The 224254-nt window shown below is 61.1% G+C and carries 235 protein-coding genes, 1 tRNA gene and 2 pseudogenes (2 of these 238 only partly in view); 121 read left to right on the plus strand and 117 right to left on the minus strand.

All coding sequences use genetic code 11. The features are described 5' to 3' along the window. The 5 genes in view from JL39_RS07395 to JL39_RS07415 are tightly spaced (at most 8 nt apart) and all read left to right on the plus strand, a layout consistent with a single transcriptional unit that may run on beyond the window. On the plus strand, positions 1–1015 hold the 3' portion of the coding sequence (locus JL39_RS07395) for a hypothetical protein (RefSeq protein ID WP_037147889.1). It extends 497 nt beyond the left edge of the window; 1015 of the gene's 1512 nt are visible here — the last part of the coding sequence; the start codon falls outside the window, past its left edge; the stop codon is at positions 1013–1015. An 8-nt stretch (positions 1016–1023) separates the two neighbouring features. After that, a complete protein-coding gene (locus JL39_RS07400; protein WP_037147891.1) occupies positions 1024–1233 on the plus strand; it encodes a hypothetical protein in 210 nt (69 codons plus the stop codon). After that, positions 1217–2293 (plus strand): pyocin knob domain-containing protein, encoded by a 1077-nt coding sequence (locus JL39_RS30475; protein ID WP_052182723.1) that lies wholly within the window; start codon positions 1217–1219, stop codon positions 2291–2293. Before JL39_RS07400 ends, JL39_RS30475 begins: the two co-directional genes overlap by 17 nt. After that, the gene (locus JL39_RS07410; protein WP_037147894.1) at positions 2293–2643 is read left to right on the plus strand and encodes a hypothetical protein; all 351 of its coding nucleotides are present in this window, start codon (positions 2293–2295) and stop codon (positions 2641–2643) included. The genes JL39_RS30475 and JL39_RS07410 overlap by 1 nt, the downstream gene beginning before the upstream one ends. After that, the gene (locus JL39_RS07415) at positions 2630–3028 is read left to right on the plus strand and encodes a DUF4376 domain-containing protein (RefSeq protein WP_052182724.1); all 399 of its coding nucleotides are present in this window, start codon (positions 2630–2632) and stop codon (positions 3026–3028) included. The genes JL39_RS07410 and JL39_RS07415 overlap by 14 nt, the downstream gene beginning before the upstream one ends. A 13-nt stretch (positions 3029–3041) precedes the next feature. Here the strand turns inward: JL39_RS07415 and JL39_RS07420 are convergent, their stop codons facing one another. Next, positions 3042–3977 (minus strand): DUF2971 domain-containing protein, encoded by a 936-nt coding sequence (locus JL39_RS07420; RefSeq protein WP_037147896.1) that lies wholly within the window; start codon positions 3975–3977, stop codon positions 3042–3044. Between the two features lie 241 nt (positions 3978–4218). Between JL39_RS07420 and JL39_RS07425 the strand changes: the two genes are divergently transcribed. Then, positions 4219–5019, plus strand: a complete 801-nt coding sequence (locus JL39_RS07425) for a DNA adenine methylase (RefSeq protein ID WP_037147898.1) — start codon at positions 4219–4221, stop codon at positions 5017–5019. Positions 5020–5035: 16 nt separating this feature from the next. Continuing rightward, the gene (locus JL39_RS30480; protein ID WP_052182725.1) at positions 5036–5857 is read left to right on the plus strand and encodes a toll/interleukin-1 receptor domain-containing protein; all 822 of its coding nucleotides are present in this window, start codon (positions 5036–5038) and stop codon (positions 5855–5857) included. 24 nt (positions 5858–5881) lie between these two features. Here JL39_RS30480 and JL39_RS07435 read toward each other — a convergent pair whose 3' ends face one another. Further along, positions 5882–6589 carry an SOS response-associated peptidase gene (locus JL39_RS07435; protein ID WP_037147900.1) on the minus strand — a complete coding sequence of 236 codons (708 nt, stop codon included), beginning with the start codon at positions 6587–6589 and terminating at the stop codon, positions 5882–5884. 2 nt (positions 6590–6591) lie between these two features. Then, positions 6592–6978 carry a hypothetical protein gene (locus tag JL39_RS07440; protein ID WP_152601063.1) on the minus strand — a complete coding sequence of 129 codons (387 nt, stop codon included), beginning with the start codon at positions 6976–6978 and terminating at the stop codon, positions 6592–6594. A gap of 359 nt (positions 6979–7337) precedes the next feature. Between JL39_RS07440 and JL39_RS32100 the strand changes: the two genes are divergently transcribed. Continuing rightward, positions 7338–7823 (plus strand): hypothetical protein, encoded by a 486-nt coding sequence (locus tag JL39_RS32100; RefSeq protein WP_037147904.1) that lies wholly within the window; start codon positions 7338–7340, stop codon positions 7821–7823. A gap of 119 nt (positions 7824–7942) precedes the next feature. On the opposite strand, the gene JL39_RS07450 is transcribed toward JL39_RS32100, so the two are convergent. After that, a tRNA-Ile gene (locus JL39_RS07450) sits at positions 7943–8018 on the minus strand. Positions 8019–8259: 241 nt separating this feature from the next. Between JL39_RS07450 and JL39_RS07455 the strand changes: the two genes are divergently transcribed. After that, a complete protein-coding gene (locus JL39_RS07455) occupies positions 8260–9006 on the plus strand; it encodes an SIMPL domain-containing protein (RefSeq protein ID WP_037147906.1) in 747 nt (248 codons plus the stop codon). 92 nt (positions 9007–9098) lie between these two features. Here the strand turns inward: JL39_RS07455 and JL39_RS07460 are convergent, their stop codons facing one another. The 12 genes from JL39_RS07460 to dnaG form a co-directional block, all read right to left on the minus strand. Then, positions 9099–9431: a hypothetical protein gene (locus JL39_RS07460; protein WP_037147908.1), complete on the minus strand. Its 333-nt coding sequence runs from the start codon at positions 9429–9431 to the stop codon at positions 9099–9101. 140 nt (positions 9432–9571) lie between these two features. Beyond that, on the minus strand, positions 9572–9994 hold the full coding sequence (locus JL39_RS07465) for a secondary thiamine-phosphate synthase enzyme YjbQ (RefSeq protein ID WP_037147910.1): 423 nt from the start codon (positions 9992–9994) through the stop codon (positions 9572–9574). 56 nt (positions 9995–10050) lie between these two features. Continuing rightward, positions 10051–10404, minus strand: a complete 354-nt coding sequence (locus JL39_RS07470; protein ID WP_037147912.1) for a DUF1428 family protein — start codon at positions 10402–10404, stop codon at positions 10051–10053. A gap of 94 nt (positions 10405–10498) precedes the next feature. After that, a complete protein-coding gene (locus JL39_RS07475) occupies positions 10499–10897 on the minus strand; it encodes a DUF427 domain-containing protein (RefSeq protein WP_037147914.1) in 399 nt (132 codons plus the stop codon). A 111-nt stretch (positions 10898–11008) separates the two neighbouring features. After that, positions 11009–12049 (minus strand): zinc-dependent alcohol dehydrogenase family protein, encoded by a 1041-nt coding sequence (locus JL39_RS07480; protein ID WP_037147915.1) that lies wholly within the window; start codon positions 12047–12049, stop codon positions 11009–11011. A 50-nt stretch (positions 12050–12099) separates the two neighbouring features. Next, positions 12100–13977 carry a DNA helicase RecQ gene (gene recQ / locus JL39_RS07485; protein WP_037147917.1) on the minus strand — a complete coding sequence of 626 codons (1878 nt, stop codon included), beginning with the start codon at positions 13975–13977 and terminating at the stop codon, positions 12100–12102. 70 nt (positions 13978–14047) lie between these two features. Further along, positions 14048–15208: a DUF930 domain-containing protein gene (locus JL39_RS07490; protein ID WP_037148622.1), complete on the minus strand. Its 1161-nt coding sequence runs from the start codon at positions 15206–15208 to the stop codon at positions 14048–14050. A 103-nt stretch (positions 15209–15311) separates the two neighbouring features. After that, positions 15312–15767, minus strand: a complete 456-nt coding sequence (locus tag JL39_RS07495; RefSeq protein ID WP_037147920.1) for a hypothetical protein — start codon at positions 15765–15767, stop codon at positions 15312–15314. Between the two features lie 190 nt (positions 15768–15957). Next, complete coding sequence (locus tag JL39_RS07500) at positions 15958–16248, minus strand: GYD domain-containing protein (protein WP_037147922.1); 291 nt, start codon at positions 16246–16248, stop codon at positions 15958–15960. Positions 16249–16404: 156 nt separating this feature from the next. Continuing rightward, on the minus strand, positions 16405–18465 hold the full coding sequence (gene rpoD, locus JL39_RS07505; protein WP_037147924.1) for an RNA polymerase sigma factor RpoD: 2061 nt from the start codon (positions 18463–18465) through the stop codon (positions 16405–16407). Positions 18466–18880: 415 nt separating this feature from the next. Next, entirely contained in the window at positions 18881–19228 is a 348-nt protein-coding gene (locus tag JL39_RS07510; protein ID WP_037148625.1) for a GFA family protein, read from the minus strand. Between the two features lie 86 nt (positions 19229–19314). Next, positions 19315–21315, minus strand: a complete 2001-nt coding sequence (dnaG, locus tag JL39_RS07515) for a DNA primase (protein WP_037147925.1) — start codon at positions 21313–21315, stop codon at positions 19315–19317. Between the two features lie 172 nt (positions 21316–21487). On the opposite strand from dnaG, the gene JL39_RS32865 reads away from it, so the two are divergent. Further along, on the plus strand, positions 21488–21691 hold the full coding sequence (locus JL39_RS32865; RefSeq protein WP_348270559.1) for a BrnT family toxin: 204 nt from the start codon (positions 21488–21490) through the stop codon (positions 21689–21691). Positions 21692–21743: 52 nt separating this feature from the next. Further along, positions 21744–22076: a BrnA antitoxin family protein gene (locus JL39_RS07525; RefSeq protein WP_037147928.1), complete on the plus strand. Its 333-nt coding sequence runs from the start codon at positions 21744–21746 to the stop codon at positions 22074–22076. Between the two features lie 123 nt (positions 22077–22199). On the opposite strand, the gene JL39_RS07530 is transcribed toward JL39_RS07525, so the two are convergent. Continuing rightward, entirely contained in the window at positions 22200–22649 is a 450-nt protein-coding gene (locus tag JL39_RS07530; protein WP_200883926.1) for a GatB/YqeY domain-containing protein, read from the minus strand. 326 nt (positions 22650–22975) lie between these two features. On the opposite strand from JL39_RS07530, the gene carA reads away from it, so the two are divergent. Together carA and JL39_RS07540 are read left to right on the plus strand one after the other, a co-directional pair. Then, complete coding sequence (gene carA, locus JL39_RS07535) at positions 22976–24193, plus strand: glutamine-hydrolyzing carbamoyl-phosphate synthase small subunit (protein ID WP_037148627.1); 1218 nt, start codon at positions 22976–22978, stop codon at positions 24191–24193. Between the two features lie 98 nt (positions 24194–24291). Continuing rightward, the gene (locus JL39_RS07540) at positions 24292–24642 is read left to right on the plus strand and encodes an antibiotic biosynthesis monooxygenase (protein WP_052182727.1); all 351 of its coding nucleotides are present in this window, start codon (positions 24292–24294) and stop codon (positions 24640–24642) included. A gap of 32 nt (positions 24643–24674) precedes the next feature. Here JL39_RS07540 and JL39_RS07545 read toward each other — a convergent pair whose 3' ends face one another. Beyond that, entirely contained in the window at positions 24675–26069 is a 1395-nt protein-coding gene (locus tag JL39_RS07545; protein ID WP_037148633.1) for an MATE family efflux transporter, read from the minus strand. Between the two features lie 128 nt (positions 26070–26197). After that, positions 26198–27457, minus strand: a complete 1260-nt coding sequence (locus JL39_RS07550; RefSeq protein WP_037147933.1) for a tetracycline resistance MFS efflux pump — start codon at positions 27455–27457, stop codon at positions 26198–26200. A 188-nt stretch (positions 27458–27645) separates the two neighbouring features. Here JL39_RS07550 and JL39_RS07555 point away from each other — a divergent pair. Next, positions 27646–27870 (plus strand): annotated as a pseudogene (locus JL39_RS07555) (DUF2938 family protein); the annotation flags it as partial. Here the strand turns inward: JL39_RS07555 and JL39_RS07560 are convergent. After that, on the minus strand, positions 27867–28190 hold the full coding sequence (locus JL39_RS07560; RefSeq protein WP_037147935.1) for a helix-turn-helix domain-containing protein: 324 nt from the start codon (positions 28188–28190) through the stop codon (positions 27867–27869). The pseudogene JL39_RS07555 and the gene JL39_RS07560 sit on opposite strands and share 4 nt — an antisense overlap. A 50-nt stretch (positions 28191–28240) precedes the next feature. Here JL39_RS07560 and JL39_RS07565 point away from each other — a divergent pair, with 50 nt between their 5' ends. Further along, a complete protein-coding gene (locus tag JL39_RS07565) occupies positions 28241–28723 on the plus strand; it encodes an SRPBCC family protein (protein ID WP_037147937.1) in 483 nt (160 codons plus the stop codon). 744 nt (positions 28724–29467) lie between these two features. Here the strand turns inward: JL39_RS07565 and JL39_RS07570 are convergent. The 3 genes from JL39_RS07570 to JL39_RS07580 all read right to left on the minus strand — a co-directional run bounded on the left by JL39_RS07570 (position 29468) and on the right by JL39_RS07580 (position 32318). Continuing rightward, positions 29468–30370, minus strand: coding sequence for a neutral zinc metallopeptidase (locus JL39_RS07570; RefSeq protein ID WP_037147939.1), 903 nt, complete (start codon positions 30368–30370; stop codon positions 29468–29470). Positions 30371–30465: 95 nt separating this feature from the next. Then, positions 30466–31692, minus strand: a complete 1227-nt coding sequence (locus JL39_RS07575; protein WP_037147941.1) for an MFS transporter — start codon at positions 31690–31692, stop codon at positions 30466–30468. Positions 31693–31835: 143 nt separating this feature from the next. Next, positions 31836–32318 (minus strand): DUF2306 domain-containing protein, encoded by a 483-nt coding sequence (locus tag JL39_RS07580; protein WP_037147943.1) that lies wholly within the window; start codon positions 32316–32318, stop codon positions 31836–31838. 103 nt (positions 32319–32421) lie between these two features. On the opposite strand from JL39_RS07580, the gene JL39_RS07585 reads away from it, so the two are divergent. The 6 genes from JL39_RS07585 (at position 32422) to JL39_RS07610 (ending at position 41445) form a co-directional block, all read left to right on the plus strand. Next, the gene (locus JL39_RS07585; RefSeq protein ID WP_037147945.1) at positions 32422–33231 is read left to right on the plus strand and encodes a LytTR family DNA-binding domain-containing protein; all 810 of its coding nucleotides are present in this window, start codon (positions 32422–32424) and stop codon (positions 33229–33231) included. 154 nt (positions 33232–33385) lie between these two features. Further along, positions 33386–36871, plus strand: a complete 3486-nt coding sequence (carB, locus tag JL39_RS07590; RefSeq protein WP_037147947.1) for a carbamoyl-phosphate synthase large subunit — start codon at positions 33386–33388, stop codon at positions 36869–36871. Between the two features lie 8 nt (positions 36872–36879). Beyond that, entirely contained in the window at positions 36880–38166 is a 1287-nt protein-coding gene (locus JL39_RS07595) for a UDP-N-acetylglucosamine 1-carboxyvinyltransferase (RefSeq protein WP_037147949.1), read from the plus strand. A gap of 171 nt (positions 38167–38337) precedes the next feature. Further along, positions 38338–39546, plus strand: coding sequence for a DUF2235 domain-containing protein (locus JL39_RS07600; RefSeq protein ID WP_037147952.1), 1209 nt, complete (start codon positions 38338–38340; stop codon positions 39544–39546). Between the two features lie 321 nt (positions 39547–39867). Beyond that, positions 39868–40344, plus strand: a complete 477-nt coding sequence (greA, locus tag JL39_RS07605; protein WP_037147954.1) for a transcription elongation factor GreA — start codon at positions 39868–39870, stop codon at positions 40342–40344. A 42-nt stretch (positions 40345–40386) separates the two neighbouring features. Next, the gene (locus tag JL39_RS07610) at positions 40387–41445 is read left to right on the plus strand and encodes a glycosyltransferase family 4 protein (RefSeq protein ID WP_037148638.1); all 1059 of its coding nucleotides are present in this window, start codon (positions 40387–40389) and stop codon (positions 41443–41445) included. Here the strand turns inward: JL39_RS07610 and JL39_RS07615 are convergent. From JL39_RS07615 to JL39_RS07630, 4 genes are read right to left on the minus strand one after another with little or no spacing between them, the layout of a single operon-like run. After that, entirely contained in the window at positions 41429–42451 is a 1023-nt protein-coding gene (locus JL39_RS07615) for a glycosyltransferase (protein ID WP_037147956.1), read from the minus strand. The two genes, JL39_RS07610 and JL39_RS07615, sit on opposite strands and share 17 nt — an antisense overlap. Continuing rightward, positions 42448–43479, minus strand: coding sequence for a glycosyltransferase (locus JL39_RS07620; RefSeq protein WP_037147958.1), 1032 nt, complete (start codon positions 43477–43479; stop codon positions 42448–42450). The genes JL39_RS07615 and JL39_RS07620 overlap by 4 nt, the downstream gene beginning before the upstream one ends. A 14-nt stretch (positions 43480–43493) precedes the next feature. Further along, positions 43494–44303 carry a glycosyltransferase family 2 protein gene (locus tag JL39_RS07625; protein ID WP_037147960.1) on the minus strand — a complete coding sequence of 270 codons (810 nt, stop codon included), beginning with the start codon at positions 44301–44303 and terminating at the stop codon, positions 43494–43496. Between the two features lie 8 nt (positions 44304–44311). After that, positions 44312–44779, minus strand: coding sequence for an Lrp/AsnC family transcriptional regulator (locus JL39_RS07630; RefSeq protein WP_037147962.1), 468 nt, complete (start codon positions 44777–44779; stop codon positions 44312–44314). Positions 44780–44997: 218 nt separating this feature from the next. On the opposite strand from JL39_RS07630, the gene trxB reads away from it, so the two are divergent. From trxB to JL39_RS07650, 4 genes are all read left to right on the plus strand, one after another. Further along, positions 44998–45972: a thioredoxin-disulfide reductase gene (gene trxB, locus JL39_RS07635; protein WP_037147964.1), complete on the plus strand. Its 975-nt coding sequence runs from the start codon at positions 44998–45000 to the stop codon at positions 45970–45972. Between the two features lie 15 nt (positions 45973–45987). Continuing rightward, positions 45988–46884, plus strand: coding sequence for a LysR family transcriptional regulator VtlR (locus JL39_RS07640; RefSeq protein WP_037148640.1), 897 nt, complete (start codon positions 45988–45990; stop codon positions 46882–46884). A gap of 598 nt (positions 46885–47482) precedes the next feature. Further along, complete coding sequence (locus tag JL39_RS07645; protein ID WP_037147966.1) at positions 47483–47779, plus strand: metalloregulator ArsR/SmtB family transcription factor; 297 nt, start codon at positions 47483–47485, stop codon at positions 47777–47779. A 41-nt stretch (positions 47780–47820) separates the two neighbouring features. After that, positions 47821–48942 carry an alkene reductase gene (locus tag JL39_RS07650; protein WP_037147968.1) on the plus strand — a complete coding sequence of 374 codons (1122 nt, stop codon included), beginning with the start codon at positions 47821–47823 and terminating at the stop codon, positions 48940–48942. A gap of 191 nt (positions 48943–49133) precedes the next feature. On the opposite strand, the gene JL39_RS07655 is transcribed toward JL39_RS07650, so the two are convergent. Next, positions 49134–50144: an NAD-dependent epimerase/dehydratase family protein gene (locus JL39_RS07655; RefSeq protein ID WP_037148643.1), complete on the minus strand. Its 1011-nt coding sequence runs from the start codon at positions 50142–50144 to the stop codon at positions 49134–49136. A gap of 96 nt (positions 50145–50240) precedes the next feature. Here JL39_RS07655 and JL39_RS07660 point away from each other — a divergent pair, with 96 nt between their 5' ends. Beyond that, positions 50241–51149 (plus strand): LysR family transcriptional regulator, encoded by a 909-nt coding sequence (locus tag JL39_RS07660; protein WP_037147970.1) that lies wholly within the window; start codon positions 50241–50243, stop codon positions 51147–51149. A gap of 15 nt (positions 51150–51164) precedes the next feature. On the opposite strand, the gene JL39_RS07665 is transcribed toward JL39_RS07660, so the two are convergent. Then, positions 51165–51428 (minus strand): DUF2188 domain-containing protein, encoded by a 264-nt coding sequence (locus JL39_RS07665; RefSeq protein WP_037147972.1) that lies wholly within the window; start codon positions 51426–51428, stop codon positions 51165–51167. A gap of 209 nt (positions 51429–51637) precedes the next feature. On the opposite strand from JL39_RS07665, the gene JL39_RS07670 reads away from it, so the two are divergent. The 4 genes from JL39_RS07670 to JL39_RS07685 all read left to right on the plus strand — a co-directional run bounded on the left by JL39_RS07670 (position 51638) and on the right by JL39_RS07685 (position 56011). After that, positions 51638–52753, plus strand: coding sequence for a calcium:proton antiporter (locus JL39_RS07670; RefSeq protein WP_037147974.1), 1116 nt, complete (start codon positions 51638–51640; stop codon positions 52751–52753). A gap of 167 nt (positions 52754–52920) precedes the next feature. Further along, positions 52921–54036 carry a 5-methyltetrahydropteroyltriglutamate--homocysteine S-methyltransferase gene (locus tag JL39_RS07675; RefSeq protein WP_081952745.1) on the plus strand — a complete coding sequence of 372 codons (1116 nt, stop codon included), beginning with the start codon at positions 52921–52923 and terminating at the stop codon, positions 54034–54036. Positions 54037–54141: 105 nt separating this feature from the next. Next, entirely contained in the window at positions 54142–54552 is a 411-nt protein-coding gene (locus tag JL39_RS07680; RefSeq protein WP_037147977.1) for a DUF3597 domain-containing protein, read from the plus strand. A 232-nt stretch (positions 54553–54784) separates the two neighbouring features. Beyond that, complete coding sequence (locus JL39_RS07685) at positions 54785–56011, plus strand: PQQ-dependent sugar dehydrogenase (RefSeq protein WP_037147979.1); 1227 nt, start codon at positions 54785–54787, stop codon at positions 56009–56011. A 39-nt stretch (positions 56012–56050) separates the two neighbouring features. Here the strand turns inward: JL39_RS07685 and JL39_RS30870 are convergent. The 3 genes and pseudogenes from JL39_RS30870 to JL39_RS07700 form a co-directional block, all read right to left on the minus strand. Next, positions 56051–56437, minus strand: a pseudogene (locus JL39_RS30870) (type II toxin-antitoxin system VapC family toxin); the annotation flags it as partial. Further along, positions 56434–56706: a type II toxin-antitoxin system prevent-host-death family antitoxin gene (locus JL39_RS07695; RefSeq protein ID WP_037147984.1), complete on the minus strand. Its 273-nt coding sequence runs from the start codon at positions 56704–56706 to the stop codon at positions 56434–56436. The pseudogene JL39_RS30870 and the gene JL39_RS07695, both read right to left, overlap by 4 nt. Positions 56707–56807: 101 nt before the next feature. Further along, on the minus strand, positions 56808–58010 hold the full coding sequence (locus JL39_RS07700) for a pyridoxal phosphate-dependent aminotransferase (RefSeq protein WP_037147986.1): 1203 nt from the start codon (positions 58008–58010) through the stop codon (positions 56808–56810). A gap of 210 nt (positions 58011–58220) precedes the next feature. Between JL39_RS07700 and JL39_RS07705 the strand changes: the two genes are divergently transcribed. Then, positions 58221–59162: an EAL domain-containing protein gene (locus JL39_RS07705; RefSeq protein WP_037147987.1), complete on the plus strand. Its 942-nt coding sequence runs from the start codon at positions 58221–58223 to the stop codon at positions 59160–59162. Positions 59163–59691: 529 nt separating this feature from the next. Then, a complete protein-coding gene (locus tag JL39_RS07710; RefSeq protein WP_003494703.1) occupies positions 59692–59907 on the plus strand; it encodes a cold-shock protein in 216 nt (71 codons plus the stop codon). A 79-nt stretch (positions 59908–59986) separates the two neighbouring features. On the opposite strand, the gene JL39_RS07715 is transcribed toward JL39_RS07710, so the two are convergent. Together JL39_RS07715 and JL39_RS07720 are read right to left on the minus strand one after the other, a co-directional pair. Continuing rightward, entirely contained in the window at positions 59987–60634 is a 648-nt protein-coding gene (locus JL39_RS07715) for an MBL fold metallo-hydrolase (protein WP_037147988.1), read from the minus strand. 173 nt (positions 60635–60807) lie between these two features. Further along, positions 60808–61011 carry a hypothetical protein gene (locus JL39_RS07720; protein WP_037147989.1) on the minus strand — a complete coding sequence of 68 codons (204 nt, stop codon included), beginning with the start codon at positions 61009–61011 and terminating at the stop codon, positions 60808–60810. A gap of 167 nt (positions 61012–61178) precedes the next feature. Here JL39_RS07720 and JL39_RS07725 point away from each other — a divergent pair, with 167 nt between their 5' ends. From JL39_RS07725 to JL39_RS07745, 5 genes are all read left to right on the plus strand, one after another. Then, entirely contained in the window at positions 61179–61808 is a 630-nt protein-coding gene (locus JL39_RS07725) for a DUF1236 domain-containing protein (protein WP_037147990.1), read from the plus strand. A 228-nt stretch (positions 61809–62036) separates the two neighbouring features. Further along, the gene (locus JL39_RS07730; RefSeq protein WP_152601084.1) at positions 62037–62513 is read left to right on the plus strand and encodes a MarR family transcriptional regulator; all 477 of its coding nucleotides are present in this window, start codon (positions 62037–62039) and stop codon (positions 62511–62513) included. A gap of 36 nt (positions 62514–62549) precedes the next feature. Further along, the gene (locus JL39_RS07735) at positions 62550–63248 is read left to right on the plus strand and encodes a response regulator transcription factor (protein ID WP_037147992.1); all 699 of its coding nucleotides are present in this window, start codon (positions 62550–62552) and stop codon (positions 63246–63248) included. Between the two features lie 27 nt (positions 63249–63275). Further along, positions 63276–64655: an ATP-binding protein gene (locus JL39_RS07740; protein WP_037147993.1), complete on the plus strand. Its 1380-nt coding sequence runs from the start codon at positions 63276–63278 to the stop codon at positions 64653–64655. A gap of 13 nt (positions 64656–64668) precedes the next feature. Continuing rightward, entirely contained in the window at positions 64669–65250 is a 582-nt protein-coding gene (locus JL39_RS07745; protein WP_037147994.1) for a DUF1349 domain-containing protein, read from the plus strand. 23 nt (positions 65251–65273) lie between these two features. On the opposite strand, the gene JL39_RS07750 is transcribed toward JL39_RS07745, so the two are convergent. The 5 genes from JL39_RS07750 to JL39_RS07770 all read right to left on the minus strand — a co-directional run bounded on the left by JL39_RS07750 (position 65274) and on the right by JL39_RS07770 (position 68365). Next, positions 65274–65615 (minus strand): tRNA-binding protein, encoded by a 342-nt coding sequence (locus JL39_RS07750; protein WP_037147995.1) that lies wholly within the window; start codon positions 65613–65615, stop codon positions 65274–65276. Between the two features lie 11 nt (positions 65616–65626). Beyond that, on the minus strand, positions 65627–66445 hold the full coding sequence (proC, locus tag JL39_RS07755) for a pyrroline-5-carboxylate reductase (protein WP_037147996.1): 819 nt from the start codon (positions 66443–66445) through the stop codon (positions 65627–65629). Continuing rightward, the gene (locus JL39_RS07760) at positions 66445–66945 is read right to left on the minus strand and encodes a YbjN domain-containing protein (RefSeq protein ID WP_037147997.1); all 501 of its coding nucleotides are present in this window, start codon (positions 66943–66945) and stop codon (positions 66445–66447) included. The genes proC and JL39_RS07760 overlap by 1 nt, the downstream gene beginning before the upstream one ends. A gap of 330 nt (positions 66946–67275) precedes the next feature. Continuing rightward, a complete protein-coding gene (locus JL39_RS07765) occupies positions 67276–68076 on the minus strand; it encodes a hypothetical protein (RefSeq protein WP_037147998.1) in 801 nt (266 codons plus the stop codon). Between the two features lie 34 nt (positions 68077–68110). Continuing rightward, positions 68111–68365 (minus strand): accessory factor UbiK family protein, encoded by a 255-nt coding sequence (locus JL39_RS07770; protein WP_037148646.1) that lies wholly within the window; start codon positions 68363–68365, stop codon positions 68111–68113. A gap of 200 nt (positions 68366–68565) precedes the next feature. On the opposite strand from JL39_RS07770, the gene lgt reads away from it, so the two are divergent. The 8 genes from lgt (at position 68566) to JL39_RS07810 (ending at position 75446) form a co-directional block, all read left to right on the plus strand. Beyond that, the gene (gene lgt, locus JL39_RS07775; protein ID WP_161784743.1) at positions 68566–69423 is read left to right on the plus strand and encodes a prolipoprotein diacylglyceryl transferase; all 858 of its coding nucleotides are present in this window, start codon (positions 68566–68568) and stop codon (positions 69421–69423) included. Between the two features lie 17 nt (positions 69424–69440). After that, positions 69441–70541 carry a class I SAM-dependent methyltransferase gene (locus JL39_RS07780; protein ID WP_037147999.1) on the plus strand — a complete coding sequence of 367 codons (1101 nt, stop codon included), beginning with the start codon at positions 69441–69443 and terminating at the stop codon, positions 70539–70541. A gap of 102 nt (positions 70542–70643) precedes the next feature. Next, positions 70644–71438 (plus strand): peptidoglycan editing factor PgeF, encoded by a 795-nt coding sequence (gene pgeF / locus JL39_RS07785; RefSeq protein WP_037148000.1) that lies wholly within the window; start codon positions 70644–70646, stop codon positions 71436–71438. Position 71439: 1 nt separating this feature from the next. Further along, the gene (locus tag JL39_RS07790) at positions 71440–72591 is read left to right on the plus strand and encodes a Xaa-Pro peptidase family protein (protein ID WP_037148002.1); all 1152 of its coding nucleotides are present in this window, start codon (positions 71440–71442) and stop codon (positions 72589–72591) included. 84 nt (positions 72592–72675) lie between these two features. Then, a complete protein-coding gene (locus JL39_RS07795; RefSeq protein ID WP_037148004.1) occupies positions 72676–73437 on the plus strand; it encodes a hypothetical protein in 762 nt (253 codons plus the stop codon). A gap of 139 nt (positions 73438–73576) precedes the next feature. After that, positions 73577–74509 carry a ribose-phosphate pyrophosphokinase gene (locus tag JL39_RS07800; protein ID WP_037148006.1) on the plus strand — a complete coding sequence of 311 codons (933 nt, stop codon included), beginning with the start codon at positions 73577–73579 and terminating at the stop codon, positions 74507–74509. 115 nt (positions 74510–74624) lie between these two features. Further along, positions 74625–75074, plus strand: coding sequence for a Kazal-type serine protease inhibitor (locus JL39_RS07805; protein WP_152601085.1), 450 nt, complete (start codon positions 74625–74627; stop codon positions 75072–75074). 114 nt (positions 75075–75188) lie between these two features. Continuing rightward, a complete protein-coding gene (locus JL39_RS07810) occupies positions 75189–75446 on the plus strand; it encodes a hypothetical protein (protein WP_037148011.1) in 258 nt (85 codons plus the stop codon). 31 nt (positions 75447–75477) lie between these two features. On the opposite strand, the gene JL39_RS07815 is transcribed toward JL39_RS07810, so the two are convergent. Beyond that, positions 75478–76923 carry a hypothetical protein gene (locus JL39_RS07815; protein ID WP_037148013.1) on the minus strand — a complete coding sequence of 482 codons (1446 nt, stop codon included), beginning with the start codon at positions 76921–76923 and terminating at the stop codon, positions 75478–75480. A gap of 239 nt (positions 76924–77162) precedes the next feature. On the opposite strand from JL39_RS07815, the gene JL39_RS07820 reads away from it, so the two are divergent. From JL39_RS07820 to prmB, 5 genes are all read left to right on the plus strand, one after another. After that, positions 77163–77777 carry a 50S ribosomal protein L25/general stress protein Ctc gene (locus JL39_RS07820; protein ID WP_037148015.1) on the plus strand — a complete coding sequence of 205 codons (615 nt, stop codon included), beginning with the start codon at positions 77163–77165 and terminating at the stop codon, positions 77775–77777. Between the two features lie 221 nt (positions 77778–77998). Beyond that, positions 77999–80377, plus strand: a complete 2379-nt coding sequence (locus JL39_RS07825) for an EAL domain-containing protein (protein WP_037148018.1) — start codon at positions 77999–78001, stop codon at positions 80375–80377. A gap of 65 nt (positions 80378–80442) precedes the next feature. Further along, positions 80443–81168: a transporter substrate-binding domain-containing protein gene (locus tag JL39_RS07830; protein WP_037148651.1), complete on the plus strand. Its 726-nt coding sequence runs from the start codon at positions 80443–80445 to the stop codon at positions 81166–81168. 80 nt (positions 81169–81248) lie between these two features. Next, the gene (pth, locus tag JL39_RS07835) at positions 81249–81977 is read left to right on the plus strand and encodes an aminoacyl-tRNA hydrolase (protein WP_037148654.1); all 729 of its coding nucleotides are present in this window, start codon (positions 81249–81251) and stop codon (positions 81975–81977) included. Positions 81978–82022: 45 nt separating this feature from the next. Next, entirely contained in the window at positions 82023–82964 is a 942-nt protein-coding gene (gene prmB, locus JL39_RS07840) for a 50S ribosomal protein L3 N(5)-glutamine methyltransferase (RefSeq protein WP_037148020.1), read from the plus strand. Between the two features lie 31 nt (positions 82965–82995). Here prmB and clpS read toward each other — a convergent pair whose 3' ends face one another. Continuing rightward, positions 82996–83304, minus strand: coding sequence for an ATP-dependent Clp protease adapter ClpS (gene clpS, locus JL39_RS07845; protein WP_037148023.1), 309 nt, complete (start codon positions 83302–83304; stop codon positions 82996–82998). A gap of 181 nt (positions 83305–83485) precedes the next feature. On the opposite strand from clpS, the gene ychF reads away from it, so the two are divergent. The 3 genes from ychF to JL39_RS07860 are packed head-to-tail and all read left to right on the plus strand — an operon-like array spanning position 83486 to position 85544. Beyond that, positions 83486–84589, plus strand: coding sequence for a redox-regulated ATPase YchF (ychF, locus tag JL39_RS07850; protein WP_037148025.1), 1104 nt, complete (start codon positions 83486–83488; stop codon positions 84587–84589). 20 nt (positions 84590–84609) lie between these two features. After that, on the plus strand, positions 84610–85080 hold the full coding sequence (locus JL39_RS07855; protein WP_037148027.1) for a MaoC family dehydratase: 471 nt from the start codon (positions 84610–84612) through the stop codon (positions 85078–85080). Next, positions 85077–85544, plus strand: a complete 468-nt coding sequence (locus JL39_RS07860; protein WP_037148029.1) for a MaoC family dehydratase — start codon at positions 85077–85079, stop codon at positions 85542–85544. Before JL39_RS07855 ends, JL39_RS07860 begins: the two co-directional genes overlap by 4 nt. 36 nt (positions 85545–85580) lie before the next feature. On the opposite strand, the gene JL39_RS07865 is transcribed toward JL39_RS07860, so the two are convergent. The 4 genes from JL39_RS07865 to petA all read right to left on the minus strand — a co-directional run bounded on the left by JL39_RS07865 (position 85581) and on the right by petA (position 89016). Next, complete coding sequence (locus JL39_RS07865) at positions 85581–86120, minus strand: adenine phosphoribosyltransferase (protein ID WP_037148030.1); 540 nt, start codon at positions 86118–86120, stop codon at positions 85581–85583. Between the two features lie 115 nt (positions 86121–86235). Continuing rightward, positions 86236–87114, minus strand: a complete 879-nt coding sequence (locus tag JL39_RS07870) for a cytochrome c1 (protein WP_037148032.1) — start codon at positions 87112–87114, stop codon at positions 86236–86238. Between the two features lie 28 nt (positions 87115–87142). Then, a complete protein-coding gene (locus tag JL39_RS07875; protein WP_037148034.1) occupies positions 87143–88423 on the minus strand; it encodes a cytochrome b N-terminal domain-containing protein in 1281 nt (426 codons plus the stop codon). 14 nt (positions 88424–88437) lie between these two features. Further along, positions 88438–89016: a ubiquinol-cytochrome c reductase iron-sulfur subunit gene (petA, locus tag JL39_RS07880; RefSeq protein ID WP_037148036.1), complete on the minus strand. Its 579-nt coding sequence runs from the start codon at positions 89014–89016 to the stop codon at positions 88438–88440. 387 nt (positions 89017–89403) lie between these two features. Between petA and JL39_RS07885 the strand changes: the two genes are divergently transcribed. Beyond that, the gene (locus JL39_RS07885; protein ID WP_037148038.1) at positions 89404–90354 is read left to right on the plus strand and encodes an endonuclease/exonuclease/phosphatase family protein; all 951 of its coding nucleotides are present in this window, start codon (positions 89404–89406) and stop codon (positions 90352–90354) included. Positions 90355–90356: 2 nt separating this feature from the next. On the opposite strand, the gene JL39_RS07890 is transcribed toward JL39_RS07885, so the two are convergent. Together JL39_RS07890 and JL39_RS07895 are read right to left on the minus strand one after the other, a co-directional pair. After that, the gene (locus JL39_RS07890; RefSeq protein WP_037148040.1) at positions 90357–92219 is read right to left on the minus strand and encodes an ABC transporter ATP-binding protein; all 1863 of its coding nucleotides are present in this window, start codon (positions 92217–92219) and stop codon (positions 90357–90359) included. Between the two features lie 113 nt (positions 92220–92332). Continuing rightward, positions 92333–94186 (minus strand): ABC transporter ATP-binding protein, encoded by a 1854-nt coding sequence (locus JL39_RS07895; protein WP_037148042.1) that lies wholly within the window; start codon positions 94184–94186, stop codon positions 92333–92335. Positions 94187–94570: 384 nt separating this feature from the next. Here JL39_RS07895 and JL39_RS07900 point away from each other — a divergent pair, with 384 nt between their 5' ends. Together JL39_RS07900 and JL39_RS07905 are read left to right on the plus strand one after the other, a co-directional pair. Next, a complete protein-coding gene (locus JL39_RS07900; RefSeq protein WP_037148045.1) occupies positions 94571–95056 on the plus strand; it encodes a tRNA (cytidine(34)-2'-O)-methyltransferase in 486 nt (161 codons plus the stop codon). A gap of 124 nt (positions 95057–95180) precedes the next feature. Then, positions 95181–96833 carry a Na/Pi cotransporter family protein gene (locus JL39_RS07905; RefSeq protein WP_037148657.1) on the plus strand — a complete coding sequence of 551 codons (1653 nt, stop codon included), beginning with the start codon at positions 95181–95183 and terminating at the stop codon, positions 96831–96833. A gap of 11 nt (positions 96834–96844) precedes the next feature. Here JL39_RS07905 and JL39_RS07910 read toward each other — a convergent pair whose 3' ends face one another. Next, complete coding sequence (locus JL39_RS07910) at positions 96845–98071, minus strand: MFS transporter (RefSeq protein WP_244446844.1); 1227 nt, start codon at positions 98069–98071, stop codon at positions 96845–96847. After that, the gene (locus tag JL39_RS07915) at positions 98071–98640 is read right to left on the minus strand and encodes an NAD(P)H-dependent oxidoreductase (RefSeq protein ID WP_037148047.1); all 570 of its coding nucleotides are present in this window, start codon (positions 98638–98640) and stop codon (positions 98071–98073) included. The genes JL39_RS07910 and JL39_RS07915 overlap by 1 nt, the downstream gene beginning before the upstream one ends. A 77-nt stretch (positions 98641–98717) precedes the next feature. On the opposite strand from JL39_RS07915, the gene soxR reads away from it, so the two are divergent. Together soxR and JL39_RS07925 are read left to right on the plus strand one after the other, a co-directional pair. Then, positions 98718–99176 (plus strand): redox-sensitive transcriptional activator SoxR, encoded by a 459-nt coding sequence (gene soxR / locus JL39_RS07920; protein ID WP_037148049.1) that lies wholly within the window; start codon positions 98718–98720, stop codon positions 99174–99176. 117 nt (positions 99177–99293) lie between these two features. Continuing rightward, a complete protein-coding gene (locus JL39_RS07925) occupies positions 99294–100448 on the plus strand; it encodes a hypothetical protein (protein WP_244446845.1) in 1155 nt (384 codons plus the stop codon). Positions 100449–100528: 80 nt separating this feature from the next. On the opposite strand, the gene JL39_RS07930 is transcribed toward JL39_RS07925, so the two are convergent. After that, complete coding sequence (locus tag JL39_RS07930) at positions 100529–100786, minus strand: hypothetical protein (RefSeq protein WP_037148052.1); 258 nt, start codon at positions 100784–100786, stop codon at positions 100529–100531. Between the two features lie 176 nt (positions 100787–100962). On the opposite strand from JL39_RS07930, the gene hemF reads away from it, so the two are divergent. The 3 genes from hemF to JL39_RS07945 all read left to right on the plus strand — a co-directional run bounded on the left by hemF (position 100963) and on the right by JL39_RS07945 (position 102580). Beyond that, on the plus strand, positions 100963–101877 hold the full coding sequence (gene hemF, locus JL39_RS07935; RefSeq protein WP_037148667.1) for an oxygen-dependent coproporphyrinogen oxidase: 915 nt from the start codon (positions 100963–100965) through the stop codon (positions 101875–101877). A 137-nt stretch (positions 101878–102014) separates the two neighbouring features. Then, entirely contained in the window at positions 102015–102284 is a 270-nt protein-coding gene (locus JL39_RS07940) for a hypothetical protein (RefSeq protein ID WP_037148054.1), read from the plus strand. 104 nt (positions 102285–102388) lie between these two features. Next, on the plus strand, positions 102389–102580 hold the full coding sequence (locus tag JL39_RS07945; protein ID WP_037148056.1) for a DUF1059 domain-containing protein: 192 nt from the start codon (positions 102389–102391) through the stop codon (positions 102578–102580). Between the two features lie 17 nt (positions 102581–102597). Here JL39_RS07945 and JL39_RS07950 read toward each other — a convergent pair whose 3' ends face one another. The 3 genes from JL39_RS07950 to JL39_RS07960 are packed head-to-tail and all read right to left on the minus strand — an operon-like array spanning position 102598 to position 105124. After that, complete coding sequence (locus tag JL39_RS07950; RefSeq protein WP_037148671.1) at positions 102598–103860, minus strand: CCA tRNA nucleotidyltransferase; 1263 nt, start codon at positions 103858–103860, stop codon at positions 102598–102600. A gap of 8 nt (positions 103861–103868) precedes the next feature. Continuing rightward, positions 103869–104504: a CoA pyrophosphatase gene (locus JL39_RS07955; protein ID WP_037148058.1), complete on the minus strand. Its 636-nt coding sequence runs from the start codon at positions 104502–104504 to the stop codon at positions 103869–103871. After that, positions 104501–105124 (minus strand): DUF1285 domain-containing protein, encoded by a 624-nt coding sequence (locus JL39_RS07960; protein WP_037148061.1) that lies wholly within the window; start codon positions 105122–105124, stop codon positions 104501–104503. Before JL39_RS07960 ends, JL39_RS07955 begins: the two co-directional genes overlap by 4 nt. Before the next feature lie 199 nt (positions 105125–105323). Between JL39_RS07960 and JL39_RS07965 the strand changes: the two genes are divergently transcribed. The 6 genes from JL39_RS07965 to JL39_RS07990 are packed head-to-tail and all read left to right on the plus strand — an operon-like array spanning position 105324 to position 113100. Continuing rightward, positions 105324–106337, plus strand: a complete 1014-nt coding sequence (locus JL39_RS07965; protein WP_037148063.1) for a MoxR family ATPase — start codon at positions 105324–105326, stop codon at positions 106335–106337. A gap of 27 nt (positions 106338–106364) precedes the next feature. Next, positions 106365–107300, plus strand: coding sequence for a DUF58 domain-containing protein (locus tag JL39_RS07970; RefSeq protein WP_037148065.1), 936 nt, complete (start codon positions 106365–106367; stop codon positions 107298–107300). Then, positions 107300–110143: a DUF4159 domain-containing protein gene (locus tag JL39_RS07975; RefSeq protein ID WP_037148674.1), complete on the plus strand. Its 2844-nt coding sequence runs from the start codon at positions 107300–107302 to the stop codon at positions 110141–110143. Before JL39_RS07970 ends, JL39_RS07975 begins: the two co-directional genes overlap by 1 nt. A 12-nt stretch (positions 110144–110155) precedes the next feature. Next, the gene (locus JL39_RS07980) at positions 110156–112222 is read left to right on the plus strand and encodes a membrane protein (protein WP_037148067.1); all 2067 of its coding nucleotides are present in this window, start codon (positions 110156–110158) and stop codon (positions 112220–112222) included. A 4-nt stretch (positions 112223–112226) separates the two neighbouring features. Beyond that, positions 112227–112643: a GNAT family N-acetyltransferase gene (locus tag JL39_RS07985; RefSeq protein WP_037148069.1), complete on the plus strand. Its 417-nt coding sequence runs from the start codon at positions 112227–112229 to the stop codon at positions 112641–112643. A gap of 37 nt (positions 112644–112680) precedes the next feature. Continuing rightward, complete coding sequence (locus JL39_RS07990; RefSeq protein ID WP_052182729.1) at positions 112681–113100, plus strand: GNAT family N-acetyltransferase; 420 nt, start codon at positions 112681–112683, stop codon at positions 113098–113100. Between the two features lie 17 nt (positions 113101–113117). On the opposite strand, the gene JL39_RS07995 is transcribed toward JL39_RS07990, so the two are convergent. Both JL39_RS07995 and JL39_RS08000 read right to left on the minus strand, forming a co-directional pair. After that, positions 113118–114431: an MFS transporter gene (locus JL39_RS07995; RefSeq protein WP_037148071.1), complete on the minus strand. Its 1314-nt coding sequence runs from the start codon at positions 114429–114431 to the stop codon at positions 113118–113120. A gap of 122 nt (positions 114432–114553) precedes the next feature. Continuing rightward, on the minus strand, positions 114554–115072 hold the full coding sequence (locus tag JL39_RS08000; protein WP_200883927.1) for an N-acetyltransferase: 519 nt from the start codon (positions 115070–115072) through the stop codon (positions 114554–114556). Positions 115073–115336: 264 nt separating this feature from the next. On the opposite strand from JL39_RS08000, the gene JL39_RS08005 reads away from it, so the two are divergent. Next, positions 115337–116326: a glutathione S-transferase family protein gene (locus tag JL39_RS08005; protein WP_037148073.1), complete on the plus strand. Its 990-nt coding sequence runs from the start codon at positions 115337–115339 to the stop codon at positions 116324–116326. Positions 116327–116338: 12 nt separating this feature from the next. Here JL39_RS08005 and JL39_RS08010 read toward each other — a convergent pair whose 3' ends face one another. Then, positions 116339–116827 carry an NUDIX domain-containing protein gene (locus tag JL39_RS08010; protein WP_037148075.1) on the minus strand — a complete coding sequence of 163 codons (489 nt, stop codon included), beginning with the start codon at positions 116825–116827 and terminating at the stop codon, positions 116339–116341. A gap of 66 nt (positions 116828–116893) precedes the next feature. Here JL39_RS08010 and JL39_RS08015 point away from each other — a divergent pair, with 66 nt between their 5' ends. The 3 genes from JL39_RS08015 (at position 116894) to JL39_RS08025 (ending at position 119270) form a co-directional block, all read left to right on the plus strand. Next, positions 116894–117847, plus strand: coding sequence for a metallophosphoesterase (locus JL39_RS08015; RefSeq protein WP_037148683.1), 954 nt, complete (start codon positions 116894–116896; stop codon positions 117845–117847). Positions 117848–117942: 95 nt separating this feature from the next. Continuing rightward, positions 117943–118422: a sigma factor-like helix-turn-helix DNA-binding protein gene (locus tag JL39_RS08020; protein WP_037148077.1), complete on the plus strand. Its 480-nt coding sequence runs from the start codon at positions 117943–117945 to the stop codon at positions 118420–118422. A 2-nt stretch (positions 118423–118424) separates the two neighbouring features. Further along, positions 118425–119270: an anti-sigma factor gene (locus tag JL39_RS08025; RefSeq protein WP_037148080.1), complete on the plus strand. Its 846-nt coding sequence runs from the start codon at positions 118425–118427 to the stop codon at positions 119268–119270. Positions 119271–119328: 58 nt separating this feature from the next. Here JL39_RS08025 and JL39_RS08030 read toward each other — a convergent pair whose 3' ends face one another. The 3 genes from JL39_RS08030 to JL39_RS08040 all read right to left on the minus strand — a co-directional run bounded on the left by JL39_RS08030 (position 119329) and on the right by JL39_RS08040 (position 123151). Then, on the minus strand, positions 119329–119742 hold the full coding sequence (locus JL39_RS08030) for a DUF559 domain-containing protein (protein ID WP_037148082.1): 414 nt from the start codon (positions 119740–119742) through the stop codon (positions 119329–119331). A 174-nt stretch (positions 119743–119916) separates the two neighbouring features. Next, positions 119917–121641, minus strand: a complete 1725-nt coding sequence (gene leuA / locus JL39_RS08035; RefSeq protein WP_037148084.1) for a 2-isopropylmalate synthase — start codon at positions 121639–121641, stop codon at positions 119917–119919. A 325-nt stretch (positions 121642–121966) separates the two neighbouring features. Beyond that, on the minus strand, positions 121967–123151 hold the full coding sequence (locus JL39_RS08040; RefSeq protein WP_037148085.1) for a benzoate/H(+) symporter BenE family transporter: 1185 nt from the start codon (positions 123149–123151) through the stop codon (positions 121967–121969). Positions 123152–123368: 217 nt separating this feature from the next. Here JL39_RS08040 and JL39_RS08045 point away from each other — a divergent pair, with 217 nt between their 5' ends. After that, positions 123369–124403: a MerR family transcriptional regulator gene (locus tag JL39_RS08045; protein ID WP_037148088.1), complete on the plus strand. Its 1035-nt coding sequence runs from the start codon at positions 123369–123371 to the stop codon at positions 124401–124403. A 65-nt stretch (positions 124404–124468) separates the two neighbouring features. On the opposite strand, the gene JL39_RS08050 is transcribed toward JL39_RS08045, so the two are convergent. Beyond that, positions 124469–125056 carry an ATP-dependent Clp protease proteolytic subunit gene (locus JL39_RS08050; RefSeq protein WP_037148686.1) on the minus strand — a complete coding sequence of 196 codons (588 nt, stop codon included), beginning with the start codon at positions 125054–125056 and terminating at the stop codon, positions 124469–124471. A gap of 219 nt (positions 125057–125275) precedes the next feature. On the opposite strand from JL39_RS08050, the gene JL39_RS08055 reads away from it, so the two are divergent. Both JL39_RS08055 and JL39_RS08060 read left to right on the plus strand, forming a co-directional pair. Further along, positions 125276–125863, plus strand: coding sequence for a HupE/UreJ family protein (locus JL39_RS08055; protein ID WP_037148090.1), 588 nt, complete (start codon positions 125276–125278; stop codon positions 125861–125863). A gap of 96 nt (positions 125864–125959) precedes the next feature. Continuing rightward, positions 125960–126775 carry a DUF2076 domain-containing protein gene (locus JL39_RS08060; protein ID WP_037148688.1) on the plus strand — a complete coding sequence of 272 codons (816 nt, stop codon included), beginning with the start codon at positions 125960–125962 and terminating at the stop codon, positions 126773–126775. Positions 126776–126865: 90 nt separating this feature from the next. On the opposite strand, the gene JL39_RS08065 is transcribed toward JL39_RS08060, so the two are convergent. The 8 genes from JL39_RS08065 to JL39_RS08095 form a co-directional block, all read right to left on the minus strand. Then, the gene (locus JL39_RS08065) at positions 126866–127063 is read right to left on the minus strand and encodes a hypothetical protein (RefSeq protein WP_037148093.1); all 198 of its coding nucleotides are present in this window, start codon (positions 127061–127063) and stop codon (positions 126866–126868) included. Positions 127064–127084: 21 nt separating this feature from the next. Continuing rightward, a complete protein-coding gene (queF, locus tag JL39_RS08070; RefSeq protein ID WP_037148094.1) occupies positions 127085–127549 on the minus strand; it encodes a preQ(1) synthase in 465 nt (154 codons plus the stop codon). Next, on the minus strand, positions 127546–128466 hold the full coding sequence (locus JL39_RS08075; RefSeq protein ID WP_037148690.1) for a cation diffusion facilitator family transporter: 921 nt from the start codon (positions 128464–128466) through the stop codon (positions 127546–127548). Before JL39_RS08075 ends, queF begins: the two co-directional genes overlap by 4 nt. 181 nt (positions 128467–128647) lie before the next feature. Beyond that, a complete protein-coding gene (locus JL39_RS08080; protein ID WP_037148097.1) occupies positions 128648–128950 on the minus strand; it encodes a HigA family addiction module antitoxin in 303 nt (100 codons plus the stop codon). Between the two features lie 27 nt (positions 128951–128977). Next, entirely contained in the window at positions 128978–129259 is a 282-nt protein-coding gene (locus tag JL39_RS30875) for a type II toxin-antitoxin system RelE/ParE family toxin (RefSeq protein WP_081952746.1), read from the minus strand. An 81-nt stretch (positions 129260–129340) separates the two neighbouring features. Then, positions 129341–129949 (minus strand): LysE family translocator, encoded by a 609-nt coding sequence (locus tag JL39_RS08085; RefSeq protein WP_037148099.1) that lies wholly within the window; start codon positions 129947–129949, stop codon positions 129341–129343. Between the two features lie 56 nt (positions 129950–130005). After that, positions 130006–130509, minus strand: coding sequence for a GNAT family protein (locus JL39_RS08090; RefSeq protein WP_037148101.1), 504 nt, complete (start codon positions 130507–130509; stop codon positions 130006–130008). A 2-nt stretch (positions 130510–130511) separates the two neighbouring features. Further along, a complete protein-coding gene (locus JL39_RS08095; protein WP_037148103.1) occupies positions 130512–132701 on the minus strand; it encodes an anthranilate synthase in 2190 nt (729 codons plus the stop codon). A 277-nt stretch (positions 132702–132978) separates the two neighbouring features. Between JL39_RS08095 and JL39_RS08100 the strand changes: the two genes are divergently transcribed. Further along, on the plus strand, positions 132979–133878 hold the full coding sequence (locus tag JL39_RS08100) for an extensin family protein (RefSeq protein WP_081952764.1): 900 nt from the start codon (positions 132979–132981) through the stop codon (positions 133876–133878). A 27-nt stretch (positions 133879–133905) separates the two neighbouring features. On the opposite strand, the gene JL39_RS08105 is transcribed toward JL39_RS08100, so the two are convergent. Continuing rightward, the gene (locus tag JL39_RS08105) at positions 133906–135585 is read right to left on the minus strand and encodes a formate--tetrahydrofolate ligase (protein ID WP_037148106.1); all 1680 of its coding nucleotides are present in this window, start codon (positions 135583–135585) and stop codon (positions 133906–133908) included. Positions 135586–135888: 303 nt separating this feature from the next. On the opposite strand from JL39_RS08105, the gene JL39_RS08110 reads away from it, so the two are divergent. Then, entirely contained in the window at positions 135889–138168 is a 2280-nt protein-coding gene (locus JL39_RS08110) for a TonB-dependent hemoglobin/transferrin/lactoferrin family receptor (protein WP_037148108.1), read from the plus strand. 131 nt (positions 138169–138299) lie between these two features. Continuing rightward, a complete protein-coding gene (locus tag JL39_RS08115; RefSeq protein ID WP_081952747.1) occupies positions 138300–138821 on the plus strand; it encodes a TIGR00645 family protein in 522 nt (173 codons plus the stop codon). Between the two features lie 154 nt (positions 138822–138975). On the opposite strand, the gene putA is transcribed toward JL39_RS08115, so the two are convergent. Beyond that, positions 138976–142098, minus strand: a complete 3123-nt coding sequence (gene putA / locus JL39_RS08120) for a bifunctional proline dehydrogenase/L-glutamate gamma-semialdehyde dehydrogenase PutA (RefSeq protein WP_152601065.1) — start codon at positions 142096–142098, stop codon at positions 138976–138978. A gap of 110 nt (positions 142099–142208) precedes the next feature. On the opposite strand from putA, the gene JL39_RS08125 reads away from it, so the two are divergent. The 3 genes from JL39_RS08125 to JL39_RS08135 all read left to right on the plus strand — a co-directional run bounded on the left by JL39_RS08125 (position 142209) and on the right by JL39_RS08135 (position 144052). Then, positions 142209–142670: an Lrp/AsnC ligand binding domain-containing protein gene (locus JL39_RS08125; protein WP_037148112.1), complete on the plus strand. Its 462-nt coding sequence runs from the start codon at positions 142209–142211 to the stop codon at positions 142668–142670. 158 nt (positions 142671–142828) lie between these two features. Next, a complete protein-coding gene (locus tag JL39_RS08130; RefSeq protein WP_037148114.1) occupies positions 142829–143554 on the plus strand; it encodes a LuxR family transcriptional regulator in 726 nt (241 codons plus the stop codon). A gap of 36 nt (positions 143555–143590) precedes the next feature. Continuing rightward, complete coding sequence (locus tag JL39_RS08135) at positions 143591–144052, plus strand: PAS domain-containing protein (protein WP_052182731.1); 462 nt, start codon at positions 143591–143593, stop codon at positions 144050–144052. A 16-nt stretch (positions 144053–144068) separates the two neighbouring features. Here JL39_RS08135 and JL39_RS08140 read toward each other — a convergent pair whose 3' ends face one another. The 4 genes from JL39_RS08140 to JL39_RS08155 all read right to left on the minus strand — a co-directional run bounded on the left by JL39_RS08140 (position 144069) and on the right by JL39_RS08155 (position 147582). Next, a complete protein-coding gene (locus JL39_RS08140; protein ID WP_037148116.1) occupies positions 144069–145217 on the minus strand; it encodes a DUF2333 family protein in 1149 nt (382 codons plus the stop codon). Between the two features lie 119 nt (positions 145218–145336). Next, complete coding sequence (locus JL39_RS08145; protein WP_037148118.1) at positions 145337–146278, minus strand: hypothetical protein; 942 nt, start codon at positions 146276–146278, stop codon at positions 145337–145339. A gap of 133 nt (positions 146279–146411) precedes the next feature. Then, positions 146412–146861, minus strand: coding sequence for a pseudoazurin (locus tag JL39_RS08150; protein ID WP_037148120.1), 450 nt, complete (start codon positions 146859–146861; stop codon positions 146412–146414). A gap of 139 nt (positions 146862–147000) precedes the next feature. Beyond that, positions 147001–147582: a thymidine kinase gene (locus tag JL39_RS08155; protein WP_037148123.1), complete on the minus strand. Its 582-nt coding sequence runs from the start codon at positions 147580–147582 to the stop codon at positions 147001–147003. A gap of 209 nt (positions 147583–147791) precedes the next feature. On the opposite strand from JL39_RS08155, the gene JL39_RS08160 reads away from it, so the two are divergent. From JL39_RS08160 to JL39_RS08190, 7 genes are all read left to right on the plus strand, one after another. Continuing rightward, positions 147792–148250 carry a carboxymuconolactone decarboxylase family protein gene (locus tag JL39_RS08160; RefSeq protein ID WP_037148125.1) on the plus strand — a complete coding sequence of 153 codons (459 nt, stop codon included), beginning with the start codon at positions 147792–147794 and terminating at the stop codon, positions 148248–148250. Between the two features lie 296 nt (positions 148251–148546). Continuing rightward, positions 148547–149500, plus strand: a complete 954-nt coding sequence (locus JL39_RS08165) for a choline ABC transporter substrate-binding protein (protein ID WP_037148127.1) — start codon at positions 148547–148549, stop codon at positions 149498–149500. Between the two features lie 114 nt (positions 149501–149614). Continuing rightward, positions 149615–150433, plus strand: coding sequence for a choline ABC transporter permease subunit (gene choW / locus JL39_RS08170; RefSeq protein WP_037148695.1), 819 nt, complete (start codon positions 149615–149617; stop codon positions 150431–150433). After that, a complete protein-coding gene (choV, locus tag JL39_RS08175) occupies positions 150430–151494 on the plus strand; it encodes a choline ABC transporter ATP-binding protein (protein WP_037148128.1) in 1065 nt (354 codons plus the stop codon). The genes choW and choV overlap by 4 nt, the downstream gene beginning before the upstream one ends. 100 nt (positions 151495–151594) lie before the next feature. Then, the gene (locus JL39_RS08180; protein WP_037148131.1) at positions 151595–152344 is read left to right on the plus strand and encodes a pyridoxamine 5'-phosphate oxidase family protein; all 750 of its coding nucleotides are present in this window, start codon (positions 151595–151597) and stop codon (positions 152342–152344) included. A gap of 120 nt (positions 152345–152464) precedes the next feature. Continuing rightward, a complete protein-coding gene (locus tag JL39_RS08185) occupies positions 152465–152785 on the plus strand; it encodes a metalloregulator ArsR/SmtB family transcription factor (RefSeq protein WP_037148133.1) in 321 nt (106 codons plus the stop codon). A gap of 281 nt (positions 152786–153066) precedes the next feature. Then, the gene (locus JL39_RS08190) at positions 153067–154395 is read left to right on the plus strand and encodes an aspartate aminotransferase family protein (RefSeq protein WP_037148697.1); all 1329 of its coding nucleotides are present in this window, start codon (positions 153067–153069) and stop codon (positions 154393–154395) included. A gap of 65 nt (positions 154396–154460) precedes the next feature. Here the strand turns inward: JL39_RS08190 and JL39_RS08195 are convergent, their stop codons facing one another. Continuing rightward, positions 154461–155300: an alpha/beta hydrolase gene (locus tag JL39_RS08195; protein WP_152601066.1), complete on the minus strand. Its 840-nt coding sequence runs from the start codon at positions 155298–155300 to the stop codon at positions 154461–154463. 291 nt (positions 155301–155591) lie between these two features. Between JL39_RS08195 and JL39_RS08200 the strand changes: the two genes are divergently transcribed. Together JL39_RS08200 and JL39_RS08205 are read left to right on the plus strand one after the other, a co-directional pair. Beyond that, positions 155592–156032, plus strand: coding sequence for a MarR family transcriptional regulator (locus JL39_RS08200; protein ID WP_037148135.1), 441 nt, complete (start codon positions 155592–155594; stop codon positions 156030–156032). Between the two features lie 275 nt (positions 156033–156307). Next, positions 156308–157414 (plus strand): branched-chain amino acid ABC transporter substrate-binding protein, encoded by a 1107-nt coding sequence (locus JL39_RS08205; protein ID WP_037148137.1) that lies wholly within the window; start codon positions 156308–156310, stop codon positions 157412–157414. 77 nt (positions 157415–157491) lie between these two features. On the opposite strand, the gene JL39_RS08210 is transcribed toward JL39_RS08205, so the two are convergent. Continuing rightward, the gene (locus JL39_RS08210) at positions 157492–157953 is read right to left on the minus strand and encodes an Lrp/AsnC family transcriptional regulator (protein ID WP_037148140.1); all 462 of its coding nucleotides are present in this window, start codon (positions 157951–157953) and stop codon (positions 157492–157494) included. 99 nt (positions 157954–158052) lie between these two features. On the opposite strand from JL39_RS08210, the gene JL39_RS08215 reads away from it, so the two are divergent. From JL39_RS08215 to JL39_RS08230, 4 genes are all read left to right on the plus strand, one after another. Continuing rightward, the gene (locus JL39_RS08215) at positions 158053–159012 is read left to right on the plus strand and encodes a pyridoxal-phosphate dependent enzyme (protein WP_052182732.1); all 960 of its coding nucleotides are present in this window, start codon (positions 158053–158055) and stop codon (positions 159010–159012) included. Positions 159013–159104: 92 nt separating this feature from the next. After that, positions 159105–160802, plus strand: a complete 1698-nt coding sequence (ade, locus tag JL39_RS08220; protein WP_037148142.1) for an adenine deaminase — start codon at positions 159105–159107, stop codon at positions 160800–160802. A gap of 10 nt (positions 160803–160812) precedes the next feature. Further along, positions 160813–161058, plus strand: a complete 246-nt coding sequence (locus JL39_RS08225) for a DUF4160 domain-containing protein (protein WP_037148143.1) — start codon at positions 160813–160815, stop codon at positions 161056–161058. Beyond that, entirely contained in the window at positions 161039–161284 is a 246-nt protein-coding gene (locus JL39_RS08230; RefSeq protein WP_037148145.1) for a DUF2442 domain-containing protein, read from the plus strand. Before JL39_RS08225 ends, JL39_RS08230 begins: the two co-directional genes overlap by 20 nt. A gap of 9 nt (positions 161285–161293) precedes the next feature. Here JL39_RS08230 and JL39_RS08235 read toward each other — a convergent pair whose 3' ends face one another. Continuing rightward, a complete protein-coding gene (locus JL39_RS08235; RefSeq protein ID WP_037148147.1) occupies positions 161294–161653 on the minus strand; it encodes an Atu4866 domain-containing protein in 360 nt (119 codons plus the stop codon). After that, complete coding sequence (locus tag JL39_RS31920) at positions 161646–161783, minus strand: hypothetical protein (RefSeq protein WP_161784744.1); 138 nt, start codon at positions 161781–161783, stop codon at positions 161646–161648. The genes JL39_RS08235 and JL39_RS31920 overlap by 8 nt, the downstream gene beginning before the upstream one ends. A gap of 210 nt (positions 161784–161993) precedes the next feature. On the opposite strand from JL39_RS31920, the gene JL39_RS08245 reads away from it, so the two are divergent. After that, on the plus strand, positions 161994–162896 hold the full coding sequence (locus JL39_RS08245; protein ID WP_037148151.1) for an AraC family transcriptional regulator: 903 nt from the start codon (positions 161994–161996) through the stop codon (positions 162894–162896). A gap of 58 nt (positions 162897–162954) precedes the next feature. On the opposite strand, the gene JL39_RS08250 is transcribed toward JL39_RS08245, so the two are convergent. After that, entirely contained in the window at positions 162955–164604 is a 1650-nt protein-coding gene (locus JL39_RS08250) for an alpha-glucosidase (protein WP_037148153.1), read from the minus strand. 144 nt (positions 164605–164748) lie between these two features. Here JL39_RS08250 and JL39_RS08255 point away from each other — a divergent pair, with 144 nt between their 5' ends. After that, positions 164749–165663: a sugar kinase gene (locus JL39_RS08255; RefSeq protein ID WP_037148156.1), complete on the plus strand. Its 915-nt coding sequence runs from the start codon at positions 164749–164751 to the stop codon at positions 165661–165663. Here the strand turns inward: JL39_RS08255 and JL39_RS08260 are convergent. Further along, positions 165649–166071 (minus strand): OsmC family protein, encoded by a 423-nt coding sequence (locus JL39_RS08260; RefSeq protein ID WP_037148157.1) that lies wholly within the window; start codon positions 166069–166071, stop codon positions 165649–165651. The two genes, JL39_RS08255 and JL39_RS08260, sit on opposite strands and share 15 nt — an antisense overlap. A 166-nt stretch (positions 166072–166237) precedes the next feature. On the opposite strand from JL39_RS08260, the gene JL39_RS08265 reads away from it, so the two are divergent. Then, a complete protein-coding gene (locus JL39_RS08265) occupies positions 166238–167302 on the plus strand; it encodes a glycosyltransferase family 1 protein (RefSeq protein WP_037148159.1) in 1065 nt (354 codons plus the stop codon). A gap of 268 nt (positions 167303–167570) precedes the next feature. Here JL39_RS08265 and JL39_RS08270 read toward each other — a convergent pair whose 3' ends face one another. The 3 genes from JL39_RS08270 to JL39_RS08280 all read right to left on the minus strand — a co-directional run bounded on the left by JL39_RS08270 (position 167571) and on the right by JL39_RS08280 (position 170131). Next, entirely contained in the window at positions 167571–167888 is a 318-nt protein-coding gene (locus JL39_RS08270) for a hypothetical protein (RefSeq protein ID WP_037148161.1), read from the minus strand. A 106-nt stretch (positions 167889–167994) separates the two neighbouring features. Then, entirely contained in the window at positions 167995–169425 is a 1431-nt protein-coding gene (gene der / locus JL39_RS08275; protein ID WP_037148163.1) for a ribosome biogenesis GTPase Der, read from the minus strand. A gap of 31 nt (positions 169426–169456) precedes the next feature. After that, complete coding sequence (locus JL39_RS08280; RefSeq protein ID WP_037148165.1) at positions 169457–170131, minus strand: tetratricopeptide repeat protein; 675 nt, start codon at positions 170129–170131, stop codon at positions 169457–169459. 200 nt (positions 170132–170331) lie between these two features. Here JL39_RS08280 and JL39_RS08285 point away from each other — a divergent pair, with 200 nt between their 5' ends. Continuing rightward, entirely contained in the window at positions 170332–171312 is a 981-nt protein-coding gene (locus JL39_RS08285) for a polysaccharide deacetylase (RefSeq protein ID WP_037148703.1), read from the plus strand. Between the two features lie 390 nt (positions 171313–171702). On the opposite strand, the gene sbmA is transcribed toward JL39_RS08285, so the two are convergent. Then, positions 171703–172974, minus strand: a complete 1272-nt coding sequence (gene sbmA / locus JL39_RS08290) for a peptide antibiotic transporter SbmA (RefSeq protein ID WP_037148167.1) — start codon at positions 172972–172974, stop codon at positions 171703–171705. 170 nt (positions 172975–173144) lie between these two features. After that, the gene (locus JL39_RS08295; RefSeq protein ID WP_052182734.1) at positions 173145–174320 is read right to left on the minus strand and encodes a YbfB/YjiJ family MFS transporter; all 1176 of its coding nucleotides are present in this window, start codon (positions 174318–174320) and stop codon (positions 173145–173147) included. Between the two features lie 197 nt (positions 174321–174517). On the opposite strand from JL39_RS08295, the gene JL39_RS08300 reads away from it, so the two are divergent. After that, on the plus strand, positions 174518–174733 hold the full coding sequence (locus JL39_RS08300) for a hypothetical protein (protein WP_037148169.1): 216 nt from the start codon (positions 174518–174520) through the stop codon (positions 174731–174733). Between the two features lie 321 nt (positions 174734–175054). Here JL39_RS08300 and map read toward each other — a convergent pair whose 3' ends face one another. From map to JL39_RS08320, 4 genes are all read right to left on the minus strand, one after another. Beyond that, positions 175055–175810, minus strand: coding sequence for a type I methionyl aminopeptidase (gene map, locus JL39_RS08305; protein WP_037148171.1), 756 nt, complete (start codon positions 175808–175810; stop codon positions 175055–175057). Between the two features lie 14 nt (positions 175811–175824). Further along, positions 175825–176913: an LLM class flavin-dependent oxidoreductase gene (locus JL39_RS08310; RefSeq protein WP_037148173.1), complete on the minus strand. Its 1089-nt coding sequence runs from the start codon at positions 176911–176913 to the stop codon at positions 175825–175827. 163 nt (positions 176914–177076) lie between these two features. Next, positions 177077–177550: a nuclear transport factor 2 family protein gene (locus tag JL39_RS08315; protein WP_037148175.1), complete on the minus strand. Its 474-nt coding sequence runs from the start codon at positions 177548–177550 to the stop codon at positions 177077–177079. A 1-nt stretch (position 177551) separates the two neighbouring features. Next, positions 177552–178184, minus strand: coding sequence for a pyridoxamine 5'-phosphate oxidase family protein (locus JL39_RS08320; RefSeq protein ID WP_037148177.1), 633 nt, complete (start codon positions 178182–178184; stop codon positions 177552–177554). Between the two features lie 127 nt (positions 178185–178311). On the opposite strand from JL39_RS08320, the gene JL39_RS08325 reads away from it, so the two are divergent. Then, positions 178312–179220 (plus strand): LysR family transcriptional regulator, encoded by a 909-nt coding sequence (locus JL39_RS08325; protein ID WP_037148713.1) that lies wholly within the window; start codon positions 178312–178314, stop codon positions 179218–179220. Positions 179221–179315: 95 nt separating this feature from the next. On the opposite strand, the gene JL39_RS08330 is transcribed toward JL39_RS08325, so the two are convergent. The 4 genes from JL39_RS08330 to JL39_RS08340 all read right to left on the minus strand — a co-directional run bounded on the left by JL39_RS08330 (position 179316) and on the right by JL39_RS08340 (position 182143). Beyond that, the gene (locus JL39_RS08330) at positions 179316–179786 is read right to left on the minus strand and encodes an SRPBCC family protein (RefSeq protein ID WP_037148179.1); all 471 of its coding nucleotides are present in this window, start codon (positions 179784–179786) and stop codon (positions 179316–179318) included. Positions 179787–180063: 277 nt separating this feature from the next. Beyond that, on the minus strand, positions 180064–180306 hold the full coding sequence (locus JL39_RS31500) for a hypothetical protein (RefSeq protein WP_152601067.1): 243 nt from the start codon (positions 180304–180306) through the stop codon (positions 180064–180066). Between the two features lie 212 nt (positions 180307–180518). Next, on the minus strand, positions 180519–181772 hold the full coding sequence (locus JL39_RS08335) for an RNA polymerase sigma factor (protein ID WP_037148181.1): 1254 nt from the start codon (positions 181770–181772) through the stop codon (positions 180519–180521). Next, positions 181769–182143, minus strand: a complete 375-nt coding sequence (locus tag JL39_RS08340) for a YciI family protein (protein WP_037148183.1) — start codon at positions 182141–182143, stop codon at positions 181769–181771. Before JL39_RS08340 ends, JL39_RS08335 begins: the two co-directional genes overlap by 4 nt. 145 nt (positions 182144–182288) lie before the next feature. Here JL39_RS08340 and JL39_RS08345 point away from each other — a divergent pair, with 145 nt between their 5' ends. The 5 genes from JL39_RS08345 (at position 182289) to JL39_RS08365 (ending at position 185316) form a co-directional block, all read left to right on the plus strand. Then, complete coding sequence (locus JL39_RS08345) at positions 182289–182993, plus strand: glutathione S-transferase N-terminal domain-containing protein (protein ID WP_037148185.1); 705 nt, start codon at positions 182289–182291, stop codon at positions 182991–182993. Between the two features lie 45 nt (positions 182994–183038). Beyond that, complete coding sequence (locus JL39_RS08350) at positions 183039–183494, plus strand: GFA family protein (protein ID WP_037148186.1); 456 nt, start codon at positions 183039–183041, stop codon at positions 183492–183494. A gap of 91 nt (positions 183495–183585) precedes the next feature. After that, positions 183586–184017, plus strand: coding sequence for a glyoxalase/bleomycin resistance/extradiol dioxygenase family protein (locus JL39_RS08355; RefSeq protein WP_037148188.1), 432 nt, complete (start codon positions 183586–183588; stop codon positions 184015–184017). A gap of 227 nt (positions 184018–184244) precedes the next feature. Then, a complete protein-coding gene (locus tag JL39_RS08360) occupies positions 184245–184736 on the plus strand; it encodes an invasion associated locus B family protein (RefSeq protein WP_037148190.1) in 492 nt (163 codons plus the stop codon). Between the two features lie 7 nt (positions 184737–184743). Next, positions 184744–185316 carry an SH3 domain-containing protein gene (locus tag JL39_RS08365; RefSeq protein ID WP_052182735.1) on the plus strand — a complete coding sequence of 191 codons (573 nt, stop codon included), beginning with the start codon at positions 184744–184746 and terminating at the stop codon, positions 185314–185316. A gap of 10 nt (positions 185317–185326) precedes the next feature. On the opposite strand, the gene JL39_RS08370 is transcribed toward JL39_RS08365, so the two are convergent. The 3 genes from JL39_RS08370 to JL39_RS08380 form a co-directional block, all read right to left on the minus strand. Next, positions 185327–186532: a D-alanyl-D-alanine carboxypeptidase gene (locus JL39_RS08370; protein WP_052182736.1), complete on the minus strand. Its 1206-nt coding sequence runs from the start codon at positions 186530–186532 to the stop codon at positions 185327–185329. Between the two features lie 112 nt (positions 186533–186644). Further along, positions 186645–188138 carry a glycerol kinase GlpK gene (gene glpK, locus JL39_RS08375; protein ID WP_037148192.1) on the minus strand — a complete coding sequence of 498 codons (1494 nt, stop codon included), beginning with the start codon at positions 188136–188138 and terminating at the stop codon, positions 186645–186647. Positions 188139–188257: 119 nt separating this feature from the next. Next, entirely contained in the window at positions 188258–188740 is a 483-nt protein-coding gene (locus tag JL39_RS08380) for a VOC family protein (protein ID WP_037148194.1), read from the minus strand. A 184-nt stretch (positions 188741–188924) separates the two neighbouring features. On the opposite strand from JL39_RS08380, the gene JL39_RS08385 reads away from it, so the two are divergent. The 5 genes from JL39_RS08385 (at position 188925) to xdhC (ending at position 194977) form a co-directional block, all read left to right on the plus strand. Beyond that, entirely contained in the window at positions 188925–189713 is a 789-nt protein-coding gene (locus tag JL39_RS08385) for a 3-hydroxybutyrate dehydrogenase (RefSeq protein WP_037148722.1), read from the plus strand. A gap of 63 nt (positions 189714–189776) precedes the next feature. Further along, positions 189777–191249 carry a xanthine dehydrogenase small subunit gene (gene xdhA / locus JL39_RS08390; RefSeq protein ID WP_037148196.1) on the plus strand — a complete coding sequence of 491 codons (1473 nt, stop codon included), beginning with the start codon at positions 189777–189779 and terminating at the stop codon, positions 191247–191249. A gap of 2 nt (positions 191250–191251) precedes the next feature. Further along, positions 191252–193591, plus strand: a complete 2340-nt coding sequence (gene xdhB, locus JL39_RS08395) for a xanthine dehydrogenase molybdopterin binding subunit (RefSeq protein ID WP_037148724.1) — start codon at positions 191252–191254, stop codon at positions 193589–193591. A 10-nt stretch (positions 193592–193601) separates the two neighbouring features. Then, on the plus strand, positions 193602–194117 hold the full coding sequence (locus tag JL39_RS08400) for an N-acetyltransferase (protein WP_037148198.1): 516 nt from the start codon (positions 193602–193604) through the stop codon (positions 194115–194117). A 26-nt stretch (positions 194118–194143) separates the two neighbouring features. Further along, positions 194144–194977, plus strand: a complete 834-nt coding sequence (gene xdhC / locus JL39_RS08405) for a xanthine dehydrogenase accessory protein XdhC (protein WP_037148199.1) — start codon at positions 194144–194146, stop codon at positions 194975–194977. On the opposite strand, the gene JL39_RS08410 is transcribed toward xdhC, so the two are convergent. Next, on the minus strand, positions 194951–195184 hold the full coding sequence (locus JL39_RS08410; protein ID WP_037148202.1) for a hypothetical protein: 234 nt from the start codon (positions 195182–195184) through the stop codon (positions 194951–194953). The genes xdhC and JL39_RS08410 overlap by 27 nt on opposite strands. Positions 195185–195289: 105 nt before the next feature. Here JL39_RS08410 and JL39_RS08415 point away from each other — a divergent pair, with 105 nt between their 5' ends. Next, a complete protein-coding gene (locus tag JL39_RS08415; RefSeq protein ID WP_348270560.1) occupies positions 195290–196213 on the plus strand; it encodes a LysR substrate-binding domain-containing protein in 924 nt (307 codons plus the stop codon). A gap of 351 nt (positions 196214–196564) precedes the next feature. Then, complete coding sequence (locus JL39_RS08425) at positions 196565–197461, plus strand: LysR substrate-binding domain-containing protein (RefSeq protein WP_037148207.1); 897 nt, start codon at positions 196565–196567, stop codon at positions 197459–197461. Positions 197462–197525: 64 nt separating this feature from the next. On the opposite strand, the gene JL39_RS08430 is transcribed toward JL39_RS08425, so the two are convergent. Then, on the minus strand, positions 197526–197885 hold the full coding sequence (locus JL39_RS08430; protein WP_037148209.1) for a hypothetical protein: 360 nt from the start codon (positions 197883–197885) through the stop codon (positions 197526–197528). A gap of 302 nt (positions 197886–198187) precedes the next feature. Here JL39_RS08430 and puuD point away from each other — a divergent pair, with 302 nt between their 5' ends. The 4 genes from puuD to JL39_RS08450 all read left to right on the plus strand — a co-directional run bounded on the left by puuD (position 198188) and on the right by JL39_RS08450 (position 202924). Continuing rightward, entirely contained in the window at positions 198188–199426 is a 1239-nt protein-coding gene (gene puuD, locus JL39_RS08435; RefSeq protein ID WP_037148211.1) for a urate hydroxylase PuuD, read from the plus strand. Next, complete coding sequence (gene guaD / locus JL39_RS08440) at positions 199423–200730, plus strand: guanine deaminase (protein ID WP_037148213.1); 1308 nt, start codon at positions 199423–199425, stop codon at positions 200728–200730. Before puuD ends, guaD begins: the two co-directional genes overlap by 4 nt. A gap of 35 nt (positions 200731–200765) precedes the next feature. Continuing rightward, a complete protein-coding gene (locus tag JL39_RS08445) occupies positions 200766–201671 on the plus strand; it encodes an adenylate/guanylate cyclase domain-containing protein (RefSeq protein ID WP_037148215.1) in 906 nt (301 codons plus the stop codon). Positions 201672–201778: 107 nt separating this feature from the next. Beyond that, positions 201779–202924 carry an alpha-hydroxy acid oxidase gene (locus tag JL39_RS08450; RefSeq protein ID WP_037148218.1) on the plus strand — a complete coding sequence of 382 codons (1146 nt, stop codon included), beginning with the start codon at positions 201779–201781 and terminating at the stop codon, positions 202922–202924. Positions 202925–202933: 9 nt separating this feature from the next. Here the strand turns inward: JL39_RS08450 and JL39_RS08455 are convergent, their stop codons facing one another. Continuing rightward, positions 202934–203701 (minus strand): hypothetical protein, encoded by a 768-nt coding sequence (locus JL39_RS08455; protein ID WP_037148219.1) that lies wholly within the window; start codon positions 203699–203701, stop codon positions 202934–202936. A 113-nt stretch (positions 203702–203814) separates the two neighbouring features. On the opposite strand from JL39_RS08455, the gene JL39_RS08460 reads away from it, so the two are divergent. Further along, entirely contained in the window at positions 203815–204003 is a 189-nt protein-coding gene (locus JL39_RS08460) for a type II toxin-antitoxin system HicA family toxin (RefSeq protein WP_037148221.1), read from the plus strand. Between the two features lie 2 nt (positions 204004–204005). Then, a complete protein-coding gene (locus JL39_RS08465) occupies positions 204006–204410 on the plus strand; it encodes a type II toxin-antitoxin system HicB family antitoxin (RefSeq protein WP_037148223.1) in 405 nt (134 codons plus the stop codon). Positions 204411–204415: 5 nt separating this feature from the next. On the opposite strand, the gene JL39_RS08470 is transcribed toward JL39_RS08465, so the two are convergent. The 15 genes from JL39_RS08470 to JL39_RS08540 form a co-directional block, all read right to left on the minus strand. After that, positions 204416–205162 carry a metallophosphoesterase family protein gene (locus JL39_RS08470; protein WP_037148225.1) on the minus strand — a complete coding sequence of 249 codons (747 nt, stop codon included), beginning with the start codon at positions 205160–205162 and terminating at the stop codon, positions 204416–204418. Beyond that, positions 205162–205518, minus strand: a complete 357-nt coding sequence (uraH, locus tag JL39_RS08475) for a hydroxyisourate hydrolase (protein ID WP_037148227.1) — start codon at positions 205516–205518, stop codon at positions 205162–205164. The genes JL39_RS08470 and uraH overlap by 1 nt, the downstream gene beginning before the upstream one ends. After that, positions 205515–206015: an ureidoglycolate lyase gene (locus tag JL39_RS08480; protein WP_037148728.1), complete on the minus strand. Its 501-nt coding sequence runs from the start codon at positions 206013–206015 to the stop codon at positions 205515–205517. The genes uraH and JL39_RS08480 overlap by 4 nt, the downstream gene beginning before the upstream one ends. 14 nt (positions 206016–206029) lie before the next feature. Next, positions 206030–206392, minus strand: a complete 363-nt coding sequence (locus JL39_RS08485) for a HepT-like ribonuclease domain-containing protein (protein WP_037148229.1) — start codon at positions 206390–206392, stop codon at positions 206030–206032. After that, the gene (locus JL39_RS08490; protein WP_037148231.1) at positions 206389–206682 is read right to left on the minus strand and encodes a nucleotidyltransferase family protein; all 294 of its coding nucleotides are present in this window, start codon (positions 206680–206682) and stop codon (positions 206389–206391) included. Before JL39_RS08490 ends, JL39_RS08485 begins: the two co-directional genes overlap by 4 nt. Before the next feature lie 72 nt (positions 206683–206754). Beyond that, entirely contained in the window at positions 206755–207057 is a 303-nt protein-coding gene (locus JL39_RS08495; RefSeq protein WP_161784745.1) for a HepT-like ribonuclease domain-containing protein, read from the minus strand. A gap of 56 nt (positions 207058–207113) precedes the next feature. After that, positions 207114–207404, minus strand: coding sequence for a nucleotidyltransferase family protein (locus JL39_RS08500; RefSeq protein ID WP_037148236.1), 291 nt, complete (start codon positions 207402–207404; stop codon positions 207114–207116). Positions 207405–207461: 57 nt separating this feature from the next. Beyond that, on the minus strand, positions 207462–208484 hold the full coding sequence (gene alc / locus JL39_RS08505; RefSeq protein WP_037148238.1) for an allantoicase: 1023 nt from the start codon (positions 208482–208484) through the stop codon (positions 207462–207464). After that, positions 208485–208982, minus strand: coding sequence for a 2-oxo-4-hydroxy-4-carboxy-5-ureidoimidazoline decarboxylase (uraD, locus tag JL39_RS08510; protein WP_037148240.1), 498 nt, complete (start codon positions 208980–208982; stop codon positions 208485–208487). It abuts the gene before it with no gap. Further along, positions 208979–209905, minus strand: coding sequence for an allantoinase PuuE (gene puuE / locus JL39_RS08515; RefSeq protein WP_037148730.1), 927 nt, complete (start codon positions 209903–209905; stop codon positions 208979–208981). Before puuE ends, uraD begins: the two co-directional genes overlap by 4 nt. A gap of 72 nt (positions 209906–209977) precedes the next feature. Beyond that, positions 209978–210280 (minus strand): AzlD domain-containing protein, encoded by a 303-nt coding sequence (locus tag JL39_RS08520; RefSeq protein WP_037148242.1) that lies wholly within the window; start codon positions 210278–210280, stop codon positions 209978–209980. Next, the gene (locus tag JL39_RS08525) at positions 210277–210945 is read right to left on the minus strand and encodes an AzlC family ABC transporter permease (protein WP_052182777.1); all 669 of its coding nucleotides are present in this window, start codon (positions 210943–210945) and stop codon (positions 210277–210279) included. The genes JL39_RS08520 and JL39_RS08525 overlap by 4 nt, the downstream gene beginning before the upstream one ends. 106 nt (positions 210946–211051) lie before the next feature. Next, positions 211052–211909, minus strand: coding sequence for an AraC family transcriptional regulator (locus tag JL39_RS08530; RefSeq protein ID WP_037148243.1), 858 nt, complete (start codon positions 211907–211909; stop codon positions 211052–211054). Positions 211910–211956: 47 nt separating this feature from the next. After that, a complete protein-coding gene (locus JL39_RS08535) occupies positions 211957–212664 on the minus strand; it encodes a DUF1045 domain-containing protein (protein WP_037148245.1) in 708 nt (235 codons plus the stop codon). Positions 212665–212787: 123 nt separating this feature from the next. Then, positions 212788–213996 (minus strand): FAD-binding oxidoreductase, encoded by a 1209-nt coding sequence (locus JL39_RS08540; RefSeq protein ID WP_037148247.1) that lies wholly within the window; start codon positions 213994–213996, stop codon positions 212788–212790. On the opposite strand from JL39_RS08540, the gene mnmD reads away from it, so the two are divergent. Continuing rightward, entirely contained in the window at positions 213995–214735 is a 741-nt protein-coding gene (gene mnmD, locus JL39_RS08545) for a tRNA (5-methylaminomethyl-2-thiouridine)(34)-methyltransferase MnmD (protein WP_052182737.1), read from the plus strand. The two genes, JL39_RS08540 and mnmD, sit on opposite strands and share 2 nt — an antisense overlap. A 93-nt stretch (positions 214736–214828) precedes the next feature. Here mnmD and JL39_RS08550 read toward each other — a convergent pair whose 3' ends face one another. Further along, positions 214829–218551 carry a response regulator gene (locus JL39_RS08550; protein ID WP_037148250.1) on the minus strand — a complete coding sequence of 1241 codons (3723 nt, stop codon included), beginning with the start codon at positions 218549–218551 and terminating at the stop codon, positions 214829–214831. Positions 218552–218802: 251 nt separating this feature from the next. Here JL39_RS08550 and JL39_RS08555 point away from each other — a divergent pair, with 251 nt between their 5' ends. From JL39_RS08555 to JL39_RS08565, 3 genes are all read left to right on the plus strand, one after another. Then, complete coding sequence (locus JL39_RS08555) at positions 218803–220389, plus strand: trimethylamine methyltransferase family protein (protein ID WP_037148252.1); 1587 nt, start codon at positions 218803–218805, stop codon at positions 220387–220389. A 204-nt stretch (positions 220390–220593) separates the two neighbouring features. After that, positions 220594–220944: a hypothetical protein gene (locus tag JL39_RS08560; protein ID WP_037148254.1), complete on the plus strand. Its 351-nt coding sequence runs from the start codon at positions 220594–220596 to the stop codon at positions 220942–220944. A gap of 382 nt (positions 220945–221326) precedes the next feature. Continuing rightward, positions 221327–223120: a DEAD/DEAH box helicase gene (locus tag JL39_RS08565; RefSeq protein ID WP_037148256.1), complete on the plus strand. Its 1794-nt coding sequence runs from the start codon at positions 221327–221329 to the stop codon at positions 223118–223120. Positions 223121–223162: 42 nt separating this feature from the next. Here the strand turns inward: JL39_RS08565 and JL39_RS08570 are convergent, their stop codons facing one another. Then, a complete protein-coding gene (locus JL39_RS08570) occupies positions 223163–223906 on the minus strand; it encodes an SDR family oxidoreductase (protein ID WP_037148258.1) in 744 nt (247 codons plus the stop codon). Between the two features lie 63 nt (positions 223907–223969). After that, positions 223970–224254: the final stretch of an amino acid transporter gene (locus JL39_RS08575; RefSeq protein ID WP_244446846.1), read on the minus strand. 297 nt of this gene lie beyond the right edge of the window; 285 of the gene's 582 nt are visible here — the last part of the coding sequence; the start codon falls outside the window, past its right edge; it ends in the stop codon at positions 223970–223972.

Genomic DNA, 224254 nt, shown 5'->3' on the forward strand with positions numbered 1-224254 from the left:
CTACTATCTGAATAACGCCTTTGGCCAGACCGATTTCACCAGTTACGAAAAGACGGCTGTCGTGTGGCGGTTGCCGGGGGATGACACCCCGCTGATCGACAGCGTGACGCCCTCGATCACGCCCGGGCTCAGGACGGTCGAAATCTCGGACACCTGGTGTCGTGTCGCCAAGCCGGGATATGACACACGGACGGCGACCCCGACGCAAATGGCGTTCGACAGCTCCGGTCAACCTCTCTCTGTGATCAAGGCAGGCGATGTGGCGCTGCCGGCGGGTGCGACGAATGAGATCGAGGTCGGGTTTCCCGGCGACAACTCCATGGTTTGCGACATTCTGCAATATGAGCAGGACGAAATCCGATACCCGATCAGCGGATATTTCACGGTGATGAACTGTGAATACTGGTTCTCGGGCACGAAGCTTTACATCTACAATCCCCAGACCGCATCCCGCGCGAGATACCTGGTCTTTTCCCGAAACGCAGCGGAGCCTACCTCCGGCAACAACAATGTGCTTCGCCAGTTCAACGATGGGACGCAGGATGTTGTCCAGTTCCTTCGTCCCGGTGCGGGCAATGACCCGTCTCTCGCTGACATTATCCTCGATAGCCGCTGGCCTGCGCTCCAGATGCTTGCCGAGGGCTATATTCCAGTGTCAGCGCAGAGCAATAAGGTGCCGCCTAGCGTCAATACAGGTATTGCAGTCGACGTTCCGTTCGACGGGGCCGGGTTCTTCCCGTTCGTGAAGTTCTCCCTGCACATGCAGAATGGCTTCTACGGCGAAAAAGTGCAGGCCCCGTCTGCGAGATTGATCGAGAGTTACAATAACTCCTTCCGTTACGTTGCTGAAAATACAGTGTTCTGCGTCCTGACCGGCAACAATGCCAGGTTCATCTCTTACGAGGGGAACCCGATATCTGAACGGCACAGCACTTCGTCCGGGTGGCAATACGACTACTCGGCCAACACCCTTCTCGGCATTCGCTACTACATCCTTGGCATCCCCGCTCCATGAGGTAACCCATGTCCATCAGGCCCGAAATCGCGCTCAACGAGCTGCGCCTGTTCAACAAGCTGCTGGAAAACAGATGCCTGCAACTGGCCCAGCAACTCGCCGACGTCGCCGCCGAACGTGACCAGGCGCTCGCCGATCGCGACGCGATCCGCTCCGAACGCGACGACCTGCTGATGGAGCGCAGGGTCGAGGGGGAGCGTCATGGCTCTGCTGAGTGACTATACGGCCGGCACGGTGACCGTCGCGGCCGGAGGCACGGCGGTGACCGGCGTCGGCACAGCCTGGCTGACGGCCGGGTTTCAGGAGGGTGATGAGTTCTTTGCTGCCGGCTGGCACGGCATCGTCCAGAGCGTCAACTCCAACACCTCGTTGACGCTCTACCCGACCGGCATTCGCGGCGCCGCACTCGCGGGTTCCGCCTACCGGCTGCGCTACCAGGGCGACGGCTCGCGGCTGACGGCGCAGGCTCGGCAGTTGATCGAGCTGCTCGGCGGTAACGGGAATATTCAGGCGCTTTCCGGCCTTGCTGGGGCGGCCAACACCTTCCCGATCTTCACCGGCGCCGGCACGATGGATTTGGCGACGCTGACGGCGTTCTTTCGGGGCTTGATGGATGCCACGGATGGCCCGAACCTTTATGGGCAGATGGGGCCAATCCCGGAGGCTCAACTGCCGACGCGCTTAAGCGCGGTGGATGCGTCATCGACACTCGACTCCATCACGGAGACCGGCTTTTACCTCATCGGTGTCGCCGCGTCGGTGGGACCAGTGCCCGGTCAGCGCGTCCTCGTCATGCATCAGCGATACTCCTCATCGGTCGCGATACAGACGGCTTGGATTTGGAGTTCCCGACCGCGGCAATTTTATCGGTATTACAACAATGGCGCCTGGAGCGTCTGGCAAACTGTTGGTGCGGAGATAGTCGGGCAAGCTCAACAGGTTGGCGGCGTTTCGACGGGGGCGATCTTCGAGCGCAGCAGCAATGCCAACGGCGAGTACGTGCGGTTTGCGGACGGGACGCAGATTTGCACGACGCTGGTCACTATCAAGGCCGAAGGCGATGCGACGACCGGGATTAAAAGTGTGTCCTGGACTTATCCCGCCGCGTTCAACGTCATTCCAGGCGTGCACATGTCGGTCATCACCAACAATCCGACACTGCGCGGTAAATCGACAGTCTCCAACAACGCCAGCCTCGCAAACCTCTATTATCAGGAAGACAGCACCACTTCGGCGGCTGTCACTGCGAGGGCGACAGCAATCGGAAGGTGGTTCTGATGCACATTTCGTTCTCCCCAATGCGTCGCGACAACACGCTCGCAATCAGCAAGAGCGGCGACATCCTGACGATCAACGGCGAGGCCTTCGATTTCTCCGGCCTGCCGGACGGCGCGACGATCCCGGCCGGTGAAGTGCCTTGCGACTGGATTGTCGAGCCTGTCGAGCGGATCGGCGGTGATCTGCGCCTGACGCTGATCCTGCCGCATGGTGCCGATCCATCGGTTGACGTCGCCTTTCCCACGCCGCTGATCAACCCGCCTGACGGGCCGCTGGCGATCCCCTTCGATCCGCCGCCGGAACCTATGCCCGAAGTGCAAGACGAGGAGCCTGCCGATGTGGACGGTTGATCCTGCCAAGATCATCACGGCCGAACAGAAGGCCGACACCGCGCGCCAGGCGCTCTGCGACGCCATCAATGCCGAACGCGCCCGCCGCATCATCGCCGGAAAGATCATCAACGGCATTCATGTGACTGGCCGCGACGAGGACGCCCGCAACCTCACCAATCTGGCACTCGGTGCCCAGGTCCGCATTGCCGGCGGCGATTCCACGACACTGAAGACGTTTCGTGACGGCGACAACATCGACCACGATCTGACGCCGCCGGAGATCATGTCGCTCTGGCAGCAATCCTCCGAATACGTCTCGGCGCTCTATGCGGCGAGCTGGGCGCTCAAGGCGCTCGATCCCATCCCGGCGGATTTCGCCGACGATAGCTATTGGCCTGACTGAAGTTAATCGCAATTCACTGATTACTGGTATGGATCTGCAACCCAAAGCCGCCCACGTTTCTTGCCTCGTAAAGTGCGACGTTCGGATATCGGCTTGCGAGCTGAGCGAGCTTTTCTCTCATTGCTGAGGGGCAATCTTTACCAAAGATGAGTCCGTCAAGTTCGTTTGCGAAAAACCTGATGTCTTCTGGCGCGGTCGTCTTGTTTCGACCATCTCCCGAAAAAATGCGCCACTCACGCTCGTGAGCCCAGTCTTCGGTTTTCGTGAATATGAGTTGGTGCAAAACCCGCAATTTGTCCAAACGACGCAAGCCAGTTAGAAAGTCAACGATCTCCTGCTTTTCTGCTATTTGCGGCGCGTGTTTGGAGTAATTGACGCGTTGCGCCATCATGAATGCGCTGTCGAATGCCGGAATGGACCGGAAACGAAGAACAACTCCTTTGTGCTGCTCAGCATAGAAATTCCACATGTTTGCATTGTCTGGACGTTCGGTGAGACAGAGGACTTTGGCGGTCAATGCCTGCTCCTTCAGCCCCCTGTTTAATGCCGGCAGCTCGTCTTTCATGTTCCGGAATGATTGTTCCAGTGCCGAGCCCCAGTCGGCTGAGAATTCGTCCTTCGTCTTCTTCTGCTGTGCGGCTCGGGCAATTCCCATGAGTCTCCCAAATTTGGTCTCTCCGGGTTCCCGCTCGCCTTGATAGATCTGCCACAACACCTCTAACGCTTCAGGCACTACGTCAGCGGCGGTCACAGCCAGATCAAAATCGAATTGCATATCGAACGGATCGTTAAGGCATCCGGGAGTCGACCATCGAAGGGTTCTGTTCTTTAGAACGAGCTCCGCTGTTGAACTCGACATGTATTTGAAGAAGTGCGCGCGGTCATTGCGGGCACGTTCGCGCGTCTGTGAGAGCGTCAGATCGAATTCGGAGTATAGAGTCACCAGCACCGTTCTCCCGCCTCTTTCAGCATGACCGGGCGTCCGAATTCGGACGGTTCTTAATTCCCCCCGCGCGCGTACCTATGGACTGACATCGCCCGGCGAAAACCGGGCGGCCGGGGCATGGGGATGCCCCGAGCGACGGGATTCTAGTTTGGGACAGGAACCCGTCCGACAGCAAGTATGCACAACCGTCGCACCCGTACCCTGCAGGGCAGATTAGGTGTGACCGAGTCGTGAGTTGTTTGAAATGGTGAATATGCGGCCGATCGAGCCCGCCAATCCTGCCGCCCCGTATATCGGGGGCAAGCGCATTCTTTCGAAGGAAATTATCCACAGGATCAACCGAACGCCACACGAAGCCTATGCCGAACCGTTTGTCGGCATGGGCGGTGTTTTCCTGCGCCGTAGTCAGGCGCCGAAGATGGAAGTGATCAACGACATCAATGGCGATGTCGCAAACCTCTTTCGGATCCTGCAGCGGCACTATCCACAGTTCATGGAGACATTGCGCTTCCAGATCACGTCCAGGCGTGAGTTCGATCGGCTGTCCCGCACCGATCCGTCGACCCTAACCGACTTGGAGCGGGCGGCGCGCTTCCTCTACCTCCAGCGCCTGGCTTTCGGTGGCAAGGTTCGGGGGCAGAATTTCGGAGTATCGATGAATGGCGGCCGGTTCAATCTCCTGAAGCTCGCGCCGCAGCTTGAAGATATCCACGAGCGTATGGCGGGCGTCGTCATCGAGAACTTGCCGTGGCGAACCTTCATCGAGCGCTACGATCGGCCGGGCATGCTTTTCTATCTCGACCCGCCCTACTGGGGCAGCGAGGACGACTATGGGAGGGAGGTCTTCAGCCGGGCCGAGTTCGCGGAAATGGCCGATGTTCTCGGCAAGGTTAAAGGCCGCTTCATCCTATCGTTAAACGCCGTTCAATGCGTCTATGAAACCTTTTCCAACTTCTCGATCGAGGAAGTCGACTGCACCTATTCCGTCGCCGGCCGTGGCCATAGCAAAGAGGTGAAAGAGGTGATTATATCCTCTTCTGGGTAAAGGAAGGGGAACCCGAATGCGAGTCTTTGCAAGCTGGTCGGGTAAAACAAGCCAAGAGGTCGCCACGATTTTCAAAAAGTGGATCCCAAACGTCCTGCAGGACATAGAGGTCTACGTTTCATCCCAGGATATTGAAAAGGGTGACCGCTGGCTGGCTAATGTGAACTCAACCCTACAGGACACAAACTTCGGCATCAGTGTGATCACCGCTGCCAACGCGACTGCTCCCTGGATCCTCTATGAGGCCGGAGCGATTGCAAAAAGCCTTGGTGAAGGGCGGCTTATCCCGGTGTTGTGTGGTGTTCAAGGCTTCGAGATTCCCAACCATCCGTTGACACAATTCCAGTACATTAAGGCCCCTGATGCGGAGCAGCTGTTGGCTTTGGTTGTGAGCTTGAATGAACATGTCGAAAAGAGGCTACCGGAAGACCGATTGAAGGAAACCTTTCGGAAATGGTACCCGGATTTTCTCGAAGACTATAAAAAGGTCTCTTTTGCCCCCCCTCCAGCCAAAGATGTCGAAGCCGACCCTGTCTCGACTCTGGTGCTTCCGATGCTCGAGAGCTTGATGAAAGAGCTGCGGGATCTCAAGATGGATATGCAACAGGTCAAGGCGGGCGCCCAATATCAACTCAGCCAAGCTTTGATCTCGGAGGTTCTGCGCTCGTCGCATTCAAAACGAGACCATACTATCTCCGCTAAGGACCTAAGCGAATTTGCGCACCTCGGCACCGTACACGCGAGAAATGTCAACAGGATCGTTGCAGATGCGATCACCGCAACGAAGCTCAAGGACGTGTCCGACCTAGCAGATGGAGAGAACGATAAAGGCGAGTGAACAGAGCGCTTGATCCCGAAACCGTCAGACGAGCGGCTCCTCGTCCTCTTCCTGCTTCAGCGGGTCGAGCACTTCCGGCCCCTTGCTGCGGATCGGATTGATCGGCCACATGATCATCAGTTCGGAGGGGAACGGCTTCAGGAGATCGGCCGGGTCCGGCTCTTCGGAAAGCCAGCGCTCATAGTCGGCCGGGTGCAGGATGACCGGCATCCGGTCATGGATCGTCTCCATCATCTCGTTTGCCGCACAAGTGAGGATAGCGAAGCTCCGCTCCTCATGGGCGCTGTCGGTGCGACGTGACGAATAGATGCCGGCCAGCGCAAACTTGCTGCGGTCCTTCATGGCGATCGCGTAAGGCTGCTTGTTTTTGCCCGTGCCGTGAATGTCCTTCCACTCGAAGAAGCCGTCGATCGGCACCAGACAGCGCCGCCGCTCATAGGCGCTCTTGAACGAATTGTTGGTCGCGATGCCTTCGCTTCGCGCGTTGATCATCGGCTTCTTCGCCTCCCGGTCCCAGCCCGCAATGAAGCCCCAGCGGCCGACGACGAAAACCGGCGCCATCTGCCCGCTCTCGCGCACCACGTCGCGGATGATGATCGGATAATATTCGCTCGGCCGTCCGTCATAGCGCGGGAACTGATTGTCGAGGCCGCCGACGTCGAGCGGCTTCGCAAAGCCGAAGCCGGCCATCATCTCCTTCAGGTTCGTCTCGATGAAGATCCTGCCGCACATGATCACTCTCCCTCAAAGCGCCAGTTGCTATGGCTATGAGCTCCGCCCATCTGGCCGTCCGCTGGAATGTCCCGATAGACCCGGGGACGATCCACGACAGTAAACTTCCGCATCACGGCTCTGGCAATATCCTTGGCGGCCTCGAAACGGGCGGCGTCCCATTCGCCCCTGGACGTCCACCGCCTAGCGTCTTCGTCATCGATATCGAAGAGCGCCGTGAGGACGGTGAGGTAGACATCATGCCTGTCGACCGGTTCGCCGCCGCACTCGAAAGCATAGGGCCTCAATCCCTCGTCCATGATCCTGGTGGCGATCGCGTGCAACGACCCTTTTTCGCGCTGGCGGTATCGGCCTGTGCCGGCAAAGCCGTTCAATGTGGGCTGGCTCAAACAGTCGATCTGGATCCTAATGGCGGAGGTTAATCTCTTTTGCAGGTCTTCGGGCATGCGGAATGGCTCTCGTGTTCGAGACCGGCCGCATCGGTCATAGGGTTGATGATCCGCCCGCCTGCGGATGAGGTGAGAGATGGCGCCGAACGCGTGTGGAGTCAAGGGCGCCTCAGGAGCCCGTTCGCTCCGAACCGCCACCTACCCGCAACGACCATTTAAGGGGCCTTTGGGCCGGTCTTAAGCGATGCCCCAAATCGGGCTTTGTCTCGGCCCTCCATCAGTCGCCCTCAACCTCAGTTGAAAGAGGATAGCGGGAGTGCAAAACTGGAATTTCAATACCGGGATCGAGGGGGAGAATTATGAAACAACTGCTTTTAACCGCGATGCTTCTTCTAGGCTTTGCGGGCTCCACGTTATCTGAACAACAGCCTCCCATTGAGGGCGGGGAACTCACCACAGAACAAAAGCTTGAAAGGTGGATCGAGAAGAATCCGGACTCGTGGCGGGGTTTACAGGGAAGCTTGGAAAATGCGGGCGGCGACCCGCCGCAGCGGGCACAAATTCTAAAGGCTTTAGAAACCCTCGGTGCGGCTGTCGGGGAATATGGCTATGAGAAGATTAAGCAGGCCTACACAGAGCGCGAAAGGATAGCTGCAGAAAAGGCGGCAGCAGAGAAGGCCGCGGCGGAGAAAGCTGCTGCAGAGAAAGCGGCCGCGGAACAGGCGGCAGCCGAGCAAGCTTCCCGCAATGCCAGATTGGACACCGATATGGACGCCATTCGCCAGCATCACGCGACACCGGATCAGGTTAAGGAAGAAAAGAAGCAATTGGGTAGCCAGTGGTAGTGGGCCGAGGCTCCACCGAACAGCTTCGGGCGCACACATCAAAATTCCGGAACCAAGTGTCAAAGTTCCGGTTTTTCGCGTCCGGCTACATCCGGCTACAGTCTACTACGAACTGGAAATGGTGGGCCCGGAGGGACTCGAACCCCCAACCAAGCGGTTATGAGCCGCCGGCTCTAACCATTGAGCTACAGGCCCGCCGTAAGGCAAAGGTAAGGCGCAATGGCTCGCCTCTCCTCAGGGGTCGCTCTACCGCAAATCATCAACGGCCACAAGTCGTTGCCGCAATAGCTTCACAATCAACCGGCACGTAGACCTGCCGAGGCGCGAATGTGCAGAATCGATTCCGGTTCGACAAGGCGCGCTAAAGGTAGGATATCATCGTAGCAGGCTCGCGGACCGACATCCCTTGCCGCTCAAACAGATCGGGGAGAATACCATGCGCCTTGCGCTTTCGTCGTCGCGTCTCGTCCTGGCAACCCTTTTGGCAGGCGCAGTTACCGCCGCAGCCGGCCAGGCGTCGGCGCAGGAGTTCCGCCCCCGCGACCCGGTTATCAGCATCTCGGGCGAAGGCGAAGCTTCGATCGCGCCTGACATGGCGGTCTTGACACTTTCCGTCGTGCGCAACGGGCAAACGGCCGAAGCCGCACTTTCGGCCAACAGCGCAGCCATGAAAGAAGTCCTCACTGCAATCAAGGCCGATGGCGTCGCCGATCGCGATATCCAGACGAGCAACTTTTCAATCTACCCCCAATACCGCCATTCCGAGCCGAAGAACGGCGTCGTTGATCCACCGGAGGTCGTCGGCTACGAGGTCGCCAACACGCTGACGCTGAAGGTCCGCGACCTCGATAAGCTTGGCGCCCTCATCGACCGCTCCGTCAAGCTTGGCGTCAATCAGGGCGGCCAGATCGTCTTTACGAACGACGACCCTGAAGAGGCCATGACCGAAGCACGCAAGGCAGCCGTCGCAAAGGCGCTCGCCAAGGCGAGGACGCTGACGGAAGCAGCAGGCGTCAAGCTTGGACGTGTCCTGGAAATCAGCGAGAATGCTGCCCGCCCGATGCCGCAGCCGATGATGCGTATGGCGATGGCGAAGGACATGGCAGCCGAAGCCGTACCGGTCGCAACTGGCGAAAACACCTATACCGTGACCGTCAACGTCACCTTCGCCCTCGAGCAGTGAGATCAAAAACAGACGCCCCCGCCGGTCGATGAGACCGGCGGGCGCTTTCCTCCGCCACCGGGCGATGGAGACGGAAGGATCCGTTACCCTTCCTAACGGCGGATCAGGGGGCAGCCGCGCACGTTGGCGAAAACCACGCGATCGGGGCCGCGTCGTCCGAAACCGACGACGGAGACGGTGCGGCGCGAGACGTCGACGACACGGGTGCGGCGCAGGCCCATGCGATCGGCCTTCCGCTCGGCAAGCCAGGGTGCGCAGCCACGCGGCCGGTGGTCCGGCCGCCAATGACGATCGCGGTCGCGGTCATGATACTGCACGTGAATGCCGAATTCCGGGCCGCCGGCAGCGGCAGTCGATGCGGTTGCGGAAAGGCCAGTGAGCGCGACGAGAGCGGCTATACCGGCTTTGACGATCATGCTGGTCATGGGTGTTTCTCTCCGAAATCCGGGCGGTAGCCCCTGGCCCGAGGTTGTTTCTCTCGCCGTTGCGGGCGATGGGCGTAACCCTAGATCCTCGCACCTGAACGAGGTCCGAATCCGGCATTCAGACATCATTCATCTGCTTTTCATGCGGAGAGATGCAGTACCACCTGGCGGGTATGCGGATAGTCTCGATGCTCGAAGAGATAGATGCCCTGCCATGTACCGAGCATCAGCCGCCTGTCATGAACGGGAATGCCGAGCGAAACGGCAGTGAGCGCCGCCTTGATATGCGCGGGCATGTCGTCCGGGCCTTCGGTCGTGTGCTTCACCCAGCGCATTTCGGGATCGTTCGCCGGTGGCACGAGGCGCGAGAAGAATGCCTTGAGATCGCGGCGCACGTCCGGATCGGCATTTTCCTGGATGATCAGGGAGCAGGACGTGTGGCGCACGAAGACGGTCAGCAGCCCCTCGCCCACCCCTTGGCCACGCACGAAATCCTGTACCGGCTGGGTGAATTCATAGAGCCCCTGGCCTCTCGTGGAAATCGAGATCACGGTCTGGGGCATGGGGCTTCCTTTCATCAGGTACCGGCGGATGCCGGCACCTTTAGCACCAAGCTGGGCTAGATCGACAGAAAGCTCTGGAAGCCACCGTAAATCATCCGTTTGCCGTCGAAGACTTCTTTCCAGTCGTCTCCGGCAAGCCGCGGATCGGCCATCACCTTCTTGTTGATCTCGTCACGACGGGCGCGGCTTTCGTAGGTGATCCAGGAAAAGATGACGATCTCGTCCTCCTTCGCCTGCACCGCGCGCGGAAATGATGTGAGTTCGCCATAAGGCACGTCATCGCCCACGCATTCCACATAGGTCAGCGCGCCATGTTCCTTCCAGACGTCGCCGGCAACGCGCGCTATCTTCTTGTATCGTTCCAGATTGGCCTTGGGTACGGCAACAATGAATCCATCGACATAGGACATGGTCGTCTTCCTTTAGAGCTGAACAATCCAAGGACGGTCGAACAACCGCAAATCCGACATGGCACCGAGATTTTTCTCTGTTGCCCTCTCCGCTTCAGAACTTTCCGGGTTCAGGAGACGAAAGTTCCTCGATCGAATCCACACGATCGGGGTAAAAAGCGACATGCTCCTTGATCCCTGCCACCGCCTCATAGGGGTTCTCGTAAGACCAGACGGCATTTTTCGATCGCTCGCCGCCAAGCGGGATGCTGAAATAGGAAGCCTCGCCCTTATAGGGGCAATAGCTCTCGTAGTCCGTCCGCTGAAGAAGCGACATGTCGACATCCTTGCGGGGAATGTAGTGCACCGCCGGATAGGATGCCTCCTGCAATGTCAGCGAGTTGACGCTGTCGGCGATCACCTTGCCGCCGAGCGTCACTCTCACCCGGGCCGGATTGTGCTTGACGGTGATTGGATGATCAGGCCCCGGAATCTTCTGCGCTCTTGTGTTCATGGCTTCGCCCTTTCGGCTTGGTCTTACAAGACCGGGATATAGGGCGCAGAGGGTCGTCACCAAGCGGCCACGGCGGAACAGTGCCGTCGCCGGTAGCAGACAATCGCCTGCCTAGAATGCCGTGATCACACTGATTCCGGGCGTTTCGGATGTGTCGAGCGTCATCAGCGCCGGCACGGCGGCTTCCAGGCTGATCCGCCTGGCGATGAGCTGCTGAGGCTTCATCTTGCCCGTCGTCAGCATGGCGAGCATGGCGTCGTAACGCCAAGCCTGCATGCCGTGGCTGCCGTAGATCTCCAGTTCGTGGCCGATCACCTGCGCCATCGGAATTTTTGGTGTGGCATGTTCGCCGAGCATCAGGCCTATCTGCACATGGCGGCCGCGCCGGCGCAGGTTCTTGATCGAATTGAAGCAGGTGACCGGATGACCAAGCGCGTCGATCGAAACGTGCGCGCCGCCCTTGGTGATCTCGCGCACAGCCTCGACCACATCCGCCACCGAACCCGCGTTGATCGTCGCCACCGCGCCGCATTGACGGGCAAGCGCCAGCTTGTCCTCGGCAAGGTCGATACCGATCGCATTCGCCCCGAGTGCCGTGGCGATCATGATCGCCGACAGCCCTACCCCGCCACAGCCATGCACGGCCACCCAGTCGCCCGGTCCGGTGCGGGCCTGGTCGGCAACCGCGCGGAAAGAGGTCGCAAACCGGCAGCCGAGGCTTGCCGCCGTCGCATCGTCGATCTCGTCCGGCAGATGCACGAGGTTCGTGTCGGCATAATCGATCGCCACGTATTCCGCGAACGAGCCCCAGTGGGTGAACCCCGGCTGGAACTGGTTGGGGCAGACCTGCTGGTTGCCGGAATGGCATTCGGCGCAGTGGCCGCAGCCGGAAACGAAAGGCACCGTCACCCGGTCGCCGACCTTGAAGCGCATCACACCCTTGCCCGTCGCGACGATCTTGCCGGCAAGCTCGTGACCCGGCACATGCGGCAGGCGGATATCCGGGTCGTGGCCCATCCAGCCATGCCAGTCGCTGCGGCAGAGCCCGGTCGCGCCGACCTTGATCACCACGCCGCCGAACGTCGGCTCAGGATCCGGAAGATTGCGGATTTCCGGCGCCTTTTCAAAGGCATCGTAGAACATGGCTTTCATGATGGCATTCCTTGTTTGGTGGCGGCAACATAACCCGCTTCGCCGCGTGATCAACCGGGTGTTCGCCCCGACGGCTGATGCACCCTGATGACCTGAAGAAAAGCATCACCGTAGCGTTCCAGCTTGGACTGCCCGACGCCGGAAATGCCAAGCAATGCATCGCGGCTCTTCGGGCGTTCGGTCGCGAACGCGACCAGGGTCGTGTCCGGAAAGACGACATAGGGCGGCACCGACAGTTCCCTGGCAATCGCCGTGCGGGCGGCACGGAGGGCCTCGAAGAGTTCCAAATCGTGGCCTTGCAGCTGCAACTTGGCATTCGCCGAACTGGGCGAAGCGCTTCTCGCTGCCTTGCCCGTTGTCGGACGATCCTTGCGGAAGCGCACCTCGCGCTCTCGCTTGAATACGGCCCGGGCCTCCGGCTCCAGCCTCAGCGCGCCGAAGGCGTTGTGATCGACGCTGACGAAGCCCGCGGCAAGAAGCTGGCGGTAGACCGATTGCCAGGTCTTCGAAGGGATATCCTTGCCGACACCGAAAACCGGCATGTCCACATGGCCGAAACGGGTGGTCTTTTCGTTGACGGTTCCAAGCAGCACATCGACGAGGTGGCCGGTTCCGAAGCGCTCCCCGGTTCGATAGACCGCAGCCAGCGCCTTGATCGCGGCCTCCGTACCGTCCCAGGTTTCGACCGGCTTGAGGCATGTATCGCAATTGCCGCATCCGCCTTGATGCATCTCGCCGAAATGCGCCAGGATCGCCTGCCGGCGGCAGCCCGGCGTCTCGCATATCGCAAGAAGCGCATTGAGCTTGGCACGCTCGACGCGCTTGATGTCGTCACCCGACGTGCCCTCGTCGATCATCCGCCGGCGCTGGATGACGTCCGCCATGCCATAGGCCATCCAGACCTCGGACGGAAGGCCGTCGCGGCCGGCGCGCCCGGTTTCCTGATAATAGGCCTCGACCGACCCCGGCAGGTCGAGATGCGCCACATATCGCACGTTCGGTTTGTCGATCCCCATGCCGAAGGCGACGGTCGCGACAAGGCAGAGGTTCTCATCCTTCAGAAATGCATCCTGATGAGCGTCGCGGACCTGCCGCTCCATTCCGGCATGATAGGAAAGTGCACGAATGCCCTGCCCGTTCAGCCATTCGGCCGTATCCTCGACCTTGGCGCGCGAGAGGCAATAGACGATACCGCTCGAACCCTTGTGGCGCGACAGGAAGCGCAAGAGCTGCTGGCGCGGCTGGTCTCGTTCGACGATCTCATAGGAAATGTTCGGGCGGTCGAACGAGGTCGTGAAGACTTCCGCCGAACGGAGCGCCAGCTTGTCGACGATATCGTCGCGGGTATGCGGATCGGCGGTCGCCGTCAGCGCGATGCGCGGCACGCCCGGATACTGTTCGGCGAGCCGGCCGAGTTCGCGATACTCCGGCCGGAAATCATGTCCCCACTGGGAGACACAATGCGCCTCATCGATTGCGAACAGCGCGATCCGCACATTGCCGATCATCTCCCGGAAACCGGACGTGACGACACGCTCGGGCGTCACATAGAGAAGCTTCAGATCGCCGGCGGCGATCGCCCGGCGGACATCGACAAACTCCTCGCGCGTCAACGACGAATTGAGCGCTGCGACACGTATGCCGAGCTGCTTCAGCGCCTCCACCTGGTCCCGCATCAGCGCGATCAGCGGTGAAATCACGATGCCGACGCCGCCCCGGCAGAGCGCGGGAATCTGAAAGCACAGCGACTTGCCCGCTCCTGTCGGAAAAAGCACGACTGCATCGCCGCCCGACACGACCCGATCGACGACGGCGGCCTGTTTGCCGCGGAAAGCGGAATAACCATAGACATGCTTCAGGACGGCAAGCGGGTTCCCCGCACCGTCGCGATCGAACAGGAGATCGGTCGTATTTTCGGTTTGCTGCATCGAATCGCTTTTACATGAATGCCGGCACTATGACACCGGCGACGCGCCGGCAGCGAGTGCCACGCGCCAATCAGAATTCCGGAAAGCCCCGCTTGCGCCACTCGCTTTGCGGCACCGGTGCGCCGACATCGAATGCGAAGGAGACAACCTTGGTCGCATCTTCATCGATTTCGCAACGAAAACTGAGATTGTACCACTGCGCGTTTGCCCGGAAAGCACCGCTCCTGACCTCCAGGACGTTTCCCTGCGGCAGACGGTAGACCTGTACGATTTCGGGCCGATATCGCGGAGAGGCATGGCGCAACTGTTCTTGCATCTCCGTAGCGCAAAGCTGGCCGGCCCGCACACCGCGCGGCACATTGCCCATCGCCGTCGTAGCCACGGGATCGTTCGTCTCTCTTTGCGAGAACAGCGTCTTCGCCTCCGTCAGTTCGGTGGTTTTTTTCGCCGGTGGCGTTTTAGCCGGCTCGCCTTCGGGCTGCGCTGCGGGAGAGGGAGCGACGATATCCGCTTTGGTCGCGTCCGGGGAAGTCTCAGAAGACGGGCCGTTCTGTCGCCGCTCGGCGGCTGCAATATCGACCTCCGGCACAGTGATATCGTCAGGCACGGGATTTGCCGGAGGCTCTTCGGCGACGACCGGCTCCTCCTCCGAAGGTTTCGGCGGCTCGGCGGTCTCGGTATCCGGTCGGGTTTCGGCCGGCGGCATCTCCGCCTCCTCCGAGGCATTTCCGGTTTCGGTTTTCTTCGATCCGCTATCTTTTTCGCCAAACTCGAAGACCGGACGCAGGACCGGGATAGGCTGTCCCCCAGCCTGCTGGTTCGCAGGAGGCTGCTCGTCCGGTTTGGCCTCCTGCTGTTGCGGCGGCTCGGAAGGAGGCGGTGGGGGCGGCTCTTCTTGTTTGGTCTCTTCCTGTTTCGGCGGCTCAGGCGGAGGCGGCGGCTCCTCCTGCTTGGCCTCCTCCTGCTTCGGCGGTTCGGGCGGCGGGGGGGCCTCTTCCTTCTTCACCTCTTCCGGCTTCGGTTCTTCCGGAACGGGTTGCTCTTCCACCTTCTGTTCGGGCTCTTCCGGTGGAGGAACGATCTCGACGTTCACGCTCTCCTCTTCCTGCGGCTCCGAAAAATCGAGCGGCAGGTGAAAGAACAGCACGGCCGCGAAAACGGCATGCAGAAGGATGGAGGCCGGAATGCCCCATCCCATATTGCCGCGCCGCTTCCTGAGTTCGTCCGTCATGGAACCCGATGTAAGATGGAAAGTCGACAGGATCGAGTCCCGACCCATCAAAACAAAACAAATTCCATGTTGTCCGCGGCCTGTGGGACGTTCACTCGTGAGGTCAGTCGCATCGTGCATGAAATACGGAGGTCTTTTTAATCAGACCTCCGTATTTCATCTGCATCCAGACGACTTCTCGGTCTAATGGCCGGAACTGAAAGACCTCTGTGGTCCCACCTGCGCCACGACTTGGATAAACCGCCAATATGACCAGTTCGGTAGGTGCTTCTCTCAGCGCTATTACAGTTGCACTGTCGTCCTGACGCGCTGAATAGCTACGCCGCGTCGCATCGTAATAGTGAATGTCATACTCTGCTCCCCGCTTTACAACTTCGAACTTGCCGTCGGTGATTTGATCGCTGATCCACCCACCTTTGCCAGGCCTGACCAATCCGCCCTCAATAACATATGCACGCCCTTCGGACGCACCGCAGGATACCAATGCCTGTCCGTGGGCAGATGTTGTCCCCAGCGATAGAAGCAACATGCTGATCGCTCTGCCAAATACTCGCATCATAACACCTCCCGCCTACGATCTGTCTTCATACTTCCATCCCTGTCGGCGCATTCCGTTGTCAGGGTTGATTGGGTATCGATTGCAGATTAACGACTTCTGGCCGGACGCCACAGCAACCGGATACGCAGCGCCATGCCTACTGGCATTGCGCCGAACGGTTAGTCAGAGAGCATCTAACCTTCACCACGCCTTAGCTGAGGCCGGCGATCAGCTCGCGATACGCATTCTCGGGAAACGCCTTCATGGTGCGCGTTCTGACATTTCCACCCATCCCGAGGGCCAGAATGAAATGGGCCAGGACCGCATCGTCGGGCGCCTCGCACACTGCAACCATGTCATATTCGCCCATGGTCAGATAGAAATCCTTGAAAGAACCTCCCATTGCTTCCAGCGCTTTCTTGGCGGCATCCAGCCGTTTGGGTGACTCGCGCACGTTCTTGATGCCCTGCTCGGTCCAATTCAGCATCACGATGTAGGTCATTGCAGTTCTCCCATGCGGCACCTCCTCGCGGGGCGCCGCCCCAGTTCCGCATCTGTGAGGATGGTACTCCTCCAGGGAGAGGCGCGCAAACTTGCAACGAAAAACCCGGCCTGCCTTCGCAAACCGGGTTTCCAATCTTCGTCTCGTAACGCCCGCTCAGCTATCGAGGAAGCTGCGGAGCTTTCTGGAGCGGCTCGGATGCTTGAGCTTCCTGAGCGCCTTCGCCTCGATCTGACGGATACGTTCGCGCGTGACCGAGAACTGCTGGCCGACCTCTTCGAGCGTGTGGTCCGTATTCATGCCGATGCCGAAACGCATGCGCAGCACGCGCTCTTCACGCGGGGTGAGCGAGGCGAGAACGCGGGTCGTCGTCTCGCGCAGGTTCGCCTGGATCGCCGCATCAATCGGCAGAAGCGCGTTCTTATCCTCGATGAAGTCGCCGAGGTGGCTATCCTCCTCGTCACCCACCGGGGTTTCGAGCGAGATCGGTTCCTTGGCGATCTTCAGGACCTTGCGGACCTTTTCGAGCGGCATGGCGAGCTTTTCGGCCAGTTCTTCCGGCGTCGGCTCGCGGCCGATCTCGTGCAGCATCTGGCGCGATGTGCGGACGATCTTGTTGATCGTCTCGATCATATGCACCGGAATGCGGATCGTGCGGGCCTGGTCGGCGATCGAACGGGTGATCGCCTGCCGGATCCACCAGGTAGCGTAGGTCGAGAACTTGTAGCCGCGGCGGTACTCGAACTTGTCGACCGCCTTCATCAGGCCGATATTGCCTTCCTGGATGAGGTCGAGGAACTGCAGGCCGCGGTTCGTGTACTTCTTGGCGATGGAGATGACGAGGCGAAGGTTCGCTTCGACCATCTCCTTCTTGGCGATGCGCGCTTCGCGCTCGCCCTTCTGCACCATGTGCACGATGCGGCGGAATTCCGAGATCGAGATGCCGGTTTCGGTCGCCAGATTCTGGATCTCCTGGCGGATGTCGCGGATCGTCGTGTTCTCGGCGCGCGCGAATTCCTTCCAGCCACGAGCCGCCAGATTGGCGATCGACTTCATCCAGTTGGGATCGAGCTCGGCCCCCTGGTACTGTTCCAGGAACGAGTCGCGCTTGACGCCATAGGATTCGGCAAGACGCAGCAGGCGGCCTTCGTTCTGCACAAGGCGCTTGTTGATGTCGTAGAGCTGCTCGACGAGGGCGTCGATGCGGTTCTGGTTGAGCGACAGCGACTTGACCGCCGTGATCAGCTCGTCCTTGAGCTCCTTGTAGCGACGCTCCTGAGCGGACGACAGCGTACCGGTAGCGGCAAGCCGCTGCTCGACCTGCTGGTCCTGCAGCTTGCGCAGCTTCTTGTAGGTGTCGGCGATCAGGTCGAGGGTTTCCATCACCTGCGGACGCAATTCCGCTTCCATCGCGGCAAGCGACAGGTTGGACTCGTCGTCGTCCTCTTCCTCTTCCTCGAGGGCCATGCCTTCACCGCCGACGGCGGTGATGTCGTCGTCATTGGCGGCGGAGAAGCGAGCCTTGCGGCTCTTTTCCTTCTCTTCCGCGGCCTTCCGGTCGGCCTCGATCTTCTCCGGGCTCTGGAACTGCGGCGCAGCCTTCGCCTCGGGACCGGAATAGGTCGTTTCGAGGTCGATGATTTCGCGCAGCAGCGTCGTGCCCTCATTGAGCTCGTCGCGCCAGATGATCAACGCCTGGAAGGTCAGCGGGCTCTCGCAGAGACCGGCGATCATCGTCTCGCGACCGGCTTCGATACGCTTGGCGATCGCAATTTCGCCTTCGCGCGACAGAAGCTCCACCGACCCCATTTCGCGCAGGTACATGCGCACCGGATCGTCGGTACGGTCGGTCGGTTCCTTCTTCTTGGCGGTCGCAAGCGCGGTACTGGAGGTGGTGGCGAGTTCGCCGCCTTCGCTCTCCTCGCCGTCGCTGTCGCCTTCGTCGTCGTCACCAGCGGCGGCCTCTTCCGCCTCCTCGTCCTCGACGACGTTGATGCCCATGTCGGAGAGCATCGACATCGTATCCTCGATCTGCTCGGAGGTGACTTCCTCCGAAGGCAGGACCGAATTCAACTCGTCCATGGTGACATAGCCGCGCTTCTTGGCGGCTTTGATCATCTTTTTGACCGCGTCGTCAGAAAGGTCGAGAAGCGGACCATCTTGCGTACCTTCGCGTTCGTTATCTGCTTCTTCGGTTTCTTTGACTTTTGTTGCCATGTATTTCGTCGCTTTCCCTGAACGCCACTTTTGCCGCGCTTCGTGGCCATCGGCTCAAGACGGAATTGACCGCCTTCACCGCGAATCACTGTTCAACACGTAACGGAATGACCTTTAATTCCCGATTACCATTCGGCGGTCGCTTTTGACGCAGGACCGTCCTGTCAGAAGATCACCGGTCATGTTCGGTGCTATTGACCCACTCCGCCTGTTCTGCCTTGAAATGGTGATTCCCACAAATTAACGTTCCGTCAAGCCTTTCCAGAGCCCATGCCCAGGAAAAGTGGAAAAACCCGCCCAAGACAGGCCTAATAGGGGGACGCTCACCAGATTTACCCGATATGTAGGCGGCACGCCCTCAAAGACAAGGGTTTGCACTTGCACAAAGGACGCAGCCTCAGTCCCGCCGCATCACTTAATGGGAAGCGCCGTCATACTGAGTTATCGTGAGTGCCCTGAGATCGATCTCCGGCACGCATCTTAAATTGATTGCCGTCATTTCTGTTCCATCCGGCATAGTCGCCTCGCTGAAAGGTGCAATGCCGCAATTGGCACAGAAATAATGGGCAATCACATGCTTGTTGAACTGATAGGTCGAAAGGTTTTCGCGAGATGTCGTCAATTCGAACTGGCTTCGCGGCACGAAAGCCAGCAGCGAGCCTTTGCGGCGACAGATGGAACAGTTGCATTCCAATGCCTTGTCGAACTCGCCCTCCGCATCGAAAGCAATTTCGCCGCAATGGCAGCTCCCCGAAATATGCATCGCCATCCATCTCCTCCTCATTCGCGCCGGCGTAGATTAGAGCGCCCAGATTATTCGGCAAGAGCGTAGCCTCACGGTGTCGCGGGCTAGCCGTGGCTGACGGCGGCCCCCTTCACGCGGCCGGATAGCACGCCGAAACCATCGATGATCGCTTCCTGGTTTTCCATACGCAGGATTTCGAGCTGCACTTCCGAAAGCGCCCTGAGCAGCGGCTCGATCTCGCCGGCATCACCCGCCTCCGTCGCCTCAGCAATTTCGCGCTCGAGTTCGATCTTCTGGAGCCGCAGCGCCTTGGTGCGCTTGTGGAGAGACAGCGCTTGGCGATAGCCTTCGCGAGCGTCCTCCATTGCCGCCTGCTCGGTTGCAGTCCAGAGCCGCGCATTGCGAATCTGCTGGTCGAGAGACCTCAGCAGACCGTCGAAACCCTCGGCGGAAAGCCGCTTTACCAGGTATTCGCGCGAAAGATTGGCGCCGGCGGTCGCCGCTGCCGGCAGCATGGCAGACCAGAAGCGCTGCAGATCACGGTTCTCGAAATCGATAGCGGCGATCTCGTCATATTCTTCCAGGAGAAGCTGCGGATGGTTGACGATGGTGAGCGCCAGCACGCTTTCCCGAAGCGCCGACAGATCGCCATAGCCGCGAACGAGGCCGGAACGGGCAAGCCGGTCGGAGATGCCGACGCCCCTCCCGGCGGCGCGCGGCCCTTGCGGCGTGCCTCCCTGCCCCATCCTGCCACCGCCGCCGCGCTGAAAACCCTGTCGCCGGTCGTTGCCGCCCCGCGGAACCGGCGCGAAGAAGCTGTTGAGACGGTCGCGGATATCCTGCTGATAATAGCGGCGCACATTCTCATCGGCGATGACCGAGATGATCTGCTTCAGCCGCGCCTCAAGCTCGGCACGCTTTTCCGGTGTGTCGAAATTCGCGGAAGCCGCCTCGCGCTGCCAGATCACGTCCACCAGCGGCTTGGCTTCAGACAGCACCTTGTCGAAAGGCGCGCGACCCTCATGCTTGACGAGATCATCCGGATCCTTGCCATCCGGCAGGAGTGCGAAGCGCACCGAACGCCCGGGCTTCAGCAAAGGCAGTGCCAGATCGGCAGCCCGGCTTGCGGCGCGCAACCCGGCGCCGTCACCGTCGAAGCAGAGGATCGGTTGCGGCGACATCTTCCAGAGAAGGTCGAGCTGGTTTTCCGTGAGAGCTGTGCCGAGCGGCGCCACGGCATTGTCGATGCCCGCCTGGCTGAGCGCGATGACGTCCATATAGCCCTCGACGGCGATGATCGTGCCGGCCTCGCTTTTGCCGGCACCCGCTTGAGCTGCCCGCCGGGCGCGGGCGAAATTGTAGAGCACCTGCCCCTTGTGAAAGAGCTCGGTTTCCGGCGAGTTCATGTATTTGGCCGGCGCATCCGGTGACATGGCACGACCGCCGAAAGCGATCACCTTTTCCCGCGAAGACAGGATGGGGAACATGATGCGGTCTCGGAAATAGTCGTAGGAAACCGGAATGTCGTCGCCATGCCGCACCAGCCCGCAAGCCTCGATCTGTTCCTTCGGCACACCCTTGCCGGCCAGGAACTCCTTGAGTGCATTGCGGCTTTCCGAAGCGTAGCCGAGCCTGAAGGTCTCGATGGTGCGGCCCGTCAACCCGCGGTCGCGCAAATAGGCGCGCGCCTTGGCACCGCCGGCACTCTGGAGCTGGTCCTGAAAGAAGCGCGCCGCCATCTCCATGACATCAAGCAGCGACATGCGCTCCTTCTCGCGCTTCTCGGCCTGAGGGTCCGGCTGCGGCAGGGCAATGCCTGCGAGGTCGGCAATCTGCTGCACCGCCTCGGGAAAGCTCAGGCCTTCGAGATCGGTCAGGAAACGGAAATGATCACCTGAAACACCGCAGCCGAAGCAGTGATAGCGGCCCTTGCGGTCCTCGCAATGAAAGCTCGGGCTCTTCTCTCCGTGGAAGGGGCAGCAGGCCCAGTAGTCGCCGCGCGAGACATTGGTCTTCCTGCGATCCCACGTCACCCGGCGGCCGATCACGGCCGATATCGGCACACGGTCGCGGATTTCATCGAGGAAACTGTTGGAAAAGCGCATATTCACCTCTGGGCCAGCTTCCATATAAGCAGAGCGGCACCGCAACACCACTGCCAAGCAAAATACTGCCCGCTATTCACAGGCTTGACTACCCGCACCCATGTATATACATTTGTCCATACACGTGGCGCATTACGTGCCTGAAGGCAACTGAAGTCTTTTGGGTACCGCCATGAATCATGAGCAAGAAGCGCTCTCCATCTTCGAATGGAACGAAGACAAGCGGAGAACCAGTCTTGAAAAACATCAGATTGATTTCGAAGATGTGGTATTCGCCCTCCAAGAGCCCCGTCTTGAATTGCGCTCGGATCGAAACGGAGAAGTCCGCATCCTTGCAATTTGTCCCAATACAGAGCGCCTCATAGCAGTCGTTTAGACGATGAGAGGTGAAAAATGCCGGATCATCTCAGCACGAGCGGCCAGACAGAATGAGCAAAGACTCTATTACCACCGTTACCCTCGATGAACTTCGCTTGAAGCGTGCGCGAGGCGAAAAAGGCCAGACCGATTGGGCGCGCGTCCAGGCCATGACCGACGAAGATATCGATCATGCAACTGCGGGCGATCCCGATTGGGCGGAGTTCCAGGATATCGACTGGTCCAACGCCGTTCTCGTCGTGCCGAAACCCAAGAGGTCCATTTCCATTCGTGTGGATGACGAGATCATCGATTTCTTCAAATCCACTGGCAAGGGATACCAGACCCGCATCAATGCCGTTCTGCGGCATTACGTGCGCCAGCAAAAGCGCCATAAGAAATAGAACTGCCCCGCCCCGCTGCCACCAAGTCCATGGCCGCGGGCAAGAGGTACAGACCAGCAAAAAACGGGAATCCGATCATCGGAATCCCGCTTTTGAATTCCATTCAAGATTCAAGCCGCAAGCTTACTTCAAAAGCTCCTTCACCACGCCGGAGGCCTTGGCGAAATCCATCTGGCCCGGATATTTTTCCTTCAACGCGGCCATCACCTTGCCCATGTCGCGGAGGCCCTGGGCTCCCATTTCGGCGATCGTCGCCTGAACGAGCTCGCCAACCTTTGCATCCGAAAGCTGCTCAGGCATAAAGCCCTTGATGATGTCGATTTCCTCGCGCTCCTGGGCGGCGAGTTCGGCGCGGCCGGCATCCTCATAGATCTTGGCCGATTCCTCGCGCTGCTTCACCATTTTCTGCAGTATTTGCAGGATGTCGTCATCACTCACCGGATCCTTGCCGAGGCCGCGGTTCGCGATATCGCGGTCCTTGATCGCGGTCTGGATGAGACGCACCGTCGAAACGCGACGGTTGTCCTTGGCCTTCATGGCAGTCTTGAGCGCTTCAGAAAGCTTGTCGCGCATCATCGTCTTTTTCTCCTTGGGAAAAGCTTGCGCAGGCACCGGGAATTGTGGCTTTTCCTTGTCATTCCGTTGCAGTCATAGACGACCGGTTCGGATCGATCAAATCAATTCACCCGAGCCCCTAAATTCCGGAGGTTTCAATCCCCATGGATTTCTTGGCGGGCGAGATTGACCACCCCGCCTGCTTTGTCTATTTTCCGGCACCTGCACGAGATTTAAATGTCAGGGTTTGCGCCGGGATACCCCGCGCGCCCTTTTCTGCGACTATAAATGGCCCTCACAGCCTGTCTCTTCAAGGGACGGGGCGGTGAGGCAGAAGGATGATCATGACCGCGACCGCTCCAACCACCGCCCCTTGGACCACGAAGAAACCCACCGCCGTTCTCGTTCTTGCCGATGGCACGGTGATCGAAGGAACGGGGATAGGCGCGACCGGCAAGGTAACGGCAGAAGTCGTCTTCAACACCGCGCTGACGGGGTACGAGGAAATCCTCACGGATCCGTCCTATCTCGGCCAGATCGTCACCTTCACCTTCCCGCATATCGGCAATGTCGGCACCAATGAAGAGGACATCGAGGACCTGACACCCGCCGCGCGGCGCGGCGCAGTCGGCGTCATCTTCAAGGCCGACATCACGGAACCCTCCAACTACCGTGCCGCCAAGCATCTCGATGCCTGGCTGAAGGCACGCGGCGTCATCGGCCTGTCCGGCATAGACACCCGCGCACTCACGGCCTGGATCCGGCAGAACGGCGCACCAAATGCCATCATCGCCCATGACCCGAACGGCGTCTTCGACATCGAAACACTCAAGGCCGAGGCCAAGGCCTGGAGCGGCCTCGAAGGTCTCGACCTCGCCAAGGAAGCGACCTCCGGGCAATCTTCTCAGTGGGTGCAGACGCCCTGGGTCTGGAACGAAGGCTACGGAGAACTCTCGCCGGAAGACGCAAAATACCACATCGTCTGCATCGACTACGGCGTGAAGCGCAACATCCTGCGCCTCTTCTCAGGCCTCGACTGCAAGGTGACCATCGTACCGGCCCAGACATCCGCCGAAGATATCCTCGCGTTGAAGCCTGACGGCATCTTCCTGTCGAATGGTCCCGGCGATCCGGCCGCAACCGGCGAATATGCCGTGCCGGTCATCCGTGACATCCTCAAGACGGACATCCCGACCTTCGGCATCTGCCTCGGTCACCAGATGCTCGGCCTTGCGCTTGGTGCCAAGACCGAAAAAATGCATCAGGGCCATCACGGCGCCAACCATCCGGTCAAAGACCACACGACCGGCAAGGTCGAGATCGTATCCATGAATCATGGCTTCGCAGTCGACTCGAAGTCCCTACCGGAAAGCGTTGAAGAAACGCATGTTTCGCTCTTCGACGGCACGAATTGCGGGCTGCGCGTTGCCGGCAAGCCGGTCTTCTCCGTGCAGCATCACCCCGAGGCGTCGCCCGGCCCGCAGGACAGCCACTATCTCTTCCGCCGTTTCGTCAACCTGGTGCGCGAACGCAAAGGTGAACCGGCGCTCGCTGAACGTTGACTTTCGCGGGCATTTGAAAAATCACGCAAGGCCTATTGACCTCAACTTTGGTTGAGGTCGCATAAGACCCCTGTTCATGTCGAACAGGGGTTTTTCTTATGAGCGAAATGAAGAGCGGACGCGTCGTTCGCGTCAATAGATTCTCGGTACCGGCAGGCGCCCGTGACGAGTTCATGAGGCTGATCGGAAGGACGCACGACGTCATACGCGCGCAACCAGGCTTTATTGACGACATGGTTCTTGAACAGAATTCAGGCGCCGAGACGTTCAATCTCATCACCATCCTCCAGTTCGAGGGCGAACACGTCCTTCAGCCGGTCATTGCGGCTGTAGCCAAAGCGGATGCTGCGGCCGGGATAGACCGGCAGATGCTGAGCCGGCGCCTTGGCGTCGAAACCCATGTGGCCTTCTATTCGCCCGTGATGTTGCCCGAGCTTCTTCCGGCTTGATCCGCTCTTTGACGCCAACGGCCCGCTGATCTTCAGCGGGCCTCCTGCATCCGGCGATGCAGCAGCAGCCAGAAGCGTCCGCACAGGAATGCCGCCGCCGCCGCAAGGCCGAGCACGAAGCCGAACCAGACGCCCACCCCCCGGAAGCCGAGCGGGAAGGCGAAAATCCAGGCACAGGCGAAGCCGATCGGCCAATAGGCGATCAGCGCCAGCAGCATCGGCACCCTGGTATCCTTGAGACCGCGAAGCAACCCTGCCCCCACCGCCTGCAAGCCATCGACGACCTGAAAAGCACCTGAAATGATGATGAGCGGCGCGGCAAATTTGAGCAGTGTTTCGGCATCGGGTCGCTTCATATCCAGGAAGAGCGAACCGAGCTCGCGCGGAAACAGAGCGAAAAGCACGCTCCCTGCCAGCGTAAAGCAGATGCTGATCAGAAGAGCCGACACTGCCGCGCGCCGGAGGCCGAGCACATCTCCGCGTCCATTGGCCAATCCGACGCGTACCGTCGCCACCTGCGAAAGTCCGAGCGGGATCATGAAGGCGATGGACGCCAGCTGCAGTGCGATACCGTGCGCGGCAAGCTCGATCTTGCCGAGCATTCCCATCAGCAATGACGCAGCAGCAAAAAGACTAGTCTCGGCGAGAATGGTGAAGCTGATCGGCAAGCCGAGATTGACCACCTCCCGGAATGCCACCCAATCCGGCCTCCAGAAGCGGACAAACAATTCGTAGGCCCGCGTTTTTTCCTTCGCTTCGATATAAGCGATCGAAAGCAGGCAGCCAATCGTGGCCGCGGCGATGGATGCCACGGCCGCCCCTTGCAACCCCAGGGCAGGCGCGCCGAAATTGCCAAAGATGAAGGCATAGTTCATCACCGCATTGGTGAGGAACATGCCGATCGTCACGTAAAGGATGATGCCGCCCCGCTGGAGTCCGCTCAGGAAACCGCGCATCACCATAAGGACCAGATTCGGGAAAATACCCCACTGGATGATGCGCAGGTAGCCCTGCGCCAGCCCGGCGACTTCCGGATCCTGTCCGAGCGCGATCAGCATCGGCTGGGAGAACCACAGGATGGGTGCGGTCACGACGCCATAGGCGATCACCACCCACATGCCCATCCGAACCGAGCGACGGACCGATACGGAATCACCCCGCCCCAATGCCTGCGCGACCATCGGCACCACGGCGCTTGCAAAGCCCGAACCGAAGATGAAGACGATGAAGAACATCTGACTGCCGAGAACCACGGCTGCCAGTTCGGTGGTCCCGAGCCAGCCGACCATGATGACGTCGGTCGTGTTGATTGCCATCTGGGCGAGCTGTGCGCCGACAAGCGGCACGCCGAGAGCAAATGTCGCCCGCATATGCGAGGACCAGGAATTGTCCGCTGTCCCCTTGAAGGTCGTGGCCCGGCTCGACATGGTCTCCTCCACAGACGAAAAAAGCCGCTTCCAGGAACTGGCGAGCGGCGGATGATGCAGCCTATAGAGGAGCATCATCCGTGCGGCAAGGCTTACGCGCGACCCAGCAGAATTTTTGGCTGGTCCCTTCAAGAAATCTGATGGGACAGCTCGTTTCCAGCCGGAACTGCGGAAGTTCTCCGCGAAATTCGGGTCAAGAACACCAGGATAGCCACAGCCATGAAGATCGCCGCCATGATGTAAGGCGCGCCGGCAAATTCAATGATTGCCTCCGGGCCGGTGAAGGCGCTGAAAAGCTGCGTGAAGATTGCAGGACCGATGATCGTCGTCAGGCTGGTAAGGCTTGTCATCGCCCCCTGAAGCTCGCCTTGCGCCGACGGCGGCACCTTGCCGGCTGCAATGCTCCTCAGCGGCGGGTCGGCAACATTCTCGATTGTCGTCGCAAGGATCACGGCATAGACGACCCATCCTTCCCAGGCCAGGCCGTAGCCGGTGAGGCCGAGACAGGAGAAGGAAAGTCCCAGCACCGCCGTCTTCCATTCGCCGAGAACCGGCACCAGCTTCGGCAGGACGAAGCCCATGACCAAGGCCGCGCAGATGCCGAAGAGACCGAGCGACAGGCCGATCTGACCCTCGCTCCAGCCGTAGCGATAGGCCGAGACGAAAGCCCAGGCGGACGGGTAGACCGCATGGGCCAGCCAATAGAGGAACATCACCAGCATGACCCAGCCGATTCCCGGATAATGGCGCATCTGGCGCAGCGCGCCGAGCGGGTTCGCGCGCCTCCATTCGAATTTGCGGCGATGCGCCCTGCCGAGCGTCTCCGGAAGCAGGAACCAGGCGGCGATGAAATTGGCGAGCGACAGGAGGCCGGCGCCAAGGAAGGGCACCCTCGGTCCGAGCTCGCCAAGCAGGCCGCCGATCACCGGTCCCACCGTGAAGCCGACACCGAATGCAATGCCGATCAGACCGAAATTCTTGGCGCGGTTCTCATCATTGCTGATGTCGGCGATATAGGCCGAGCATGTGGCGAAACTGCCGCCCGAGATACCTGCGAGGACTCGCCCGACGAACAGCATCCAGAAGCTGGTCGCAGCCGCGCAGATGAGATTGTCGATCGCGAAGGTGAAGACGGAGGCAAGCAGGATCGGCCGGCGGCCGAAGCGGTCGCTCAAGTTGCCGAGCAGAGGCGCAAAGAGGAACTGCATCGCCGAATAGATCAGCAGCAGCCAGCCTCCGTCGACGGCAGCCGCGCTCATATCGTCGCCGGTGAGTTCGCGCAGGAAGGTCGGCAGCACCGGCATGATGATCGCAATCCCGATGATATCGAGAAACAGGATCATGAAGACGAGGAAAAGGCCGCGGCGGACGAATTTCGGGTCGAGCATCGAGTGTCTCTCTAGGCTTTGATGTTTTCTGGAAAGACGATCGTGTCGCCACGCCGCCTACATAGCCGCAAACGAAAAGGGAAACAATGCGTGAACATTTCAAAGTTTTTGATGAAAGGACAGCCAACCCGCGGGAAAAGATCTATAGGAGTTGGCGTCTCTCCTCGATTCTGTTCCGGCGGCATCCCATGATCGAATTTCTCTGGCGCGGCATGCTGATCGGCATCGGTGCGACCGTCCTCATGGATCTATGGGCCATCGTGCTTCACCGCGTCTTCAGCCAGCCGAAAGCCAACTGGGCGCCGGGCGGCCGCTGGTTCTGGCACCTCTCCCGCGGCAAGGTCTTTCATGAAAGCATTGCCGCAGCAGAATCCTATCACCGCGAGCTGGCCCTCGGCTGGGCGGGTCACTACCCCTCCAGATCCCGCTTCATCTTGTCGAGCATGTCGACCGCGCGCGCCGCATAAGCGCCGATCCAGCGATCGTGGATCGCCTTGATCGGCAGCGGGTTCAGATGGTTCCAACGCTCCCGTCCCTCGCGCTTCACCAGCACCAGGTCGGCGCCCTCCAGAACCTTCAGATGCTGCATCACCGTGCAGCGGTCGAGTTTCGGGAAGCGGGCACAGAGATCGCCCGTCGTTTTCGGGTGATCTTTCAGAACATCCAGAATCTCGCGGCGAACGGGCGCCGCCAATGCCTTGAAAATCTTGTCGCTTTGTTTATCGCTTGACATGTTATGTTTTTATAACATGATAGAAGCGGAAAACAAGGGAGAAGAAGACCATGGAACTGAAATTCAAAGTGTCGGGCCGGATTTCGAAACCGGTCGAGGACGTGTTCGAGGCAGTGGTCGATCCGAAAGAGCTTTCGGGCTATTTCACGACCGGCGGCGCTGAAGGCCGGCTCGAAACGGGTGCCACGGTCACCTGGGATTTTCACGATTTTCCCGGTGCCTTTCCGGTCGATGTCGTCGAGGTGGAGAAGAACCGGAAAATCGTCCTGCGATGGGATGCGACGGAGGGCAACCCGGCCGAACAGGGGCCTGAAAACGTCCTGCCTGCCAATTACAAGACGACGGTGACGATGACCTTCGAGCCGCTGGATGGCAGCCGTACGCTCGTGACGATCGCCGAGGAGGGCTGGCGGGAAACGCCCGGCGGGCTTGCGGCCTCCTACGGCAATTGCCAGGGCTGGTCGCAGATGCTCTGCGCCATGAAGGCCTATGTGGAATACGGCATCAACCTGCGCGAGGGGATGTACAAGTAATCCTCTTTCAGCGAGTGCTGGCTCGTTCGCGGGCATGCCAGGTCTCCACGCGGCGGAACAGCCCGTGGTGTGTCAAAGATCGGAGAGCCCCACGCACATGCGAAACCTCCCAATGTATAATGTAGTTGGCTGCGCATGTGCGTGGCCTTCGGCGTTCTCTCGGGGCTTCCGGCCCCTACAGGTGATCACCTTGCCTCGCTGCGTGGCTTCATTCGCGACTTCCTTTCGAGAAGTCTTGCCACTTGCACGGCTCAACCGAACCTGACCCGGCGGCCAGGGGGAGGCTTGATAGGAGGCGATCGGGTTTGTCGCCCGCTCTCCTCCATGGCTTTCACCTCTTCCACCGTCCCCGCACGTTACGGTTCCGATGGAAGCGCCGGCCCCCGCCTGCCCGCGAACGTCTCGCGAAACACTCCGGCGACGGAAGCGAGGGGATTTTAGGCATAGGTTTCGAGGGCGGGGATGAAGATGGCGCAAATTTACCCCCTCACCTGAAAATCTAGCACTTAGCTTTCAGCTAAGATGTTGATTTTTCTTCCTCTTCTGCCAAGGGAGAGGTAGAGGTGCCACAATCACCCGCCGCAAAAATGCCCCCCTAAGGTGGACGCAAGCAGAGCCGCAAATGCCCTATCTCCCCCTTGGCGGGGGAGAATGGAATTTCAATATCTTAGCTGAAAGCTAAGTATTAGAAATTCCAAGAGAGGGGGTTCAAAGGAAGCTTCGCAACGGTCCCTGGAGGAGTTTTCACACATCGCCCGAAAACGTATCGCAGACCTTCATGTCGCCGCTGTCGAAGCCGCGCTGAAACCAGCGCATACGCTGCGCCGAGGTACCGTGATTGAAGCTTTCCGGCACGACATAGCCCTGACTGCGTTTCTGCAGCGTATCATCGCCGATCTGCTGCGCGGCGTTCAATGCCTCTTCCAGGTCGCCGCGTTCAAGCATGCCTTTCTGCTCGGTAAACTTGCCCCACACACCGGCAAAGCAATCCGCCTGTAATTCGACGCGCACCGACATCTGGTTGGCGTCCACTTCGCTCATGCGCTGGCGGGCTTGGTTGAAGCGCGGCAGGATACCAAGCAGGTTCTGCACATGATGGCCGATCTCATGCGCAATGACATAGGCTTCGGCAAAATCGCCCGCCGCATCGAAACGCTGTTCGAGCTCCTGGAAGAAATCGGTATCGAGATAGACCTTGCGGTCGCCGGGACAATAGAATGGGCCGGTCGCAGAGGATGCAAAACCGCAGGCAGAACTGACCTGACCGGAAAACAGAACCAGCGTCGGTTTTTGATAGCTGCCGCCGTTGGCCTGGAAAATGCCGCTCCAGGTATCTTCCGTCTCGGCAAGGATGGTACGAACGAAAGCAGTGGTATCGTCGTCGGCGGGCGTCCGGCTGCCGGCCTGCTGCTCGTAGCCGGAACCGCCGAGGTTGATATCGCCGCCCGAAAGCAGAGTCAGCGGATTGATGCCGGCAATCCAGCAGACGATCAGGATAAGGACGATACCGCCGATGCCGATGCCCCCGCCGCGGCGTCCGCCGCCGCCCACGGGGATGCGGAAACCACCCCGGCCCATGGAACCACCCATGGAAGCTCCACGCCGGTCCTCGACGTTATCCGATTGACGGCGGCCTCTCCATTCCATTCCCCGGTTCTCCTTTGGCGAATATGCTCATCGGGCGATATAGCGCATATCGCTGCAAAATCGAGATTGGTCGTCCGTCTTTGTGTTGCCCGCCCTCAAGCGACCCGGAGGGCCTTCTTGCCCGGCAGGAAGACGGTGAGCAGTCCGAGCGCCGGAAGGAAGGCGCAGACCGTGTAGACGAATGTGATGCCGTAATGGTCGGCGAAAATGCCGAGTACCGCAGCGGCAATGCCGCCGATCCCGAAGGCGATCCCGAAGAAGATACCGGCGATCATACCGACCCGGCCCGGCACCAGTTCCTGCGCCATGACGACGATCGCCGGGAAGGACGATGCCATGATGAAGCCGATGATGGCCGAGAGCGCGATCGTCACCGGCAGGTTGGCGAAAGGCATGGCGAGCGTGAAGGGCAGCACGCCGAGAATGGAGAACCAGATCACCACCTTCGAACCGAACCGGTCGCCGATCGGTCCGCCGATGACGGTGCCGAGCGCCACGGCGCCCAGGAAGATGAACAGCATGATCTGCGACTGCTGAACCGTCACGCCGAAACGCTCGATGACGAAGAACGTGTAGTAGCTGCCGATCGACGCCATGTAGGCATTCTTGGAGAACGTCAGAAGCGCCAGCACCACGAGCGCAATGGTAACCGTCCGCCTTGACAGGGTGTGGGCGTTCAGCACCCGCTTGCGCCCTTTGTTGGCGATCATATGCGCCTTGTACCAGCGCGCCACCCCGGTGAGGATGATGATGCCGAGCATGGCGCCGATCGAGAACCAGGCGACACTCCCCTGCCCGTTCGGCACAATGATGAAGGCTGCGAGCAGCGGGCCGATCGACTGGCCGAAATTGCCGCCGACCTGGAAGACCGACTGCGCGAAACCATAACGGCCTCCGGAGGCAAGCCGCGCGACCCGCGATGATTCCGGATGGAAGACGGCGGAGCCGATGCCGATCAGCGAGGCGGCGATCACCAGTACGGCATAGGAATGCGCGCTCGCCAGCATGAAAAGGCCGATGAAGGTCGAGCCCATGCCAACCGGCAGCGAATACGGAAAAGGCTTCTTGTCGGTAATGATGCCGATCACCGGCTGGAGGAGCGAGGCCGTGCACTGGAAGGCCAGCGTCAGGATGCCGATCTGCCAGAAATCCAGCGCGTAATCCGTCTTCAGCATCGGGTAGATCGATGAGATCATCGACTGCATGATGTCGTTGATCATATGGCAGAAGCTGACTGCCAGGATGATCGGCAGCACCGTCACGTCAGCCGCGGCGGCTGCCATCGTGGGGCCAGAGACGGGTTTTGAGGTTGCATCGGCCATCGTCGTTTCCTCCGCGCAAGCGGTCGTCGTCTTGGATGGCCGTTGCTACAGTTTTCTTTCCTGCAGCACTAATCCGGCAAGCCCAGCCTGTCCATGTCAGCAAGGCTGCTATCGGTACGGTTCGGAAATTTTTTTGACGGAAATCAAGTCGCGCGCGCTGCAAGCTTGCGCTGCAAAAACAGCAGCCCCGCGATCGAGGCAATGGCAAGCATCTGGCCCCAGTCGGGCCCGCCGGAAAAGACGACGGCGTTCATGATGCGCCCGGGAATGAGCGTGAACAGGCCGGCGCCCACGATGCCGCCGATATACATGCCGATTACCGACGCCTTATGCACCCGGATATTGTGGGCCCGCGCGGCGCTGATCGCCCGCCAGACACCGACAAGCACGAAGATCGAGAGCAGATGGATCGGGCTGAAGCCATAGAACAAATTGATCTCGTGGATGAAGAAACTGGAGAAAGAGGTGATGACCATCAGCGCCATCCAGATCTTGCCGAGCAGCCGGTGTGCGGGCGTGCCCTTGCGGTTCACGAGGATATAGGCGCCGAGCACGGCGGCCGGCAGGACGGCTGCCACATGGATCTGCACGGCAAGCGGGGAATCGAGAAGCGGCTGGAGATTCATGGAGAACGCCTCATGGAATTCGTCGAACGATTGAACTTGGCGCCTGTTTCCGCCACAACTGACCCACCCTCAACCGGAATGGCGCAGACGGCGGATAAACTTCGTGATTCACCCGTTTTTCAGCTCCACGCTTCGCGAATTGCAGCTGTTCATCCGCTCCTGGCGCTTCTGGACGACCTTCGCGCTTATCGTTCTCATCTTTGCGGTCAGCGGTCCCTACGGCACGTCGGAACGAATGATGTTCGGCGTCCGGCTCGGTTACTGGCTGATCGTGCATGCGGTCACCTGGACGATCGCCATCGGGCTTTCCGTCACCGCCGAAGTGCTGTTGCGCAATCGCCTTCGCCATACGCTGGCGCGGATGATGATCGGTTCACTGTTCGCTGCCGTGCCGATCGGCTTTGCGCTCGGCGTGATCGACTTTGCCTTTTCCGGCGCGTGGAACGAGATGAACAACGGCCTGCAGCGGGCGCTGGTGGCCCTGCCGCTTTGCGCCCTCTTCTGCCTGCTCACTTATACCGCCATGCACCGGCAGATCGCCGAGGTTTCGACGCCGCCGCCGGTAACGCCCGCACCGGCGGCGTCGATACCGTTGGCGGACCCGGAAATCCTCAGCCGCCTCAAACCACAAAATCGCGGCCCGCTCGTTCGGCTCTCGGTTCAGGACCATTATACGGAAGTGGTGACGACGCGCGGCCAGGAGTTGATTCTGCTGCGCTTCGCGGATGCCTTGAGAGAGCTCGGCACTACGCCCGGACTCCAGGTTCACCGGTCGCATTGGGTGGCGGATCAGCATGTCGAGAAACTGAGGCGCGATGGCGGCAAACTCTTCGTTGTCATGAAGGACGGCGTGGAAGTCCCCATCAGCCGGCCCAATATGGATACGGCGAAGGCGCGCTTCGGAGACCTTTAAGGATTCTGTCGATTTGGCGATTTATGGGGTTCCGTTCGGAAAAACATTTGCCTATAAGCCGCTTCTAGCCTGAAAAGACCTTAAGTTGCGCACCCGGCCGGCAAATCTTCGCCCTGGCCGGTTTTTCGCGCAGGAAAAAAGCGGAAAGACTTCTATGCCCAAGCGCCAAGATATCAAATCGATCCTCATCATCGGCGCGGGCCCGATCGTCATCGGCCAGGCATGCGAGTTCGACTATTCCGGCACCCAGGCCTGCAAGGCGCTGCGGGAGGAAGGCTACCGGGTCATCCTGGTCAATTCCAACCCGGCGACGATCATGACCGATCCCGGCCTTGCCGACGCGACCTATGTCGAGCCGATCACGCCGGAGGTCGTCGCCAAGATCATCGCCAAGGAACGCCCGGACGCGCTGCTGCCGACCATGGGCGGCCAGACGGCGCTGAATACTGCCCTCTCCCTGAAGCGCATGGGCGTGCTCGACCGCTACAATGTCGAGATGATCGGCGCCAAGCCCGCCGCGATCGACATGGCCGAGGACCGCGCCCTCTTCCGTGAAGCCATGGCCCGCATCGGCCTCGAAACGCCGAAATCGATGCTGGCCAACGCCACCGACATCAAGGATGCCGACCGCAAGACCCATGAGGCCGAGCGCGCCAAGCTGCGCGACAGCCTTTCCGGCGCCGAGCTCGACAAGGCGCTCGACGCGCTGGAAAACCAGTGGAACCTCGGCGAGAGCGACCGCAAGCAGCGCTATATGAACCATGCCATGGCGATCGCCGCCCAGGCGCTCGATCATGTCGGCCTTCCGGCGATCATCCGGCCCTCCTTCACGCTCGGCGGCACCGGCGGCGGCATCGCCTACAACCGCTCGGAATTCTTCGAGATCGTCTCGGGCGGCCTCGACGCCTCGCCGACCACCGAAGTGCTGATCGAGGAATCCGTGCTCGGCTGGAAAGAGTATGAGATGGAAGTGATCCGCGACAAGGCGGACAACTGCATCATCATCTGCTCGATCGAGAACATCGATCCGATGGGCGTCCACACGGGCGATTCGATCACGGTTGCGCCGGCGCTGACGCTGACCGACAAGGAATACCAGATCATGCGCAATGCCTCGATCGCGGTGCTGCGCGAGATCGGCGTCGAGACCGGCGGCTCCAACGTCCAGTTCGCCGTCAACCCGAAGGACGGCCGCCTCGTCGTCATCGAGATGAACCCGCGCGTCTCGCGCTCCTCGGCGCTGGCCTCGAAGGCGACCGGCTTCCCGATCGCCAAGGTCGCGGCGAAGCTCGCCGTCGGCTATACGCTGGACGAGCTCGAAAACGACATCACCGGCGGCGCGACGCCCGCTTCCTTCGAACCGTCGATCGACTATGTCGTGACGAAGATCCCGCGCTTCGCCTTCGAGAAGTTCCCTGGCGCCGAGCCGATCCTGACCACCGCGATGAAGTCGGTCGGCGAGGTCATGGCGATCGGCCGTACCTTTGCGGAATCGCTGCAGAAGGCCTTGCGCGGCCTCGAAACCGGGCTGACCGGCCTCGATGAGATCGAAATCCCCGGCCTCGAAGAGGGCGAAGACCGCCACAATGCCATTCGTGCCGCGATCGGCACCCCGACGCCGGACCGTCTGCGCATGGTCGCCCAGGCGCTGCGCATGGGCATGTCCGAGGCGGAAGTTCACGAGGCCTGCAAGATCGACCCGTGGTTCATCGCCCAGCTTAAGGCGATCATCGACATGGAGGCCCGCATCCGCGAGCACGGCCTGCCGACCGACGCAGAAAACCTGCGCATGCTGAAGGCCATGGGCTTCTCCGACGCCCGCCTCGCGAGCCTCTCGGGCAAGCGCCCGAAGGAAGTCGCCGAACTGCGCAACAGCCTCGGCGTCCGCCCGGTCTTCAAGCGCATCGACACCTGCGCCGCCGAGTTCGCCTCGCCGACCGCCTACATGTACTCGACCTACGAGACGCCTTTCGTCGGCGCACTCCGTTCGGAAGCAGAAGTCTCCGCTCGGAAGAAGGTCGTGATCCTCGGCGGCGGCCCGAACCGTATCGGTCAGGGCATCGAGTTCGATTATTGCTGCTGCCACGCCGCCTTCGCGCTGAAGGATGCGGGCTATGAAGCGATCATGATCAACTGCAACCCGGAAACCGTCTCGACCGACTACGACACCTCCGACCGCCTCTATTTCGAACCGCTGACCGCAGAGGACGTGATCGAGATCCTGCGCGCCGAGCAGGAAAAGGGCGAAGTCGTCGGCGTCATCGTCCAGTTCGGCGGCCAGACGCCGCTGAAGCTCGCCGAAGCGCTCGAAAAGAACGGCATCCCGATCCTCGGCACAGCGCCCGACATGATCGACCTTGCCGAAGATCGCGACCGCTTCCAGAAGCTGCTGATGAAGCTCGACCTCAACCAGCCGAGGAACGGCATCGCCTATTCGGTCGAACAGGCACGCCTCGTCGCCGCCGAGATCGGCTTCCCGCTGGTGGTGCGTCCTTCCTACGTGCTCGGCGGCCGCGCCATGCAGATCATCCATTCGGAATCGATGCTGCAGACCTACCTGCTCGACACCGTTCCGGGCCTCGTGCCGGAAGACATCAAGCAGCGCTACCCGAACGACAAGACCGGCCAGATCAATACTCTGCTCGGCAAGAACCCGCTGCTCTTCGACAGCTACCTGACCAATGCGATCGAAGTGGACGTCGACTGCCTTTCCGACGGCACGGACGTCTATGTCGCCGGCATCATGGAGCATATCGAGGAGGCCGGCATCCATTCGGGCGATAGCGCCTGCTCGCTGCCGCCCCGTTCGCTCTCGAAGGAGACGCTCGACGAGCTGGAACGCCAGGCCAAGGCGATGGCGAAGGCGCTCAATGTCGGCGGCCTGATGAACGTCCAGTTCGCCATCAAGGACGGCACGATCTACGTGCTCGAAGTCAACCCGCGCGCCTCGCGCACCGTGCCCTTCGTCGCCAAGACCATCGGCGCACCGATCGCCAAGATCGCCGCCCGCGTCATGGCCGGCGAGAAGCTCGACGCGACCTTCGCCGCCTATGGCAAAAAGCCCGATCCGCGGGCGCTGAAGCATATCGCGGTCAAGGAAGCCGTCTTCCCGTTCGCCCGCTTCCCCGGCGTCGATACGCTTCTGGGTCCTGAGATGCGGTCGACCGGCGAAGTCATCGGCCTCGACACGGATTTCGCGCTCGCCTTCGCCAAGAGCCAGCTCGGCGCCAATGTCGAACTGCCGCGCGACGGCACCGTCTTCGTCTCCGTCCGCGACGAAGACAAGGCGCGCGTACTCCCGGCGATCCGCATCCTGACGGAGATCGGCTTCAAGGTGCTCGCAACCGGCGGTACCGCCCGCTTCCTTGGCGAACACGGCATCACGGCCACCAAGATCAACAAGGTGCTCGAAGGCCGTCCGCATATCGAGGATGCGATCCGCAACCGCCAGGTCCAGCTCGTCATCAACACGACCGACGGCAACAAGGCGATCTCGGATTCGAAATCGTTGCGCCGCGCGACGCTGATGCAGAAGGTGCCCTACTACACCACCATGGCCGGTGCCGAAGCGGCAGCACTCGCCATCAAGGCGCTGAAGGCCGGCAATCTCGAAGTCCGGCCGTTGCAGAGCTATTTTTAGGAAAACCGATGGCTGACCTGATCATCGACGGCGGGCGCCCAGTCTCCGGAACAGTTCGGCCCTCCGGCAACAAGAATGCCGTCCTGCCGATGCTGTGCGCTTCATTGCTGACCGATGAGGCGGTGACACTGGAGAATGTGCCCGAGATCAGCGACATCGACAAATTGCTGCAGTATTTCGCGGCGATGGGCTCGACTATCGACCGCGATCTGGATGGTCAGCGTCTGACGATCAGGCATGATGCAGCAGCCTTCAAGAACGGCCAGGCGCAACTGCCGGTCGGCATTCGCGCCGCCGTGCTCCTCCTCGGTCCGGTCCTGCTGCGCAACGGTCGCCTGACATTCGACACCACCGCCAAGGGCTGCGCGCTGGGTGTGCGCGAGATCGACCCGCATCTCGACATCATCGAAAGGCTGGGCGGTCGCATCGTCGCCGATCATCCCTATGAGATCGAGCGTCAAGGCGCGATGGTCGGAGCGGACCTGTGGCCGGATTATGCTTCGGTAACGGCGACGGAAACCTTTGCGATGATCGCCGCGCTCGCAGAAGGCACGTCCACACTCACCAATGCAGCCTCCGAACCGCATGTGCAAGCGCTGTGCGAGATGCTGCTGGCCATGGGCGCCAAGATCGAAGGTATCGGCACATCGCGCCTTACGATTCACGGTGTCGATCGCCTCGGCGGCACGGTCGCACGCGTTCCCGACGATCACCATGAAGTCGCAACCTATCTGGCCATTGGTGCCGTCACCGGTGGACGCCTGACTGTCGAAACGGATATGGGCGGCCATATGCCGCTGATCCTGCGCCAGTTCGAAAAGCTTGGCCTCCGCTTCGAAATCGGCGATGGAGCGATCACCGCAAGTGGCTGGACGCGCTCGATCGCAGAACCCTACACGCTGGAAATGCTGCCCAAGATCGAGGCCGCGCCCTGGCCCTATTTCCCTGCCGATCTCCTGCCGCAGGCGATTGGCGTGTCGGTCGGCTGCACTGGCGATATCCTGTTCTGGAACAAGGTCTACGAAGGCGCGCTCGGTTGGAGTTCCGAGCTTTTGAAATTCGGTGCACGGGTGCATCTGTCCGATCCGCATCGTCTGATTGTCTGTGGCGGCAACCAATTGCGCCCGGCCACAGTCGAGGCGCCTTACATCATCCGCGTGGTGCTCGCGCTGTTCATCGCCGCCATCCAAATCGATGGCCGCTCCACCATCCGCAATGCCGACCCGATCCGCCGCGCCTATCCGCATTTTGTCGAGAAGCTTACCGCACTCGGCGCCGAGGTGCGCTGGCAGTAATCCCTTGCGCGGGCGGGGGCTGATATGCAGCGCCCTGACGCACCGTAGGAGTATTTCCAGGCAAGGGCTACCGCTTTGAGTTGCAAGATTCGGAGAGCATTCTAGCAATCTACCCAGAATTGAAGTTTGCTGCTCCGGATGCTACCTTGCGCTTGGCATTCGGGGGCGGCCATGTCCAAGAATATCGTCATTCTCTTCGATGGCACGTCGAACGAAATATCGGCGGACCGGACCAATATCCTGAGGCTGTTCGGCACGCTGAGGCGATCAGCCGAGCAGATCGTCTATTACGACCCCGGTGTCGGCACCTTCGGCGCGGCCAATGCCTGGTCCAGATTCTACCGGAAGTCCTTTGAAGTGTGGGGGCTTGCGACCGGCTGGGGCCTCGACCAGAACGTCAAGCAAGCCTACCGATTTCTGGTCGAGAACTACGACGAGGGTCCTGCCGATGCCAATGGCCGCCATCCCGACCGCGACCGCATCTATATCTTCGGCTTCAGCCGCGGCGCCTATTCGGCGCGCGTGCTGGCCGGCTTCATCCATGCTTTCGGCCTGACGACCAGATATCATCTCAATCTGCTCGATTACGCCTACAGGACCTACAAGGGCATTCCTGATCAGGAGGAGAGCGGTGGAAATGCCGCCAGCGAGGGAGAATCGTCATCAGCCTTCCTGAGCATGCGGCTCTACGAGCGGATGCTCCGCAACGATCGCCCGCCGATCAGGCTGCTCGGGCTCTTCGATACGGTGGCTTCGGTCATCGAGCCGGGCAAGTGGTATCCCCAGTTCAAGACGCATCCCTTTACCAGCAAGAACCCCAGCGTCGAATGGGTGCGGCATGCGGTGGCGATCGACGAGCGGCGCACCATGTTCCAGCCCGAACTCTGGACGCCCGGACAGGAGTATTGGGGAAGCCCCTTCAAGCCGAAGCCCCCTGCGCCACAGGATTTCAAGGAGGTCTGGTTCGCGGGTGTCCATGGCGACGTGGGCGGCGGATACGCGGAAGAGGAAAGCGGCCAGATCAAAATACCGCTCGACTGGATGATCCGCGAGACGGAGCCGGCAGGGCTCGTCTACGTCACGCGCACGATCAACAACATCGTGCTCGGCAGGAATGACAACAGATACGTTCCTCTCGATCCGCTGGCATCCCTCCATGATTCCATGACGATCGGCTGGAAAGTCCTCGAATATGCCCCGCGCCGCGTACCCGAGACCTCCTGGCGCAAACGCGGGCATCGGGGCAGGCTCTATATACCGCTCGGCGACTGGCGACTGGTGCCGGAGGGCGCGATGATCCACGAAACGGTCAGGGCGCGCATGAATGCGGGCGGCTACAATCCGCCCAACCTGCCGGACAATCCACAATTCGTTGCCTGAACTCATCATCCTGCAACCCCTGCGGAAACAGCCGCATCCGGCAACGCCGGCCCGGATATCCGGGCGATTTCCTCACTCGCTTTGTTCGTCGAATGTTCTTTCATCCGCTTGTCAAGTCATTGACAAAACGGCGGCTTTGGATTCTCATGTGAGCGTGGGGAACTCCTCCGACAGGGTGTCGAAATTCCTAGCGTTTGCTGTCGAAATTCTGTTATAGTGACCCAAATTCTGATGTTGCGATGGTTCCGAAGTTTTACTCCGGAACCTGTTTCTTTTTGTGTCCGCGGTATCCGCGCGGGCATGAGTCTGAAGGACAGTGAAATGGTTGAAAAGGTACCGATGACGCAGAACGGTTTTGCCAAGCTGCAGGAAGAACTGCGCTGGCGCCAGCAGGAGGAGCGTCCCCGTATCATCGAGGCAATTGCGGAAGCGCGCGCCCATGGCGACCTTTCGGAAAATGCCGAATACCATGCCGCCAAGGAGGCCCAGAGCCACAATGAAGGCCGCATCACCGAACTCGAAGACCTGACGGCCCGCGCCGAGGTGATCGATCTTTCCAAGATGTCCGGCTCGAAGATCAAGTTCGGCGCAACCGTGAAACTTGTCGACGAGGATACCGACGAGGAAAAGACCTATCAGATCGTCGGCGACCAGGAGGCCGATGTGAAGGCAGGCCGCATCTCCATCTCTTCGCCGATCGCCCGCGCCATGATCGGCAAGGAAGCCGGCGATTCCATCGAAGTGGTCGCCCCCGGCGGCTCCAAGGGCTACGAGATCCTCTCCGTTTCCTGGGGCTGATCGCCTTTGGAAAACAGGGGGGGAAAGAACGGCGATCCCGCCATCATCGATATCCGCGACGTCGAAGTGATCGCGCCGAATTTCAAGCGGCGCCTCTCCGGCGTCACGTCGACGATCATCCAGCTCATCCCGGTCCAGAGGTCGCTCGGCCAGAAGGTTGCAGCGCTTGGGCCGGGCCTGCCTGCCGATCTGCCGCATATCCGATATCGCGATCTCCTCGCCCTCTGGCATCCGCCCCTCGGCAAACGTTTCCGCATCTGGCATGCCCGCCGCAATGTCGAGATGCTGCCGGCGATTTTCATGCGCGACGTGTTGCGCATGCCGCTGAAGATCGTCTTCACCTCGGCCTCGCAGCGCCGCCATACCGGCTGGACGAAATGGCTCATCTCGAAGATGGACAATGTGATTGCCGTCTGCGGCAAGACGGCCGATTACCTTACCGTCCCGAACACGGTCATCCTGCATGGCATCGACACTGACCGCTTCTCACCACCCGGAGACAAAGCTGAAGCCAGGCGAGCACGCGGCCTCGATCCTGCGAAAAAATTCGTCGGCTGCTTCGGCCGCGTGCGGCACCAGAAAGGTACGGATGTCTTCGTGGATTCGATGATCCGCCTGCTGCCCGACCGGCCTGACTGGGCGGCGATCGTCGCCGGGCGCGCCACCGGCCCGCATGTGGATTTCGAGAAGGGCCTGAAGGACAAGGTCGCTGCCGCCGGTCTCGCTGACCGCATCCTCTTCGTCGGCGAGCACACCAATATCAACGAATGGTACCGCGCCCTCGACCTCTTCATCGCCCCGCAGCGCTGGGAAGGCTTCGGGCTCACCCCCCTCGAAGCCATGGCGACGGCCGTGCCGGTGATCGCCACCGATGTCGGCGCCTTCCCGGAGCTTCTGGTCATCGGTGAAGATGAAACCGGTGTGATCATCGACCGCGGCAGCGTCGATGCCATGGCCGAAGCCGCGGCCCTCTTCATGGATGATGACGGGCGGCGGCAAGCCGCGTCGATCCGCTCGCGTGATCATGCGGTCGCGAATTTCAGCATCGAGGGCGAGGCAAAACGCCTCGGCAATATCTACCGGATCACGGCTTCCGCGTGAAAAGCTCCATATAAGCGCCGGCAACCGCCTCCTCGGAAAACTGCTGCATCAGCGTTTTGTATCCACCTTCTGCGACCGTCGCGGCGAGCGCCCTGTCAGTGATCAGCTCTGAGATCGCCCGCGAAAATCCGGCGGTGTCGTCGATATCGACCAGCAGTCCGTTTTCGCCGTCGCGCATGAACCAGGTCGGCCCCTCCGAGCGTGACGAAACGACCGGTCGTTTCTGCGCCCAGGCCTCCAGGATGACATTGCCGAGCGGCTCATGGCTGGACGGCATGACGAAGATATCGGCCGCGGCAACGTAGGGCCTTGCATCCTTCTGCCAGCCAAGGAAGCGCACGCGCCCGGTCATGCCCCGTTCCCTGACCTGCGCTTCCAGGGCCTCCTGTTCCTCGCCGTCGCCAGCCAGCCACAAATACGCATCCGGTACAGCGGCCATCGCATCGACCAGCGTGTGAAAGCCCTTCCGCTTCACGAACCGGCCCATAGACATGATGACCGGCACGTCCTCCGGCGTATCTGCCGAAGCACGCGAGGCCAGCGGCATGGCATCCGCATTGGTGAAATTGGAGATTACCTCGATGCCGCGCGTCCAGCCGAGTTTCCGGACCTGATCCGCAATGCCGGGTGTGTTGCAGACGATGACATCCGTGTTCTTGAAGTAACTGAGCCTGGCCGGATAATCGCCCAGTCGTGAAATCTTGATGCAGCCTTGATAGGCCGGCATCAGTTCGCTGGCGCGTGGAGCCCACGCCATCAAGGCATCCGGCTTTTCTTTCTTCGCCAGTCGAGCGACCTTCGCCGGCAGCAGGAGGCGATCGAGCGAGAGATTGCGAAAATTGCTTTCGATAATCTCCGCCACGCCCTCGATATCTTTCCGCCAGACACGGCCGGGTCTGATGATGGCGCGCTGTTCGACACCGCGACGCGCGAGCGCGTTGACGAGATGGACGAAAAAGCGTTCCGCGCCGCCATCCTTGCCGAAATGATAGTGATGGACCTTCATGACGCGGTTGAGCCGGTTTCGAACAGACGGATATAGGCATCGGTGATCGCCTTTTCCGAGAACCGCTCCTGAAGGGTGCGATGCCCTCCATCCACAAGACGTTGCCTGAGTGCCGGATCGTCCATCAGGCGCCGGATCGCCGTTGCCAGGCCGTCATGGTCGCCCGGATCATACATGAGCGCATCCGTCTCATTCGTCATCGCCCAGGAGGGGCCTTCCGCCCGCGACGACACGGTCGGCTTTCCGGCCGCCCAGCCCTCGAGGCAGACATTCCCGAGTGGCTCGTGCAGGGAGGCGATGGAAAAAACATCGGCGGCGGCGATATAGGCATAGGCATTCGTCTGCCAACCGGCAAAGCGCACGCGCGACCGAAGACCGAGCTCATCGACCAGCCGTTCGAGATTTTCCCGCTCCGGACCGTCGCCGACCAGCCAGAGATAGGCATTCTCGGCCTTCGTCATGGCGCGGATCAGTGTATCGAAACCCTTTCTCGGCACGAAGCGGCCGAGCCCCAGAACCACGAAGGCATCCGCCGGCGTCTGAAGTCTCTCCCGCGATACCGGGCTCACCGGAGCCGCCCGCGTGAAATTCGTGATGACTTCCAGCCCCCGCTTCCAGCCGAACGAGCGTACCTTCTCCGCCACGTCCGGCGTCAGGCAGACGAGGATTTCGGAATTCCGGTAGTACCCCAGATGCTCCGGATAGTCGCCGAGCCGGGAAATCCGCCGCGCCTTCTTGTAGTTGGGCATGAAGCGGCTCGCCCTTAATTGCCATGTCATGATCACATCGGGCTGGTATTCGCGCAGGATTCTCCACATGCGGAACGACAGCCAGAAGCGCGACAGCGAGATGCGCCGGAATATGCCCAGATAAACCTTGCCGCATTTCTCGAGATCCTTCTGCCAGGTCCGTCCCGGCCGGATCAGCATGCGCTGCTCGATGCCGCGTTCGTGCAGCGAGTTGGCGAGATTGACGAAAAAGCGTTCCGCGCCGCCCTCCTTGCCGAAATGGATGTGCAGGACCTTCATGCGTGTCTCCCGTTTCAGCGCGTCGGCGCGTCGTCCCGATTGGGGCGCTCCGTCAGCGCCTGGCGTTGGTAAAGCTTGGCCTCGGTGAGGAAGGCGTAGACCGCGACCGTCATCGCCTCGATGAACCCCGGCGCGCCGCAACGCCACAAACCGTTTCTCAGGTAAAGCCGGTAGAAATAGAGGAGCGGCGAAATGAAGAGCTTGACCGGCCTCGGCTTCTTGCCCTCCGCGAATTTCTGGTCCGCCTTGAGCGTCGAATACTTGTTTTCCTTGAGGATCTGTTCGTCGATGAGGATCGGCCGGTAGTGCAGCAGGCTGCCAGTCTTCGTCCTGGCGACCTTGCCGTCCGGCACGATACCCTCATGCACCGCCTGGTCGAGGTCGAAGGCGCCCCTTCCCTTGCGGATCAGCCGCAGGATCTTGCGCTCGTGAACCTTCTCGGGCGTGTAGCCGTAACCGATGAGATAGGGCCGTCGCGCCATCTTCCAGCCGACGATCTCCATGGGAGCCGCGACAAGCTCCGGCAGGAGCTTCCGCAGGGATACGTCCAGCCGCTCATCCGAATCGATGCTGAAACACCACGGCTCCCCGCACTGCTCCAGCGCGAACTGCTTCTGCCCCGCGTATCCACGCCATTTCTCATGGAAAAGCCGGATCGGCCAACCTTTGTCGATATAGGACTGGACCAGATCGATCGTTCCGTCCGTAGATCCAGAATCGACGATGACGATATCGGCGAAGTCGACGAGGCTCTCGATGCAGTTGCCGAGATAGGCTTCCTCGTTCTGGCAGATGATGAATGCGGAGATCGGAAGCCTGGCCATTGCCGAACTCAGATTTCCACGAGGCCGAGTTGTTTCACCTGCCGGATCGTCAGCATGGTGCGGACGGTATCCACATGTTCGTCCGCCGTCAGGACCTCGATGACAAAATCCTGGAAGACGGTGAGGTTCTGCGCCGTGCAGCGCAGCAGGAAATCGCTGTCTCCGTTGACCATCCAGGCCTCGCGCACCAGCGGCCATTGCTGCACCTTGGAAGCGAAGGCCTTGAGATCCGCATCCGACTGGCGCTTCAGCCCAACCATGCAGAAGGCGACGAGATCGAAGCCGAGCTTCGGGCCGTTCAGAAGCGCGTGATAACCCTCGATGATGCCGGCTTCCTCGAGCTTGCGCACCCGGCGCAGGCACGGCGGCGCGGAGATGCCCACACGTTCCGCGAGCTCGACATTCGTCATTCGCCCGTCGCGCTGAAGCTCTCTGAGGATTTTGATATCAATGGCGTCCAGATCGGCACGAAGCACGGCTTTCCCCTTTTGTCGAAAGGCTTTTAGCGGAAACGGCATTTAACGCAAGGATCATGGCCCTGCATGCCAACTGATCTGTTGTTAATGCAAAGCTGCCCTTGCATTCCTGCATGGATCGATCTTAGATGACGTTTTAAAGCGGCAGACCGGAAATCGACCCCCTATATGTGGGCTGAAAAAACATGAGTCGATCGGTCTTTGAAAGGAAACTGCATATGTCCGCCCGTCACACGGAGGTTTTGATCATCGGTTCCGGCCCGGCCGGTTACACCGCCGCAATCTATGCGGCACGCGCCATGCTGAAACCCGTGCTGATCGCCGGCCTGGAACAGGGCGGACAGCTCATGATCACCACGGATGTGGAGAACTATCCCGGCTTCGGCGATCCGATTCAGGGGCCCTGGCTGATGGAGCAGATGCTGAAACAGGCGACGCATGTGGGGACAGAAATCGTCAACGATCTCGTGACCGAGGTCGAGCTCGACCACCAGCCGTTCACTGTCCGCACGGATTCCGGCGCCGTCTGGACCGCCGATACACTCATCATCGCCACCGGTGCCAAGGCGAAATGGCTCGGTCTTGAAAGCGAGCAGCATTTCCAGGGATTCGGGGTCTCCGCCTGCGCCACCTGCGACGGTTTCTTCTACCGCAACAAGGATGTGATCGTGGTCGGCGGCGGCAATTCCGCGGTCGAGGAAGCGCTCTATCTCTCGAATATCGCCAGATCCGTGACTGTGGTCCACCGCCGCGATAGTTTCCGCTCCGAAAAAATCCTGCAGGAACGCCTTTTCCAGCGTCCGAATGTCAGCGTGCTGTGGAACACGGAAGTGGCCGAAATCACCGGCAAGCCGGCCAAGGCGCCACTGCCGCCATCCGTCGAGGGCGTGAAGCTGCGCAACACTGAAACGGGCGCGATCACCGAGCGGCCGATCGATGGCGTCTTCGTGGCGATCGGCCATGCGCCGGCGACCGAACTCTTCAAGGGCAAGCTGAAGACGAAGCCGAACGGCTATTTGTGGACGGCACCGGACTCCACCGCGACCGACGTGCCCGGCGTCTTTGCGGCCGGCGACGTGACGGACGACACCTTCCGCCAGGCGGTCACCGCTGCCGGCATGGGCTGCATGGCAGCTCTGGAAGCTGAGCGTTATCTCGCCGGTCTCCAGCCGGTGGCCGTGGCCGCGGAGTGACGTTCAGGGATGGGTATGCCGCTTGATTGGGATAAATTGCGCATTTTTCACGCTGCGGCGGAGGCTGGTTCGTTCACCCACGCGGCGGACAAGCTTCACCTTTCCCAGTCGGCGATCAGCCGTCAGGTCAGCGCGCTGGAACAGGATGTCGGGGTAAAACTCTTCCATCGCCACGCGCGCGGCCTGATCCTCACGGAGCAGGGCGAACTCCTTTACCGCACCGCGCATGACGTCTTGCTGAAGCTCGAAACAGTCAAGATGCAGCTCACCGAGACGACGGAGAAGCCGTCCGGCAAGCTGCGCGTCACCACGACGGTCGGCCTTGGCCAGGGCTGGCTGACCGACAAGGTGCAGGAGTTCCTTCAGCTCTATCCGGAAATGTCGATCCAGCTCATCCTCGACAACGAGGAACTGGATGTGAACATGCGCCATGCGGACTGCGCGATCCGGCTCCGTCAGCCGCAACAGTCCGACCTCATCCAGCGCAAGCTCTTCACCGTGCACATGCACGTCTATGCCGCCCCCTCCTACATCAATCGCTATGGGGAGCCGCAGTCGATCGAGGATCTCGACAATCACCGCATCATCACGTTCGGCGAACCGGCGCCGAGCTATCTGCTCGACGTCAACTGGCTGGAATATGCCGGCCGCTCGTCGGACAACACGCGCACGCCGCATCTGCAGATCAACAGCCAGACCTCGATCAAGCGGGCCTGCCTGCTGGGAATCGGGATAGCCTGCCTGCCGGATTACATCGTCGGCCGCGACCCTGGACTGATTCAGCTCGCGATCAATGCGGATATTCCATCCTTCGATACCTATTTTTGCTATCCGGATGAAATGAAGAACGCCGCGAAGCTCAAAGTCTTTCGTGATTTCGTCGTCGGCAAGGCCCGCAACTGGAATTTCTGAGCACCGATCAGGCGGTTCAGATGCGCCTCAAGCCCTTTAAACCTGAAGGATTCCAGCGCCCTAGCGTTGCCTGATATGTGTTTGCCGAGATCTTCCGATTGCAGCATTGCATGTTGCGCATGGCTGGCCTGCACAAAAGGGCATTGTTCACTGCACAAAAAACCACCATATCGCACACAGCTGATGCACATGGTGGCTTTTTCCTCCCAGTTCCACCGCAGCAGCTGTTCCCCTCTGGAGGTTTTTTGACCTTCACACTTATAGGGCCCTGGAGCGATCCGGTGGCCCTCTTTTTTTGCCCTGCGTGCAGCGAGCTCTTTTTTCTCCCGTCTCAAAACCTCTGTTCAATATTCCATCCGCACCCTTGTCGAGCGGTCTGCCCTTCCCCATATACTCTGGTAGCTGGCGCCTCCCGACGACATCCCAGTCGTCTGCGCTGGCTGTTCCCCTCTGGAGGTTTTGACCTTCACAACTGAAAGGGCCCTGGAGCGATCCGGCGGCCCATTTTTTTTTACGGACTTTCGTTTTTCGCAAACGCCTTCCTTTAAATCGTCATTGGACGATCTATATATCGGTAAACTCCGATACGGATCCTCAGATGGACAAGACGGAAATCCTGAAGGCGCTGGCGCATCCGACCCGGGTCGAATTCCTGGAATGGATGAAGGAGCCCGAGCGCCATTTCTCAGATCAGGCGCATCCGCTCGAAATGGGTATCTGCGCCAACCAGTTCGAAAAGCGCTGCGGCCTCTCCCAATCGACGGTCTCCGCGCATCTTTCGACGCTCGAAAAGGCTGGATTGCTGAAGATCGATCGCGTCGGCCAATGGGCGTTCTACCACCGCAATGAGGAAACCATTGCGGCCTTTCTCGACGAGCTCAGGTCAACCCTCTGATGCCGGCTCAATCCTCCCAAGTGCAAAAAAAGGAATTTCCGATGGCCAATCTTTTTGATCCGACCAAATTCGGCGACATCGAACTCGCCAACCGCATCGTCATGGCACCGCTCACCCGTAACCGATCGCCGAAGGCAATTCCGAACAATCTCAACGTCACCTATTACGAGCAACGTGCTACGGCCGGCCTGATCATCACCGAGGGAACGCCTGTCACCCAGCAGGGCCAGGGTTATGCCGATGTCCCGGGTCTTTACCTGCCGCAGGCAGTCGAGGGCTGGCAGAAGGTCACTGATGCCGTTCACAGGAAAGGCGGCAGGATCGTCACCCAGATCTGGCATGTCGGCCGTGTCTCCCACGTCTCGCTGCAGCCGAACGGTGCTGCGCCCGTTGCCCCCTCCGCCATCCCAGCCGGTACGAAAACCTACATCATCAATCCGAACGGCAGCGGCGCCTTTGTCGAAACCTCTGCGCCACGGGCGCTCGAACGCTCCGAAATCGCCGGTATCGTCGACGATTTCCGCAAGGGTGCCCGCGCCGCAATCGATGCCGGCTTCGACGGCATCGAACTGCACGGCGCTAACGGCTACCTGATCGACCAGTTCCTGAAGTCAGGTGCCAATCAGCGCACCGACGACTATGGCGGCTCGATCGAGAACCGCGCTCGCTTCCTGCTGGAGGTCGTCGATGCGGTCACCAGGGAAATCGGCGCCGGCCGGGTCGGCATCCGGCTGTCGCCGGTTACCCCGGGCAACGGCATCACCGAGACCGATCCGCAGCCCCTCTTCAACTACGTGGCCAAACAGCTCGGCCCGCGCGGCCTCGCCTTCATCCATGTGATCGAGGGCGCAACCGGGGGTGATCGCGATTTCTTCCAGGGCGACAAGCCCTTCGATTATCAGGAGCTCAAGGCCGTCTATCGCAAGGCCGGCGGCACCGGCGGCTGGCTGGTCAATAACGGATACGATCGCGAAAGCGCCATCGAGGCGGTCGAGAGCGGATATGCCGATGCGGTCGCCTTCGGCAAGCTGTTCCTTGCCAATCCGGACCTCGTTGATCGGCTCCGGCAGAATGCGCCTCTCAATGAGCCGGACAAGGCCACCTTCTATGGCGGCGGCGCAAAGGGGTATACCGATTATCCCGCGCTCGAAGCCGTCGCTTGATAGGAAAGCGAGGGGCCGCGCCATGAGGCCCTTTCGCTGGTGACTAAACCTCGCATCTCACTCGGCGTCATCCTCGGGCTTGTCCCGAGGACTTGCCCACATCGACCGTTTGTAGATCCTCGGGTCAAGCCCGAGGATGACGAAGGAACAGCCGACGGCCTTCCCAAGAGCAGTCAGCAGGCCCTTTTTCGTTAGGCCAGCAGTGCCACCGGCTTTGCCCCCTTGGCCAGCTTCGCTTCCAGGCACCCAAGGTCGATAAGCGCCGCCCTGACCGCCTCATCGATCGGCGTCGACGGCTCCTCCCCGAGGAACGCCAGAAGCTTGTCGTTGCGCATCCGGACCGGCATCTTCCAAAGGTAACGCATCTCGCCGAGCTCGCGGAACAGGGGCACGAAGGGTGACGCAAGCGTCAGCAGCCACCAGGGGAAGGCCTTGACCTTCGGTTTCCTACCGACGACACGACCGATCGCTGCGATCATTTCACGACCGCCCTCATCCCAGAACCCGTTCATGTGGAAGAGCGTAAAACGCGGCAATTCACTCTCCCTGCCGATCAGGCGCAGCATGGTTTCCGCGACATCCGGGAGGTAGGCCCATTGATGGCCGACGTCCCTGGCATTCGGCCGGCTGACGGACGTCACCGGCTTGCCGGCCTTCACCAGTCCCTGGCCGAACCAGCTATTGCCCGCGCCGGGACCGAAATAATCGCCGGCCCGCACGATCAGCACCGGCACGCCCTCCTCCGAAGCCGCCTTCAGTCGACGCTCCATCTCGACGCGGATCTTTCCCTTGCGGGTGACAGGGTTTTGCGGGCTTTCCTCGGTAACGTTCGGAAAGACGTCCGGCCCGTAGTTATAGACCGTACCCGGCAGCAGGATGCGGGCACCTACGTCTCTTGCCGCCGCGACCGTATTGTCCAGCATCGGCAGGACCAGCTTTTCCCAGTCCTTGTAGCCCGGCGGATTGACGGCGTGGACGATCAGCCTGACGTCCTGGGCAGCGCGACGAACATCGGCGGCACTCATCGCATCGCCTTGGATCCAATGGAAACGCGGCTCGCGCCGGGTAGCTTCGTCGGCCTTTCGGTTCAACGCGCGAACAGTCCAGCCGCGGGCTACGAGTCCGCGCGCCACATAGCCGCCAATGCCGCCGGTGGCACCGAGGACAAGAGCGACCGGTTTGGCGATCGAGATATTGGTCATGGCGATATTCCTTTTCAGTGCGGTTTCGATGGCTGGAATATCGCGCGGTTTCGCACTATACGGAATTGGCGGAAACTTTTTGGCATCCATACAAAAATGAATGACATCAGCTGGGATTTCTACCGAACCTTCCTCGCCGTGCTGCGCTTGGGCTCGCTTTCAGCGGCGGCACGCGAACTCGGCCTCACCCAACCCACCGTCGGCCGGCATATCGACGCCCTGGAACAGGCGGTCGGCTACCAGCTCTTCACCCGCTCGCAACAGGGTCTTTTGCCTACCGATCCGGCGCTGGCGTTGAAACCCTATGCCGAGAACCTAGCCGCCACGACGGCTGCCATGCAGCGGCTCGCGTCGGGTGAATTCGGCGCCATACGAGGCACGGTCAGGATCAGCGCCAGCGACGTGGTCGGCGTGGAAGTCCTGCCGCCAATTCTCGCGGCGCTTCAGGACGAACATCCAGGCCTCGAACTGGAACTCTCACTTTCGGACTCATTGGAGGATCTTCTGAAGCGCGAGGCGGATATCGCCGTGCGCATGACGAGCCCGGCTCAGGAAGCGCTCGTCGCCCGTCATATCGGAGACATTCCGCTCGGGCTCTATGCTCATCGCCGCTATTTGGAGCGGCACGGACCTCCGGAAAATGCGGAAGGACTTCTGACCCATCGGCTGATCGGCTTCGATCGTCGCTCGGCCTTTGTCCGCGCGGCGGCGGACCGCATCCGCACCAGCGCCCCGGCCTTTCCGGATCTGGAACGCGTCCGCTGGAGCTATCGCGCCGACAGCAACCTCGCCCAGCTTGCGGCGATCCGGGCCGGCGCGGGCATCGGCATCTGCCAGGTCGGCATCGCCCGGCGCGATCCGGATCTCGTCCGGGTCCTGCCGGATATCTTTCAACTGCCGCTCGACACCTGGGTCGCCATGCACGAGAACCTGAAATCCTCACCGCGCTGGCGCGTTACCTTCGACGCACTCGTGAAAGGCCTTCTGAAGTACGCCCGCAACTGACGGCCTTGACCGGCATCAGCGGGCGTCGGCGCCCTCGTCCCCATCCACGACCTCGGCTTCCGGGCGATCACCGCCCTCGCTGTATTCGGTGTGCCAGACGCCCTTTTCGTCCTGCCAGCTGATCTCCTCCGGTTCGCCGCCAACCTGCTGTTCTGCAGCCACGATACGGGCTGCCTGCAGGGCATCTGAATGCGTAGGGAAAGTTTCCGAATAGACGTCACCCTGACGATATGCCCAGCCGCCGTCGTGCTGTACGACCTTGTAGACGATCTTGGTCATTCTTCCTCCTTGTCCTTTCATGGCCACAACGATCTCTCCGGATCCGTCTCCAGACGCGGTATCGGGGTAAAGAAGCAAAAGAGGTGCCCCGAAGTTCCAGGCCACATATTAAATTATGGCATCAAAGCGCGGCTGTCGCAAATCCTTGAAGAGAAAAACGAACCTCCTTGATGCCGCAAGCCGCCGCGTTAGATTGTGTCCGCAAAAGCATGGAGCCGCCGGTGGGACTTCTCCCTCTTCTGAAACAGGAACGATCCCTCATCGCAGCGCTTGCGGCAGCCTTTATCGCCTATGCCGTTGAGCATTCGATCCTGGACGGCGGCCGAACCGCCTCGGCGGTCGCCGCCGTGGTACTGATCGCGGTCATCATCCTCGCGTCGACGCGCGTCGCCCACCATGCGGAAGTGCTCGCCCACAAGGTCGGCGATCCCTACGGCACGATGATCCTGACGCTTTCAGCCGTCGCGGTGGAAGTGCTGATCCTCGCGATCATGATGGGCAACACGACATCGCCCACACTTGTACGCGACACGATCTATGCCGCGGTCATGCTGGACATCAACGGCATCCTCGGCCTTGCCGCCCTGCTCGGCGGGCTTCGTCATGGAGAGCAGCCTTATAACGACGATTCCAGCCGCACCTACAGCGTCATGATCCTGACGGCCATGAGCATCTCCATGGTGGTGCCGGAGTTCATTCCGGCCTCCAAATGGCATTACTATTCCGCCTTCACGATCGGCGCGATGATCGCGCTCTACGCCCTCTTCCTGCGCATGCAGGTCGGCACGCACAGCTATTTCTTCAGCTACAGCTATCCCCGCACGAAAACGGCAGCAGGGGGGCTCACCCCGCAGAAGGAAGCCAAGGAGGAGGAGGCTGTGGCCTCCATTGTCATCATCCTCTTCGGCGTCCTGATCATCGGCTTTCTCGCGGAATTCATGTCGGCCTTCATGAACGTCGGGCTCGATGGCACCGGCGCGCCGCCGGCCTTGATGGCGGTCGTGGTCGCGGCCATTTCCGCGGCACCCGAAATCCTGACCGCGCTGCGTGCTGCGCTCCGCAACCGCATGCAGTCGGTCGTCAACATCGCCATGGGTGCCTCGCTGTCGACGGTCATCCTCACCGTGCCGGTGATGGAAGCGATCGCTCTTTACAGCGGCCAGCCCTTCATCATGGCCATGACTCCGGTCCAGACGGTGATGGTGGCCGTCACGCTGGTTGCCGTGGCGATCAACCTCAACGACGGCCAGACGAATGCTATCGAGGGCATGACCCATTTTGTGCTTTTCGCCACGTTCGTGATGCTGACGGTCCTCGGACTCTGACAAAAAGCGATTCCGGAACAACAACTTGCATATGCATACGGAATCGGGTTGAGAAGACGTTGAATCAACCTGCGAAATGTGCTGTTTCACCTTCAAAGGCGCATACCTGTATACATGCCTTCGCCGCTGCACGGCAGTGCAGCTTATATCCGTGAATGGAGGACCCCATGCCGACACCGCCCTATAGAGCCGATCACGTTGGTTCGCTCCTGCGCCCCGCTTCCGTCAAGGAGGCCCGCAGGAAGTTCTACGAAGAGAAGAGCATTTCCGCCGACGAGCTGAAGGCTGTCGAGGACGAGGCCATCAAGGACCTCGTGAAGCTGCAGGAAGGCGTCGGCCTCAAGGTCGTCACCGACGGCGAAGCGCGCCGCCATTTCTGGCACTACGATTTCCTCGGTGAGCTCGACGGGATGGAGTTCGTCACCCGCGAAGCGCATAAGGGCGTCACCTTCCACGGCGTCAAGCTGCCGCCGACCTTCCCGACCATCAACGGCAAGCTCGACTTCCCGGATAATCACCCGCATCTGGAGCATTTCAAGTATCTCGCTTCGGTGACCAAGGTTACGCCGAAGATCTCTATTCCCGGCCCGAGCGTCGCTCACTACCGCACCGCGAAGGCGGATATCCATCCTGCCGAATATCAGGACGTCGAGGTACTGTTCGCCGATCTCGCCAGGACCTATGCCAAGGCCGTGCAGAAGTTCTACGAAGCCGGCTGCCGCTATCTGCAAATGGACGACATCTACTTCGCCTATCTGGGTGACGAAAAGCAGCGAGCCATGAAGCGGGAAGAAGGTTTCGACCCCGACTGGCTGATTCAGAAATACGCATGGATGATGCATGAGGCGATCAAGGACCGTCCGAAGGACATGCTGATCGGCATGCATATGTGCCGTGGCAACTTCCGTTCCACCTGGGCTGCCGAAGGCGGCTACGACGCAGCAGCCGACGCGATCTTCAACCATACCGGCGTCGACATGTTCTTCATGGAATACGATACCGAGCGGGCCGGCGGGCTGCAGCCGCTCAGTCTTCTCAAGAAGGGCAAGCAACGCGTCTATCCAGGCTTCATCACCACCAAGACCGGCGAACTGGAAAGCCTGGATTCGCTCCGCCGTCACTTTGACGAGGCTTCGAAATACGTCGATCTCGACCAGCTCGGCATCGCACCCCAATGCGGCTTTGCCTCGACCGAGGAAGGCAATTCGATCACCGAGGACGACCAGAAGCGCAAGCTGGAGCTCGTCGTCAAGACGGCCGAAATGATCTGGGGCACGGCCTGACAAGTTACGCGGCCGCAGCCCGCGACGGATTGCGGCCCCTCCTCTTGAGAAAAAAATCCTCCGCGATAATTCTTAGTTGGTACGTAGCCAACGAGGGACCACGACATGGGTATTTTCGACAAGATCAAGAATGCTATTTTCGGACGGGCGGAAGCGGCTGAGACTGCAGCGCCCGCCACTTCCGCCCCGACTGCGGCGCAATCGGCTCCGGCAGCTACGCAGGCACCACCGGCGGCCCCTGCTCCCTCCACCTCGACGCCGGTGGACGTCACGCCCGTTCTGGACGCCGCCGTCAAGAAAAGCGGCCAGAAGCTCGACTGGCGCAAATCGATCGTCGACCTGATGAAGGCACTTGATCTTGATTCCAGCCTTTCCGCCCGCAAGGAACTGGCGGACGAATTGGGATATGCCGGGGCGAAGGACGGCTCGGCCGAAATGAACATGTGGCTCCACAAGGCCCTGATGAAGAAACTTTCCGAGAACGGCGGCAAGGTTCCTGCCGACCTTCTCGACTGAGTTTCCGGGACAACGATCAGACGAAAGGCCCGCCGCATTGGCGGGCTTTTTTGCTTGTGAAGGGGCAAGCGAAGAGCTCGACAGGAGCCAGATAAAATTATCTTGAATGGGGCGTGTGCGATCATTCCGGGTAGACGCCCTAGATGAAGGTGTCGTTCGACACGCGTTCGCCGCATGCGGAATGTCGGTTCTGGCTTCGCGGCGAACGCCGCCTCATTGAAGGGAGTTTACGATGAAACGCCTCAGCCTTCTCCTGACCGGTTCGGCTCTCTCCGCAGCGTTGATCGCGGCGCCGGCCTTTGCCCAGACGGCCGGCCAGCCTGTGGAAACCAAACGCCCCAATGCTCCCGACCAGCGGCCCGCCTTTGCCGGCCAGACGCGCGCGCCGCAACCCGCGCAGATGCCGAAGATCGCGCCTGAGGTCGTTGCGGAAGACCTGCCGCATCTCTGGGCCATGGAATTCCTGCCCGATGGCCGCATGCTGGTAACCGCCAAGCAAGGCGCCATGCACATCATCTCGGAAGAAGGCGAAGCCGGGCCGGCGATCAATGGTGTTCCCGATGTCCTTTCCGGCGGCCAGGGTGGATTGCTGGATGTCGCGCTCGCGCCCGATTTCGCCACCTCCGGCATGATCTTCTTCTCCTTTTCTGAGGAGCGGGAAGACGGCAACGGTACATCGGTCGCCTCGGCAAGGCTGGTTCCGGACGATAACGGCGGCGGCAAACTGGAAAACGTCAATGTCATCTTCCGTCAGATGCCGAGCTACGACGGCAACAAGCATTTCGGCTCGCGCCTCGTTTTTGGCCCGAACGACGAGCTTTACGTCACCGTCGGCGAGCGCTCCGATCCCGAACCGCGCGTCCAGGCGCAGGATCTTTCAAGCGGTCTCGGCAAGGTCTTCCGCATCGACAGGAGTGGCAAGGCCCTGCCGGACAACCCCTTCGTCAACCGCGAGGGCGCACAGCCGGAAATCTGGTCCTACGGTCACCGGAACCTGCAGTCGGCCACGCTCGACGGTCAGGGCCGCCTCTGGACGGTCGAGCATGGCCCCCGTGGCGGCGACGAGTTGAACCGGCCGGAAGCCGGCAGGAATTACGGCTGGCCGGAGGTCACCTACGGCATCGATTACAGCGGCGCTCCGATCGGCGAAGGCATCACCGCCATGAGGGAAACGGAACAGCCGGTCTACTATTGGGATCCGGTCATCGCGCCATCCGGCATGGCCTATTACGATGCTGATCTTATCCCGGAATGGAAAGGCGCATTCCTGATCGGCGGGCTCGTTGCACAGGGCGTTGTCGTTGTCCACATGGATGATGACAAGGTCGCCTACGAGGAGCGCGTGCCGCTCCAGGCCCGCATCCGCGATGTCAAGGTCGGTCCAGACGGCGCAGTCTACGCGGTCACCGAACGGCGCGGCGGCGGTGGATCGACGATCCTCCGGCTGACCAAGAGCTGATAGGCCTACAAGGTACTCTCCCGCGCCGCCTCCGTAGAATTTGAACGCGAGGCGGTGCCCGACGAGTGCTCGGTCTATCGTCACGAGCTGCAATCCTTCGATCTGGCATTGCGCCAATAGCAGCCGGTCGAAGGGATCGCGCGTTTCGGGTTCCGGCTCGGCGGCGGTGATGACGTGCGGAATGCCGATGGGCAGAATGGTGAGACCTCCGCCTTCCAGAACGATCTGCATGTCCTCAAGCGGCACGCCAGGATCGAGCTTTCCGAGGCGCGACTTGATCGCGATCTCCCAAAGGCTGGCGACACTGACGAAACCGGAGAAATCCGCGGCGCTGATGAGCTTGCTTATGTTTGGGAACCGTTGACGCGTGTCGGCACGCAAAATAGCTAGAATGATATGCGTGTCGAGAAGACACGGCTTGGTCAAGGCAACGGCCTCAGTAGGAAATCTTCCGGCAGCGGATCGTCGAAATCATCCGAAATATATGGGACGGGATTGGTAATGCCCCGAGCACGAAGATGAGCCTGGATCGCATCCAAATCAATCCCGCCTTTCTTCTTCGGCAGCTCTTGATGCGGCACGAGGTCGAACACCGGCTTGCCGTCGCGCGTCACGATGACAGTCTCGCCTTGCTCCACATCCTGGGCAAGTTCGTCGAGACGGCTCTGAGCTTCGCGAATAGAGACGGTTTTCATACGAGAAATGTATGTTCGGCTGCGCCTATCGTCAACAGAAGCCTTCGAATGCAAAACCCGCCGTCGCCGGCGGGTCTGGTCGTTAAAATGTGGCCGCGGCTTTACTTGCAGGCAGCACAGAAGCGCTGGATGCGCATGCAGGCTTCCTCGAGCAGGGTTTCCGAAGTTGCATAGGAGATGCGGAAATTCGGGCCGAGACCGAAGGCGGAGCCGTGAACGACGGCAACTCCTTCCGATTCCAGAAGCTCGGTGACGAAATCCTCGTCCGTTTCCATAACCTTGCCGCTCGGCGCGGTCTTGCCGATAAGGCCCGCACAGGACGGATAGACGTAGAAGGCGCCTTCCGGAACCGGGCAGGAGATACCGGATGCCTGGTTCAGCATGGAAACGACGAGGTCGCGCCGCCCCTGGAAGATCTTCTTGTTCTTCTCGATGAAGTCCTGCGGGCCGTTGAGCGCCTCGACGGCAGCCCACTGCGAGATCGAAGAGGTGCCGGAGGTCTGCTGGCTCTGGATCGCATCCATGGCCTTGATCAGTTCCTTCGGGCCGGCCGCGTAGCCGATACGCCATCCGGTCATGGCATAGGCCTTCGATACGCCGTTCATGGTCAGCGTGCGATCGTAAAGCCTGGGCTCGACCTGAACCGGCGTCGCGAACTTGAAATCGTCGAAGGTCAGGTGCTCATACATGTCGTCCGTCAGGATCCAGACGTTCGGATATTTGACGAGGACGTCCGTCAGGGCCTTCAGTTCGTCATGCGAATAGGCGGCACCAGACGGGTTCGACGGCGAGTTGAAGATGAGCCACTTGGTCTTCGGCGTGATCGCGGCTTCGAGGTCAGCCGCCGTCAGCTTGAAATTGTTTTCCTGCTTGGTGGAAACGAAGACATTCGTTCCGCCAAAAAGGGCGACCATTTCCGGATAGGAAACCCAATAGGGCGCCGGGATGATGACTTCATCGCCGGGGTTAACCGTCGACATCAGCGCGTTGAAAAGAATCTGCTTTCCGCCCGTCCCGACGATTACCTGCGAGGCATCGTAGTCGAGATCGTTTTCACGCTTGAACTTCCTGGCGATAGCCTCACGCAGAGCCGGGATGCCGGATACCGGCGTGTATTTGGTCTCGCCGCGGTTGATGGCATCGATTGCCGCCTGTTTGATATTGTCCGGCGTGTCGAAATCCGGCTCGCCCGCCCCCAGGCTGATGACATTGCGGCCCTTGGCTTGCAACTCACGCGCCTTCTGGGCGACGGCGATGGTAGCGGAGGGCTTCATGCGGGAGAGAGCGTCGGCGAGAAAGGCCATGATCTGGGTCCTGAGGAGCTGTTGAACAAGGGCGGGATCACGCGAGGAGACCGCCGCTAAGCTCTATGTCTAAACTACGACGCCGTTTCAAGCGGAAAGCTTGAATATGAGCCATCAAAGACGCTGATAAAACCTTCTAAATCTTCTTTACAGCCGCGTAACCCTTCGCTGCTACAACCACCGGGATCAGCAACGAAAAGTCCGACAAGCATGACGCCGAGAAGCATTTTCGCCAATCTGGTGCGCAGCGAAAGCGGGGCCTTTTCCACCGGCTACGGTCCCTTCACGCTGCAATCCGCCCTGCAGCCGATTTTCCGCTCGAACGACACCGGTCTGGAGATAGAAGCATTCGAAGGTCTTGTGCGCGTTTCGCGTCATGACGAGCCGGTCTCGCCGGGCGAATTCTTTCGCCTCGTTTCGTCCAACGATATAGCCGATATCGACAGCATCCTGCGCACCATCCACATCCTCAACACCGGGCGGCTCAATCGTTCACGGACGGGGATCTTCGTCAAGTTTCATCCCGGCCTCTTCCGTGCGCCGCAGGAAATGCGCCAGGAGGTTGAGCGCATCAAACTCGCCGGCCACGAGGCAGGCCTTGGACCCGCTCGGATCGTCTGCGAGATCTCGGAAAAGTCCGGTGTGGCCGACGACATCGTCGCGTCCTTCATCGAACATATGCGGGCGATAGGTTTCCGCGTTGCGATCGATGATTACGGCGCGGGCGATTCCGATCTTGCCCGGCTGAAGCGCGTCAAACCGGACTACGTTAAGTTCGACGCCTCCTGGGTCCGTGACTTCCTCGACAATTCCGCCGGCTATGCGCTCCTGCGCGTCATCGTCCGGCAGATGCTGGACGAAGGCATCGAGCCGATTTTCGAGGCGCTCGAAGAGGTCTGGCAGGTCGATCTGTGCGAGGAGCTCGGCGTGCCGCTGATGCAGGGTTACGCGCTCGCCCGGCCGGAACTTGCACCGACAACCTTCAATGAGACCTTCCCGGAAAGCCTTGCGGATTTTGCCGGCGCACCGGCGCCTCGCAATGAAGATACGCCGTCGGTCGATCACCCTGCGCCGTCGCCCACTCCCGTTTCCCGACCCGCATTGGCAAGACACGCACGCACTTTCGGCCGGCGGCAATCCGCAACGGAATGAAACGGTCCGAAAATACACGGGATTCCTGAAACTCATGCCGTCTGCCGGCTGAAATCCGGCATAAAACCGTCTTGACAGGCGCTCTGCGTGCCGACCGGAAAAATTCTTCCTTTCCCGCGGTTGGCTCAAAAACGGCGCAGGCGCCGGTCAAGAAAGCATTGCCGACGATGATTTCCTCCTCCGGATGTCAACAAAAGGCCGCAACCCAGTGTTCTCAGTCATCTTTGCCGACGTCAGCTTTCTCCTCATCGAACCGGTTCAAAAAACTTTTTCTTGCCAATTTCTGATAAACACAGCACTCTGTGCAAGTTCGGGCAATTTACGAGCATGGGAAGACCTATAATGATGCGCTCCGAAGGCGCGAAGACTTCGGGCGGTAGGCTGGGGGCAGAGATATTCAAAGCTATTCCTGCCGGTCACCGCGGTAAAGACAGGGACCCTTTCTTAAAGCTGCCTGCCGCCGCCCTTCGGGGCAACACTGTTATGCTGTCCGCCGCTGAACACGGACAGAGAGAAAAGGACCTGCTGCATGGCCGAAACTGGCACTGTAAAATTCTTCAATACCGACAAGGGCTTCGGCTTCATCAAGCCTGATAATGGTGGCGCCGATATCTTTGTTCATATCTCTGCCGTACAGGCTTCCGGCCTGTCCGGATTGTCGGAAAACCAGAAGGTGAGCTTCGACACGGAACCGGATCGTCGCGGCAAAGGCCCCAAGGCCGTCAACCTGCAGATCGCTGGTTAAGCCTAGGAGGCTTTCTATTCGAGTTGAAGCCCGGCAGGTTTGCCGGGTTTTTTTCTTTGTAATCCTTGGCGGAGACCTCTCAGAGGCCGCGCAGGAAGGGGTTGTTGCGCCGCTCGTCGCCGATCCGGCTACCGGGACCATGACCGCAAATGAAGCCGACATCATCGCCGAGTGGCAGGACTTTGTCGCGGATCGACGCAAGCAGCGTCTCGTGATCCCCGCCCGGCAGATCGGTGCGCCCGATCGAACCGTTGAACAGCACGTCGCCGAGATGTGGGAATTTCTGATTGCGGTTGTAGTAGATCACATGCCCCGGAGCATGGCCGGGACAGTGAAAAACCTCGAATACATGATCTCCGAACGAAACCGTGTCGCCCTCGTTGAGCCAGCGGTCGGGCACAAGGTTGCGCACCGCCATCTTCACCCCGAATTTTTCGGCCTGGGTCTCCAGCTTCTGCAGCAGGGGAAGATCCGCCTCATGCGGCCCGATCACCGGGATACCCAGCACCTCGCGCAATTCGTCAGCGCCGCCTGCATGGTCGATATGACCATGCGTGAGCCAGATTTCCCTGAGCGTTATCCCGTTTTCACTCACGACCTGAAGGATCGTAGGCACATCGCCACCCGGATCGATGACCACGCCTTCCCTGGTTTCGTCATCGAAGAGGATCGTGCAATTTTGCTGGAATGGCGTAACCGGGATGATGCCGGCCTGTAACTTGCCCATGATGCCTCGGCTTGAAGCGCGTCGCTTGATAGTGGGAACCGATCCCGGGACAGCGACATGCGGAAAACAGGAAGACGAAGCGCGCTGCATGAATCCGTTTAGATGTAACCCGCTTCAAGCGATAATGTCAGCGGGGATATAGCGGCAAACGGAAGACATTTCAGCCAAAAAAATCAATTGTCAGCGACGGCCGCAAAACGCGCGTCGACAGAGACCGGCGGAGCAAGCGACACGGTCGCAAGCAGGAAAGCACATACTACGATCTTGAGGGCAAAGACGGTCACCAGAACACCCCTGAGCGGATTGACCGGTGCGGTCGTTTCCATCTTGATGGGCGGAAGAGCGGAAAAAGTCCGGGCTGTCGGCTGAATGGTCATGGGCTTCTCTCCAGTGTCTGTGGCTGGATCAATGGACATCGCGCTCAAAAGTTCCGGACGTTCTCCTATCGTGGCCGACCGGCCACAGCTTGAAGGATCCGTTTGGTCTGGCGGAACCCAGCGGGACATATGGGGGTTTCCCTCCAATCAACGTGAGGAGAAACTCCATGACGAGTTGGTTGAAATTTCCCAAGTGGACGTGGCTGGGGCTTGGCGCCGCTCTTTCGGCCCTCGCCTTGCCCGCCCAGGCCCAGATGGCCACGACCACCGCATCGGACATCGTCGTCCGCTCCGGTCCCGGCCAGGATTACCCCGAGATCGGACTTGCCACCCGCGGCAGCCCGGCGACGATGGATGGCTGCCTCGAAGGCAGCAACTGGTGCCGTATCGAGGTCAACGGCATGCGCGGCTGGGTATTCGCCGAATACCTGACCATCCGCCATAACGGCACACCGGTTGTGGTCCAGGACTATCGGACCCGTTACGAGGTGCCGACCGTGACCTATGAGACGACGGCAAGCGTTCCGCCTGCTCCGGTTCCCGGACCTGGCGACATCATGCTTGGCCCGGTCGGCGAGGTGGACGTGATCGATCCGCCGGATACCGTCATCAGCTATATCGAACAGCATCCGGTCGACCCGATCCGCGTCCGCGATGAAGTGGTCGTTGGGGCGACACTGCCGCCCGATGTTATCATCCGCGAAGTGCCCGACTATGACTACGACTATGTGGTCGTCAACGACCGGCCCGTTCTGGTCGATCCGGGCACTCGCCGTATCGTGCATATCTACGAATGATCGATATCGCGGAGGGGGCCGCCCGGCTGGCGCCCTCCGCCCCCCGAGCATGCCATCCGATCCGTCCTTCAAGAAATGCTGTTGATTGTTCAAGCTGTTCGCGCTTTATGACGAACGAGCGTCTACAGTGCTTGAGTGTTGAAAGAGCTTCGGCCATCGCATGGAACCATGACGGGAAAGGAAACGGGAGTGTCGCGCGCATCGACGGGAAAAGCCGTCAGGAAGGTCATGCCGCCGATGCCGGTGGTTGACGAAGCCCAGATCGACTTCGAGACCATCGAGTTGCTTTTCTTCGCCTATCGCGATTTCGTATCCGACCCGGATGCGATCCTTGCCAAGATCGGCATGGGCCGCGCCCATCACCGCGTCGTCTATTTTGTCTGCCGCCAGCCGGGCATGATGGTGACTGACCTTCTCGATACGCTGCAGATCACCAAGCAGAGCCTTGCGCGCGTCCTCAAACAACTGATCGAATCCGGCTATATTCGCCAGATGGCGGGGGCCAAGGACAGGCGGCAGAGGCGGCTCTACCCGACGCTTGCCGGACGCGAACTGGCGCTCGCCCTTTCCGAGCCGCAATCGCGCCGTATCGCTCGCGCGATGGAGGATCTCACGCCCGAGATGCGGACCGCGGTCAAGGAATTCCTGCGCCGCATGCGTGGGCGGGACGAGAATCTCGAACCCATCGAAAACGAGTTGGATTAGGTTGAGGACTGATAACCCTCAGTTGGGACTGGACCGATGACGAAAACGCCTCCTTCCGACGACGCACCCCACCTTCTCGTGGTCGACGACGATACCCGTATCCGTAATCTCCTTAACCGCTATCTGATGGAACAGGGATTTCGCGTGTCTGTCGCGGGCGACGCGGCGGAGGCTCGCCGCAAGCTTGAAGGCCTGCATTTCGATCTCATCATTCTCGACGTCATGATGCCGGGCGAATCCGGCCTATCGCTGACGCAGTCTCTTTTTCAGAAGAAGACAACTCCGGTCATCCTGCTGACGGCCCGCGCTGAAATGGAGTCCCGCATCGAGGGACTGGAAGCCGGCGCCGACGACTATCTCTCAAAACCCTTCGATCCTCGCGAACTCGTCCTTCGCATCAATAACATCCTGCGCCGGAGCAGCTCGCCGGATACGCCGAAGATCGAGCAGGTCATGTTCGGCCCTTTTACTTTCTCCATCCCGCGCAAGGAATTGCGCAGGGCGGCAGAAACCATCCGGCTGACCGACCGCGAGCAGGAGATCATGCTCCTCTTTGCGCTGCGCGCCGGCGATACAATTCCGCGCCACGAACTGATCGGCGATGATGCGGAAGTGGGCGAGCGCACGATCGACGTGCAGATCAACCGTTTGCGGCGTAAGATCGAGGACGATCCGGCCAATCCCGTTTACCTCCAGACGGTGCGCGGCATCGGATACCGGCTGAGCATCGACTAGCCCGATGGGGCACGGACGGAAGGCAGGATGGCACTTTTCGACACCCTGAAGCGCGACATGGACCGGTTCACCCTTCCCGGCTGGCGTCCGCTGACCCGATGGCTGCGACGGCGCCTGCCGACCGGTCTCTACACCCGCTCGCTGCTCATCGTCATCCTGCCCATGCTGCTCCTGCAGACGGTGGTCGCGGCCGTCTTCATGGAACGGCACTGGCGCATGGTCACCGAACGCCTTTCGGAAGGCACCGTCCGGGACATCGCCAGCATTATCGAAGTCATCAAGAGTTATCCGCAGGATAGCAATTACGATGCGATCACCGGCATTGCCGGCAACGCTCTCAATCTCACGATTGCGGTGGAAGAAAACGGCCAGTTGCCGCCGCCACGCCCGCGCCCCTTCTTCTCCCTGCTAGACAACGTGCTTGCCGATCAGATCAATCGCCAGATCCAGATGCCGTTCTGGATCGATACGGTGGGCGACAGCCGGCTCGTCGAGATCCGCATCAAGTTCGACAGCCGCGTATTGCGGGTCTTTGCCCGCCGCGGCTCCACCTATGCCTCGAACACGCATATCTTCCTGGTCTGGATGATCGGCACTGCCCTGGTGCTGGTGGGCATTTCCATTCTCTTCCTGCGCGGCCAGATCCGGCCGATCCTGAAGCTCGCGCAGGCTGCCGAAAGTTTCGGCAAGGGCCAGAGCACCGAGGGTTTCTCACCGCGCGGCGCTGACGAGATCCGCCGCGCCGGTCTCGCCTTCATCCAGATGCGCGAGCGGATCGAGCGGCAGATGGAGCAACGCACGACCATGCTTGCCGGCATCAGCCATGATCTCCGGACCATCCTGACCCGCTTCCGGCTCCAGTTGGCGCTTGCCGGCGACAAGCCGGAGCTTGCCGGCATGAGCCAGGATGTGGAGGACATGCAGTCGATGCTGGAAGGCTATCTGGCCTTCGCCAAAAGCCAGGCCGAGGAAGATTTCGGCGAACTGCGGCTGAGCGAACTCCTGGGAAAACTGCAGTCGGACTTTGCTTTGCAGGGCAAGACCATGACCTATGAGATCGAGGGGGAGGACGAGATCGCAGTGCGCCCCAATGCCTTCGCCAGGCTCGTCGGAAATCTCGTCTCAAACAGCGAACGCTACGCCGACAATCTGCATGTCGACGCGAGGCATAGCGCCAAATGGCTGACGCTCACCCTCGACGATGACGGTCCCGGCGTTCGGCCCGAAGCCCGCGAAGACGTCTTCAAGCCCTTCTACCGGCTCGACGAGGCGCGCAACCTGAATGCTTCCGGTACGGGCCTGGGTCTCGCCATCGCCCGCGACATCGCCCGAGCCCATGGCGGCAACGTCACACTTGCCGAAAGCCCACAGGGCGGCCTGCGTGCCGTCGTGCGGATACCGGCTTGAACGGGAGAAACGGATGCCGGTCGATCTTTCCGACATGCAATGGCTGAACCCGCCGCCGGAAGTCCGCAAAGACGGCGGCCGGCTGATCGCCCGCTCCGGCCCGGAGACCGATTTCTGGCAGGAGACTTATTACGGTTTCCATCATGACGATGGCCATTTTCTCTACCGGCACCGCCTTGGCGATTTCACCGCAGAGACATCCTTCGTGGGGCGCTATGAAGCACTCTACGATCAGGCGGGCCTGATGCTCCGCCATGACGAAAAGCACTGGATGAAATGCGGCATCGAATTCACCGACGGTGCCCGCCATTTCAGCACAGTCGTCACCAACGGTCATTCCGACTGGTCCGCCTTCCGCCTCAATGAGGATTTTGAAGAAATTTTCGTCCGCGTTACCCGCATGGGCGACGCGCTTTTCATCCAATACCGCACGGATAGCCGGCCGGATTGGCGGATGGCGCGGCTGGCTTATTTCCCCCCGACTCTTTCGGAGCTTTCCGTCGGTATGACCTTCTGCTCGCCGCAGCGGGAAGGTTTCGAGGTGGAATTCCGGTCCTTCAGCCTGACCGACGTCAAAAGCCGCGATATTCACTGAAGGGTCGCCGCGCGAGATCCGTCCTACATCAGCCTTTTGCCGTTCGGCACCGGCTGTTCGACGGCGGCAAGCACGATCGCGCCCTTCTCGTCCTCGAAACCGAGGGTCAGCACCTCGGAGCGGAACGGGCCGATCTGCCGCGGCGGAAAGTTCACCACGCCGAGCACCTGCCGGCCGACCAGCGTCTCCGGCGTATAATGCACCGTGATCTGCGCCGAGGATTTCTTGACGCCGATTTCGGGGCCGAAATCGATCTTCAGCTTGAACGCCGGCTTGCGGGCTTCCGGAAACGGCTCCGCCTCGATGATCGTTCCGACGCGGATATCGACTTTCTCGAAATCGCCGTAGGTGATCTCTTCTGCCATGACACCTTCGCTCAGCTTCCGAGTTCTTCCGCCCGCTTGCGGGCCGCGGCGATCGCCTTGTCGAACAGCGGCTGCATGCCGTCTTCGGCCATCAGCACTGCAAGCGCTGCCGCCGTCGTGCCGCCCGGCGATGTGACGTTCTGACGAAGTTTCGAAGCGTCTTCGGGGGACTGGTGCAGAAGCTCACCAGCCCCCGAGACAGTCTCCCGCGCAAGCCGCATGGCGAGGTCCGCCGGCAGGCCGGCTTTGCGGCCCGCCTCAGCCATGCACTCCACGAGATAGAACACATAGGCCGGACCGCTGCCAGAAACGGCGGTCACTGCATCGATATCCGCTTCGCTCGACACCCATTCCACGGGCCCGCTGACCTTGAGCAGAGACTGCACCGCCTCTCGCTGGGCATCGCTGACCTTGGGATTGGCATAGGCACCGGTAACGCCGCGGCCGATCATCGCCGGCGTATTCGGCATGGCGCGCACCATCGCCGCATCGCCAAGGTGGCTTTGAAGATAGGACAGTGTCTTGCCGGCAGCGACGGAGACCACGACTGTCCCCGGACCGACAGCCGGCTTCAACGGCGGCAGGACCGCATCCATCAATTGCGGCTTGACTGCAAGGAACAGGATATCGGCCGAAAACCTTTCCGGCAGGGCGGTGAAATGACGCGCGCCGGCATCGGAAATGATCGCCTTCATCGCCTCCGACGGCGACGGATCGACAACCGTGACGGAAGCGCCGGGCACGCCGTTCTTCAGCCAGCCGGAAAGCATCGCGCCGCCCATGTTGCCGGCGCCGATGAGAAGGATCGATCCGAGCTGGACCACGGTCATCAGGCTTCGCCTACGGTTTCAAACAGAACGGCATCCATGGCCGCTTTCGCTTCCATGCCCGACCATACGACAAACTGGAAGGCCTGATAATAGGCCTCGCAGGCTTCGAGCGCGCTCGACAGCAGCACTTCCACCTGCTGGTTGTTCGGCTCCGCACCGCCGGCCAGCAGCAAAGATTGCCGGAAGATGATGACGTCTTCCTGACGCCACAGGTCGAAATGGCCCATCAGCACCTGCCCGTTGATATGCGAGAGCAGACGGATGACTTCATTGACCCGTATGTCGGGAATCTTGATATCGAAGGCGCAAGCCAGATGCAGTGCCTCGAATTCTTCCATCCAGGAGAAGGAAACGTGGTAGTCGGCCCAGCGCCCTTCCACGGTCATGGCGATTTCATCTTCGCCCGACCGTTCGAACGTCCAGTCGTTCGAGGCTGCGACGAACTCGATCATGTCGACCGGATTCGACTGACGTTCGATTTCCAATTCCATAAGGCTCATGCGGCACCTTCTTGACCGGGATGATTGCGGATTCGTGCGAAAACGCCAAAACACGCGAACAATGACCGGGAACAACACGTTCGATGATCGCCCGACATCTCCAGAATAACGCAGTCACCCTGTCTGGAGCTTACCAACCCGTTTCGAATCATCGTTTAAAATCAGTGTACCTAGACGGAGTCGGACTGGCAGCCCCTTTCACTCGATTTTACTCAATTCCGCTTGGAAACTTCTTCGCGTCCGGGATCAGAACGGAGTCATAACCGACTCTGGCGACTGACTTTTTTGCCAGTGTCCACAGGGGAGGATTTTTTCAATGGCGAGGTTGGATCAGGTGTCGGAAAGCTCGATCCCCAACGTGTGCTTGAGGTGAGCCCATGTTGCCGCTTCGAACCGCTCGGGCCATTCCACGCCGATCTTCGTCGCCACCCTGCGTGCCCGCGGCAGATACGCGTCCGCATAGGCAAGATTGGCTGAAATGATCGCCTCTTTCGTCGGGGAAGGCAGAGGCAACCTGGCGAGGACCTGCTTTTGCTCCTCGGTGATCAGCCTGTTCAGATGAAGAGCCCCTCCCCGATTGGGAGCGGCTGTCTCTTCTATCAGAAGCTCGATGAGAAGATTCCTGAGATGGAAGATGCCGGTGATCCCGTTCAGATATTCCCCTCTGCCGATCGCGAGCGGCAGCAGCCCGAAAATCCGGATGAATTCCTCGAACTGCCATTTCATGCGCGCCGGATTGGGACCCGTCCCTGATGGAGGCGGCTGCAAGGTTTCCAAAATCCGGCCGTGATCGAACACGACCTTCAACCCGCCGGCGTTTCGCCGGGCCATTTGATCGGGATTGATGATGTCAACGTCAATGCGCAGCCAATCGGCCGTGATGGCGTTGATCAGCGTGGGTTTGACCTGCCGGTCCCGCCAGAGGACGATTTCGCCCGTCTTGCCGACAGCTTCGCGCCAGAGGGCGGCGAATTCATCCGTGGGACCATCGTGGGAAACCGCCAGGAAATCGATGTCGCTATATGCGTCCTCGATTCCAGCGCCGTAGCTGCCGCTTAAGAACAGCGCTGTGATCGTCGGTTCGTTTCTGAGGGCGGCAGCGATATCGTTGATGACGGTCGCCTTGTCCATTCCACTGCCCCCGCCCTCATAAACGGTACCGGTCTCATTGGCCCGAAAGCTTCGCCTCCAGCGCCTCGATACGGGCTTTCAAGGCCTCGTTTTCGTCGCGGGCGCGGGCGGCCATTTCGCGGACGGCCTCGAATTCCTCACGCTTGACCACGTCCATATTGTTCAGGAAGCGCTCGGCCTGTGCGTGGAAGGCTGTCTCGAACTCCTTGCGCACGCCTTGCGCGGCTCCCGCGGCATCGGTCATCAGCCGTGCGAAATCGTCCAGAATGCGGTTCGTGCCGGTTGACATGATCTTACTCCCGTATGTCTGGCCGCCCACTCTACGAAAGCGCGGCCCGAAAATGTCCATGAAGATGAAGTAGGGCCTGCCGCGACCCGTTGCAAGCGTCATCCACCGCCGGCACGGGCGCTTGCTGAGATTCGCCTTGACCGGCGATGGCCGCAACGCCATGTTCCGCGACGATATGAACAGGTTGAGAACCCGATAACTTGTACGAAGCGCTACATCTTTTCGCCCTGATGCCGTTCCCGAACATCGATCCGGTGGCCTTCTTCATCGGCCCGCTGGCCATTCATTGGTACGGTCTGGCCTATGTCGCCGGCATCCTGCTCGGCTGGCTCTATGCGCGCCGTCTGGCGGCAAACGGCTCGCTCTGGAAGGATGGTCAGTCTCCGATCACCATTGCCCACCTCGACGACTTCCTGGTCTGGGTCGCTGTCGGCGTCGTGCTCGGCGGCCGCATCGGCTACGTGCTCTTCTACGATTTCGCTGCCGTTTCGCAGAATCCGATTCGGGCAATCGAGATCTGGAACGGCGGCATGTCCTTCCACGGCGGTTTCCTTGGCGCGACGATCGCCATGATCTTCTTTGCCCGCCGCAATGGCATTCCGGTTTGGAGCATGTTCGATGCGGTGGCTGCCGTCGTGCCTTTCGGACTCTTCTTCGGCCGCATCGCCAACTTCATCAACGGCGAGCTTTGGGGACGATTGAGCGACATGCCCTGGGCGGTCGTCTTCCCGACCGGAGGGCCGTTCGCGCGCCATCCAAGCCAGCTTTACGAAGCGGGCCTCGAAGGGATCGTGCTCGTTCTGGTGCTGGCGCTGATGATTTTCGGCTTCAAGGCGCTGAAGGCCCCTGGCACGGTCTGCGGCACCTTCGTCGTCGGATATGCTCTCTGCCGTATTTTCGTGGAGTTCTTCCGGGAGCCGGATGCCCAACTCGGCTACTTGCTCGGCACGAACTGGCTGACGATGGGCATGGTGCTGTCGCTGCCGATGATCGCTGTCGGCCTTTGGGCCATCGCCCGGGCACGCGCGGCGGCCGCGTCTGCGTCTGCTCAGGTTTGAGGCGGAGGCGCACGGCCGTGAGCACGCCCCTTACAGACAAGATAAAGAATCTCATCCGGGCGAGCGGCCCGATCAGCGTCACCGATTATTTCGCGCTCTGCCTCGCCGATCCGGAATATGGCTATTACCGCAGCCGCGAGCCTTTCGGCCGGCATGGCGATTTCATCACCGCACCGGAGATCAGCCAGCTTTTCGGCGAGATGATCGGCATCTTCGTCGTGCATGCCTGGCAGCGCCATGGCAGCCCGGCAGCCGTCCGGCTGGTCGAGGTCGGGCCCGGCCGCGGCACGATGATGGCCGATATGCTGCGGGTGATCAAACGCATCGCCCCCCTGCTCTTCGAAGGCCTGAATGTTCATCTGGTCGAGACCAGCGAAAGGCTTCGCGGCGTGCAGCGCGTGACGCTGGAGGCCTATTCCACCAAGGTTACCTGGCACGACAGTTTCGAAGATGTACCCGAAGGTTTTACGCTGATTGCCGCGAATGAACTCTTCGACGCGATCCCGATCCGCCAGTTCGTCAAAACACCAACCGGCTTCCGCGAGCGTCTTGTCGGCCTGAATGCCGACGGTGAACTCACCTTCGCCGCTGGCGTCGCGACGCTCGATCCCGATCTTCTGCCATCGTCGACGGCCTCCGCTCCCGACGGCACGGTCTTCGAGCTGGCGCCGGCACGCCAGGCGGTCATGCAGACGCTCTGCGCCCGGCTGAAGACGTTTGGCGGAACTGCGCTGATCATCGACTACGGCCATATGGTCACCGGCTTCGGAGACACGCTGCAGGCCGTGCGCAACCACGATTTCGATCCACCCCTCGCCCATCCGGGCGAGGCGGACCTGACGAGCCACGTGGACTTCGAGGATCTGGCCAGGATCGCCCTTTCCATGGGTATTCACCTGAACGGCGGCTTGCGCCAGGGCGAGTTCCTCTACGGCCTCGGCCTTGCCGAACGCGCCACGGCACTTGCGAAGGACAAGGCGCCATCTGAACAGCGGCTGATTGCCGCGGCGGTCGATCGGCTGGCGGGCGAAGGTGCGGGCAAGATGGGGGAGTTGTTCAAGGTGATCGCAGTTTCCAGCCCGGCCTTGAATTTGATGCCGTTCCGGCCGGTGGATTGACATCCGCCCTTTCCTTGCGCCACTCTCGCCTTAAATCGAAGCAGCGCGCAGGTTTCATCGCTTGCAGAAAACCTCTTGAAATCAACGGGATAGACAACGCCGATGCAGGACAGCCCCTTGCCGACGCCCATTGAGAGCCCCCTGTTGAGCGAGATGGCCGGCAATCGTATCCGCCATGGCTTCTTCACCCGTCAGGGCGGCGTATCCGAAGGACTTTATGCCGGCCTCAATGTCGGCATCGGCTCGAACGATCACCGGGAGAGAGTGATCGAGAACCGTGCGCGGGTCGCCGCCTGGTTCGGTTTGCCGGTCGAGAAGCTTGCAACCGTCCATCAGGTCCACTCACCCGACGTCTTCATCGTCGACGAGACCTATGCCGGCGAGCGGCCGCAGGTGGATGCGATGGTGACGTCGATCCCCGGCGTGGCGCTCGGCGTGCTTTCGGCCGATTGCGGACCGATCCTGTTTGCCGACGGCGAGAGCAACGTGATCGGCGCGGCCCATGCCGGCTGGAAGGGTGCGCTTGGCGGCGTGCTTGAAAACACGATCGAAGCGATGGTTTCCCTTGGCGCCATGCGCGACAGGATCACTGCGGTGCTCGGTCCCTCGATCGGCCCGACGAGCTATGAGGTCGGCCCGGAATTCGTCGAACGCTTCCTCGCCTTCGATCCGGCATACGAAGAATTCTTCATGCCCTCATCGAAGCCGGGACATGCCATGTTCGACCTGCCGTCGCTGACGATCAGGCGGCTGACGGACGCAGGCGTGCGGGCCGAAAACCTGGGCGTCGATACTTACCCGGATACGGAACGGTTCTTTTCCTATCGCCGCACGACTCACGCCAGAGAGCCGGATTACGGCCGCCAGATTTCAGCCATTGCACTTCGGGAGGATTGATATGGCTCTGCATTTCGAGAGAAGCGAATATGCTGACCGCCTCGCGCGGCTGACGGAGAAGATGCGCGCCGAAAAGCTCGATGCGCTGCTGCTTTTTGCCCAGGAAAGCATGTACTGGCTGACCGGCTACGATACCTTCGGCTACTGCTTCTTTCAGACGCTGGTGGTCAAGGCCGATGGCACGATGACGCTGCTGACCCGCTCGGCCGACCTGCGCCAGGCGCGTCAGACCTCGATCATTGAGAATGTCATCGTCTGGGTCGACCGGGTGAATGCTGATCCGACGCTCGACCTAAAGAACCTGCTGAGCGACATGGATCTGCTCGGCGCGAAGATCGGCGTCGAGTACGACACACACGGGATGACCGGCAGGGTCGCCCGCCTGCTTGACAATCAACTCTCCACATTCGGCCAGATCAGCGATGCCTCCTATCTCGTCAGCGCGCTCAGGCTCGTCAAAAGTCCGGCGGAGGTCGCTTACGCCAGACGCGCCGCTGAACTTGCGGATGATGCGCTCGATGCGGCACTCCCTCTCATCAAGGCCGGCGGCGACGAGGCGGAAATCCTCGCTGCGATGCAGGGCGCGATCTTCCTGGGCGGCGGTGATTATCCGGCCAACGAATTCATTATCGGGTCGGGCGCCGACGCGCTCCTCTGCCGCTACAAGGCCGGCCGTCGAAAACTCGACGCGACCGACCAATTGACGCTCGAATGGGCCGGCACGGCGGTACATTATCATGCCGCCATGATGCGCACGATCATGGTCGGCGAACCGTCCTTCCGCCACCGGGAGCTTTACAAAGCCTGCCTCGAGACGATCCAGGCCATCGAGAGCGTGCTGCGCCCCGGCCACACGTTCGGCGACGTCTTCGACACGCATGCCCGGATCCTCGACGAGCGCGGGCTCTCACGCCACCGCCTCAATGCCTGCGGCTATTCGCTCGGCGCCCGTTTCTCGCCCTCGTGGATGGAGCACCAGATGTTCCATGTCGGCAACCCGCAGGAGATCCTGCCCGACATGACCCTCTTCGTGCACATGATCATCATGGATTCCGACAGCGGTGCAGCCATGACGCTCGGCCACACCTATCTGACAACGGGTGCCGATCCGCAGCCGTTTTCGCGCCACGGTCTGGACCTTATTTTGCGCTGATTTCCCGCTTTGATCAGGCAATTGACAGGTCCCGAAGGCGACCAATAAGGTTTCGTGACAGGGAATCTTTGACAGGAGGCGGGCATGCAGCTTTTCGGAAGATTATTTTCCGCCACCCTGCTCGCCATAATTCTGTCCTCTTGCAACACGACGGAGGCCCTGACGCCACAGGCGAACGTGGGCACGGGCAATGGCGGGGCTTCGACGCCTGTGACACAAGCCGAGGCGGACCGGATGGCGCGCTCGCAGCAGCCGGAGACCTATAATAATAGTAGCAGCACCTATGCCCAAGGCGGAGCAACGGGACCGCAGAACACGCTGGAAGCCCAGGCTCGCGCTCTGGAATCAGGCAATACGGTATCCCCCTCCTCCTCCGGCCCACCGCCGCAATGGGATGGACAGGGACAGGAGCAGGCGACGCAACAGCCCGCAACGGCTGCTGCACCCCGGCAGGCATCGTTACCGCCCCCGAGTTCCTCCGCCAGCACGATCCGTTTCCTGCCGATCATCGGCGCGCCGGTCCAGGCGGTGACACCGCTTTCGCGTCAGCTCGGCGCCGAGGCGCGCGCCAGCGGGCTGACCATCCGCCCGTCAGGCGATGCCGGCACAGAGAATATCCTGAAGGGCTACTTCTCCGCCTTCGTCGACGGCGGCAAGGTCACCATCGTCTATGTCTGGGATATCCTCGACAATTCCGGCGCGCGGTTGCATCGCATGCAAGGGCAGGAAAGCGTGCCGGCCAAAGGCTCCGATCCATGGGCCGCGGTACCTGCTTCCACCATGGAGGCGATCGCCAGCAAAACCATTCAGGACTATCTGAACTGGCGGCAATCGCAGAGGGGCTAGGGCCTGAAGCTCTAGTGGCTCCATAAGCAACCGGTCATAGTTTCTTCACAAAAAACCGTGGTGAGGCGCAAAACGCTATTGCATTCGGGGCCGGCGGCGGTAAAAGGCCCGCATCCAGCTTCAAAACAGGCGGACCGCAATGAAGGTTTTCGCAGGCAATTCGAACCGGCACCTCGCCGACGCGATCTGCAGCTATCTCAATGTTCCAGTCGGAAAAGCCAGTGTAAGGCGATTTGCAGACCAGGAAATCTTCGTTGAAATCCAGGAGAATGTACGCGGGGAAGACGTTTTCGTCATCCAGTCCACGTCCTTTCCGACCAACGACCACCTGATGGAGCTGCTGATCATGATCGATGCGTTCCGGCGGTCTTCCGCCAAGCGCATCACCGCCGTCCTCCCCTATTTCGGCTATGCCCGCCAGGACCGCAAGGCCGGCCCCCGCACGCCGATTTCCGCCAAGCTCGTCGCCAACCTGATCACCGAGGCCGGTGCCGACCGCGTGCTGACGCTCGACCTGCATGCCGGCCAGATCCAGGGCTTCTTCGATATCCCGACCGACAACCTCTTCGCGGTGCCGATCCTCGCCCGCGACGTCAAGGAACACTATGACCTGAACAACGTCATGGTCGTTTCGCCGGATGTCGGCGGCGTCGTGCGCGCCCGTGCGCTCGCCAAGCGTATAGAATGTCAGCTTGCCATCGTCGACAAGCGCCGCGAGCGTGCCGGTGAATCCGAAGTCATGAACGTCATTGGTGACGTCTCCGGCAAGGACTGTCTGCTGATCGACGACATCGTCGATTCCGGCGGCACGCTCTGCAACGCTGCCGAGGCGCTGCTGAAGAACGGCGCCACCAGCGTCACGGCCTATATCACCCATGGCGTGCTGTCGGGCGGCGCGGTTGCCCGTATCGCCGCTTCCAAGCTGCGCGAACTGGTGATCACCGACTCCATCCAGCCGACGACCGCGGTGCAATCGGCTCCCAATATCCGTGTCATCACCACCGCCAGCCTGCTTGGCGAAGCGATCAACCGCACGGCGATGGAATCGTCCGTCTCCAGCCTGTTCGACTGACCTTTTTTGGTAAAACATGTTCCGATAAGCTCCTCGTGCGCACAACGAGGAGTGAGTCGCTATGGTTTCCTTTTCCGGACAATCGAAGAGATTGGCCCTGTTCCTGCTTATTCCGATGCTTTCAGGCTGCGTCGAGGGCGGCCCGGGACCCGGAGGTTATTATCCTCCGCAGCGGCCTCCACGACCCGAGCCGCAACCGCAAATGTGCACAATGGAATATCGGCCGGTCTGCGGCGAGCGCGGCGGGCGCTTTGAAACCTTCGGCAATGCCTGCCAGGCGCGCGGACGCGGCTTCCGTATCGTAAGCTCCGGCGAATGCCGTCGCCAGCCTGGACCGCTTCCTCCGCCGGGCCGTCCGGATCGTCCCGATCGCCCGGATTGGAACCAGCCTGGTCGTCCCGACAGGCCGGATCGTCCCGGAAGGCCTGAACAGTCCGGCTTCTGCACGCGCGAATACCGCCCGGTCTGCGGTCAGCGTGGATCGCGGACGCAGACTTTTCCGAATGCCTGCGAAGCCGCCAATGCCGGGTTTAGCGTTGTTGCATCCGGCGAATGCCGCCGCTGAAAGCGGACAAGGAACAACAGCAAAAATGATCAGCAAAACGTCGGGACAGCTGTTCCGGCGTTTTGCTTTGCGGCGCGGCTTCGGTTAGTTAAGCGCCTTTCCAAGGAGTTCCGTATGGCCGCACGCGACCGCTATTCCCGAAAACTCGAATGTTCCCAATGCGGCAACACCGGTTTTGCCGAAGTCTCCGAAACGGATGACAAGCGGCAGAGCAATCGCGATTTCCATATCGATGAATTGCCGCTTGGCTTCTCCACGGAGTTCGCGTCCACCGATCCGCGCAAATACATGCTGCGTTGCGGCCAGTGCGGCCACAAGTTCCGCTTCGAGCAGAAAAGCGTCTATGCGCCGGGTGGCGAGCCCCGGCGCTAGATCGAGTGGCGGGTGCTTTACTGGATCGGCCTTACTGGATCACTTGCCCGTTGACGCTGAGTGCCTTCCCGTCCTCGAATCTGATATCCCAACGCAGCCGTCCGTCCGGCTCCGTTTTCGCCATGCCTTTTGCCATCATGATGGCGAAGGAAACCTGGTTGAACTGCGGATCAACCTTGGCAGCCCCCTGGAAATACTGGATCAATCTGTCGATATCGCGGGCGAGGATCGAGGTTTCGAGATTGTAGCGATCCTTCTGGTCCGGGTAGCCGCTGATCTCGCCTGACGCCTCGACATCGTAGAGCGACGATCTGGCAACGATTTTCGGAAAATCGATCGTCAGTTGGCCGTCATCGAGGATCGCTTTGCCCAGACGCTCGCTTTCTGCCTCCGGCAACGGTCCAGGCTTCGACAGATCCATCTCCATCAAGGTATCCACAAAGCGCGTGAAATTGAGAGCGGCGATCCCGACTTCCATCTCGGCCATATCAGGCACCAGCCGAGCATAGACTTCCGGGACAAGACCGGACGGTGTGGAAATCTTCTCCACGCCGAGACCGACGCCGATGCGCGTCGCCTCGGAGGGCTCCGTCATCGTCAGGGTATAGTTGAGCTTATCGACCCCGATATCACCGACCTGACTTGCCACGGTGAACTTGTTGAATGCGATTTTCTCCGAAAGCGATGTGAAGAACGGCATCGCACCGCGGATGAGTTCCTTCAGCTCTGCGATCTCGGCTTCCGAGGGCCGTTCATCCTTGACCAGTTCCAGCATGAACGAGACGAGTTTCTGGATATTCTGCGCGACCACGCCTTCGACGCCGACGTCGAAATCGAGGCTCTCGGCGCGTATCTGCACCGGAGGCGCCTGTGGAGTGGCGATCCGCTCGTAGAACCTCGAAAACGACCCTGTGCCGTGAAAATCCGTAGCTCCGGCGGTCGCGCTATTCGTCGCACCGAGAGAGTAGTTCATGCCCGCGAAGCTTGCTTCGATCTCTTCCGTTCCGCTTTTCGACACCATACGGATCGGACCGGATGTCGCCTCGCCCGAGCGCAGATAGCTGATTGCCGGATCGAAAATGCCGGAAAACACGGCGTCCGTGACGGAATAGGTCATGCTGGTCGGCTTCCCATCAGGCGCCCTGCCCTGCACGGAGAAATTCATGTTGCTGTCGCTGTTCAGCTTCCACTGGCCGTTATTGAGTGGCGCCGCGAAGAGAGTGAACGGCGTCAGGCCCGAGACCGTGAAATTCTTCTTGTCGATCGTCTCGATAAGCCTGGCGATGTCGTAGGTGACCTCGTAACGGTCACCGGCCGGCCTCACAGTCAGAAAGCCGCTGCTGCGCGCGGAATCCGGCAGGAAATGGCTCAGATTGTCCTTGAGCATGCGGGCGCCCCGATCGTCGATCTCCGCCGCTTGCACGGAATAGATCGAAAATGCCGCTACCAAACCGGTCGCGATCAAGGTTCTTTTCATGCACAGCCCTTCCCGTGTTCAATCACAGGCCAATTTGGAAGATGGGTTCGGGAAGTCAAGTTGAACCAGCGCCTTTCCGGGCTGAAAAGCTTGCACTCCAAACCCTGTTGTATTATAGCCCGCCGGTCCGCGTAGACACCCTTGGAGGCAACGCGGATGAAGTGCACCTCGTGCCTTCGGTTTGACGCAGCGGCCAGCGCTTGCGGAAAACTCTCCAAACAACCTCGAAAGGACATGCCATGAGCCACGCATCTTACGAGCTCAAGGCCGAGGCGCGCGAACGGGTAGGTAAGGGGTCCTCCCGTGAACTTCGCCGCAACGGTTTCATTCCCGCTGTCATCTATGGTGATAAGCAGGCCCCCCTCGCGATCGCACTCTCGACCAATGAAGTGACGAAGCGCATCCATGCCGGCGGTTTCATGACCACCATTGCAACGATCGATGTCAACGGCCAGAAGATTCAGGTCCTGCCGAAAGACTACCAGCTCGATCCGGTCCGTGATTTCACCATGCACGTGGATTTCCTGCGCGTCTCCGGCGACACGGACGTCACCGTCGAAGTGCCGGTTCACTTCGTCAACGAAGAGAAGTCCGCAGTCAAGATCGGCGGCGTTCTCAACATCGTTCGTCACGCGGTCGAATTCCATTGCCCGGCAAACGCCATCCCGGAATTCATCACGGTTGACCTCACCGGCGCCAAGATCGGCGACAGCATCCATATTTCCGCCGTCACCCTGCCGAAGGGTGTGCGCCCGGTCATCGCCGATCGCGATTTCACCATCGCGACCATCGTTGCTCCGGCCGGCGGCGTTGAGGAAGCCCAGGAAGAAACGCCTGCTTCCGAAGCTGAATAAGCAAATCAAAGCAGAATGTTTGATCTTGAAACCCGCCTTCGCAAGAAGGCGGGTTTTCTATTGGCCGCAAAACACAATGCCGCTACGCTATTTCCGCAAATCTTTCAAATCTTGGCATATTCGTTTCAGTGAAGTTTAATGAATACGTGAAACTATGATCACTGCTTCAGCATGAGGGGACAATCCGGCATCAACCGGAAGATATATTGCAGGGAAGACGGATGAGTCGTTCCGTTGAGAGCCGTTTTATCGCGATCATTTCTGGCGCGCTTCTGGTCGTCGTCGCACCGCTGTTCACGCTGTTCCTGGCGCTTTCCTCGCAACAGGCTGCCATAAACCTCAGCGAGCACGTCAATCTCGTGCTGGTCACCAATTCCCAGGCGCTCGGCAAGCCGCTCTGGGAGCTCGATACGGTTAGCATCCACCAGATCGCATCCATGCTTGTGGCCGACCCTGCCATTCAGGGGGTGCAGATCAACGACAGCACGGGCAAGCTGAATATTTCCGAAGTGGATGTGAATCCCGCTGATTTCCGCGGTCTGAAATCGATCTCCGAGCCTATCGTCTACAAGTCGCCGCAGGGCATGCGGGATGTCGGCAATATTACCGTCTATGTGCCCGAACTCGGATGGTTCTCGGCACTACACCAGATGGAAATGGCCTTCATCTCCATCTTCATCATCGCCATTCTGACGGTTTTCGGCGTGGCGATCCTCGGCAACCGCGTAATGGTGATCAAGCCCCTGCTGCGGCTGACGGCCGCCATCGAGGCGACGCGGCGGTTAGGCTCGCGCCACCACGTCGACTGGCGCTCGAACGACGAGATGGGGCGCCTGGCGAAAAGTTTCAACGAGATGCAGACGCTGCTGGAACGCGAGGAACGCGAGCTCAAGCGGGCACATCAGCAGACGACGGAAATCTATAACCTGACGCCGGCCATGCTGTTTTCGCTCACTCCCCGCGATCAGATCGCGGCGGTCAGCGATTACTGGCTTCTTGCCACCGGCTATAGCCGCGAGAACGTCATCGGCCGCCCGTTCTCGGATCTCGTCGATTTTGCAGATCGGGAGACCTATCGGCAGCGGAAGGCACAGGGGAAATCAAACGGTCCGGCGATGGAAGTCACCGTCCGCTTCCTTTGCGCCGACGGCCACCTGATGGACGTGCTGATTGTCGAAACGGAACTGGGCGCCGCGGGAGCCAGCATGCCCGGTTCGCTCAGCGTCATGACCGATGTTACCGAACTCAAGCAGTCGGAACTGCGCAACCATCAGCAGGCGATCTCCGACCATCTGACCGGGCTTCTGAACCGCCAGGGTTTCGAAGCCATGCTCGACCGGAAGATCAGCGAAGCGGACAGGACCAGGACGGAAGTCGCCTGCCTCTTTGTCGACCTCGACCGCTTTAAGGCAATCAACGACAACCTCGGACATGCAGCCGGAGACAGCGTTCTTTGCCAGTTCGTCGAGCGGACGCGCCCCCTGCTGCGCCGCACGGACAGCGCCTCGCGCCTCGGGGGCGACGAGTTCGCCATACTGATCGCTGGCGAAAGCACCGAACGCCGCGCGACCGAGCTTGCCCAGAAGATCGTCGACACGTTCGAAGTGCCTTTCCGCATCCAGGGCACCGGCGTGCGGCTCAGCGCCAGCATCGGCCTCGCCTTCTACCCCAGCCACGCCGCCAGTGCTGCCGAACTTCTGCAGAAATCGGACATGGCCATGTATGCCCGCAAGCGCGACGGCAAGAACGGGGCACAGGTCTACGACCCGGCAATCCTCGACCAGACGCGTGAACGGGCGGAGATCGAGAGCGACATTGAGGTCGCCATCGCCGCAAGCTGGTTCGAGGCACATTTCCAGCCGATCGTCGATATCGACACCGGCATTCCTTCCGGCTTCGAGGCCCTCATGCGCATGCGCCATCCGCGCAAGGGGCTGATGTCACCGGCCGGCATCATCAGCGTTGCCGAGGAAACCGGCTCGATCAGTCAGATCGGCAACCTCATCCTTGAAGACGCGATGGCCAACCTCGCGCGCGTCTCTCGTCTCCCCGGCATGGAAGAAGCATATGTCGCGGTGAATTTCTCGCCGCTGCAATTCGAGCCCGGTTTGCTGGCGCGACTGACAGGCCTGCTTGGTCATTACGGCATGCAACCGTCGCGCCTTGTGATAGAGATCACCGAAGCGGTGTTGATGCACGACAACCCGGAAATCCGCACCATACTCAACGAGCTTCATCATTTCGGCTGCCTTATTGCACTTGACGATTTTGGCACCGGCTATTCGTCACTGAGCTATATGAGCCGTTTCCCGGTCGATATCGTCAAGATCGACCAGTCTTTCGTCCGTTCGCTCACCGACAAGGCGGATGATATCGGCAGCAAGAACCGGATGCTGATCGAAGGCATCAGCGCCATTTCCCATAAGATGAACTGCAAGGTCGTCGCCGAAGGCGTCGAAACCGAAGAACAGCGCGCCTTGCTCAGACAGATGGGCATCGATTATGCCCAGGGCTATCTCTTTTCGAAGCCCCGGGAAATTTCCGAACTGCTCTCGGCCCTATCAGCCCGGCAATCCGACGCAAGGTTCATGGCAGGTTAGCGGCCAGCGCCTTCCGGACGAGATGCTGGGTCAGAAATGGCTACATGCTTGCCTGGAGGGAAAAGATGAAGACTGCATCGCTGCTTCTTGCCGGTCTCAGCTTCGCGCCGGCTGCCATTGCCCAACAACCGATCATGTTTTCGACCGAATCCTATCCGCCGTTCGGCTATCGGGAGCCGGACGGCACTTATCGTGGCGCCGGCGTCGACCAGATCGAGATCATCATGCATGGCGTCGAAACGCCTTTCGTGATGGAGATCATGCCCTGGGCCCGCGCCATCATGCTTGCCGAGACGCAGCCCATGCACTGTGTCTTCGCTGCCGCCCGCACGCCGGAGCGCGAGCCTCGTTTCAAATGGGTGATGCCGCTCTTCATCGACCGCAACATTCTCATCCGGCATACCGGCTCCAAGGTCGATGCCAGCACGATCGAGGAGGCCAGGCAATATGCGGTCGGCACCCATCGGGGAGACTACACGGAAGCTCTGCTGAGGAACTCCGGCTTCCCCAGGATCGACCTGAGTGCCGATTTCGATACCACGCTCCGAAAACTGCTCGGTGACCGCATCGACATGATGCCGATGTCGCAAGGCGTCTACGAGAAACTGAAAGCGGAAGGAACGCCGATCGAGAAGGTCATGATCTTTTCCGAACAGCGTCTGGGCATAGCCTGCAACAAGGACGTTCCGGACGAGCTGATATCGAAGATGCAGGCAAACCTCGACGAGATGATCAGGAACGGCGCTCAGGACGCCATATTCAGGCGCTACGGCATCAATGAACCGCAATAGACGACGTGGCTCACGGAAACAGGTTGACTTTGCCGGCGTTTCGCGTTGGTGAAGGCGATCAGCGCAGAACGGATTTCTCCATGCTTATCATCGCAGGTCTCGGCAATCCTGGCTCCAGATATGCGGACAACCGCCACAATATCGGCTTCATGGCCGTCGACGCGATCCAGCGGCGACCCGGATTCTCGCCCTGGTCGAAAAAATTCAAGGCGGAGATTTCCGAAGGCGAACTGGGTGGCGAGAAAGTCTTGCTGATGAAGCCGCAGACCTTCATGAACCTCTCCGGCGAGGCGGTCGGCGAAGCCATGCGCTTCTACAAGCTCGGCCCGCAAAATGTCGTCGCCATCTATGACGAACTCGACCTGCCGCCCGGCAAGGCCCGCATCAAGACGGGCGGCGGCCATGGCGGCCACAATGGAATCAAATCGCTGGATGCCCATCTGGGCAAGGATTATCGCCGCCTGCGTCTCGGCATCGGTCATCCCGGGGCCAAGGAGCTCGTGCACAACCACGTGCTCGGCGATTTCGCCAAGGTCGACCAGACCTGGGTCACCCCCCTCCTCGATGCGGTGGCCGACAATGTCGAGATGCTGGTGAGGCAAGAGGATTCGCAGCTCATGAACAAGCTGGCGCTCGCGATCGGCGGCAAGCCTGACGAGGAAAAGCCGAAAGCTGAAAAATCGCCGCAACCGAAACCTGTTGGTAAATCGCACATCCACCAGGCACGCGGCGGTGCAAAACCGAATATCCCGACCACCGGCCCCATGGCCGAGATGCTGAAGAAGATGTTCGGCAGCAAGGGTGAGTGAGGGGTTACGAGCCCCCAATGCAAGACGGAAACTGAAAAGCACCAGATGATTAACGCTCTCGACACGGATAACATAGCTGCCGAACTGGTCACGCTGCGCGACTACTGGCGCTATGCGATCTCCCGCTTCAACGCGGCGAACCTGAGCTTCGGCCACGGCACGACGACAGCCGGCGACGATGCCGCTTTCCTGATCCTCGACTCCCTCGACCTGCCGATCGATGCGCTCGATCCTTTTCTCGATGCGCGCCTGCTCCCGTCGGAGCGCAAGCTGCTGGCCGAACGCATCGAGACGCGCGTAACCACCAGAAAGCCCTCTTCCTATCTGACCGGTCGCGCCTACATCCAGGGCGTTCGCTTTCATGTCGATGAACGGGTCATCGTGCCCCGCTCCCATATCGGTGAAATCCTGTTCACTGAATATCTCGGCGAGAACGGCTCCTCCTTCCTGCCCGATCCACTGAGCGTCGAAAGCGCCGTCGACATCTGCACGGGGTCTGGATGCCTCGCGGTGCTTGCCGCAAAATTTTTTCCGAATGCGGAAGTGGATGCCGTCGACCTCTCCTTCGATGCGCTGCAAGTCGCCGCGCTCAATCTCGCGGAACACAATGTCGAGGATCAGGTGACCCTTCATCAGGGCGACCTCTTCGCACCGCTCGGAAAGAAGAAATACGACCTGATCATCACCAACCCGCCCTATGTCGATCACGAGGCGATGACGGCATTTCCGGAGGAGTTTCAGGCCGAGCCGGCCATGGCCTTCGACGGCGGTGAAGACGGGCTCGACATCGTCCGCAGCCTGCTGGCGGAAGCACCGAAACACCTCAATCCCGATGGCGGCATGATCTGCGAGATCGGCTCCGGCCGTGAAATCCTGGAGGAGGAATTTCCCGATCTCGATTTCCTGTGGCTGGAAACCGCCGAATCCCAGGATGCGGTTTTCTGGATCACGGCCGAATCGCTCGGCGTCAGGGCGAAGAAGAAATAGGCAGGCACGCCCCTCGCCGTCGCAAGCCCGTTTATTCTTCGGGCTCGGTCGTGAACATCAGCGGAAAGCCGGCCTCCTTGGCGAGGTCCATCGCTTCCTTGGACTTGGTCTCGGCAATATCCCTGGCGCAGACCACGACCACGGAAGTGCCCAGGCGGTGGGCGGTCAGCATCACGCGGTAGCCGGTCTCCTCGCTCATGCGGAACACGGCCTTCAGCACCATGATGACGAATTCGCGCGGCGTATAGTCGTCGTTCACCAGAATGACCTTGTAGAGCTTCGGCCGCTCCAGCTTGGGCTTGGTGATCGTCTTTGGTTTGAGGATGATGTCTTCGGCCATCGGCTTCTCCTGATGACGTCCGCCTGACAAGAGACATGCGAGCTATATCGCACCGCACCCGGAATATTTCAAGCAATCGCGGCGTGATCGAATGTTCTATTGCCGCCGAACCCTTGACCCGGCACGCCCATTCCCCCATAGCCACAGCAACGAAAATTTCATAGATACAGGGTCCGGACCCATGGGTTTCAAATGCGGTATCGTGGGCCTGCCGAATGTCGGCAAGTCCACGCTCTTCAATGCGCTCACCAAGACGGCCGCGGCGCAGGCGGCCAATTATCCCTTCTGCACGATCGAACCGAACACCGGTGAAGTGGCGGTTCCCGATCCGCGCATGCAGAAGCTTGCGGCCGTGGCAGGCTCCAAGGAGATCATTCCGACCCGCATCTCCTTCGTGGACATCGCCGGCCTGGTGCGCGGCGCGTCCAAGGGTGAGGGCCTCGGCAACAAGTTCCTGGCCAATATCCGCGAAGTCGATGCGGTGGTGCATGTGCTGCGCTGTTTCGAGGACGACGACATCACCCATGTCGAAGGACGCATAAATCCGGTCGGAGATGCCGACACGATCGAGACCGAACTGATGCTCGCCGATCTGGAGAGCCTTGAGCGCCGCGTCGAGCAGACCCGCAAGCGCGCCACCGGCAAGGACAAGGATTCCATGGCGCAACTGCCGGTGATGGAAGCCGTGATCAAGCTTCTGAACGACGGCAAGCCCGCCCGGCTGCTCCTGAAGTCCCTTTCAACCGAGGAGGTCGGCATCCTGAAGGATCTCAACCTTCTGACCTCGCATCCGGTTCTTTACGTCTGCAACGTCGCGGAGGCAGACGCCTCGACGGGCAACAAGCACACCGAAGCCGTCGCCGCCATGGCAAAGGAACAGGGCGCCGAATGCGTGATCATCTCGGCTGCGATCGAGTCCGAGGTCGCGCAGCTTCCGGAAGACGAGGCGAAGGAGTTCCTGTCTGCTCTTGGGCTTGAAGAAGCGGGCCTCGACCGCCTCATCCGCGCCGGGTACCACCTCCTCGACCTGATCACCTATTTCACCGTCGGCCCAAAGGAAACCCGCGCCTGGACGATCGTACGCGGCACCAAGGCACCTGCCGCCGCCGGTGTTATCCATACCGACTTCGAGCGTGGCTTCATCCGCGCCTTCACCATCGCCTATGACGACTATATCGCCTATGGTGGCGAGGTAGGCGCCAAGGAGGCCGGCAAGGCGCGCGACGAAGGCAAGGAATATGTCGTGCAGGATGGCGACGTCATCCACTTCCGCTTCAACACCTGACCTGGGAGGCGGAGGCGCCGATGATGGAGGAACGATATTTCTTCGAGGATTTCGCTGAGGGCCGCGTTTTCCCGCTCGCGACGAAACGGGTGACGGCCGAAGAGATCATCGAATTCGCAGCCGAGTTCGATCCTCAGCCCATGCATCTTGACGAGGCGGCGGGCAAGGCCAGCATCCTCGGCGGTCTGTCGGCCTCCGGCTGGCATACGGCGAGCATGTTCATGCGCATGATGTTCGACGGCTGGCTGTCGCGTTCGTCGTCGGAGGGCTCGCCCGGTATCGAATTCATGCAATGGAAGAAGCCGGTACTGGCCGGCGATACACTTTCCGGCCGTTCCAAGGTGCTCGAATCCCGCCCTCTCCGCTCCCGCCCCGGCATCGGCCTTGTGAAATTCCTGCATGAGGTGGAGAACCAGCACGGCGAGGTGGTGATGCGCGGCGAAAACCCGATCATGATGCGGCTCCGCGAGGCACAGGAGAACGCGGCGTGAGACTGATCGAACTCTCCCCGCCGGGCCGCAAGATCATCACCGGCACCCTCGCCTTCACCGCCGAGGATATCATCCGCTTTGCGAAGAAATTCGATCCGCAACCTTTCCACGTCGATGCGGACGCGGCAAGGAATTACGTCTTCGGCGGTCTCTGTGCGTCCGGGTGGCATACCTGCGCCGGCTGGATGAAGACCTACATCGCCTATTGGACGAAGGAAGCAGCGCGCCTCGAAAGCGAGGGGATCTCTCCGCCCAAACTCGGCCCCTCTGCCGGTTTCAAGAAACTGCAGTGGCTGAAGCCCGTCTATGCCGGCGACAGCATCACCTATTCCATTTCCGTGACGGAAAGCCGCCCGCTCGCCTCGCGCCCCGGCACCTGGATCAACATGACCGTCAACGACGGCGTGAACCAGCATGGCGACGTCGTGATGCGGTATGAAGGCACTGTACTGGAATTCGAGTAGCGCTTATGTCGGCAGGCGTCTTCGCCCGCCCAATTCTCAATGGCCGGCGAATTCCACCAGCGTCCGGACCTCAACCCCAAGCGCTTCGAGTTTCTTGCGGCCGCCAAGATCCGGCAGGTCGATGACGAAACAAGCCGAGACGATCTCCGCGCCCAGCTGCCTGAGCAGCCTGACTGCGCCTTCTGCCGTGCCGCCTGTGGCAATCAGATCGTCGGTCAGGATCACCTTCTCGCCGGGCTTCAGCGCATCGACATGCATCTCCATTTCGTCCGTGCCGTATTCGAGACTGTAGGCCATCCGCACGGTCTCATGCGGCAGCTTGCCCTTCTTGCGGATCGGCACGAAGCCCGCTGAGAGTTGATGCGCCAGCGCGCCGCCCAGGATGAAGCCGCGCGCCTCGATGCCGGCGATCTTGTCGACGCCCAGGCCGACATAGGGTTTCACAAGCTCATCGACTGCCTGGCGGAAAGCAACGGCATCCCCCAGCAGCGTGGTGATATCGCGGAAAATGATACCAGGCTTCGGATAATCCGGAATAGACCGGATGGAGAGAGCGAGATCGGTTTTGAAAGACATGGGAGCCCGGAAGGATTGGTGAGACCACGAGGAATGAGCCTATCAAGTCGCGCCCATTCACCCAACAAAAAAGGCGACCGAAGTCGCCTTCCTATTGGCTTCTGAAACCGAAGTTTCAGTGTTCCTTGTTGGCGTAGACCGACTTTTTCGTCAGGTAGATCAGGCCGGTGAAGATCACAAGGAAAACCATGACCATGAAGCCGGTCCGCTTGCGCTCTTCGAGATGCGGCTCGGCGGCCCACATCAGGAAAGCGGAAACATCCTTGGCATATTGGTCGACCGTCTGCGGCGTCCCGTCGTCATAGCTCACCTGGTCGTCGCTGATCGGCGGAGCCATGGCGAGAGAGGCCGAGGCAACGAAATACGGGTTGTAATGCGTACCTTCCGGAACCTCGACACCTGCCGGCGGGTCCTGGTAGCCGGTGATCAGCGAGTAGATATAATCGGGGCCGCCTTCCTGGTACTGGGTGAAGATGTCGAAGATGAACTGCGGGAAGCCACGGGTGATACCGCGCGCCTTTGCAAGCAGCGACATGTCCGGCGGAGCGGCACCGTTGTTGGATGCGGCTGCGGCCTGTTCGTTCGGATAGGGCGGCGGGAAATTGTCCGAAGGAAGCGCCTTGCGGGCGAACATCTCGCCATCGTCGTTCGGCCCGTCCTGCACCTCGTAATTTCCGGCGAAGGCCTTCACCTGCGCCTCCGAATAGCCGAGGTCCTCGAGCGTACGGAAGGAGACGAGCTTCATCGAATGGCAGGCGGAACAGACTTCGGTGTAGACCTTCAGGCCCCGCTGAAGCTGGCCCTTGTCGTAGTGGCCGAACGGGCCTGCAAAGCTCCAGTCGACATGCTTCGGGTGATTGATCGGATAATGCGGCGTACCGCCTTCCGCATGCTCCGCACCGGCTTCGCCACTGCTTTCCTGCGCCACTGCCGAAGCGACGCCGAGACCTGCCATGAAGGCCAGCGACACGAGGCTTGCAACAAGCTTTTTCATTTTTCTAATCCCTCTCGGTCGCGATCTGTCAGACGCTAGCTGTGGCTGTGGCAGCGGCGGACTTGCCGTTCTTTTCCAACACGGCTTCCGTGATGGAGTTCGGAATCCGTCGCGGGGTCTCGAACAGGCCGAGCAGCGGCATGATCACAAGGAAGAAGCCGAAGTAGTAGAGCGTGCCGAGCTGCGACATGACGACGAAGATGCCCTCGGCGGGTTGGGCGCCGAGCCAGCCGAGCATGATGCAGTCGGCGACGAACAGCCAGAAGAACAGCTTGTACCATGGGCGGTAGACGGCAGAGCGAACCTTCGAGGTGTCGAGCCAGGGCAGGAAGAACAGGACGATGATCGAACCGAACATCACCAGAACACCGCCGAGCTTCGAGTCGATCGGGCCGACATTGAAGGTGATGGCGCGCAGCATCGCGTAGAACGGCAGATAGTACCATTCCGGGACGATATGAGCAGGCGTCTTCAGCGGATTGGCCGGGATATAGTTGTCCGGGTGGCCGAGGTAGTTCGGCATGTAGAAGATGAACCAGGCATAGACGATCAGGAATACCGATACGCCGAGCGCGTCCTTCAGCGTCGCATAGGGCGTGAAGGCGACGGTATCCGTCTTGGATTTCACCTCGACGCCGGTCGGGTTGGTCTGGCCGGTGACATGCAGGGCCCATACGTGCAGGACGACGACGCCGGCGATCATGAAGGGCAAGAGATAGTGCAGCGAGAAGAAGCGGTTGAGCGTCGGCTGGTCGACGGCGAAGCCGCCGAGCAGGAAGGTCTGAATCCACTCGCCCACCAGCGGAAAGGCCGAGAAGAAGCCGGTGATGACGGTGGCGCCCCAGAAGGACATCTGACCCCAGGGAAGCACATAGCCCATGAATCCGGTCGCCATCATCAGGAGGTAAATCACCACGCCGAGGATCCAGAGGATTTCGCGCGGCGCCTTGTAGGAGCCGTAATAGAGGCCGCGGGCAATATGGAGGTAGACGGCGATAAAGAAGAACGACGCGCCGTTCGCGTGCATGTAGCGCAGCAGCCAGCCGTGGTTCACGTCGCGCATGATCTTTTCGACGGAGTCGAAGGCGACGCCGGTCGACGCGGCGTAATGCATGGCAAGCACCACGCCGGTGAGGATCTGCACCACGAGCATGACCGACAGCATGGCGCCGAAGGTGTAGGCGTAATTCAGGTTCCGGGGAACGGGATAGGAGACAAAGCTATCATGGACCATGCGCGGCAGCGGAAGCCGCGAATCGATCCACTTCTCGATGCCGGTCGATGGCTGGTATGTGGAATGACCGCTCATAGGTATGAATCCCCTCACCCGATCGTAATCACTGTGTCGGACGTAAATGTGAAAGTCGGAATGGCGAGGTTCTGCGGCGCCGGGCCCTTACGGATACGGCCGGCCGTATCGTAATGCGAGCCATGGCAAGGACAGAACCATCCGCCGAAATCGCCGGCCTGGCCGAGCGGCACGCAGCCGAGATGCGTGCAGGAACCGATCATGACGATCCAGTTCTCCTTGCCCTCGCCGGCCGACCGGTCGATGTCTTTCGCTTCGGCATCAGCCGGAAGGTTTGCATTGCGGGCGATCGGGTCCTTGAGGTCGGACAGCGGAACCGCATTCGCCTCTTCCACTTCCTGCTGCGTCCGGTTGCGAATGAAGACCGGCTTGCCCCGCCACTTGACGGTCAGCGACATGCCGGGCTCCAGAGCTCCGACATTCACTTCGATCGAGGCGAGCGCCAGCGTGGAAGCATCCGGCCGCATCTGATCGATAAACGGCCAGGCAACCGAAACCGCACCGACGACGCCGGCCATGCCAGTCGTCAGGTAAAGGAAATCACGGCGAGTGGGCTCGCCCAGTGTTTCGCTATGTGTGTCGTGCTCGCTCACGGCTCAATCTTCCTTCTCACGCAATTCGCGAAATCGCATAGCCCTGGCCGGCGAATCTCATCTGAACACAATTCCAACACAGATTCCCCGGCAATCCGGCGCCTTCTATGCTTGATCGCAAAATATGTCCAGCCTTGGCAAGGGCCTGAAGCCAGTTTATCGCAGGAAAACCTGGGGCTTTCCAATCCGCGTGAAACGTGGCTGCGGAGAGCCTCGCAAGCGGGGCGAAAATCTGGCACCTGGCCCCGCAAAGGCAGGCCGCGACATAAAAAACGCGGAAATGCAGCGTCCAGCGTTAACCGCATCGAGGGATGCCGCATTGCAACAAACCAGGCCTCGTGATAGGTCGGGCGCACGACAAGAGGCGGCCGTTCCGGACAGACCTGAATGAGACAAGCAATATCGGTTGCCATCTGCGTCATCGTGTCGCTTGTGCTTGCCGCGATTGGTACCCGTTACATCCATCCCCATTGGATTCTGGCCACGCTCTACAGCCTGCAGCTGCACGCGGCGGCAATGTGTGTCGTCGCGATGCTTATTGCCCTTGTCGTGAAACGGCACTTCCTCGTCTGGCTGCTTTTTGCTGCAGCACTGCTCTTCACGGGCCATGCCGTGCTGATCAGTCGCGAGTTCGCAGAGCCGATGACCGCGTCCGACGCCGCTACGCCGACCTTCCGGCTAATGTCCTTCAACATCCTCAACGACAATTATGAAAATGCGGAAAATATCACCCGCACGATCCTGTCGTCGGGTGCTGATCTGGTGAATATCATGGAGGCGGCGCCGCTGCGCGTTCATATGAACGAACTGGCGCAAACCTATCCCTACCGGATCGGATGCGGCATCCTCATCCAGGATTGCGACCAGCTTATGCTGTCCAAGGTGCCGATTGAGTCGCCTCAGGTGCGGACGCTCAGCGATATCTTCCCGGAACGTTTCATCCTGGCGAAGGTAACCGTCGCGGGCCGGACGATCAATTTTGTCGGCATCCATACGACCAAGCCCTATTTCGACAATTTCCACTCGCTCGAACTGAACCGGGCCGCCCTGGCAATTGCCGAAACGACCGGTCCCCTGCTTCTTTCGGGTGATTTCAATGCATCGAGCCTGGCGCCGAACATGCGCCGTTTTCTGCGCATCACGAAACTCAAGACCGGGGGATGGGAACCGCCCACCTGGCCGATCAGAGCCGGCAGGCTCGGCGTGCCGATCGACCACGTCTATGTTCGGGCGCCGTTGAAGATAAAGTCGGTGACACAGATTCCCGATGCACATGGCTCGAACCATTACGGGCTCATAGCCGAAATCGCCATCACCGGCGCCGACAGCGGGGATTAGACCTATTGCGCCGCGTCGGCGGCAAGGAAACCGCCGGACTGCCTCGCCCAGAGCTCCGCATAGAGCCCGCCTCGCGCAATCAGTTCGTCATGGCTGCCTTCCTCGATGATCCGGCCTTCGTCCATGACGATGAGTCGGTCGAGGGCGGCGATGGTGGAGAGCCTGTGGGCGATCGCCATGACGGTCTTGCCCTGCATCAACCGTTCGAGATTGGACTGGATTGCCGCTTCCACTTCGGAATCGAGCGCCGAGGTCGCCTCGTCCAGCACCAGGATGGGCGCATCCTTGAGCATGACGCGGGCGATTGCGATGCGCTGACGCTGGCCGCCCGACAACTTGACACCGCGCTCGCCCACATGTGCATCGAAACCCTTCCGGCCACGCTGATCTTCAAGCGCAGCGATGAATTTATCGGCTTCTGCTTTGCTTGCGGCCTCGAGCAATTGCGCTTCCGCCGCATCCGGTCGACCGAACAGGATATTGTCGCGGATTGAGCGATGCAGCAGCGATGTGTCCTGCGTCACCATGCCGATCCGGGTGCGCAGGGATTCCTGTGTGACCTTTGAAATATCCTGACCGTCGATCAGGATGCGCCCGCCTTCAAGGTCGTAGAAGCGCAACAGCAGGTTGACGAGTGTCGACTTGCCAGCCCCAGAGCGCCCGATGATGCCGATTTTCTCGCCCGGCCGGATGGTGAGGGAGAGATTGTCGATCACGCCCCCCTTCCTGCCGTAGTGGAAGCTGACGTTTTCGAAGCGGATCTCCGGCCGCTTGACGACAAGTTCGGCCGCGTTCGGCGCATCCACAAGCCCGATCGGCTGCGAAATAAGCTCGGCGGCGTTTTGCACCGTTCCGAAATTGCGCATGATGCCGTTGAACTGCGTCATGAGTCTTCCGAGCAGGAAGTTGAGACGCAGCACTAGCGCCAAAGTGAAGGCCACGGCGCCCGCGCTGATTTTGCCCGAAAGCCAAAGGTGAATGCAGAGCGCGGCCATGCTGGTAATCATCACGCCGGACAGAAGCGCCATCGAGGCCCGCACTCCGGTGATGAAGCGCGTGAACATGATCAGCGTGCGCTGATAGATATCGAAGCCCTCTCGCATATAGCGGTCATTGGCTTCGTCGCGACCGAAGAGACGCAGCGTCTGGATATTGCTGTAGGCGTCGACCATGCGCCCATTCAGCATCGAGGCCGCTTCGGCCGTTTCACGGGAATGATAACGGATGCGCGGAACGAAATAACGGGCGAGCAGCGAAAAGATGAACACCCAGAGGCAAACGACCACGGCCAGCCGCCAGTCCAGGCCGCCGACGAGCAACAGCATGGAAACCGAATAGATGCAGACGAACCAGACACTTTCCATCAGCGACGTCACCAGATCGCCGACGGCCTGACCGCCGGACCAGACCTTGGTGACGATCCGCCCGGAAAAATCGTTCTGGAAGAATGTCAGCGATTGCCGTGCGACATGCAGATAAGACTGCCAACGCACGAGGTTGTAAAACCCGGGCGTTATGATCTGCTGATCCGTCAACGCCGTCAGAAGTGTGACCAGGAAGCGGACGACGCCGATCAGCACAAGCATGCCGAACAGCTCGGCTCCGTGCTGTGCAAGCAATCCATGCCATCCGTCGCCGGGCTTCACTGTCGCGAGAATATCGACGAGACGGCCCACGAACCAGAACAACGCAGCCTCGATCGCAGCCGTGAGCCCACCCAGGACGAGCATGACCAGGAATGGAGCCTTGGCCTGCGAGATGTAGAACCAGATGAAGGCGAATACGTCTTCAGGCGGCTTGAGATCGTCCCGCCTGTCAAATGGTTTGATCCAGTTCTCGAACGTGCGGAACAGCCAGCTTGTCATAGCTCGGATATAGGCGGATTCCCCCAAACCGGCAAAGCAAAAGGGGAGGATGGCGGCTTACATTTTTTAACGTCGGCTGCCCCTTTGAGATGAACAATCGAAACGGCGGCGGATTACTCCGCCGCCTCTTCTTCCGGCACCTCATGGCCGATGAACCCACCCGACTGGCGATTCCAGAGGTCGGCATAGATGCCGCCGGACGCGACCAGCTCCTGATGCGTGCCGGTCTCGATGATCCGGCCCCGATCAAGCACGATAAGCCGGTCCATCTCGGTGAGCGTCGACAGCCGGTGGGCGATCGCGATCACCGTCTTGCCCTGCATCAGGGCGAAGAGGTTTTCCTGGATCGCCGCTTCCACTTCGCTGTCGAGCGCCGAAGTCGCCTCGTCGAGCACCAGGATCGGCGCGTCCTTCAGGAAGACGCGGGCAATCGCGATGCGCTGCCGCTGGCCGCCAGAGAGCTTCACACCGCGTTCGCCGACATGCGCGTCGAGACCCTTGCGTCCCTGCATGTCCACGAGCCCTTCGATGAAGTCCCAGGCGTTCGCCCGCTTTGCCGCCTCGATCACCTCCGCATCGCTCGCCTCCGGCTTGCCATAGGCAATGTTGTCGCGGATCGACCGGTGCAACAGCGACGTGTCCTGCGTGACCACCCCGATCAGCGCGCGCAGGCTGTCCTGCGTCACTGTCGAAATATCCCGGCCGTCGATGGTGATGCGGCCGCCCTCCAGATCGTAAAAACGCAGGAGAAGGTTCATCAGTGTCGTCTTTCCAGCGCCGGAGCGCCCGACAAGGCCGACCTTCTGACCAGCGGGGATGTCGAGACTGAGGTCGTCGATAACGCCCTTCGTCTTGCCGTAGTGGAAGCGGATGTTCTCGTAGCGGATATGCCCCTTCTTCGCGGCGAGGCCCGCAGCATCCGGCCGATCCACCACATCATGCGGCTTGGTCATCATCGCCATGCCGTCATAGACCGTGCCGATATTCTCGAACAAGGCCGAGACTTCCCACATGATCCACTGCGACATGCCGTTGATGCGCATCGTGAGGCCGATGGCGATCGCGATGGCGCCGGTCGAAATCGCACTCGCCAACCAGAACCAGATGGACATGCCCGCGACAACAAAGAGCGCCACGCAGTTGATGAGGTAGACCAGCACCTGGAAATTGGTGACCTTGCGCATCTGCCGGTGCACCGTCTCCAGAAAGCTGTTCATCGCATCCTTAGCGTAGCCCTCCTCGCGACCGGCATGGGAAAACAGCTTGACCGTGGCGATATTGGTGTAGCTGTCGACCACGCGGCCGGTCATGAGCGAGCGGGCATCCGCCTGCTCGGCCGAAATCGTCCTCAGCCGCGGCACGTAATAGGCCACGATCGCGGCATAGAGGATCATCCAGACGACCAGCGGGATGACGAGCCGCCAGTCGGCATTGGCAACGACCACGATCATTGAGATGAAGTAGACCGCGACGTACACAAAGACGTCGAGCACCTTCATCACCGTCTCGCGAATAGCGAGCGACGTCTGCATCACCTTGGTGGAGACGCGGCCTGCAAACTCGTTGGCGAAGAACGTCATCGAATGCCGCAGCAGGAAGCGATGCATCTGCCAGCGGGCGATCATCGGAAAATTGCCCATCAGAATCTGGTGCATGATGAGCGCGTTGAGACCCGCCACGACCGGCAGACCGATCAGCACGACGAGCCCCATCATCAGCAGCCGCGGCCATTCGGTCGCGAGGAAGGTCTCGCGATCGGCAGTTGACAGCCAGTCGACGATATCGCCGAGGAACTGGAAGAGCGCCACTTCCCCGACGGCAATCAACGTCGTGAGGATCGACATCAGGACCAGCCACGGCCAGACCGGCTTTGTGTAATGCCAGAGAAAGGCGACAAGGCCGGAGGGCGGCAGCGCGGGCGTTTCGTCCGGATAGGGATTGATACGCCGTTCGAACCACGAGAACATGGAAATAGCTCCGTAAATCGGATGACCGGCCTGCCCTGCGCGCACAATGCGAACCTTGGGCCGGACGGCGAAAATTCAAGACAGCATGGCCGCGTGTCGGCCACGTAATGGATCAGAAAGGGAAGAGTTTGCGTGAAACCGCGAAACGCCTAAGCCAGATGCGAAATGTTCTGGCAGCGGAGGCGCGAGAGCACGGTCATATCCATGTAGGCCTCCTGGGATTGGCGTTAAGATGCGCGGTCTTTCTAACCGTTTGCGAGCGAATTGAAAAGGCCAAATCGACGCGAAAACATGCTTGAGGCTTTCCTGTTGCCCGATCGTCACAGCCATGGCGCGTATCGAAAAAGCTTGAGGCAGCCCTCGTCTTTCCCGTAAAGACCGGCCATGAACGACACTTCCAACGCTATACCTCCCAGGCTTCGGATCGCCCTCTACCAGCCCGACATCCCCGGCAATACGGGTACGATCCTCAGGCTTGCCGCCTGCTTGGGCCTCAGCGTCGATATCATCGAGCCAGCCGGCTTCGATATTTCCGACCGCAACCTGAAGCGCTCCGGCATGGACTATCTGGCAAGCGTCGCCCTCACCCGCCACGTCAACTGGCAGCGCTTCGATGAATGGCGCCGCGAAGACGGCCGCCGTCTTGTGCTTGCTTCCACGAAAGCCGCCCTGCCCTATACGCGCTTCGAATTCCGCCCGGACGACATCCTGCTCTTCGGCCGCGAAAGCGCCGGCGTGCCGGACCACGTACACGAAACGGCCGATGCCCGGATCCTGATCCCGATGATGGCAGGACAGCGCTCCATCAACGTCGCCATGTCCGCGGCAATGATTGCCGGTGAGGCGCTCAAGCAAACGTGCTGGAACTAAAACGGCCGATTTCCGGTAAGAAACTGTCGCGAGCGGCCCTGTGCACGGGCGTGCAAGCGACTTATATTCATTAGCCGGCAATTGAAAATCGCCACCCGTTCGCCTTTGAATGAGGAGCATTCGCGTGGAGTCCACCATCGTCATCATCAATCTCCTGGGTGCAGTCGCCTTGCTGCTCTTCGGTCTTGCACAGGTGAAGGATGGCGTGACGCGGGCTTTCGGCGCCCGGCTGAGGAGCAGTCTCGCCACCGGCACCCGCAGCGGTTTGCGCTCCTTCGTCTCGGGTCTTGCGGCCACGATTGCCCTGCAAAGTTCCACTGCCACCGCACTCACCGTCGCTTCTTTCGCCGAGCGCGACCTGATCCGCCCGCGCATGGCGCAAATCGTGCTGCTCGGTGCCAATGTCGGAACCGCAATTACCGCCTGGCTGGTCGCGACCGGCATCGAATGGCTTTCGCCGCTGATCATCCTCATCGGCCTCGTTCTCCGTCGCGGCAACTCCGGCACGCGGCAGGGCGCCGGTACGGCGCTCATCGGTGTCGGCCTCATGCTGCTGTCGCTGCACCTGCTTGGGCTTGCGACCGAGCCCATGCGCCAGTCGCCGGCGCTTGCCGCCTTCATCGGCCTCCTCGACAATGCCTGGCCCGTCGCACTCATCGTCTCCGCAGCTCTTGCCTTCGTCTCCTCGTCCAGCCTCGCAACGATCGTGTTGATCCTGTCGCTCGCCTCGACGGGAATCCTCTCGACCGGTCTCGTCATCGTACTGGTTCTCGGCGCCAATCTCGGCGGCGCCGTCCCGCCGGTCATTGCCACGCTTTCCGGTCCCGCAGCAGCAAGGCGCATCACGCTCGGGAACCTGATCGTTCGGGCCATAGGCTGTGCGATCGCTCTGCCGCTTGCCGGCTTTGGCGCCGACATCCTGCAATCCTTGCCGCTTTCGCCGCAAAAACTGCCGGTCGACGCCCACCTCGCCTTCAATATCCTGCTGGCGCTGATTGCCTGGCCTTTCTCAGGCCTGCTGTCGGACATGACCACACGTCTCGTCCCGGCCGATCCGGAAGTCGAAAACGGCCCGCGCTTCCTCGATCCGCAGGCACTCGAAAATCCCGTCATGGCGCTCGCCAATGCCACGCGCGAAGTGCTCGGCGTCGGCGACGTGATCGAACGCATGCTGATCCGGGCGGAAAACGCCTTCAAGCACAACGACCTTGCCCCGCTTGCCGAGATTGCCGTCCTGGAGAAGCGTGTCGATCGCCTCCAGCAGGAGGTGAAGATCTACCTCTCGAAGCTCGGTCGCCAGGGCCTCGACGATGAGAGTGCGCGCCGGTCCATCGCCATTATCGACTATGCCATCAATCTCGAACATATCGGCGACATCATCGAGAAGGGAGTGTGCGAGCAGGTGAGCAAAAAGGTCACGAGTGGCCTGAAATTTTCCGACGACGGGTACCAGGAGCTGGAGAGCCTGTTCAACCTGACGATCGACAACCTGCGCACCGCCCAGACCATCATCGTGACGGGCGACTTCAATCTCGCCCGCCAGCTCATGGAGATCAAGGTGGACGTCCGCCGGCTGGAGAAGCGTTCCTCCGAGCGGCATCTGGAGCGTCTGCGGGACGGGAAGATGGAAAGTCTCCAGACCAGTTCCTTGCATCTCGACATGCTGCGCGACCTGAAGCGCATCAACGCCCATATCGTCTCGGTCGCCCACCCGATCCTCGATGACAGCGGCGTGCTGATCGAAAGCCGGCTGCGCTACGCCGAGCCACACAATTGAGGTTTTAGAAGTCATGAGCGGCCTCCTTCGGCTCTCAGTGGGATCCGCGGCGTAAGCCTCGCCGCCAAGGAAGCGAAAGCAGCAACCAGCATCGCGACGCCCGCCAAAGCATAGGTGGCTGCAAAGCCGTTCAAGCCGATGGCCGGCTGGGAAAGGATCGGCGACAGGAATTGGCCGCTGAAAATGCTTGCGACGAGCAGGCCCGATATCCGGCCTCTCAGGTGCGGCGGCGCGATCATCATCGCGGCGCCGGCAAAATTCGGCATGATCGTGCCCATGCCTATCCCCGAGACCGCCATCGCGAACAGGATGCCGTTATAACCTTCCGCAAAGGACAGCAGGGCGAAGGCGGACCCCATCGATCCGAAAGCGAGCGCGAAAACGCCCATCACGCCGAAAGCCTGCCGGAACCGGGCAAAGACCAGCGAAGCGACGATGCCGACCAGTTGCCCGAGGCCGATCGCCATGCCGGCAAGACTGGGAGCTTCGAGCCCCATCGATTTCAGATAGAAGGGAAGCTGTGTCGGGATCATGTAAAAGCAGATCATGTTGAAGATCGCCCCGGCAAGCAGGGTCGCAAGCAGCATGACCCGACGCGGTCCGAGCCCATCCCGCGGCATCGCCGCCTGTCCCGCGACCGTGCGCACTGGTTCGCGGATGAAGAGGAGTGCTGCCGGCAGGAGCAGGAAGGCCAGCGCATAGATCAGGAATGGCGCCCGCCAGTGAAGCTCGGCGAGAAAACCGCCTCCGGTGAGGAAGATCGTGCCGCCGATGCCGACGAAGGCCTGCTGCAGGCCCATGTAACGGTCTCGGGCGGGGCCTGCGAAGTAATCACCGACCAGTGCCGTGCCCGTCGTCATGATCCCTCCGACCGCGATGCCGAGGATTGCCCGGCCGATCAGCAGGCCTGTCAGGCTGTCGGCGACAAGCCCGGAGCAGCCGGCAAGCGCAAAGAACACAAGGGCAGCGACCAACATCGGCTTGCGGCCGTGACGGTCGATAACAAGACCTGCGATCGGCGAGAAGACGGCGATGAACAGTGCCGGCAGGGTCAGCACCAGCCGGCTCAGCAGTTCGACATTCGGTACATCGGAAAAGCGTGCGGCAATGTCGGGCAGAGAGGCGGAAATCGTCGCACCCGACATGATCGTCAGCGTACTGACCGAAAGCAGGGTCGCGTTACGGCCGAATTCCGAAACGGGCCGCATAACCGAAGACGTATTCGTTGGCGCGCGCATCAGGCGACCTCCTCCAGAACCACTGTTTCCCGCCCCGCCTTGAGCGTCACCGCCCACCAGGAAAGCTGCTTTGCCAGGCGCTCAAGCTGACGGATCGTCCGCTCGGGATCGCGGACGTCGCCGGTTTCGTCAAAACGCTCGACGGCATGCGGGAAACTGAGGGTCTCGCGGATGGTAGCGGCACCGAGCTCTGCAAAGACCTGCCGCAACTGCTCGATCGCTCGCAGCCCGCCGGAAATGCCGCCGTAAGAGACGAAGGCGACCGGCTTTCCCCACCACGGCCGATAGAAGCTGTCGATCAGCTCCTTCAGCGCGGCTGTATAACCGTGGTTGTATTCCGGCGTCACGATGAGGAAGGCATCGGCACGGGCAAGATCGCGCGCGATCCGGCTTTCGGCTTCCGCCCTCACGATACGCGATTCCGCGATGAGATCGGCTGGATCGACAAGGACGATATCGGCGGCAACCATGTCCGGCAGACGGACGAGAATCCAGTCGACGACCGTATCGCAGAAACGGCCTTCGCGGGCGCTGCCATAGATCAGTGCCAGGGTGAATTTTGTCTTCATCAGACAATGCTCCCGGGTTTCGGTTCGAGGGAGCATCTGCTATAAAACCTCAAGTAATATTGAGGTCAATAGCGGTGATGAAGAAAAACCCGGACGGACGCATTCCCCTTGAGCTGACGGTCGGCGAAGTCGCCGAACGCAGTGGCGTGGCAGTCTCGACCTTGCATTTCTACGAGACCAAGGGGCTAATCAAAAGCTGGCGCAACCGCGGCAACCAGCGGCGTTATCCCCGCGTGGTGCTGCGCCGGGTCGCCGTCATCAAGGTGGCGCAGAGAACGGGTATTCCGCTTGCCGATATTGCCGCGGCCTTGTCCGTCCTGCCACACGACCGGCCGCTGACCGCGAAGGACTGGCAGCGCCTTTCGGAAACCTGGAAGCAGCAGCTCGACGCCCGGATCGCCAGCCTCACCGCGCTGCGCGACCAACTGACCGGCTGCATCGGCTGCGGCTGCCTGTCGATGCAGGACTGTCCGCTCAGGAATCCCCATGATGAACTCGGCGAGAAAGGGGCAGGTCCGGTCCTGCTCGATCCGTAAATGGAGCTCGAGAACCTTTTGTCGCAGCCTGAAATTGCGGTTGGCACTGCAGCATGTTTGTGAGAAGCTCTACTTCGAATGCATATCACGAACGAACGGCAACCGGGCGAGGCCACCATGTTCCCTACCGCATTCACCCACAACCTGACGCAGTTTGCGCGAACTTTAAGCTTTCCCGAGCGTCTGCAGAAGACGCCGCTTCGTAATCTGTCGCTGGAGACGCTGCGGCAGCGAAACACGACGCTCGACTCCCTCTTCTATGACGTCAAGACCGTGACGCCGGAGGAAGCTTTCTACATCAGCGACTCGCTTGCGGCCGAGGGGGCGATCCTGATCGTCCCGCCGTCGAGCGGCGCGCCCTTGAAACTCTATGACACGCTCGACGAATTCATCCTCGACGGCGGGCTGGAAATCGACATCCTTGCCGTCGCGGGCGTCGGCAGTTCCGCCCTCGGTTCGGCTGCCTTTGCCCGCAATATTGCAGATGCCGCGGGCCGGTCTGCAGCCGTCGTTGTGTCAGGCTACGGTTTAGCCGACGTGGCGACGGAAGCGCTCGGCGGCCATTTCCTGTTTGGCTACTTGAACAACATCCGCCATTCCTTTGAAATACTGGACGAATTCTCAGGAAGGCCTAAATTCGGGGCCGCGCCGTATCTCAGCGGTGAGCGACTGACCGGCAGTAGTCTCGACACGCAAACGGTCAGAGCCATGCTGGGCGATCCCCGTCTCTCCTTCCGCCTGCTGACCGGCCATTCGAAGGGCAACCTGGTGCTTTCCGAAGCGCTGTACGATCTTCAGAAAACCGATCGGCCGGCGGCGGAAAAGCTCGCGCGTCAGGCAAAGATCGTCACCTTCAGCGCCCGGATCGCCATGCCGCCACTGTTTTCCGACGTTATCGACGTGATGGGCGAATGGGACTGGTTCGGCGAGATCAATTCCCGTGCTTTCATCACCAACGACGAAGTGATCCCGCAGGCCTGGCATCACACCAATACGGATCTGCCGAACCATCTGCCGGTCACGGCTGTCCTTCGAGAGATTTTGGCTCGAATGGCGGCGGCGGACAGGAAGAAAACCGTCGAACCCGCTCAGCCGGAACAAGCGGTGTCGATCGAAGAACGGGCCGGCGCGGTCCAGCTGTCCGCTGCCGAAGAAACGCCGGAAGAGCCCCCGCCGGCAACTCCGGCCATGAATTCAACAGCGCGGCGTCCGGTTTCAACGCCGCACCGGACATCACGGCAGAGCCGGCGGACCCGTTCCAAGCCGAGCTGAGAAACTGGTTTAGTCGGATCTGTCAGGGAAATATCACGAGCAACCGGCACGCGCCGGAGACCGATTGCCAGATGGTGATATCAATCCGCGCTCGGCAGACGCCGCATGGTGAATTCAATGCGGTCGCCATCGACCTGGCGCCAGCTTTCCACCTCGGTCCAATAGGCAGCTTTCGGAAATGCGTCGAACCACTCCCGTGCCTTCTGGCGCGCTTCCTCCCGCGAAAGCAGGAAGGTTTCCCGCACGAACATGCCCGAACGCTCGCCGGCCTTCTCCTTCCGGTGTCGTTCGATCCTGCGTTTCAGCCCGTCGAGCGGCGGGGGTGTGAATTTCGCCATAAAAGCCTCTGATCCGCACCTATCCAGAGAGTTAGGATAGTGTTTAAGAACATGCTTTGCGAGTCTGATTTTCCATCCGCGATAAGCAATGGAATGGTTTGCGAAAGCCATAACTGCTAATGCCTGACGAAGGAAAAGCGCGAATCGCCAAGGGGATGGCGAAAGGAATCGACAACATGGAACGGCCGGTACTTCCCAAGGGGTTGCCCGAAGACATCGAGGAGAAGAAGGCGACAGCCAAAGCTTGGTTCGAGAGCCTGCGCGACACGATCTGCGCATCCTTTGAAACGCTGGAGGATGAACTCGCCGGCCCCCTTTCGGACCTGGAGCCCGGCCGCTTCACGAAAAAGGACTGGCTGCGCGAAGGCGGCGCCGGTGGCGGCGGCCGGATGTCGATGATGGAAGGCCGCGTCTTCGAAAAGGTCGGCGTCCATACATCCACCGTCCATGGCGAATTCTCGCCCGACTTCCGCACCCAGATCCCCGGCGCGGAAGAGGACCCGAGTTTCTGGGCTTCCGGCATCTCGCTGATCGCCCATCCGGTCAATCCCAATGTTCCTGCCGTGCATATGAATACCCGGATGGTGGTGACGTCCAGCCAGTGGTTCGGCGGCGGCGCGGACCTGACGCCGGTGCTCGACCGTCGCCGCACCCAGACGGACCCGGACAGCACTCTCTTCCATCGGGTGATGGAAATCGCCTGCAGCCGCCATGCGGATGTCGCCGATTACGGCCGCTACAAGGCATGGTGCGACGACTATTTCTTCCTGAAGCATCGCAACGAACCGCGCGGCATCGGCGGCATCTTCTTCGACTGGCTTCATTCGGAAGAGGAAAAAGGCGGTTGGAACGCGGATTTCGCTTTCGTGCAGGATGTCGGCCGGGCCTTCAACCTCGTCTACCCAAGGATCGTGCGTTCCAATTTCAACCAACCCTGGATCGAAGAGGACCGCGACGAGCAGCTCATCCGTCGCGGCCGCTATGTGGAATTCAACCTGCTTTATGACCGCGGCACAATCTTCGGATTGAAGACCGGCGGCAACGTGGAGTCCATCCTCTCTTCGCTGCCTCCGGTTGTAAGGTGGCCTTAGACGCCCCTGGTCGGGAAATCACGGGGGATCAACTTTCGGATATTCAAGCCGCCCCAACATCTCACAATTGATAAATGCGATATCCGAATTGGTTCGCAGGTGTTACCTTCTTTCCGGTTGCACGGAGGAGGATCGCCATGACCACGCCGAACAGCATGCCAAGTCCAGATGTGTCCACCGCCAGGGATATGTCCCGCCCCCTCGATACCCCTCAGATGATCGATCGGCTCGCCACCGAAATGCGAGTGAAAAGCGGCGGTGAACTGCCCCAATCCTTCTGTATCGAGCAGGTGAAACGCCAGCTTTCGGGCAAGGCCCCCAAAGCTTCGGCCGCCAATGACCAGCCGGTACAGATGAAGCCAGCGGAACAGCCCTCCGTCTTTCACGCCTGGGCGCTCTCCGAATAGAAGGAGGGAACGGTCGGTCCCTTTGGGGAGTTATGGAGACAGAGGCGGGAGGAAAAGAGGAGTTCCTGCCGTCTCCAGGTCCAACGACAGCAGGAGGAAATAAGATGCGACTGTTCGAATGCGGCACGCTTGTGCCCGGTTGCCAGTGGCATACCCGCGCCGATGAGGATGCCGAAGTGGTCCGCCGCGCCGTAGAGCATATGCGCACGGCTCACAGCGAGGAAATCATTCGCGAAAACATGGTCGAGAATATCAAGGCACGCATCCGTGATGAAGGCGGTGCTGCGGCAGCCTGACGGACAGCGAAGCTGACTTAAGGCGAATTGCGGATCATCTCGTCGAGCCGGGCGGCAAGCGCCGCCCGGTCGGGCGTGAAGTTGCGCTCGACCCAGAAATCTTCGAGGTTCTTCAGGAATTCCCCGACCCGTTTGCCCGGCGGCACCCCAGCCGAGACGATATCGGAACCACTCAAGGGAAAGGCAGGCTTTGCGTATTTCTCCGCCCGTTTCAGGAGGGTCGAAAGCAGCGCCGATCGGCGCATTGCCGCCGGGTCGCCGCTCTTCGCCCCTGACCGCTCGATCGAAAGACCCAGCTTCAGTCGCATGATCACGCCTTCCGCGCCGTGGCGGTAAAGCAGCCGGTCGAACGCAACATCGGCTATCTCGTCCGGCGGCATGGGCGTGCTTGCCCAGTTCGTCAAGCGCGCCGCCTCCGCATTCGACATCCTAAGCCGCTTTGCCATGGCCTCCAGCCGCTCGGCATCGGGCGGCACGATCGCCGCAAGCCTGAGCATCGGGTCAGGCGCCCAGCCGAGTGCCTGCTCGACCGATACGAGGCCATGAATATTGTCGATGCCCCATTTCTCCGTCTCTGGAAGGATTTCGGTGAGCACGCCGACCTGCCGCATCCACAGAAGCGCCCGGGAAGGATCGGCGGCCGAAAGCAGTTTCTTCGTCTCCGACCAGATGCGTTCGGCCGACAGCGTCGAGAGCTTGTCCTTGGCACGCGCGCAGGCACGCAAGCCATCCGCATCCGGCCGGCCGGAACCGTAATGGGCGAAAAATCGGAAGAAGCGCAGAATGCGAAGGTAATCCTCCGCAATCCGCTGCCCCCCATCACCGATGAACCTTATCGTCCGCGTCTCGATGTCCGGCAGGCCACCGACGAGGTCAATCACCGTACCGTCCGCGCTCGCGTAAAGTGCATTGATCGTCAGGTCCCGGCGCTCGGCGTCCTCCTGCCAGTCGGTGCCGAAGGCGACCTTGGCACGCCGGCCATCGGTCTCCACGTCCCGGCGCAGCGTCGTCACCTCGAAGGCGTGGTGGTCGACCACCAGCGTCACCGTGCCGTGCTCGATGCCGGTCGGCACCGTTTTGATACCTGCTTTTTTTGCGCGCTCTACAACGTCTTCCGGCAGAAGCGTGGTCGCGATGTCGATATCGGCGACCGGCAGGCCCATCAACGCGTTGCGCACCGCGCCGCCAGCAACGCGGGCCTCGCCATCGGCGTTAAGCATCGCAAGAACGCGCTGCAGAGCCCGATCCTGGAACCAGGCCTCACCCGCGACGGAGGTCATGCCCAGAGTCATGCATACAGCCTTTCATATAGCGTGCGCAGAATGCCGGCGGTAATACCCCAGATGTTCCGCTCCTCATAGGGCATGAGATAGAAATGCCGTTCCGTACCGTTCCATTCGCGGCTGCCGCGCTGATGGTTCGCCTCGTTCATCAGGAAGGAAAGCGGCACTTCGAAGACGTCGTCCACCTCGGCCGGATTGGGCTTCAGCTCGAAGCCGCGCCGCACCACCGAAAGCACCGGCGTGATACGAAAGCCCGTCGCCGCATAATAGGTAGGCAGCCTCGACAGCGGCTCGACGAAGGACCGATCAAGCCCGATCTCCTCCTCCGCCTCACGCAAAGCTGCCTGTTCCGGAGAAATGTCCTCCGGATCGATGGCTCCGCCGGGAAAGGCAATCTGGCCGGAATGTTTCCTGAGGTTCGATGTCCGCTGCGTGAGGATCACGTGAGCCTCATCGCCATCGTCGACGACCGGCACCAGCACGGCCGCATCCTTCAGCTTCAGCTCTGCCGCAAGATCGACCAGCGTCGGATTGAGCAGATGATCGCCATGGTCGCGCCAGGCATGGTCGATCGGACCGCCATTCTGGTTCAGCGCCCGGCGACGGAACTCACCGGCGGAATAAAGAGGGTATTCCTTCATCGTGATAACGCGTCCAGTTCAGCCTCGGGCATGACGGGAAAAACCTCCCCTCCCGAGCGGACGGAAAACATCGGCACGCCGTCTACCACAATCGTCTCGCCAAGTTCCACGAGATCGTACATCACCGGCCGCGAGACGAGTGCCTCCAGCCGGCCGCGCACCAGGAGGTACGGTTTGAGCTCGCGGTTCTCGCCGGCGATCGCAAAGCGCAGCCGATGCTCCGCGCCAGCCTCCACCACGTCACCGACATTTGTTCGGAACGTGAGGATCCGGTCTCCCTCACGCTGCGTGGCCTGCATCTCGACAGCCAGGAAGGGCGCGTCCGCGACCCTGATGCCGACTTTTTCCACAGGTGTTACGAGGTAGGTTTTGCCATCCTCATCCCTGCGTAGAACGGTCGAAAAGAGCCTGACGAGCGGGGGCCGCCCGATCGGTGTTCCCATGTAGAACCACGTGCCGTCCGCGCGGATTTCCATGTCTATATCGCCGCAAAAGGGTGGATTCCATTTCTCCACCGGCGGCAGGCCGCGCTTTTCCGCACCGGCATGCTCGGAAGCACGCGAAATCAAGGCTGCGAGCCCCGCAGCACCGGATGCCGAATTTATCGTCTGCGCCGCCATCTTTCAGTCCCGGTTCAACCGTAATCATTCAAGGAAGCAATCGTCCCTCACGAGATAGTCATTCGAAACGTGCTTGTCAGCCATATTTCGGGGAATAAGTTTGATTGGATGAGGTGCGTGCTGCGGCGCAGCGATTCGCCCCCGGGAGATGAAACCCGGTCTTGAGAGGCCTGCCAGTCCTGATTTGATGGAGAGCGATATGGGCATGATGAATTCCACCGAAACCGTTCTCGATGAGAAAGCCGTCATCGCCGCTGCCGAAAATGCCCTCTCCGATATCGCCGCTATCCGTGCCGAAGTCGCAAAAGTGATTTTCGGCCAGGAAAAAGTGGTCGAAAACACGCTGCTCGCCGTGCTCTCCGGCGGCCATGCGCTGCTCGTCGGCGTGCCCGGCCTCGCCAAGACCAAGCTTGTCGCGACGCTCGGCGCGGTCCTCGGCCTCGGCTCCAACCGTATCCAGTTCACGCCGGACCTGATGCCTTCCGACATTCTTGGCTCGGAAGTCATGGATACCGACGATACCGGCCGCCGCTCCTTCCGCTTCGTCAAGGGCCCGGTCTTCGCCCAACTCCTGATGGCCGACGAGATCAACCGCGCCTCGCCGCGCACGCAGTCGGCGCTGCTGCAGTCCATGCAGGAATATCACATCACGGTCGCCGGCCAGCGCTACGACCTGCCGGCCCCCTTCCACGTGCTCGCGACCCAGAACCCGCTGGAGCAGGAAGGCACCTATCCACTGCCGGAAGCCCAGCTTGACCGCTTCCTGCTGCAGGTCGACGTTCTCTACCCGGAACTCGCCGCCGAGCGGCAGATTCTGCTTGAAACCACCGGCCTTTCGGAAGCCAAGCCGCGCGGCATTATCGATGCGGCCCGCCTTCAGGAAATCCAGATGCTCGTCCGCCAGATGCCCGTAAGCGACAAGGTGGTCGACGCCATCCTCTCGCTGGTACGCTCCGCTCGCCCCGGCCACGGCAATGCGACGACGGACAAGAACGTAGCCTGGGGTCCTGGCCCGCGTGCCGGCCAGTCGCTGATGCTGACGGCCCGCGCCCGCGCGCTTTATGAAGGCCGCCTGGCCCCCTCGCTCGACGACATCTACGCGCTTGCTGAACCGGTGCTCGAACACCGCATGGCGCTGACCTTTGCGGCGCGTGCCGAAGGAATGTCGGTGCGCGACGTCATCGCCGGCCTGGTAAAGCAGGCCCGTGGGTAACGTCCGGCGGCTCAGAAAGGACAATGCGTGGCATCCATCGGCCAGATCGTAGAGCAGACACCGAGTAGCGAAGTTCTCTCCCGCGCCCAGGCGCGTGCCGCACTGGTCCCGGACTGCATGGTGGAGGCAAAGCGTATAGCCAACACGGTGATCGCCGGCTGGCATGGCCGCCGCAAGCGCGGCATGGGCGAGAATTTCTGGCAGTTCCGGCCCTATGCCGAGGGCGAGAGCCTGTCGCGCATCGACTGGCGCCGCTCTGCTCGCGACGACCATACCTATGTCCGGGATCGCGAATGGGAGGCTGCCCATACCGTGTGGCTCTGGGCCGACATGTCGCCGTCGATGATGTATAAATCGACGTTCGCGCACGTCTCCAAGGAAAGCCGCGCATTGGTGCTGATGCTGGCGCTTGCCGAAATCCTCGCCCGCTCCGGCGAGCGTATCGGGTGTCCTGGCATCATGGAACCTGTTTCTGCACGAAATGCCGCCGAGCGGCTGGCCGCCGCCATCATGCACGCACCGCTGACAACCGGACTGCCGGAAACAAGCATGATCCGGGGCCAGAGCGATATCGTCCTGATCGGCGATTTCCTCGATGACGCCGACAAGGTCATGGAACGCATCGCGCCGCTTGGCCGCCGCGGCCTGCGCGGCCATGTCGTCGAGATCGCCGATCCGGCCGAGGAAACCTTCCCTTATGCCGGCCGCACGGAATTCACCGATCCGGAGACCGGTGAGAAACTCGTCTCCGGCCGCGCAGAGATGATCCGAGAGGATTATCAGCGCGCCTATCTCGCCCGTCGCGAGGCTCTGGGTGAAGCACTGCGCCGCCTCGGCTGGAGCTTCGTCTTCCACCGGACCGACCATCTCGCATCCGAGGCGCTGGCTGCCGTGCATGGCTATCTCTCCGGCATGCCGGCCCAGAAGCCAGGCGGGCTGCAATCGGGCGGAGGCATGCCATGATGAGCGCACTCGCCTTTGCAAACCCGGCCATTCTCTTCGGCCTGATCGCGCTGCCGATTATCTGGTGGCTGCTGCGGCTGACCCCGCCCCGCCCGAAGACGGAGGTCTTTCCGCCGCTGAGGATCCTGGCGAGCGTGCTGAAACGCGAGGAGACGCCCTCAAAGAGCCCCTGGTGGCTGACGCTTCTCAGGATGCTGCTCGCGGCCGCGGTCATCCTGGCGATCGCCGACCCGGTCATGAATCCGCGTGCCAACTCGTTGAATGCCGGCGGGCCGCTGGTGCTCGTCATCGACAACGGCTGGGCGACCGCTGCCGATTGGGAGCGCCGCGTCGAGACCGCCGACCTCCTGATCGACGATGCGGAAAGCGCCGATGTACCCGTTTCGATCGCCTTTACCGCCGATGCGAGCCACGAACCTGTGCCCGGCACCGCTGCGGCAGCCCGTGACAAGCTTGCCGCCGCAAGCCCCAAACCGCTGGTGCCGGATCGCGCCCGCGCCGCTGAAGCCGTCAGCGAGGCCATGAACGGCACCCGCCCCGGTACGCTTGTCATCCTTTCCGACGGCATGGCAGCCGCAGGGGACAACGAGGCCCTGTCGGCACTTGCCGCCCTCTCTCCCACCGATATGCGCCTGATCGAGGGCGACGGCCACAGCGCCGTCGCGCTGACCGATGCAGTCAACAATGCGGGCGCCATGTCTGTCACCGCGACACGCCTTTCGACCGCGGCGCAACAGTTGTTGACCGTCAATGCGCTCGACACGCAGGGCCGCGCGCTTGCCTCCGGCGTGCTCGAATTTGCCGCCGGTGCGGCGACCGCCACCGCCGAGATCGCCTCCCCCTTTGAATTGCGCAACGATTTCGCGCGGCTGAACATCGAGGGCCTTGCCACGGCCGGCTCGGCACACCTGCTCGATGACGGTTTCAAGCGCCGGCGGATTGCGCTGCTGGCTGGCGAAAGCGGCAGCGATTTCCAGCCGCTTCTTCAGCCGCTCTATTACATCAGCCGCGCGCTGCAGCCTTATGCGGACATCATTCAGCCGAACACCGCCGACCTGTCCGTCTCCATTCCGCAAATCCTCGAGGGCAATCCCTCTGCCATCATCATGGCCGATATCGGCCGCTTGCCGGCCGAAACCTATTCGCCACTGCAGCAATGGATTTCCCGTGGCGGCACGCTGATCCGTTTCGCCGGCCCGCGCCTCGCCGCCGCTCCCGCCGACGATCCGTTGGTACCGGTCATCCTTCGCCAGGGCGAACGAGCGCTTGGCGGAGCCATGTCGTGGTCCGAACCCCAGTCGCTTGCAGACTTCCCGAGCTTCGGCCCCTTTGCCGGCATGCCGCGTGCCGCCGATATTACCGTGACCCGCCAGGTTCTGGCCGAACCGACCCCGGACCTTGCCGAACGCACCTGGGCAAGCCTCGCGGACGGCACGCCGCTGATTACGGAGAAGGAGGTTGAGGCCGGCCGCATTGTGCTCTTCCACACGAGCGCCGAGGCAACCTGGTCGAACCTGCCGCTCTCCGGTAATTTCGTTGAGATGCTGCGCCGCCTCGTCCAGCTTGCCCGTGCCGGAGGTGCGGCGTCTTCAGGAACCGGCACCGATGGCGCGACCGTGACGCTGCCGCCTTACCGGCTGCTGACCGCCGACGGCATCCTGACGACGGAAACCGGCACGGCACGGCCGATCCCGATCGCAGCCGGTGAGACACCGGTCGCAAGCTTCGATCATCCACCGGGTCTCTACGGCACGGAGGACGGATTCACCGCCGTCAACCTGCTTGCGCCGAAAACCGTGATTGCCCCCTTCGATGCGGCTGCCGCCGGCAGGCCGGTCGTCCGCGAGGGTCTGGCCGGCGGAGAAGCCGTGTCGCTTCGGCCAGCACTCTTTGCCGCCGCCTTCGCGCTGCTTGTACTGGATAGTCTCGTCGTGCTCTTCATGAACGGTGTCTTCTCCCGCGTTCCGCGCGGCCCACGACCGAGCCGCGGGGCTGCCGCCGCTGCGATCGCTGCCCTCGCCTTCGGCCTTTTCGCCTTTGCGCCCGGCCAGACCCTGGCGCAGGAAATGCCGCCCGGTTCGGGCGCCAAGCCTGGCGACGAACAGATCCTCGAACGGCTCGACACCACCCATCTCGCCTACGTCGTCACCGGCGAGGCGGATGTCGACCGTCTCTCCGAACAGGGCATGGAGGGCTTGAGCCAGTTCCTCACCTACCGCACGACGCTGGAGCCCGGCGCACCGGTCGGCCTCGACATCTCCAAGGACGACCTTTCCTTCTATCCGATCATCTACTGGCCGATTTCCGCCAATGCGCCGATGCCGTCTCAAGCCACGATCTCCCGCATCGACGCCTATATGCGCAACGGCGGCACAGTGCTTTTCGATACACGTGACCAGTATTCGGCGCTCGATGGCGGAGGCACGACACCCAACGGCGAGCGACTTCAGGCAATCCTTGCCAATATCGATATCCCGCCGCTGGAGCCGACGCCGAATGACCACGTGCTGACGCGTTCCTTCTACCTGCTCACCAATTTCCCCGGCCGCTATACCGGCAGCCCGCTCTGGGTCGAGGCGCGGCAGGAGGCCAGGAACACCGGCGCGCAGCTTTCCTCCAGCGGTGATGGCGTGACGCCCCTCCTCATCACCGGCAATGATTTCGCCGGTGCCTGGGCGATCGACACACAAGGGGCACCCGTCATGCCGACCGTACCGCCGGACGAGATGCAGCGCGAGTACGCTTACCGCGCCGGCGTCAACATCATGATGTATATGCTGACCGGCAACTACAAAGCCGACCAGGTGCACGTGCCGGCGCTCCTCGAACGGCTCGGCCAATAAGGAGAGGTGACGATGACCATCGAATTCGCCCCCTTCTTCCCCTGGCCGATCCTTGCCGGTCTCGGCGTACTTGCCGTCATCCTCGCCGCGCTTGCCTTCTGGCGCGGTGTGCGCGGCGCGACGCTGCGGACGCTGGCGCTCGCCGCCCTGCTTCTGGCGCTTGCCAATCCCACGCTGATGCAGGAAGACCGGGAGCAGCTCTCGACCGTCGTGCCGATCATCGTCGACCGCTCCCAAAGCCAGGATACCGCTGGGCGCAAAGAGCAGACCGATGAAGCGCTTGCGAGCCTGCAGGACCGCTTCTCCCGCTACCCGCGCATCGAGACCCGTGTCGTCGAAGTCGCCGATGACGGCGATTCCGACACGCCGTCGACAAAGCTCTTTACCGCTCTGCGCTCCGCGATTTCCGATGTCCCCCCGGCTCGCATCGGCGGCACGGTTTTCCTCACCGATGGCCAGATCCACGATCTTCCCGGCATCAATCAGGATCTCGGCTTCAACGCCCCTGTCCACGGCCTGATCACCGGCCAGCCGGACGAGTTCGACCGCCGCGTCGAAGTGGTGCGGGCACCGCGTTTCGGCATTGTTGGCGAGGAACAGGAACTCACGCTCCGCGTCTTCGATGACGGCCGCTCCAATGGCGGCACGGCGCAGGTGACGGTACGGATGAACGGCCAGCAGATCGCCACGCTGCAGGCAACGCCCGGTGCGGAAACGCCCTTCTCCTTCACTGTCCCGCGCGGCGGCAACAACGTCATGGAATTCTCGGTCGCCGAGCTTCCCGGCGAAGTGACGACCGCCAACAACCGTGCCGTCCACGTCATCGACGGCATCCGCCAGAATCTCCGCGTCCTGCTTGTCTCCGGCGAACCGCATGCGGGCGAGCGCGCCTGGCGCAACCTCCTGAAATCCGACGCTTCGGTTGACCTCGTCCACTTCACCATCCTGCGTCCGCCGGAAAAGCAGGACGGTACGCCGATCAACGAACTGTCGCTGATCGCCTTCCCGACCCGCGAGCTCTTCGTCGAAAAGATCAAGGATTTCGACCTGATCATCTTCGACCGTTACAAGCATCGCGGCGTGTTGCCGATCCTCTATTACGATTACATCGCGCAGTATGTGCAGAACGGCGGTGCGCTGCTGATTGCCGCCGGCCCCGAGCATGCCGGCGAGGATTCGATCGCTTCGACGCCCTTGGAACAGGTCCTGCCTGCCGCCCCCACCGGTGAGGTCCACAACGCCGGCTTCTATCCGCATCTATCTGAAGCGGGACAGAAGCATCCGGTCACCCGAGGGCTCGACGGTTCGAACCAGACCCCGCCCTCCTGGGGTCGCTGGTTCCGGACCATCGATGTCGATACGCCGCAGGGCCAGACAGTGATGGAAGGCGACGGCAACCGTCCGCTTCTCGTCCTGAACCGCCAGGGCGAAGGCCGTGTCGCCATGCTGCTCTCCGACCAGGGATGGCTGTGGGCGCGCGGCTTCGAAGGCGGCGGTCCGCACGTCTCGCTCTACCGCCGCATCGCCCACTGGCTGATGAAGGAGCCGGAGCTGGAGGAAGAGGCGCTGACCGCCCGGGCCGTCGGGCGCACGTTGGAAGCAACGCGCCAGACGATCGGTGACGACCCAGGACCTGCGACGATCAGATATCCGTCAGGCCGAACCGAAACCGTGCCGATGACGGCTGCCGGTCCCGGTGAGTACCGGCTGGAGCGCCGCATGGAGGAAACCGGCCTTTTCGAGGTGACCAACGGCCAGTTTTCGACCCTTGTCCATGTCGGTGCGGTCGACGCCCCGGAATTCAAGGCGATGATTTCGACCGAGGAGACTCTGAAACCCTATGCCGACAAGACCCATGGCCTCGTCACCCGTGTCGCGTCGGGATCCGGTGTGTCGTTGCCGGACATCCTGCCCGTCCGCGGCGAGGTGCGCGTCAATGACCCCGACCGTCTGGTGATCCGCCTGACGGACGAGACCGTGCTGCGGGGGATCAACACGCTGCCGCTGTTTGCCGGGTTCGCCGGCCTTGCCGCCCTGCTCCTTGCGGTTTCGGCCATGTGGTGGCGCGAGGGTCGATAGACGGATGTCTCAGTTCGAAGTGACCGCCTCGCCTTGCGCCGAGGATTTGGCTGCCATCGGCGAAGGACTTGCCGCCTTCAACGATGCTGACGTCGGCCCGTCCGAGCGCAAGCCGCTCGCTGTTCTGATCCGCGATATCGAGGGCAAGGTGATCGGCGGCCTTTCTGGCTATACCGCCTGGGGCTGGCTCTTCACCCAGTGGCTCTTCATTCCCGACGCGTTGCGCGGTGGCGGCATGGCCGGCAAGCTCTTGACGGAAGCCGAACGGGAGGCCCGTGCCCGCGGTTGTCACGGCGCCTGGATCGACACGTTCAGCCCGGTCGCCCGTAAGGCCTATATGCGCCAGGGTTACGAGATTTTCGGTGAGTTGCCCGATTTTCCAAAGGGTCGCACGCGCATCTTCCTAAAGAAGGAGCTTTAAGTTATCCATTCGCGCCTAGGACGAGCAGGCGTTGCCCATGGATATCGAACTGAAACTCATCGAAGGTGTCACGCCGGAGGACGAGGAGATCATCCTCGACCGGCTCAAGGAGTATAATGTCGACACCTTCGGAGGAAGCGGGCGGCGGGAACTCGCCGTGCCGCTTTACAATCCGGATGGTAATCTCGTCGGAGGGTTGACGGGCTATACCGGTCGCGGCTGGCTCTACATTTCGATGCTTTATATCCCCGAGGAGTTGCGCGGCCGAGGCCTTGCCGGTCGGATGCTGGAGATGGCGGAAACCGAGGCCCGTTCGCGCGGCTGCGTCGGCGCCTATATCGACACCATGAACCCACGGGCTCTGAAATTATATCGGAAGCAGGGCTACAGCGAGATCGGCAGTCTGAATGGCCTCACGGGAGGCCATACGGTGACGTGGCTGGAAAAGCGGTTCTGATCGGATCCGGAAAGGCGTCAGGCGAGCGATGCTTGACGCGTTTCCGTATCGATCAGCTGGGCTGCTACGGCGGCGATCACCAGGAGGCCGGCAAATATGCCGATCGTCAGCCCAAGCCCCTGTGCGACGACATAACCCACCAGCGACGGGGCAAGCAGGCCGCCAAGCCGCGCCATGGCGCCCGCCGCTCCCATGCCGGTCGCTCGCGAGGTCGTCGGATAGAGTTCCGGCGTATAGGCGTAGAGCGCACCCCAGGTGCCGAGCAGCGCGAAACTCATCAGCAGCAGCGCGATCCCGATCAGGAGGGCGAAGGGTGCCATGACGAAAAGCAGGCAACCGAGCGCTGAAAGCAGGCAGAAACCGATCAGCGTCGGCTTGCGCCCCCATTTTTCGACACCGTGGGCGGCGAGTGCGTATCCCGGCAGCTGCGCCAACGCGACCAGCACGAGGAATCCATAGCCGCGCACAAAGCCGAACCCTTCGCTGGCGAGCCTGGCCGGCATCCAGGTGAAGACGCCGTAATAGGAAACCGAAACGAGGAACCAGATCGCCAGGATCATGATGCTGCGCTGGCGCAGTTCCGGGGAAAAGATACCGGTCGCCGCGACAGGAGGCGGCGGAACGAGACTGGTGCCAGAAGCAAGCCGCGAATGACCATTGACGATGAGCATCCGATCGACGATCGCCTTGGCTTCGTCGCTGCGGCCGGAGCGCACCAGGTAGAGCGGAGATTCCGGCACGAGGAAACGAAGGCCGACTCCGGCGAGCGCAGGAATGGCCGTCACCGCGAAGATATAGCGCCAGGCATCCGCAACACCGGCAAGGCTGGCCGCCCAGGCGGCGAGTGCTACGATCAGCGTTCCGATCGCCCAGAAGCCTTCCAGCAGAACCAGCCAGCGGCCGCGGTTCCTGGCGGGCAGGAACTCCGCCATCATTGCGTAATCGACCGGCAGCGTGCCGCCGACGGCCGCCCCGGTCAGGAAGCGAAGCACGAGCAGGATGGTGAAATCGGGCGCGAAGACGGAAAGCGTGCCGAACAAGGCGTCGCAGGCAACGGTTGCGATCAGCACCCGGCGACGGCCGATCCGGTCGGCAAGCCTGCCGAAGCCCATGGCGCCAAGCAGCATGCCAAGGAAAAAGACCGTACCGGTCTGCAGCGCCTGCGGCACGGTGAGACCGAAGGTCGCTGCGATCGACGCCGCGGTGAAACCGACCGCCAGGACCTGCATCGCATCCGCGGTCCAGACAAGGCCAAAGATTGCCATCAGCCGTCGCTGGTAGGTCCCCGCACCCGCACGGTCGAGCGCCTCATCCATCGTGATAGCCGTCATGCATTTGCCCCCTAGCGCGGCATGTCCCGAAACACGCAGCGGTTTCAGGACACGGAATGCGTTCTGCCGAATCTCGCCGGCAGTCACAGCCGGCGCACCGGTAGAGGCTTAATGGAATTGTCCTATGGACGCCAGCCGATCGTTCCCCTGAGACGCGCATGCACATCTCCTGAAATGGGAACGACCAGAACGCGGCCCGGATCGACAGGTCCCGGGAATTCGAGTGCGTTGTAGGCGACCTTTTCGAAGCCGAGCGGGCCGTAGTAAGGAGGGTCACCGACCAGGATCACCGCTTCCGAACCCTTGCGCTTGGCTGCTTCGATGGCAATCCGCACCAGTTCCCGTCCGATGCCGCGGTTCTTGTGCGATGGGCGAACCGCGAGCGGTCCCAGGAGATGGCCCTTCACGTCGCCCGCGAGGACCGGCGTCATCCGCACCGACGCGATCGTCTCGCCGTCGTCGGTGCAGACGAAGGAAAGTGAACGGTCATGCGGCCCCTGCTCGCGGATACGTGCGGCAGCGCGGGCATGCCGCCCCGGGCCGAAGGCCTCGGCATTGATCAGCTCGATGACGTCATCGTGGGATGCGTCCTCTGTGAGATAGACAAGTTCGTGTTTATGCAGAAGTTCGTGCTGGGACATGGATGGACCGAAGCCGTAGAAAAAGGAGCGGACAGGACAGGCAATCTCGATGACGCCCTTCAAAGGCGCCTTGTCAAAAGATCAACGTCGTCGCAGTGCCCGTGCTTCAGTCATTGGGAAAAACAGTCTCCAAATTTGCGGAAATGCACGTATCAGGAAATTTTCCGCTCGTCCAATGCAAAAACGCAGCGTTCATAAATTCATGCCTCGCAATCTTCCGCCGTCTCCGTATCTATTGCCACAAAGGAACCGAAGGAGACCGCCATGGGCATGCTCGTCGATGGAAAATGGCAGGACGTCTGGTACGATACGAAAGGAAGCAAGGGCCATTTCAAACGCGCCGCGTCGCAGTTCCGCAACTGGGTAACGGCCGATGGTTCCGCCGGTCCCTCCGGCCGGAGCGGCTTCAAGGCGGAAGCCGGGCGCTACCACCTCTATGTCTCCTATGCCTGTCCATGGGCGCACCGCACGCTGATCTTCCGCAAGCTGAAAGAACTGGAAGACCTGATCTCCGTTTCTGTCGTCGATTACCTGATGCTGGAGAACGGCTGGGAGTTCAAGAAACGCGAAGGCGCCACGGGCGATGATCTCTTCGGCTCGGATTATCTCTATCAGGTCTATCTGAAAGCCGATCCGAACTATTCCGGTCGTGTCACGGTGCCAATCCTGTGGGACAAGCAGCAGCAGACGATCGTTTCGAACGAGAGTTCGGAGATCATCCGAATGTTCAACAGCGCCTTTGACGCCCTCACCGGCTCAACGGCGGACTTCTACCCGGAAGACCTGCGCGACGAGATCGACAAGCTGAACGCCCTCGTCTACGACACGGTCAATAACGGCGTCTACAAGGCCGGCTTCGCCACCGCTCAGGACGCCTATGAACAGGCCGTCAAACGCCTGTTCGAGACGCTCGACATTCTGGAAAAGCGGCTTGCCGGTAGCCGTTACCTCTCTGGCGATCGCCTGACCGAGGCCGATTGGCGACTGTTCACCACCCTGTTGCGCTTTGACCCCGTCTATGTCGGCCACTTCAAGTGCAACATCCGCCGCATCGTCGACTACCCGAACCTCTCAGGCTACCTGCGCGACCTCTACCAGCATCCGGGCGTGGCGGAGACCTGCAACCTGTTCCACATCAAGCATCACTATTACGGCAGCCACCGCACCATCAACCCGACCGGCATCGTGCCCGTCGGCCCGGCGGTCGATCTCGATACGCCGCACGGGCGGGAGAAATTGATGAAAGCGGCGTGAGTAACCTGCCTCTCACCAGTAATCCGATTTCTCAGATTCTCCGCTTAACTCCTTGATTCGGCTTCGCGTCGCAACCGTCGCATCCTTTGGCAATGCGTCCAGTGCGAAGAAGCCGCTCTCGGCGATTTCGATATCCGGCATGCGTGGGGCGATCTGTTCCACGGTCACTCGATAGAACAGGACATGGTCGCGCCGGCTGGTGTTGCGATTGTAGTAGACGTGGAAAAGCTCGGGCTCTCCGCAGATTTCAAGATTGCCTTCTTCGCGCAATTCCTTGCGAAGTGCCGCGAGCGCGGTCTCGTGCCGTTCCATGCCGCCGCCCGGCATATACCACCCCGCGACATAGGTGTGGCGGACAAGGAAGATACGGCCTTCCGCATCGAAGCAGGCGGCGCGCACGCCGAGCGTCATGCCGCGCTTCAGGATGAAGAACCGATGCGCCAGCCAGACCATCGCTCTGCTCCGAAATCCACGGATCTCCGGAATGCCCACTTCACTCATTCATAACTCCGAGAGCAGCCGGAGAAATCGATAACGATTTCCCCGACGATGCGTTATGTGTGCGCCATGTTCAAATTCGCGCATATTTCCGATATCCATTTGGGACCGCTTCCAAGACTTTCGCTCCGCGAGCTTTTCTCGAAGCGCATCACAGGTTTTGTGAACTGGCATCGCAACCGGCGCAAGCATCTTTTCGTCAACACCCTCGACCTGCTTTTAAGCGATTTGAAGACGCATGAACCGGACCATCTGGTCGTAACCGGCGACCTTGTCAATCTTGCAACCGGTATCGAAATCAGGCTTGCCGGCGAATGGCTGGAGACGATCGGCGACCCGATCGAGACCACTGTCGTGCCTGGCAATCACGACGCCTATGTGCCGGGCGCGCACGACAAGTCGGTCAACGCCTGGTATCCCTTCATCAGGAGCGACGATGGGCCGGCGGATTGGCCGCAGGACGACCACGTCTTCCCCACCTTCCGCCGGCGTGGGCCGGTCGCGATCATCGGCTGCTCCACCTCGAACGCCACGCCCCCCTTCTCCGCTTCGGGATACTACAGCCCCCGGCAGGCGCGCGAGACGGTAAACCTTCTGAAAAAGGCCGGCGAGGAAGGGCTGTTCCGCGTCGTGCTGATCCATCACCCGCCGATCCACCGCGCCACGTCCTCGCACAAGCGCATGATCGGTATCCGCCGCTTCGCTGCCGCCATCTCCACCGGCGGGGCCGAACTGGTCCTGCACGGCCACACACATCTCAACACGCTCTACTGGCTGACGAGCCATCACGGCCAGGTACCGGTCGTCGGTATAGCCTCCGCCTCGCAAGGCCCGGGGGGCCATAAGCCGCGCGCGGCCTACAACCTCTTCACGCTGTCGGGAGAACCGGGCGCCTGGAACCTTCTGTGCGAGCGTCACAGCCTGACGGAGAACGGCGATGGCGTCGCACTCGACAACAGCCGGCTTCTCTACGGCGAACTCCCGGCTACGGCATCGATTCCCGAAGCGGCCAGAATGTTGTAGAATCAATCTGTGATTGTTGCGGAATCGCCACAATCCGGTCATAGCTAGTAGCTTGCAGCCGTCATTGTAACGCAACCGCGAGAGCATCCTCGTCCATGAACCCAGCGAGCTTATCGACCGATATTCGGCGCGACCTCGTCGCCCTCCTGCCGCGCCTGCGCCGTTTCGCGCTGACGCTGACGGGAAATGCGCCGGAAGCGGACGCTCTGGTGCGCGAGGTCGCCGACCGGGCGATCCAGAAGAGCCATCATTGGAAAGGCGAAGACCGGCTGGAGAACTGGCTCTTCAGCATGATGCGCAGCACCCGTGCGGACGAATCACGCAAGCGCAAACGGGTAAATCCGGATGCCGCCGATAGCGGCAACGCCCCCGGAAATCGCAAATCATCGAATGCGCTTCTGTCCATGCCGGAAGGGCTCGCGAGCGCCCTGCTGCTGGCGGACGTGGAGGGTTTTACCTATGCCGAAGCGGCTGCGATCCTCGGCATCCCGGCCGATCAGTTCGTGGCCCGGCTCTGCGCCGCCCGTCTGAAGCTTTCCTCCGTCGGCACCGCAACAAGCGAGCGTCGAGCCTGATCATGGGAGCCTTCAAACCATCGCCGCTTGAGCTGCAGCTCTCTGCCTATATCGACGGGCAGGCCACCGAGCGCGACCGGCAGGATGTCGAGGAATTGCTGGTCAACGACCCGCAGGCCCGGGCGCTGCACGACGCGCTGAAGCATGGGGCCGAAACCGGCCGGCGCGCCTTCGAAGACATGCTGAAGGAACCGGTGCCGCTCGATCTCGTCCGCGCCATCAGGAATGCGGCGCTGCCGCGCAAGGCCATCCGCCTGCCGCACGCGCCGCATCCGACACTTTCGTTAAAGCCCTCCGGCCCCCAGATCGCCGGCGCCTGCCTTGTCTTTTTCCTCCTTGGTGGCGGGATCGGGTACCTCGTTGGCGCCCGCCCCGTCGCATCGGAGACTGCACTGATTTCAGCGACTGCTGCGAACAGCCGCGACTGGGTCGACGACGTCATCGCCCATTATCGGCTCTATGCACGGCAGACCAATCATCTTGCGGAGATACCCGCTGAAAGGCCCGCAGATATTCTCGAATGGCTGACGACCAATACCGGCGTCGGCTTCCGCATTCCCGATCTCAGCGACAGCGGCTTGACCTTTCAGGGGGCACGTCTGTTCCCCGCCGGCGACGTGCCGGTCGGCCAGCTTCTCTACCGGCGCACCGATGGCGACGGGGACGGCGACGTGGTCGCCATTTCTTTCACCAAGACCCGGCTGGAGGGAAACCGCTCGATCGAGGAGATCCGCAATGACACGGGCCTCGTTTCCTGGGTGACCCCGCTCGCGACCTACATGGTCGTCGGCCCCTCCTCCGCCGCCGATCTGGACGACATCGCGGCCAAGGCGGCGGGACTGATCTGAGCCTGCAATCGGGAATCCGCTTGCTCCGTACCCTCTCTCCGCCTGCGCGGGGATAGGGTTAGGGCGAAGAGCAATCAACTCCTGCTGGAATAAATCTGAGGTCATACGCTTCGACAGGTTCTCTCAACCGGCCATCCAAAATAGCGACGACGGTTTCGAGCACTGGCCCCATCTCATTCAATACGTCTACGTTCCAGAAACGCACGACCGACCATCCTTGAGTGGTCATGAACTGATCGCGCTGGCGATCGTATTCACTGTCGGCATGCTGACTACCATCGACCTCGATCATCAACCGTCTCTCACCGCAAACAAAATCCGCAAAGTAAGGTCCGACCGGAAATTGCCGAACGAACTTAAAGCCGTTCAAGCGCCGCCCGCGCAATTCAGCCCAAAGCTTCGCCTCCGCATCATTGTCGAACTGCCGCAATGACCGTGCGCGACTGATTATCTTCGGCTTTCCCCCGCGCATCTGCCCCTCATCCCCCTGCCGGGACCTTCTCCCCGTTTCACGGGGAGAAGGAAATATGCCGACCAATTCCCCTCAAGCCTTTCGACCTGGCGGACGGGGAGATAGGGGCACGTTCCCTCTCCCCGCAAGCGGGGAGAGGGTTAGGGTGAGGGGCGATTGTAAACAGGTCCACTCTCACCCCTTCGTCGCCAGCACCCGGTTTGCCGCCGAGACGATCGCCTCCAGCGAAGCCGCGACGATGTTGGTGTTGATGCCGGCACCGAACAGCTTTCCGCCCGGATACTCAATTTCCACATAGGCGATGGCGGAAGCGTTGGAGCCGTGCTGCAGCGAGTGCTCGGAATAATCGGCGACCGACATGTCGATGCCAAGATAGGTCGAGAGCGCGTTGATGAATCCGTCGATCGGCCCCGTCCCCTTCCCCTCGATGCGCTTCACCTCGCCGCGATCGGTGATCTCGGCTGCCACGATCCGAACCCCCTTGTGATCGCTACCTGCCGGATAGGTGTGATGGTCGACGAATTTCAGCCGCGCGCCGGGCTGTTCCACGTAGCGCTCGATGAAGCGGTCGTAGATGCGCTTGGAAGGAAGCTCCACGCCCTCTTCGTCGGTGATCCGCTGGATGTCCTCGCGGAATTCGACCTGCAGGTTGCGCGGCAGGTTCAGCCCGTAATCCTCCTGCAGGATATAGGCGATGCCCCCCTTGCCGGACTGCGAGTTGATGCGGATGATCGCCTCGTAGGAGCGGCCGACATCGCGCGGGTCGATCGGCAGGTAAGGCACTTCCCAATGGGGGTCGTTGGCCTGCCTGATCGCCTTCATGCCCTTGTTGATCGCATCCTGGTGCGAGCCGGAAAAGGCCGTGTAGACCAGTTCGCCGACGTAAGGGTGGCGCTCCGGGATCTTCATCTCGTTTGAATATTCGTAGACCGCCTTGATCCGCTCGATATCCGAGCAATCCAGTTCCGGATCGACGCCCTGGGTAAACATGTTGAGCGCCAGCGTGACGATATCGACATTGCCGGTGCGCTCGCCATTGCCGAACAGCGTGCCTTCGACGCGGTCTGCGCCCGCCATCAATCCCAGTTCCGTCGCCGCGATGCCGGTGCCGCGGTCGTTATGCGGATGCAGCGAGATGATGATGTTCTCGCGGTTGTCGATGTTGCGGCACATCCATTCGATCTGGTCGGCATAGATGTTCGGTGTCGCCATCTCGACGGTCGAGGGCAGGTTGATGATCAGCTTGTTGTCGGCGGTCGGCTTCACCACCTCGATCACCGCGTTGCAGATCTCCAGCGCCACGTCCAGCTCGGTGCCCGTAAAACTCTCCGGCGAATACTGGAAACGATAGCCGCCGCCTGCCTTTGCCGCCATGTCGGTGATCATCTTCGCCGCATAGACGGCGATCTGCTTGACGCCGGCGACGTCCTTGGCGAACACCACGCGGCGCTGCAGTTCACTGGTGGAATTGTAGAAATGGATGATCGGCTGGTGTGCGCCTTCCAGTGCCTCGAAGGTACGGGTGATCAGCTCCGGCCGGCACTGCACCAGCACCTGCATGGAAACGTCTTCCGGCACGCCGCCCTCTTCCACGCACCAGCGTGCAAAGTCGAAATCGGTCTGCGAAGCGGAGGGAAAGCCGACCTCGATCTCCTTGAAGCCCATGTCGAGCAGCAGGCGGAACATGCGGGCCTTGCGGTCGTGGCCCATCGGATTGACCAGCGACTGGTTGCCGTCGCGCAAGTCGACGGAGCACCAGATCGGCGCCTTCGTGATGGTTTTCGACGGCCAGGTGCGGTCGGGAATGTTGATTGTCGGATAGGCGCGGTATTTCATCGCCGCTTCCGGCATGCCGTGTTTCACGGTCGGCATTTCAGGAGATTGGGTCTTGGCGTCCATGATCTGGAGTCTCTTCTCGCTTCACGCATCGCTTGGCGCCCTTCGGGGCAAAGCCATTGCCGATGCGGACCTTTAACGGTCTGATGTGGATCGGTCTTGAACGTTTGTGAGAGGAGCTCTTACGCCGGCAGGCTTGATCGGCCGCCGGGCGCTCCTCAACGGACCCGGCAACCGCGCGTAAGGTCGAGGCTAAGAAGCGAGGAAAGCGCAAGAACCGTTGCCCCGGCCGCGATGCGGCTGGTCGGCAAACGGTCGGACATGATTGCGCCTGTCATGGTCATGGGCGGATGTATAGCCGCGGCTGAGAATCGAGGCAAGCCCCCGGTTACTTTTTCGGCGATTGCATGAAATGCCTGAGCGCCATCATCGCGCCGCCGGCGACCAGCCCCCAGAACGCGCCGGAAATGCCGGCAAACGAGGCTCCCGAGGCGGTGACGAGGAAGGTGATCGCCGCAGCCTCACGCGTTTCCGGTTCCCGATAGGCTGCGAAGGCCGCGCTGGAGAAGGCGTTGACGAGACCTAGCCCTGCCACCGCCTGCAAGAGGATCGGTGGAGCCAGCGACACGAAGGCTATGATGCCGCCGGCGACAAGACCGAGTCCGATATAGCCGAAGCCGCCGACGATCGCTGCCCAGTATCGTTTTGCGGGATCGGGATGGGCATCCTCGCTGGCGCACATGGCAGCGGTGATCGCCGCCATGTTGACCGGCACACCGCCGGTGAGCCCGCCGAGGATCGAGAAGATGCCTGTGCCGGCAAACAGCAAACCCGGCGGCGGCTCGTAATGATGCACCTTGAGGATCGCGATGCCCGGAATGTTCTGGGATGCCATGGTGACGATGAAAAGCGGCACTGCGACGGAAACGATCCCGCTCCAGGTGAAGACAGGCTCGATGAACGTGAGGTCCGGATGGATCGCCGCACCGATCTGTTCCATCGTATCCGCCGGCAGTTCGACCCCGAAGATCAGCACCAGCACGAGTGCAACGAGTGCCGCCGGCACGGCCCAGAGCCGCCAGCGCGAAACCACCACCATCCATGTGAGCACGATCGGCAGGCCGAGCGCGGCATTGAACGCCACCGCCTTCACCGGCGCGAGACAAAGGCTGAGCAGAATCCCGGCAAGCATGGCGTTGGCGAGCGGCGCCGGGATCATGCGGATCACCCGGCCAAGCGGCCGGAAGAGGCCCGAGAGCACGATCAACGCGCCGCAGACGACGAAAGCGCCAACGACTGCGGGAAATCCGCCCTCGATCACGCTGATGCCGGCAAGCAGCGCGGCACCCGGCGTCGACCAGGCGATGCTGATCGGCATACGGAACCACGCTGAGAAGACGATCGCCAGCAGGCCCATCGAGACGGATTGCGCAAGCAGCGCCGAAGCGATCTCCGGTGAGGTCGCGCCCATCGCCTGCAATCCCTGCATGATGACGGCAAAGGAACTGACGAAACCGACGAAGGCGGTAAGCAGGCCCATCATCAGGGCGGAGACGGAGAAATCCTTGAGCATCTCGGGCGGGACTCGTGAACACGAAAATCGCTATCGAGCATAAGCCCTGCGGGAAAGGCAAGGCGCGTTTGCGGCATAAGGGTACGGCTTGAGGCGAAAAGTCGTGGGCGAAAGAATGGCGGCGATCGATAATCCGCCGTGTCCTCACAAACAGGGTTGACCCGGCCCTTGGGGCTGCCCCGATAGAGGAGCGGTCAACAACCTACGAGGTGATTCCTTGACGTCTACCGCACAATATCTGAATGCGTCCGAGGCCGCCGAGCGGCTCGGCATATCTCCAAAGGCGCTCCGCCTTTACGAACAGCGCGGCCTGGTTTCGCCAGCCCGCACCTCAGCCGGCTGGCGGACCTATGGCCCTGCCGAATTGGCTCGTGCCGCCGAGATCGCAGCACTGAGAGCGCTCGGCCTCAGCCTCGCCCAGGTGGCGCGGATTCTGAAGGGTGATCCGCAAGGCCTCGAACCGGTGCTTGCCGCTCACCAGATACGACTTGAAACCGAAGCCCGCCGTATCGCCGAGACGGTCCGGACGGTTCGCACACTCCGCACCGATCTGGCCGAAGGCCGTCCGCCGAAGATCAACGAACTCGTGCGGCTGGCCAAACCGGCGGCCGAGGTGGTCGCCGCCTTCGACCTGCCCTGGCCCTGGGGCGGGGAACGGTTCGAGCTCACGGACATCAAGCCGCTGAACTACATCATCGGCCCGCTCGGCAGCGGCAAGACGCGGCTCGCCAAGGCGATCGCCGACCATCTGCCAGGCGCTGCTTTCGTCGGCCTCGATCGCGTAAAGGACGATGCCGCCGAAGCAGGAGTTCGAATGAAAGCCGATCCTGCGCTGAAAGCCCAGGTCGAGCAAACGCTGGCCTGGCTTGTCGAGGACGGCGCAACGATATCGCCGGCCCTGATCGCGCTCGTCGCCGCATTGGAAGCCGACGATGCGGCCGTCCTGGTCATTGATATGATCGAACAGGGACTGGATCAAGCCACGCAGGAGGCCGTCATCGCGCATCTGCGCAGTCGCAGATCCGATGCATGCCCGCTCTTCATGCTGACGCGCTCGTCGGCTATCCTCGATCTCGCCGCCGTCGGCCCTGACGAGGCGATCATCCACTGCCCGGCCAACCACAATCCGCCGGTCCGGGTGATGCCCTATCCGGGCGCGCCGGGCTTTGAAGCCGTCGCGACCTGCCTTGCTTCACCTAAGATTCGAGCCCGCACCGAAGGCGTCATCGCCTGGCGGCCGCAGGTAGCCTAACCCCTGAGACAAAAAAGCCCCGCCGGTAATGCCGGCGGGGCCCCGTCTTTAGGAATTCAAACGCGTCAGATTTCGTTCTGTGAGGTGATGATCCGAGACACAAGGCCGTAGTCCTTGGCCTCTTCTGCGCCGAGCCAGTAGTCGCGGTCGATATCCTTGGCGATCTTGTCCTCCGACTGGCCTGTGGCCTTGGAGAAGATCTTGATCAGCCGCTCGTTCATCTTGATGATCTCGCGCGCCTGGATCTCGATATCGGATGCCATGCCCCGCGTGCCGCCGGACGGTTGGTGCAGCAGGAAGCGGGTATTCGGCAGCGCGATACGACGCTCCTTCGGCGCGGCGACATAGATCAGTGCACCGGCCGATGCCACCCAACCCGTGCCGATCATCCAGACCTTCGGCTTGATGAACTTGATCATATCATGAATCGAATCGCCCGATTCCACGTGCCCGCCGGGCGAGTTCACATAGATGCGGATGTCATCGTCGCTGGCGGCGGAGAGTGCCACGAGCTGCGTGCAGACCTTCTGAGCCAGTTCCTGGGTGATCGGCCCATAGATGAAGATCGAACGCGACTTGAAAAGATTCGCCTCCGTCTCCTTGCCGAGCGGCAATTCTTTCGTCTTCTCGTCGTTTTCGTCTTCTTCGTTCATCACGGTCACAGTCTCCTGCATGGGATTCATGATACGGGACATAATGTGTTCGCCGCCGTAAGACAATGGAGGGGAAGTCTAAGACTCCCACCTTCTGATAGCTAAGGTGAATGACGTATCCCGAGTGCTCCAGGATAGCCAATTGGCGATAGACACGCGGAAGAGGCTTGCCTATCCTCCGATGTCATTTCGCATGCTCATAATTTCAAGGGGATCACGATGCTGAAACGCCTTTCACTCACCGCCGCCATTTTCACCGCCGCCACGGCACCCGCCCTCGCCCATCTCGATCCTGTGGAGCACGGCTCCTTCATGGCGGGCGTTTCCCATCCGCTGTTCGGCATGGATCATATTCTGGTCATGGTCGCGGTCGGCCTCTGGGCGGCACAGATCGCCAGGGAAGACCAGAACAACAAGGCGCTCTGGGCCGTCCCCGCCGCCTTCGTCGGCACCATGGCCGTGGGCTTCGGGCTGGCGCTTGCCGGCGTGGCGCTTCCCTTCGTCGAGCCCGCCATCCTGGCATCCGTCATCGCGCTTGGCCTGCTGGTCGCCATGGCGGTGCACCTGCCGACCGTGGTCGGCGCCGTGATCGTCGGCCTGTTCGCACTCTTTCACGGCCATGCGCATGGCGGAGAGCTTGGCTCGGCTGGTGCGCTGCAGTTCGGCCTGGGTTTCGTTCTTGCGACCGCGCTCCTGCATGTGGCGGGCATCGCGCTCGGCCTTGGCATCTCCCGTTTCGCGCCGAACCTCACCCGCATGCTGGGTGGCCTCACCGCACTTGCCGGCCTCTCGCTGGTCTTCGGCTGAGCGGAAGATTACAAGGATTTAAGCGATTTCGGCTTGGAAAAGCCGAAATCGCTTTCTACCTCCCTGATCATGGCAACCGCCCTCAAGGAGGCAGACATGTCACCGGAAGAACGCCAGCTCCTCACCACTCTTTTCGACCGTGTGCAGACGGCATCTGCAACACCACGCGATCGCGAAGCGGAAGGCTTCATCGATCAGGCAACCCGTGAACAGCCCTACGCCACCTATTATCTGGCCCAGGCCGTCATCGTGCAGGAAAAGGGCCTGGAAGCCGCGGCCAGCCGCATCAAGGAACTCGAAGAACGGATCCATGAGCTCGAAGCCGGCGAGAGCGAACATCATCGCGCCGAACAGGGCGGCGGTTTCCTGAGTTCCGTCTTCGGTTCGAGCCAATCCCAGCATCCGACGCCCGCCCCCTCCTCCGGCCCGTGGAGCCATGCCCCACGCCAGAGCTACCGGACGAACCGGGACCACGACGATGGCTACCGCGCGCCGCCGCCATCTTCCGGCCCCTGGGGAGGCCAGGCCCTTGCATCTTCCGCCGGCGGCGGCTTTCTGCGCGGCGCGCTCGGCACTGCAGCCGGCGTTGCGGGCGGCATGCTGCTCGCCAACTCGCTTTCAGGCATCTTCGGCAGCCACATGTCGTCGCTTGGCTGGGGTTCGCCTTCGGAAGGCGCCAACCCCTTCGGCAACACCCCGACTGGGGAAACCGTGATCAACAACAATTACGGTGATGATGCGATCCGGGAAGCTTCTGACAGCGATAATGCAAATGCGGGTGACCGCGACGCGAACGACGCCAATTCAAACGACGGATGGCAGCAGGCCGATTACGGCAGTGATGACTTGGCCGACGACCAGCAGGACTTCGACAATGACGATTTCGGCGGCGACGACTCGATGGACGTGTGAGCCTCTGAATAGGGGATGTTCTTGTGGCGACGTGACCGTCGATGCGGTCCTAAAACTTTATCTGCAGGGCGAACTTTAAAATAAAGCAGGTTAGTTGCTCAGACGCCGAAGTTCTTTTTCGGCGTCTGCCAGTTCCTCAGTCCATCGCGTGATGTCTTCAGGCGTGGCGGGATGATCGAATGCGTCTGCCGCATAAGCAGCCAACATGGCTCTGGCCAGCTTGACTCTCGATTGAGCTGTCTGCCTGAGCAAGGCCAATACCTCAGTATCTTCATAATTGTCAGACATTGGCCCTTTTACCTAAATCATTTATCCACGCCCCCGATATGTCGGCACGCCCTGCTCCGGCAGCCAGACGCCGGCCGGCGCCTCGCCGGTCTGCCAGAAGACGTCGATCGGAATACCGCCGCGCGGATACCAGTAAGCGCCGATCCTCAGCCATTTCGGCTGGAGGAGGTCGACGATTCGCCTGGCGATATAGATCGAGCAGTCCTCGTGGAAGGCGCCGTGGTTGCGGAAGGAATGCAGGAAGAGCTTGAGCGACTTCGATTCCACCAGATAACCGTCCGGAATGTAGTCGATTACGATATGCGCAAAATCCGGCTGGCCGGTCATCGGGCAGAGCGAGGTGAATTCCGGCGCGGTGAAGCGCACCACATAGTCGGTGCCCTGGTTGCCGTTCGGCACCTTTTCGAGAGCCGCGGCTTCCGGGCTCTGCGGCGCCTCGACCTTCGATCCGAGCTGCGAAAGCCCGCTCACATCCGTCATCGTCATTTGCCAGTTCCTTCGACGTCTACCTTCTGTCCGTGGGCGCGCTCGCCTTCGGGCTCCACATGGATCGCCAATGTGGCCTCGGGGATAATCGTTTTGATCGCATCTTCCAAGCGGTCGCAGATCCGATGTGCCTCATCGACGCTCATGCCGGCCGGCACGACCAGATGGAAATCGATGAAGGCGGCCGCCCCGGCGCGCCGCGATTTGAGATCATGCACGCCGAGTGCGCCTTCCGAATGGGTCGTGATCGCCTCGCGCACCGCCGCCTCTTCGTCCGGCTCGAGCGCCCGGTCCATCAGCCCGCCGACCGACTGCGAAATCACCCTGTATCCCTGGAACAGGATGTTGCCGGCAACCAGGATGGCGAGCACCGGATCGAGAATCGCGTAGCCGGTCATGACGGCGAGGATAAGGCCGGCAAACACGCCCGCGGACGTCACCACGTCCGACATGACATGATGGCCGTCCGCCGTCAGCGCCGGCGAACGATGCGCCTTGCCCGCACGGATCAGCAATGTCGCCCAGATGGCGTTGATGACGGCCGCCAGTCCGTTGATCGCAAGCCCGAGCACCGGTGCATCCAGAAGCTTCGGTGAAAACAACGCGCCCCATGCCTCCTGGATGATCAGCAGCGCCGCCACGATAATGAGGGCGCCTTCGATCACAGCCGAGAAATATTCCGCCTTGTGATGGCCGAACTGGTGATCCTCGTCCGCCGGGCGTTGTGCATAGCGGATGACGAAATAGGCGATGAAGGCGGCGACCACATTGACGGTCGACTCCAGCCCGTCCGACAGGAGTGCCACCGAACCTGTCACCCACCAGGCCATAAGCTTGAGCCCCATGACGCCGAACGACACGGGAATGCCCCAGAAGGCAAGCCGCTCGACTATGGGATCAACCCTTACCGATACCATCACCAGTTCCTCATGCGCATGCGAACGATTTGCAGGACCTGAAGTCCAAAACGCCGAAACCGCCGGAGCGAGGACATCTCGCTCCGGCGGTTTCGAATGGCCGGGTATATGGATCAGGCGGAAAGGTTTGTCAAAGGCGATATCGACAACCGCGACGGAACATCCCTTGATCACAACGGCATCAAGCAGCAGCCTCGTATTCCGGAATGCGCTTCAGTTCATCTTTCAGAGCCTGCGCCTCGATCTTCAGATCGAAGCTGTTTTGAAGATTCATCCAGAATTCCGGCGAAGTCCTGAAGAATCTGGCCAGGCGCAGAGCGGTATCCGACGTGATGCCGGTCTTCTGGGCAACAATGCGTTCAATACGCGTGCGCGGTACGTTCAGCTTCTTGGCCAACGCATATGGGGTCATCTCCAAAGGCCTGAGATAGAGGTCGCATAGAATCTCACCGGGATGAATAGGCGGCAGTTTGCTGACACTCATGATCAATCTCCTTTGTGCCACGATCGGCTAATGGTAATCAGTGATTTCCACCTCTCCCGGCCCGGCTTCAGTCCAGACGAAGCAAATCCGCCACTGCTTGTTGATGCGGATTGAATGCTGGCCTTCTCGATCTCCGGAGAGCTTTTCCAACCGGTTACCCGGTGGAGAGCGAAGGTCTTCCAAAGATGTTGCCGCATTTAAGACAGTCAGCAATTGTTGGGCGCGACGAACCAGATCGGAAGGGAAACCTTTCCTGACCGTGCCGTCATCGATCGATTGAGTGAGCTTGTCCTTGAACGATCGAATCACGGCCAGCCTCCAATGAACGTATCATAGAGAGATACCACCAGAAATCAATCGAAAAGTATCAGGCAGCGATACCATTTTCCCTCACGTTCTCGAAGCGATCATCACGGCCGAGCCCGTGATGATTCCGGCAGAGCAGCGATTGACGATCCTCATGTGGCGCTCTGATTGCACCAGCCGGCGGGCTCGCTCGGCCACCAGGACATAGACGGTCTGAACGGCAAGATCGATGGACACGCCGCCGATCAGGATGAAGCTCAACTGCTGGAGGGACAGCGCGCCCATATCGAAGGCGTGCGGCAGGATGGCACCGAAAAAGACCACTGCTTTCGGATTTCCGATCGTCAGGAAGGCACCGGAAAGAAAGCCTTGCGCCTTGTCGGTCTCGCGCGGAACCGAGGGCATTGCCCCGGCATTCCAGAGCCTGAAGGCGAGGAAAATCAGATAAGCGACACCAAGCCATTTCACCGCAATACACACCGGCTCGAAGCGCAACGCCAATTGCGAAAGGCCCAGCACGGCGGCCGTCAACCACAGGAAATTGCCGGACACCATACCGATCGCGAACGGAACAGCATTGCGGCCGCCGCGGGACATGACCTGAGCGATCAGCGCACCCTGGCCCGCCCCTGGAAGGGCAGCCGCGATCGTGAAGGATATGATGAAAAACCAGACCGCATCCCAACCTGTCATTGGCTCCTCCTCGAAATGCCTCCGGCGCGGCTTCCAATATCTACGCTCGCGAAAGCCTAGTCAAAAACCACCGCCATCTGGATCGCATCGATAAACCGCCCGTCGATCTTGACCGCATCGCGCGCCATACCTTCCCGCACGAAGCCGACCTTTTCGTAAAGCGCTATGGCCCGCGGGTTATCCGCGTGAACGTCCAGCTCGACACGATGCAGGCCGAGTTCGCGCGCCGCCTCAAGCGTCGCCGAGATCAACCGCGTCCCGAGCCCTTTGTCCCGGTAACCGGCGATGATCCCCATGCCGAGAGTTCCGCGATGGGCGTGGCTCGGCCGGTCGTGGCGGCGGATATCGCACCAGCCGACCACCCCGTCATCAGCCACCGCCACGAATTGCGGATGGCCGCCCTCGATCATGCCGAGCACAAAGGTGCGCGTCGATTCCAGCGGCGGCGCCTCCAGGAAGCTCAAATATTTCCGCTCGCGCGAGACCGTATCGAGCGCTGTGTGGAAGCTCTCGATATGGTCTTCGCGGATGGATTCGATCGCGATGGTTTCGGACAGCATTCTCACGCCGCCTTGATCTTGGCCTTGCGCGACAAATGCGCCACGACGTTCTCGATCATCCGCATGCCGGCATCGCCGCCAAGCGTCATGATCGATTCCGGATGGAACTGCACCGCCGCCACCGGTTCCTTGGCGTGCTCGATGCCCATGATCGTGCCGTCCTCGCTTTCCGCCGTGATGATGAAATCCGGATGCAGCGTCTTCGGATCGGCGAAGATCGAGTGGTAACGGCCGACCGTCACTTCCTTCGCAAGGCCGGAAAAGACGATGCCCGGCTCCAGCACGCGGATGCGGGACGGCTTGCCGTGCATCGGCAGCGCCAGATGCCGGAGTTCCCCGCCATAGGCTTCCGCCAGCGCCTGCAAGCCGAGGCAGACGCCGAAGATCGGCAAGTTTCTTGCCCTCGCCTTTTTGATCGTCGCCTTGCAGTCGAAATCCTTCGGATTGCCAGGACCCGGCGACAGCACCACGAGGTCCGGATCGAAGCGGTCGAACACCTCTTCCGCCACCGGGGAGCGCACCGTCGACACGGTGGCACCCGTCTGGCGGAAGTAGTTGGCGAGCGTATGGACGAAACTGTCCTCATGATCGACGAGCAGGATCTTGACCCCTTGCCCGACCCGCGCCACGTCGCGACCGATCTTCGCCGTATTGCCGGTGCGGGCGTCGCGGATCGCCGCGATCATGGCGGATGCCTTGAGCTCGGTCTCGGCCTCCTCCTCGTGCGGATCGGAATCATTGAGCAGCGTGGCACCGGCGCGAACCTCGGCAATGCCGTCCTTGACGCGGATGGTCCTGAGCGTCAGCCCGGTGTTCATGTCGCCGTTGAAGCCGACCATGCCGATCGCCCCGCCATACCAGGCGCGCGGGCTCTTCTCGTGGTTCTCGATGAAGCGCATCGCCCACAGCTTCGGCGCACCGGTGACCGTGACGGCCCAGGCGTGGGAGAGAAAACCGTCGAAGGCGTCCATGTCCTCCCGCAAGCGTCCTTCGATATGGTCGACCGTATGGATGAGCCGCGAATACATCTCGATCTGCCGCCGGCCGATCACCTTCACCGACCCCGGTTCGCAGACGCGCGACTTGTCGTTCCGGTCGACATCCGAGCACATGGTGAGCTCGGACTCGTCCTTCTTGGAATTGAGCAGCTTCAGGATCTGCTCCGAATCCGAGATAGCATCCTCGCCGCGCTTGATCGTGCCGGAGATCGGGCAGGTCTCGATGCGCCGGCCGGAGACCCGCACGAACATTTCCGGCGAGGCGCCGATCAGATATTCCTGGTTTCCGAGATTGATGAAGAAGGAATAGGGCGACGGGTTGATCGCCTTCAGCCGGTTGGAAATCTCCGACGGCTTCGAGTCGCAGCGCTCCATGAATTTCTGGCCGGGCACGACTTCGAACAGGTCGCCGCGCCGGAAACTCTCCTTCGCCTTCACCACAAGCTCGGCATATTCGCCCGGCTTATGGTCGCCCTTCGGCGGCGTCGTGGTCGTCCGCTGGAAAGGTTCCGGCGCGATATCGGCCGACTTGCCTTCGGTCGTGGCGCCATCCTTTGAAAAATCATAGCGGTCGATCCAGGCCTTGGCCGCGTGATGGTCGACGACCAGGATCTCGTCGGGCAGGAAAAGCACCATGTCGCGCTGGTCTTCCGGTCGCGCCATGGAGAGCTTGATGGCATCGAACTGGAAGGCAAGGTCGTAGCCGAAGGCGCCGAACAGGCCGATCGCCGAGTCCGCTTCCGAATAAAAGAGATCGACGATCGCCCGCAGCACGGAGAAGACCGTCGGCATCTTGGAGCGCTCTTCCTCGGTGAAGACGCGCGTCGGCTCATTGACGGTGAGGTCCAGCCGGCCGGCGGTCCGTTCACCCAGCGTGAGGTCGGCGACCGTCTTCAGCTTGTCGGCGACGAAACCGAGCAGGACTTCGCCCCGCTCGTTATAGGCTTCGATCCACACCCTGCGGCCGTTGCAGGAAATCCCGAGCGGCGGATCGGCGATCGCCGTATCCCAGCGGGTATAGCGGCCCGGATATTCGTAGTTGGAGGAGAAGACGGCGCCCCGCCGCTCGTCGAGCCGGTCGACATAGGAGGAAATCGCCGTCGCATAGTCGGCCGCACGCCGCTGCCGGCTGACGGTGATCCCTCCGCGGGTCTCGTAGACTTCCGAACCGTCATCCCGAATGATCGTTACCATTGTCCTGCCTCTCCGATCTGGTTCGCCGATCCCCGTGCGGCCAATAAAAAAGCCGCCTCGGTTCTCGGGCGGCTTTGGTCTTGTCGATGGACATGACTGGTCAAGGCCGCGTGAAGCGTTCCGGCCACCAGTTACCAATGTTCATCGAAATCGTCATGGGCGGAATTGTTAGCTTGGCTCGCGGCTGCGCGCAAGCGAATTTCTTCGGCTCACGATGCGACCAAACGGAAGGGAAATGCGTTGCTCCTCCGCAAACCTGCCGGAGGAAGCCAGAAGCATGAAGCGATCCCTTTGCCTGCTTGCGATGAGCGTACCGCTTTTGCTCGGCGCCACCCTGCCGAAGCACGGCCCTGTTCCATCCGCAAAGCCGGCCGAAAAGAACGAGCCGGCACCGGAGGCTGCGGCGCCCGAAGTTCGGAGCGAGGAACCGCAAGCCCCGGCAATGAAATCCGAACAGCCCAGGGCCGCCGAAGTTCCCGCACCCTTGCCAAAGCCTGAAGAAAAACCGCCGCGGCAAGCTCCTTCCGCGACTACCCTGGACGATGGACCAAAGCCCGACGGTAAGGAAAAGGAGGAAGACGAGGCCGAAGCTCCACCGCCTCCGCCCCCGCTCGTCAAGGAGGATCCGGAAGAACTGAAAGCCTGCCTGGCTGAACTTTCCGCACTCGGCGCGAAATTCGAGCCGGGCGATCCGATCGACGACGGCAATGGCTGCGGCATCGAACATCCGGTCGAGGTCGCGGAAATCCTGCCCGGCGTCGAGCTCGGCGGCGCCACCATGCGATGCAAAACCGCGGTGACCATGGCGCACTGGCTGAAGGACACCGTCCAGCCCGCGATGAACATCGCGATGCCGGGGCGGAAGATCGTCGGCATTGCGCCCGGCTCCACCTATGCCTGCCGTCTGCGAAACGGCGCGTCGACCGGCAAGATTTCCGAGCACGCCCGCGGCAACGCCATCGATGTCGCCGCCTTCAGGCTCGACAATGGCGAGACGATGGAGATGAAGCCACGCGACGAGGATTCCACACTCGAAGGAGCATTCCAGCGCACCGCGACCGCCGGCGCCTGCCTGCACTTCACCACCGTCCTGTCACCCGGCAGCGATGCCGCACACCAGACTCACCTGCATCTCGACATCATGGAGAGGAGGAACGGCTACAGGTATTGCCGGTGAATCAGATTGGGCACTGCCTGAGATCTATCAGAACAACCCTTCCACAAACCCCGCTTCATTGAGGAAAATCCGCTCCGCCGAGGGCGATCTCGGCAAGCCCGGCATGGTCATGATCTCGCCGGTGATGGCGACGACGAAGCCGGCGCCGGCCGAAAGCCTGACCTCGCGCACATGCACGACATGCCCTTCCGGCGCGCCGCGCAGGTTGGGATCGGTGGAGAAGGAATATTGCGTCTTGGCGACGCAGATCGGCAGGTCGCCGTAGCCCTGTTCCTCCCAGGCCTTCAACTGGTCCTGCACGCCCCTGTCGGACGTCACCTCGCCGGCATGATAGATTTTCGAGGCGATGATCTCGATCTTCTCCATCAGTGGCAGATGGTCGGGATAGAGCGGCTGGAATTTCGCCTGGCCACCCTCGGCAAGCTCGACCACCTTTTCCGCCAGTTCCTCGATGCCCGCCGAACCCTCTGCCCAGTGACGGCAGAGAATGGCGTCGGATCCGTGCCGCGCCGCATAGTCCTTCACGGCAGCGATTTCGGCATCGGTATCCGACGTGAAATGGTTGATGGCGACGACCACCGGCACGCCGAATTTCCGCACATTTGCGATGTGACGGCCGAGATTGGCGCATCCGCGCTGCAGCGCCTCCACGTTTTCAGCGGAAAGATCGTCCTTCCTCACTCCGCCGTTCATCTTGAGCGCCCTGACGGTTGCGACGATCACCGCCGCGTGAGGCTTCAGTCCAGCCTTGCGGCACTTGATGTCGAAGAATTTCTCCGCCCCGAGATCTGCCCCGAAACCCGCTTCCGTCACCACGTAGTCACCGAGCTTCAGCGCCGTCCTGGTGGCGATCACCGAATTGCAGCCATGCGCGATATTGGCGAAAGGCCCGCCATGCACGAAGGCCGGATTGTTTTCCAGCGTCTGCACGAGGTTCGGCTGCATGGCATCCTTGAGCAGAACCGTCATCGCCCGATGGGCCTTGATGTCGCGCGCAAACACCGGCGTCCTGTCGAAGCGGTATCCGACGACAATGTCGCCGAGCCGCCGTTCGAGGTCGTTGAGGTCCGACGCCAGGCAGAGGATCGCCATGACTTCCGAGGCGACGGTGATATCGAACCCGCTCTCCCGTGGGAAACCGTTGGCCACACCACCGAGTGAGGCAACCATCTGGCGCAGAGCCCGGTCGTTCATGTCCATCACCCGCCGCCAGGTGATGCGCCGCACGTCGATGTTCTCGGCGTTCCCCCAATAGACGTGGTTGTCGATCATCGCGGCGAGCAGGTTGTGCGCCGCCGTGATGGCGTGGAAATCGCCGGTGAAGTGCAGGTTGATATCTTCCATCGGCACGACCTGGGCATAACCGCCGCCGGCCGCTCCGCCTTTCGTTCCGAAGCAGGGCCCGAGCGACGGCTCGCGGACGCAGATCACGGCCTTTTTGCCGATGCGGTTGAGCCCGTCGCCCAAACCCACGGTCGTCGTGGTCTTGCCCTCGCCCGCCGGCGTCGGATTGATCGCCGTGACGAGGATAAGCTTGCCGTCCGGACGATCTGAAAGCGAGGTGATAAAATCGGCCCCGACCTTCGCCTTGTCGTAACCATAGGGCGCCAGCGCATCCGCCGGTATCCCCAGCCGCGCGCCGATTTCGGCGATCGGCTTTTTCTTCGCGGCGCGCGCAATCTCGATATCCGATTTGACGGCTGCCATGCGTTCCCCGTTCCCGTTCGTTCTGTGGAATTCGAATATGCCCGTGCGGTTATGAATAGCGAAGGAAACGTAATGTGGGAATGGCGGCGATCGAAATGGATGCCCCCAGAAGTGTGGCTTTTACGCATCACACGATAATTTGACTCAAAAAGTCAGATTCAAACTTGACTCCTTTTGTTTAGATTTTTAATTCTCGCCGCCGGGGCTTCCGCTGAGCGGAAATCGACAAATCCGAATTCTTTTCCGCGCGTTGGGCAATGAACGGCGCGCGACGTTGCCGCATGCTTTTTAAAGGGGGCTTTCATGGGTTCACGCTTTTTACGACACCAGCATCTTTGGGCTGGAACTGCCATGGTCATGGCACTGGGTATCACCTCCACGGCTTATGCACAGGAGGCCGCGACGGACGACCAGTCGACGGAGCTGAAACCGATCGTGCTGACGACGGAGAAAGGCGGCCGGGTTGCAGATTCCCCGCTGACACAGACCACTGAGCGCGCAAAAATCCAGGAGCGCATGGTCACCGATTTCAAGGATTTCGCCCGCCGCATCGATGCCGGCGTGAATTTCAACAGCAACACCAAGAGCGTCAATATCCGCGGTCTGCAGGACCAGCGTGTCCTGACGACGATCGACGGCATTCGTCTTCCTTGGCTCACCGACCCGCGCGACAGCGCCCAGGGCGGTGTCAATTCCTTCGATTTCGACAGCTTGTCTTCAGTCGATATCACCAAGGGTGCCGATTCCAGTCGCTACGGCTCCGGCGCACTGGGCGGCGTCGTGGAACTGCGCACCCTCAATCCGGAGGACCTGATCGAGGAAGGCAAGAATTTCGGCGCGCTCACCAAAACCACCTATGACAGCGCGGACCAGAGCGCGGGCGGCAATGCCGCCATCGCCGGCAGGTTCAACGATAGCTGGCTGCTCGTCCAGGGCGGTTACAAGAAGGGCCACGAGACCGAGAACCAGGGATACATCGGCGGTTATGGTACGACCCGAACGGAAGCCAATCCGGCCGACTTCGTTCAAAAGAACCTCCTCGTGAAGTTCCATCAGTATCTGGAAGGCGGTCACCGCTTCGGGCTGACGGCGGACCTCTTCAACCGCGACGAGGACTTCGACAACATGCGCGGCACGACGTCCAGCTATGAGCAGGGCAGCTTCAAGTCCGGCGAGGAAGTCGATCGCAAGCGCTTCTCCGGCTCCTACGACTTCATCTCCCCCGATGGTACCGATATTGTCGACCAGGCGAGCGTCAACATCTATTGGCAGAAGGAAAAGCTGAACAATACGACGGATGCGATCCGGCTGATTGATCCTCGCGCCTTCGCACCGGGCGGTGCCGGCTGGCACTATGGCCCTCCCTACGGCGTCTACAAGCGCGACAACATGATCGAGCAAACCTCCTACGGCATCACCGGCAATGCCGAGAAAGAACTTGAGATCGGCGGAGTGGCGCATGAATTCCGGTTCGGCGGCGAACTTTACTGGCAAAAGACCCACCAATACTCCTCCGGGGTCGATAATTGCCCGGATGTCGACTGGACGACCGTTCCTCAGCCCTATGGCCCGCAGTCCTGCCGCCTTCTGCATTCCAACGCCTCGGACATGCCCGATGTGGATAGCGTTGTGTTCGGCGCCTTCGTGGAAGACGACATCAAACTGATGGACAATCGCCTCACCATCACTCCGGGTGTGCGCTTCGACTGGTACAGCCACGATCCGAAATCCACCGCGGCCTTCGAACGAAGCCCGAACTACGATCCGTCCTATCTGAACTCGAACGAGGACTTCGGTATCTCGCCGAAGCTGCGCTTCGCATGGCAGGCGACTCCCGAACTCGAACTCTTCGCGCAATATGCGAGAGGCTTCCGCGCGCCGACGGTGACGGAACTCTACCAGAATTACGGCGCACCGGGTTCCTATGCCCGCATAGGCAATCCCGACCTCGAAACCGAAACCAGCAACGGCTTCGAGATCGGCGCCAAATATGCGGGGACCGACTATTCCGTTTCGGCAACCGTGTTCAACAACTACTACCGCAACTTCATCGACACCGTCACGATTGCACCGCCCGGCGGAGAATATCCGATCGGCGGCATCACCGGTTACGACAACATCAATAAGGTCCGCATCTACGGCATCGAACTCGCCGGCGAATGGCGGTTCCATCCGCATTGGCGCACCTGGGGTTCGTTTGCCTGGACCAACGGCCGCGATAGCGAAACGGGCGCATATCTGAACTCCGTCGCTCCGCTGCGCGCCATCGTCGGCCTCGGATATGCGCAGGAAACCTGGGGAACGGACGTCTCGCTCACCATGGCGGCGGATCGCGACAAGGTCAGCGGCAGCGGCTTCGAAGCTCCGGGCTACGGAATTGTCGATCTGTCCGCCTGGTGGGCTCCCGAACAGATCGGTGAGGTGGATGTCAAGGGCCTGAAGGTGCAGGCAGGTGTCTTCAACGTTTTCGACAAGAAATATTGGGACGCCGTCAGCGTACCGGACGGCACGACCATCGCCAGCCGCGACTATTACAGCGAGCCGGGCCGAACCTTCAAAGTCTCCATCAGCAAGAAGTTCTGATCACTTCTTGTCCGAGACCGGAAGCGCCGCGCCGCCAGGTGCGGCGTTTTCTCGTTAGCCGCCCTGTCTTGCAACCTTCACCATCGCCAGCTAAGTGACGCGGGTTTCACGAGCCTGGAGAAGACAATCGTATGAAATCGCTGGAGTTGCTGGTCGAACGGATCATCCTGTCGAGCCGCTGGATTCTCGTCGCTTTCTATCTCGGACTGGTGGCAGCGCTCGCCGTCTATGCTGTCTCCTTCGCAGTCAAATTCCTGAAGGTCGCAGAAAACGTCTTCGCGCTCGGCGAGGCGGAGATGATCCTCGCCATGCTCGGCCTGATCGATGCGGCCCTTGTCGCCAGCCTGATCGTCATGGTGATGATCTCCGGCTACGAGAATTTCGTCAGCCGCTTCGACGAGGCCGAAGCCGACGTCTCCTTCCTCGGCAAGCTCGATGCCGGCAGCCTGAAGATCAAGGTCGCCTCCTCGATCGTGGCGATCTCCTCCATCCACCTGCTGCAGATTTTCCTGAATGCCAGCCAGTACGACAATACGAAGCTGATGTGGTACACGATCATCCACCTTGCCTTCGTCGTCTCCGCCGTCATGCTCGGTTGGCTGGAGCGCATCATGTCGAAGGCCAAGGCCGAGAAATACGAAGAGAAGCTCTGAGAGCCACCTTCAGCGAATGGCCCGGAGCGCTCCGGGTTTCCTCGTTACGAATACCGACAGGCCGTCGTGCCACCTCCCGGCGCTTCGCTTTGGCTCCGCGCGTTCGACGCTCAAAACGCTCCACCGGAGGGTTTTGCCAGCAAGCCGTCGCGGCTCACCCCTCACCGATCGCGATCAGGCTGGCATTGCCGCCCGCCGCCGCGGTGTTGACCGAGATCACCTGCTCCTCCGCAAACCGCATCAGGTAGGCCGGGCCGCCCGCCTTGAAGCCGGTGCCGGAAAGCTTGGAGCCGCCGAAGGGCTGCGTGCCCACCACGGCGCCGATCATGTTGCGGTTGATGTAGACATTGCCGGTATCGAGCGCTTCGGTCACCTTGCGAATGGTGGATTCGATGCGGCTATGGACGCCAAGCGTCAGCCCGTAGCCCGTCGCATCGACTGCGGCGAGCACCTTGTCGAGTTCCTTCGCCTTCCAGCGCACCACGTGCAGCACGGGACCGAACACCTCCCTGGTGAGTGCCGCCGGACTGTCGAGCTCGATGATGTGAGGCGCGAAGAAGTTGCCCGTCTCCGGCACGTTGCCGGCATAGCACACCTTCTGCTTCACGCGCATCTCGGCCACGTGATCGGCGAGCATCTGCCGCTGGTTCTCGTCGATGATCGGCCCGACATCGGTATTCTGCTTCGAAGGATCCCCGAGATTGAGTTCGGCCGCCGCGCCCTCAATCATCTTCAACATCCCGTTCGCCACGTCCTCCTGCAGGAACAGGATGCGAAGCGCCGAGCAGCGCTGGCCTGCCGAACGGAAAGCCGACACGACCACATCGTCCGCGACCTGTTCGGAAAGCGCCGTCGCATCGACGATCATCGCGTTGATGCCGCCGGTTTCTGCGATCAGCGGCACGATCGGACCGTCCTTCGCGGCCAGCGTCCGGTTGATTGCCCACGCCGTCTTCGTGGAACCGGTGAAGGCGACGCCGGCGAGCTTCGGATGCGCCGTAATCGCAGAACCGACATCCGGCCCGCCCGGTAAGAGCGCCAGCGCTTCTGCCGGTACGCCCGCCTGGTGAAAGAGCTTGACGGCTTCATAGGCGATCAGCGGCGTCTGCGGCGCGGGCTTGGCGATGCCCGTGTTGCCGGCGACCAGCGCCGCCGATATCTGGCCCAGGAAGATGGCGAGCGGAAAATTCCAGGGCGAGATGCAGCCGAACACGCCGCGACCGCGCCAGAGGTGGCGGTTGTCCTCACCCGTCGGCCCCGGCATCTGTACCGGCGCACCGAAAAGATCGCGCCCCTTGTCGGCATAGTAGCGGCAGAAATCCACCGCCTCGCGGATTTCCGCGATACCGTCGTCCAGCGTCTTGCCGGCTTCCGCCGCGAGCAATGCCAGCAGCCGGTTGCGGTTTTCTTCGAGCAGACCGGCCATGCGTTCCAGGCACGCGGCGCGCGTATCCACCGGCTGGCGCGACCATGCCTTGAACGCCTTGCCGGCTGCAGTGAATGCGGCATCCACATCCGCAGGCGTGGCCTCCTTCACCGTGCCGACGGCCTTCGACCGGTCGGCCGGCGATGTGACCTGCTTTTCCTCCGCCCTGGAGGTCACACCGGCGACGAGCGGTCCGGCCTTTACCTCCGGCAACGGCTTCGACAAATCCCCCATCAGCCGGTCGAGACTTTCGCGATGGCCGAACTCGAAACCAGCGCTGTTCTTGCGGCGGCCATAGATGTCGGAGGGCAGCGGAATCTGCTTGTGCCGCGCGCTGGCACCATCGTCGAGACCCAGCCGCGCCGCCGGCCTTTCCAGCAGTTTTTCGACCGGAACCTGCTTGTCGCCCGCAACCGCCACGAAGGAGGAATTCGCACCATTCTCCAGCAGCCGCCGCACCAGATAGGCGAGCAGGTCGCGATAGCCGCCGACCGGCGCATAGATGCGGCAGGCGATCCGGTCGTTGCTTTCGAGCAGGTCGTCATAGAGCGCCTCACCCATGCCATGCAGCCGCTGGAATTCGAACCCGGTGCGATCCGGGCCTGCAAGTTCCAGAATGGTCGAGACGGTCAACGCATTGTGGGTGGCGAACTGCGGGAAGATGCGTGCACGCTTGGAAAGAAGCTGCTGTGCGCAGGCGAGATAGGAAAGATCGGTCGCCGGCTTGCGCGTCCAGACCGGATAGTCTTCGAGCCCGCGTTCCTGCGCCCGCTTCACCTCCGTATCCCAATAGGCGCCCTTGACGAGCCGCACCATCATGCGCCGGCCAAGCGTCGCACAGAGCTGATCGATATAGTCGATCACCGCAGCCGCACGCTTCTGATAGGCCTGGATGGCGAGACCGAAGCCGTCCCAGCCGGAAAGCGACGGGTGGGAGAAGACGGCAGCGATGACGTCGAGCGACAGTTCCAGCCGGTCGGCCTCTTCCGCATCGACGGTGAAATTGAGCTGATGCTCCTTGGCCATGCGGGCAAGGTCGATGAGGTCGGGAACGAGTTCCTTCATCACTCGGTCGCGATGGGTGGCCAGATAGCGCGGATGCAGCGCCGAGAGTTTGACCGAAATGCCCATCCGGTCGGGAAGCTGCTTGCCCTTGCCGTGCTTCGCCATATGCGCACCGATCGCCTGGATCGCATCCGCATAGGATCGGAAATAGCGCCTGGCATCCTCGGTCGTGCGAGCCCCCTCGCCCAGCATGTCGAAGGAATGGCGGTATCCCTTTTCCTCGCTTTTGGCGGCGCGGGAAAGTGCATCCTTCATCGTTTCGCCCAGCACGAAATGATGGCCGAGGAAACGCATCGCCTGCTTGGTCGCGCTGCGCACCGTCGGCAGGCCGACACGCTTGACGAGACCGCGCAAGATTCCTTCCGGCGTCTCACCGGGGCCGATGACACGGGCCGAAACGGCAAGCGCCCAGGCGGAAGCCGATACGAACCAGCTTTCGCCGGAGGCTTCATGGGTGCTCCAGCCGCCCTCGCGCAACTTGTCCTCGATGAGGCGGTCCTGCGTCAGCGCGTCCGGCACGCGCAGAAGCGCCTCCGCAAGGACCATCAGCGCCAGCCCTTCCCGCGTCGAAAGACCGTATTCCCGCAAAAAATCCTCGACGCCGCCGACCTTGCCCCCGCCATCGCGGATGGCATTGATCATCCGCCTGGCCCGCTGGTCGATTGCCGCATCCTGCGCGGGCGAAAAGCTTGTACGGGCCGCAAACTGTCGGATCAGCCGGTCGTCATCTCCGGCATAGGGCGCGCTAAAGGGAATGAAGGGTTCGACAGTGGCATAGTCGCTCATGGGCATCTCCGTTTCATTCTCCACATAGCGGGAATTCTCTGGTGGTTTCAGCGGATTTTCATGATAATAACTGGAAATAAGACATCATTTTTCTCGATTTATAGTGGAATATGAAGGAACTCGACCGTCTCGACCGCAAAATCCTCCGGGCGCTCCAGAAAGAGGGGCGTCTGAGCAATATAGAACTCGCAGATCGCGTCAGCCTTTCGCCGACCGCGACGGCCGAGCGCGTCAAGCGGTTGACCCGCGAGGGGTATATCCTCGGTTATAGCGCGCAGCTCTCACCGGAGAAACTTGGCCGCAACCTGCTCGTCTTCGTCCAGGTCAAGCTCGATCGCACGACCCCTGACGTTTTTGACGCATTCGCAGCCGCCGTCAAACGCAGCGACGACGTGATGGAATGTCATATGGTGGCCGGCGGTTTCGACTATCTGGTGAAGGCGCGGGTGGCGGGAATGGAAGCTTACCGGCAATTCCTCTCGGAGGTGATTCTCCCGCTTCCGGGCGTCCGGGAAACCCACACCTATGCGGTGATGGAGGAGATTAAGGGAACCGGATATATCCCGGTCTAAAAAATCCTTCCTGCTAAGCTCCTGAAATAGCAAAAAGAAACTGATTGACTATCACAAAATAGGTGAATATTTGCTGCATTGCACGAAATTTTGTTGGCCATTCAAACAGTTTTAGATATTTGTTAACTATAACATAAACATCTGTCAGCTTTGCTCGTATGATCACTCTGGAACGGCAGTCGATCTTGAACAGCGAGATTTCCACCGCGGATTCGCCAGGGGAAATCTTTGCGGCCATGAAGCGCGTCGCCCATGAATTCGGGTTCCGGCACGTCACGCTTTTTGCCGCAGGCTCGCCGGATGAGATTCTGGTATCGCGAATGATCGTCGAGACGACGCTGCCTTCCGCCTATATCCAGGAGTTCGATCGCCGCCGCCTCCTGCGTCTCTGCCCGGTCGCGCCGATCATCTCCAAATCGGTTCTGCCCTATTGCTGGTCTCTCGATGAGTCCGAGAACGTGCGCGGTTTTGCGATCCCTTCAGCCATGGAGGAATTGCAGCGCCGGTACAAGTTGATCACCAGCGTCGCCATGGCCCTGAATTCCATCGATGGCGACCGTTTCCTGCTGCGTTTCGATGGCACTCGGTCGCGGCTGACCCAGGTGGAACTCAACGAGATCGGCATGATCGTGCTGCATGCCTTCGATGTCTTCGACAAGATCCGCCGGAGCGCCAAAACGGCGGGCGCCGGCCCGCTTTCCAGTCGTGAACTGGAGGTTGTCCGCTGGACGGCGCAGGGCAAGACCTCTGCTGAAATTGGCCGCATTCTTTCGTTATCGGATCATACGGTGAACGCCTACATGACCAATGCCATCAAGAAACTGGATTGCGTCAACCGCACTCAGTTGGTAGCTAAGGCACTCAGGCTGCGACTGATAATGTAAGCTCGGGAACACCTTCCCGGCCCCGGGAGGAAGAGATTGCCGTTTTGGGTTCAGCACACCGAAAAACGCGTCAATACTCAATATCAGGAAGTTGGCCTCTCGCCTGACGAGGTGGTTGAACTCGCCTCGGCATTCCGTCTCTACGGCTTCTGGCGGATCGATCTGGACACTGGCCATTTCTTCGCGACCGAGGACCTCTGTCGCCTCTTCGGTCTGGAGCCGCAGGATGGACCTGTGAACCTGATGGCCATCACCGCCCGTATCCACCCCGACGACATGCCGCAATTGATGGAAACCTTCGAGCGAGCCAGCGCCGAGAAACTGATCTACCACAATATCTATCGAGTGAGGGCCGACGCAGAGGATTACAAATATGTCCGCACCGTCGGCAAGTTTCGCGACAGGCCGGGCACCGGCGGCGAAGTCGTCGGACTCACCTACGAATTCTTCGCTCAACACCCCGGCGCTACGTTTTTTCTCGACGAGCCTGACCCCTGATTGGTGGTTTCCAAACTCACCGATCCAGCACCGAGCGCACTTCCACGAGGTTTGAGCGGACCATCAGGGTATGAAAGCCCATGACGGCGAGATGGCTCGGCATGATCAGGCCGTCCTCGCGCCCATTGGAGACGATCGACGGCTGGATGCGCAACGCGGCACGGAACCGGTTGAGCGTTTCATTCCATATCTGCCCGAGATTGCGCTCGCGGATCACCTGGGAAAAGTCGGCGCCGGCACCCGAAAGCACGGCGTAATAACCGTAAAGCTGACCGTAGGCGAACCAGAACCTGTCGTCCGCACGCGTGTCGAACCAGCCGCCTCCGTGATTTTCCGAACGATCGCGCAGGATCGCCGCCGTTCCCCCGAGGTCGTTGGCGATCCGGTCGATGAACTGGATCAGGTTGTCGGCCCGAGTGTCGAAGGTCGCGTTGCAGGCGGAAAGATCCCTGTTGAAGGTCCTCAGCTTCTCGATCGCAGTCCGATAATAGGCCGGCGTCGGTGTCTTGAAGCCGAAGGGATCGAGCCCGAAATACCAGGAATATTCGTCGAACTGCAGGTTGCCGCGCGCGTCCTGCAGGTTGCTGTTGATGCCGGACGTGCCACGAACCCGCCCCAGCGTGTCGACGAGTTCGCTCGAGGTGCGCCGCACCGCCTGGTTCACGCCGCGCTGGAACGAGGCCTTGTTGTCGAGGAAGGGCGTGTGATCCCAGTCGACGCCGAAGAAGCCGAGCCGATAGAGCAGCATCGAGGATATCCAGGCGTTCTGGTTGACGTTCATGTCGGTGAGGTCGGCAACAGCATCGACGATCGCCGACGACTGACACTGCCTGGCGTTCGTGGCGGCTGTGGCCGCGCTGCCGCCGGCGGAGGCTGCGGCCGGTAGTTCCTGTCCGGCCGGCGTGGTGCGTTCCGACCAGCGGTAACTGTCGACGAAATTCGGGTTGAAGCCGCTCCAGATCTGCGTCTGCCAGAAGAAGTAGCCGTAGAAGCCGATGAGAAGCGCGAGAACCGCGAGGATCGGCCCCTTCACCATCCAGTGACGCCGGCCGTACCAGCCATGCGCCGCCATGAACGGCCAGATGAGCCAGGCGACCAGAAGCCCGATACCTCTACCGACGGCCTGGCCGATCCGTTGGAAGAAGGCGGTAATTCCGTCGAGCATCGCAGTCTCCTGTCGGGCGGGGCATCGGATTTGCTCAACACATATTGGCTCGGCTGCCGAAGACAAGGACAAAAATCAACTGTGGGATGTTTTGGATCGGAAGGGGCGTTTCGTCGCGGTCAGGGCCGCATGAATTTGAAATCGGAGATCGCGGGCAGCCGCCAGCCCGCCCCTGCCGGATGTGCCTCGGCAGCCGCCTGTCTGACAGCTTCGGCCGGAAACCGTTCGGCAAAGGCCTCGTTGGCGCGGTCCCTGCGCCGGTCGAGACCGTGGACGCTCAGCATACCCTTGGAGAAACGCTCGATTTCAGGAGACAGGCTCGGAAAGTCTTCAGGCCTTAGGTCTTCGTCGCCGTGCCGCGACACGACCTCGGAAAAGACCTGGTAGAGGATGAGCAGGTCCTCCACGTCGATCAGGAGCTTGTGCATCAGCACGTTGCAAGTGCCGACGCCGGCATTGAGCCCATCGATGAAGGTCTGGAACACCGCGACGAAATCTTCCGTCCGGCGCGCCGCCTCGACGCCTGTCATCGCCTCTCCGTTCTCCCCGTGCAGTTTTTCAATGATGTCCGGCCGGTGGTCGATGAAGGCCTTCAGATCGGCTTCGCCCTTGCTGCGCCGCGCAAGGAGAGTTACGCGCTCTGCCCGCACGAGCGCAGCAAGCCGGTCGGCGCGCCTCAGCAGCTCGGCAAGATGATCAAGCGACACCGACCTGCGCGAACGCGCCAGCTGGCGGCGGCGCATCGCGCTCCTCGATACGAGGCCGATCAGCTTTTCGAATCGCGTCGGCACCTCACGCATGTCGAATTCGCGGGCCCGGAACTCGATCTCGGCCGCAAGCCCCGCCACGAGATGTGCCAAGGCGGCTTCGATCGCCTCCCGTCCCGGCGCGCTCGCCTTGAAGTGTTCCGCTTCGATCGCAAGCTTCGCTTCCTCGGGAAGAGTGAGGCTCTCAGCCGCTTCGGCAAGCATCGACGCCGGCGGCTCAAACGCTTCGCTCGTTGCCACCAACGCGTCGCCGATGCGCTCCATCTCGCTGTCGAAAACCTGGGCCTCCGCCACGCCACCTCTCCTGCCGATCGCAGACAGGATAGAGCATCGGACCGGAAAGTGTGAAGCGGTTTTCCGAAAATCCGGTGCTCAAACAAAAAGTTAGAGAGGCAGTGGAACTATGCCGCGGGCAGCGCGGCGCTGGTCACAAGCCGAGCTTGGCGATTTCCGCTTCCAGCCTTTCCTTCGCCTTCTTCGGCATCTTCGTGGCCTTCACGGCGTCGATATTGGCAGGCGCGTCGCCCACCACGACCAGAGCCACCATGCCCATGCCGTAATGCGGCGTGCATTTGAACACGTAGGCGCCCGGCTTGTCGGCGGTGAACGAAACGTCCTCGCTGATCTTACCCTTGATCGGGGCGACGCCCTCCGGCACGAGGCCCGGCATCGAGACGACATCGTGCCCTTTGTCCACCGCGACGAATTTGATCGTGTCGCCGGGCTGCACCTTCACCGCCGCCGGTTCGAACACCATGGCCTGACCATCGCTCCCCTTGTTGAGCATCTTCACTTCGATCTCGGCACCGAAGGCCGGAAGGGCGAGAAGAGCAAGCGTTGCAGCAAGGGTGAAGGTCTTTGTCGCGTTTCTGCGCATGTAAGCACTCCTGGAAAAACCTGACTTTTAATGGCCAGAATGCCTACTCATCATCCCCATTGCCGGCTTTGACCAGAGTCAATCTCGTCGCACTGCCGCGGCTTTCCGTCCCAGATAGCCAACGAAGACCAAACCGCGATCAGTCGCAGCGCATCCTGTCTTCCCAATGCCGGCGGCAAAGCGACACATATTTCTCGTTTCCACCGACTTCGACCTGTGCGCCCTCGCGCACCAGATTGCCCTCCGCGTCGAGCCGCGCCACCATGGTTGCCTTGCGGCCGCAAAAGCAGATAGTGCGCACTTCCCGCAGCTCGTCGGCGATCGCCAGGAGCTCCAGCGAGCCAGGAAAGAGCTTGCCCTGGAAATCGGTCCTCAGTCCGTAGGCCATGACCGGAATTCCGATCCGGTCGGAGACATGCGCGAGCTGCCACACCTGCTCGGCGGACAGGAATTGTGCCTCGTCCACGAAGACGCAGGCGATCTGCTCTTGCGCATGCATGGCTTCGATCGCCGAAAAGAGATCGTCGGACGACCCGAAAGGGATTGCATCGGAGGAAAGGCCGATCCTGGACGCGACCCGCCCCTCGCCCGCTCTGTCATCGAGCGCAGCGATGAAGATCGCCGTGCGCATGCCGCGCTCCTGATAGTTGTAGGAGGCCTGCAAGAGCATCGTCGACTTGCCGGCATTCATCGTCGCGTAGTTGAAATAGAGCTTGGCCATGCCCCGCTTCTGCTCGCGATCGGGATTCGAGGAAAGCGGGCGAAGCCGATAACCACAGGAAACTCGAACGCGGCTGCGGCGACATGCCGGGAGAATCGGCCAGGAGATATCCCGCACAGCCCTGCTCCCGTCTGGCGGCAGAAATTAGCGTCATGTCACATCCGGCAGGTTCCAGTCGTCATGTGTTCGGAAACTGTCGAAAGCCGACGATGACACAGAGATTGAACCCCTTCACCATAAGCCCCGCTGCAATGCAGCCGTGGATCGAGCTGGGAAAGACGATTCAGACCAATGGCCTTGAGCCGCTGTTGAGAGAGCTCGTCATGACGCGGGCGGCGCAGATAAACGGCTGCACCTTCTGCATCCACCACCACATTGCAGATGCCCGCAAGTATGGAGAGACGGAAGACCGACTTCACCTTCTCAGCGCATGGCGCGAATCCACGCTTTATTCCGACCGCGAGCGAGCCGCCCTCGCCTGGACCGAAGCCCTGACGCTGATTTCCGAAACCCATGCTCCGGATGATGTCTACGAGGCCTTGAACGAACACTTTACTGCGGACGAGCAGGTAAACCTCACTCTGCTGATCGCGCAAACCAACGCCTGGAACCGGATCAACATCGGCTTCCGCAGGTTTCATCCTGCCGAACGGAAAACGGCGGCCTGAGAGCCATCACACCGAATCGGCACTCGGACGCACGCACTGTGCTTGCGTCCGACCTCACCCGGTACAGTCTGCCGAATGCTCGACCGTCCGCGCATACGGAAGACGCGAGTTTCAAGCCTTCCACGATCCACCCCGACTGGCGAACAAATCGAATACCGCCTGCGGCACAGGAAAATGGCCGAAGGATCATCGAAAATGTCGCAAATGGCCCCCTGATCCCGCCGCGAATGCACGCGCTTGCCTCGCCTCAAGAGATATTGATAATGGCGGGAACCAGAAAGACAGGGGAGCAAGTCATGCGCATCACCACCTCGCTGAAGATCACGCTCGCAGCCGCCGCCTCCGTGCTGGTGCTTGCGACGGGCGCCTCCGCCGCCGAGCCGGAAGCCTGCGGCACGGTCCGATTCTCCGATGTCGGCTGGACCGACATCACCGCCACGACGGCCACCGCAAGTGTCCTCCTCAAGGCACTCGGCTACGAGACCGATGTAAAGGTCCTTTCCGTCCCGGTCACCTACAGCTCGCTGAAGAACAAGGATATCGACGTCTTCCTCGGCAACTGGATGCCGACCCAGGAGGCGGACGTTCGTCCTTACCTTAACGACAAATCGGTCGAATCGTTTGGGCCGAATCTGACGGGCGCCAAATACACGCTTGCCACCAACGCCAAGGGCGCCGAGCTCGGCATCAAGGATTTCAAGGATATCGCCAAGCAAAAGGATGCGCTCGAAGGCAAGATCTACGGCATCGAGCCGGGCAATGACGGCAATCGTCTCATCCTCGACATGGTGGAGAGCAACACCTTTGAGCTCAAGGGTTTCGAAGTGGTGGAATCCTCCGAACAGGGCATGCTCGCCCAGGTCGCCCGCGCCGACAAGGCCGGTCAGCCGGTCGTCTTCCTCGGCTGGGAACCGCATCCGATGAACAGCAATTTCAAGCTGACCTATCTCTCCGGCGGCGACGATATCTTCGGGCCGAATTTCGGCGGCGCCGAGGTGTTCACCAATGTGCGCGCCGGCTTCGCGGAAGAGTGCCCGAACGTCGGCGCTTTCATCAAGAACCTGAAATTCTCGCTGGCCATGGAAAACGAGATCATGGGCGGCATCTTGAATGACGGTGATGAGCCGGAAGACGCCGCTACCAAATGGCTGAAGGCGAACGGCGCGGCAATCGAACCATGGCTCGCCGGCGTCACCACCAAGGACGGCAAGCCTGGCCTCGAAGCTGTCAAGTCCGAACTCGGCCTCTGACCATCGGACGGGCCGGTCTCCCGGCCCGCATGCCCTCACCGATAGTTCCCTCCGGAGCAGGCAGGCATAGACGTGAATTGGCTTCCCGAATGGCTGGTGGATTCCGGCGGAAAGATGCGCCTCGGCAACTGGGCGAAGGATTTCGTTGACTGGCTGACCGCCAATGCCGACTGGTTCTTCGACTGGCTGTCGGCCGTGCTGTCGAGCGTCATCGATGCCCTGCTTTTTGTCCTGCAATGGCCGAACGCCTATGTGCTGGTCGCTCTTATCACCGCGCTCGCCTGGTGGCTGCGCCGTTCGGCGGGTATCACGCTCTTCACCTGTCTCGGGCTGCTCCTCATCTATAATCAGGGTTACTGGAAGGAAACGACCGAAACGCTGGCGCTGGTGCTTGCCTCGACTGCCGTCAGCATGGCGGTGGGCGTACCGCTCGGCATTGCCGCGGCCCGCCGCGCCTGGGTCTACGAGATCATGCGGCCGATCCTCGACCTGATGCAGACCATCCCGACCTTCGTGTACCTGATCCCGGCGCTCATTCTCTTCGGCCTCGGCATGGTGCCCGGCCTCATCGCCACCGTCATCTTCGCCATTCCGGCGCCGATCCGGCTCACCCGCCTCGGCATCGTCTCGACGCCCGGTGCCTTGACCGAAGCGGCCGTTGCCTTCGGCGCGACACGCGGCCAGGTGCTGCGCAAGGTGGAACTGCCCTTCGCCATGCCGCAGATCATGGCCGGTCTCACCCAGACGATCATGCTGTCGCTTTCCATGGTGGTGATCGCAGCCCTCGTCGGCGCCAATGGCCTGGGCGTGCCCGTCGTACGTGCGCTCAACACCGTCAACATCGCCCGCGGTTTCGAGGCAGGCTTGTGCATCGTCATCCTGGCGATCATCCTCGACCGCATGTTCCGGACATCCAAGGGAGATGGCGCATGACCGCCCGGAAGACAGATTGCGTCGTCTTCGACCATGTCGACATCATCTTCGGCGATGATCCGGAACGCGCACTGCCGCTGATGGACCAGGGCAAGAGCCGCGACGAGATCAGCGCCGCAACCGGCATCGTGCTCGGCGTCGCGGATGCCTCGCTGACGATTCACGAGGGGGAAATCCTGGTGCTGATGGGCCTGTCCGGCTCCGGCAAGTCGACGCTTCTGCGCGCCGTCAACGGGCTTGCCCCGGTCGTGCGAGGCTCGGTCAGCGTCGCCACGCCGTCGGGACCGGTCGATCCCTACAGGGCAGGCACAAAGGTCCTGCGTGATCTGCGCATGCATACGGTCTCCATGGTCTTTCAGCAATTCGGCCTGCTGCCCTGGCGCACCGTCTCGGAAAATGTCGGCTTCGGCCTGGAGCTCGCAGGTGTCGCGGAGGCGGAACGCAGGAAGCGTGTCGGCGAACAGCTCGACCTGGTCAATCTGACGCAATGGGCCGACCGCAAGGTGGGCGAGCTTTCCGGCGGCATGCAGCAGCGTGTCGGCCTGGCGCGCGCCTTTGCGACCGGCGCGCCGATCCTCCTGATGGACGAACCCTTCTCGGCGCTTGACCCGCTGATCCGTACCCGTCTGCAGGACGAGCTTCTGGAATTCCAGCGGCGGCTCAAGAAGACCATCCTCTTCGTCAGCCACGATCTCGACGAGGCCTTCCGCATCGGCAACCGCATCGCCATCATGGAAGGCGGACGCATTATCCAGTGCGGTACGCCGCAGGAGATCGTCCGTGCGCCGGCCGACCAATATGTCGCCGATTTCGTGCAGCACATGAACCCGATCGCCATGCTGACGGCGGGCGACGTGATGCGTCCGGGCGTCACCGCCGCGGCCGGCGCGACCCCGGTCTCCGCAACCGCCCGTTCCGACACGCCGCTGATCGATATCCTCGACGCCCTTTCCCGCCAGCCGGGCGCGGTCGGCGTGGTCGATAACGGAACGATCATCGGCACCATTTCGGCTGAGGACGTGGTCGCCGGGCTCACCCGCCACCGCCGCCGGGCTGGCTGAAGCCTAACCTGAGACATTCAGTCGGCTTTCGTCCGGTCACCGTAGATGGTATGTCCTGCCGATGCCGGGAAACGACGGCCAATGGAAGCAGAGGGACGAGATGGCTGACGAATCCCAGACCGATAAGCCCAATGTGCTGCGCGAGACAGACGACGAAGCCCGCCGCCTCGCCCGCATGCTGGTGCGTGGCGCGCGCTATATGGCGCTCGCCGTCCTCGATCCGGAAACCGGCTTCCCCTCCGTCAGCCGGGCACTGACCGGCACCGATGTCGACGGCGTGCCGGTCATCCTCGTCTCGGCCCTTTCCGGTCATACCAAAGGGCTTGTTGCCGATCCCCGTTGCTCGCTTCTGGCCGGCGAGCCCGGCAAGGGCGATCCGCTCGCCCATCCAAGGATCACACTACAGGCACTTGCCGAAAGCGTTGCCCGGGATACGCCCGACCACACCCGTATCCGGAGCCGCTTTCTCGATCGGCATCCGAAAGCCGCATTGTATGCAGATTTTGCCGATTTCCGCTTCTTCCGAATCGTTCCGCAAAGCGTTTCGCTCAACGGAGGATTCGGCCGGGCCTATGTCCTGACAGGAGCCGATCTCATCATTCCCGAGCCGGGAACCGCTCCGGAATGGCTCGAACTCTCAAAGAGTTTAAAAAATATGACCGATGCTGCAGAGAGCCTTGCTGCCCACCTTGGCGCGGAAAACGGGAAGAACTGGCGTTTCGCAGGCGTCGATCGAGCCGGAATCGACCTTGTCGGTGGCGATCTTCAACTCAGACACGAATTCGATGAACTTGCAGCCTCGCCGGAGGCCGTGCTTGATTATCTTTTTACCATGTCTAAAGTTCATTAATCGGGTTACCCGAAATTTAGGGATATACAATCCCTTTTGCTGCTTGTTAATTTTCGCATGTACGACGAAGGGTGAATTTTAGAGCGGGGGGCCGCTTTGAAAGACGAGGGGTTTTAACTTATGGACACGATGGCACTATCCGAGCATTCCACCGCAGCGGCAGGCTTGTTGTCTGCAATGGCCAATCCGAAGCGGTTGATGATCCTGTGCTGCTTGGTAAGAGGTGAGGTCGCTGTCGGTGCGCTCGCTTCGCAGGTCGGTCTCAGCCAGTCGGCGCTGTCGCAGCATCTTTCCAAGCTGCGCGCTCAGAAACTGGTGAAGACTCGCCGCGATGCACAGACGATTTATTATTCCAGTTCATCTGAATCGGTGATCAAAATACTGGAGACGCTGGAAGAGATTTATTGCGCGCCGGCTCAAAAGAAATCCGCCGCCGCTTAGATCTGACGACGCAGACATAGTGTCTTTACTGCCTTGACTTAGCCTCCGGCATCCATGGCCGGAGGTAAGGTTGTCTGTTGACTTGTCGCATCATTGCCAAATCCGAACCGCGGTGCCGTCGTTGCCGGCGGCGTTTGATGCCGTCATGGACTTACCTCGCGCCTGCAAAGGCGGTTGACGGCCCCGCTCCCCCTGATAATTTGACCATGCAGTCAAAACTTGGCGCGAAACGCCGACCGGGAAATGGCCACCCGATGATCCGAATGGCCATGGAGAGCCTCATGTCCAACCGCCTGAATACCACGCCCAACGATCTGAGGGCGTTCTGGATGCCGTTTACGGCCAATCGCCAGTTCAAGAAGGAACCCCGTCTTTTCGTGAGTGCCAAGGATATGCACTACACGACCCATGACGGCCGCCAGGTGCTCGACGCCACCGCTGGCCTTTGGTGCGTCAATGCCGGCCACTGCCGGCCGAAGATCACCGAGGCGATCCGCGAGCAGGCCGGCGAGCTGGATTACGCACCCGCCTTCCAGCTCGGCCATCCGAAGGCCTTCGAACTCGCCAACCGCCTGGTCGACATCGCGCCGGAGGGCATGAATCACGTCCTCTACACCAATTCCGGTTCGGAATCGGTCGAAACGGCACTGAAAGTCGCCCTCGCCTACCACCGCGCCAAGGGCAACGGCTCTCGCTTCCGGCTGATCGGCCGCGAGCGTGGCTATCACGGCGTCAATTTCGGCGGCATCTCGGTCGGCGGCATCGTCGCCAACCGCAAGATGTTCGGCACGCTGCTCACCGGCGTCGACCATATGCCGCACACACACCTGCCCGGCAAGAATGCCTTTACCCGTGGCGAGCCTGAGCACGGCGGCGACATCGCCTCCGAGCTGGAGCGCATCGTCACGCTGCACGACGCCTCGACCATCGCCGCTGTGATCGTAGAACCCGTGGCCGGCTCCACCGGCGTACTCATCCCGCCGAAGGGCTATCTGCAGAAGCTGCGCGAGATCTGCACCAAACACGGTATCCTTCTTATCTTCGATGAGGTCATCACCGGCTTCGGCCGCATGGGCACACCCTTTGCCGCCCAATATTACGGCGTCACTCCGGACATTATGACCACTGCCAAAGGCCTCACCAACGGTGTCATCCCGATGGGGGCGGTGCTGGTGACGTCCGAAATCCACGATGCGTTCATGAACGGTCCGGAGCACCTGATCGAGTTCATGCACGGCTATACCTATTCCGGCAATCCGATCGCCTCGGCTGCCGGCCTCGCGACGCTGGAAACCTACAGGGAGGAAGGCCTGTTCGAGCGGGCCCGGGAGATCGCCCCCTACTGGGAGGAAGGTCTCCACTCGCTGAAGGACCTGCCGAACGTCATCGATATCCGCAATATCGGCCTGATCGGCGCGATCGAGCTCGACCCGATCGCCGGCGAACCGACCAGGCGTGCCTTCTCCGCCTTCCTGAAGGCCTATGAGAATGGCCTTCTGATCCGCACGACCGGCGACATCATCGCCATGTCGCCGCCGCTGATCGTCGAGAAGCATCACATCGACGAGATCTTCGGCAAGCTGCGCGAGATCTTGAAGAACAATATCTGAAAATCAGTCCGGACATGAAAAAAGGCGGTCTGCACGGCCGCCTTTTCTTTTTCAGGCAGAAGACCTCAGGCCTTGAAGAAGGCTAGCAGATCGGCGTTGATCACATCCGCATGGGTGGTCGCCATGCCGTGCGGCAATCCTTCATAGACCTTCAGCGTCCCGTTCTTCAAAAGCTTGTGGGAAAGCAGCGCCGAGTCGGCGATCGGCACGATCTGGTCGTCGTCGCCATGCATGACGAGCACCGGCACCTCAATCTTCTTGAGGTCTTCGGTGAAGTCGGTTTCCGAGAAGGCTTTGATGCAGTCGTAATGCGCCTTGGCGCCGCCCATCATGCCCTGACGCCACCAGTTGTCGATCACGCCCTCGGAAACCTTGGCGCCTGCCCGGTTGAAGCCGTAGAACGGGCCGGCCGGAATATCGCGGAAGAACTGCGCCCGGTTGGCGACAAGCGCCGCACGAAAGCCGTCGAACACTTCGATCGGCAGGCCGCCCGGATTATTTTCCGTCTTGAGCATGATCGGTGGCACGGCGCCGATCAGCACGGCCTTGGCAACCCGGTCGCCGCCGCCATATTGCGCCACATAGCGGGTAACTTCGCCGCCGCCGGTGGAGTGCCCGACATGGATCGCGCCTTTCAGATCGAGATGCGCGGCAAGTTCCGCGACATCGGCCGCATAGGTGTCCATTTCATTGCCGGTATCGGTCTGGCTGGACCGGCCATGGCCGCGGCGGTCATGAGCGATCACACGGTAACCCTGCGCAAGGAAGAACAGCATCTGGGCGTCCCAGTCATCGGCGCTAAGCGGCCAGCCGTGATGGAAGACGATGGCCTGCGCATCTTTCGGGCCCCAATCCTTGTAGAAAATCTGCGTGCCGTCCTTGGTAGTGATGGTATTGCTGGTCATGGTGCTCTTTTCCTTCTGAACAGAGTTTGCGGATTGTGCGGATGCCTGTCTTATTGGAAAGAAGGGCGGGACCGCAGCCGTAGCGGCAAGACCCAGCCCCGCGATCATAATACGTCTGCGTGTCGTTTTGTTAGCCTGGTCGTTCACCGTGCTCTCCATTAACTATCGCGACATTTATTATCGCGATATCGATATGCTTAAACATTATCGAAAGCCCTGTCTACAGAAAAATTATCGCGATATCATTTTTCGTGGTATACAGGTTCAACTCGACCACTTGGGAAGTCTGCCATGTCGCATCACCCGCCCGTCCCCTTGGACAGCCAGCTCTGTTTTTCACTTTATATGGCCAATATCGCCATCAACCGGACCTATAAGCCGATGCTCGACGCCATGGGCATCACCTATCCGCAGTATCTCGTCCTGAGCGCGCTGGCCGAACGGGACGGCCTGACGGTCGGCGCGATTGCCGAACGGCTGTCGCTGGAATCCAGCACCATCACCCCGCCGGTAAAGCGTCTCGAACAGGCGGGACTGGTCGAGCGGCGGCGCAGCACCACGGACGAACGGCAGGTGCATGTCTGGCTGACCGAGGCCGGTAGCGACCTGGTCCAACAGGCAAAATGTCTCGGCGATACGCTGATCGAGCGCTCCGGAATGACGCTGGAAGAGTTTCAGGCTTTCAATCGAAAGGTCCATACCTTTCTCGATGCGCTGGCGGGCAGAGAGTAGAATCCGCCACAAAGGCCCCCGCTTGCGGCTTCGGGCCTATTCTTTCGTAAAATCGACAAAAACTGCACCGGTTTTGTTATCTTCTTGCGGAATCTCAGGCAAATTCCTACAGAATTGCCTGCTGGCTGCTGAAAGCCAAATATGGCTCGGCACGGCACCGACCGCATCGCCTTACCGTCAACTTGGCACGATATGTCCGAACGGCATTGGAGACGGCAGGAGTGAGATGCGGCGTTGACCGCGGGCTCGTTGAGCCCCATCCAAGGAGAACCGAAATGAACCTCAAGACGCTTCTGGGAGCGACGGCCCTCGCCTCCCTCACTTTCGCACCGCTTGCCCATGCCGAAATCGTCATCGGCCTGATCGCGCCGCTCACCGGTCCCGTTGCCGCCTATGGCGACCAGGTCAAGAATGGCGCCGAAACGGCTGTCGCGGAGATCAACAAGAACGGCGGCATTCTTGGTGAGCAGGTCGTCCTGAAGGCTGCTGACGACGCCGGCGAACCCAAGCAGGGTGTCTCCGCCGCAAACCAGATCGTCGGTGAAGGCATCCGCTTTGTTGTCGGTCCGGTGACGTCGGGCGTCGCCATGCCCGCCTCGGACGTTCTGGCCGAAAACGGCGTGCTGATGGTCACTCCGACCGCGACCACACCGGAACTCACCACCCGCGGCCTCACCAACGTGCTTCGCACCTGCGGCCGCGACGATCAGCAGGCGGAAGTCGCCGCGAAATATGTGCTGGAACATTTCAAGGATAGTAAGGTCGCCATCATCAACGACAAGGGCGCCTATGGCAAAGGCTTGGCGGATGCCTTCAAGGCCACGCTGAACGCCGGCGGCATGAAGGAAGTGATCGACGATGCCGTCACCCCGGGCGACAAGGATTTCAGCGCGCTGACCACGCGCCTCAAGGCTGAAAACGTCGATCTCATCTATTTCGGCGGCTATCATCCCGAAGGCGGCCTTCTCGCCCGCCAGCTTTCCGATCTCGGTGTCAAGGCGACGATCATCGGCGGCGACGGCCTCTCGAACAGCGAATTCTGGAACATCGGCACCAGCGCCGCCGCAGGGACCGTCTTCACGAATGCTTCCGACGCCACGAAGAACCCGGATTCCAAGGCTGCGGCCGACGCGCTCGCCGCCCGTAACATCCCGGCGGAAGCCTTCACCCTGAATGCCTATGCCGCCGTCGAAGTTCTCAAGGCCGGCATCGAAAAGGCAGGCAGTGCCGAAGATGTGGAAGCGGTCGCCGCAGCCATCAAGTCCGGCGAACCGATCGCAACCGCCATCGGCAAGCTCACCTATGGCGAGACCGGCGACCTCACCTCGCAGAGCTTCTCGCTCTTCAAGTGGGAAGACGGCAAGATCGTCGCCGCCGAGTGAGGCGTTTCAGATAGCATTCTGACGGGCGCCTTCCGGCGCCCGTTCTATCTCGGGCGCATGCGCCAATGGCACCTGGTTCACTCGACATGGACCGCCAGCGTCCGCTTGAGCGTCTTCAACACGACGCTGGTGGTGAATTTGCGGATATTCGGGTTGAGCTCCATCATCCGGTCGGCAAGTTCGTCGAAATGCTCGACCGACCGCGCGAGAACGACGAGCGTGTAATCGCCCCGCCCGGATGTCACCCAGGCCTCCTGGACTTCCGGCGTTTCGGCCACCCAGCGCATGAACGGCGGAAGAAGCTCCGGCCGGTCGCGCTCCAGTTCGACCTCCACCAGCATGGAGACGCTGGCGCCGACCTTCTTGGGATCGACGACCGAGACGTCCCGCAGGATCACCTTGTCTTCCCTGAGTTTCTGGAGCCGTCTCTGCGCCGACGACGCGGACTGGCCGGTACGATGCGCGAGCTCACCGAGCGTGATGGTCGCGTCCTGTTGCATCAGCTTGAGGATTTCGCGATCCATCTTCGTCAATGACATGAAGAAAACTCCCGCCGTCTTTGGAAATAATGCAAAATTTACCCGATACTTCCATAAATTTCGGAAACTCTACCCGAATTTTAGATGCAGTTTAGCTGCATGACGACAAACCAGCCATCCCCCTCCGCCGACGGCATCCTTGCCGCTTCCACCCGCATCGACGGGCTTTTCACCAACAGTCCGCTGGTCGAGCAGCAGACCGCCAATACGGCACTCGGCCTTCGCCTGTTCGCCAAGGTCGAAACGCTGAACCCGATCCGCTCCTTCAAGGGCCGCGGCACCGACTGGTGGCTCAAAAGCCAGCCGGCAGGTGACGGCGCAATCGTTTCGGCATCCGCCGGTAATTTCGGCCAGGGACTGGCCTATGCCGGCCGCGCTCAGGGCCGCAGGGTGGTGATCTTTTCCGCAAGGACGGCCAATCCCGCCAAGATCGAGGCGATGCGCCGCCTCGGCGCGGAGGTATTTCTGGAGGGTGACGATTTCGACCAGGCCAAGGCCGCCGGGCGCGCCTATGCAGAAACCCATGGCTATTCCTTCGTGGAAGACGGCGCGCTGAAGGAAATTGCCGAAGGCGCCGGCACGATCGCGCTTGAAATCACCGAACGGCTTGGCCGCGATGGCGTTTCGCTGCAAGCCATCGTCGTGCCACTCGGCAATGGTGCCCTGCTGACAGGCATCGGCACCTGGATCAGGGCGAATGCGCCGGGATGCAAGGTCATCGGCGTGGTCGCCGCCAACGCCCCCGCGATGAAACGCTCCTGGGAGAGCGGCAGGATCATCTCGACCGAAACGGCAGCGACCGCGGCCGACGGCATCGCCGTGCGCGAATGCGTTCCCTATGCGCTCGACTGCATGAAGACGACCGTCGATGACGTCTGGGAGGCCGGAGAAACGGCGATCCGACAGGCGCGGGATTTCTGCCGCCTCCATTACGGCCTCGTCGTGGAGGAAGCAGGCGCAGCCGGCATTGCGGGGCTTCTGGAACATGGGAAGGCGCTTGCAGGCGCCAACGTCGCCACCATTCTCTGCGGCGCCAATGTCAGGATCGATATCGCGTAGAGATTAGCCGGCTTGCGCCTCTCCTGGCTCTTTTGCGTCCGGCCGGTATCCAGTTAAGCTGGTCAGGACCGATTCAGCACCAGGAGCCTGCCATGACCAGCCGCCTCGAAACCTTGATCGACCAGGGCACGGGCCGCGAGCCCGCCGATATCGTCCTGAAGGGCGGCAGGTTCTTCGACCTCGTCACCGGCGAAATCGTCGCCTCCGACATCGCCATCTGCCGGGATCGCATCGTCGGCACCTGCGGTTCCTACAAGGGCAAGGAAGAGATCGACATCTCGGGAAGGCTCGTGGTGCCGGGCTTCATCGACACGCATCTCCACATCGAAAGCTCGCTGGTCACCCCGCACGAATTCGACCGTTGCGTGCTGCCCTATGGGGTGACGACGGCGATCTGCGATCCCCATGAGATCGCCAATGTCATCGGCACGGAAGGCATCCGGTTTTTCCTGGATTCCTCGCTCGAAACCATCATGGACATCCGCGTCCAGCTTTCCTCCTGCGTGCCGGCGACGCATCTGGAAACCGCCGGAGCCGACCTGCCGATCGAAAAGCTCTTGCCCTTCCGGGACCACCCGAAGGTCATCGGGCTCGCCGAATTCATGAATTTCCCGGGCGTCATCCACAAGGACCCGGTCTGCCTCGCCAAGCTCGACGCCTTTTACGGCGACCATATCGACGGCCACGCCCCGCTCTTGCGCGGCAACGACCTGAACGGCTACCTTTCAGCCGGCATCCGCACCGAGCATGAATGCACCACCGCCGAGGAGGCTCTCGAAAAGATCCGCAAGGGCATGCACATCCTCGTGCGCGAAGGCTCGGTCTCGAAGGACCTGCACGCGCTGATGCCGATCATCACCGAGCGTCTGTCGCCCTTCCTGGCGCTCTGCACCGACGACCGCAACCCCCTCGACATCGCCGAACAGGGCCATCTGGACTACATGATCCGCACGGCGATCGCCAACGGCATCGAACCGCTCGCCATCTATCGCGCCGCCTCGATCTCGGCCGCCCGCGCCTTCGGGCTTCGCGACCGCGGCCTCGTGGCGCCCGGCTGGCGGGCCGATCTCGTCGTCATCGACAGCCTCAGGAACTGCAAGGCGGAGATGGTCTTCTCGGCCGGCCGCAAGGTCACCGACGAGCTTTTTGCGACCCGTAAGCCGGTGGCGCCGGTCGGCCTCGACAGCGTCAAGGCGAGGCCGGTCGAAGCTGCCCATTTCGTCGTACCTGCCACCCAGGGCGAAACATCGGTCATCGGCGTCCTGCCGGGCAAGATCATCACCGAGCATCGCCGCTACGAACTCCCGTCGTTCGGCAACGAGACCGGCATCGACCTAGACCGCGACATCATCAAGGTCGCCGTCATCGAGCGGCACGGCAAGAACGGCAACCACGCCAACGGCTTCGTGCAGGGTTTCGGGCTGAAGAAGGGTGCGATCGCTTCGACCGTTGGGCACGACAGCCACAATATCTGCGTTGTCGGCGTCGACGAGGAGGATATGGCGCTGGCCGCCAATCGCCTTGGCGAAATCCACGGGGGGTTTGTCGTAGTCGAAGGCGGCAAGGTAACCGGCGAGATTGCGCTTCCCATAGCCGGCCTCATGAGCCTCGAACCCTATGAGACCGTGCGCGACACGCTGCACCATCTCAGGAAAGCGGCCTACGCACTCGGCACGACGCTCCAGGAACCGTTCCTGCAGGTAGCCTTCCTGCCCCTGCCGGTCATCCCGCACCTGAAGATCTCCGACATGGGCCTGGTGGATGTCGATAAATTCATGCTGATCGGGTGAGGTCGAACCGATGCCCGTCGTCTTTCGCTCGGGAAACCTGAAGTTCTACTTCTACTCCAACGAAGGCGATCCGCGCGAGCCGGTTCATATCCATGTGCGCGGCAGCGGTGCCAATGCGAAAATCTGGCTGGACCCTGTGATCGGCGTCGCCGAGAGCGAAGGCTTCAACAGCAAGGAACTCTCTGGTATCATTCGGCTTGTTATCGATAACCGCTCTCTTATCCGAAAGGCGTGGCATGAGCATTTCGGCGACTGACGTGACTTTCGATGAAGATATGATGTGGGTCTCGCTTAATGACGGCCGCACCCTTGGTGTCCCGCTTGCCTGGTTTCCCCGACTGCTGCTTGCCAAGCCCGTCGATCGTGAGAAATTCGAGCTGAGCCCCGGTGGCATTCATTGGGACGACCTCGATGAGGATATCTCGATCGCCGGCCTGCTTGCAGGTCGCGGCGACCGGACAGCGAAGCGGCCCGCTGCCTGACAAACTGACCTACCTCCGCCGCAGCACCATCCCCCCGTGATAGAGTACGCCGTCGCGGAAATCGCCGTCGGCGGTAAAGCCGGTGTCATCCTTGTAGTCGATATGGTCGCCGGTCACCCAATATTGGCCCTCATACGCCCGCTCGCGATTGCCGCGCGCCTCGACATAACGACCGTTCGGCAGGAGTTCGTGGCGGATATGGTTGTCCTCGGTCACCCACATGCCGACATAGGGGTGGTCGCTCATGGTCTTCTCCTCGTCTTTGATCTCGTGCGCGAACGCCGCAAAGGCCGCGATGAAGGCGAATGCCGCAGCACAGGCGGCAAACGCGAACAGCCGCCGGAAACACCGGTCAGCCCCGTCAACCATTGAGATATTCCCGTCTCAGCCACCGTTCGCGGCGGCCGCGGTCTGCCAGGCCCAACCGCTTGAAGAAGGTGCCGGCGAAACCGGCGGCCCAATGAAATGGGCTTTCGAGTAAGCGCTGGAAGTTGCTCATCACCGTCTCCTTTTCCGTCCGGGTTCTGTCAATCGGACGAGATGGAATATGGCGGAAACCGAGGTCGAGGTGGTAGACCAGTCCTCCGGCATGATTGCACAATCCTCCGAAGATGATTTGAAATGGCCGTGCACGCCACCCATATGGACTTTGCGCCCGACAAGCAGGGCCGCCGATTCAGGTATTTCCAGGACAAGAGAGAGCCACCGGATGGACAAGATCGCCAAACTTGCCGAACTGATTGCACAAAACACCGAAGGCGATGGCGTTCTCGAAACCGCGATCCCGCGCCTTTCGGTCATCCGCATATCGAAGCCGACCGAGCCGTTGCATGCCATCCATCAGCCATCGGTCTGCATCATCGCGCAAGGTGCAAAGCAGGTCATGCTGGCCGACCAGATCTTCCGTTACAGCCCCGGCCGGTATCTGGTCGTCTCGGCCGATATGCCTGTCACCGGACAGGTCATCGAAGCGAGCGAGGACAAGCCCTATCTCTGCTTCCGGCTCGATCTCGACATGAAGCTCCTGAGCGACATGCTGGTCGAGATGCCGCATGCCTTCGGCCCATCCGCGTCCCCCTGCAAATGTGTGGGCGTTTGCGAAACCACGCAGGAATTCCTGGACGCCGCGATCCGGATGGCGCAGCTCCTCGACCGGCCCGACGAGATCGCCTTTCTTGCGCCGCTCATCGAGCGCGAGTTGATGTTCCGCATGCTGCGCGGCGGTCAGGCGGAGATGATCCGCCAGATGCTGGCGCCGGAAAGCCGGCTGCAGCAGGTCAACCGTGCGATCGCCTGGATTCGCCAGAATTTCACCGCTCCCTTCTCGATCGAGCAGGTCGCCACGGAGGCGCGCATGAGCACGTCCTCGCTGCACCAGCATTTCCGCGAGGTGACGGCTATGAGCCCGCTGCAATACCAGAAGCAGCTTCGCCTGCAGGAGGCCCGCCGGCTGATCCTCGGCAACGCGATGGATGCTGCGACTGCCGCCCACAGCGTCGGTTATGACAGCCCTTCGCAGTTCAGCCGCGAATACCGCCGCCTCTTCGGCGCCCCGCCGATCAAGGACATAGCGCGGCTGAGAAGCGAGCCTGCGCATTACGCGCAGGCTTGATGCATGCCGTCAAAGGCGGCCGCCCGTTTTGGGATGACGACATTCACATAAAGATTGATCACACCCGCGCGCAGAACATATCCAAGGCATCGAGCCTCACCACGCCCTTCTCAAGCCGCGACGCAAAGCCAGGTGGCGATACCGGCAGGCAATCGCCGAGCCGCTTGGGCAGCGTGTAATCCTGCGGCATGCGTGTCAGATTGAAGACGAAGAGCAGGCTTTCACCACCCTTCTCCCTCACAAAGGCGAGCAGGTCCTGATTGGTGTCGAGGAAAGTCATGTCACCATCAGTGAGCGGCGGATGCGCCTTGCGGAAGGCAAGCGTCGCCCGGTAGTGGTGGAGCACGGAAGCCGGATCGGCCTCCTGCACGTCGACGGCGCGCGCGGCATGTTCGCGCGGTACCGGCAGCCAGGTCTTGGCTCCCTCCGTAAAGCCGGCATGCGGCGCACCCGCCTCCCATACCATCGGCGTACGGCATCCGTCGCGTCCCTTGAAGGCCGGCCAGAAGCGGATGCCATAGGGGTCGCGCAGATCCTCGTAGGAAAGTTCCGCCTCTGTCAGCCCCAGTTCCTCTCCCTGATAAAGGCAGATCGAACCGCGCAGCACCGAAAGAAGCGTGATCGACAGCTTTGCGACGCGGTCCTGTTCTTCCGGTACCTCGATGAAGCGGGTGACGTGCCGCACCACGTCGTGGTTGGAAAAGGCCCAGCAGACCCAGCCGTTGGTGACCGTGTCCTGCACGGTCGTCATCACCTTGCGGATATAGGCCGCGGAGAAGGCCGGACCGAGCAGATCGAACGTGTAGCACATGTGCAGCTTGTCGTTGCCGCTCGTATAGATCGCCAGCGTCGTCAGTGAACGCGGTCCATCGCCCACTTCGCCCACGGTCGCCCGCCCCTCGTAGCTGTCGAGCAACGCCCTCAACCGCTTCAGGAACCCGATGTTTTCCGGCTGGCTCTTGTCGTAGAGGTGATTCTGCATGGAATAGGGATTGGTGTCCGTCTCCATGCCCGCCCCTTCGGTGTCATAGACCATCGGCGGATTGTTGCGAAGTTGCTTGTCGTGGAAATAGTAGTTGACGGTATCGAGCCGGAACCCGTCCACGCCGCGGTCCAGCCAGAACTTCACCGTGTCCAGCACCGCCTCCTGGACCTCCGGGTTGTGGTAATTGAGGTCCGGTTGGGAGATCAGGAAGTTGTGCATGTAATATTGCTTGCGCACCCCGTCCCACTCCCAACCGGGGCCTCCGAAGATCGAAAGCCAGTTGTTGGGCACCGTTCCATCCGCCCTGGGGTCGGCCCAGACATACCAGTCCGCCTTGGGATTGGTGCGGCTTGAGCGGCTTTCGACAAACCAGGGATGCCGGTCGGACGTATGGCTGATGACCTGGTCGATGATCACTTTCAGCCCCAGCCGATGGGCTTCGATCATCATCTCGTCGAAGTCCGCCAGCGTGCCGAACATCGGATCGACATTGCAGTAATCGGAAACGTCGTATCCCATGTCCGCCATCGGCGAAGTGAAGAAGGGCGACAGCCAGATGGCGTCGACGCCGAGGGAGGCGATATGCGGCAGACGGGCGGTGATCCCCTTGATGTCGCCGAGTCCATCGCCGGTCGTGTCCTGGAAGGAACGCGGATAGATCTGGTAGATCACTGCGCCGCGCCACCAGTTCGCGTCGGTTCTGTTCACCGCTTCAGTCGCCATGTCTCGACTCTCCTTTCTCCTTTGTTCCCGCCCAACCTAGTGCCCCCCGAACAAAAGACAACGCAAAAGCAAGGCCCTGGACGCTCTTGCCATCTTCGGCACTTCGGCCTATGCGACTTGGTCGAGATACCGGAGGGAACGAAAATGGGCGGGCGGCTTCTTTCGATCGGCGAATGCATGGTGGAACTGTCGCAGGCAGGCGAAGGACTGCTGCGCAAGGGTTTTGCCGGTGACACGTTCAACACCGCCTGGTATGCGCGTGCCTGCCTTCCGGCAGAGTGGACGGTGGAATATTTCACCGCGCTTGGTGACGATCCGCTCTCGTCCGAAATGCTCGTCTTCATGAAGGAGGCCGGCATCGGCACCGGCCATATCCGCCGTATCGAAGGTAAGACGCCAGGCCTTTACCTTATCACGCTGAAGAACGGCGAACGCACCTTCAGCTACTGGCGCGATACGGCGGCGGCAAGGAAGCTCGCCGACGATCCAGACGATCTCCGGGCAGCAATCGAGGCTGCCGACATCATCTATTTCTCGGGCATCACGCTCGGCATCCTTGCGCCGGAAGCGGTCGAGACGCTGCTTGCAGAGCTGCGCCGCGCCAAGGCGGCGGGCAAACAGGTGGCTTTCGATCCGAACATCCGACCGCGCCTCTGGACGGACAGGGACACAATGCTGAAGACGATCGAGGCCGGCGCCCGTGCCGCCAATCTGGTGCTGCCGAGCTTCGACGACGAGGCGACCCATTTCGGCGATGCGACCGTCACCGATACCATCGCCCGCTATCATGCGCTGGGCGTCGAAAACGTCGTCGTGAAGAATGGCGCTGAGGGCATTACCTTGAGCTTCGGCGGTTCCACGGCAATCCACGTTCCGGCTGTACCGACCCTGCAGATCGTCGACACGACCAGCGCCGGGGACAGTTTCAACGGCGCGTTTCTGTCGCGCCTCGTGCGGGGCGTCTCGCCTGCGGAAGCCACGACCTATGGCGCGAGCATCGCTTCCGTCGTTATCGGCCACCATGGCGCGCTGATCAGCCCGGCGTTACTGCCGGGGTGACTGGTCCGCCGTCCGGAACGAAACCGGAAAGCCGCGCATGACGGAGTTGGCGACGGTGCAAACTCGCCGCGCACGGTCGATCAGCGCACTCGTATCGATGCGGTCTCGGGACGTGCAGGTGACATCAAGGTCAGCCCGGGTCGCGATAAGCGGCGAGCCGTCCAACTCCAGAGTGACACGGACGGCGATCGCGTCGATCTCGATGCCCATGTCGTGCGCCACATAACGCAGGTCGTTGCAGAAACAGCCGCCGATCGCCAATGCCAGAAGCTGTGCCCCGTTGAAACCGAGGCCCAGTCCTCCCGCCTTTCCCTCAGGGCGATCGACGACAAGCGTATGGCTGCCGGCCCAACCCATTGCCGCTTCCGTACCTGCAACATTGCGAAGCTCGATGGTCGAAGACACCATGACACGCCCTCCTTGCGTTTCGAGCATCCCACCAATCAGGTCACCGTTCAATCGGAGAGCCTCCGCCCCCCTTCATCCTCCTGTAACAATCCTTTACGATAGAGGGCGAGACATGTCCGCAGCACGCCTGAGTCGTGTGCGGACCGGCAACCGGGCTGGGCCTTGCATGACCAGAATCACCATCGTGACGGATGCCTGGTATCCTCAGGTGAACGGCGTCGTTCGCTCCATCGAGAATACCAATCGGGAACTCGATCGCATGGGTGTCGAGGTGATGATGGTGACGCCGCAGGATTTCGCCAGCATCCCCTGCCCCACCTACCCGGAAATCAGGCTCTCCGTCGCCACCTATGGCCGCGTGGCAGCCGCGATCGAGGCGACGCAGCCGACCGCCGTCCATATCGCCACTGAAGGCCCGCTCGGACTTCTTGCCCGCCGCTGGTGCCTGAAGAAGCACGTGCCCTTCTCGACCAGCTACCATACGCGGTTCCCGGAATATGTTGCCGCCCGTTTCCCCGTTCCGCTGCGCTGGCTGCATGCCTTCGTGCGCTGGTTCCACAATGCCGGCAACGGCTGCATGGTGGCGACCGCCAGCCTGGAACGCGAACTTTCCAAACTCGGCATCAAGAACCTCTTACGCTGGAGCCGCGGCATCGATCAGACCGTGTTCCATCCGATGGAGCTCGATGAGCGCCCGTTCAATCTGCCGCGCCCGATCTTCCTGACGGTCGGCCGGGTGGCGGTGGAAAAGAACCTGCCGGCCTTTCTCGACATCGACCTGCCCGGCTCGAAGGTCGTGGTCGGCGACGGCCCTGCCCGCGCCGATCTTCAGAAACGGTATCCGAACGTGCTCTTCACCGGCATGAAGACGGGTGACGAGCTTGCCCACGCCTATGCGCAGGCCGATGTTTTCGTCTTCCCATCGAAGACCGATACATTCGGCAACACGATCCTGGAGGCCCTCGCAAGCGGCGTTCCGGTCGCCGCTTATCCCGTCACCGGGCCGATCGATATCATCGAGGAAGGATCAGGCGCCGGAGCGCTGAACGAGGATCTGCGCGAGGCCTGCCTTGCGGCGCTGAAATGCTCCCGCGAGAATGCGCGAAAGCTTGCCCGCAACTTCACCTGGGAAGCGGCATCAAAGCAGTTCCTCAACAACGTGATGATCGCTCAGGGGCAACGGCCAATGATCAAAGGCCCATCGACCGACGCCAGACCGTCAACGGCCTGAGCCGTCCGGCAGTCAGCCGGCCCTTCTGTCGCGCCAGACAAAAAAAGCGATACTGCCGATTGCAAGGCAGACGGATGCCAGAAGGCCGACGACTATCATGAATTTCTCCTCCAGCGCGCGGCAACTCCCCTGCCGCGAAATAATGTCGCAGTCGATCACGTCGTGCCCGTGAATGCAATCCCTGCACGCTGAAGTGCCAACCACCGCCCATCAGGCGGCAACTTTCGTTCCTTGCGGCTTGCACGGGTTTCCGGCAAGCCTTGGGATATCATGCGTAGAGTATGCGATCGCCGAATTCGGTATCTTCGTCGAAATTGGCGGAACCGATACGGCCGCTTTCACCGGAAAGCTGGCTTCCGGCGCTCGACGCCTGCTCGTTGGAAGTGCTGGCCTGCAGACTTTCGAGCTGAGCTTCCAGCGCGTTGATCTCGCTCTGGACCGACTGTTTCGTATCTTCGTCCTTCGCCTCGGCGAGCTCGGCTTTTTTCGCCGCGATCTGAGCCTCGATTTCCGAGACATTCACGGAAGAGGACGAGGAGGAACTGAGAACTGTGGAGGCGGTAGAGGATGAAACAGCGCTGACCATGTGAAATCCCTTCAAAACATGGCGTCATAGCAGCACGATTCGTTTAACCAGACATGAACGGCATACCCCTGTTTTGACCTTGGGGGTGCCGCCGTTGGCGAAGGGCCTACCGCTTCTTTTTTCGTCCCTCGAACGGGTTCTCGCCGGCCCTGAAATGCACCCGGATCGGCACGCCCGGCATCTGGAAATCGTTGCGCAGGCCGTTCACCAGATAGCGCACGTAGCTTTCCGGAAGCGCCTCCGGACGCGTGCAGGAGATCATGAAGGCCGGCGGGCGGGTCTTGACCTGCGTCATGTATTTCAGCCTGACACGGCGGCCGGAAACCGCCGGCGGCGGGTGCTGCACCTGCACGCTGTCGAGCCAGCGGTTGAGCTTCGCGGTCGAGATACGCTTGTTCCACACCCGGTCGGTCTCGATGATGTTCTGCATCAGCTTGTCGAGGCCGTAGCCCGTCTGACCGGAGATCGGCACAGCGCGGATGCCCCGCGCCTGCGGCAGCAGCCGCTCGGTCTTTTCGCGCAGGTCGGCGAGCGTCGCCTGCACATCCTCGACAAGGTCCCATTTGTTGAAGGCGAGCACCGCCGCGCGGCCCTCGCGGATGACGAGATCGACGATCTGCAGGTCCTGTTTCTCAAAGGGGATGGTCGCGTCGAAAACGATCACCACCGTCTCGGCGAAGCGGATGGCGCGCAGCGCATCGGCGACGGAGAGCTTTTCGAGCTTCTCCTGCACCCTCGCCTTGCGGCGCATGCCGGCCGTATCGAACATCTTGATGGTGCGGCCGCGCCAGTCCCATTCAACCGAGATCGAGTCGCGGGTGATGCCGGCTTCCGGCCCCGTCAAAAGCCGGTCCTCGCCGAGAAAGCGGTTGATCAGCGTCGACTTGCCGGCATTCGGCCGCCCGACGATCGCCACCCTGAGCGGCTTCGTCTCGTCATAGGCAGATTCGCCCTCCTCCTCGTCGGAGCCGCCTTCCGCACCCGCCACGGGCAGATCGACATTCGTCTCGGCCTCCTCGTCCGGTTCCGGAAAGGCCTTGTCCTCGCCGATCGCCTCCACGATGGCGTCGCGCAGATCGAGCATGCCTTCGCCATGTTCGGCAGAGATCGGCACCGGCTCGCCAAGGCCAAGCGTGAACGCGTCGTAGAAACCAGCATCGGAACCGCGTGCTTCCGCCTTGTTGGCGACGAGCACCACCGGCTTGCCATGCTTTCTCAGCATCTCGGCAAGCGCCTGGTCGACCGGCGTCAGCCCCATCTTGGCATCGACCACGAAAAGCGAAAGGTCCGCCTCGTCGATCGCCGCTTCGGTCTGCGCCCGCATGCGGCCCTGGAGCGTCTCGGGGCCCGCCTCTTCGAGACCCGCCGTATCGACGATGCGGAAGCGCAGGTCCACGAGCTTCGCGTCGCCGGGCCGGCGGTCGCGGGTCACGCCCGGCGTATCGTCGACAAGCGCCAGCTTCTTTCCGACCAGCCGGTTGAAAAGCGTGGACTTGCCGACATTCGGGCGTCCGACGATGGCGACGGTAAAGCTCATCCTGTTTCCTTAAAGACCTGCAGGCAAAGAATTAAGACGATGCCTTGCCGGAGGCGGTGATGTTGTCGAGCATGATCTGCGCGCGGTTTGCAATATTGCGCGGCGCGGCAGCATCGTTGGCGATCTGCTGGAACCATTCCTTGGCTTTTTTCATGTCGCCAGCCTTGTAGGCGGAAAGCCCGAGCGCCTCGCGGGCGGAATTGGCGAGCGGGTTGGCCGGGACGGCCATGGATTCCACTTCCGCCGCAACCTGTTCATAGGTGCCGGTATCGATGAGCAGCCAGGCGGCGCGCATCTTGGCAAGGTCTCGCATCGCCTGCGGCGCCTGCCCGTCCTTGCCGACCTCGGAGAAAGCTGCGATGGCAGCCGCCGTGTCGCCCTTGGCCTGCTGGACGGAGGCGGCGCGCATCTTGGCGAGTACCGGATAGGCGCCGGTACCGTCCTTCTCCAGTGCTTCGAAAGCCGCAAGCGCCTCGTCTTGCTTGTTCTCCGACGCGAGTTTCAGCGCCGCCAGGAATTTGTCGCCGGACTGGGAGGAACTGTGCGTATCCCACCATTCGTAGCTCTCCTTGGCAATCGCGCCCCCGACGATCAGCACAACGATCGCGATCACCAGAGGCCGGAAGCGCTTCCAGGCATATTTCACCTGATCGGAGCGAAGCTCCTCGTTCACCTCGCGGATAAAGCTGTCGTCGTGCTGCGTCATCAAAGTCTCCGGCCCGGCGGCCTCAATCTCAAGAAGAAAGCGCCTTCTAGCCTATTTTCCCGAAGATGTAAGGCCCTTCTCACAAATCTCGGAAAGCTTGTTAACGATGATGTCCCGGAGTGGCCTGTTCAAAGCTTCGCCTCATTCGGTCTTCATGAAGCAAGCTTCCTTTCCGTGTGATTCAGGTTTCATTGATGCGTTTGTCCGCCCTTCCCCTCGCCCTCTGCCTTTCGCTACCCTCCTGGGGCGCTGACGCGACGGAAAAACCGAAGCAGCTGGTGATGATATCATTCGATGGAGCGGGGGCGAACGATCTCTGGCAGAGGAGCCGCGATCTCGCCAAACGCACCAACGCGCATTTCACCTATTTTCTCTCCTGCACGCTGGTGATCGAGCGTGCCAATGCGAAGAGCTATCAGGGGCCGCACCAGAGGCCCGGCAAGTCCAATATCGGTTTCGCTCAAACCGCGGAGGAGGCACGCGGCAGGCTTGCTCACGTCTGGCAAGCGCATCTCGAAGGCCATGACATATCGAGCCATACCTGCGGCCATTTCGACGGCAAGAACTGGGCGGCGGCCGATTGGGAGACCGAATTCACGACCTTTCACAATGTTCTGACCGATGCCTGGAAAATCGCCGGCGCGGAGGCCGAGGAACCGGCCGGCTGGAAGGATTTCGTTAAGAACGACGTCCCCGGCTTCCGCGCGCCCTATTTCTCCGTCAGCCCCGGCCTGGTCGAGGCCGAGAGGAAGGCCGGTTTCCGATATGACGCGAGCCTCGTCACCAAAGGCCCTGCCATGCCGGAGGAAAAGGATGGCCTCATCCGTTTCGGCCTGCCGCTCATCCCCGAAGGACCATCGAACCGGCCGATCATTGCGATGGACTACAATCTCTTCATTCGTCATTCGGCCGGCATCGAGAACCCGAGCCGTTCGGGGGAGTTCGAGGAACGCGCCTATTCGGCCTTCAGGGCCGCCTTCGACCGGCAATATGAAGGCAATCGCATCCCGCTCCAGATCGGCCTGCATTTCGTGGAGATGAACGGCGGTGCCTATTGGCGCGCCATGGAGCGGCTGGTGACGGACGTCTGCGGAAAGCAGGACGTCGCCTGCGTCAGCTATTCGGAGGCAATCAGGATGCTCAAGGAACGCGGCAAGCGACAGGAGACATCGGGGCTTTGATCTCAGGACGCCCCTCCCTGCCTGCCGGGAGAGAGGATGGATTCATCATTGCGAAAGATCTTCCCTCAATCCCTCAACCACTTAGCGGCCTTCATTTCCCCGCCTTATCCCCGCCCTTCGGACCTGCGCCATAATCACTTCCGTCATCGGATGGGAAACCGGGTTCTAGAACCGGCCTCCTCATCTGGCTCGAAGGGTCCGGTTTCCGGTGATGGTCGTGCCACGCGGCAGCGGAAGAACTGACACCTCTTTCAAAACCGCAAAACGCGATCGGGGCAGGCGGAAAGCCTGAATGCCCAATGCCTTTGAAATGCCCGCCTGCCCTTTTCCCACCAAAACCGCGCCGGACATGACATCCGGCGCGGCCAAACGTGCTGCGGCGAGAAAGGATCAGTACGGACGGTCGGCCGCAAGCTCGCCGACTTCGGCCTCGCGCTCCAGATAATGCTTGTCGATCTCCGGCAGCGGCTCGTCATAAATCGCCGCTTCGAAGGCCTTGAGACGCTTGTAGATCGACATCAGCTCGACGATCGTCGTCCAGGAATTGATGAGGTATTGGAATGATGTACGCACCTGATCGAAGACATTGCCTACCTGGGTAAAGATGCCCAGCGTAACTTTCCCGGCCGCGATGGACGGGATCAGCACGAGCAGGCTGTAGAGATCGTCCGCACGCAGGTAGAAGAAGCGGGCAATATTGAAATAGAGATAGTGAAAATAAAGACGGAAATAGTTTTTCCGCACATTCGCGAAAAGCTCCGCCACGGTCGCCGGTTGGGCGCGATCCTCATGATCTTCACCGTACACCAGTTCCTTACGATACGCGGCCTCGACGCGCTGATTGCGGAACTCCAGGCCAGGCAGCTTGATTCCCACCAACGCCAGGAAAAGAGTACCAAACAGCGACCACAGGATCGCCGCCCAGACCAGCGCATGTGGGATTTCGCCAACAATCGGCAGTTCATTGATCGTATTTGAGAAGGAAAACAGCACCGGCATGAAGGCGATCAGCGTCATAATCGCCCTGACGAAACCAACGCCAAGTCCCTCGACAGTCAAGGAAAAGCGCATCGTATCTTCTTGCACGCGCTGCGAGGCGCCCTCGATGTGGCGCAGCTTGGACCAGTTCGCCATGTAAAAGTCGTTCATCGCCGTGCGCCAACGAAAGATGTAATGGCTGACAAAGAAAAGGTTCAGCACGCTGACGGTGATGGAGACAAAGGCAATACCGGTGATACCTAGAAGCCCGGTATAAAGCTGCTCTGCCGTAACCGGGGCGGTTTTCGCAAGCGCCTGCTGAACCAGGTCGTAGTAAGGACCGTACCAGGCATTGAACGCCACGCTCACCTGCACAGAAAAATAGGTAACGAATACGATCAGTGCGCTTCCCAGCACCGACCAATACTGCCACCGATGAGGCGCGTACAAAAACCAGAAGGCAGCAAAGATCGCAGTGGCCACGGCGTAATATAAATAGAACCAAAGGAACGGCCCCGACCAGAAAAGCGAGACGTCCACGGCTGCATTTGCATCACGCGGAGCGAAACCGATGGCTGGCCCGACTGCGCTTCCACCTGCATACCAGGACCCTATGACTACGATGGCCCATAACAAGGCCGAGATGAAAAACGGTTTCGGTCTGGGAAAGAAGGAGTGGAACACGGAGCTTTGGCTTTCCTGAGTTCGAGATCTCTGAAGGTCGGGAACGACTGTAGAGCGCGAAACTAAGGCAGTTCCAAGGGAGCGGCAATGGCCGCACGCCATCGTTACACAATTGTAACCGCGTGTTCAGGCAACGGTAATTGCGCGCTCGGAAAACCGTAATCCGGTTTTCATTCCGGCCGCCGCGCGACCGGCAGGGCGAGCAGGATACAGATGCCAAGGGCTGCTGCGGCAAGCATGGTCGCAGCGGCAAAACTGCCGGTCCGTTCCGCTACCCAGCCCGCCACCAGCGGGCCGATGATCTGACCGGTGCCGAAGGCGGCCGTCATGAAGGCGAGCGCCCGCCGAGGGCTTTCAGGAGACAACGTCCGGGCAATCTGCAGCCCGTAAGCCGTGACGACCATGAAGGTCGCGCCGAGCAGCAGCCCGCCGACAAGCGCGCCGGCCGTGGGCGGCAGCAAGACGGAGCCCGCCACGCCGACCGCCTGGACCGCAAGCGCGGCGACATAGGCCTTGCCGAGCCCGCGCCGTTTGACCACCGGCCGCCAGAGAATGAGCGAAACCGCTGCCGCCGTGCCCGTCAGGAACCAGGCGAGGAATTCGACGATCGGCCCCGCCGCCCCCATCCGCGCAATGGCGACAAGAAAGGTCGCGGTGATCACGTAGCCAAAGCCGAACAGCCCGTAAGAGGCGGTAAGCAGCGTGAGCGGCATGCGCCATTCAAGTGGCGGCTCGACGACCGGGGCTTTGCCGAAGGTCGGCCGCGGCAGGAGCCAGAAGACAACGGCGAGCGCGACGAGCACGATGGCGGCACCGGCAATCCAGTTCAGACGCCAGCCATGCGCGCCGTCTCCGGCCATCGTGTTGACGGCGAGTACCAATGCCGACGAGAGCGCAATACCCAGGCCGACACCTCCGAAATGCAGCACATTCACATTGTCACGACCGGCGGCATAAGGCAGCACGATCGACGAGGAAAAAATCATCGAGAACGCGCTCGCGACGCCTGCCAGGAACCGGATCACGGTGAAGGCGAAGACCGATGTCGTCGCGGCCATGGCCGCCAGCAGGATCGCCGTCGCGAGCAAGCCGCCAAGCGCGACCTGCCGCTCGCGCCCGGTCGCCCATCCGTAGGCCGACATGATCGCGCCCGCCAGATAACCGGCGAAATTGCCGGCGGCGATAGTACCCGCATCGGCCGCCGAAAGCGGAATGCCCGTCATCATGCCCGGCAGGATCGGCGTGTAGAAGAAGCGCCCGAACCCCATGGCCGCGGCCATCGCAAGGGCGCCGGCAAAGCCGATCAGCAGAGGCCTGCCGGAATAGCTCGTGTTCATCTGCAGCATGGTGCTCTTATCGCAGCCGCAGCATCAACCGACAAATGAGGAATTGTCATCGCTGCGATGAACAACGCTGATAACGGATTATCACGCAGTTGCCGCAACGATTTGATGCGATGCAATGCGACTTTTGTCTTGTTGCTGACATGAATGAAGCACACTCTCCTGCACATAGTTACCATCGGGGCCGTGGAGGTTGAGCCATGGAACAGGATCTGACCCTATCGGAAGTGCTTGTCGATCCGCTGATCGCCCAGTTGCGCAAGGCTGACCATGTGGGGTATGCCGCCTTCGCGCAATTGATGGAGAGCGCCGCCCGCGTCAATAAGCGCCGGCTCGTGGCTCACCTGCATGAGGAACGCGCCGATGCCTTCTATCGCCGCGTCGATGTTCTGTCGGAAAAGAACAGGCTGATCTGAGACCGGGAGGTGTGGGCCTTTTGCGGGAACGATGGCCTTTCCCGTCGTCCCCTGGAGGACGGACTTCGATTGGCCTCAACGATGTTGCGCAAAGTGACGATAGGCGAAGATACCGCCGACAATAGCCAACCCGATCAGTGGAGTGACCAGATAATAAATCTCGAACTGGCTAATTGTTTCTCCTTCTCGGCGAGATTCATAAGGGTTTGGAAGTCAGAGCAGTAACATCCTCCAAGATATGCTGCGACTTCCATAGAACGGTGTGGCAGCAGGCCGACCTTACGCAGGGACCAGCGGTAGGAACGGAAGGCACGCGCCCACCTACGCAGCCAGCGTCAAAATTACCGGTCCGTTGCGGGTCACGACCACCGTGTGCTCGTATTGGACGGTCGGCGCCTGCGGATCGCTGTAGAGCGTCCAGACATCGCCGTTGCCGCCATCCTCGGCCCAGTCGGCGCCGAGCGACAGGAAGGGTTCCACGGTGAAGACCAGCCCTTCCTGCATGACGCGCCTCTCGCCGGGATCGGGCCAGGTCGGAATTTCCTTCGGCTCGTCGTGCAGCGTCAGCCCGATGCCGTGGCTCGAAAGATTGGTGATCAGCGTATAGCGGTTCTTCTTCGCGAACGCGCCGATCGCATTGCCGATGCCGGCGATCGGCTTGCCGGTCTTGACCTGCTGCAGGCCGGTCCACAGCGCCCGCCGCCCGTCACGGCAGAGTTTCTCGATCTCGCGTTTGACCGGCGGCACGGCGTAAGAAGCGCCCGTATCCCCGAAGAACCCGTCCTTCACCGCCGACACGTCGATATTGACGAGATCGCCGGCCTTGATCACCCGGCCGCCCGGAATGCCGTGCGCCACCTCCTCGTTGACGCTGATGCAGGTCGCCGCCGGAAACTTGTAGCAGGTCTCCGGCGCGGACTGCGCGCCGTTATCCTCCAGGATCTTTCGGCCGATATCGTCGAGTTCGCGGGTCGTGATGCCGGGCTCCAGCGCCTTGGCCATGGTCTCCACCGCCTGCGCGCAGAGCCGGCCGATGTCCTTCAGCTTCGCGAGTTCGTGTTCGGTGGAGATGACCATGGCCTGCCCGTTCCTTATGCCTGTTGAGCGGCCGGTTTCGCGCCATCGGCCGAGCCCGTCAATTCTTTTCTGACGACCCCTAATTCTTTTCTGACAATGGGGGCGACTTTCGTGCCGTAGAGTTCGATGCCGCGCATGATCTGATCGTGCGGCATCGGCCCGATCGCCATCTGCAGGAGGAACCGGTCCATGCCGAATACCTTGTGCGCCGCGACGATCTTTTCCGCGACCAGTTCCGGCTCGCCGACGAAGAGATTGCCGAGGGCAGAGCGCGACTGGTCGAAATGCGCCCGGCTGGTCGGTCCCCAGCCGCGCTCGCGGCCGATGCGGTTCATCACCTCCGCTTGCGGGCCGTAGAACTGGTCGGCGGCGGCTTCCGTCGTATCGGCGATGAAACCGTGCACGTTGATACTGGTCTTCAACACCGCCGGATCGTGGCCTGCGCGGCGCGCCGCCTCGCGGTAGAGGTTGAAGAACGGAGCGAAACGCGGATACTCGCCGCCGATGATCGCGACCGCAAGCGGCAGGCCATAAGCCCCTGCCCGCGCCACCGACTGCGGCGTGCCGCCGACCGCGATCCACACCGGCAGCGGGTCCTGCAATGGGCGCGGATAGATGCCGCGGCCGTGAATCGGCGCGCGCTTCTCGCCTTCCCAGGTGACGATTTCCGTGTCCCGGATGGCGAGTAGCAGGTCCAGCTTTTCCTCGAAAAGCTGGTCGTAATCACCGAGATCGTAGCCGAACAGCGGGAAAGATTCGATGAACGAGCCGCGGCCCGCCATGATCTCAGCCCGACCGTTCGAGATGAGGTCGAGGGTTGCGAACTGCTGGAAGACGCGCACCGGATCGTCGGAAGAGAGAACGGAGACGGCGCTCGTCAGGCGGATGTTTTTCGTCCGGGCAGCCGCGGCGGCGAGAACCGTCGCGGGCGAGGAAATCACATAGTCCGGCCGGTGATGCTCACCGAGCCCGAAGACATCGAGTCCGACCTGATCGGCAAGCTCGATCTCCTCGAGGAGGTTTCTGATCCGGCGCGCGCCTTCCGCGCCCTTGTCAAGCGCCGTTGCATCGACATCACCGAAAGTATGCAGGCCGAGTTCCATGGTCGAAAGATCCGTTTGGTTGATGCCTTGAGAATGTGTCCGTCAGATAGTGACGGGACACCTTTCACGCAAACGCTAATCTTTCGAAGGAATCGTTCGATGGATTGGATAGCGGCAGGCGCAACCGCCCCCCGGCTGGAAAGGTGGCGCGGCTGCGAAAAACTCACAAACCGAGCGCACTCAGCTCCGGATGGTCATCCGGCCGGCGGCCAAGTGGCCAGTGGAACTTGCGCTCCGCCTCGATGATCGGCGCATCGTTGATGCTGGCGATCCGCCGGCGCATCAGCCCGTGCGCATCGAACTCCCAGTTCTCGTTGCCGTAGGAGCGGAACCAGTTGCCGCTGTCGTCATGCCATTCATAGGCAAAGCGGACGGCGATGCGGTTCTCGTGAAAGGCCCAGATCTCCTTGATCAGCCTGTAATCCAGCTCCCGCTCCCATTTGCGCGTCAGGAAGGCTTCGATCTCGGCACGCCCCTTGATGAATTCGGCGCGGTTGCGCCATTCGCTGTCCGCCGTGTAGGCGAGCGCCACGCGGGCGGGGTCGCGGCTGTTCCAGGCATCTTCCGCGAGCCGCGCCTTCTGGGTAGCGGTTTCAAGCGTGAAGGGCGGCAGCGGCGGACGATCGGCGGTTTCCATGTCATTCTCCTTGGGAAGGGGCGCTGGCGGAAAGGGCGTTGGCCCTGAGGGCCGCATTCTCGGTTTCGAGCACGGCTATTCTTTGCCGCAGGGCGGCAACGCCCTCCTCGATATCGGCCATGGTGAAGCGCGGCGTTATGTGCTGCGGGCAGTTCCAGTCGAAGGCTTCAAGGTGAAATACCAGCGCTCGCTCCACCTTCGCCCGATAATCCGGCACCGCCACTTTGGCGAGGATTGCGGGATCGGTGGAAATCTCGGCATGGGCGAAGATCTTCAGACGGCTGCGGTTCGGATAATCCATCAGGATGAGCGACACCCGATCGCTGGCCCCGAGATTTCCGACGGAAATGTACTGGCGGTTGCCCCGGAAGTCGGCGCAGGCGAATGTCGTCGGGTCGAGTACCTGCAGGAAACCCGCCGGCCCGCCGCGATGCTGCACATAGGGCCAGCCGTTTTCGGAGACCGTCGCCATATAGAAACTGTCGCGCCCCGCGATGAATGCGGCTTCCGACGGGGTGAACCGGTCGAAGCTGCGGTCCTTGCCGGCAACCTCGAAATAATCCCGGCTGCCATTGGCTTCCTGGGCCGCCTTGACGCTCGGCGTCGAGACAAGGTCGAGAAATGTGTAAGCCATGTCACCTCCTTGGCGGACGCCATCGCATCCCGCCGCCGGGATGTGGACCGCATTGAAGATAGCTTCTTTTGAAATTTCGCATAATCTCCTATTCTCGAAAGATATTGTCTCGAAAAATGAGAGGATCATGGACCGGTTCGAAGCGATGTCTATCCTGGTGGCGGCGGTGGAAACGGGAAGCCTTACGGCGGCGAGCCGTAAGCTGAACATCCCGTTGCCGACCGTCAGCCGCAAGCTTGCCGAACTGGAAGCCCATCTCGGCACCCGATTGCTTGCCCGCACGACACGGCATCTTGCATTGACTGATGCCGGCAGCGCCTATTTCCAGTCCTGCAAACGCATTCTTGACGAGGTGGGCGACGCGGAACGAACGGCGGCAGGAGAGCAGAGCGCGCCGCGCGGCGATCTCGTCGTCACCGCGCCGGTCGTCTTCGGACGGCTTCACGTCCTGCCGGTCGTCAACGATTTCCTGTCGCTCTATCCGGAAATCAACGTCCGGCTCGTGCTTTCGGACCGGAATATCGACCTGCTGGAGAACCAGGTCGATCTTGCCGTGCGGATCAGCCGGCTCCCCGACAGTTCCATGGTGGCGACAAAGGTCGGCGAGGTTCGGCGCGTTGTCTGCGGCAGTCCGGCGTTTTTCGGAAAATACGGTTTGCCCGCCAGCCCGAACGACCTTGCGGGCAAGCCCGGTGTCAGCTTCGATGCGCTAGGGCCGATGACATGGGCCTTCACGCGGTCCGGCAAGGGACGCAAGCAGACCGTCGAAGTCCGGACGAGGCTTTCAGTCAATACGGCGGAAGCAGCCCTCGACGCGGCGGTCGCCGGCGTCGGCGTAACCCGCGTCCTCTCCTACCAGGCCGCCGGCCCCGTCAGGGAGGGGTTGCTGCAGGTCGTGCTCGCGGATTTCGAACCGCCCGCGCTGCCCGTCTACCTGCTGCACCAGATGCAGGGAACACTGCCCTTCAAGATGCGCAGCTTCATCGATTTTGCAGCACCCCGACTGCGCCGTCGCCTGGACGAGGTCTCGCTCTGACCGCGGCATACCTTTGAAAAGGGACTGCCGCAGATTGAATCAAAAATCGAGGAGATGGCGCCATCCCCTCGATTCGATTCGCATTTCGGGCGATCTCAGAATGTCTTGGCGATCTCTTCGAGCTGACCGGCAACGATGCCCCAGCCTTCATGAAAGCCCATTTCCTCATGAGCTTTTCTGTCCTCTTCCGTCCAGTGCAAGGCCGTCGCAGTATATTTCGTGCGGCCGTTGCCGAGATCTTCGAACTCGACGACAGCGGTCATGAACGGCTTTTCGGACGGCACCCAGGCGCTCGTATAGGCATCGGTGAAGACGAGCTTCCTGTTCGGCACGACTTCCAGATAGATGCCGTAATTGGGGATCTTCTCGCCCTCCGGCCCTTCCATCAGGATATAACTCGATCCGCCGGGACGGATGTCCATACGGGCTTCGGTAACCTTCCATGGTTTCGGGCAGAACCATTCACCCATCCGCTCGGGCGTGGTCCAGGCCTTGTAGAGCTTGTCGGCGGGGACGTCCATTTCACGAACGAGCTGCAGCGAGTGCTTGGCGGCATTGGCATTCATTTTCCTGTCTCCCTTGGGTCTTGAACAACATCTCATCCGATGTTGAACCTAGGACGTATAAACGGCACAAGATCCGACAACCGTGTCCCGGAATTTTTCGCCTTGCGGAAGAGGCTCCACGAGGCGGCCGGCGGCGGACGCTGTTGAAAGCGCAGATCACGCTACCACCAGACAGGTATCGGGTGATTGGACTGCGCCAGACTTCGTTTGGAAATCGGGTTTCGAACCCACGTTTGCAGGTGAGAGCTAGCTGCTCTTCGCCGGAAGGGTGCGGAGACTAGAGACCGAAACCGCCGGGCGCTCCCGACTGGACGCCGATAGTGGGATCAACAAAGCCATGGTAGCCGAGGACGGGGACGTTGCACGGACGGTCGAGCTTTCCCGCGGGAGCGCCCCGATCACAGCCACCCCCCGTATTGTAGGAATAGTTCGGGATTTCATAGGTGCCGTTACTACCAGTTGCAGCGCAGGACGAGCACAGGACGGCGAGCAGAGCGTTCGCAGGAAGCTTGCCGGTCATGATCTACCTCCGATAGTCGGATTCGTATTGCCTGCTGAATTCGCTACAGCATCCGCTTTATAGCAAGCATGCCTGCCTAAGGTGTAGTTGCGCTTAGGGAGTAGGTCTCTCTGTCGATCGAGGTAGAAGCCGTCATCCTGAACACTCTCCCATCGACGAGATCGTACTCAGGACTTCCGGATTGCTGGTCGATGGGCGTTGATTATTCGCGGTCACTCCACCGGAGAGGCGACGGCGCCGAGCTTGTCGATCTGCTGGCGGATATGGGCGCATTCGGCCGGTGAATTGGCAAGCGCGATCGCCCGGTCGAAGGCGACGCGGGCCTCTCCATGACGTCCGACCTGCATCAGGAGCCCTCCCCTGACGCCATGGAAATAGAAGTAGCCGTCGAGTTTTTCGGCAAGCGGTGCGATCAAATCGAGCGCAGCCTCCGGTCCCTCCAGCTTCGAAACCGCAACGGCCCGGTTTAGGGTCACGACCGGCGACGGCTGGATTCGTTCGAGCAGGCCGTAAAGCATGTCGATCTCCTTCCAGTCCGTATCCTCCGGCCGGGCGGCGCGCGCATGCAAAGCCGAGATCGCCGCCTGCACCTGATAGGGACCGGGCTGCCGGTGGCGGATCGCCTTGTCGAGCAAGACGAGCGCCTCACCGATCAGCTTGCGGTCCCACAAATCGCGGTCCTGATCGTCGAGGAGGATGATCTGACCCTGCCCGTCGAACCGCGCCCTGGCGCGCGAATGCTGCAGCATCATCAGCGCAGTGAGCCCCATGATCTCCGGCTCGGCGGGAAAGATGCGGAGCAGAAGCCGGCCGAGCCTTATTGCCTCCTCGCAGAAGGCGGCGTTGTCCGGATTGGTGATGCCGGCGGAATAACCCTCGTTGAACACGAGATAGATCATCGCCGACACGATGCCGAGACGCTCGGCCCGCTCTGCCGCCCCGGGCGTTTCGAAGGGAACGCCGGCCTTTGCGACGCGTGCCTTGGCGCGGGTGATGCGCTGCTCCATGGCCGCCTCGCTGACGAGGAAGGCGCGGGCGATCTGCGGCACGGTCAGGCCTGAAACGATCCTGAGTGCAAGCGCGATCTGCTGGGTGTTCGGCAGGTCCGGGTGGCAGCAGATGAACATCAGCCGCAGGATGTCGTCGCGGTAATTGGAATTGTCGAGCCGGTCGGCAATATCGTTCTCGGCATCGGAGAGATCGGAAAAGGCGGACTCCTCCGGCAGAGGGTCGTTCTTGGAACGCTTGCGGACCGCATCGATGCCGCTGTTGCGGCCGACGAAGATCAGCCAGGCGGCGGGATCGCGCGGCGCCCCCTTTTCGGGCCATGTGCGGATGGCACGAAGACAAGCCTCCTGAAAGGCTTCTTCCGCTGTATCGAGATCGCGGAAGTAGCGAAGCAGGGCGCCAAGTGCCTGCGGTCGGGCCGCCGTCAGCGCAAGTTCGATCCAGGCGATATCTGTCATGTTTTCATTTCTCCCGGATGAAAGACGTAAAAGGGCCGAATCTCATAGGACGTCGAGCCCGGATTGACTGCGGAAAGCTGCTTGGAAAAGGCGATCGCTTCATCCAGCGTGTCGACATCGACTGTGTAGAAGCCGAGCAGCGCTTCCTTGGTTTCGGCAAAGGGTCCGTCGAGCACCAGCGGCTCCTCCCTGCCCTTGCGGACCGTGGTGGCGGCTGTGGTCGGCATCAGCCGGCCGGTGGGGCCAAGCTTTCCGGCTCGCGCCATCGGTTCCTGGACGGTATGGAGTCTGGCCATGACGGCGTCCTCCTCCTCCTTGGACCATGCAAAGACGGTTTCCTCATGGGCGTAGCAAAGGATGGCATAAAGCATGTCTGTCTCCTTCTCCTGTTGAAGACGAAGGAGTAACCGCAGAACCGACAGGACGCATCAAAAAATCTCAACCTTGCACGTCTGGCACATCCCGCTCCGCTGGCTATAGTCGCCCCGCAACAAATCCCTTCACCAAGGAAATCCCATGGCCGATCTTTCCGCCTTCCCCATCACCAAGAAATGGCCCGCCAAAGATCCGAGCGTGCTGCAACTCTATTCGGCACCGACGCCGAACGGCGTGAAGGTATCGATCATGCTGGAAGAGATCGGCCTTCCTTACGAACCGCATTTCGTCAACATCGGTGAGAACGAGACCTGGGGGCCGGAATTCCTGTCCTTGAACCCGAACGGCAAGATCCCGGCGATCATCGATCCCAATGGTCCGGGCGACAAGCCGCTCGTCCTCTTCGAATCCGGCGCGATCCTCCTCTACCTTGCCGAAAAGACCGGCAAGCTCCTGCCGACCGACCCGGCGAAACGTTATGAGACGATCCAGTGGGTGTTCTTCCAGATGGCAGGCCTCGGGCCGATGTTCGGCCAGCTCGGCTTCTTTCACAAGTTTGCCGGCAAGGACATCGAGGACAAGCGTCCGCGCGACCGTTACGTCAAGGAATCGCATCGCCTGATCCGGGTGATCGAAAGCAGGCTCGAAGGCCGTGACTGGATCATGGGCGACGAATACACGATCGCCGACATTTCGATGCTCGGCTGGGTGCGCAACCTGATCGGCTTCTACGGCGCCGGGGAACTCGTCGAATACGGTGAGTTGAAGCGCGTCCCGCAATGGCTGGAGCGTGGCCTTGCCCGCCCGGCGGTGCAGCGTGGTCTCGAAATACCGAAGCGGCCCTGACCAGAGGTCGCAGCAACGATACGTGACGAGGAAACGGAGTTTCACATGCCCAAGCCCAATCTCCCGATCGAAGGCGGATGCCGCTGCGGACAGGTTCGCCTGAGGATCAGCGCGCAGCCGATCCTCACCATGGCCTGCCACTGCACCGGCTGCCAGAAGATGAGCGCCAGCGCCTATTCGCTTTCAGCCGCTATTCCCGCGGAAGGTTTCGAGGTCATCCAGGGCGAGCCGGTGATCGGCGGCCTGCATGGGCCCGACGCCCACCACTACCATTGCCCGCACTGCAAGAGCTGGATGTTTACCCGTCCGGAGGGCATGGACTGGTTCGTCAACCTCAGGCCCACCATGCTCGACGATGTGCAATGGTTTTCGCCCTTCATCGAGACCTACACGTCCGAAAGGCTCCCCTGGGCGGCCACCCCTGCAGTCCACTCCTACGAGAAGTTTCCGCCCTTCGAAGACTATGAGGGGCTGGTGAAGGAATTCGCGGGACAGAACTAAAATTCTTTTTTTGCCTTGTCGGAATTTCCTTCTCTTCCTCGTCCTATGGCCGGTTCGATCGGAACCGGTCATAGAAAAGGAGAGAATTTCCATGGATGCGACGACCGAAACCGCCAATGCCCAGATCCAGCCGCCCGTTCGCGGCGGGCTGGTCGCCTATCTCCAGGTGGACGGCGCGATGAAGGCGGCGGAATTTTACCAAAAGGCATTCGGCGCCACGATCGAGGCCTTCCATCCGCTCGACGAAAAAGGCCGGACGATGCACGTCCACCTCTATCTCAACGGCAGCTCCCTCATGCTCGGCGACGCCTATCCGGACTACGGCCATCCGTTGGAAAAGCCGGCCGCCTTCACCATGATGCTGCCCTTGTCGAGCGACGCCATCGATTTCTGGTGGAAGCGGGCCGTCGATGCCGGGCTCGAGGTCGTCACGGACCTGCAGGTCATGTTCTGGGGCGACCGTTACGGCCAGCTCCGCGATCCGTTCGGTGTTTCCTGGGCGATGAACGCACCGGTGAAATAACCAACCGGACTCAGATCACTTCACGCAGCGAAAGCCCCTGATGCGGCTGTTTCCGGCCGCATCGCCTGATTTGGAGGGACGCCGTACACGCGGGCATCAACCCTTTGTGACCGCGACCATCACCAGTTTGACACAGATATTAACCTTTCAATAACCCATCGAAACTTGAATGACGCCGTCCTGAATGAGGCCCATCTCCCGGGTCTTTTTGCTGTTGTGGAGATATCATGCAGATCACGCCCCTCGCCCTTGCTCTTTCCTTCGCCTTCGCTTCGACAGCAGCCGCTGCCCAACCGACCCGGGTCGCACAGTTCGACGCCTGGGGCGTCTATTCCTACGCGGATGGCGGCCAGACGACCTGCTATGCGCTCTCCGTCCCGGTGACATCGAAACCCTCCAATGTGGACCATGGCGACAACTTCTTTCTGCTCGCCCCTCAAGGATCATCGGGTTACACGCCCCAGGCCATCATGGGATATCCGTTGAGGGAAGGCTCGGAAGTCAGCGTGAGCGTCGGCAATGATACCTTCCGCCTCGCGCCGAAGGACAATATCGCCTGGGTGCGCGACCAGAGCCGCGAGCCGGTTCTCGTCGATGCCATGCGCGGCGGAAGCGACATGACGCTTGAAGCGATCTCCCGCCGCGGCACCAATACGAGCTATTCCTATTCGCTTCGCGGCGTGACGGCCGCTCTCCAGGAAGTCCGCAAGTGCCGTTGACTGGCGCATGAGACGGTTCAGCACCGGTTGCCTCCTGCCCTCGTCCCTGCTTTCCATGTGCCTCATCCTTGGCCTTGCCGCACATGAGGCGCATGCGGATCGGGATGCGACCGCCGCCAACCTTGTGGCGGGGTTCAGGAAAGGCCGCGAAACGGGATTCCCGATCCCGCGCTTCGTATCCCTGAAAGCTTCCAGGGCGCATATGCGCGTCGGTCCTTCCACCGATTATGCGACGGTCTGGATCTATTCGGCCCGCGGCCTGCCCGTGGAAATTACCGAGGAATACGGAAACTGGCGGCGCATCCGGGATCCGGACGGAGTGACAGGATGGATGTTCGCCCCTTTACTCTCGAGCCGCCGCACAGCCGTCGTCGGTCCGTGGATAAAGCAGCCCATCCCGCTGCGATCCGCTCCGTCGCGAAACGCTCGCATAATCGCCCGCCTGTCTGCTGAAGTCCGGCTCGACCTTGACCACTGCGACGGAAGCTGGTGCGAAGTCTCGCTGCAGAAGCAACGCCTGAGCGGCTTTGTCGAACAGGGTTCGCTCTGGGGTGTTTATCCCGGTGAGACGATCGAATAGTGCAGAAAGCCTACTGCACGACGAAGCAGTTCATCGCTTTCGACTGCAGAACCGAGCAGGCCTGCGTGGCCGCCGTTCGGTCGGCGAAACCGACGAAGCGGGCGCGGAAGAACTCCTTGCCGCTATCTGCATAACTCTCGACGCTCGGCGCTATCTGACCGAAATCAGCCGAAAGCAGCGGCAGTGCCTTTTCGAGCAGGGCGGAGGCCGCCTCCCGGCTGCCGGCCGCGGCGATCTGGATGCGCCAGAGCGGTCCCATGGATTCCCGCGGCGTCGCGGAGAGACTGGCGATCGAAGCCCTGGCCGGCGGAGCACCAAGGGTGATCTCCTTCGGCGGAGTGGCGAACGCGAGCGGAACAGTACCTTCCGCCGGCCGCTTCTGGGTCTCGAAAGCCACGAGACCACCGGGAGCCGTACCGGTTCCCGGTACATACTGATCGAGAAGCTCCGCCATCCGGTCGTCGCGCTTGCGCGCGGTCTTGCCTCCGAGGACGACGCCGATCACCCGTCTTCCGTTGACGTTCACGGCGCTCGCGATGTTGAAACCGGATGCGCCGATATAACCGGTCTTGATTCCATCCATCCCCGGATAGCGGTACATCAGGTTGTTGTGGCCAGAGATCTTCTTGCCGCGGAACTCGAAGGATCGCAGCGAAAACAGTTGATATTCCTTGGGGAAATCCCGGATGAGCGCCAGCGCCAGCATCGCCATGTCGCGCGCCGTCGTCACCTGCGTCTTGTCCGGCAGGCCGGAGGCATTGCGGAACACCGTCCGTCTCATGCCGAGCGCGCGGGCTTTCTTCGTCATCATCTCTCCGAAACGCGCTTCCGACCCGCCGAGATGATCGGCCATCGCCGCGGCCGCGTCATTGGCCGAGCGCACCGCCATGGCAAGGACCGCTTCGCGAACCGTGATCGTCTGGCCAGCCGGCACGCCGAGCTTGAACGGGACCTTGCGCGCTGCATTCGGCGTCATGACGATCTCCTCATTCCACGAGAGACGCCGGTCGCGCAGCGCTTCGAAGGTCATGTAGAGCGTCATCATCTTGGTCAGCGATGCCGGGTGATTGATGACGTCCGAATTCTCCGACGCCAGAACTTTGCCGCTCCTCGCATCGTAGATAAAATGCGCGTAGCCCGCCTCGGCCGCCCGAACGGTGCCAAGGAAGATGACAGCCAGGGACAGGAGTGTCAAAACCCGCCGGATCCGAAACATCTCTCACCCTCTCCAATTTACCGCGAAGAATATGACAAGGAAGGTGGTGCGAAAATGACGCCGCTTGAATTTAATTCAAGTTTTCGCCCGATAGTTAATCAAGCTTAAAGAATCAGCCTTCGACCAGCGTCCGTCTCACCGCGTCCTTCCAGCCGCGAATCTTCGTTGCACGCGTCTTTTCGTCCATTTCCGGTTCGAATCGTCGCGACCGCGCCCAGCTCTTTGCGAAAGCCTGTTTATCCGGCCAGACACCTGCCCTCGAACCCGCAAGCCATGCCGCGCCGAGCGCAGTGGTTTCAAGGATGGTCGGACGATCGACCGGCGCATCGAGCAGGTCGGACAGCCGCTGCATCGTCCAGTCCGAGGCGACCATGCCACCATCGACGCGCAACACTGTCGCCCCGTCGAAGGAGCGCCAGTCCTTCTGCATCGCATCGAGCAGGTCACGGGTCTGGTAGCAGACGGCTTCCAGCGCCGCACGGGAGAGTTCGGCCGGGCCGGTCGCCCGCGTCAAGCCGAAGATCGCGCCCCGCGCCTCCGCGTCCCAATAGGGGGCGCCAAGCCCGGTGAAGGCCGGCACGAGATAGACGTCCTGAAGCGGATCGGCCTCGGCGGCCAGGTCGCCCGACTGGGAAGCCTTTTCGATGACGCCAAGCCCGTCGCGCAGCCATTGCACGGCGGCGCCGGCGATGAAGATCGAGCCCTCCAGCGCGTAGGTCGTCTCACCGTCGAGGCGGTAGGCGATCGTCGTGAGCAGCCGGTTCTTCGAGCGCACCAGGTCCACCCCGGTATTGAGCACCGCAAAGCACCCGGTGCCGTAAGTGGATTTCATCATGCCCGGTTCGAAACAGGCCTGCCCGATGGTCGCCGCCTGCTGGTCACCCGCAACGCCGAGAATCGGGATCGCCGCGCCGAACAGGCTTTCGTCGGTGATACCGAAGTCGTCGGCGCAGTCCTTGACCTCCGGCAGCATGGCGACCGGGATGCGCAGGATTTCGAGCAGGTCTTCGTCCCAACGATTGTCGGCGATGTTGTAGATCAGCGTACGCGACGCGTTGGTCGCATCGGTGACGAAGCTGCGGCCGCCGGTGAGGCGCCAGATGAGGAACGTATCGATCGTGCCGAAGCAGAGTTCGCCCTTGGCAGCCCGCGCCCGCGTGCCCTTCACATTGGCAAGCATCCAGGAGAGCTTGGTGCCGGAGAAATAAGGGTCGAGCAGCAGACCGGTGCGGCGGGTGAAGAGCTTTTCCAGGCCCTGCCGCTTCAGCTTCTCGCAATAGCTTGCAGTGCGGCGATCCTGCCAGACGATGGCATTGTGGATCGGCTTGCCGGTCTCGCGCTCCCAGACGACGACGGTCTCGCGCTGATTGGTGATGCCGATCGCGGCGATGTCCTTGGCCTCGACACGTGCTTCCTTGAACGCTTGGCCGACAGTCCAAAGCACGCTTTCCCAGATTTCCTCCGGATCGTGCTCCACCCAGCCGGATTTCGGGAATATCTGGGTGAATTCCTTCTGGCCGATGCCGGCGATCTTCATGTCGCCGTCGAAAACGATCGCCCGCGTCGAGGTCGTTCCCTGATCGATCGCCAGAACATAACCCGCCATGCCAATCCTCCCTGAGCCATGCGAAATTCCTTGGCTCAGGGTTTGAACAGAAGGCGCCGCAGACTGTCAAACGAAAACGCTGGCGCTTGGCTCGGCCAATGCCGCGAAAATAAGCGTGTTCACTCCTGTCCGTTAAAGGCCCGTTCCAGGGTCGCGATATCGAGCTTGACCATCTTGAGCATGGCTTCTGTGGTGCGCCTGGCCTTTTCCCGGTCGGGATCGGCGGTCATGTCGGCAAGCACGCGTGGCAGGATCTGCCAGGACAGGCCCCAGCGGTCCTTCAGCCATCCGCACTGCGCCGCCGTGCCGCCATTGTCGAGAAACGCATTCCAGACGCGATCGATCTCCTCCTGGGTGTCGAATTCCACGCCGATGGAAAAGGCGTGATTGAACCGGTCCATGGCGCCGGCTTCGAAAGCCAGGAAATTCTGCCCGCCCAGTGTAAACTCTATGATGATGACGCTGCCGGGCGGCCCGCTGTAAGTCTCCGCCGCCAGAGACGTCGTCCGATTGATGCCGGAATTCGGAATAATCGACGTGTAGAAGTCGACGGCCTTGGTGACCTCTTTCTCGAACCAAAGATTTGAAACGACTCGAGTCATGTGTCTCTCCTTCGTGTAGTGACCGCATCTTGCCGTCAAAGGACGACCGAGCTTCGCCCTTTCCGACAACATGACGCCGGGCGACGGCAAATTTTCAGGCCCGATTGCCATTCAGGCCGATTTGCGCATAACCTGCCCTTCGTTGCGGCGCACAAGAACGCCGCAGTTTCAGGGAGATATCGGCATGACCAGAACCGTCGTCGTCACCGGCTCAACGAGCGGCATCGGGCTCGGCATCGCGAAGGCATTCGCGACCGAGGGCGCCAATGTCGTCATCAACGGTTTCGGGCCGGCGGACGAGATCGAGGCGACGCGCAAGCAACTCGACGGCTTGGGCGGCGGCACGGTCCTCTATCACGGCGCCGACATGACCAAACCCGCAGAGATCGAGGATCTGATCGCCTCGGCGGTGAAGAATTTCGGCACCGTCGACGTGCTCGTCAACAATGCGGGCATCCAGCACGTGGCGAAGATCGAGGAGTTCCCGCCGGAAAAATGGGACCAGTTGATCGCCATCCTGCTGTCCTCTGCCTTCCATACCATGCGCCACACGATCCCGCTGATGAAGAAAGCAGGCCCGGGGCGCCCAGGGGGCCGCATCATCAACATCGCCTCCGCGCACGGGCTGGTCGCCTCGCCGTTCAAGGCCGCCTATGTCGCAGCCAAGCACGGTATCATGGGTTTGACGAAGACGGCGGCGCTGGAGCTTGCGCAGTCGGGGATTACCGTCAACGCCATCTGCCCCGGTTTCGTCTGGACGCCACTGGTGGAAAAGCAGATCCCGGATCAGGCCCGCGAGAAGGGCATCAGCGAGGACGAGGTGAAGGATCAGATCATGCTGCGGTTGCAGGCGACGAAGGAATTCGTCGGCATCGAGGAAGTGGCGGCCACCGCGCTCTATCTCGCAAGCGATGCGGCACGGAGCATAACCGGCACGCATATATCCATCGACGGCGGCTGGACGGCGCAGTAATATGGCCGGTTGGAACCCTGTCGAGATCAACCTGGAGCCGGCAACGGCGGACGAAGGAGACAAATGCACGAAGCCATCCGCTTCATCCTGAACGGAGAAGACGTCACCCTTGGAGATTTCGGGCCGACAGAGACCCTTCTCGATTATTTGCGCCTGAGGCGGCGGCTGACGGGAACCAAGGAAGGCTGTGCCGAAGGCGACTGCGGCGCCTGCACGGTGCTGGTCGGACGACTGACGGAACTGGGCCTGCGCTACGAAAGCGTCAATGCCTGCATCCGTTTCCTGGGCTCCCTGCACGGCACGCACGTGGTAACCGTCGAGCATCTCGCCGGCGATGACGGCACGCTGCATCCCGTCCAGCAGGCCATGGTCGATTGCCACGGCTCGCAATGCGGCTTCTGTACCCCCGGCTTCGTGATGTCGCTCTATGGCCTCTGGCTCTCCAACGTCGCCCCGACGCGGGCCGATATCGAAAGCGCGCTGCAGGGCAATCTCTGTCGCTGCACCGGTTACGAGCCGATCGTGAAGGCCGCCGAACAGGTTTCAGCAAGCCGGCCGAGCGCACTCTTCGACCCGCTGGAACGCGACCGTACCGAAATCATGGCGAAACTCTGGTCGATCCGTTCCGAGATGGAGACGATCGTGGTGAAGAAGGACGGCGCGCATTCGATCGTGCCGGCTTCGGTCTCTGCCCTGACGGATATCCTGGCCGAAGAGCCGGACGCGACGATCGTTGCAGGCGCCACCGATGTCGGCCTGTGGGTCACCAAGCAGATGCGGCATCTCGACCCTGTGATCTTCATCAATCACCTCACCGAACTCCAGTCGATCGCCTCGGACGAGACCGGCATCGCCATCGGCGCCGGCGTGAGCTATACTCAGGCCCTCGATGCGCTCTCGGATGAACTGCCCCCCCTCGGCCGACTGATCGACCGGATCGGCGGACAGCAGGTGCGCAACATGGGCACGATTGGCGGCAATATCGCCAACGGTTCTCCGATCGGCGACACGCCGCCCGCGCTGATCGTCCTGGGCGCCGAACTGACGCTCCGCACTCACGCCGGCCGGCGCACCATCCCGCTCGAGGACTTTTTTCTGGCCTATGGAAAACAGGACCGGCTGCCGGGCGAATTCGTCGAGAAGGTCTTCGTACCGCGCCCGGCCGAAGACGACCATTTCGCCGTCTACAAGGTCTCCAAGCGCCGCGACGAGGATATCTCCGCGCTCTGCGGCGCCTTCAGCCTGACGCTCGACGGCGACGGCAAGGTTGAAAACATCCGCATCGCCTTCGGCGGCATGGCGGCCACCCCGAAACGGGCGAGGCATGTGGAGGACGCGCTTCTCGGCAAGACCTGGAGCTGGGGCGTCATCTCGGCAGTGCGTGATCTTTTCGACGAAGACTATACACCGCTCACGGACTGGCGGGCGACGGCGGCATATCGCAGCCTCGCAGCCAAGAATCTGCTTACCCGCTTCTTCCTGGAAACCGCCGGCCAGCCCCAGGAACTGCGCCGCTTCGAACTGGAGGAGGCGTAATGATGGACAAGTCGACCTTCGAGACCAAATCCGTCATCAACGGCCCGATGCATGCGGCGCTGAAACATGACTCCGCGCATAAACATGTCACCGGAAGTGCCGAATATATCGATGATATTCCGGAGCCTGCGGGCACGCTGCACGGCGGCCTCGGTCTCTCCGACCGGGCGCATGCGGAAATCGTCTCGATCGACCTTTCCGCCGTGAAGGCCGCACCGGGTGTCGTCTGGGTGATGACGGCGGAAGACATCCCGGGCTTCAACGACGTCGCCTCCACTGGCCAGCATGACGAGCCGCTGCTTGCCACGGCCGAGGTGCAGTTCCACGGCCAGCCGATCTTTGCGGTCATCGCGGAGACACGCGACCAGGCCCGCCGGGCCGCAAAGCTTGCCCATATCGAATATCGCGACCTGCCGCACTGGACCGATATCGACACCGCCCGCGCGAACAACGCGCCAAACGTCATCGAACCGATGACGCTGAAACGTGGCGAGCCGGAAACGGAGATCGAGAAGGCGCCGCTGCGTGTCCAGGGTCACATGTATATCGGCGGCCAGGAACATTTTTACCTGGAAAGCCATATCGCCATGGCGATACCCGGCGAAGACGACGAAGTGACCGTCTGGTCCTCCACCCAGCACCCGAGCGAGGTGCAGCACATGGTGGCGCATGTTTTGGGCGTCGCCAACAATGCCGTGACCGTGCAGACCCGGCGCATGGGCGGCGGTTTCGGCGGCAAGGAAACGCAGGGAAACCAGTTTGCCGCCCTTGCGGCAGTCGCCGCCAGGAAACTGAAGCGGGCGGTGAAATTCCGTCCCGACCGCGACGAGGATATGTCGATCACCGGCAAGCGGCACGATTTCCGCGTCGACTATGACGTCGCCTTCAGCGAGGAGGGCCTGATCCACGCGGTCGACGCCACCTACGCGGCACGTTGCGGCTTTTCCGCCGATCTCTCCGGCCCCGTGACCGACCGCGCCCTCTTCCACGCGGATTCCAGCTACTATTATCCGCATGTTCGCCTCACCTCGCAGCCCCTCAAGACCCACACCGTCTCCAATACCGCGTTTCGCGGTTTCGGCGGCCCGCAGGGCATGGTCGGCGGCGAGCGGATCATCGAGGAGATCGCCTATGCCGTCGGCAAGGACCCGCTCGAGATCCGCAAACTGAATTTCTACGGCCTCCGGGGTTCCGGGCGGACGGTGACGCCCTACCACCAGGAGGTCGAAGACAACATTGTCGCCCGCATTGTCGAGGAGCTGGAGGCCTCCTCGGATTATCAGGCCCGGCGCCAGGCAATCCTCGAATTCAATGAAAACAGTCCGGTGATCCGCAGGGGCATTGCGCTGACGCCGGTGAAATTCGGCATCTCGTTCACCATGACCGCCTATAACCAGGCGGGCGCGCTGGTGCATATCTATCAGGACGGTTCGATCCATCTGAACCATGGCGGAACCGAAATGGGCCAGGGCCTCTACACCAAGGTGGCCCAGGTGGTGGCGAACACGTTCCAGGTCGATATCGACCGGGTGAAGATCACAGCGACGACGACCGGCAAGGTACCGAACACCTCGGCCACAGCCGCCTCCTCCGGCTCGGATCTCAACGGCATGGCCGCCTATGATGCAGCGCGCCAGTTGAAGGAACGGCTGATCCAGTTCGCCGTGCGGCAATGGAAAGTGGCGCGCGAAAAGATCGAGTTCCTTCCGAACCGTGTGCGGATCGGCAGCGAGATCGTTCCCTTCGATACGCTCGTCCGGGCGGCCTATTACGACCGCGTACAGCTTTCCGCCACGGGCTTCTACAAGACGCCCAAGATTCACTGGGACCGCCAGGCCGGGCGCGGCCGGCCTTTCTACTATTTCGCTTACGGCGCTGCAGCTTCGGAAGTGTCGGTCGACACGCTGACCGGCGAATATCTCGTCGAGCGTACCAACATCCTCCATGACGTCGGCAAGTCCTTGAACCCGGCGATCGATATCGGCCAGATCGAGGGCGGATTCATACAGGGCATGGGCTGGCTGACGACCGAGGAACTGTGGTGGGATGCAAGGGGGCGGCTCAGGACCCATGCGCCATCGACCTACAAGATCCCGCTCGCCTCCGACCGGCCGAAGGTCTTCAACGTGAAGCTCGCCGAGTGGTCGGAAAATGCCGAACCGACGATCGGCCGCTCCAAGGCGGTCGGCGAACCGCCCTTCATGCTGGCGATCTCGGTCTTCGAGGCGATCTCCATGGCGGTGGCAAGCGTCGTTGACTATTCCGTCTGCCCGCGCCTCGACGCACCGGCCACGCCCGAGCGCGTGCTGATGGCGGTTGAACGGTTAAAGGCGATGGGGTGAGACGCAAATCTTGCTGATCCGGACCGAACTCCCCAGCGACGAAGACGCGATCCACGAGCTGACGGCGACAGCTTTCGCACCGATGCCATACAGCAACGGATCGGAGGCTCCGATCATTCGCGCGCTGCGCAGTTCGGGTGACCTCACTTTCTCTCTGGTTGCCGAAGAGGATGGCGTGGTCATAGGCCATGTCGCCTTCTCGCCGGTCACGATCGACGGTGTCCATGGGGGTTGGTTTGGTCTTGGCCCGATATCCGTGCAGCCGGAAAGACAGCACCAGGGCATCGGAAAGGCACTCATCAGTGACGGATTGAAGAGGTTGAAGGAGCGCGGTGCGGCTGGTTGCGCTTTGATTGGCAATCCCGAAGTCTATCGGGGGTCCGGTTTTGAGAGTGATCGCCTGCTCTCCTACGGCGATCTGGATCGCCGCTACGTGCAGCGGATAGTGTTCTCTGGCCCATCGCCGCGCGGTGTACTAAAATTTGCCGATGCATTCGAGGCAGGCGCCGATCAGCCTGGTTCGTAAGCTTTATTTGGGAATCCGGCTCAACCATGCATGACCTCCCCCTCCCCATTTTCATCGCCACCCACCCCGGCGCGATCTTGGTCGAGGTCACGGAGACGAAGGGTTCGACGCCGCGGGAGGTGGGTGCCTTCATGCTGGTGGCGGAGACGGCAATCTGGGGGACGATCGGCGGCGGGCAGTTCGAATACATGGCGATCGACAATGCCCGCGCGATGCTGTCGGGTGGCGGCGAAACGATGATGGACATCCCGCTCGGCCCGGAGATCGGTCAATGTTGCGGCGGTCGCACGCGGCTGATCTTCACCCCGATGACGCCGGCGCTCGCCGAAAAGCTGGAAAGCCGCATGAAAAATGAAGAGGAAGAGCGCCCCGCGGTTTATCTCTTCGGTGCCGGCCATGTCGGCCAGGCGCTTGCCAGGGCACTGGCGCCGTTGCCTTTCGCGATCACCGTGGTCGAGACACGCGCGGAGGCGCTGGAGGATCTGGCGGGACACGCGGAAAAACACCTGACGGCCGTGCCGGAAGCGCTCGTGGCCCGGATTCCGGCTGGTGGTGCCGCGGTCATCCTCACCCACGACCACGCACTGGATTTCCTGATCGCCAAAGAAGCGCTTGCCAGATCCGACCTCGCCTATGTCGGCATGATCGGCTCGGCCACCAAGCGCGCCACGTTTGCGAACTGGCTGAAGCGGGAGGGCGGCGACGAAAAAATGCTCTCCCGCCTCGTCCTGCCGATTGGCGGCTCCACGGTCAGGGACAAGCGGCCGGCGGTGATTGCCGCATTGGTAGCCGCCGAATTGCTGGAAACCTGCGCTGCCCGAGAAAAGCAGGGTTCAAAGCGGCAGGTCCCGAACGCATGATCGGCGCTTCGCCTCCCAGAAGGCCTCGGCGCGGTCGGACGGCAAGGCTTCGCCGAGCCCGACATCCGGCCGCAGCTCGACCGGCAGCTTAGGCACGCGCCAGAGGCCGGGCCTGACGAGATGACGAAGGTAACGGCGGAAGGTGCGCCAGGCGCCGCCCGGACGGATGGGTTGTAAGGACACGGACTGAGCCTGTGTGGACAGCATGGTCGCTCCACATCGATAAAACTGTGTTGTTGGATCGGCTGAGGAATGCGCCGGATTGCCGGCGAATTCCAATTCAAATACAGTGGCTCGCGATCAAGAGAACTTATGATGAAGCTGTCGCGCCGCTTTCCGCTGAATGCACTCCGGGTTTTCGAGGCGGTCGCGCGCCTGGAAAACTTCACCCGTGCCGCGGAAGAGCTCGGCATGACCCAGACGGCGGTGAGCTACCAGATCAAGCTCCTGGAAGATTATCTCGGCGACGCGGTCTTTCTGCGCAAACCGCGTGCTCTTCAGCTGACCGATACCGGCACGCGGCTGCTCCCGAAGGTGGCGGAGGCATTCGACCTGTTGGGCGATGCAGTTCAAACAGCACGCCATGCGGCTGAGGAGACCCTGGAGATCCACTCGCCGCCGACCTTTGCCTCGCAATGGCTCTCGCTCCGTCTCGGTGCCTTTCGCGCAGCCCATCCGCAGATCTCGGTACGGCTCCTGCGCAACATGGCAAACGAGCACACGGCGTTCTCCGATATTGCCATCCAGATCGCGGCGGAGCCTCCGAGGGGGATGATCTGCCATCCACTTCTGCGCCTGAATTTCGCACCCATGCTGGCGCCGCGGCTGGCGGAAAGCATTGGCGGCATCAGCCAGCCTGCGGACCTTCTGAAGCTGCCCTGGATTTCCGAGATCGGCGGCTGCTGGCTTGACTGGTTCGAAGCCGCCAACATCGACCCCGCGCCGATCAAGCCGTCCAGCCTCGACGCTTTGGGCGCGCTCGATCTGGAGGCGAAGGCCGCGATATCGGGTCATGGCGTGGCGATGCTCACGCCCTTTTTCTTCAGGGACGACCTGGCGACAGGACGATTGGTCCAGCCGTTCGGCCTTTCTGTCTGCGACGAGAAGACCTACTGGCTCACCTATCCGCAGGCCCGGCGAAATTCCGCGAAGATCAAGGCTTTCCATGCGTGGATCGCCGAAACCCTCTCGAACGATCTCGCTTCTGACGGTGCCGGGGCAATCGTCGCAGCGTAGCACTATAGTGTCGGCGGTCGTTCCATCGGCCACCATTGCTCGCGGCGTTCGCACCTCGGCAATGTCTGTCGGGAGGGGCGCCCGTCCATGATGCCGATGTCCCGGAGCTGCTGCTCCGTCATTTCCTCTTTCTCGACGCGGTTTCTCCGAGCCCGCTCGCTACGGAACGGAATGTCAAAGTGGTCGCTCAGGCTCCACAAGCGCGCAAAAAGTGCAGGCATACCATGGGTCATGGCTCCTTCTCCTCCGGTTCTCACCGGTATTCGATTGATGACTATGAAAGCAGGATGCGCCGGATTATGCTGGTTTTCCAACGAAGATTTCGTCTGCATAGATCAAGAGAGCTTATCCATGAAAATGTCGAAGCAGTTTCCTTTGAATGCACTGCGCGCGTTCGAGGCGGCTGCCCGGCTGATGAGCTTTACCAGGGCGGGAGAGGAACTGGGGCTGACGCAGACGGCGGTGAGCTACCAGATCAAGCTTCTGGAGGACACGATCGGTGAGCCGCTTTTTCTGCGCCGGCCGCGGCAGGTGACGCTGACGGAATCCGGCGAGCGGCTGGCCCCGAGGATCACCGAAGCTTTCGGTATCATGAGCGAGGCGATCACCAGCCTCAGGGACACATCGGAAGGCACGCTGATCATCCATTCGACCGCGACTTTTGCTGCACGCTGGCTGGCGCGACATCTGGGAACGTTCCAGTTGGAAAATCCCGGTATCGCGGTCAGACTCGAGACGTCACACGAGATGATCGATTTCGCGAGAACCGAAGCCGACGTGGCAATCCGCACCGGCAAGGGCGATTGGCCGGGCCTGAGGTCGCATTCCCTGATGAAGAGCCATTTCACGCCGATGCTGAGCCCGGAGCTTGCGGCGACGATCGGAGGGGTAAGGACGCCAGAGGATCTGCTGAAGCTCAGGATCATCGATCCCGGCGATCCCTGGTGGCGCATCTGGTTTACGGCGGCTGGCATGCCGGATGTCGATCTCGGCGGCCGTCCCAGCAGCAAGTTCGGCGCGCAGGCCTTCGAGGCGGCAGCAGCGATCGCCGGCCATGGCGTCGCCATTCTCAAACCTGAATTCTACACCGACGATGTGGCGCTCGGCAGACTGATCCAGCCGTTCGATCTGTTGAGTGATGACGGAACCGACTACTGGCTCGTCTATCCGCAAACCCGCAGGAACTCCCGGAAAATCCGCGCCTTCCGCGATTTCATGCGAAAGACCATGCCGACCTTCAGGGACTAGCAGTCAGTTTTTCTCCAGCGCAATTTCCGGATGCAAACCGCGTCACACTCGCAAATTCGCCCTTTCAGTAACTCATGTCGGGCGCATAGAAGCAGCGCAATGTGTCCTCGGTCGGATAAAGGCAGAGGTGATATTCTTCGTCTTTGCTGCGCCGCGCCTGGCTCTGGGGAAGCGTGAAATGATGCGGCCTTGTAATCAGCCTATGGTCTCCCGGTCCGAGGGAGATTTCATAACCGCCCTTGATGATCTTGACATTTTTCGTCGAGATCATCTGGCAGTCCCCGGTATGATTGTCTCCGTTGCAGCAGAAACCGTCGTATTTCCAGGCCACGCCCTTCGGGCTATGTGCCTCGTGGGCCGCTGCCGATCCGGCATATACACAAGACACAAACGCAATCACCATACCCATCAGAATACCACGCATGAGCTTAGTCTCCGTTGATGAATGCCATCCCCGGCGAGAGCCCTTCACGCAATACCCGGACACCGCCGGTTGACTTGCATCCGCTAAGTTACGTGAGTCGCCTTAGCCGGCTAACCCCCAAATTTTGCAATGCACAATTTAGTACATTCGACAATTGTGAACTTCTGAGGGCGTGCGCGATGAACTCCTATTCGCCCTGTCAAGTTCCGCTATGAAACAAAAAGTTCCGGGCGATAATCGCTTCCCTCTCACCCATTTTTCTCGCAAAGTGACGAGTCGGGGGGCAAAAAGGGGAAGACTGAATGTATGAGTATGCCGTCGCTTGGGAATGGCTGAGTTTCGCCGCCCGCTGGTTTCACGTCATCACGGGGATCGCCTGGATCGGCTCCTCCTTCTATTTCATCGCACTCGATCTCGGGCTCGTGAAGCGGCCGCATCTGCCGGCGGGAGTGCATGGCGAGGAATGGCAGGTGCATGGCGGTGGCTTCTACCACGTCCAGAAATATCTGGTGGCGCCGGCCGAGATGCCCGAGCACCTGACGTGGTTCAAATACGAGAGCTACTTCACCTGGCTCTCCGGCTTCCTGATGCTCTGCATCGTCTATTACGGCGGCGCCGACCTCTTCCTGATCGACCGGACGGTGATGGATCTCGCGCCCTGGCAGGCGATCGTCATTTCGCTGGCGTCGCTGGCGGTCGGCTGGATCATCTATGACCAGCTCTGCAAATCACCGATCGGGAAGAACACCTGGGGCCTGATGGCGGTGCTCTATGTCGTACTGGTCGCCATGGCCTGGGGCTATACGCAGGTCTTCACCGGCCGCGCCGCCTTCCTTCATCTCGGCGCCTTCACGGCGACGATCATGTCGGCCAACGTCTTCTTCATCATCATCCCGAACCAGAAGGTCGTGGTGGCGGACCTGATCGCCGGCCGCACGCCGGACCCGAAATATGGCGTGATCGCCAAGCAGCGCTCGCTCCACAACAACTACCTGACGCTGCCCGTCATCTTCTTCATGCTGTCGAACCACTATCCGCTGGCCTTTGCGACCGCATTCAACTGGGTGATCGCAGCACTCGTCTTCCTGATGGGCGTGACGATAAGGCACTGGTTCAACACGACCCATGCGCGGAAGGGCAAGCCGACCTGGACCTGGCTGGTGACGGTGATCCTCTTCATCGCAATCATCTGGCTCTCGACTGTACCCAAAGTGCTGACCGGCGAGACGGAAACTTCGATGACGCCCCCCATGACGACCATCGAACAGAGATTTGCGTCCAATGCCCATTTCGGTGCTGCCCGCGATGTCGTGCAGGCGCGATGTTCCATGTGTCATGCGGCCGAACCCGTCTGGGAGGGCATCAATTTCACGCCGAAATCCGTGAAGCTCGAAACCGACCGGGAGATTGCCGCCCACGCACGGGAAATCTATATCCAGGCAGGCCGGAGCCACGCCATGCCGCCCGGCAATGTCACCGATATTTCGCCGGAGGAGCGGAAGCTCATCACGGCCTGGTACGAAAGCGCGATATCCGAATGACCGAAAAGCTGATCCGCGGGCGGCTCATCTCCTTCAAGCGGGCACCGCTCAGCCTCACCGACACGGAGAGCTATGCATATGAGCACGACGGCGCTCTGCTGGTCACGGATGGCAGGATTATAGCCTTCGGCGATTATGCTGCGGTGAAGCCCAAGGCACCTGAAGGCATCGAGGAGATCGACCATCGGCCGCATCTCATCCTGCCGGGTTTCATCGACATGCACCTGCATTTTCCGCAGATGCAGGTGATCGCCTCCTACGCCGCAAACCTGCTCGAATGGCTGAACACCTATACTTTCCCGGAGGAGTGCCGGTTCGTGGAAACCGACCACGCGGCACGGATCGCAACCCATTTCTACGATGAACTCATCCGCCATGGCACGACGACGGCCGTCGCCTATTGCTCGGTCCATAAAACCTCAGCGGACGCCTTCTTCGCTGAAGCGTTGAAGCGCGGCATGTGCATGGTCGGCGGCAAGGTCATGATGGACCGCAACGCCCCTCAGGGCCTGCTCGACACGCCCGAGATGGGTTATGACGAGACTCGGACTGTGATCGCCGACTGGCACGGCAAGGGGCGAAACCACGTGGCGATCACGCCGCGTTTCGCGATCACCTCGACGCCGGCACAGATGAAGGCGGCACAGGCGCTGGCCGAAGAATTTCCGGACCTTCACATCCAGACGCATCTTTCCGAGAACCACGACGAGATTCGCTATACCCTGGAACTCTATCCGCAGGCGAAGGACTATACGGACGTCTACGCCCATTACGGATTGCTTGGGCCGAAAACGCTGCTCGGCCATGCGATCCACCTCTCCGAGCGCGAAGCGGATGCGCTGTCTGAGGCCGGCGCGGTGGCGGTCCACTGCCCGACCTCGAACCTCTTCCTCGGCTCCGGCCTCTTTCCCATGAAGGCGCTGATGCGGCGCGAAAAGCCGGTGCGTGCGGCGGTGGCGACCGATATCGGCGGCGGGTCGAGCTATTCGATGCTGCGAACGATGGACGAGGCTTACAAGATCCAGCAGTTGCTTGGCGAACGCCTCAATCCGCTGGAAAGCTTCTACCTGATGACCCGCGGCAACGCAGAGGCGCTGTCCATGGTGGGAGATATCGGCACGCTGGAGCCCGGCACGGCAGCCGACCTCATCGTCCTGGACGCCGCCGCGACGCCGGCGATGAAGCTGCGGATGGAAACGGTGAAGACCCTACCGGAAGAACTTTTCCTGCTCCAGACCATGGGCGACGACCGCGCCGTGATAGAGACTTATGTGGCAGGCAATGCGATGAAGGCGGCGCTCTGACGGCACGCGGAGTGCCCATGTGATGCGGAGGAAGCATGAGTGAGACGCAGCGCAAGTTGACAACCATCTTCTCCGCCGACGTGCAGGACTACACTCGCCTGATGGGTTCCGACGAGGAGGGCACGCTGGCGACGCTGAAGCGCTACCGCGATGCCATGTCCGGCCTGATCGCGGCCCATGGCGGCCGCATCGTCAATACCTGGGGCGACGGGTTGATTGCCGACTTTCCGAGCGTGGTCGAGGCAGTGCGCACCGCAGTCGACGTGCAGACGGAGCTTGCGGGCTTCAATGCCGCGAAACCGGCTGCGGAACAGATGCTTTTCCGCATCGGCATCAATCTCGGCGACGTTATCCTCGAGGGGACGGACATCTACGGCGATGGCGTCAATATTGCAGCCCGCCTGCAGGCCTCTGCGCCAGCCGGCGGCATCGTCATTTCCAACACCGTCTATGATCAGGTCCGCAACAAGGTGCCGGTCGGCTTCGATTTTCTCGGCCCGCTGACGGTGAAGAATGTCTCGGAAGCGATCCCGAGCTACTCCATCCGCATCGGCGAAGCAGCGGCGCAGCCGGTATCCGCCGCCCGGCAAACTGCCGCCGCCGCAATCGATCACGGACCGCGGCCAACCACGTCACCGTCGAAGGTCCGCAAGCGTCTCAGCATTTTCCCCATTGCCGCGGCAGTCCTGGTCATCGTCAACGCACTCACCTGGCAAGGCGTCTTTTGGGCCGCCTGGCCGATCCTCGCCCTCGCCGTCACCGCCGGTATGATCATGGCGCGGCTGCAGGACCGCTTTGACCGGTATATGACAAGCCTGGCGATCATCGGCATCGGCCTCGTCGGCATTAACCTCCTGTCATGGCAGGGAACTTTCTGGGCAATCTGGCCGCTGACGGGCTTTGCCGTCGTCGCGGCGATCCGCTGGGTCATGCGCAACTGAAACAGGCCGCTGCAAAGGTTGGAAATCCGGTATCAAGCTGATGTTTCCGCTGGCGATGGGCTTCGGATGTGATAGTCCTCCGGAACATTCCGGAGGAAGTTCAAACCATGTCCAAACCGCTGACCATCGCAGATCTGAAAATCCTGGCCCGTCGGCGCGTGCCAAAGATGTTCTTCGATTATGCGGACAGCGGCGCCTGGACAGAGAGCACGTACCGGGCCAACGAGGACGACTTTGCGAAGATCAAGCTGCGCCAGCGCGTGCTGGTCGACATGACCAACCGTACGCTCGAAACCACGATGATCGGCGAAAAGGCAATGATGCCCGTGGCGCTGGCCCCGACCGGCATGACCGGCATGCAGCATGCCGACGGTGAAATGCTGGCTGCAAAGGCCGCAGAGGAATTTGGCGTTCCGTTCACCCTTTCGACGATGAGCATTTGCTCGATCGAGGACGTTGCTTCCGTGACGTCCAAGCCGTTCTGGTTTCAGCTCTATGTGATGAAGGACCGCGGCTTCGTTGAGCGGCTGATCGGCCGCGCCAAGGCCGCAAAGTGCTCTGCACTGGTCGTTACCGCCGACCTGCAGATCCTCGGCCAGCGCCACAAGGACCTGCGCAACGGCCTGTCGGCGCCGCCGAAATGGACGCTGAAGAGCTTCATGCAGCTTGCCACCCGCCCGCAATGGTGCCTGGAAATGCTCGGCACCAAGCGCCGCGGATTCGGCAATATCGTCGGCCATGCAAGCAACGTCTCCGACCTCTCCTCGCTCGGTGCCTGGACGGCCGAACAGTTCGATCCAAAGCTCTCCTGGGACGACATCCGCTGGATCAAGGACCTGTGGGGCGGCAAGCTGATCATCAAGGGCATTCTGGATGAAGAGGATGCGCGCGCCGCAGCCGACACCGGCGCGGACGCGATCATCGTCTCCAACCATGGCGGCCGCCAGCTCGACGGCGCTCCCTCCTCGATCAGCATGTTGCCGAAGATCGTCGATGCCGTCGGCGACCGGATCGAAGTCCACGTGGACGGCGGCATCCGCTCGGGCCAGGACGTCCTGAAAGCCGTGGCGCTTGGTGCACGGGGCATCTATATAGGCCGTCCCTTCCTCTATGGTCTCGGCGCCATGGGCAAGGACGGGGTCACGACCGCGCTCAATGTCATCCGCAACGAGTTGGATATCACCATGGCGCTTTGCGGCAAGCGGGACATCCAGACTGTCGACCGCAGTATTCTGGCGAACGTCCCTTTCTGATCGCCGGCTTCACGAGCGACCGGTCGAGCACCACCCGCCCCTGGTTCCCGGCCGCCGCGCAAGGCCCTCGCGGACGAGAATGTCCGAGAGCGAAATGCCGTTCCGTGTGACCTGCCGCAGCTTGTGGCCGTCGACCTCCGCGTCATTGCCTTGCCAGGTGACAAGCTCGAACGGCCCGGAATCGAGGAAGGCGCGCACGCGCAGTTCCGCATCGCTGGCCTTGATCCGCTCCTCCTCGCAGTTCGGCTTCTTGATGTCCGGCACCTCGATGCCGACGAGGCGGACCTTCTGTCCATGGAAGACGAAACGATCGGCGGAGACGACGCAATCGTCTTGTTTGGCCGTGCCGCAGAGATAGAATTTCGCCTCATAGGCGCCGGCGAGCTCTTCGCCCGTTTTCGGTGCTTCGGTCGTTCTGGGCACGTTACTTCCCGTCGGCTTGCCGATCGGCGCCGGCGGAATGATCGCGGCCGTATGGTTTTCATCCGGCAAAATCGCCGGCTTCGATGTCACCGGTCGGCGAGGGATTGATGCCAGTGGCTTCGGCGGCTCCGGCCTAGCGGGCGCCGATGCGGGCTTCGCAGCAACTTGCACGGGTTTCCCGGACGTCAGGCTGGCGACGAACCGTCGCGCCACGGCCGAATTGTCGTAAAGCGCGATACCGCCGCCGACCACGAGAAGTGCGGCCAGCCACGGCCAGAGTGACGAGCCTGAGCTTTTCGACGCGCGCTTGCCGCCTTTGCGCCGTGAACCGGATTTTCCGCGCGATTGGGCCATCAGAATCTCTCCTGTCGAATCGGAGAGAAGTATCCGGAGCAAGGGTTGCCGAAAGGTTTCAGCACGCCAAGAAGCACCTTGAAATTGTGTATTAGTGTGTATAATTTTGCCTTATGAGAAGCGCTGAGGTAATTGCGCTACTGCGCAAGGATGGCTGGATCGACGTGGCCCAGAAAGGCAGCCATGTTCAGTTCAAGCATCCGGAAAAGCCGGGACGCGTCACCGTTCCTCATCCGAAGCGCGACATCCCGCTCGGCACGCTCCGCAGCATCGAGAAACAGGCGGGACTGAAACTGAGGTAACCATGAGCAACTATATCGGCCTCATCCACAAGGAAGCAGGAAGTGACTATGGTGTCTCCTTCCCGGACTTCCCGGGCGTCGTAACCGCAGGCTCGACCTTGGACGAGGCCCGTCAGATGGCCGAAGAAGCGCTTGCATTCCACGTGGAGGGCATGGCTGAGGATGGCGAGGCGGTCCCTGAACCATCGAGCCTGGAGGGCGTGATGAGCGATCCAGCCAATCGGGACGGGGTAGCGATTCTCGTGAGCTTGAAGACGCAGGCAGCCAAAGCCGTACGTATCAATGTCACGCTGCCGGAAGACGTGCTTCAGCGGATCGACACCTTTGCGGAGGCGAGCGGCCTCTCGCGCTCTGGTTTTCTCGCAAGGGCAGCGCGACACGAGATGGAGCGCAACACAGCGGTTTGAAGTGATCAGACCCTTCCCGTCGCAAGCGCCATGGCCCAGTCGGGACGGCCGTTCTCCGCCGCAAGCCGCGACATCGCCATATGGTCGTACGGCACGTTGCGGAACTGCGGCACCCAGCCAGATGCGGTCTTTTCCAGGACGGCATAGGAGGCCATGGCATGGCCTGTCTCCACCTTGTGAAGGAACGGCTTGTCGTCGTCATAGGCCGGGCAGCCGACGCTGCCGGGATTGACGATCAGGCGCCCGTCCGAGAGTTGCACGGCGCGAGGAATATGGCTGTGACCGCAGAGAATCAGCGGCTGCTCAATGCCGTCGGCCAAGGCCTCGATCTCTTCGAGCGGTTTCAGAAAGACATGGCCTGCCGGCGACACCTGTTCCAGCCAATAGACATTGTCATCCTGCGGCGTCGCATGGCAGAGGAAAACCTCGTCCAGGTAGATGGTACTGAACGGCAGCTTGCGCAGCCAATCGAGATGGCGCGGCGCAAGCTGAGCGTGCGCATGGGCATCCGAAGGCGCAAGAGCATCGGCCGGCGTTTCGATGAGATAGCGGTCATGATTGCCCCGAACCGTCTGCACCGCGTGCATATCCAGAAGCAGGAAGAGATCACCGGCCCGGTCTGCCTCCAGGGGACCGCTGAAGCAATCGCCGAGGTTGACGATGTCCCGGATGCCGAGCCCTGCAATATCCTCCAACACCGCCTGCAGCGCCGCGCAATTTCCATGAATGTCGGCAATCGCGGCAAAGCGCATCAGCTTCCCCGATAGGTCGAGTACCCGTAGGGCGACAGGAGCAGCGGCACATGGTAATGCGCCGTCGTATCGGAAATGCCGAAGCGGATGGGGATCACGTCGAGGAAGGCAGGTTCGGTAAGCTTCGCGCCGCCAGCGCGAAGATAATCGCCTGCGTGAAACACAAGCTCGTATTCGCCGGCGACAAAAGTCTCACCAATCAGGAGCGGCCCGCCGTCGACACGACCGTCGGAATTGGTCGTCACCGTCTTGATCTTCTCGCGTCTGTCGCCCGCCAGCCGGTAGAGATCGATCGTCAATCCCTCGGCAGGCGTGCCGCTCGCCGTGTCGAGCACATGGGTGGTGAGGCTGGTCATAGGCTGGGCTCCGCAGCGAGGAAAGGGGCGTCGAAAAAGAACTCTTCCAGATTGTTGCCGGGACCGTCACGGTCCGCCACCAGGAAATCGCTGACCGCGTCGAGCGCCATCAGCGGATGGTGCCAGACATTGATCCGGTAGTTCACGCCCTGCCCGCCCCTTGCGAGAAACACCTTCGGCCTGCCCGGCTTTCCATCGATATCTTCCGAAACGGCAACGAGGAACGGCCTGTCCGAAAGCGGCGAAAAGCTCTGGCTGCCGAATGGATGCCGCTCCATCATGGTGATCGCATAGGGGAAGCTGCGCGGCTGACCACGGAAAATGCTGAGGATGACGCGCGCGCCCTCTCCCGCAGCTTCGGGCGCCGCCAACGCATGGAAACGTTCCGTGGTGCCGTTGTTGATCAGCCGCATGGTCGAAGGATCGGGCTCGATCACGTCGCCGAAGGGGGCGAACGCAGCTTTGGTAAGGGGCTGTATCTCAAGATGGTCGGTCACGTCATTCGCCTTGGTCATTCACCTTGCGCCCGCCAGTTGCGAAGCAGGTAAAGTCGGCTCAACAGGTCTGGGACATCGGTCTTGACCGTATCCCAAACCCTCTCGAGATTGATATCGAAATATTCATGCGCGATGCGGTTCCGCATACCGCGTATCGCGTTCCAGGGGATGTCCGGGTGCTCCGCGACGAATTCCGGGCTGAGCTTAATGAGTTGGGCTGCAGCTTCCGACGCCATCAGCAGGCTCATTCCAACCGCGCGCTGCACAACGATGTCGTCGAGGAAAGCCGCCTTGTCGACGGTCTCGATCATCGTCTTGGCCTCGGAAGCTGCCCGCTCTATGCGATCAAGCAGATAACGAATACGATCCGAATTCATATGGGTTTTGCTTCCGAGAGAACCTCGCGCCTGATCTTTTCGGGAAAATCTTCTGGAGTCAAAAGATGAATCGAGGTTCCAAGCATCATCTGCTCGAGAGCATCCTGCAAACCTCCGAGCGTAAACAATGTCGTTCCCGGAAGCGCGTCCACGAGGATATCGAGGTCGCTATCCGGTCGATCCTCTCCCCGCGCCACCGAACCGAAGACGCGCGGGTTTGCCGCGTTGAAGCGCTTCGTCGCTTCGCGGATCGCCTCGCGGTTCTTTTCCAGCACTTCCGACGGTCTCATGACGATATCTCTTACGATGCAGTCAATATAGGCAAGGCACGAAGGAGAGAAAAGCAGGTCTCCGAACTCGGGTCATTCACCTTGCGCCCGCCAGTTGCGGAGGGAATCGAGCTGGGAGAGAAGCTCGGGAATCATCCGATCTACAGTCATCCAGACGGTATCGACATCAAGGTCAAAATACTGATGAGCAATCCGATTGCACATGTTCCGGATATCCCTCCAAGGGATCTCCGGATGCTCGACAACAAAGTCCGGAAAACGCTCCATGATTTTGGTCGCGCATTCGCCGATCGCCATGATATTCGCGATGACGGCGTCCTGTTTGATTTCATCACGGACGAATGCGTCCCGCTCCATGCCCGCGACATAGCGCACGGCCTTGCTTCCCGTGACAACCATTCGATCGAGATAGGCTTCGAGGCGCTCAACACTCATATCGCGGCGGCTTCCGCGATAATACGCTCGCGCACTTTCGGCGGAAAATCTCCTGGCACCTTCACATCAACCGTGACACCGAGTGCTTCCTCCAGATCTCCTTGGAGTCCACCAAGCGTGAAGAGTGAGGTCGTTGGCGAAGGGTCAACCAGAATATCCAGATCACTATCAGGCCGATCCTCCCCGCGCAGCGCGGAACCATAGACCCGCGGGTTGGAGACCTGCCGGCGGGCAACGATCTCCCTGATGATTTCCCGGTTCTTCTCCAGCACTTCCGACGGTCTCATGACGGCATCACTCCTGATGCCGCCAATATAGGCTACGGAAGATATCGAGGAAAGAACTCACGCCTTCGTGCCGTAGAGCCTGAGCCGCATCGTCCCGCCATCCGGGTGCATGGCGTAACGCACATGGGTAACCGGGCCGATATCGGCGACGACACCCGCGCCATATTCGTGGACATGGTCCATCTGCAGCTTCTGCCGCGGCAGGATCGGCTTCCAGCTCTCCGATGCGGCAATCTCCACCTCGGAAAGCACGTCGCCAAGCTCCGGCAGGTAGGCGCCAAGCAGTTCGCACGTATCCGGAAAATTGCCCTTGAAGAAATGCGTGTCGACTATGATGCGTTTGACGACGCCCGGATGGCCGAGGCGGATCACGGCCCAGTCATGGCCCGGCCCGCGGCGCCGCTTGGTCTCCCAGCCGTCGCCCATATTGTCGCCACGCCCCGGCCCCAGCATCTTGTCCGGATGGCCGTAATGGGCATCCGACCAGGCGAGCGATTTCGCGCCATGGAATATGTAGGCCAGGTCGATCTCTTGCGTCGTGCCGACCTTGGCCCAATCGAAATGCGCCGAACCGTAGACGCGCAGGCGCGCGATCCCGCCATCGGGATAGATATGCAGACGCAAATGCGTCCAGATCTTCTCCTTGCCGGCATTCTCGAAGAAATGATGCGCGCTCGGCCCGAGCGGCGACTTTGCCAGGATTTCCGTCCAGACCGTCGCATCGGTCGGGTCGCCATCCTCGACGAAAGCAGCCTCGATCGAGCAATGCGGCGGATAGTTGCCGGTGAAATAGCTGGTGTCGACGTCGAAGCCGTAGATGCGGCCGGGCATTGCAAGTCTCACGATCGCGAAGTCGTGGCCAGGCACGCGTTTACGGCGGCTTTCCCAGCCGTCCATGTACTTGCCGTTATCGTCGTAAAGGTCCGGATCGAAACTTGCCGGCGCGTCCTGAAGCATGCGCTCCAGCGGCGCGAAGAATTCATCGGTCGTGTAGAGACCCTTGGCGCCGAGACGCGCGGAGGCGAGGTTGATCGCGCCGATCGCGAAGGATGGCAGGCTGTTGTCGGTCGTCTCGGTCATTCATTTCTCCGGAAACATGGATTGCAGGCGCAGAAGCGCAATTCGCTCGACCTGAGCCGTGGCGGTCGCGAACTCCTCCTCGGCGCTGTTGTGGATGCGTTTTTCGAAGGCGGCAAAGATGTCGTGCCTGTCCAGACCCTTTACGGCGATGATGAAGGGAAAGCCGAACTTTTCCGTATAGGCATTGTTGAGTTCGGTGAAGCGGGCGTGTTCGGCAGCGGTCAGGCGATCGAGCCCGGCGCCCGCCTGTTCCTGTCTGCTGTCTTCGGTCAGGTCGCCGGCGATGGCAAGCTTTCCGGCAAGATCTGGATGAGCACGCAATACGCCGAGCCGCTCCTCATGGCTCGCCTTGCGAAAGATCGAGACAAACGCATCGTGGATGCCCTTGGCGGTCAATGGCACCAGGATCAAGCCTGCATCATAGGCGCGCTCGGCGATGAAAGGCGAATGTTCGAAGACACCGCCGAACTTGGCAATAAAATCGGCACGCGCGCTCACAGGGCACCTGCCGGCTTGTGGTGCTCATGCCAGTGTCTGGCAATCTCGATGCGCTGCGGTATCCAGACCTTGTCATGGGAAAGCACGTATTCCATGAAGCGGCGAAGTGCTGCCACGCGGCCCGGCCGGCCGACGAGGCGGCAGTGCAGGCCGATATTCATCATCTTCGGGCTGCCTTCACTGCCCTCCCGATAAAGCACGTCGAAGGCATCCTTCAGGTAGTTGAAGAACTGGTCGCCGGCATTGAAGCCCTGCGGCGTCGCAAAGCGCATGTCGTTGGTATCGAGCGTGTAGGGGATGATGAGGAATGGCTTGCCGTCCAGCCCCGGCACCCAATAGGGCAGATCGTCCGCATAGCTGTCGGAGGAATAGAGGAAGCCGCCCTCCTCCATGACGAGCCGCAGCGTATTGGCGGACGGCTTGCCCTGATACATGCCGTAGGGACGTTCGCCGGTGAGCTCGGTATGCAGCCGCACCGCTTCCAAGATGTGCTGCCGCTCGGCGTCCTCTGGAAAATCCTTGTATTCGAGCCAGCGGTAACCATGGCTGGCGATCTCCCAGCCCGCGTCCTTCATGGCGGCGACCGCTTCCGGGTTGCGGGCCATGGCGAGCGTCACACCATAGACGGTCGCCTGCACCTTGAGTTCGGTGAACAGGCGCCACAGCCGCCAGAAGCCGGCGCGCGAGCCGTATTCGTAGATCGACTCCATGTTGAGGTTGCGCTGGCCGGGCCAGGGCACGGCGCCGACGATCTCCGACAGCAGCGATTCCGATGCGGGATCGCCGTCGAGGATCGAGCTTTCGCCGCCTTCTTCGTAATTGATCACGAACTGGACGGCGATATTGGCGCCGCCCGGCCATTTCGGATCGGGAATATTGCGGCCATAGCCGACGAGGTCGCGCGGATAGTCTTTTACCTGCATCGAATTCACCCCGGACATGTGATGCCGGACGGTAGCGCACCCTTTCCGCGGATGTCGAGACCGAAACGTCGATCAGATGCCGACCGCCCGGAGGATTGCGACCGAGGCGACACCGAGTGCCACGGAAACGAGCATCGGCAGGCGCAATGCCGCAAAAGCAGTCACGGCACAGGCGATTGTTTCGGCAATTCCCGTGGCGAAAGCGGTCGGCGCGACCACCGCCATCAGCACGGCGGGCGGAATCGATTCGATCGCCTTTCTGGCATTGCCTCCGAGCGAGACATGACGGATCAGGAGAAGGCCGCTGACGCGGGTCAGAATGGTCGCCGCAGCCATAGCCAGGATAGCGAGAAGGGTCGCGAAATCGACAGTCATGGCATTGCCTCCACGCCACGGCGGCTCCCGCTGACGATAGCGGCAAGCAAGCCCGCAACCGCACCCGCCGCGATGTACCACACGCCGGGGACGAAATGCTGGGTCAAGACGGCGGCGGCACCGCTGGCGATGAGGACAGCACCTGTCTCCGGTCCTTTCCAGAAGCCCATGATCAGCACGATGAAGACCGCCGGGAACGCGAAGTCGAGCCCGAGCGTCACCGGATCGCCGAGGAAAGCCCCGAGCGCCGCACCGGCAATACCGGAGAAAATCCAGGCGAGATAGAAAGGCGCGACAAGGCCGGCGAACCAGCAAGGCGTCAGTCTCGCGGCACCGGCCCGGAATTCCGCCATGGCCCAGATTTCGTCCGCGAGGAACAGCATCGCGAGATAACGTACGCGCGGGCCGAAATTTCCCATCTTGGTGCCGAGCGAAGCGCTCATCAGCACATGGCGGATATTGACGAGCAGTGCCGCGAACCCGACGCCCGCCCAGGAGGCCGGATGCGTCCAGATGTCCATCGCCACGAATTGCGAACCGCCGGCGAAGACCAGCGCACTCATGAGGCCCGCTTCGGCGGGCGTCAGGTCCTTGGTGGCCGCCACCGCGCCGAAGACGAGGCCGATCGGGATCACCGCGGCGATCAGCGGCGATATCGCCCGCATGCCGCCGAAGAACTGCTGAAGCCTGGCATTCTCATTCACGTCCAAAACCTCCGATGGGAGCGAAGGTGATAGAACCGTGGCAAAGAGCCGTCTTGAACGAAAGTGATCAACGAGCGCGATATTGCCCCGGAGTCAAACCCGTGCGTGCCTTGAAATGCCGGGTGAAATGGGCCTGGTCGGCGAAACCGCATTCGAGCGCGATCTCGGCTGGCTGCCCGCCTTCCTGCAAGCGCTTGCGCGCCTCGCGGATGCGGATGTCAGTCAAAAAGGAATGCGGGGTGATATGGAACTCCTTGCGGAAGGCCCGGATCAGGTGCGCGCGGCTGAGGCCTGCGACGGCGGCAAGCTCTTCGAGGCCGATATCGGTCGCATAGTGTTCCACCAGATAGTCGCGGGCCTGGTGTACGGCGGACCGTTCGGATGTATCGGTCGGGACGATGATCGAGCTGCCGTGCCGACGGAACATGGCATCCAGCACGATGAACATGGGCTGGCTCGTCTCCAGCGCGCCGGCCCCCTCCTCCAGTGTGCGATGTGCTTCATGGAAAGCGTCTGCCAGCGCCTGATCATGCAGGATCTGCTTGCCGAAGGCGGGCGTGCCATTGAAGGGTTTTCCCGTAACGTCTTCCAGGATTTCACGGAAAAGCGACATGTCCGGATAGATCATCCGGTAGCGATAGCCACCGTCCTTCGGTGCGCCGTCATGGATCTCGCCGGGATTGATGAGATAGAGGTCGCCAGGCCCCGAGGCTTCGCGCGTGCCGCCGATGGTGGCGATCTGCGTGCCTTTCTCGATCGCGCCTATGCTGAAAGTATCATGCGCATGCGGGGCGAATTCATGGGTCAGGAACGTCGCGCTCAGGCATTCCATGCCGCCAAAACGGTTATCCCGCCAGAAGCGGGTTGTCTCCGCTTTCGCCAGCGGCATGTAATCGGCGGCCTGTTGCTGCGAGATATTCTCCATCGGAGAAATATAACAGATCCGCCCGCCCGCTTCTTGAACAAAAGTGATCAGGCGATCTTGCGCGCACTCACCCGGCCCATCGGATGCAGCGAATGCACCAGGAAAGGGGCACCCGGCTCTTCCTCGATGAAAAGTGCAAGATTGACGACCTCGACCAGCCTCTTCAGGTAGGGATCGAAATAGTCGCGCAGCGCCCGTTCGAAACGCGGCAGGTCGGCAGCTGAAAGCGGACCGGTGAGCGTCATATGAAAGCGGAACTCGTCCATGACGTAGGGGTAGCCCCAACGGTGGAGGTTGGCGAATTGCGGCGCGGAGAGATCGCCGGGATCGCTGCGCTCCAGCTCGGCTTCGGAAAGCGGTGCGCGAAAGACGTCGAATTCCTGTACCACGGACGCGGCGAGGAAGCGCATAGCCTCGGACGGGATCACCGGCGCCAGGGCGAAGAAATTCCCGAGACGCACCACTTCCAGCCCGGGGAGTTCGAACGGGTTGTGCGCGCCGGCAAAACGCATCAGGTGCCGCAGCAGCATCGGTTCGGTGATGTCAGGAGCGAGCCGGAACGGCGCTTTCAGCGTCGCATGGAAACCGTAGCGGCGTGGCAGCGCCGTGTTGAAGGCGATGTCGTGGATGCCGATACCGCGGATCGCCGGCGGCTCCATGGCCTCGCCGGAGAAGGCGTTGCGGCCGAGCCACTGTGCCGCGGCCAGCGTCAGCGGATCATGAGCCGGGGGCGTGAAATGAATGGCATAGCGCATGCGTCACCTTCTCGTGCTTCCTTCCCCAAACCCTGCTGTTTTACGCATTGCTCAACAATCCCTGCGGAGGGGTTAAGTGATTTGCGTGACAGATTAACGACGAGGACGACGAAAAGTTCGCGTTTAACGCGAAGCCATTTCGAGATGACTGGTGAGCGTAAATGACGCAGGAAGCCGCATTTCGCGGGAACTCGCCGCGTCGAGCGCCGCTTCCGCCAATCCATGAGCGAGCCCGAAGCTCACCTTGAAACCACCTGTGAGAGCAATCACGTTCGGATGGTCGGGGTGCGGCCCGACCATCGGATCGCGATCGATCGCCTTGGGGCGCAGCCCCGCCCAGCGCTCAATCACGGGCGCATCCTTCAAGGCCGGTACGAGCGCCCGGGCGCGGACGATAAGATCGTCGAGCAGCGCATCGGTCGCAAAGGCGTCCTCGAACGTCTCTTCGCTGGTGCTGCCCACCGCAACATGGCCGCCTTCGTGGGCGACGACATAGAGGCCGTTCAGGAAAATGACCGGCAGCGCAGGGTCGATATCGGCCGCAAGCAGCGCCGCCTGCCCCTTGACCGGCTGGCCGATCGGACGTGGCAGCGGCGGCGAGATCGGTTCGATGAGCGGGAAGGACCGATGGCCAGCGGCAACAATGCAATGGCCGAAGGTGATGCTTTCGCCGCCGGTGAAGACAATTTTGCTCATCGCGGGCTCGATCATCTCCGCGCCGACGCCCTCGACAATCCGGACATGTCTTGCGGAATACAGGAAGGTAGCAAGCGCAGAGGTCAGGCCGCGCGGCGAAACGCGCGCCGCAAACGTGTCGTGGACGAGGCCGGCCCCGGCGAAGGAGGCATCCGGCCAGCCTTCCTGCAGTGGACGGTCGATGACGTGCCAGTGGAAACGGCGGTCGCCATGACGCCATGCGGCTTCTGCATCCTGCGAGTGGCGAAGGGCGATCGTCCGCAAATGCGGTTTCGGCAGCGGGATCAGCCGGCCGCAACGGCGATAGCCGCAGGGGATGCCGGTCGCCGCCTCGATCCGGACGATCTCGTCTTCGAGGGAGAGCAGCGCGTCGAACTGGTACTGTTTCTTGTCGTTCCACTTATCCGGCATATGCGGCATCAGCGCACCGAGCAGCCCGCCGCTCGCCCCCTGCCCCAACCGGCCGGCATCGACAAGCACGGTCTCGATACCCAGCCGTTCGGCCTTTACGGCAGCCCAGAGGCCCATGATGCCACCGCCGAGAATGACAAGTTCGGCGCGTGGAGGAATATCGCGAGATTGACCGTCAAAACTTGATTGACCCCTTGAGCCGGCAGGATTATCCGCATGTCCCATGAGCAACCGTGATCCCGAAATGCTTGTTACCGCCGGCCAGACGCCGGACTCTCAGACGTTGGACTGGCACGACGGCGATATGCCGTATTCGAAGGAGTTTGGCGATCACTTTTATTGCCGCACCGACGGCAGGCTGGAATGCGGTCACGTCTTCCTGGCCGGCAACGGCCTGCCGGAGCGCTGGTCGCAAGAAAGGTCACCAATAAGGGACTTTCGGATCGGAGAGCTCGGTTTCGGCACCGGCTTGAACTTCTGCGAGACCTGGCGGCAATGGAAGCTCTTCCGTGGCCCGGCCGCGCGACTGCATTTCATGTCCTTCGAGCTCTATCCGATGAAACGCGAGGAGATCGATCGGGCGCTTTCCCGCTGGCCGGAGATCGATGCGGAGCGCCAGGCGCTCGCCGCCGCCTGGCCGGACGCTCCGACCGGCCAGGTCGATCTCCAGATGGCTGGTCAAACGCGACTGACGGTGAGCTGCGGCCCGGCACTCGCAGGCGTCACCGGAGCCGAACCCGGCTTCAATGCCTGGTTCCTCGACGGTTTCGCGCCATCGCGCAATCCGGACATGTGGTCACCCGAACTGATGCAGGCGCTCTATGAGAAGACCGCGCCTGGCGGCACTTTCGGCACCTATGCCGCGGCAGGCTTCGTACGGCGCAACCTTCAGGCAGCCGGTTTTTCGGTTGAACGCCGTCCGGGCTTTGCGGGAAAACGCGAAATGCTGTGCGGGAAGAGGTAACAGAGAAGCTGGTTACAAACTCGGGCGGCGGTGGAGCACCTATGCGGCCGGTCGTACAAGTGCCGCTTGCTGCCCTACGCTCCGGAGCATCCGTCAGTTCGAAACCGACGTCACTACCGCTCCGCCAAGCCAGTTGCGGATCTTGGCTTCCAGCGCTTCCGGGCTGATCGGCTTGGAAAGATAGTCGTCCATGCCCGCCTGCAGGCAGAGTTCCCGGTCGCTTTCGAGCGCATGCGCCGTAACCCCGATGATCGGAGTATGGGTGCCGGTTTCCTGTTCCATTTCACGGATCTTCCGGGTCGCCTGATGGCCGTTCATGACCGGCATGGACACGTCCATGAGGATCACCGCCGGATCATGCTCCTTCCAGGCGTTCACCGCTTCCGCTCCGTTCTTGACGATCTGGAAAAGCCAGCCGGTCGTCTGCAGGATCTGTGTGAAGACGATCTGGTTGACCTCGTTGTCCTCGGCGACCAGCACGTCGAGGGTCGCGGCCGGGTGCACCGGCGAGGTGGAAACCGGCTCCTCGGCAAACACCGGTTTCGAAGAGGATGCCGATACCGAAGCGGGATCGCTAGCGGCCGGTAAGGTCTGCATGACCGCCGCAACGGCTGCGGCTGGCCTCGGCCGGGCGGAGACCGGCAGATTCTCCAATGCCCGCCGTTTGGTGCGGATCGAGCGGACCACGTCGATGATCGTGCTGCGCAGGAGGTTGGCGCGGGCCGGCTTCATCAGATGGGCCTGGATGTTGAGGGCGGCGAACATGCTGTCGTCGCCAGCCATGTCCATCGAAGTCAGGAAGATGACGCCGGTGCCGTCGAAACGCGGATCGCGTCGCATATGCCGCGCGAAATCGAGGCCGTTCATCTCCGGCATGTGATAATCGAGCACGATGACATCCAGGACAAAGCCGATCCGGGCGGCTTCCCGGATGATCGCCAGGCCCTCGGCTCCGCTCTCGGTGGCAACCGTGTCGAAGCCCCACATGCTGAGCTGTTCCGTCAGGATGCGGCGGTTGACGGGATTGTCGTCGACCACGAGAACGCGCGCGCCGCTCGTGTTGATCGGCAGCGATGTCTGGACGTTACGTTCGCTGACCACCTGGAACGGCAGATGCACCGTAAAGACCGATCCGCGACCGAGTTCGCTCTCTACCTCGATATGACCGCCGAACAGCTCCGTCAGGCCGGCCGTGATGGCAAGCCCGAGGCCGGTGCCTTCGTGGCGGCGAGTGGAGGACGAATCCACCTGAGAAAACTTCTCGAAGACCGACTTCAGCTTCTCGCCGGGAATACCGAGGCCGGTATCCTCGATGCGGACGGAGAGCATCATCTCGCCCGGCCCGATCGGTTTCGACACGAGGTCGATGAAGACATGGCCCTTTTCGGTGAACTTCACCGCATTGCCGACGAGATTGGTGATGATCTGGCGGAAGCGGCCAGCATCGCCCAGAACCGTCTCGCGGACGGAAACATCGCCGCGGACGATGAGCTCGATATCCTTCTCGGCGGCGGACGACGAGAGCAGCGTTGCCACATCCTCGATCGCCTCGACCGGATCGAACGGAGCTTTCCTCAGCTTCATCTGTCCGGCGTCGATCTTCGAGAAGTCCAGAATATCGTTGATGATGGTGAGCAGCGCATTGCCGGACTTGACGATGATGTCGATAAAAGTCTTCTGACGGGTGTCGAGATTGGACTTGGCGAGCAGCTCCGCCATGCCGAGCACGCCGTTCATGGGGGTGCGGATTTCGTGGCTCATATTGGCGAGGAATTCGGACTTCGCCCGATCGGCCGCTTCGGCCCGCTGCAGGAGCCGCGTCAGGTCCTCTTCACGTTCCTTCATCTCGGTGACGTCGGTGAAGATCGCCAGCCAATGATCACTGCCGGTGATATTCGCCTCCACCTGAATCCACTTGCGGCCGTCAATCCGGAAGGAAGCGTGAACCGGCCGGCCGGCCGAAACATTTTCATCCCACGACCTCAGCGTTTCCGCCGCGTCCTCCGGTGAGCCGAGATCGCCGCGCTTGACGCAATAGCGGAAGATCTCGCGCCACTGCCTTCCCGGCACGGCCATATCGGCCGGCATATCGAGCATGTGGGGCAGAGCATCGTTGGAGAAGATGATTTCGCCGTCGTGAAGGATGAGCAACCCCTGCGACATAGCGCTTGTCGCATCACGCATCAGCGCGCCGTGCTGCTCGAGCGCGGCGCGAGCCTCGTGGATCTCCTGCTCGCGCCTGCGGATGGCGGTGATGTCCATATAGGTGAGCAGCGTCTTGCCGCCGGAGAGCCGTGTGTGCGAGATGACGAGGGTACGGCTGTTGCGGCTCTTTACCTCGATCGGCGGCCCCTCGTGATTTTCCCTTAGCGCAGCGACGCGCTCTTCGTAGATCTCGTCGAAACTTTGAGTCGAACCGGCATAAATGCCGTGGTCGAAATTGATCTTGAGGAACTCACGATAGGAGCGCCCCGGCAGGTCTACCTGTTCTCCGGCGTCCCAGAAAGAATAGAAGGCCGGGTTGGCATATTCGAACAGGAACTTGTCATCGAGAATCGCGATACCGACCGGTATGGCATGCAGGATCGTCTGCAGGTCCCGGCCGAGCTTCTCCGCCTTTTTCTGCGCCTCCTTGATGAGGGAAACATCCGTGCGGGAGCCGACGAGATGATGCGCACCGTCCTGGGTGGTGATACGGCGCAGGCGGGTGATGACGGGGATCGTGGAGCCATCGGGGAACCTGACGTCCTCCGACTTGTCGATGTCCTCGCCTTGCATGACCCGGTCGTTTTCAAGACGGAAGCGATCGGCCGCGTCCGGGAACATCTCCGTCTCGGTCTTGCCGAGGAAATGTTCTCGCGGGCTGCCCAGCATCGTCTCGTAAGCGGCGTTCGCATAGGTGAGCCGGCGGTCGCTGTTGCGAACGAAGACCGGCACCGGCAGATCCTCGAGCACGGCCCGGAACAGGCCCGTCTCCGAAACCTGCGTGCGCAGGAGCATTTCCTGCTCCTTGAACTCCGTCACATCGTGGCGGATAGCGATCAGAAGGCCGTTTTCCAGCCGCTTGTTGATGCTTCGGACCCATCGCCCGTCGGAAAGCTGGTCGACGCTTTCCGAATAGGGAAGCTCAAAGGGCTTCATCCGTTCGGCAATCCAAGCCGCCTTGTCCGGCGGGTTGGCGCCCAGGCTCTGGGGAGACAGGCGTTGCCGCCGGTCATAGGCATAACCGAGGACTTCCCTGAGCGTGATACCGGGCTTGATGTCCACCGAAATGGACGACAGATAATCGATGAGCTGGGAATTGCAGTAAAGGAGAGCATCGTTCTTGTCGTAGATGCCGATGCCCATCTCAAGCATGTCGAGGGCGTCGTCGAGAAGCGCGTTGTTGAAGAATGAGATCGGCTCTACGTCCCTTCCGTTAAAGGGCACGGCATCGTGCTGGCGCTCGAAGGCCGATCCTGGGTCCGAAACCGAAGCGAACGTGCCGAACAGATAGGTATGATCGTTTTCCGTCAGAAAACGCTCGATGTGGATTTCATGGCGCACCGCGCCGGAACGGTCGAAGCAGAGCGCCGTCTCGTCTGTGCCGAAGACGATCGCCCGGCATTCCTTTTCCCTGCGGTCGGCGTCTTCCGCCGTGCCGGAGAGACTGCGGCTCACCGTGCCGGCGAATTCGCTCGGATCCAGACCAAAGAGGCGCGCATAGGCCGCATTCACCGCTACGTAAGCGAGGGCGCTGTCCTTGATGAAGGCGGGGTCGGCGAGATCGTTGATCCGCTCGCACGCCGTTTTCAAGAGTTCGCTTTCCGTCTCCACCTTCCCCCACTCCGTCGTGCCGGCCTGACACCGTTCGATTCGTTTTCCCCATCGATTGATAACACCATGGCGAGCGTTAACAACGTATTGTTGACGAAAGGCAAAGGTTCACAATTTCCGCTATTTCAGTCATTCCGGCAGAAACCTACCCGACGCTATCCCACGAGAGGCGGCCAATAGTCGCAAATGGCAGGGGTGAAGACGGCGGAAGTCTGACAGATTTCGCAAGACATGACGCAGATGGAACGATCATGAGCGAGATTACGACACCCTCGGCCGCCCCCCAAAAACAACCAGAAGATGCTGCACGCCATCGCCGCCCAGGACGCCGCAGGGCTGAACGGCAGCGAGCCCGATCACCCGATAGCCGATACGCAAAGCTTGCCAACACTCTCGCACGCACCGAGATCCTGCCGCCGGAGGCGCTGGAGGATATCCACCAAGCATCGCTCACCGTGCTGGAAGAGGTGGGCATGGACATCATCCTGCCCGAGGCGCGGGAAAGGATGAAGACAGCTGGCGCGGACGTGACGCCGGGCGAGCAACGCGTGCGCTTCGATCGCGGGCTGATCCTGGAGATGATCGCGTCGGCTCCCTCTTCCTTCACGATGTTCGCCCGCAACCCGGCAAGGAATGTCGAAATCGGCGGCAGCAACCTCGTCTTCGCCCAGGTCGCCAGCGCGCCATTCGTAGCCGACCGCGACGGTGGCCGCCGCGTCGGCAACCGGGAAGACTTCCGCAAGCTCGTCAAGCTCGCCCAGCATTACGACGTGATCCACACGACCGGCGGCTATCCGGTCGAGCCGGTCGATATCCACGCCTCGGTGCGCCATCTCGACTGTCTCTCCGATCTGGTGAAGTTCACCGACAAGGTATTCCACTGCTATTCGCTCGGGAAACAACGCAATCTCGACGCGCTGGAGATCGCCCGGATCGGCCGCGGGATTTCCGTGGAGCAAATGGAACGCGAACCTTCGCTCTTTACCGTTATCAACTCGTCCTCCCCGCTTCGTCTTGACGGGCCGATGCTGCAGGGGATCATCGAGATGTCGTCCCGCAACCAGGTCGTCATCATGACGCCTTTCACGCTCGCCGGGGCCATGGCACCGGTAACGATCGCAGGCGCCCTCGTCCAGCAGAACGCCGAGGCACTCTGCGGCATCGCTTTCACCCAGATGGTGAGGAAAGGTGCACCGGTCATGTATGGCGGCTTTACCTCGAATGTCGACATGAAGACGGGGGCACCGGCCTTCGGCACTCCGGAATATATGAAGGCGGTGATCGCCGGTGGGCAGCTGGCGAGAAAATATGGCGTGCCTTACCGCACCTCCAACACCAATGCAGCCAACACGCTCGACGCACAGGCGGCTTATGAATCGATGATGTCGCTATGGGCCCTGACGCAGGGCGGCGGCAATTTCGTACTGCACGCCGCGGGCTGGACCGAAGGCGGACTGACGGCTTCCTTCGAGAAATTCGTCCTCGACGTGGACATGTTGCAGATGGTGGCGGAATTTCTTTCGCCCCTTGATGTCAGCGCGAATGCGCTGGCGCTGGAGGCCGTACGCGACGTCGGCCCAGGCGGTCATTATTTCGGCACCGCACATACGCTGGCGCGTTACGAGAACGCCTTCTACTCGCCGATCCTCTCCGATTGGCGTAACTTCGAGACCTGGACCGAGGCCGGGCGCCCGACCACCTACGACCACGCCAACCGCGTCTTCAAGCAGGCACTTACCGCCTACGATCAGCCCCCGCTCGACCCGGCGATAGAGGAAGAGCTCGATTCGTTCGTGGCGAGGCGCAAGGCAGAGGGCGGCGTGCCGACGGATTTCTGATCCGCCCTGTTTTAGTCGGCATTTTGCCATTTTTTGGACAAAATCCATCCCGGCGATTGTTTCATCTTTCGAAGACTCAACCGAGAGCGGTGTCAGTCTGAACAGCCGTTCAGACAACTTCATGATGTTCTTCATCAATCCGCCGCCTTTGCACGCGACCCTTTTCTTCGTGCCCTTAAAGAATAAAGGGAAAGGAACAAGACCATGTCCGTACTGCATAAAAGCGTTTCCGCGGGCCTAATCGCTCTAACTGTCGCAGGCGCACTGACGGCAACCGCCCCAGCCGCGCAAGCTCGCGACCGCCATCATCATCGTGGCGACGTCTGGGCCGGCGTCGCAGCCGGACTTGCGGGCGGCATCATCGGCGGCGCGATCGTCTCAGGATCCCAGCGGCCCGTCTACGTCGAGCCTGAATACGAATACGCCCCGCCTCCGCCCCCGCCGGTCTACCATCGCACCTATTATCGTACGGAGTATGTACCGCGCTGCCATTACGAATGGGTCGAGAACGAATGGGGCGATGCTTATCGCGCCCGCGTCTGCCCGCGCTACTGAACCAGCCGATCATGCTGTCAGAGTGACCCGCCTCCGCCACAGTCCGGAGGCGGGTCTTTTGTTGTTGACGCGCCCAACCTTCGATGAATTCTGTTTTCGCAGTTGCGAAACATTTACTTGACATTTGCCCTGAAACCTACCAAATGCGCCCTAGCTTTCACCTTCCGGCCGCCGCGTGAGCTGGCCCCGCGTCAATAGAACCGCGAAGAAGGAACAAGGCGCACAGATAGATCGCCCTCGACCCTCGAGGGTTTAAGCGCTGGAAAGCAATTTCCAACTTACAAGTTCCCACTTCACGCGGGGTTCTTGACGCCAAAGGCAAGCCGGACAGCATGGTGCTGACCCGGACGATATCTTTTGGCGCCCCGAAAAGGTATTCGACTTGACGAATTTTCATGAGCTTGGTCTCACCAAGCAGATCGTAGCCACTCTCTCCCAGCTTGGTTACGAAACGCCGACGCCGATCCAGGCGCAGGCGATCCCCGAACTTCTGAAAGGCCGCGACATGATCGGCCTTGCCCAGACCGGCACCGGCAAGACCGCAGCCTTCGGTCTCCCCATCATCGAAATGCTGCTGAAGGAAGCCAAGCGTCCCGACAACCGCACCACCCGCACGCTTGTTCTCGCTCCGACTCGCGAACTGGTCAATCAGATCGCCGTCAACCTGAAGAATTTCATCAGGAAGACGCCGCTCAAGGTCAACACCGTTGTCGGCGGCGCTTCCATCAATAAACAGCAGCTCCAGCTCGAACGTGGGACCGACATCCTCGTCGCAACCCCGGGCCGCCTGCTGGACCTCATCAGCCGCCGTGCCATCTCGCTCGGTCAGGTGACGCATCTTGTCCTCGACGAGGCCGACCAGATGCTCGACCTCGGGTTCATCCACGACCTGCGCAAGATCTCCAAGATGGTGCCGGCCAAGCGCCAGACGCTGCTCTTTTCGGCCACCATGCCGAAGGCGATCGCCGACCTTGCCAGCGACTATCTGACCGATCCGATCAAAGTGGAAGTGACGCCTCCGGGCAAGGCTGCCGACAAGGTCGAGCAGTATGTCCATTTCGTCACCGGCAAGAACGACAAGACCGAGCTTCTCAAGACCTCGCTCGAGGAAAACCCCGATGGCCGCGCCATGGTCTTCCTGCGCACCAAGCACGGCGCTGAAAAGCTCGCCAAATACCTCGAGCACCTCGAGTTCGAAGTCGCCTCGATCCACGGCAACAAGAGCCAGGGCCAGCGCGAACGCGCCTTGAAAGCCTTCCGCGAAGGCGATATCCGCGTTCTCGTCGCGACCGACGTTGCCGCCCGCGGCATCGATATTCCGGGCGTAACGCACGTCTTCAACTATGACCTGCCGGAAGTGCCGGACGCTTACGTCCATCGTATCGGCCGCACCGCTCGCGCCGGCCGCGACGGAATCGCGATCGCCTTCTGTGCACCGGACGAAGCCGGCCTGCTGCGCGACATCGAGCGCCTGATGGGCATCGAGATCGCCACCGCTTCGGGTGAGCGCCCGCAGGGCATGAGCCGTCCTTCGCGCGGCGGTAACAACAATCGCGGCGGCAATCGCGGCCGCGGCGGCAACGGCCAGGGCCGTGGCCGGAGCATTGGCGACGGTCGTCCGGAGCGTCGCGAACGTCCGGCCCGAAAGCCGTTCTTCGCGTCGGAAGGTGCGGAAGCGGGCACCCAATCGGAAGAACGCGGCGAACGTCAGGACCGTCCGTTCCGCGGCGAGCGTCCGCAGCGTGCGCATGGTGACCGGCCCCATGGTGATCGTCGTCAGGGCGATCGTCCCTTCGGCGGACGCCCTGATCGCGACAACCGCCGCAACGAGGATTTCCGCGGCCAGCGTCGTGGTGAAGAAGCACCCCGCTTTGAAGCCGACAACGATCTGGCTTCGACCTCGGATTTCCGTCCGTCCAAGAAGCAGTTCGGTTCGCAGAACGGAGCAGAAAACCGGCCGGCCCGAAAGGAGCACCGCAAAGGCAATGGTGGTCAGAACGGCCATGCAGCGCACGGCGCCCATGAGCCCGGTCGTGAGCGCAATGCCCGCAACGGCCACGGCCGTCCGTCGCATGGTCAAACGGCTCAGGAGCATGGCGAAAATCGCGGTCCAGTCCGGTTCGGCAACGACAACCGCTCCGGCGGTCAGCAGGGCCGCAAGCGCCGCCCGGCATAACCGAGAATAAGCCAAGAGGCCGCCCGCGCGGCCTCTTTTTTATCATTTCACCGCAGCGTTTCCGCCGTCTGCGAAAAGGGCCGAGCCCGCGACGAAGCTTGCCATCGGACCGGCTAGGAACAGTGCTGCACGGGCGATCTCCTCCGGCTGGGCGATGCGTTTCAAGGCGTGCAGCCCCGCAGCCCATTCCTTCTGAGCCGCGTCGCCCGCCATGGGCGTATCGACCCCGCCCGGCAAAAGGGCATTCGCCCGGATGCCCCGCGCCGCATAATCGGCGGTAATGCCTTTCACCAACCCCATCAGACCGGCCTTGGAGGCCGCATAGGCCGCCATGCCGGGAATACCGACAGTCGTGCCGACGAAGGTGGAGGTGAAGATGATCGATCCGCCGCCGCGCTCGAGCATGGCGGGGATCTGCCATCGCGCGCCCCAAAAGGCACTGGTCAGGTTTGTCGTGAGGGTGCGTTGCCATTCGTCTGGCGTCACCTCTGCCAGCGGCTTATAGGGTCCGACCGTCCCGGCATTGTTGAAGGCAATGTCCAGACCACCGAACCGATCAAGCGCGGTGTCGAGCAGCTTTCGATGGGTTTCCTCCTCTGTGACATCGCCCGCAACTGCAATCGCGCGGCCGCCGGCATCCGCGATCTCCGCAACCAGCTTCTGCAACTCCTCCGGCCCGCGCGCATTGGCGACGACGGCGGCTCCTTCCGCGGCGAATAGAAGAGCGGTGGCGCGACCGATGCCGCTCGATGCGCCGGTGACGATAGCAATTTTGCTGTTCAGCATGACGTGGCTCCTGTTGGATCGCCGATGCTGGTTAGTTCCGCAAAACGGTTACCGACACCCGTTTCATGCGTGAGGAAGTTTCCGGCCGAGAGCGACAGGCAGACCGGGCGGTCCAGCCTGCAATCTCGCCGTCCAGGCGTGGCCGGGATGGAGTGTCTCGAGGCAAGCTTTCAGCCAGCCCCGTTCCGGGTCGGTCAACTTCGTGAGCGCATTGTCGAAGTCGATTTCATCCTTCGCGCGCCGGTATTTGGCCTTGAACAGCAGGATCGCCGCCAGCTTCAGATATGGAACGCCTTCGGTCGTTCTCGTGACGATTTCGGCTCGGCGCAAGGAGATGCTCGGGTCGCG

Source organism: Rhizobium sp. YS-1r (assembly GCF_000757525.1).
GTDB classification, from domain to species: Bacteria; Pseudomonadota; Alphaproteobacteria; order Rhizobiales; family Rhizobiaceae; genus Neorhizobium; species Neorhizobium petrolearium.

Bases quoted from the DNA above. Each gene is read 5' to 3' on its own strand.
- JL39_RS07400 (WP_037147891.1), top strand. From the start codon at position 1,024: ATGTCCATCAGGCCCGAAATCGCGCTCAACGAGCTGCGCCTGTTCAAC.
- JL39_RS30475 (WP_052182723.1), top strand. From the start codon at position 1,217: ATGGCTCTGCTGAGTGACTATACGGCCGGCACGGTGACCGTCGCGGCC.
- JL39_RS07410 (WP_037147894.1), top strand. From the start codon at position 2,293: ATGCACATTTCGTTCTCCCCAATGCGTCGCGACAACACGCTCGCAATC.
- JL39_RS07415 (WP_052182724.1), top strand. From the start codon at position 2,630: ATGTGGACGGTTGATCCTGCCAAGATCATCACGGCCGAACAGAAGGCC.
- JL39_RS07425 (WP_037147898.1), top strand. From the start codon at position 4,219: ATGGTGAATATGCGGCCGATCGAGCCCGCCAATCCTGCCGCCCCGTAT.
- JL39_RS30480 (WP_052182725.1), top strand. From the start codon at position 5,036: ATGCGAGTCTTTGCAAGCTGGTCGGGTAAAACAAGCCAAGAGGTCGCC.
- JL39_RS07435 (WP_037147900.1), bottom strand. From the start codon at position 6,589: ATGTGCGGCAGGATCTTCATCGAGACGAACCTGAAGGAGATGATGGCC.
- JL39_RS32100 (WP_037147904.1), top strand. From the start codon at position 7,338: ATGAAACAACTGCTTTTAACCGCGATGCTTCTTCTAGGCTTTGCGGGC.
- JL39_RS07455 (WP_037147906.1), top strand. From the start codon at position 8,260: ATGCGCCTTGCGCTTTCGTCGTCGCGTCTCGTCCTGGCAACCCTTTTG.
- JL39_RS07460 (WP_037147908.1), bottom strand. From the start codon at position 9,431: ATGACCAGCATGATCGTCAAAGCCGGTATAGCCGCTCTCGTCGCGCTC.
- JL39_RS07465 (WP_037147910.1), bottom strand. From the start codon at position 9,994: ATGCCCCAGACCGTGATCTCGATTTCCACGAGAGGCCAGGGGCTCTAT.
- JL39_RS07470 (WP_037147912.1), bottom strand. From the start codon at position 10,404: ATGTCCTATGTCGATGGATTCATTGTTGCCGTACCCAAGGCCAATCTG.
- JL39_RS07475 (WP_037147914.1), bottom strand. From the start codon at position 10,897: ATGAACACAAGAGCGCAGAAGATTCCGGGGCCTGATCATCCAATCACC.
- JL39_RS07480 (WP_037147915.1), bottom strand. From the start codon at position 12,049: ATGAAAGCCATGTTCTACGATGCCTTTGAAAAGGCGCCGGAAATCCGC.
- recQ (WP_037147917.1), bottom strand. From the start codon at position 13,977: ATGCAGCAAACCGAAAATACGACCGATCTCCTGTTCGATCGCGACGGT.
- JL39_RS07490 (WP_037148622.1), bottom strand. From the start codon at position 15,208: ATGACGGACGAACTCAGGAAGCGGCGCGGCAATATGGGATGGGGCATT.
- JL39_RS07495 (WP_037147920.1), bottom strand. From the start codon at position 15,767: ATGATGCGAGTATTTGGCAGAGCGATCAGCATGTTGCTTCTATCGCTG.
- JL39_RS07500 (WP_037147922.1), bottom strand. From the start codon at position 16,248: ATGACCTACATCGTGATGCTGAATTGGACCGAGCAGGGCATCAAGAAC.
- rpoD (WP_037147924.1), bottom strand. From the start codon at position 18,465: ATGGCAACAAAAGTCAAAGAAACCGAAGAAGCAGATAACGAACGCGAA.
- JL39_RS07510 (WP_037148625.1), bottom strand. From the start codon at position 19,228: ATGCATATTTCGGGGAGCTGCCATTGCGGCGAAATTGCTTTCGATGCG.
- dnaG (WP_037147925.1), bottom strand. From the start codon at position 21,315: ATGCGCTTTTCCAACAGTTTCCTCGATGAAATCCGCGACCGTGTGCCG.
- JL39_RS32865 (WP_348270559.1), top strand. From the start codon at position 21,488: ATGAATCATGAGCAAGAAGCGCTCTCCATCTTCGAATGGAACGAAGAC.
- JL39_RS07525 (WP_037147928.1), top strand. From the start codon at position 21,744: ATGAGCAAAGACTCTATTACCACCGTTACCCTCGATGAACTTCGCTTG.
- JL39_RS07530 (WP_200883926.1), bottom strand. From the start codon at position 22,649: ATGCGCGACAAGCTTTCTGAAGCGCTCAAGACTGCCATGAAGGCCAAG.
- carA (WP_037148627.1), top strand. From the start codon at position 22,976: ATGACCGCGACCGCTCCAACCACCGCCCCTTGGACCACGAAGAAACCC.
- JL39_RS07540 (WP_052182727.1), top strand. From the start codon at position 24,292: ATGAGCGAAATGAAGAGCGGACGCGTCGTTCGCGTCAATAGATTCTCG.
- JL39_RS07545 (WP_037148633.1), bottom strand. From the start codon at position 26,069: ATGTCGAGCCGGGCCACGACCTTCAAGGGGACAGCGGACAATTCCTGG.
- JL39_RS07550 (WP_037147933.1), bottom strand. From the start codon at position 27,457: ATGCTCGACCCGAAATTCGTCCGCCGCGGCCTTTTCCTCGTCTTCATG.
- JL39_RS07560 (WP_037147935.1), bottom strand. From the start codon at position 28,190: ATGTCAAGCGATAAACAAAGCGACAAGATTTTCAAGGCATTGGCGGCG.
- JL39_RS07565 (WP_037147937.1), top strand. From the start codon at position 28,241: ATGGAACTGAAATTCAAAGTGTCGGGCCGGATTTCGAAACCGGTCGAG.
- JL39_RS07570 (WP_037147939.1), bottom strand. From the start codon at position 30,370: ATGGAATGGAGAGGCCGCCGTCAATCGGATAACGTCGAGGACCGGCGT.
- JL39_RS07575 (WP_037147941.1), bottom strand. From the start codon at position 31,692: ATGGCCGATGCAACCTCAAAACCCGTCTCTGGCCCCACGATGGCAGCC.
- JL39_RS07580 (WP_037147943.1), bottom strand. From the start codon at position 32,318: ATGAATCTCCAGCCGCTTCTCGATTCCCCGCTTGCCGTGCAGATCCAT.
- carB (WP_037147947.1), top strand. From the start codon at position 33,386: ATGCCCAAGCGCCAAGATATCAAATCGATCCTCATCATCGGCGCGGGC.
- JL39_RS07595 (WP_037147949.1), top strand. From the start codon at position 36,880: ATGGCTGACCTGATCATCGACGGCGGGCGCCCAGTCTCCGGAACAGTT.
- JL39_RS07600 (WP_037147952.1), top strand. From the start codon at position 38,338: ATGTCCAAGAATATCGTCATTCTCTTCGATGGCACGTCGAACGAAATA.
- greA (WP_037147954.1), top strand. From the start codon at position 39,868: ATGGTTGAAAAGGTACCGATGACGCAGAACGGTTTTGCCAAGCTGCAG.
- JL39_RS07615 (WP_037147956.1), bottom strand. From the start codon at position 42,451: ATGAAGGTCCATCACTATCATTTCGGCAAGGATGGCGGCGCGGAACGC.
- JL39_RS07620 (WP_037147958.1), bottom strand. From the start codon at position 43,479: ATGAAGGTCCTGCACATCCATTTCGGCAAGGAGGGCGGCGCGGAACGC.
- JL39_RS07625 (WP_037147960.1), bottom strand. From the start codon at position 44,303: ATGGCCAGGCTTCCGATCTCCGCATTCATCATCTGCCAGAACGAGGAA.
- trxB (WP_037147964.1), top strand. From the start codon at position 44,998: ATGTCCGCCCGTCACACGGAGGTTTTGATCATCGGTTCCGGCCCGGCC.
- JL39_RS07640 (WP_037148640.1), top strand. From the start codon at position 45,988: ATGCCGCTTGATTGGGATAAATTGCGCATTTTTCACGCTGCGGCGGAG.
- JL39_RS07645 (WP_037147966.1), top strand. From the start codon at position 47,483: ATGGACAAGACGGAAATCCTGAAGGCGCTGGCGCATCCGACCCGGGTC.
- JL39_RS07650 (WP_037147968.1), top strand. From the start codon at position 47,821: ATGGCCAATCTTTTTGATCCGACCAAATTCGGCGACATCGAACTCGCC.
- JL39_RS07655 (WP_037148643.1), bottom strand. From the start codon at position 50,144: ATGACCAATATCTCGATCGCCAAACCGGTCGCTCTTGTCCTCGGTGCC.
- JL39_RS07660 (WP_037147970.1), top strand. From the start codon at position 50,241: ATGAATGACATCAGCTGGGATTTCTACCGAACCTTCCTCGCCGTGCTG.
- JL39_RS07665 (WP_037147972.1), bottom strand. From the start codon at position 51,428: ATGACCAAGATCGTCTACAAGGTCGTACAGCACGACGGCGGCTGGGCA.
- JL39_RS07670 (WP_037147974.1), top strand. From the start codon at position 51,638: ATGGAGCCGCCGGTGGGACTTCTCCCTCTTCTGAAACAGGAACGATCC.
- JL39_RS07675 (WP_081952745.1), top strand. From the start codon at position 52,921: ATGCCGACACCGCCCTATAGAGCCGATCACGTTGGTTCGCTCCTGCGC.
- JL39_RS07680 (WP_037147977.1), top strand. From the start codon at position 54,142: ATGGGTATTTTCGACAAGATCAAGAATGCTATTTTCGGACGGGCGGAA.
- JL39_RS07685 (WP_037147979.1), top strand. From the start codon at position 54,785: ATGAAACGCCTCAGCCTTCTCCTGACCGGTTCGGCTCTCTCCGCAGCG.
- JL39_RS07695 (WP_037147984.1), bottom strand. From the start codon at position 56,706: ATGAAAACCGTCTCTATTCGCGAAGCTCAGAGCCGTCTCGACGAACTT.
- JL39_RS07700 (WP_037147986.1), bottom strand. From the start codon at position 58,010: ATGGCCTTTCTCGCCGACGCTCTCTCCCGCATGAAGCCCTCCGCTACC.
- JL39_RS07705 (WP_037147987.1), top strand. From the start codon at position 58,221: ATGACGCCGAGAAGCATTTTCGCCAATCTGGTGCGCAGCGAAAGCGGG.
- JL39_RS07710 (WP_003494703.1), top strand. From the start codon at position 59,692: ATGGCCGAAACTGGCACTGTAAAATTCTTCAATACCGACAAGGGCTTC.
- JL39_RS07715 (WP_037147988.1), bottom strand. From the start codon at position 60,634: ATGGGCAAGTTACAGGCCGGCATCATCCCGGTTACGCCATTCCAGCAA.
- JL39_RS07720 (WP_037147989.1), bottom strand. From the start codon at position 61,011: ATGACCATTCAGCCGACAGCCCGGACTTTTTCCGCTCTTCCGCCCATC.
- JL39_RS07725 (WP_037147990.1), top strand. From the start codon at position 61,179: ATGACGAGTTGGTTGAAATTTCCCAAGTGGACGTGGCTGGGGCTTGGC.
- JL39_RS07730 (WP_152601084.1), top strand. From the start codon at position 62,037: ATGCCGCCGATGCCGGTGGTTGACGAAGCCCAGATCGACTTCGAGACC.
- JL39_RS07735 (WP_037147992.1), top strand. From the start codon at position 62,550: ATGACGAAAACGCCTCCTTCCGACGACGCACCCCACCTTCTCGTGGTC.
- JL39_RS07740 (WP_037147993.1), top strand. From the start codon at position 63,276: ATGGCACTTTTCGACACCCTGAAGCGCGACATGGACCGGTTCACCCTT.
- JL39_RS07745 (WP_037147994.1), top strand. From the start codon at position 64,669: ATGCCGGTCGATCTTTCCGACATGCAATGGCTGAACCCGCCGCCGGAA.
- JL39_RS07750 (WP_037147995.1), bottom strand. From the start codon at position 65,615: ATGGCAGAAGAGATCACCTACGGCGATTTCGAGAAAGTCGATATCCGC.
- proC (WP_037147996.1), bottom strand. From the start codon at position 66,445: ATGACCGTGGTCCAGCTCGGATCGATCCTTCTCATCGGCGCCGGCAAC.
- JL39_RS07760 (WP_037147997.1), bottom strand. From the start codon at position 66,945: ATGAGCCTTATGGAATTGGAAATCGAACGTCAGTCGAATCCGGTCGAC.
- JL39_RS07765 (WP_037147998.1), bottom strand. From the start codon at position 68,076: ATGGACAAGGCGACCGTCATCAACGATATCGCTGCCGCCCTCAGAAAC.
- JL39_RS07770 (WP_037148646.1), bottom strand. From the start codon at position 68,365: ATGTCAACCGGCACGAACCGCATTCTGGACGATTTCGCACGGCTGATG.
- pgeF (WP_037148000.1), top strand. From the start codon at position 70,644: ATGCAGGACAGCCCCTTGCCGACGCCCATTGAGAGCCCCCTGTTGAGC.
- JL39_RS07790 (WP_037148002.1), top strand. From the start codon at position 71,440: ATGGCTCTGCATTTCGAGAGAAGCGAATATGCTGACCGCCTCGCGCGG.
- JL39_RS07795 (WP_037148004.1), top strand. From the start codon at position 72,676: ATGCAGCTTTTCGGAAGATTATTTTCCGCCACCCTGCTCGCCATAATT.
- JL39_RS07800 (WP_037148006.1), top strand. From the start codon at position 73,577: ATGAAGGTTTTCGCAGGCAATTCGAACCGGCACCTCGCCGACGCGATC.
- JL39_RS07805 (WP_152601085.1), top strand. From the start codon at position 74,625: ATGCTTTCAGGCTGCGTCGAGGGCGGCCCGGGACCCGGAGGTTATTAT.
- JL39_RS07810 (WP_037148011.1), top strand. From the start codon at position 75,189: ATGGCCGCACGCGACCGCTATTCCCGAAAACTCGAATGTTCCCAATGC.
- JL39_RS07815 (WP_037148013.1), bottom strand. From the start codon at position 76,923: ATGAAAAGAACCTTGATCGCGACCGGTTTGGTAGCGGCATTTTCGATC.
- JL39_RS07820 (WP_037148015.1), top strand. From the start codon at position 77,163: ATGAGCCACGCATCTTACGAGCTCAAGGCCGAGGCGCGCGAACGGGTA.
- JL39_RS07825 (WP_037148018.1), top strand. From the start codon at position 77,999: ATGAGTCGTTCCGTTGAGAGCCGTTTTATCGCGATCATTTCTGGCGCG.
- JL39_RS07830 (WP_037148651.1), top strand. From the start codon at position 80,443: ATGAAGACTGCATCGCTGCTTCTTGCCGGTCTCAGCTTCGCGCCGGCT.
- pth (WP_037148654.1), top strand. From the start codon at position 81,249: ATGCTTATCATCGCAGGTCTCGGCAATCCTGGCTCCAGATATGCGGAC.
- prmB (WP_037148020.1), top strand. From the start codon at position 82,023: ATGATTAACGCTCTCGACACGGATAACATAGCTGCCGAACTGGTCACG.
- clpS (WP_037148023.1), bottom strand. From the start codon at position 83,304: ATGGCCGAAGACATCATCCTCAAACCAAAGACGATCACCAAGCCCAAG.
- ychF (WP_037148025.1), top strand. From the start codon at position 83,486: ATGGGTTTCAAATGCGGTATCGTGGGCCTGCCGAATGTCGGCAAGTCC.
- JL39_RS07855 (WP_037148027.1), top strand. From the start codon at position 84,610: ATGATGGAGGAACGATATTTCTTCGAGGATTTCGCTGAGGGCCGCGTT.
- JL39_RS07865 (WP_037148030.1), bottom strand. From the start codon at position 86,120: ATGTCTTTCAAAACCGATCTCGCTCTCTCCATCCGGTCTATTCCGGAT.
- JL39_RS07870 (WP_037148032.1), bottom strand. From the start codon at position 87,114: ATGAAAAAGCTTGTTGCAAGCCTCGTGTCGCTGGCCTTCATGGCAGGT.
- JL39_RS07875 (WP_037148034.1), bottom strand. From the start codon at position 88,423: ATGAGCGGTCATTCCACATACCAGCCATCGACCGGCATCGAGAAGTGG.
- JL39_RS07885 (WP_037148038.1), top strand. From the start codon at position 89,404: ATGAGACAAGCAATATCGGTTGCCATCTGCGTCATCGTGTCGCTTGTG.
- JL39_RS07890 (WP_037148040.1), bottom strand. From the start codon at position 92,219: ATGACAAGCTGGCTGTTCCGCACGTTCGAGAACTGGATCAAACCATTT.
- JL39_RS07895 (WP_037148042.1), bottom strand. From the start codon at position 94,186: ATGTTCTCGTGGTTCGAACGGCGTATCAATCCCTATCCGGACGAAACG.
- JL39_RS07900 (WP_037148045.1), top strand. From the start codon at position 94,571: ATGAACGACACTTCCAACGCTATACCTCCCAGGCTTCGGATCGCCCTC.
- JL39_RS07910 (WP_244446844.1), bottom strand. From the start codon at position 98,071: ATGCGCGCGCCAACGAATACGTCTTCGGTTATGCGGCCCGTTTCGGAA.
- JL39_RS07915 (WP_037148047.1), bottom strand. From the start codon at position 98,640: ATGAAGACAAAATTCACCCTGGCACTGATCTATGGCAGCGCCCGCGAA.
- soxR (WP_037148049.1), top strand. From the start codon at position 98,718: ATGAAGAAAAACCCGGACGGACGCATTCCCCTTGAGCTGACGGTCGGC.
- JL39_RS07925 (WP_244446845.1), top strand. From the start codon at position 99,294: ATGTTCCCTACCGCATTCACCCACAACCTGACGCAGTTTGCGCGAACT.
- JL39_RS07930 (WP_037148052.1), bottom strand. From the start codon at position 100,786: ATGGCGAAATTCACACCCCCGCCGCTCGACGGGCTGAAACGCAGGATC.
- hemF (WP_037148667.1), top strand. From the start codon at position 100,963: ATGGAACGGCCGGTACTTCCCAAGGGGTTGCCCGAAGACATCGAGGAG.
- JL39_RS07940 (WP_037148054.1), top strand. From the start codon at position 102,015: ATGACCACGCCGAACAGCATGCCAAGTCCAGATGTGTCCACCGCCAGG.
- JL39_RS07945 (WP_037148056.1), top strand. From the start codon at position 102,389: ATGCGACTGTTCGAATGCGGCACGCTTGTGCCCGGTTGCCAGTGGCAT.
- JL39_RS07950 (WP_037148671.1), bottom strand. From the start codon at position 103,860: ATGACCTCCGTCGCGGGTGAGGCCTGGTTCCAGGATCGGGCTCTGCAG.
- JL39_RS07955 (WP_037148058.1), bottom strand. From the start codon at position 104,504: ATGAAGGAATACCCTCTTTATTCCGCCGGTGAGTTCCGTCGCCGGGCG.
- JL39_RS07960 (WP_037148061.1), bottom strand. From the start codon at position 105,124: ATGGCGGCGCAGACGATAAATTCGGCATCCGGTGCTGCGGGGCTCGCA.
- JL39_RS07965 (WP_037148063.1), top strand. From the start codon at position 105,324: ATGGGCATGATGAATTCCACCGAAACCGTTCTCGATGAGAAAGCCGTC.
- JL39_RS07975 (WP_037148674.1), top strand. From the start codon at position 107,300: ATGAGCGCACTCGCCTTTGCAAACCCGGCCATTCTCTTCGGCCTGATC.
- JL39_RS07980 (WP_037148067.1), top strand. From the start codon at position 110,156: ATGACCATCGAATTCGCCCCCTTCTTCCCCTGGCCGATCCTTGCCGGT.
- JL39_RS07985 (WP_037148069.1), top strand. From the start codon at position 112,227: ATGTCTCAGTTCGAAGTGACCGCCTCGCCTTGCGCCGAGGATTTGGCT.
- JL39_RS07990 (WP_052182729.1), top strand. From the start codon at position 112,681: ATGGATATCGAACTGAAACTCATCGAAGGTGTCACGCCGGAGGACGAG.
- JL39_RS07995 (WP_037148071.1), bottom strand. From the start codon at position 114,431: ATGACGGCTATCACGATGGATGAGGCGCTCGACCGTGCGGGTGCGGGG.
- JL39_RS08000 (WP_200883927.1), bottom strand. From the start codon at position 115,072: ATGTCCCAGCACGAACTTCTGCATAAACACGAACTTGTCTATCTCACA.
- JL39_RS08005 (WP_037148073.1), top strand. From the start codon at position 115,337: ATGGGCATGCTCGTCGATGGAAAATGGCAGGACGTCTGGTACGATACG.
- JL39_RS08010 (WP_037148075.1), bottom strand. From the start codon at position 116,827: ATGAGTGAAGTGGGCATTCCGGAGATCCGTGGATTTCGGAGCAGAGCG.
- JL39_RS08015 (WP_037148683.1), top strand. From the start codon at position 116,894: ATGTTCAAATTCGCGCATATTTCCGATATCCATTTGGGACCGCTTCCA.
- JL39_RS08020 (WP_037148077.1), top strand. From the start codon at position 117,943: ATGAACCCAGCGAGCTTATCGACCGATATTCGGCGCGACCTCGTCGCC.
- JL39_RS08025 (WP_037148080.1), top strand. From the start codon at position 118,425: ATGGGAGCCTTCAAACCATCGCCGCTTGAGCTGCAGCTCTCTGCCTAT.
- JL39_RS08030 (WP_037148082.1), bottom strand. From the start codon at position 119,742: ATGCGCGGGGGAAAGCCGAAGATAATCAGTCGCGCACGGTCATTGCGG.
- leuA (WP_037148084.1), bottom strand. From the start codon at position 121,641: ATGGACGCCAAGACCCAATCTCCTGAAATGCCGACCGTGAAACACGGC.
- JL39_RS08040 (WP_037148085.1), bottom strand. From the start codon at position 123,151: ATGCTCAAGGATTTCTCCGTCTCCGCCCTGATGATGGGCCTGCTTACC.
- JL39_RS08050 (WP_037148686.1), bottom strand. From the start codon at position 125,056: ATGAACGAAGAAGACGAAAACGACGAGAAGACGAAAGAATTGCCGCTC.
- JL39_RS08055 (WP_037148090.1), top strand. From the start codon at position 125,276: ATGCTGAAACGCCTTTCACTCACCGCCGCCATTTTCACCGCCGCCACG.
- JL39_RS08060 (WP_037148688.1), top strand. From the start codon at position 125,960: ATGTCACCGGAAGAACGCCAGCTCCTCACCACTCTTTTCGACCGTGTG.
- JL39_RS08065 (WP_037148093.1), bottom strand. From the start codon at position 127,063: ATGTCTGACAATTATGAAGATACTGAGGTATTGGCCTTGCTCAGGCAG.
- queF (WP_037148094.1), bottom strand. From the start codon at position 127,549: ATGACGATGACGGATGTGAGCGGGCTTTCGCAGCTCGGATCGAAGGTC.
- JL39_RS08075 (WP_037148690.1), bottom strand. From the start codon at position 128,466: ATGGTATCGGTAAGGGTTGATCCCATAGTCGAGCGGCTTGCCTTCTGG.
- JL39_RS08080 (WP_037148097.1), bottom strand. From the start codon at position 128,950: ATGAGTGTCAGCAAACTGCCGCCTATTCATCCCGGTGAGATTCTATGC.
- JL39_RS08085 (WP_037148099.1), bottom strand. From the start codon at position 129,949: ATGACAGGTTGGGATGCGGTCTGGTTTTTCATCATATCCTTCACGATC.
- JL39_RS08090 (WP_037148101.1), bottom strand. From the start codon at position 130,509: ATGCTGTCCGAAACCATCGCGATCGAATCCATCCGCGAAGACCATATC.
- JL39_RS08095 (WP_037148103.1), bottom strand. From the start codon at position 132,701: ATGGTAACGATCATTCGGGATGACGGTTCGGAAGTCTACGAGACCCGC.
- JL39_RS08100 (WP_081952764.1), top strand. From the start codon at position 132,979: ATGAAGCGATCCCTTTGCCTGCTTGCGATGAGCGTACCGCTTTTGCTC.
- JL39_RS08105 (WP_037148106.1), bottom strand. From the start codon at position 135,585: ATGGCAGCCGTCAAATCGGATATCGAGATTGCGCGCGCCGCGAAGAAA.
- JL39_RS08110 (WP_037148108.1), top strand. From the start codon at position 135,889: ATGGGTTCACGCTTTTTACGACACCAGCATCTTTGGGCTGGAACTGCC.
- JL39_RS08115 (WP_081952747.1), top strand. From the start codon at position 138,300: ATGAAATCGCTGGAGTTGCTGGTCGAACGGATCATCCTGTCGAGCCGC.
- putA (WP_152601065.1), bottom strand. From the start codon at position 142,098: ATGAGCGACTATGCCACTGTCGAACCCTTCATTCCCTTTAGCGCGCCC.
- JL39_RS08125 (WP_037148112.1), top strand. From the start codon at position 142,209: ATGAAGGAACTCGACCGTCTCGACCGCAAAATCCTCCGGGCGCTCCAG.
- JL39_RS08130 (WP_037148114.1), top strand. From the start codon at position 142,829: ATGATCACTCTGGAACGGCAGTCGATCTTGAACAGCGAGATTTCCACC.
- JL39_RS08140 (WP_037148116.1), bottom strand. From the start codon at position 145,217: ATGCTCGACGGAATTACCGCCTTCTTCCAACGGATCGGCCAGGCCGTC.
- JL39_RS08150 (WP_037148120.1), bottom strand. From the start codon at position 146,861: ATGCGCAGAAACGCGACAAAGACCTTCACCCTTGCTGCAACGCTTGCT.
- JL39_RS08155 (WP_037148123.1), bottom strand. From the start codon at position 147,582: ATGGCCAAGCTCTATTTCAACTACGCGACGATGAATGCCGGCAAGTCG.
- JL39_RS08160 (WP_037148125.1), top strand. From the start codon at position 147,792: ATGACACAGAGATTGAACCCCTTCACCATAAGCCCCGCTGCAATGCAG.
- JL39_RS08165 (WP_037148127.1), top strand. From the start codon at position 148,547: ATGCGCATCACCACCTCGCTGAAGATCACGCTCGCAGCCGCCGCCTCC.
- choW (WP_037148695.1), top strand. From the start codon at position 149,615: ATGCGCCTCGGCAACTGGGCGAAGGATTTCGTTGACTGGCTGACCGCC.
- choV (WP_037148128.1), top strand. From the start codon at position 150,430: ATGACCGCCCGGAAGACAGATTGCGTCGTCTTCGACCATGTCGACATC.
- JL39_RS08180 (WP_037148131.1), top strand. From the start codon at position 151,595: ATGGCTGACGAATCCCAGACCGATAAGCCCAATGTGCTGCGCGAGACA.
- JL39_RS08185 (WP_037148133.1), top strand. From the start codon at position 152,465: ATGGACACGATGGCACTATCCGAGCATTCCACCGCAGCGGCAGGCTTG.
- JL39_RS08190 (WP_037148697.1), top strand. From the start codon at position 153,067: ATGTCCAACCGCCTGAATACCACGCCCAACGATCTGAGGGCGTTCTGG.
- JL39_RS08195 (WP_152601066.1), bottom strand. From the start codon at position 155,300: ATGACCAGCAATACCATCACTACCAAGGACGGCACGCAGATTTTCTAC.
- JL39_RS08200 (WP_037148135.1), top strand. From the start codon at position 155,592: ATGTCGCATCACCCGCCCGTCCCCTTGGACAGCCAGCTCTGTTTTTCA.
- JL39_RS08205 (WP_037148137.1), top strand. From the start codon at position 156,308: ATGAACCTCAAGACGCTTCTGGGAGCGACGGCCCTCGCCTCCCTCACT.
- JL39_RS08210 (WP_037148140.1), bottom strand. From the start codon at position 157,953: ATGTCATTGACGAAGATGGATCGCGAAATCCTCAAGCTGATGCAACAG.
- JL39_RS08215 (WP_052182732.1), top strand. From the start codon at position 158,053: ATGACGACAAACCAGCCATCCCCCTCCGCCGACGGCATCCTTGCCGCT.
- ade (WP_037148142.1), top strand. From the start codon at position 159,105: ATGACCAGCCGCCTCGAAACCTTGATCGACCAGGGCACGGGCCGCGAG.
- JL39_RS08225 (WP_037148143.1), top strand. From the start codon at position 160,813: ATGCCCGTCGTCTTTCGCTCGGGAAACCTGAAGTTCTACTTCTACTCC.
- JL39_RS08230 (WP_037148145.1), top strand. From the start codon at position 161,039: ATGAGCATTTCGGCGACTGACGTGACTTTCGATGAAGATATGATGTGG.
- JL39_RS08235 (WP_037148147.1), bottom strand. From the start codon at position 161,653: ATGGTTGACGGGGCTGACCGGTGTTTCCGGCGGCTGTTCGCGTTTGCC.
- JL39_RS31920 (WP_161784744.1), bottom strand. From the start codon at position 161,783: ATGAGCAACTTCCAGCGCTTACTCGAAAGCCCATTTCATTGGGCCGCC.
- JL39_RS08245 (WP_037148151.1), top strand. From the start codon at position 161,994: ATGGACAAGATCGCCAAACTTGCCGAACTGATTGCACAAAACACCGAA.
- JL39_RS08250 (WP_037148153.1), bottom strand. From the start codon at position 164,604: ATGGCGACTGAAGCGGTGAACAGAACCGACGCGAACTGGTGGCGCGGC.
- JL39_RS08255 (WP_037148156.1), top strand. From the start codon at position 164,749: ATGGGCGGGCGGCTTCTTTCGATCGGCGAATGCATGGTGGAACTGTCG.
- JL39_RS08260 (WP_037148157.1), bottom strand. From the start codon at position 166,071: ATGGTGTCTTCGACCATCGAGCTTCGCAATGTTGCAGGTACGGAAGCG.
- JL39_RS08265 (WP_037148159.1), top strand. From the start codon at position 166,238: ATGACCAGAATCACCATCGTGACGGATGCCTGGTATCCTCAGGTGAAC.
- JL39_RS08270 (WP_037148161.1), bottom strand. From the start codon at position 167,888: ATGGTCAGCGCTGTTTCATCCTCTACCGCCTCCACAGTTCTCAGTTCC.
- der (WP_037148163.1), bottom strand. From the start codon at position 169,425: ATGAGCTTTACCGTCGCCATCGTCGGACGCCCGAATGTCGGCAAGTCC.
- JL39_RS08280 (WP_037148165.1), bottom strand. From the start codon at position 170,131: ATGACGCAGCACGACGACAGCTTTATCCGCGAGGTGAACGAGGAGCTT.
- JL39_RS08295 (WP_052182734.1), bottom strand. From the start codon at position 174,320: ATGCTGCAGATGAACACGAGCTATTCCGGCAGGCCTCTGCTGATCGGC.
- JL39_RS08300 (WP_037148169.1), top strand. From the start codon at position 174,518: ATGGAACAGGATCTGACCCTATCGGAAGTGCTTGTCGATCCGCTGATC.
- map (WP_037148171.1), bottom strand. From the start codon at position 175,810: ATGGTCATCTCCACCGAACACGAACTCGCGAAGCTGAAGGACATCGGC.
- JL39_RS08310 (WP_037148173.1), bottom strand. From the start codon at position 176,913: ATGGAACTCGGCCTGCATACTTTCGGTGATGTCGATGCAACGGCGCTT.
- JL39_RS08315 (WP_037148175.1), bottom strand. From the start codon at position 177,550: ATGGAAACCGCCGATCGTCCGCCGCTGCCGCCCTTCACGCTTGAAACC.
- JL39_RS08320 (WP_037148177.1), bottom strand. From the start codon at position 178,184: ATGGCTTACACATTTCTCGACCTTGTCTCGACGCCGAGCGTCAAGGCG.
- JL39_RS08325 (WP_037148713.1), top strand. From the start codon at position 178,312: ATGGACCGGTTCGAAGCGATGTCTATCCTGGTGGCGGCGGTGGAAACG.
- JL39_RS08330 (WP_037148179.1), bottom strand. From the start codon at position 179,786: ATGAATGCCAATGCCGCCAAGCACTCGCTGCAGCTCGTTCGTGAAATG.
- JL39_RS31500 (WP_152601067.1), bottom strand. From the start codon at position 180,306: ATGACCGGCAAGCTTCCTGCGAACGCTCTGCTCGCCGTCCTGTGCTCG.
- JL39_RS08335 (WP_037148181.1), bottom strand. From the start codon at position 181,772: ATGACAGATATCGCCTGGATCGAACTTGCGCTGACGGCGGCCCGACCG.
- JL39_RS08340 (WP_037148183.1), bottom strand. From the start codon at position 182,143: ATGCTTTATGCCATCCTTTGCTACGCCCATGAGGAAACCGTCTTTGCA.
- JL39_RS08345 (WP_037148185.1), top strand. From the start codon at position 182,289: ATGGCCGATCTTTCCGCCTTCCCCATCACCAAGAAATGGCCCGCCAAA.
- JL39_RS08350 (WP_037148186.1), top strand. From the start codon at position 183,039: ATGCCCAAGCCCAATCTCCCGATCGAAGGCGGATGCCGCTGCGGACAG.
- JL39_RS08355 (WP_037148188.1), top strand. From the start codon at position 183,586: ATGGATGCGACGACCGAAACCGCCAATGCCCAGATCCAGCCGCCCGTT.
- JL39_RS08360 (WP_037148190.1), top strand. From the start codon at position 184,245: ATGCAGATCACGCCCCTCGCCCTTGCTCTTTCCTTCGCCTTCGCTTCG.
- JL39_RS08365 (WP_052182735.1), top strand. From the start codon at position 184,744: ATGAGACGGTTCAGCACCGGTTGCCTCCTGCCCTCGTCCCTGCTTTCC.
- JL39_RS08370 (WP_052182736.1), bottom strand. From the start codon at position 186,532: ATGTTTCGGATCCGGCGGGTTTTGACACTCCTGTCCCTGGCTGTCATC.
- glpK (WP_037148192.1), bottom strand. From the start codon at position 188,138: ATGGCGGGTTATGTTCTGGCGATCGATCAGGGAACGACCTCGACGCGG.
- JL39_RS08380 (WP_037148194.1), bottom strand. From the start codon at position 188,740: ATGACTCGAGTCGTTTCAAATCTTTGGTTCGAGAAAGAGGTCACCAAG.
- JL39_RS08385 (WP_037148722.1), top strand. From the start codon at position 188,925: ATGACCAGAACCGTCGTCGTCACCGGCTCAACGAGCGGCATCGGGCTC.
- xdhA (WP_037148196.1), top strand. From the start codon at position 189,777: ATGCACGAAGCCATCCGCTTCATCCTGAACGGAGAAGACGTCACCCTT.
- xdhB (WP_037148724.1), top strand. From the start codon at position 191,252: ATGGACAAGTCGACCTTCGAGACCAAATCCGTCATCAACGGCCCGATG.
- xdhC (WP_037148199.1), top strand. From the start codon at position 194,144: ATGCATGACCTCCCCCTCCCCATTTTCATCGCCACCCACCCCGGCGCG.
- JL39_RS08410 (WP_037148202.1), bottom strand. From the start codon at position 195,184: ATGCTGTCCACACAGGCTCAGTCCGTGTCCTTACAACCCATCCGTCCG.
- JL39_RS08415 (WP_348270560.1), top strand. From the start codon at position 195,290: ATGATGAAGCTGTCGCGCCGCTTTCCGCTGAATGCACTCCGGGTTTTC.
- JL39_RS08425 (WP_037148207.1), top strand. From the start codon at position 196,565: ATGAAAATGTCGAAGCAGTTTCCTTTGAATGCACTGCGCGCGTTCGAG.
- JL39_RS08430 (WP_037148209.1), bottom strand. From the start codon at position 197,885: ATGCGTGGTATTCTGATGGGTATGGTGATTGCGTTTGTGTCTTGTGTA.
- puuD (WP_037148211.1), top strand. From the start codon at position 198,188: ATGTATGAGTATGCCGTCGCTTGGGAATGGCTGAGTTTCGCCGCCCGC.
- guaD (WP_037148213.1), top strand. From the start codon at position 199,423: ATGACCGAAAAGCTGATCCGCGGGCGGCTCATCTCCTTCAAGCGGGCA.
- JL39_RS08445 (WP_037148215.1), top strand. From the start codon at position 200,766: ATGAGTGAGACGCAGCGCAAGTTGACAACCATCTTCTCCGCCGACGTG.
- JL39_RS08450 (WP_037148218.1), top strand. From the start codon at position 201,779: ATGTCCAAACCGCTGACCATCGCAGATCTGAAAATCCTGGCCCGTCGG.
- JL39_RS08455 (WP_037148219.1), bottom strand. From the start codon at position 203,701: ATGGCCCAATCGCGCGGAAAATCCGGTTCACGGCGCAAAGGCGGCAAG.
- JL39_RS08460 (WP_037148221.1), top strand. From the start codon at position 203,815: ATGAGAAGCGCTGAGGTAATTGCGCTACTGCGCAAGGATGGCTGGATC.
- JL39_RS08465 (WP_037148223.1), top strand. From the start codon at position 204,006: ATGAGCAACTATATCGGCCTCATCCACAAGGAAGCAGGAAGTGACTAT.
- JL39_RS08470 (WP_037148225.1), bottom strand. From the start codon at position 205,162: ATGCGCTTTGCCGCGATTGCCGACATTCATGGAAATTGCGCGGCGCTG.
- uraH (WP_037148227.1), bottom strand. From the start codon at position 205,518: ATGACCAGCCTCACCACCCATGTGCTCGACACGGCGAGCGGCACGCCT.
- JL39_RS08485 (WP_037148229.1), bottom strand. From the start codon at position 206,392: ATGAATTCGGATCGTATTCGTTATCTGCTTGATCGCATAGAGCGGGCA.
- JL39_RS08490 (WP_037148231.1), bottom strand. From the start codon at position 206,682: ATGAGACCGTCGGAAGTGCTGGAAAAGAACCGCGAGGCGATCCGCGAA.
- JL39_RS08500 (WP_037148236.1), bottom strand. From the start codon at position 207,404: ATGAGACCGTCGGAAGTGCTGGAGAAGAACCGGGAAATCATCAGGGAG.
- alc (WP_037148238.1), bottom strand. From the start codon at position 208,484: ATGACCGAGACGACCGACAACAGCCTGCCATCCTTCGCGATCGGCGCG.
- puuE (WP_037148730.1), bottom strand. From the start codon at position 209,905: ATGCAGGTAAAAGACTATCCGCGCGACCTCGTCGGCTATGGCCGCAAT.
- JL39_RS08520 (WP_037148242.1), bottom strand. From the start codon at position 210,280: ATGACTGTCGATTTCGCGACCCTTCTCGCTATCCTGGCTATGGCTGCG.
- JL39_RS08525 (WP_052182777.1), bottom strand. From the start codon at position 210,945: ATGCGGGCGATATCGCCGCTGATCGCCGCGGTGATCCCGATCGGCCTC.
- JL39_RS08530 (WP_037148243.1), bottom strand. From the start codon at position 211,909: ATGGAGAATATCTCGCAGCAACAGGCCGCCGATTACATGCCGCTGGCG.
- JL39_RS08535 (WP_037148245.1), bottom strand. From the start codon at position 212,664: ATGCGCTATGCCATTCATTTCACGCCCCCGGCTCATGATCCGCTGACG.
- mnmD (WP_052182737.1), top strand. From the start codon at position 213,995: ATGAGCAACCGTGATCCCGAAATGCTTGTTACCGCCGGCCAGACGCCG.
- JL39_RS08540 (WP_037148247.1), bottom strand. From the start codon at position 213,996: ATGGGACATGCGGATAATCCTGCCGGCTCAAGGGGTCAATCAAGTTTT.
- JL39_RS08555 (WP_037148252.1), top strand. From the start codon at position 218,803: ATGAGCGAGATTACGACACCCTCGGCCGCCCCCCAAAAACAACCAGAA.
- JL39_RS08560 (WP_037148254.1), top strand. From the start codon at position 220,594: ATGTCCGTACTGCATAAAAGCGTTTCCGCGGGCCTAATCGCTCTAACT.
- JL39_RS08570 (WP_037148258.1), bottom strand. From the start codon at position 223,906: ATGCTGAACAGCAAAATTGCTATCGTCACCGGCGCATCGAGCGGCATC.